The 180,171-nt window shown below is 41.2% G+C and carries 158 protein-coding genes, 2 tRNA genes and 2 riboswitches (1 of these 162 cut by a window edge); of the genes, 70 read left to right on the forward strand and 90 right to left on the reverse strand.

Going from position 1 to position 180,171, the window contains the following annotated elements; translation table 11 throughout:
- On the reverse strand, positions 1 to 2,134 hold the beginning of the coding sequence (locus tag ISP07_RS00185; protein WP_209326434.1) for a M4 family metallopeptidase. Its footprint begins 4,181 nt before the window's first position; only the first 2,134 of its 6,315 coding nucleotides appear in the window; it begins with the start codon at positions 2,132 to 2,134; the stop codon falls past the left edge of the window.
- Positions 2,135 to 2,337: 203 nt separating this feature from the next.
- Here ISP07_RS00185 and ISP07_RS00190 point away from each other — a divergent pair, with 203 nt between their 5' ends.
- The 4 genes from ISP07_RS00190 to ISP07_RS00205 all read left to right on the forward strand — a co-directional run bounded on the left by ISP07_RS00190 (position 2,338) and on the right by ISP07_RS00205 (position 5,838).
- Positions 2,338 to 3,627: a diguanylate cyclase domain-containing protein gene (locus tag ISP07_RS00190; protein ID WP_209326435.1), complete on the forward strand. Its 1,290-nt coding sequence runs from the start codon at positions 2,338 to 2,340 to the stop codon at positions 3,625 to 3,627.
- A 97-nt stretch (positions 3,628 to 3,724) separates the two neighbouring features.
- Entirely contained in the window at positions 3,725 to 4,618 is an 894-nt protein-coding gene (locus tag ISP07_RS00195; RefSeq protein ID WP_166340362.1) for a TIGR01777 family oxidoreductase, read from the forward strand.
- An 81-nt stretch (positions 4,619 to 4,699) separates the two neighbouring features.
- A complete protein-coding gene (locus tag ISP07_RS00200; RefSeq protein ID WP_209326436.1) occupies positions 4,700 to 4,993 on the forward strand; it encodes a hypothetical protein in 294 nt (97 codons plus the stop codon).
- An 11-nt stretch (positions 4,994 to 5,004) separates the two neighbouring features.
- Positions 5,005 to 5,838 (forward strand): GGDEF domain-containing protein, encoded by an 834-nt coding sequence (locus ISP07_RS00205; RefSeq protein ID WP_209326437.1) that lies wholly within the window; start codon positions 5,005 to 5,007, stop codon positions 5,836 to 5,838.
- 18 nt (positions 5,839 to 5,856) lie between these two features.
- Here the strand turns inward: ISP07_RS00205 and ISP07_RS00210 are convergent, their stop codons facing one another.
- Positions 5,857 to 6,807 (reverse strand): LysR family transcriptional regulator, encoded by a 951-nt coding sequence (locus ISP07_RS00210; RefSeq protein WP_209326438.1) that lies wholly within the window; start codon positions 6,805 to 6,807, stop codon positions 5,857 to 5,859.
- Positions 6,808 to 6,917: 110 nt separating this feature from the next.
- Here ISP07_RS00210 and ISP07_RS00215 point away from each other — a divergent pair, with 110 nt between their 5' ends.
- Together ISP07_RS00215 and ISP07_RS00220 are read left to right on the forward strand one after the other, a co-directional pair.
- A complete protein-coding gene (locus ISP07_RS00215) occupies positions 6,918 to 7,859 on the forward strand; it encodes a sodium-dependent bicarbonate transport family permease (protein WP_209326439.1) in 942 nt (313 codons plus the stop codon).
- 83 nt (positions 7,860 to 7,942) lie between these two features.
- Positions 7,943 to 8,362, forward strand: a complete 420-nt coding sequence (locus ISP07_RS00220; RefSeq protein WP_138600521.1) for a hypothetical protein — start codon at positions 7,943 to 7,945, stop codon at positions 8,360 to 8,362.
- Between the two features lie 12 nt (positions 8,363 to 8,374).
- Here ISP07_RS00220 and ISP07_RS00225 read toward each other — a convergent pair whose 3' ends face one another.
- The 3 genes from ISP07_RS00225 to ISP07_RS00235 form a co-directional block, all read right to left on the reverse strand.
- Positions 8,375 to 8,755 carry a hypothetical protein gene (locus ISP07_RS00225; RefSeq protein WP_209326440.1) on the reverse strand — a complete coding sequence of 127 codons (381 nt, stop codon included), beginning with the start codon at positions 8,753 to 8,755 and terminating at the stop codon, positions 8,375 to 8,377.
- A 112-nt stretch (positions 8,756 to 8,867) separates the two neighbouring features.
- Positions 8,868 to 9,452: a hypothetical protein gene (locus tag ISP07_RS00230; RefSeq protein ID WP_138600517.1), complete on the reverse strand. Its 585-nt coding sequence runs from the start codon at positions 9,450 to 9,452 to the stop codon at positions 8,868 to 8,870.
- 83 nt (positions 9,453 to 9,535) lie between these two features.
- Positions 9,536 to 9,718: a hypothetical protein gene (locus ISP07_RS00235; protein WP_062564539.1), complete on the reverse strand. Its 183-nt coding sequence runs from the start codon at positions 9,716 to 9,718 to the stop codon at positions 9,536 to 9,538.
- Between the two features lie 264 nt (positions 9,719 to 9,982).
- On the opposite strand from ISP07_RS00235, the gene sbcB reads away from it, so the two are divergent.
- Complete coding sequence (gene sbcB, locus ISP07_RS00240; RefSeq protein ID WP_119851959.1) at positions 9,983 to 11,428, forward strand: exodeoxyribonuclease I; 1,446 nt, start codon at positions 9,983 to 9,985, stop codon at positions 11,426 to 11,428.
- A 39-nt stretch (positions 11,429 to 11,467) separates the two neighbouring features.
- On the opposite strand, the gene ISP07_RS00245 is transcribed toward sbcB, so the two are convergent.
- Positions 11,468 to 12,349, reverse strand: a complete 882-nt coding sequence (locus tag ISP07_RS00245; protein ID WP_054551484.1) for an NAD(P)-dependent oxidoreductase — start codon at positions 12,347 to 12,349, stop codon at positions 11,468 to 11,470.
- Between the two features lie 114 nt (positions 12,350 to 12,463).
- Here ISP07_RS00245 and ISP07_RS00250 point away from each other — a divergent pair, with 114 nt between their 5' ends.
- Both ISP07_RS00250 and ISP07_RS00255 read left to right on the forward strand, forming a co-directional pair.
- Entirely contained in the window at positions 12,464 to 12,979 is a 516-nt protein-coding gene (locus tag ISP07_RS00250; RefSeq protein ID WP_063705772.1) for a glutathione peroxidase, read from the forward strand.
- Positions 12,945 to 13,928 (forward strand): 2-hydroxyacid dehydrogenase, encoded by a 984-nt coding sequence (locus ISP07_RS00255; protein WP_138616026.1) that lies wholly within the window; start codon positions 12,945 to 12,947, stop codon positions 13,926 to 13,928. Before ISP07_RS00250 ends, ISP07_RS00255 begins: the two co-directional genes overlap by 35 nt.
- A gap of 89 nt (positions 13,929 to 14,017) precedes the next feature.
- Here ISP07_RS00255 and ISP07_RS00260 read toward each other — a convergent pair whose 3' ends face one another.
- Positions 14,018 to 15,343, reverse strand: a complete 1,326-nt coding sequence (locus ISP07_RS00260; protein WP_209326441.1) for a sodium-dependent transporter — start codon at positions 15,341 to 15,343, stop codon at positions 14,018 to 14,020.
- A gap of 148 nt (positions 15,344 to 15,491) precedes the next feature.
- On the opposite strand from ISP07_RS00260, the gene ISP07_RS00265 reads away from it, so the two are divergent.
- Complete coding sequence (locus ISP07_RS00265) at positions 15,492 to 16,229, forward strand: 4'-phosphopantetheinyl transferase family protein (RefSeq protein ID WP_209326442.1); 738 nt, start codon at positions 15,492 to 15,494, stop codon at positions 16,227 to 16,229.
- Here the strand turns inward: ISP07_RS00265 and lysC are convergent.
- A complete protein-coding gene (gene lysC / locus ISP07_RS00270; RefSeq protein WP_209326443.1) occupies positions 16,206 to 17,585 on the reverse strand; it encodes a lysine-sensitive aspartokinase 3 in 1,380 nt (459 codons plus the stop codon). The genes ISP07_RS00265 and lysC overlap by 24 nt on opposite strands.
- An 81-nt stretch (positions 17,586 to 17,666) precedes the next feature.
- Positions 17,667 to 17,839, reverse strand: a riboswitch (Lysine riboswitch).
- A gap of 88 nt (positions 17,840 to 17,927) precedes the next feature.
- Positions 17,928 to 19,178 (reverse strand): sodium:proton antiporter NhaD, encoded by a 1,251-nt coding sequence (gene nhaD, locus ISP07_RS00275; RefSeq protein ID WP_209326444.1) that lies wholly within the window; start codon positions 19,176 to 19,178, stop codon positions 17,928 to 17,930.
- A 148-nt stretch (positions 19,179 to 19,326) separates the two neighbouring features.
- Between nhaD and ISP07_RS00280 the strand changes: the two genes are divergently transcribed.
- From ISP07_RS00280 to ISP07_RS00300, 5 genes are all read left to right on the forward strand, one after another.
- On the forward strand, positions 19,327 to 20,601 hold the full coding sequence (locus ISP07_RS00280; protein WP_209326445.1) for a hypothetical protein: 1,275 nt from the start codon (positions 19,327 to 19,329) through the stop codon (positions 20,599 to 20,601).
- Positions 20,602 to 20,603: 2 nt separating this feature from the next.
- The gene (locus tag ISP07_RS00285) at positions 20,604 to 21,149 is read left to right on the forward strand and encodes a condensin complex protein MksE (RefSeq protein WP_209326446.1); all 546 of its coding nucleotides are present in this window, start codon (positions 20,604 to 20,606) and stop codon (positions 21,147 to 21,149) included.
- Entirely contained in the window at positions 21,149 to 23,935 is a 2,787-nt protein-coding gene (locus ISP07_RS00290) for an ATPase (protein WP_209326447.1), read from the forward strand. Before ISP07_RS00285 ends, ISP07_RS00290 begins: the two co-directional genes overlap by 1 nt.
- Positions 23,936 to 24,057: 122 nt before the next feature.
- Positions 24,058 to 24,612, forward strand: coding sequence for a DUF4136 domain-containing protein (locus ISP07_RS00295; protein WP_209326448.1), 555 nt, complete (start codon positions 24,058 to 24,060; stop codon positions 24,610 to 24,612).
- Between the two features lie 163 nt (positions 24,613 to 24,775).
- The gene (locus ISP07_RS00300; protein ID WP_209326449.1) at positions 24,776 to 26,614 is read left to right on the forward strand and encodes a TonB-dependent receptor plug domain-containing protein; all 1,839 of its coding nucleotides are present in this window, start codon (positions 24,776 to 24,778) and stop codon (positions 26,612 to 26,614) included.
- Positions 26,615 to 26,780: 166 nt separating this feature from the next.
- On the opposite strand, the gene ISP07_RS00305 is transcribed toward ISP07_RS00300, so the two are convergent.
- On the reverse strand, positions 26,781 to 27,029 hold the full coding sequence (locus ISP07_RS00305; RefSeq protein WP_054562006.1) for a YkgJ family cysteine cluster protein: 249 nt from the start codon (positions 27,027 to 27,029) through the stop codon (positions 26,781 to 26,783).
- A gap of 158 nt (positions 27,030 to 27,187) precedes the next feature.
- On the opposite strand from ISP07_RS00305, the gene ISP07_RS00310 reads away from it, so the two are divergent.
- From ISP07_RS00310 to ISP07_RS00335, 6 genes are all read left to right on the forward strand, one after another.
- On the forward strand, positions 27,188 to 28,360 hold the full coding sequence (locus ISP07_RS00310) for an efflux RND transporter periplasmic adaptor subunit (RefSeq protein WP_055020814.1): 1,173 nt from the start codon (positions 27,188 to 27,190) through the stop codon (positions 28,358 to 28,360).
- Between the two features lie 3 nt (positions 28,361 to 28,363).
- Complete coding sequence (locus tag ISP07_RS00315) at positions 28,364 to 31,516, forward strand: efflux RND transporter permease subunit (RefSeq protein ID WP_055020813.1); 3,153 nt, start codon at positions 28,364 to 28,366, stop codon at positions 31,514 to 31,516.
- A gap of 158 nt (positions 31,517 to 31,674) precedes the next feature.
- Entirely contained in the window at positions 31,675 to 33,291 is a 1,617-nt protein-coding gene (locus ISP07_RS00320) for a L,D-transpeptidase family protein (RefSeq protein WP_209326450.1), read from the forward strand.
- Between the two features lie 8 nt (positions 33,292 to 33,299).
- Entirely contained in the window at positions 33,300 to 34,163 is an 864-nt protein-coding gene (locus ISP07_RS00325) for a D-Ala-D-Ala carboxypeptidase family metallohydrolase (protein ID WP_209326451.1), read from the forward strand.
- Between the two features lie 109 nt (positions 34,164 to 34,272).
- On the forward strand, positions 34,273 to 35,226 hold the full coding sequence (locus tag ISP07_RS00330; RefSeq protein ID WP_209326452.1) for an alpha/beta hydrolase: 954 nt from the start codon (positions 34,273 to 34,275) through the stop codon (positions 35,224 to 35,226).
- A 22-nt stretch (positions 35,227 to 35,248) separates the two neighbouring features.
- Positions 35,249 to 36,691: a serine hydrolase domain-containing protein gene (locus ISP07_RS00335; protein WP_209326453.1), complete on the forward strand. Its 1,443-nt coding sequence runs from the start codon at positions 35,249 to 35,251 to the stop codon at positions 36,689 to 36,691.
- 49 nt (positions 36,692 to 36,740) lie between these two features.
- Here ISP07_RS00335 and ribB read toward each other — a convergent pair whose 3' ends face one another.
- The gene (ribB, locus tag ISP07_RS00340; RefSeq protein WP_209326703.1) at positions 36,741 to 37,394 is read right to left on the reverse strand and encodes a 3,4-dihydroxy-2-butanone-4-phosphate synthase; all 654 of its coding nucleotides are present in this window, start codon (positions 37,392 to 37,394) and stop codon (positions 36,741 to 36,743) included.
- A 106-nt stretch (positions 37,395 to 37,500) separates the two neighbouring features.
- A riboswitch (FMN riboswitch) is annotated at positions 37,501 to 37,648 on the reverse strand.
- A 47-nt stretch (positions 37,649 to 37,695) separates the two neighbouring features.
- Positions 37,696 to 38,634: a LysR family transcriptional regulator gene (locus tag ISP07_RS00345; protein WP_058585213.1), complete on the reverse strand. Its 939-nt coding sequence runs from the start codon at positions 38,632 to 38,634 to the stop codon at positions 37,696 to 37,698.
- Positions 38,635 to 38,736: 102 nt separating this feature from the next.
- On the opposite strand from ISP07_RS00345, the gene ISP07_RS00350 reads away from it, so the two are divergent.
- Positions 38,737 to 39,393, forward strand: a complete 657-nt coding sequence (locus ISP07_RS00350; protein ID WP_209326454.1) for a nitroreductase family protein — start codon at positions 38,737 to 38,739, stop codon at positions 39,391 to 39,393.
- 36 nt (positions 39,394 to 39,429) lie between these two features.
- On the opposite strand, the gene ISP07_RS00355 is transcribed toward ISP07_RS00350, so the two are convergent.
- The 5 genes from ISP07_RS00355 to dapB all read right to left on the reverse strand — a co-directional run bounded on the left by ISP07_RS00355 (position 39,430) and on the right by dapB (position 46,495).
- On the reverse strand, positions 39,430 to 40,473 hold the full coding sequence (locus tag ISP07_RS00355) for a S66 family peptidase (RefSeq protein ID WP_199529748.1): 1,044 nt from the start codon (positions 40,471 to 40,473) through the stop codon (positions 39,430 to 39,432).
- Between the two features lie 117 nt (positions 40,474 to 40,590).
- Positions 40,591 to 41,067 (reverse strand): transcription elongation factor GreA, encoded by a 477-nt coding sequence (gene greA, locus ISP07_RS00360; protein WP_054551507.1) that lies wholly within the window; start codon positions 41,065 to 41,067, stop codon positions 40,591 to 40,593.
- A gap of 51 nt (positions 41,068 to 41,118) precedes the next feature.
- Positions 41,119 to 44,337, reverse strand: coding sequence for a carbamoyl-phosphate synthase large subunit (gene carB / locus ISP07_RS00365; protein WP_138600477.1), 3,219 nt, complete (start codon positions 44,335 to 44,337; stop codon positions 41,119 to 41,121).
- 16 nt (positions 44,338 to 44,353) lie between these two features.
- Positions 44,354 to 45,490, reverse strand: a complete 1,137-nt coding sequence (gene carA / locus ISP07_RS00370) for a glutamine-hydrolyzing carbamoyl-phosphate synthase small subunit (RefSeq protein ID WP_209326455.1) — start codon at positions 45,488 to 45,490, stop codon at positions 44,354 to 44,356.
- Positions 45,491 to 45,697: 207 nt separating this feature from the next.
- Positions 45,698 to 46,495, reverse strand: a complete 798-nt coding sequence (dapB, locus tag ISP07_RS00375; RefSeq protein WP_138615973.1) for a 4-hydroxy-tetrahydrodipicolinate reductase — start codon at positions 46,493 to 46,495, stop codon at positions 45,698 to 45,700.
- Between the two features lie 280 nt (positions 46,496 to 46,775).
- On the opposite strand from dapB, the gene ISP07_RS00380 reads away from it, so the two are divergent.
- Both ISP07_RS00380 and ISP07_RS00385 read left to right on the forward strand, forming a co-directional pair.
- The gene (locus ISP07_RS00380) at positions 46,776 to 48,089 is read left to right on the forward strand and encodes a Na+/H+ antiporter NhaC family protein (RefSeq protein ID WP_209326456.1); all 1,314 of its coding nucleotides are present in this window, start codon (positions 46,776 to 46,778) and stop codon (positions 48,087 to 48,089) included.
- Positions 48,090 to 48,181: 92 nt separating this feature from the next.
- Complete coding sequence (locus tag ISP07_RS00385) at positions 48,182 to 48,964, forward strand: outer membrane protein OmpK (RefSeq protein ID WP_054551512.1); 783 nt, start codon at positions 48,182 to 48,184, stop codon at positions 48,962 to 48,964.
- Between the two features lie 76 nt (positions 48,965 to 49,040).
- Here ISP07_RS00385 and ISP07_RS00390 read toward each other — a convergent pair whose 3' ends face one another.
- Positions 49,041 to 50,954 carry a hypothetical protein gene (locus tag ISP07_RS00390; RefSeq protein WP_209326457.1) on the reverse strand — a complete coding sequence of 638 codons (1,914 nt, stop codon included), beginning with the start codon at positions 50,952 to 50,954 and terminating at the stop codon, positions 49,041 to 49,043.
- Positions 50,955 to 51,035: 81 nt separating this feature from the next.
- Positions 51,036 to 51,833 (reverse strand): M48 family metallopeptidase, encoded by a 798-nt coding sequence (locus tag ISP07_RS00395; protein WP_209326458.1) that lies wholly within the window; start codon positions 51,831 to 51,833, stop codon positions 51,036 to 51,038.
- Between the two features lie 192 nt (positions 51,834 to 52,025).
- On the opposite strand from ISP07_RS00395, the gene ISP07_RS00400 reads away from it, so the two are divergent.
- Positions 52,026 to 53,225 (forward strand): Bcr/CflA family efflux MFS transporter, encoded by a 1,200-nt coding sequence (locus ISP07_RS00400; RefSeq protein ID WP_209326459.1) that lies wholly within the window; start codon positions 52,026 to 52,028, stop codon positions 53,223 to 53,225.
- A gap of 27 nt (positions 53,226 to 53,252) precedes the next feature.
- Here ISP07_RS00400 and grpE read toward each other — a convergent pair whose 3' ends face one another.
- Positions 53,253 to 53,861 carry a nucleotide exchange factor GrpE gene (gene grpE / locus ISP07_RS00405; RefSeq protein ID WP_054551515.1) on the reverse strand — a complete coding sequence of 203 codons (609 nt, stop codon included), beginning with the start codon at positions 53,859 to 53,861 and terminating at the stop codon, positions 53,253 to 53,255.
- A 58-nt stretch (positions 53,862 to 53,919) separates the two neighbouring features.
- Positions 53,920 to 54,864, reverse strand: coding sequence for an HrcA family transcriptional regulator (locus ISP07_RS00410; RefSeq protein ID WP_209326460.1), 945 nt, complete (start codon positions 54,862 to 54,864; stop codon positions 53,920 to 53,922).
- Between the two features lie 120 nt (positions 54,865 to 54,984).
- Between ISP07_RS00410 and nadK the strand changes: the two genes are divergently transcribed.
- From nadK to ISP07_RS00430, 4 genes are all read left to right on the forward strand, one after another.
- Complete coding sequence (gene nadK / locus ISP07_RS00415; protein ID WP_166340406.1) at positions 54,985 to 55,869, forward strand: NAD(+) kinase; 885 nt, start codon at positions 54,985 to 54,987, stop codon at positions 55,867 to 55,869.
- Positions 55,870 to 55,964: 95 nt separating this feature from the next.
- Positions 55,965 to 56,528 (forward strand): hypothetical protein, encoded by a 564-nt coding sequence (locus ISP07_RS00420; RefSeq protein WP_209326461.1) that lies wholly within the window; start codon positions 55,965 to 55,967, stop codon positions 56,526 to 56,528.
- Between the two features lie 68 nt (positions 56,529 to 56,596).
- On the forward strand, positions 56,597 to 58,270 hold the full coding sequence (gene recN, locus ISP07_RS00425; protein ID WP_209326462.1) for a DNA repair protein RecN: 1,674 nt from the start codon (positions 56,597 to 56,599) through the stop codon (positions 58,268 to 58,270).
- A 58-nt stretch (positions 58,271 to 58,328) separates the two neighbouring features.
- Positions 58,329 to 58,727 (forward strand): hypothetical protein, encoded by a 399-nt coding sequence (locus tag ISP07_RS00430; RefSeq protein WP_209326463.1) that lies wholly within the window; start codon positions 58,329 to 58,331, stop codon positions 58,725 to 58,727.
- A 74-nt stretch (positions 58,728 to 58,801) separates the two neighbouring features.
- Here ISP07_RS00430 and ISP07_RS00435 read toward each other — a convergent pair whose 3' ends face one another.
- Positions 58,802 to 60,397, reverse strand: coding sequence for a hypothetical protein (locus tag ISP07_RS00435; RefSeq protein WP_209326464.1), 1,596 nt, complete (start codon positions 60,395 to 60,397; stop codon positions 58,802 to 58,804).
- A gap of 150 nt (positions 60,398 to 60,547) precedes the next feature.
- Positions 60,548 to 62,143 (reverse strand): hypothetical protein, encoded by a 1,596-nt coding sequence (locus tag ISP07_RS00440; protein ID WP_209326465.1) that lies wholly within the window; start codon positions 62,141 to 62,143, stop codon positions 60,548 to 60,550.
- A gap of 334 nt (positions 62,144 to 62,477) precedes the next feature.
- On the opposite strand from ISP07_RS00440, the gene ISP07_RS00445 reads away from it, so the two are divergent.
- Together ISP07_RS00445 and ISP07_RS00450 are read left to right on the forward strand one after the other, a co-directional pair.
- Positions 62,478 to 64,520, forward strand: a complete 2,043-nt coding sequence (locus ISP07_RS00445; RefSeq protein WP_209326466.1) for an ATP-binding protein — start codon at positions 62,478 to 62,480, stop codon at positions 64,518 to 64,520.
- 66 nt (positions 64,521 to 64,586) lie between these two features.
- Positions 64,587 to 65,075 carry a hypothetical protein gene (locus tag ISP07_RS00450; protein WP_138600461.1) on the forward strand — a complete coding sequence of 163 codons (489 nt, stop codon included), beginning with the start codon at positions 64,587 to 64,589 and terminating at the stop codon, positions 65,073 to 65,075.
- Here ISP07_RS00450 and ISP07_RS00455 read toward each other — a convergent pair.
- The 4 genes from ISP07_RS00455 to gltB form a co-directional block, all read right to left on the reverse strand.
- The gene (locus tag ISP07_RS00455; protein ID WP_209326467.1) at positions 65,068 to 65,760 is read right to left on the reverse strand and encodes a response regulator; all 693 of its coding nucleotides are present in this window, start codon (positions 65,758 to 65,760) and stop codon (positions 65,068 to 65,070) included. The genes ISP07_RS00450 and ISP07_RS00455 overlap by 8 nt on opposite strands.
- A gap of 12 nt (positions 65,761 to 65,772) precedes the next feature.
- Positions 65,773 to 65,985, reverse strand: coding sequence for a hypothetical protein (locus tag ISP07_RS00460; protein WP_228290467.1), 213 nt, complete (start codon positions 65,983 to 65,985; stop codon positions 65,773 to 65,775).
- 262 nt (positions 65,986 to 66,247) lie between these two features.
- Positions 66,248 to 67,663 carry an FAD-dependent oxidoreductase gene (locus tag ISP07_RS00465; protein ID WP_209326468.1) on the reverse strand — a complete coding sequence of 472 codons (1,416 nt, stop codon included), beginning with the start codon at positions 67,661 to 67,663 and terminating at the stop codon, positions 66,248 to 66,250.
- 9 nt (positions 67,664 to 67,672) lie between these two features.
- A complete protein-coding gene (gene gltB / locus ISP07_RS00470) occupies positions 67,673 to 72,130 on the reverse strand; it encodes a glutamate synthase large subunit (protein ID WP_209326469.1) in 4,458 nt (1,485 codons plus the stop codon).
- A 695-nt stretch (positions 72,131 to 72,825) separates the two neighbouring features.
- On the opposite strand from gltB, the gene ISP07_RS00475 reads away from it, so the two are divergent.
- From ISP07_RS00475 to ISP07_RS00500, 6 genes are all read left to right on the forward strand, one after another.
- On the forward strand, positions 72,826 to 74,079 hold the full coding sequence (locus ISP07_RS00475) for an efflux RND transporter periplasmic adaptor subunit (protein ID WP_209326470.1): 1,254 nt from the start codon (positions 72,826 to 72,828) through the stop codon (positions 74,077 to 74,079).
- 21 nt (positions 74,080 to 74,100) lie between these two features.
- Complete coding sequence (locus ISP07_RS00480; RefSeq protein WP_054551528.1) at positions 74,101 to 74,808, forward strand: ABC transporter ATP-binding protein; 708 nt, start codon at positions 74,101 to 74,103, stop codon at positions 74,806 to 74,808.
- 2 nt (positions 74,809 to 74,810) lie between these two features.
- Positions 74,811 to 76,124 (forward strand): ABC transporter permease, encoded by a 1,314-nt coding sequence (locus ISP07_RS00485; protein ID WP_209326471.1) that lies wholly within the window; start codon positions 74,811 to 74,813, stop codon positions 76,122 to 76,124.
- 11 nt (positions 76,125 to 76,135) lie between these two features.
- Positions 76,136 to 77,341: an ABC transporter permease gene (locus ISP07_RS00490; RefSeq protein WP_209326472.1), complete on the forward strand. Its 1,206-nt coding sequence runs from the start codon at positions 76,136 to 76,138 to the stop codon at positions 77,339 to 77,341.
- A gap of 81 nt (positions 77,342 to 77,422) precedes the next feature.
- The gene (locus ISP07_RS00495) at positions 77,423 to 78,751 is read left to right on the forward strand and encodes a sigma-54-dependent transcriptional regulator (protein WP_209326473.1); all 1,329 of its coding nucleotides are present in this window, start codon (positions 77,423 to 77,425) and stop codon (positions 78,749 to 78,751) included.
- Positions 78,751 to 80,043: a sensor histidine kinase gene (locus ISP07_RS00500; RefSeq protein WP_209326474.1), complete on the forward strand. Its 1,293-nt coding sequence runs from the start codon at positions 78,751 to 78,753 to the stop codon at positions 80,041 to 80,043. Before ISP07_RS00495 ends, ISP07_RS00500 begins: the two co-directional genes overlap by 1 nt.
- 55 nt (positions 80,044 to 80,098) lie before the next feature.
- Here the strand turns inward: ISP07_RS00500 and ISP07_RS00505 are convergent, their stop codons facing one another.
- Positions 80,099 to 80,437: a Grx4 family monothiol glutaredoxin gene (locus ISP07_RS00505; RefSeq protein ID WP_054551536.1), complete on the reverse strand. Its 339-nt coding sequence runs from the start codon at positions 80,435 to 80,437 to the stop codon at positions 80,099 to 80,101.
- Positions 80,438 to 80,701: 264 nt separating this feature from the next.
- Between ISP07_RS00505 and ISP07_RS00510 the strand changes: the two genes are divergently transcribed.
- From ISP07_RS00510 to ISP07_RS00530, 5 genes are all read left to right on the forward strand, one after another.
- Entirely contained in the window at positions 80,702 to 81,283 is a 582-nt protein-coding gene (locus ISP07_RS00510) for a superoxide dismutase (RefSeq protein ID WP_054551537.1), read from the forward strand.
- Positions 81,284 to 81,522: 239 nt separating this feature from the next.
- Positions 81,523 to 83,445: a PrkA family serine protein kinase gene (locus ISP07_RS00515; RefSeq protein ID WP_054551538.1), complete on the forward strand. Its 1,923-nt coding sequence runs from the start codon at positions 81,523 to 81,525 to the stop codon at positions 83,443 to 83,445.
- A 26-nt stretch (positions 83,446 to 83,471) separates the two neighbouring features.
- Positions 83,472 to 84,758 carry a YeaH/YhbH family protein gene (locus ISP07_RS00520; protein ID WP_209326475.1) on the forward strand — a complete coding sequence of 429 codons (1,287 nt, stop codon included), beginning with the start codon at positions 83,472 to 83,474 and terminating at the stop codon, positions 84,756 to 84,758.
- Between the two features lie 20 nt (positions 84,759 to 84,778).
- Positions 84,779 to 86,293, forward strand: coding sequence for a SpoVR family protein (locus ISP07_RS00525; protein WP_138616001.1), 1,515 nt, complete (start codon positions 84,779 to 84,781; stop codon positions 86,291 to 86,293).
- 6 nt (positions 86,294 to 86,299) lie between these two features.
- Positions 86,300 to 87,181: a universal stress protein gene (locus ISP07_RS00530; RefSeq protein ID WP_054551541.1), complete on the forward strand. Its 882-nt coding sequence runs from the start codon at positions 86,300 to 86,302 to the stop codon at positions 87,179 to 87,181.
- 56 nt (positions 87,182 to 87,237) lie between these two features.
- Here the strand turns inward: ISP07_RS00530 and ISP07_RS00535 are convergent, their stop codons facing one another.
- Together ISP07_RS00535 and ISP07_RS00540 are read right to left on the reverse strand one after the other, a co-directional pair.
- Positions 87,238 to 88,200 (reverse strand): sensor domain-containing diguanylate cyclase, encoded by a 963-nt coding sequence (locus tag ISP07_RS00535; RefSeq protein WP_054551542.1) that lies wholly within the window; start codon positions 88,198 to 88,200, stop codon positions 87,238 to 87,240.
- A gap of 3 nt (positions 88,201 to 88,203) precedes the next feature.
- Positions 88,204 to 89,208 carry a response regulator gene (locus ISP07_RS00540; RefSeq protein ID WP_054551543.1) on the reverse strand — a complete coding sequence of 335 codons (1,005 nt, stop codon included), beginning with the start codon at positions 89,206 to 89,208 and terminating at the stop codon, positions 88,204 to 88,206.
- 205 nt (positions 89,209 to 89,413) lie between these two features.
- Between ISP07_RS00540 and tpx the strand changes: the two genes are divergently transcribed.
- Positions 89,414 to 89,995 carry a thiol peroxidase gene (gene tpx / locus ISP07_RS00545; protein ID WP_209326476.1) on the forward strand — a complete coding sequence of 194 codons (582 nt, stop codon included), beginning with the start codon at positions 89,414 to 89,416 and terminating at the stop codon, positions 89,993 to 89,995.
- A gap of 78 nt (positions 89,996 to 90,073) precedes the next feature.
- On the opposite strand, the gene adk is transcribed toward tpx, so the two are convergent.
- The 11 genes from adk to ISP07_RS00595 all read right to left on the reverse strand — a co-directional run bounded on the left by adk (position 90,074) and on the right by ISP07_RS00595 (position 100,482).
- A complete protein-coding gene (adk, locus tag ISP07_RS00550) occupies positions 90,074 to 90,718 on the reverse strand; it encodes an adenylate kinase (protein ID WP_036967590.1) in 645 nt (214 codons plus the stop codon).
- 179 nt (positions 90,719 to 90,897) lie between these two features.
- Positions 90,898 to 92,811 (reverse strand): molecular chaperone HtpG, encoded by a 1,914-nt coding sequence (gene htpG / locus ISP07_RS00555; RefSeq protein ID WP_209326477.1) that lies wholly within the window; start codon positions 92,809 to 92,811, stop codon positions 90,898 to 90,900.
- Between the two features lie 122 nt (positions 92,812 to 92,933).
- Positions 92,934 to 93,866, reverse strand: a complete 933-nt coding sequence (locus ISP07_RS00560) for a hypothetical protein (protein WP_209326478.1) — start codon at positions 93,864 to 93,866, stop codon at positions 92,934 to 92,936.
- 96 nt (positions 93,867 to 93,962) lie between these two features.
- A complete protein-coding gene (recR, locus tag ISP07_RS00565; RefSeq protein WP_209326479.1) occupies positions 93,963 to 94,571 on the reverse strand; it encodes a recombination mediator RecR in 609 nt (202 codons plus the stop codon).
- A gap of 10 nt (positions 94,572 to 94,581) precedes the next feature.
- Positions 94,582 to 94,908, reverse strand: a complete 327-nt coding sequence (locus tag ISP07_RS00570; protein ID WP_054551547.1) for a YbaB/EbfC family nucleoid-associated protein — start codon at positions 94,906 to 94,908, stop codon at positions 94,582 to 94,584.
- A 59-nt stretch (positions 94,909 to 94,967) separates the two neighbouring features.
- Complete coding sequence (dnaX, locus tag ISP07_RS00575) at positions 94,968 to 97,406, reverse strand: DNA polymerase III subunit gamma/tau (RefSeq protein WP_138600429.1); 2,439 nt, start codon at positions 97,404 to 97,406, stop codon at positions 94,968 to 94,970.
- Positions 97,407 to 97,409: 3 nt separating this feature from the next.
- Complete coding sequence (gene apt, locus ISP07_RS00580) at positions 97,410 to 97,955, reverse strand: adenine phosphoribosyltransferase (protein ID WP_054551549.1); 546 nt, start codon at positions 97,953 to 97,955, stop codon at positions 97,410 to 97,412.
- Between the two features lie 161 nt (positions 97,956 to 98,116).
- Positions 98,117 to 98,239 carry a hypothetical protein gene (locus tag ISP07_RS20650; RefSeq protein WP_267874623.1) on the reverse strand — a complete coding sequence of 41 codons (123 nt, stop codon included), beginning with the start codon at positions 98,237 to 98,239 and terminating at the stop codon, positions 98,117 to 98,119.
- An 85-nt stretch (positions 98,240 to 98,324) separates the two neighbouring features.
- Complete coding sequence (locus tag ISP07_RS00585) at positions 98,325 to 99,083, reverse strand: DNA-binding domain-containing protein (RefSeq protein ID WP_324616077.1); 759 nt, start codon at positions 99,081 to 99,083, stop codon at positions 98,325 to 98,327.
- Positions 99,076 to 99,939, reverse strand: a complete 864-nt coding sequence (locus tag ISP07_RS00590) for a DUF692 domain-containing protein (RefSeq protein ID WP_209326480.1) — start codon at positions 99,937 to 99,939, stop codon at positions 99,076 to 99,078. Before ISP07_RS00590 ends, ISP07_RS00585 begins: the two co-directional genes overlap by 8 nt.
- Before the next feature lie 54 nt (positions 99,940 to 99,993).
- Positions 99,994 to 100,482, reverse strand: a complete 489-nt coding sequence (locus tag ISP07_RS00595) for a hypothetical protein (protein WP_209326481.1) — start codon at positions 100,480 to 100,482, stop codon at positions 99,994 to 99,996.
- Between the two features lie 173 nt (positions 100,483 to 100,655).
- Between ISP07_RS00595 and ISP07_RS00600 the strand changes: the two genes are divergently transcribed.
- Both ISP07_RS00600 and ISP07_RS00605 read left to right on the forward strand, forming a co-directional pair.
- Positions 100,656 to 101,633, forward strand: a complete 978-nt coding sequence (locus ISP07_RS00600; RefSeq protein WP_209326482.1) for a tRNA-dihydrouridine synthase — start codon at positions 100,656 to 100,658, stop codon at positions 101,631 to 101,633.
- 51 nt (positions 101,634 to 101,684) lie between these two features.
- Positions 101,685 to 102,020 (forward strand): TraR/DksA family transcriptional regulator, encoded by a 336-nt coding sequence (locus ISP07_RS00605; protein WP_054551553.1) that lies wholly within the window; start codon positions 101,685 to 101,687, stop codon positions 102,018 to 102,020.
- A 14-nt stretch (positions 102,021 to 102,034) separates the two neighbouring features.
- Here the strand turns inward: ISP07_RS00605 and ISP07_RS00610 are convergent, their stop codons facing one another.
- From ISP07_RS00610 to pyrC, 10 genes are all read right to left on the reverse strand, one after another.
- Positions 102,035 to 103,039 (reverse strand): hypothetical protein, encoded by a 1,005-nt coding sequence (locus ISP07_RS00610; protein ID WP_054551554.1) that lies wholly within the window; start codon positions 103,037 to 103,039, stop codon positions 102,035 to 102,037.
- 56 nt (positions 103,040 to 103,095) lie between these two features.
- On the reverse strand, positions 103,096 to 104,355 hold the full coding sequence (locus ISP07_RS00615) for a tetratricopeptide repeat protein (protein ID WP_209326483.1): 1,260 nt from the start codon (positions 104,353 to 104,355) through the stop codon (positions 103,096 to 103,098).
- Positions 104,356 to 104,366: 11 nt separating this feature from the next.
- The gene (locus ISP07_RS00620; RefSeq protein WP_054551556.1) at positions 104,367 to 104,984 is read right to left on the reverse strand and encodes an energy transducer TonB; all 618 of its coding nucleotides are present in this window, start codon (positions 104,982 to 104,984) and stop codon (positions 104,367 to 104,369) included.
- The gene (locus ISP07_RS00625; protein ID WP_054551557.1) at positions 104,984 to 105,388 is read right to left on the reverse strand and encodes an ExbD/TolR family protein; all 405 of its coding nucleotides are present in this window, start codon (positions 105,386 to 105,388) and stop codon (positions 104,984 to 104,986) included. The genes ISP07_RS00620 and ISP07_RS00625 overlap by 1 nt, the downstream gene beginning before the upstream one ends.
- 14 nt (positions 105,389 to 105,402) lie before the next feature.
- Positions 105,403 to 105,927 carry a MotA/TolQ/ExbB proton channel family protein gene (locus ISP07_RS00630; RefSeq protein WP_054551558.1) on the reverse strand — a complete coding sequence of 175 codons (525 nt, stop codon included), beginning with the start codon at positions 105,925 to 105,927 and terminating at the stop codon, positions 105,403 to 105,405.
- Entirely contained in the window at positions 105,927 to 107,291 is a 1,365-nt protein-coding gene (locus ISP07_RS00635; RefSeq protein ID WP_054551559.1) for a MotA/TolQ/ExbB proton channel family protein, read from the reverse strand. Before ISP07_RS00635 ends, ISP07_RS00630 begins: the two co-directional genes overlap by 1 nt.
- Before the next feature lie 6 nt (positions 107,292 to 107,297).
- On the reverse strand, positions 107,298 to 108,068 hold the full coding sequence (locus ISP07_RS00640) for a DUF3450 domain-containing protein (RefSeq protein ID WP_054551560.1): 771 nt from the start codon (positions 108,066 to 108,068) through the stop codon (positions 107,298 to 107,300).
- Positions 108,069 to 108,534: 466 nt separating this feature from the next.
- Positions 108,535 to 109,149, reverse strand: coding sequence for a response regulator transcription factor (locus ISP07_RS00645; RefSeq protein ID WP_082389172.1), 615 nt, complete (start codon positions 109,147 to 109,149; stop codon positions 108,535 to 108,537).
- Between the two features lie 408 nt (positions 109,150 to 109,557).
- Entirely contained in the window at positions 109,558 to 109,767 is a 210-nt protein-coding gene (locus ISP07_RS00650) for a cold-shock protein (RefSeq protein WP_036967526.1), read from the reverse strand.
- Between the two features lie 340 nt (positions 109,768 to 110,107).
- Positions 110,108 to 111,154: a dihydroorotase gene (pyrC, locus tag ISP07_RS00655; protein WP_054551562.1), complete on the reverse strand. Its 1,047-nt coding sequence runs from the start codon at positions 111,152 to 111,154 to the stop codon at positions 110,108 to 110,110.
- Between the two features lie 191 nt (positions 111,155 to 111,345).
- Here pyrC and ISP07_RS00660 point away from each other — a divergent pair, with 191 nt between their 5' ends.
- Positions 111,346 to 113,718, forward strand: a complete 2,373-nt coding sequence (locus ISP07_RS00660) for an EAL domain-containing protein (RefSeq protein ID WP_166339406.1) — start codon at positions 111,346 to 111,348, stop codon at positions 113,716 to 113,718.
- A gap of 57 nt (positions 113,719 to 113,775) precedes the next feature.
- Here the strand turns inward: ISP07_RS00660 and ISP07_RS00665 are convergent, their stop codons facing one another.
- Positions 113,776 to 116,055: an acyl-CoA dehydrogenase gene (locus ISP07_RS00665; protein ID WP_209326484.1), complete on the reverse strand. Its 2,280-nt coding sequence runs from the start codon at positions 116,053 to 116,055 to the stop codon at positions 113,776 to 113,778.
- Positions 116,056 to 116,223: 168 nt separating this feature from the next.
- Here ISP07_RS00665 and ISP07_RS00670 point away from each other — a divergent pair, with 168 nt between their 5' ends.
- Positions 116,224 to 118,074, forward strand: coding sequence for a M2 family metallopeptidase (locus tag ISP07_RS00670; protein ID WP_209326485.1), 1,851 nt, complete (start codon positions 116,224 to 116,226; stop codon positions 118,072 to 118,074).
- Between the two features lie 57 nt (positions 118,075 to 118,131).
- Here ISP07_RS00670 and ISP07_RS00675 read toward each other — a convergent pair whose 3' ends face one another.
- The 11 genes from ISP07_RS00675 to ISP07_RS00725 form a co-directional block, all read right to left on the reverse strand.
- A complete protein-coding gene (locus tag ISP07_RS00675; RefSeq protein WP_054551566.1) occupies positions 118,132 to 118,920 on the reverse strand; it encodes a putative porin in 789 nt (262 codons plus the stop codon).
- Between the two features lie 220 nt (positions 118,921 to 119,140).
- On the reverse strand, positions 119,141 to 119,515 hold the full coding sequence (locus ISP07_RS00680; protein ID WP_054551567.1) for a PH domain-containing protein: 375 nt from the start codon (positions 119,513 to 119,515) through the stop codon (positions 119,141 to 119,143).
- A gap of 2 nt (positions 119,516 to 119,517) precedes the next feature.
- The gene (locus tag ISP07_RS00685; protein ID WP_209326486.1) at positions 119,518 to 120,426 is read right to left on the reverse strand and encodes an ABC transporter ATP-binding protein; all 909 of its coding nucleotides are present in this window, start codon (positions 120,424 to 120,426) and stop codon (positions 119,518 to 119,520) included.
- A complete protein-coding gene (locus ISP07_RS00690) occupies positions 120,423 to 121,241 on the reverse strand; it encodes an ABC transporter permease (protein ID WP_209326487.1) in 819 nt (272 codons plus the stop codon). Before ISP07_RS00690 ends, ISP07_RS00685 begins: the two co-directional genes overlap by 4 nt.
- Positions 121,242 to 121,356: 115 nt before the next feature.
- Positions 121,357 to 122,535 carry a cystathionine beta-lyase gene (locus ISP07_RS00695; RefSeq protein ID WP_209326488.1) on the reverse strand — a complete coding sequence of 393 codons (1,179 nt, stop codon included), beginning with the start codon at positions 122,533 to 122,535 and terminating at the stop codon, positions 121,357 to 121,359.
- A 19-nt stretch (positions 122,536 to 122,554) separates the two neighbouring features.
- Entirely contained in the window at positions 122,555 to 123,472 is a 918-nt protein-coding gene (gene nudC / locus ISP07_RS00700; protein ID WP_209326489.1) for an NAD(+) diphosphatase, read from the reverse strand.
- A gap of 114 nt (positions 123,473 to 123,586) precedes the next feature.
- Positions 123,587 to 124,381, reverse strand: coding sequence for a glucosamine-6-phosphate deaminase (nagB, locus tag ISP07_RS00705; RefSeq protein WP_063705946.1), 795 nt, complete (start codon positions 124,379 to 124,381; stop codon positions 123,587 to 123,589).
- Between the two features lie 210 nt (positions 124,382 to 124,591).
- A complete protein-coding gene (nagX, locus tag ISP07_RS00710) occupies positions 124,592 to 125,722 on the reverse strand; it encodes a transmembrane glucosamine N-acetyltransferase NagX (RefSeq protein WP_209326490.1) in 1,131 nt (376 codons plus the stop codon).
- A gap of 63 nt (positions 125,723 to 125,785) precedes the next feature.
- Positions 125,786 to 126,898, reverse strand: coding sequence for an N-acetylglucosamine-6-phosphate deacetylase (gene nagA, locus ISP07_RS00715; RefSeq protein ID WP_209326491.1), 1,113 nt, complete (start codon positions 126,896 to 126,898; stop codon positions 125,786 to 125,788).
- Positions 126,898 to 127,812: an N-acetylglucosamine kinase gene (nagK, locus tag ISP07_RS00720; protein ID WP_209326492.1), complete on the reverse strand. Its 915-nt coding sequence runs from the start codon at positions 127,810 to 127,812 to the stop codon at positions 126,898 to 126,900. The genes nagA and nagK overlap by 1 nt, the downstream gene beginning before the upstream one ends.
- Before the next feature lie 370 nt (positions 127,813 to 128,182).
- The gene (locus tag ISP07_RS00725; protein ID WP_209326493.1) at positions 128,183 to 128,677 is read right to left on the reverse strand and encodes an NYN domain-containing protein; all 495 of its coding nucleotides are present in this window, start codon (positions 128,675 to 128,677) and stop codon (positions 128,183 to 128,185) included.
- 155 nt (positions 128,678 to 128,832) lie between these two features.
- On the opposite strand from ISP07_RS00725, the gene ISP07_RS00730 reads away from it, so the two are divergent.
- Together ISP07_RS00730 and ISP07_RS00735 are read left to right on the forward strand one after the other, a co-directional pair.
- Positions 128,833 to 129,447 carry a hypothetical protein gene (locus ISP07_RS00730; protein WP_209326494.1) on the forward strand — a complete coding sequence of 205 codons (615 nt, stop codon included), beginning with the start codon at positions 128,833 to 128,835 and terminating at the stop codon, positions 129,445 to 129,447.
- Positions 129,444 to 130,196: a DUF3307 domain-containing protein gene (locus ISP07_RS00735; protein ID WP_209326495.1), complete on the forward strand. Its 753-nt coding sequence runs from the start codon at positions 129,444 to 129,446 to the stop codon at positions 130,194 to 130,196. The genes ISP07_RS00730 and ISP07_RS00735 overlap by 4 nt, the downstream gene beginning before the upstream one ends.
- Before the next feature lie 52 nt (positions 130,197 to 130,248).
- Here the strand turns inward: ISP07_RS00735 and ISP07_RS00740 are convergent, their stop codons facing one another.
- The 7 genes from ISP07_RS00740 to aspS all read right to left on the reverse strand — a co-directional run bounded on the left by ISP07_RS00740 (position 130,249) and on the right by aspS (position 136,891).
- Positions 130,249 to 131,697 (reverse strand): DEAD/DEAH box helicase, encoded by a 1,449-nt coding sequence (locus tag ISP07_RS00740; RefSeq protein WP_209326496.1) that lies wholly within the window; start codon positions 131,695 to 131,697, stop codon positions 130,249 to 130,251.
- 172 nt (positions 131,698 to 131,869) lie between these two features.
- Positions 131,870 to 132,712 carry an isopenicillin N synthase family dioxygenase gene (locus tag ISP07_RS00745; protein ID WP_054551580.1) on the reverse strand — a complete coding sequence of 281 codons (843 nt, stop codon included), beginning with the start codon at positions 132,710 to 132,712 and terminating at the stop codon, positions 131,870 to 131,872.
- Between the two features lie 168 nt (positions 132,713 to 132,880).
- Entirely contained in the window at positions 132,881 to 133,588 is a 708-nt protein-coding gene (locus ISP07_RS00750) for an alpha/beta hydrolase (protein WP_420706809.1), read from the reverse strand.
- Between the two features lie 34 nt (positions 133,589 to 133,622).
- Positions 133,623 to 134,204 (reverse strand): GNAT family N-acetyltransferase, encoded by a 582-nt coding sequence (locus tag ISP07_RS00755; protein WP_209326498.1) that lies wholly within the window; start codon positions 134,202 to 134,204, stop codon positions 133,623 to 133,625.
- Positions 134,205 to 134,235: 31 nt separating this feature from the next.
- Positions 134,236 to 134,823, reverse strand: a complete 588-nt coding sequence (locus ISP07_RS00760; RefSeq protein WP_209326705.1) for a pentapeptide repeat-containing protein — start codon at positions 134,821 to 134,823, stop codon at positions 134,236 to 134,238.
- A complete protein-coding gene (locus ISP07_RS00765) occupies positions 134,823 to 135,029 on the reverse strand; it encodes a hypothetical protein (protein ID WP_209326499.1) in 207 nt (68 codons plus the stop codon). The genes ISP07_RS00760 and ISP07_RS00765 overlap by 1 nt, the downstream gene beginning before the upstream one ends.
- A 92-nt stretch (positions 135,030 to 135,121) precedes the next feature.
- On the reverse strand, positions 135,122 to 136,891 hold the full coding sequence (aspS, locus tag ISP07_RS00770; protein ID WP_209326500.1) for an aspartate--tRNA ligase: 1,770 nt from the start codon (positions 136,889 to 136,891) through the stop codon (positions 135,122 to 135,124).
- A 227-nt stretch (positions 136,892 to 137,118) separates the two neighbouring features.
- Between aspS and ISP07_RS00775 the strand changes: the two genes are divergently transcribed.
- Both ISP07_RS00775 and ISP07_RS00780 read left to right on the forward strand, forming a co-directional pair.
- Positions 137,119 to 137,967 (forward strand): DUF72 domain-containing protein, encoded by an 849-nt coding sequence (locus ISP07_RS00775; RefSeq protein ID WP_209326501.1) that lies wholly within the window; start codon positions 137,119 to 137,121, stop codon positions 137,965 to 137,967.
- Between the two features lie 22 nt (positions 137,968 to 137,989).
- Entirely contained in the window at positions 137,990 to 138,484 is a 495-nt protein-coding gene (locus tag ISP07_RS00780; protein WP_054551586.1) for a M48 family metallopeptidase, read from the forward strand.
- Positions 138,485 to 138,597: 113 nt separating this feature from the next.
- Here ISP07_RS00780 and ISP07_RS00785 read toward each other — a convergent pair whose 3' ends face one another.
- Positions 138,598 to 139,614: a DUF5924 family protein gene (locus ISP07_RS00785; RefSeq protein WP_209326502.1), complete on the reverse strand. Its 1,017-nt coding sequence runs from the start codon at positions 139,612 to 139,614 to the stop codon at positions 138,598 to 138,600.
- Between the two features lie 151 nt (positions 139,615 to 139,765).
- Here ISP07_RS00785 and ISP07_RS00790 point away from each other — a divergent pair, with 151 nt between their 5' ends.
- Positions 139,766 to 140,260, forward strand: coding sequence for a hypothetical protein (locus tag ISP07_RS00790; protein ID WP_209326503.1), 495 nt, complete (start codon positions 139,766 to 139,768; stop codon positions 140,258 to 140,260).
- Positions 140,261 to 140,320: 60 nt separating this feature from the next.
- On the opposite strand, the gene ISP07_RS00795 is transcribed toward ISP07_RS00790, so the two are convergent.
- A complete protein-coding gene (locus tag ISP07_RS00795; RefSeq protein WP_054551591.1) occupies positions 140,321 to 141,001 on the reverse strand; it encodes a DUF3334 family protein in 681 nt (226 codons plus the stop codon).
- A 118-nt stretch (positions 141,002 to 141,119) separates the two neighbouring features.
- Between ISP07_RS00795 and cmoA the strand changes: the two genes are divergently transcribed.
- The 5 genes from cmoA to ISP07_RS00820 all read left to right on the forward strand — a co-directional run bounded on the left by cmoA (position 141,120) and on the right by ISP07_RS00820 (position 145,501).
- Entirely contained in the window at positions 141,120 to 141,845 is a 726-nt protein-coding gene (cmoA, locus tag ISP07_RS00800) for a carboxy-S-adenosyl-L-methionine synthase CmoA (RefSeq protein ID WP_063706202.1), read from the forward strand.
- A gap of 27 nt (positions 141,846 to 141,872) precedes the next feature.
- The gene (gene cmoB, locus ISP07_RS00805; protein WP_209326504.1) at positions 141,873 to 142,841 is read left to right on the forward strand and encodes a tRNA 5-methoxyuridine(34)/uridine 5-oxyacetic acid(34) synthase CmoB; all 969 of its coding nucleotides are present in this window, start codon (positions 141,873 to 141,875) and stop codon (positions 142,839 to 142,841) included.
- A 200-nt stretch (positions 142,842 to 143,041) separates the two neighbouring features.
- Positions 143,042 to 144,094 (forward strand): phosphoribosylformylglycinamidine cyclo-ligase, encoded by a 1,053-nt coding sequence (gene purM / locus ISP07_RS00810; protein ID WP_063705981.1) that lies wholly within the window; start codon positions 143,042 to 143,044, stop codon positions 144,092 to 144,094.
- Positions 144,094 to 144,741, forward strand: coding sequence for a phosphoribosylglycinamide formyltransferase (purN, locus tag ISP07_RS00815; protein WP_054551594.1), 648 nt, complete (start codon positions 144,094 to 144,096; stop codon positions 144,739 to 144,741). Before purM ends, purN begins: the two co-directional genes overlap by 1 nt.
- The gene (locus tag ISP07_RS00820) at positions 144,686 to 145,501 is read left to right on the forward strand and encodes a DUF3108 domain-containing protein (RefSeq protein WP_082389175.1); all 816 of its coding nucleotides are present in this window, start codon (positions 144,686 to 144,688) and stop codon (positions 145,499 to 145,501) included. Before purN ends, ISP07_RS00820 begins: the two co-directional genes overlap by 56 nt.
- Positions 145,502 to 145,516: 15 nt before the next feature.
- Here ISP07_RS00820 and ISP07_RS00825 read toward each other — a convergent pair whose 3' ends face one another.
- Positions 145,517 to 146,281, reverse strand: coding sequence for a class II glutamine amidotransferase (locus tag ISP07_RS00825; protein WP_209326505.1), 765 nt, complete (start codon positions 146,279 to 146,281; stop codon positions 145,517 to 145,519).
- Between the two features lie 336 nt (positions 146,282 to 146,617).
- On the opposite strand from ISP07_RS00825, the gene fadE reads away from it, so the two are divergent.
- Positions 146,618 to 149,074 (forward strand): acyl-CoA dehydrogenase FadE, encoded by a 2,457-nt coding sequence (gene fadE / locus ISP07_RS00830; RefSeq protein ID WP_209326506.1) that lies wholly within the window; start codon positions 146,618 to 146,620, stop codon positions 149,072 to 149,074.
- Here the strand turns inward: fadE and ISP07_RS20480 are convergent.
- Positions 149,071 to 150,165 carry a DUF6136 family protein gene (locus ISP07_RS20480; RefSeq protein WP_228290468.1) on the reverse strand — a complete coding sequence of 365 codons (1,095 nt, stop codon included), beginning with the start codon at positions 150,163 to 150,165 and terminating at the stop codon, positions 149,071 to 149,073. The genes fadE and ISP07_RS20480 overlap by 4 nt on opposite strands.
- Complete coding sequence (locus ISP07_RS00835; protein ID WP_209326507.1) at positions 150,162 to 150,752, reverse strand: ATP-binding cassette domain-containing protein; 591 nt, start codon at positions 150,750 to 150,752, stop codon at positions 150,162 to 150,164. The genes ISP07_RS20480 and ISP07_RS00835 overlap by 4 nt, the downstream gene beginning before the upstream one ends.
- A 149-nt stretch (positions 150,753 to 150,901) precedes the next feature.
- Here ISP07_RS00835 and ISP07_RS00840 point away from each other — a divergent pair, with 149 nt between their 5' ends.
- From ISP07_RS00840 to ISP07_RS00850, 3 genes are all read left to right on the forward strand, one after another.
- Positions 150,902 to 152,827 (forward strand): alpha/beta hydrolase family protein, encoded by a 1,926-nt coding sequence (locus tag ISP07_RS00840; RefSeq protein ID WP_194441617.1) that lies wholly within the window; start codon positions 150,902 to 150,904, stop codon positions 152,825 to 152,827.
- Positions 152,828 to 153,129: 302 nt separating this feature from the next.
- Positions 153,130 to 153,567, forward strand: a complete 438-nt coding sequence (locus ISP07_RS00845) for a SulA-like leucine-rich domain-containing protein (protein WP_054551944.1) — start codon at positions 153,130 to 153,132, stop codon at positions 153,565 to 153,567.
- A 40-nt stretch (positions 153,568 to 153,607) separates the two neighbouring features.
- Entirely contained in the window at positions 153,608 to 154,087 is a 480-nt protein-coding gene (locus ISP07_RS00850; protein WP_209326508.1) for a YchJ family protein, read from the forward strand.
- Here the strand turns inward: ISP07_RS00850 and ISP07_RS00855 are convergent.
- Both ISP07_RS00855 and ISP07_RS00860 read right to left on the reverse strand, forming a co-directional pair.
- A complete protein-coding gene (locus ISP07_RS00855) occupies positions 154,084 to 154,908 on the reverse strand; it encodes an alpha/beta hydrolase (protein WP_209326509.1) in 825 nt (274 codons plus the stop codon). The two genes, ISP07_RS00850 and ISP07_RS00855, sit on opposite strands and share 4 nt — an antisense overlap.
- A gap of 2 nt (positions 154,909 to 154,910) precedes the next feature.
- Complete coding sequence (locus ISP07_RS00860) at positions 154,911 to 155,555, reverse strand: alpha/beta hydrolase (RefSeq protein ID WP_324616080.1); 645 nt, start codon at positions 155,553 to 155,555, stop codon at positions 154,911 to 154,913.
- Positions 155,556 to 155,918: 363 nt separating this feature from the next.
- Here ISP07_RS00860 and ISP07_RS00865 point away from each other — a divergent pair, with 363 nt between their 5' ends.
- On the forward strand, positions 155,919 to 156,806 hold the full coding sequence (locus tag ISP07_RS00865; RefSeq protein WP_054551603.1) for a LysR substrate-binding domain-containing protein: 888 nt from the start codon (positions 155,919 to 155,921) through the stop codon (positions 156,804 to 156,806).
- Positions 156,807 to 157,123: 317 nt separating this feature from the next.
- Positions 157,124 to 157,888: a YdcF family protein gene (locus tag ISP07_RS00870; RefSeq protein ID WP_209326511.1), complete on the forward strand. Its 765-nt coding sequence runs from the start codon at positions 157,124 to 157,126 to the stop codon at positions 157,886 to 157,888.
- Positions 157,889 to 157,893: 5 nt separating this feature from the next.
- On the opposite strand, the gene ISP07_RS00875 is transcribed toward ISP07_RS00870, so the two are convergent.
- A complete protein-coding gene (locus ISP07_RS00875) occupies positions 157,894 to 158,646 on the reverse strand; it encodes a Nif3-like dinuclear metal center hexameric protein (protein ID WP_209326512.1) in 753 nt (250 codons plus the stop codon).
- A 150-nt stretch (positions 158,647 to 158,796) separates the two neighbouring features.
- Here ISP07_RS00875 and ISP07_RS00880 point away from each other — a divergent pair, with 150 nt between their 5' ends.
- Positions 158,797 to 159,174, forward strand: a complete 378-nt coding sequence (locus ISP07_RS00880) for a hypothetical protein (protein WP_054561783.1) — start codon at positions 158,797 to 158,799, stop codon at positions 159,172 to 159,174.
- A 30-nt stretch (positions 159,175 to 159,204) separates the two neighbouring features.
- Here ISP07_RS00880 and ISP07_RS00885 read toward each other — a convergent pair whose 3' ends face one another.
- Positions 159,205 to 159,681 (reverse strand): HPP family protein, encoded by a 477-nt coding sequence (locus ISP07_RS00885; RefSeq protein ID WP_209326513.1) that lies wholly within the window; start codon positions 159,679 to 159,681, stop codon positions 159,205 to 159,207.
- A gap of 100 nt (positions 159,682 to 159,781) precedes the next feature.
- Between ISP07_RS00885 and ISP07_RS00890 the strand changes: the two genes are divergently transcribed.
- On the forward strand, positions 159,782 to 160,324 hold the full coding sequence (locus tag ISP07_RS00890) for a TetR/AcrR family transcriptional regulator (protein WP_194441620.1): 543 nt from the start codon (positions 159,782 to 159,784) through the stop codon (positions 160,322 to 160,324).
- Between the two features lie 54 nt (positions 160,325 to 160,378).
- On the opposite strand, the gene ISP07_RS00895 is transcribed toward ISP07_RS00890, so the two are convergent.
- The 6 genes from ISP07_RS00895 to ISP07_RS00920 all read right to left on the reverse strand — a co-directional run bounded on the left by ISP07_RS00895 (position 160,379) and on the right by ISP07_RS00920 (position 171,381).
- Positions 160,379 to 163,564: an amidohydrolase family protein gene (locus ISP07_RS00895; RefSeq protein ID WP_209326514.1), complete on the reverse strand. Its 3,186-nt coding sequence runs from the start codon at positions 163,562 to 163,564 to the stop codon at positions 160,379 to 160,381.
- A gap of 106 nt (positions 163,565 to 163,670) precedes the next feature.
- Entirely contained in the window at positions 163,671 to 164,495 is an 825-nt protein-coding gene (locus ISP07_RS00900; protein WP_209326515.1) for a M90 family metallopeptidase, read from the reverse strand.
- 90 nt (positions 164,496 to 164,585) lie between these two features.
- Positions 164,586 to 167,492: a ligand-binding sensor domain-containing diguanylate cyclase gene (locus ISP07_RS00905; protein ID WP_209326516.1), complete on the reverse strand. Its 2,907-nt coding sequence runs from the start codon at positions 167,490 to 167,492 to the stop codon at positions 164,586 to 164,588.
- Between the two features lie 130 nt (positions 167,493 to 167,622).
- The gene (locus ISP07_RS00910; protein WP_228290469.1) at positions 167,623 to 168,279 is read right to left on the reverse strand and encodes a CatA-like O-acetyltransferase; all 657 of its coding nucleotides are present in this window, start codon (positions 168,277 to 168,279) and stop codon (positions 167,623 to 167,625) included.
- A 133-nt stretch (positions 168,280 to 168,412) separates the two neighbouring features.
- The gene (locus ISP07_RS00915) at positions 168,413 to 169,453 is read right to left on the reverse strand and encodes a Leu/Phe/Val dehydrogenase (RefSeq protein ID WP_054551613.1); all 1,041 of its coding nucleotides are present in this window, start codon (positions 169,451 to 169,453) and stop codon (positions 168,413 to 168,415) included.
- A gap of 401 nt (positions 169,454 to 169,854) precedes the next feature.
- Positions 169,855 to 171,381, reverse strand: coding sequence for a fumarate hydratase (locus ISP07_RS00920; protein WP_054551614.1), 1,527 nt, complete (start codon positions 171,379 to 171,381; stop codon positions 169,855 to 169,857).
- 181 nt (positions 171,382 to 171,562) lie between these two features.
- Here ISP07_RS00920 and pabB point away from each other — a divergent pair, with 181 nt between their 5' ends.
- The 3 genes from pabB to ISP07_RS00935 all read left to right on the forward strand — a co-directional run bounded on the left by pabB (position 171,563) and on the right by ISP07_RS00935 (position 174,980).
- Positions 171,563 to 172,906: an aminodeoxychorismate synthase component I gene (gene pabB / locus ISP07_RS00925; RefSeq protein WP_209326517.1), complete on the forward strand. Its 1,344-nt coding sequence runs from the start codon at positions 171,563 to 171,565 to the stop codon at positions 172,904 to 172,906.
- A gap of 17 nt (positions 172,907 to 172,923) precedes the next feature.
- Entirely contained in the window at positions 172,924 to 173,502 is a 579-nt protein-coding gene (locus tag ISP07_RS00930; protein WP_166339455.1) for an NUDIX hydrolase, read from the forward strand.
- Positions 173,503 to 173,603: 101 nt separating this feature from the next.
- On the forward strand, positions 173,604 to 174,980 hold the full coding sequence (locus tag ISP07_RS00935; RefSeq protein WP_054551617.1) for an L-serine ammonia-lyase: 1,377 nt from the start codon (positions 173,604 to 173,606) through the stop codon (positions 174,978 to 174,980).
- 43 nt (positions 174,981 to 175,023) lie between these two features.
- Here ISP07_RS00935 and cysB read toward each other — a convergent pair whose 3' ends face one another.
- Complete coding sequence (gene cysB, locus ISP07_RS00940; protein ID WP_054551618.1) at positions 175,024 to 176,001, reverse strand: HTH-type transcriptional regulator CysB; 978 nt, start codon at positions 175,999 to 176,001, stop codon at positions 175,024 to 175,026.
- 297 nt (positions 176,002 to 176,298) lie between these two features.
- Between cysB and ISP07_RS00945 the strand changes: the two genes are divergently transcribed.
- Positions 176,299 to 177,057, forward strand: a complete 759-nt coding sequence (locus ISP07_RS00945; RefSeq protein ID WP_054551619.1) for a hypothetical protein — start codon at positions 176,299 to 176,301, stop codon at positions 177,055 to 177,057.
- 26 nt (positions 177,058 to 177,083) lie between these two features.
- Here ISP07_RS00945 and ISP07_RS00950 read toward each other — a convergent pair whose 3' ends face one another.
- Entirely contained in the window at positions 177,084 to 178,376 is a 1,293-nt protein-coding gene (locus tag ISP07_RS00950) for an NCS2 family permease (RefSeq protein ID WP_054551620.1), read from the reverse strand.
- 121 nt (positions 178,377 to 178,497) lie between these two features.
- On the opposite strand from ISP07_RS00950, the gene ISP07_RS00955 reads away from it, so the two are divergent.
- Positions 178,498 to 178,962: a sel1 repeat family protein gene (locus tag ISP07_RS00955; protein WP_119852042.1), complete on the forward strand. Its 465-nt coding sequence runs from the start codon at positions 178,498 to 178,500 to the stop codon at positions 178,960 to 178,962.
- 23 nt (positions 178,963 to 178,985) lie between these two features.
- On the opposite strand, the gene ISP07_RS00960 is transcribed toward ISP07_RS00955, so the two are convergent.
- The 3 genes from ISP07_RS00960 to ISP07_RS00970 all read right to left on the reverse strand — a co-directional run bounded on the left by ISP07_RS00960 (position 178,986) and on the right by ISP07_RS00970 (position 180,170).
- Positions 178,986 to 179,708: a helix-turn-helix domain-containing protein gene (locus ISP07_RS00960; RefSeq protein ID WP_209326518.1), complete on the reverse strand. Its 723-nt coding sequence runs from the start codon at positions 179,706 to 179,708 to the stop codon at positions 178,986 to 178,988.
- Between the two features lie 258 nt (positions 179,709 to 179,966).
- A tRNA-Asp gene (locus ISP07_RS00965) sits at positions 179,967 to 180,043 on the reverse strand.
- Between the two features lie 50 nt (positions 180,044 to 180,093).
- Positions 180,094 to 180,170: transfer RNA gene (locus ISP07_RS00970), tRNA-Asp, on the reverse strand.
- Between the last annotated feature and the right edge of the window lies 1 nt (position 180,171).

The following is a 180,171-nucleotide window of genomic DNA, read 5'->3' on the forward strand; positions in this document are numbered from 1 at the left end:
ATACATACAAATGGTCAAAACCTGCTTCTGTAGAAAGTTTATAAATGAAACTTAAATACTTAGTCTGGTCTGTTACAAAGCTGTATTCAAAACTAGTCGCTTGACTATCGTCAATATCATTATTAGCCAAAGAGAAGCTATAGCTTTCATCTATTTGTGACGTTACCCATGGCGTAGAAGGATCTGTAAAATTAAAACTTTCAGGAACAAGGTTATCGTTAAAGTTAAAAGAGATTGTTGCAGGAATTGAAGGCGTAGAATCAGCATCCGTTGGGTCTGAACCTAATAAAAATTCAATTAGGTTAGTGAAGCTATCTTGATCTAAGTCACTTTGTGCATCTGCACTGTCTAGTGGATCTAACGTAAAATTGACTTCCCAACCATCTGTCATTTTGTCGTTATCAGAATCTGGATTAGTTAAGCTCGTTTGATATTCATGATGTTCTTGATAGTCCGTTAGGCCATCGTCATCTGTATCAGAATTATTTGGCAACGAATTTAATCTGTATTCTTCTAGGTTGCTCAATCCATCTTCATCAAGATCACCTGCTGCATCTGTAGGGTCTGATGAGTCAAGTGAATATAACAGCTCCCAGTTGTCATCCATTTCATCGTTATCATTATCAATGAATTGGATGTTATTACATACAACGCCTACCGTATTGAATGCATCAACAACATCATTTGCTGCATAACCTAAATCTATGGCGCTGTTTATTGCACCACATGCTCCATCGATAAAGTCAGTTGAATTAACCCAATAATTTTGGTTTGCGTAAAGCATAATTTGAAAAGCTTTTCGCGGATCCCACTCAGGCTTATTTGCAAGTAAATAAAATGCTCTGTTAAATACACCACTACTGTAATGGACATCAATGCCAGAATAAAACTCTGATGCATGGTCTATTGAAATACCATCATTTGACGGTGTTTCAAAATAACGCAATGCAGTTCTATTTTTTGTGATGTCGGCACCCGACAACCAATCTGTAGTGCCTCTGACAAAGTATTCAGCAGTTTCACCAGCCATGTCTGAAAAAGATTCATTTATCCCGCCTGATTGGTCAAAATAAAATAAATTAGAATTTTGTTCTGTTACACCATGACTTACCTCGTGAGATACAATATCCAAAGATACTAGTGGGTAAAAGCTATCAGCACCATCACCAAAACTCATTGCAGAGCCATTCCAGGTGGCGTTTTCCCATCCATCTCCTTGGTGAACACGCAGTAATAATTTAAAGGTCAGGGGCGCCGTGTTGTACCATTGCTCATACATATCAAACACTGATGTACCAAATGCATGCGCATCGTTTAAAGGCGAATAGGCACCATTGACCTCTTTGTGAGTATTTCGATCACACGGGAATGAAAACGCAGATGATGGCTCACTGCCTGACTCCATCGAAACAGTTTTCACTTTATCATTCTCTAAAAAGCATGTTTCTCCTACTTGAGAAACTGCAAAGGCAGGATAATCTTCGCCATATTCATAACGGCCAACTTTCTCATTCCCCCCAGGACCCATCGCCTGTGTGTGCTTAATATTATTCCACGCTTTATACACTTCATAAGTATTTTCATTGATGATAGCTGAAGGCTTTGACTCATGTTCGGCATTTAAAATTTCAAGTTCAATTAAATATGCGTAATGAGCTTTATCATCCTTAACATAAATATAACGTTCTGATTTTATAAGCTTATATGGCAAGTCTAATGACAATTTAGCAGCTTCAAGTACTGCGTTAACTGCAGTATCTAAATCAAATTGATTGTTCGCTCTTAATTGTAATTGCGCATCATTGATGCCGGTCGCAAAAAAGCCACTCATGTGCTGTGACTTCTCTTGAACACGAATTTGCTGACCCCAAATAGGAATACCAGAGTAATACTGCTGCAGAATTTTATTTGATGTGCTTTTTCTTAACACACTATTAGAGTGTTGGTGAGTAGAAGTAATCTCTTCAAAATAAGAGCCTTTTATTTGGCTTTTTTGAAGAGTCTGATTCATTAACAACAGGTTTTGAAGTTGAGGCTTGTTAGATGGACTTACCCTTTCGACTGTTGCAGCTTGAAGAGAGTATGCACTGAACATACTAAAAACTGCAGCACCTGCAATTAATCCCTTATGCATAATAGTTCCTTAAATACATTTTTTACTTATTATCGGGACCAAAATACCAAAAATAAACACAATCTGCACCAATTTGTTAAGCTCACATTAATGAATTAGCTAAAATTTCGAATCCATATATCAAAACTCAAACTGGTAAAATACTCAACCTCAGTCAATACTTTATCATTACAGGTTAGTAATTTTAGGCTGTCGCTATTTCAATGTCGCTGAGATTTAAATTCATCTTTTTGCTATCTACCATTTTTTTAGTTGTGGTAGCCAATACCTTCATTGTCTATGTATTAGATAAACAAGGTCAGGATAAGCTTGAGGCAGTGATCCATACTCATGATGTGCTCGATGAATCAGAAAAGCTCTACAATCAAATAACGAACGCAGAAACCGGGCAACGTGGTTATTTATTAACGCAAGATCTGAACTATTTAGAACCCTACTACGCAGCACTTGAACAAGTTAAACAACATTTTTTAGCCATCAATAGACTAACGCTAAGTAACCCCGAACAACAAAATACACTTGCAGTAATAGATGAGTTAGTCGACAAAAAGTTAGCGGAGTTAGCGTTAACTGTCACACTTGTAATGCAAGGCACACCTTATGCCCTTGAAGAAGCTAAAGAGATTGTGTTAACTGATGAGGGTAAACAGTATATGGACCAAATCCGCAAGCATATTTTACTGTTTCAAAATATTGAACGTGCCAAGCTAGAACAGCAAAATGCTGACTACCATAGAAACAGACTATTTATAACTCGGTTTGTTACTTTGCAAATACCACTAATAGTGACCTTGTTAGTTTTTTGTGCTTTTTATATTAATTCAAGGCTTTTTAAACCTCTTAAGTTGTTAATTCAAAACACTGAACAACTAGAAAAAGGCGAAAGACCTAAAATGTTGACGATTAATTACAACGATGAAATTGGTTTTGTGTTAAAACGTTTTGCACGCATGAGTGACATTGTTTATAAACGAACGAGCAAGTTAAATTTTCAAGCTAGTCATGATCATCTTACAGGTGTTTTGAATAGAACAGAACTAAAGCCTGCATTAAAGCAAGCCATTTCTACTTGCTCTAAAGACAGTAAGCTGGCCGTTATATTTATAGATATCAATAAATTCAAAAAACTGAATGATGAGTATGGTCATTTAATTGGTGACCAAATTCTCATTGAAACCGCAAAACGAATTACGTCATCTGTTAGAGCTGATGATGATGTATATCGTTATGGAGGAGATGAATTTGTCATAATTACACATAATATTGCCAAATACAGATACGTTAATGCGATGATCACTCATTTATTAGCACGTTTTGACAATCCTTTTGTACTCGAACAGCTGACATTAAATATTTCATTAAGTATTGGAGTAGCCCTCGCTCCTGATCACAGCCTAAATCATCAACATCTACTTAAACTCGCTGACCAAGCAATGTATCACGCTAAGCATGAGTCAAAGAATAGTTATCACATACACAACAATCGCGGCTAGAAGACTAATCTAAATTACTGCTTTATACGTATAAATTTGCAAAAAGCCCCATCACTATGTATAAAAAATACACACAAATTTTAATTAAGGTAGCACTATGCATATTTTATTAACAGGTGGAACAGGCCTCATTGGTAGACATTTGTGCCCTTTCTTACTTAATCACCACAAGGTTACTGTGCTAACACGCAATCCGATACAAGCTGCTGTGATACTGACTCATCAGGTACACACTGTTAAGTCGTTAGATGAAGTCAATTTTGAAGAGATTGATGCTGTCATTAATCTTGCAGGAGAGCCAATCGTCAATAAACGTTGGAGTGAATCGCAAAAGCGCACTTTACTTAATAGCCGGATTAATCTTACCCAACAAATCTCAAAAGCGATTAGCCGCTGTGAGTCCCCTCCTCACACATTCATTTCTGGCAGTGCGATTGGTTTTTATGGCCGTCAAGAAAACCAGCCAATCGATGAAAGCTTTAATGATATTTACCCTGAATTTAGCCATGTCCTTTGTCGTGATTGGGAGCATGCCGCAACGAAAGCACACGGTGATCAAACTCGCGTTTGCTTGCTGCGTACAGGCATCGTTTTAGCAAAACAAGGGGGAGCTTTAGGTAAAATGTTGCCAGCTTTCAAGTTTGGTTTTGGTGGCCCTTTAGGTCATGGTCGTCAAGGGATGTCGTGGATCCATATTGACGACATGATCCAACTCATTCTTTTTGTGCTTTCACATCAAGAGATTCACGGACCAATTAATGCCACCGCGCCAAACCCCGTTGATAATAACGAATTTAGTCAAACACTCGCAAATGTGATTTCGCGTCCTGCCATGTTGCGTATGCCTAGTTGGGTTCTCAAATTGATGATGGGAGAGATGTCAGATCTTCTACTTCATGGTCAATTTGTGCTTCCCAATAAATTACTTAATCACAATTTCCGCTTCCATTACCCAACATTGAAGCCCGCATTAGAAAGTCTGAAATTATAGTTACAATGTACTGGTTGATAAGATTCAACTAATACATAATAATTAACTTGATTTTAGTCGAGTGATTATCCAGGGAAAATCATGATGCATTTACCCACCATAATCAGCATTTCAATTTTATTGAATGTGATTATTGGGGCGTTTCTACTGTCTTTATATTTCTTGAGACAACAAGCAAGCTATTTATATTGGGGTAGTTCGTGTTTACTTTTCGTATTTGCGCAGATCACCGCATCTCTGCGTGTTTTTATCGACTTCCCCTTAATTACCCATTATTTGGCTGATTTACTCATTATTTCAGCGCCTTTAGCTGCAATTTTAGGGATCCATGCTTTCAGTCAGATAAAAAATACCATAAAGCCTGTGCATTTGTAGTGATTCTATCCATGCTGATATTGCTGCCAGTGCATGACTCCCCGTTAAACCAAATAATCACCACGGCCATTATCGCCATATGCTTTAGCTACGCTGCTTTTGCCCTCAGAAAACTACAGGTTGAGCGCATCATGCATCTTGCTTTACTAAAACTATGCTTTGTAATTCATGCTTTAATTATGCTTTTACAGTTTTCGCTTTTAGTTTCGGATTATCAAGACATTATTGATACTGATTTAACTCACATTCTCGCGGTCATTCTGATAAGCCATATTATAATTACCACTCTAACCGCCATGATCTGGCCATTAATGATGTTTTTAGAATCAGAGCAAGTACTAAACGATCTAGCAAATCGAGATCCACTTACTGGATTATTAAACCGTAGATCATTTATAACAATTAGTAACAGCTACTTAGAACAAGCTAATCATAACCTGACTGAACTCTGCGCTTTGATGATTGATATCGATTTCTTTAAAAAAGTAAATGACCAATATGGACACGAAACAGGAGATGAAGCACTCAAATGGGTTGCAAAAAAGATTAAAAGCCAACTACGTGAACACGATTTGGTGGCCAGAATCGGTGGTGAAGAATTTGCAGTCATACTACCTAGCACCACTCAAACTCAAGGCGAAAGCCTATCTGAACGAATTCGTTTAGCGATACACAACGATCGTTTTTTTTATCAAAACCAAGCTCTAAAGCTTACGATCAGTGTCGGTATTATTACACATAAATCGGGCACCAATAATGTCAATGAATTGCTCGCAGAAGCCGATAAAGGTTTGTACAAAGCCAAGTCAAATGGCCGAAATCAAGTTGTAACTATGGCATTTTAAATGCGGTAGTTAGAATCTTTAATTTAAGCTTTCATTGAGTAGGTTTAGCTCATTAGTGACCCACTGTTTATTTAAACATTGTTCTAAATTCAACTGAGCAAATTTTAAAAAGCTACGCGCCGCATGCGATAAATGGCGATCGGTGCGTACCACAAAATACCAATGACTAGCTAAATTGACATCTTTTACATCTAACATACAAAAACTTGTATCATGGGGTGGCAATACGTGGCGAGAAACAACACCTAGCCCCATTCCTGAACCAACCGCAACCCGAATAGCTTCGTTACTTGCCATTTGCACTGTGTTGCTTAAAACAAAGCCTCTGCTTTGCAGTTCACTTTCAAACAGCATTCGTGTGGCAGATCCAGGCTCTCGAAGCAAAAAACGTTCAGATACTAAGTCTTGTAATGTGACCTGAGTCTGACTCGCGAGCGCATGGTGGGTTGGTGCAATAAACACTAATGGGTTTTGTAAAAACCGTCCTGCTTTTGCATGTTCTAATGAAGGTGGATGACTAAAGACATAAATATCGTCTTCGCCTCTTTCAAAACGGGCTAGCACTTCAGCCCGGTTACCTATTTCAAGGGGTAACTCAACATGAGGGTGTAAATTACTATACGGACCAAGTAACTTAGGCAAGATATATTGCGCGGTGTTAACCATGGCTATTTTACAGCGCCCTCTCTCACCACCTCTAAGCTCAGCAAGATAATCTTGATAGTCATCAAAGTGACCAAACACCTGCTGACAAGTTTGAAATAAGGCAAAACCCGCTTCAGTAACATGAATTCGCTGCTGATTAACCATCACTAATGGCTCATTGACTGTTTCTTGCAGGCGCTTAATTTGCTGCGAAACCGTTGGTTGCGTTAAATGTAATTGCCTTGCTGTTTCACTAATTGAGCGTGTTTTTACAACGCACATGAATACCTCGAGTAAACGAAAAGAAATATGCCTTAAATCCATAAAATCAAACCCATAGATAAAAACCTATAGGATATTATCATTTATTTTATTATTTACTATGTGATTTTTTATCTAGAATAGCGGCGCTTTTTAATCAAGAGGAGAACAAAGTGCCTGATATTGTTGTAATGTTTTTTGTTTTAGGAGTCACTGCCGGATTACTTCGCTCTGACCTAAAAATTCCGCAAGCGACCTATGAAACTCTTAGCCTATTGTTAATGCTCACCATTGGCTTAAAAGGAGGTATGGTGCTGCATGGCAATTTGCATTGGCAACTTCTACCAGAAATGGGCGCTGTATTACTACTTGGTGGCTTAATACCATTGATGCTGTTTCCTATTTTAAACAAACTGCTAAACCTCTCTGTTGCTAATAGCGCAAGTATTGCTGCCCATTACGGCTCAGTAAGCGCAGGTACATTTGCAGTTGCTTTAGCCTATGCTGAATCGAATTCACTTAATGTAGGTGCTGAAGTCACTCTGTATTTAGTAATGCTTGAGTTACCTGCGATTATTGTTGGATTGTTACTGTATCGCCGCCTTGGTAATGGTTCTGGACAAAACCTTTCTCTAAAAGCACTTTGGCATGAAACACTTACTAACAAAAGTGTCATTCTGCTAGTTGGTGGTGTAATTATTGGCATGATGTACGGGACGCAACAAGGGAGCCAAGTAACGAGTCTCTTAACGAACAGCTTTAAAGTTGTACTGGCACTATTCCTACTTGAAATGGGTTTAATGGCTGCACAAACTCTGCGCCCTATTCCATGGCACCAATGGCGATTAGCATTATTTGCTCTTATAACACCAAATTTATTAGGTGCAATCGGGGTCTGCGTTGGTACTGCATTACAACTAGAATTAGGCTCTGTGGTAATACTAGCAAGCCTAGTTGCAAGTGCCTCTTACATAGCAGCCCCTGCCGCGATTAAAGCAGCCATACCCGATGCAGACATTGGTTTAGCCATGTTATGTTCTTTGGGCATTACCTTTCCTTTCAATGTATTAGTAGGAATTGGCTTATACCATCAAATAGCATTATTTATGGGCTAAAAAACGGTCACACCTTAACTTTATTAATGAGATCTTCTGAAAAGTCGTTTAATATAAACAAAAAAGCAGCGCAAGGACATGCTATGTTTAATCAAACGCTCAGCACCGAGCAACAGCATGTGAGTGATATTTTTAAGCGCATATGTACGCTTTGTAAGGTGCAAAACTATGCTGAATTAGAAAGGCACTTATCGTTAACATCAGGTTTTTGCGAGCAAAGTATTGAAATTGCTGCAGTGCCTTATGAACTAATTGATAACGTGGCTAAAGCTTCTGAAGTTAGCTTTGATTCACTACTTAATGGTAGCGAACAAACCACAGTGACACTTGATGGGGCGTTACTACAAGCAGTAAGTAACGGTATTATTAAGAGTATAAAAAAGCTTTCTATGGCAGGGCTAATTAAAGGTGATAATCACACTCATGAAGCCCTTAGTCAGCTTGCAGATATTCAGCTAAAACAAATAAAAAATGAGCTCAAAATACAAAGCCAGGTTAAATAACCTGGCTTTTTACTAATTCTTACCTTTGTACATTTTATCGTAGATATCGGATATATTATTTTGTTTATCGTAGTAGCGCTGCAGCTCCCCAAGCGATAACTCTTTTATTTCATTACTATCAAGCCCAACAGGCTCTGCTAACTTAAAGTCTGCAGCTTGCGGTGAATTACCCATTAAGGTGGCAATTTCACTCTTTAACTGTTCAGCTTTATTAAATAGTTTAATTGCTTTGCTGATATCTGTTTCATGCTCAGCTTGTAACGTGCACCAAACCACCTCAACAGACTTAGACCTGATTTGATCTTCAAAGATATTTTTGCGCGCAATCAACCATGTACTTGCAATCAGTAAGATGGCTAAAACGACAATGGCTATGTAAATTAGTTCAAGCATTACGATCCCTCGGTAAACTAAATGTTACTATACACCCAAACTTGGTCCGCAATACATCAGGAAAAAGCATTATAAATGAAGTTATAGGACTGAAAAACATCATAAATTCATGTTAACTTTTTGTTCCAAAAGGCCAGCTTGGACTAAGTAATAGTTTTAATTTGGTTTTCAAAAGACCCGGAAACAACATTACAACAGCAAGGACAATACTAATGTAGAGCACAATAAAACTATACATGTAGTGTATGTAGGCGTGTTCTTCTTGAATGTTTAAGACAACAAACTTAACCCAGACAATTAAATGTGCGATTGTCACTACGATCGTGAGCTTGAATACACTTAAAAACAGCTCTCCATACTTATAGCTGAATCGCTGATGTAATTTGTATAGGATATATAAACTTAAGAGGTTTATCCCAGCCACACTCAGATAAACATTTTGAGCAATTCCACTTTCACCGGTTTCTTGAACGTATATAAGTACTTTTTCCATAAGTAGAGATGTAAGCTGATATTTAAACACAACCACGGCTATTGATAAGAAATCACTGAAAAGCTCTCTATTTCGTAGGGCTCTATAAAATGATAGGACTAAAGCAACTGCATAACTTATTGCAATGATTACCTGCACTGAAAACACTTTATGAACAGCTGTTGCTACAAGCAACTCATTGTATAATTCGACTAAATATTGCATGAATCATCCTACTAAAGATGTTCATAATCATAATCTTATAGCATAAAAAAAACCAGCTCTTGGCTGGTTTTCTTTACTTTATATTAATTTTCTTTTTTCTTTGGGTTAAGAATGATTATCCCACCAGTTCCCTGTAATTCTTGATTTTTCTTTTTCGGGTTTAGAATAATGATTCCACCAGTACCTTGAAGTTTTGTTGTATCAAAGCTAGGAGCTGGTGCTGCGTCGAATGCTAAAGTAGATAGTAATAAAGCTGATAAAGTCATTTTTTTGTTCCTTCATTGTTAAAGATAGTTTTCGTTAGCAAATACCGAGCCACTACAATAAAAATTTAGGTAAAAACTAACGACTAGACCCTATATAAGCATAAAACCTAGCCGTTAGGCTATTTTTTATACCGCACATGTATATAAAACGACCACTAAACAGCATCAACACCTTTAACTCTATAAACTAACAAGTCTCTATGCCATAATTCTGTCAATTCAAAAATAAGTCAAAGCGGCCCTACGCTTAGCAAGGTTTAATGCATGGCATATCCAGAACAACAGCAACCAACAATTTATTGGCACGACTACGAAACATTTGGCGCTAGCCCGCAAAAGGACCGCCCGAGTCAATTTGCTGGTATTCGTACCGATCTCGATTTAAATATTATTGGTGAGCCGTTAATTGAGTATTGCAAGCCAGCTGCCGATTACTTGCCCCACCCTGAAGCGTGTTTAATAACGGGTATTACCCCACAAGTTGCGATGCAAAAAGGTTTAGTCGAAGCTGAGTTTATGGCAAAGATCCATGCTGAATTTAGCCAACCTAACACCTGTGTTGCGGGCTATAACAGTATCCGTTTTGATGATGAAGTCACACGTTACAGCTTATACCGTAACTTTTATGACCCATACGAGCGTGAATATAAAAACAATAATAGTCGCTGGGATATTATTGATTTAGTGCGTGCCTGTTATGCACTACGCCCAGAAGGCATTGAGTGGCCGCTCAAAGAAGACGGTACGCCAAGCTTTAAGCTCGAGCATTTAACCGTTGCCAATGGCATTGAGCACGCTGCTGCTCACGATGCATTAAGTGATGTAACAGCGACTATTGCACTGGCAAAGTTAATAAAAGAAAAACAACCTAAGTTGTATCAGTTCTTCTTTAGCTTACGCTCTAAAAAAGCACTGGCTGATTTAGTTGATGTATTTAACATGACACCATTGGTGCACACCTCATCACGAATTCCAGCAAGCCAAGGCTGCACCAGCTGGATTGCACCAATGAGCTTTCACCCAGTCAATAAAAACGCCATTATTTGCTTTAATTTGACTGAAGATCCGCAAGTGCTATTAGATTTATCAGTTGAAGAGCTACGCACGCGTCTTTACACAAAACACAGCGACCTTGGCGAAGACGAAGCACCGGTAGGCTTAAAACTCGTGCATTTAAATAAGTGCCCTATTCTCGCACCAGCAAAAACCTTGTTACCTGAGAACGCAGCCCGTTTGGGTATTGACCGCGAAAAATGCTTACAAAATCTCGCTATTTTAAAAGCCAACACTGAGCTTCGCGACAAAGTAACCGAAGTGTTTAACGAGCAGCGTGATTACGGCGAAACCACCAACCCTGACTATCAACTTTATGATGGTTTTACCAGCCATGCAGATAAAGCTAAATTTGCCATTATTCGAGATGCAAGCCCTGAGCAATTAGCCACAATGCAGCTAGATTTTGATGATAAAAAGTTTGCTACCTTGTTATTTAGATATCGCGCTCGAAACTGGCCACATACACTAAGCCAAGATGAATTAGCAAAATGGCGCCAGTATTGCCAAAACAAGCTAATGCACGGTGAAGATAGCCCGTCGATCAGTGGCCAAGATTTCATGATCACTCTTGAAAATCTGGCTCATGAAAATGATGATAACGAGAAAAATCTGCATATATTAAAAGCGTTGTACAATTACGCACAAAGCATGTAATAAAAAACGCGACAATCATTGTCGCGTTTTTTATGGATATTACTTTTTATGTAACGCTTCGATACGCGCTAATAAACTAGATGTGTCATAGCGGCCGCCGCCTAACGCTTGTACATCGGCATAATATTGATCAACTGTTGCCGTCATCGGCAAAGTTGCGCCGTTTGCCTTTGCCTCATCCAAAGCGATGCCTAAATCTTTACGCATCCAATCAACAGCAAAACCAAATTCGTATTCGCCAGCCCACATTGTTTTGTAGCGGTTTTCCATCTGCCATGAACCTGCAGCGCCTTTAGAGATGGTTTCAATTACTTTTTCACCATCAAGGCCAGCTTGTTTTGCAAAGTGTAACCCCTCAGCCAAGCCTTGTACCACACCCGCAATACAAATTTGATTTACCATTTTACACAGTTGACCAGAGCCTACTTCACCTAATAATTGGCTAAAACGGCTAAAAGCAGCCATAACAGGTTGAACAACATTAAAATCAGCTTCGTCGCCACCAACCATCACAGTTAATACACCATTTTCTGCCCCAGCTTGACCGCCAGAAACCGGCGCATCTAAAAATGCGATGCCTTGTAGTTTCGCTTGAGCAGCCACTTCACGTGCCACTTCAGCTGACGTTGTAGTGTGGTCAACTAAATAGCTGCCCTCATGCATGCTTGCCAGCACACCCTGTTCGCCATAAACAACTGAACGTAAATCATCATCATTACCTACGCACATGAAAACGATATCAGCCCCTTTTGCTGCTTCACTTGGTGTTTCAGCGTATTCACCTTGATACTCAGAAACCCACTTTTGGGCTTTAGCCGTTGTGCGGTTGTAAACTGTCACGTTGTGACCTGCGTTGGCAAGGTGACCCGCCATTGGATAACCCATTACACCTAATCCGATGAAGGCGACTTTCATTGACATAAAACTGACCTATTTGAGTGATAAATTAGTAACAATTTCATTATCTCAACCGAATAACTAAAAAGCGAATGAAAAAAAGTTCATTTAAACCGTTTAAAAACACACAGGTAAAACATGGATAGTATATATCGTTTCAATGCCCAGCTTGCATCTGGTGAAAACTTCAGCCTTGAATCGCTACAAGGTAAAACAGCGCTTATCGTCAATATTGCCAGCAAATGTAATTTTTCAGTGCAAATGGCAAGCCTTGAAAAACTCTATCAAGAATATAAACAGCAAGGATTTACCGTACTCGGTTTTGCCTGTAATCAATTTGGCCATAATGAGCCACTTGAAGGCAATGAACTTAAAGCCTTTTATCAGCAACACTTTGATGTCAGCTTTCCCATTTTTAACAAGGTGTTAGTCAACGGGCCTGACGCTCACCCTTTATTTAATTATTTAAAGTGCCATACTCGAGGAATTGCGCAAAACCGCGCAATTAAATGGAATTTCACCAAATTTCTTATAAACTCAGAAGGTCAACTCGTTGCGCGATATGCCCCGCGCACCAAACCCGAAACCCTCAAAATGGTGATAGAGAGTAATTTAAATGATGAAACTGGCCTTATTCAGTGCGCAAAAGTATGAGCAACCGTTTTTTGAAAGGAATCTAACTGAATACGCTGAGTCTGTTTCGCTCAGTTATTTTGAGCAATCCTTAAACAGAAATACCACGCCCCTCTGCCAAGGTTTCGATGCAGTGTGCGTGTTTGTTAACGATACGGTCGACAAACACGTCATTGCAGATATGGCGGCTGTTGGCATTAAAGCAATCTTGTTACGCTGTGCAGGCTTCAATAATGTAGACCTTGATGCTGCCAAAGAGCATAACATCAAGGTTTGCCGCGTCCCTGCATATAGCCCAGAAGCAGTAGCAGAGCATTGTATTGCACTCATGCTAACGCTCAACCGAAAAACCCACAAAGCCTTTAACCGCGTGCGTGAAGGTAACTTTGATTTAAACGGTTTACTTGGTTTTAATCTGTTTAAAAAAACGATTGGGATTATCGGATGTGGCAAAATAGGTTTAGCACTGGTTAATATTTTAAATGGCTTTGGAGCTAAGGTACTCGTTTGCGACCCTATGGCTGGTGAAGGCCCTTATACCCTGTGCGATTTAGACACATTGCTCACCCAAAGTGATGTCATCTCATTGCACTGCCCGCTCAACGAGCACACCCATCATTTAATTGATGCTAGCGCATTTGAGAAAATGAAAGACGGTGTCATGCTGATTAACACCTCTCGTGGTGCACTTCTTGATAGCCAAGCATGTATTCAAGCGCTTAAGTCTAAAAAGCTTGGACACCTAGGCCTAGATGTGTATGAGCAAGAGTCAGAGTTATTCTTTAAAGATCACCGTGAAGAAATCATGCAAGACGATATTTTTTCACGCCTTATTAGTTTTCCGAATGTGTTAGTGACAGGCCACCAAGGCTTCTTCACCCAAGAAGCACTTAGCGAAATAGCCTGTACCACATTACAAAGTGCCAATGAAATAAGCCAAGGCTTACCATTAACTAACGAAGTTATATAAGGCAAATGCACCTTTAATTAAAAAAGGCGTGAGTTTAAACCCACGCCTTTTACTTTTATCTAGTAACTAGAAACTCGCAACTGGACTTTCTACTTCAACAACGCCACGTTCACGAATACCGCCGTCATTAATAACGGGCAGATAAAGCGAATGTACTGGGCAAACCAATAATGAGGGCCGCTCGATACTTGATGCAATTTATTACCACGCTGCCATAACCAACCAACAGTAATGAAATAGAACAGCCCCATTAAAGGTAATTGGTACTGTGTAAGCACCATAATGACTAAACCAAATAACCAGTCAAAGTTTAAGATAATCAGTGATGAGGCAATAAACACGGTCAGCGTTACAAATAAGGTCGCTTTTTTGCGCTCAATACTGTGATTCTCAACTAAAAATGCCACTGGAATTTCGGTCGATGAAATAGTTGACGTCACTGAGGCAATCGACATTAATACAAAAAATAATAAGCCAACGAGTAAACCCACTTGGCCCATTGTGCTAAACAGTTCAGGTAAAATCGCAAAAATTAACTGCCCTTCACCGACCAATTTACCACCGCTAAATACCTCTACACCGTTATGTTGAGCAACAAAAATAGCCGGTATAATCAATAAACCCGCTAAAAAGGCTACACCAGTATCAAGCAATGCCACGGTTCCAGTTAGTTTCGGCAGGTTAGCATCTGGTTTTAAATATGAGCCGTAAACCATCATACAACCAACACCTAACGACAATGAAAAGAACGCTTGCCCCATTGCCGCAATAATTAAGTTTGCATCAAGAATTTGACTAAAATCTGGCACTAAATAGGCTGCAAAACCATCCATCGCACCATCTAGGGTCGCGATATAAGCAATTAACGCCACTAATAACACTAGCAATAATGGCATTAAGCGACGTGACCAAGTTTCGATACCTGATTTAACGCCTTTTAAAATAATACTCGCAGTAAGAATAAGCATCAGTGGCGTAAACACAAAATTGCGCGCCATGGAGTCACTGTGTAAAAAGTTACTTAGCTCAGTAAAACCAAAGAAGCTTGCGACTGGCTCCAGCGCATAAGCGAGCATCCACCCTGCAACTATCGAATAAAAGCTCAGCATTACAACCGCACCAAAGAGGCCAATATAGCCAGCTGCAGCGCCCACTTTAGGCGCTGTGTCTTGCCATGCATTAGATAATGCTTTTACTGGATTCGCTTGCGCTTGGTGGCCTAAATACAGCTCAGTATAAAGAGCCGGAAGCGCTAATAAGAAGATAACAATGAAGTAAACGAGTAAAAATGCACCGCCGCCATGGTTTGCCGCTTGTGTTGGAAAGCCCCAAATATTACCTAAACCTACCGCCGCACCAGAAGCTGCTAAAACGAAACCTAATCGACTTTGAAAGCCGTCACGAACTTGTGCCATACATCTACAAATCTGTTATTATTTTTCCTCATTAAACCATAATTACAGTCAACTGCGTAAACTATTTGCGTTTGTTCATGCCTATAAAAGTGCATCTGCTGTAAAAATAAACAAAACTAAATACGAGCTTTCGTGTAAGCGTTAAACCATGAGCAGTCACTACTTTTCGAATACTCTTATCATCGAGCAGCAAAGCCAAACAACAGCTAAAAAAATTATGCTGATGGATGCAAGACGTATTGATGTTGCAAGTTTACCCCTTGATAAATTACTCAGTGAGTTTGAATTAAGCGTACTTGAAAAACGCAAAGTGCCTAGCGCCAAGCAAGAGTACTTAGCGACTCGCCTAACGTTAAAGTATTTGTATCAACATGCTTACCCTCATGATGATTTAGCGCTCAATGAAATATCAAGCCAGTTTGATGACAAAGACAGCAAGCTTAAATTACATACAAAACGCAGAGAACCTGTGTGGGCCTGTTTATCACATTCAAATGGTTTAATTGGTGCAGCTCTTAACCTAAAACAACAGCTATTCGGTTTTGATATTGAACAAAGCAGTAAGCCTCGCCCTTTTATCAAACTCGCAAAGCATTTTTATCATCAAGATGAAGTTGACTTAATTAGCCGTTTTGAAGCTCCCGATGAACAGGCACAGTGCTTTTTTAGAATTTGGACATTAAAAGAAGCGCTTGCCAAAGCAAGTGATCAGCCGATTGCGAAACTACTTGCTCCTAATGTATTCGAAGAATTGAGCAAACATAATTTCAGCGCGAGTAGTAACTCTATTGAAGGGTTTGATATAAGTGTTGTGGCACAAAAAAGCACTGACTGGCAGTGCTCTTTTATTAACTTTAATGACTTACGCCGCGACTTGGCTTTCTAATAGTCGGCTGTGAATAGCCTGCACGACTTCATCTGACTCACTTTGCTCAACTAAGAAACACAGGTTATGTTTACTTGCACCGTGGCAAATTAAACGAATATTAAAATCACTCAATACCTGCATTAAGTTCATTTCTTGCTGACGTAATTGAATTTCAGAACCAATTAAAGCCACCAGCGTTAAGTTATTTTCAACCGATACATGACAAAACTCAGAAAGCTTATCTAAACAAGCTTGATCAAGCTCAGGGCGTGATGCATTTGGCGCGTTATCTAAAGTAATTGCAACACTGATCTCGGAGGTAGTAACCAAATCAACCGAAATATTAAACTCACTTAAAATAGTGAATACACGCGCTAAGAAACCACTCGCTAGGAGCATTTCTGGGCTTTTAACCGTTAACAGAATTTGGTTTTTACGCTGTGTTACGGCACGAATACCTGGTTGCTGAGACTTTTCTTTTTCAATCCATGTACCACCTAATTGCGGCTCACGGCTTGAACCAACAAACACACTAATATGGCTTCGGCTTGCAGGTAAAATGGTTGCAGGGTGCAGTACTTTTGCACCAAACGTTGCCATTTCTGCCGCTTCATCAAAGCTTAAGCGTGCAATTGGGCTTGCTTTAGCGCATAAACGCGGATCAGTACTAAAAATACCCACAACATCGGTCCAAATATGCACGCTTTTTGCGTTAATTGCTTCAGCGAGTAATGCAGCACTGTAATCTGAACCACCACGGCCTAAAGTGGTCGTTTGATTGTGCTCATTGCTACCAATAAAACCTTGGGTTACCACAACATGGTCATCAAGTAGCGGCACTAAATGCTCTTTAGCAGCCGCAGCGGTTGCTGCAACATTTGGGGTAGCTTTAGCAAATTGGCTATCTGTTTTTAGCACTTTACGTACATCAAAACGCACCGCATCAAGACCTTGACCGCGTAATACTTGAGTAAATAAATACGATGACAAACGCTCGCCAAAGCTCAGTAGTTCATCTTGATCTGCTACTGACTTAGCCCCGTCTGATGCTAGCTTTTGAAAAGCCTTAAGCGTTTCATTAAAGCCATGTGCTAAATCAGCATCCAGTGACAGCTCTGCCAAGATTGCTTCTTGAATGGCGACTACGCCTGTAATGTGCTCGTCACGTTCAGCCGCACTCAAATCAGCTTTACACAATGCAACTAAATGGTTTGTCACGCCTGCACTGGCACTCACAGCAACTATACTTACTTGATTATCAGCACAAATGATTTCAGCGCAGCGGCTCATAGCATCAAAGTTAGCTACACTGGTGCCACCAAATTTTGCAACAACGTAATCTGATTTTGTGTTGGCGGCTAATTGGGTATTCATGTCGTCTCCTTTTGTGGAAAACTATCCACAGTAATTCAAGAAGAACTCGGCAAGGGGGTGCTTTGAAAATAAAGAGTAGTCCATGCCAGAAGCTCTCCACCTAGTTTGGTGACAGTTTTGAGGATTCAGCCCCATAAACCGAAAAATAACCGTGACGTCCGGTTAATTTTCTCGGCGAGTACTTCCCTCATTAATGGTCATCGGCGTTCGTCACCTCACATTAATTACCTAAGTATCGCACCTCTTCTGAATGTTAAGTTAACACCTGGTTAAAATAACAAAGCCTGCTGTTAAAAGCAGGCTTCGAAAGTTAACGTTTAGACGTCTAGCTGTCAAGTTGTTTTATGAAATTAAACTGCCCGCTAAGTGCGAACCGTAATAACCAACGGTATAAGCAATTAATAAATAAACCGACATTTTAAGATAGCTCATAAAGGTCAGTGCTTTTACCTTACTCATGGCGATAATACCTGCCGCAGAGCCGATTATAAGCATTGAGCCACCGACCCCAGTTGCGTAAGTAAACGACAGCCATTGCTGAGGGCTCATCACTATATCAGCTTTTAAAAGTGCTGCAGTGAGAGGTACGTTATCTACCGCCGCTGATAATAGCCCCATCAAGTAGTTGGCATATTCCGGTGCCATCAATTCATATAAGTGAGTAAATTTAGCAAGCATGCCAACTTCTTTTAATGCGCCAACCAGCAATAACACACCAACGAAGAACAATAAGGTGTCGTATTCAATTTCACGAATATAATCGATGATTTTTTTGTTAACGTCTTTTTTGCGCATTAAGAATTGCGCAACCAAAAACATCAGAGATAAACCAAATAAAAAGGTTAATAGCGGTGGCACACTATAAAGCACACTCAAAGTTAAAGTGGCAATAATCGTCGAGAAAAAGATAACCGCAATAGTAATATCTGTTTTTTCAATACGACGCGCGGTTTGCTTTTCAAACACCACATTACCCGACATACCCACCGACAACATTGCCGCCAGCAGTGCAACACTTGTCAGTGCAGGGGCAATTAATAATAGTAGATTAGCAATAGTGACTTTTTCGTCTAAGAAAATCATCAAGGTTGTCACATCACCGGTGATCAACGACACCCCACCCGAGTTAACACTAAATACAATTAAGGTCGCATATTTTATTAATTTTTTAGGATCTAACTTAAGTGACATCACCACCGCAAGCGAGATTAAAGTTGCCGTTATGTTGTCTGAAATAGATGAAAATAAAAACGCAAAACCACCAATCAGAAACATCAGCTTTCGTTCACTGATTTGATTTGGCATAATTTTATGAACAATATTCTGGATAAAGCCTTTAGAGTTTAAATACGCTACAAAGGTCATCGCAGCCATTAAGAATAGCCACAAAGTCGCGATTTCTAATATGTTGTGATCTAGTTGATGTTGTATGGTTTCTGGGCTTTGCCCATGAATTGGAGAGATAAATAAGATAATCCAGCATAAAGTGCCAAAAAAAAGCGTCGTTTTGGCCTTGTTTACATGGATAATATCCTCTATAACGATAAGCAAAAATGCCACCGCTATCAGGGTTAGGATAAGTGGGGTTACCATGGTGTTTGAACAACCTTTATAATAATGTAAAAATTGTAAGTCGAGTGTTTCGGCGCGGATTCTAGCAGCATAGAAAGCATAAAACTATTCTCAATTACATAATTTACTACTAATCGCCAACACCAAAGTCTAAATTTACTGGAGCCTTATGATCCCAGCTAAAAAGTTATTAAATACCCTTACTGAACATTGGGGGGTGTTAGAGCTGCTTTTTAAACGTTTTAAGATGGCTGATTTCAGCTTGAAAGACGTACAAAATGCGATAAAACAAAAACAACCTTCATGGTCAAACGAACGCATTTATAAAGAAACAAATCGTTTATTGAATCAAGATATTATCATTCCACTGGCAAAATCATCGCAGTTAGAAATAAACCGCGCGATCGCCGATTTTGCTACTTTCTTGCTGCAAGAGGAACACCTAGGCCTTGCCCAAGAAATTAGCGTGCTCGTTGATGACTTAGCTCGCCTTGGTAATCGCCTTGCTAAAGCCGGTGAAATTGAAGATTACGACGAGCTCCGCCGCTTTAGCCGTATTATGGATGATCGGGTACGCAAAATAATGAAATTGTTTGCCCACAACGAAAACGCGATTTTAAATATTGTTGAGCAAGCAAAAGCAGACAACGCGGTGCAATCACTGCAAAAACGCTATCAGGCTGTAATTGAAGCGTTCGATGAATACATCGAGCCTATGCTGGAAATGGTTGATATTCGAGGTGACTTCCACGCTTGCTTTAATACCATCGAAGCGCAAATTAGCTCGCAAATAGAGCAAATTGACCGCCTTGGTAAATCATATCAAGACAAGCGCATGCTAGAGCAATTACGTACCCGTATTTTAGAAATGCATTTAGTTGGCCGTGAAAGCTTACGTAAAAGCGCCGATATGCTGATGCCACTGCGTGAAGAATTACGCCGTAACAACCTAATTACGCGTCAAGCGGCTAAAGTGCTTGGTTTAGTGCGTAAAAATGGCGTCGATAACATGTTAAGTGCAGTACAGCCTAACTTTGTCTCAGACGCGCAACGCTTTTCACTTGGTCAGCAACGTCATATTGTGGCCTATATGGCAGGCTTAGTTGACTTTGAGCACGATGAATATCAACTACCAGAGCATGATGATGTGCCCGCCTATCAAAGCCCGCATATCCCTGATTACAACGACGTTAAAACACAATTTAGAAAACGCTTTAAAAAAGCCAGCAAAAAAGCTCAGCCGCTGCTTAGTTTCTTAGATGAAAGTTACCCAGAATTAGAAGCTGACGAAATGCTGTTCTTGTATCAAAAATTGATTAGCGATGGCGACCTTGAAATCAGCCAAAGCCAAGAGAAAGTAAAAATAAAAATTGCCCAGCAACACTTCTCTCTTTATCCATTTAACTCATCGATTGCTGACGATAAAAAAGCAACAGAGCAATAACCATGACAGATATTAATTTAGATGATTTAACGCATCTGCAAGCTACTAATAAAAAGCTCACATCAGGCTACCACATTAGCGAACAAGACACGCTGATGTGGCAAGAGCTTGATCAACACATTGATGCTTATCGCGCGTTATTTAATGCCCTTGGCCATGACCTACAACATGATAGCCGTGGCTTTTACTATTTTGGCAGCGACGAAAGCACCTCAAATATGGGTAAAATTTCGCGTGCTATCGCACTGACTATCTACATCTTGATTGAGCACTATGCCAATACTGGTAAAGATCCAATGCGTGCCTTATTTGACGAAGTAAACGACCTTGAACTAATGCAAACCTTAGTGCAATTCAACAAGCACCTGTTTGATCAATTAGAAATCTTCTCAGGCTCAGATTTACGCAAAGACGTTTACCTTCGTATGGTGCGTTTAGGTCTTGCTCGCGAAGTAGAAAACGGCTTTATGCTGCAAGCACCTATTTATCGTTATATCGATGCATTAATGGAAGTAAACGAAGAAACCTACCTAGGAGATGACGAATAATGCAAAGCCAAAGCCTATACGGACTCAGCAAACTTGCGCTTTTAAATACCGCTGGCTATGCAAAATGCGTGATCCCGCTGGATAAAAGTAGTTCAATCTGTGCACCTAATAATACCGGTAAAAGCTCGGTAATTAATGCCCTGCAATTTCCATTGATCAATGATTTACGTCTAACAGAATGGGATGGCCACGATTTAGACGAAACCCGAAAATTCTACTTTTCGTCAGATCAATCCTATATTTTACTCGAAGCTGACCTACCTAATGGCCCTGTGGTGATTGGTGTTGCCGGCCTAGGTAAAATAGCCGGTTACGCGCATCAGTTTTTTTGCTACCCAGGTAAGTTGAACCTTGAACACTACACGCAAGGCAAAACCATTGTAAAATTCACCAAGCTTTTTAATCACTTAAAAGAGCAAGGTTTCAATCCTATTGAATTAAAAGCACAAGAGCTAAACGCCCTACTCACTGGCGGCGCAACCCCATTTGATGGCGATATCAACTTAAAGATGATCCCCCTCAATAACGTGCAAGACTCAGCGATTTACAAAGAAATTTTCCGCCGTATCCTTAACTTGCACAAATTAGGTGCCAGCGATGTGAAACGCTTTATGTTACGTGTATTTGAGCGCCATATGTCAAACTCACGGGTTGATTTTTATGAAGTATGGCGACGTTCATTTGATAAAGTGAATCGCGCTAAACGTGAATTAAAAGCCCTTGAGTCAATGCAAGAGCCAATCGCAGCTCTTGAATCTATGCTTGAAAACCAAACGGTTTTAAAAGGTAAGCTTGCTGCCTATGCGCCAAAAATTGACCAAGCACTGATTGACTTTGAAACCTATCAACAAGAGCAACTCACTGAGCTAAATATTGCCCTTGAGGATATCGAGCACGAAAAGCATGAGTTCGAACAAAAGCAGCAGCTTTATATTCAGCAATCGCGCGATATTGAGCGTAAACAAACTCAAATTGAACAGTGGTTTTTAGACTATCGAGCGCTTAAATCTGAGTTTGAATTGGTTAATAAAGCCACTTTAAAAGTCAGCCTTACTCAGCTTAAACAAGATTATGAATCGCTATCGCATTCATTAAGCAGTGCCCAAGGTCAAAGTTTGCACACCCTTGATTACCGTATTAGCGAAACACAAAAGCAAATCAAGAGCTTAAAACTGCAGTTAAAGAACCTCGAGTTCAATTTATTCACTCGTATGCGTGAAGATTTATCTTTGAAAGAAGTTGAAGAGATTTCGCGTATTCTGAACCCAGATATCTTATCGTTTGCCACCACCAGCAATGGTGATGTTGAGATCACAGACGAAGATGCTTTTGGTGAGTTTTTAGAGCAGTTATCGGCAAATGTGAAAGGCGGTGTACTGACACTCCCTGGTGCAAACATCAAACTTAAAAAGTTAAGCCCAGTGCAAATGCAAACGGGCGAAAATAAAGAGCAATTAACCGCGCAACTTGCTGCTCTTGAAAACTCACTGAAAGAGTTTAAACAACAGCGCGAGGTCGCTGCCAATGTTGCCGAAAAGCAAAAAGAAAAAGATGCTTTATATGATGAGCTAATGGCTTCAGAAGAAGCATTAAAACGCTTTGAACAATTTGAAGTGATGCAGCAATCTGTCGATGCACAAACACTGCTAAAAGAGCAGTTAAATGCAGAACGCGAGCAAGTTGACGACTATCTGCAAGACATTCAAAAAAATAGTGGCTCAATCAGCGATCGTCGCTCAATTATCAAGTCGAAAAAAGATCTGCTTGCCCGCCAAGCTGACCGTTTGCGTCAAGTTAAATCTGAACGTATCGATCACACCCTTGATTTTTACTCAGGCAAAGTGACGCCATACATGATTGAGATCAGTATTGATTTTGATAATTTAAGCGACCTCATTCATCACTTTAACAAAGACTGCCAAGAACTACGCAACTTTGATATCAACGTACGTAACACCTACCTGCATATTTATAATGCGGGTATTACTAAGTTTGATAACGAAAACGATGAGTTTACTAAATACGAAAAGCTTATTAGCGCGTTTCATAACATTGATAACGAGCGCGATACGGTTGAGCGTCAAGGCCGAGTTGCGTTAACCGAAGTAGCCGCCACCATTAAAGGCTTGCGTGAAGACTTAGACCGCCTACGCCGCGAAATGAACAGCTTTAATAAAGGCATTAGTCAGCACCGTATCTCTAACCTTCAAGCATTCAAAATTAATGTTATTCCGCGCAAGATGTTAGTCGATAGCATTGATACTATTATCAGTACCTCAAATCAGTTTGAGCAAGGCGATACTCTAGACCTATTAAGTCAAGAGCCTTATAGCGAGTCTGCGGTAAACGAAGCGAAAGATCATTTAATTAAACTAGCCTCAGAAAAAGCAGGTTTAACACTGACCGACTTATTTGATATTCGTTTTGAAGTAGTAAACCGTGCTGGTGAAACTGAGCACTTCGAAAAAATTGACTCAGCCGGCTCTAATGGTACACGTATCACCATTAAGCTACTTTGTGGCATGCTGTTTATTCGTTACTTATTAAGCGACCAAGAACAAAACTTGTATCGTATTCCGATTTATATCGATGAAGCAGCCGATATCGACCCACAAAACCAAAAAGCAATTATCGAAACTGCTCTTAGCTTTGGCTTTGTGCCGATTTTTGCCTCAGTTAAACCACAAGTTAGCTGTGATTACATCGTCCCTATTCGTACTGTTAAAGATGGTGCTCAAAACTGGGTCGATGAAAAAGACTGGATAGAAGTGGAACACAGTGCTTAATTACAAACTATTACAGTACTTTTTTGTAAATGTGCCATAGTTTTTAAATAATCATTCAGTTGAGTATTATTTGTGTTATGTTATCAATCAAGTAGTGGAAATTTTGCCAAGGAGCAAACAATATGAAGAACTTATTAATCGCGACGGCTGTATTATTTTTAGCGGCTTGTGCTAAAACGCCTGATTGGGATTACGACAAATCAGCAGATTTTAGTAATTATAAAACCTTCTCTTGGGTACCTAATGCCAGCTTGACTAAAAACGTAGCGAACTACCAAATTAGCCCTTTAATGGAAAAACGTGTTCGTGAAGCCGTTAATGCTGAACTTGAAAAAAGCGGTATGAAGCTAGTTGACTTAGCGCAAGCAGATGTACTAATTAACTATCACGCCTCTGTTGATACTAAAATTGATGTAGATACCTTCAACGTGGGTTACGGCGCACGCTGGAATTACTGGGGTATGGGTTACAACACGCAAACAACTGCTCGCGAATACGAAGTGGGTACGTTAATTTTAGACGTGGTAGACCGTGCTTCTAACCAATTAGTTTGGCGTGGTGCGAAAGAAGGTCGTTTGCAAAAAAATCAATCACCTGAAAAGCGCACTGAAGTTATCAAAGAAACTGTTGCTAACATTCTAAGTAACTTCCCACCGCAATCAATTAATCAAAACTAAACACTGTTTTAGTTAAAAGACCGCGCAATTAGCGCGGTTTTTTATTGCCTGCTTAAATCTGGTTGGAGTGGTATAACTCAGTGATTCAGATACAATACCCGAAATTTTCAGTGCGCCTAACTAGCCCACTACCCCAGATTAAACAAAATCAAGAGAGTTTTAGATGGTACGCGCAGTACAGCTTACACTTCCCGCATTATTCGTCACTTGCTCAGTACTAGCAGAAGACACCAACAATATTGAACAAATCACCGTTGAAGTTTCAGCAACCGCAAATAAAGAACCTGTAGGTACTTTTGATGCGCCGGTATCAAATTTAGAATATGACCCGCGTGTCGATTTGCAATCGCGTAATATGGCTGAAGCACAAGCTGATGTCACCATTCGCGGTGGTATCTTTGAAAATACTGGCTTTCGTGTCGGCAGCAGTACATTATTTGACCCACAATCTGGTCACTATTTTGCAGAAATTCCAATTGCACCACAAATGCTAACAGGACCTTCAGTACTTACAGGTGCTGATAATGCCGTTTATGGAATGAATAGCTCGGTTGGTACAGTTTCATTTGGCTGGCGCCCTATCACGAGTACCGGTAGTGTTTCACTTGGCACAGGTACGAATGGCTTTAATTTGCAAAGTATTCATGCTGCTCATAGCCAAAAGCTTGATAGCAAACCTGATTGGCGATTAGGTTTTGAGGGTGAATACTCGCACTCAAAAAGTGATGGCTCAATTGATAATGGCGACCACGACTTTGAACGTGCCTCAGCGCGTATTCAACTTGCAAGCTCTACCTCACAAACTGATTTAATGTTCGGACGCCAAGAGAAGTTTTTTGGTTGGCCAAACCTTTATACGCCATTTAACTTTAACGAAACAGAAGATCTTGAAACCAAGCTTTTCATGCTCAATCACAAGCAAATGTATGGTGAGAGCAATAGCCTTGAAGTGACTGGTTATTATCGTAAACATAACGACCATTACGTTTTGTCTCGTGAAAACCCAGCTATTTTTGAAGCGTTTCACGAAACCACGGTTAAGTCATTAGCACTCTCTGGACGTCACCGTTTAAATGACCGCTATGCAATTAATTATGCTGGGCAATTTATTGCTGATGAAATTGAATCAACGTCTCTTGAAAACAACTTTACATCACGTAATTACACTAAGCTAAGTATCTTGCCTGAGTACAAATCAGCCCTTACAGCGAACAAAGAGCTTACTTTACGTGTTGGTGCTGCGTTTGATGATACGAATCGTGATAGCTCAGATACCTCATTTATTGCCGATGCCAGCCTTAAAGTAGCTAATCAAAATGGCAGTGAACATACTTGGTACGCGTCATACGCCGAAGCAACACAAGTTCCCGGTTATACCGCCATCGGCGGCAGTGAAACGGGCGGATTATTCAGAAGTAACTACAGCCTTGAGCGCGAAACCACCGATAACCTTGAATTAGGTTTACTGATTGAACAGTCTTCATGGCGTTTAGATTCAGCTATTTTCTACCGTAAAGATAAAAACCTTACGGATTGGACATATCGCTTTGATGCAACCTCAGCACGTTTTGCAAACCCGGTTGATATAGACACCTTAGGCGTTGAGTTTTTAGCGAATAAATCGTTTGAAAGCACTGAGTTAATTGCCAGCTACACCTTTTTAGAAAAGTCAGAAGACTATGGCACGGCAGATATTGATGCGAGCTTTTATGCGCTTAACTACCCTGATCACCGTGTAACACTGGGTGCAGTATGGCAACCAATGGATGTGCTTGAGCTGCGTATCGATAACGAATGGCGTAAGCAACACAGTAACCGCTTACGTAACTCTGATGATGAAGCCTTCTTCACGCAGTTAACACTAAAATTCACCCCTGCTCAGCTTGATAATGTGTTTGTTACCTTTGCAGCTGACAACATTTGGGATGAATCTTTCGAAGAAGTACCGGGTACCCCAGGCCGCGGCGAACAATATACTCTTAGCGCTACTTATACGTGGTAAGCAAAAACAATAATGCCAGTCAATTGACTGGCATTATTGTGTCACGTTACCTTTTGAGGTATCTATCAAACCATAACCAAAATTATATTAAACGCCATAAAGCAAACTTTGCTTATAAAAATTACACCTCAGCAACCGTTAAAAAGTGTTAAAGGTTTAATCTTTTTTAAGTCATCTGTTCAAGTTCGGTAATTAAATACAGTGCTTGTTCGTTAGTGGTGCCACATACATCGATGGTAGCAGAAAAGTCACTACACACCTTAGGCCTTGATTCATCACCAAATAATTTACATAGGTTATTATCATCAAGTTGAATACAGCGCTCTCCCGCGGCTTTCCCGTTGGGCATTCCTGGGATCGGTGAGCTAATACTGGGTGCAATACAACAGGCGCCACAGCCTAATCTACATGCCATTTGATCTGTCATTGAGTACCTCTTATAGAACCTTTGTAGCGCCTTTGTAATATGTGTAATGGTTTGTTACATCTTCAAACGCCTTGTAAACACTTTATTGCGTATGCTTAGCCTATCAAATTTATTTTTAATTACCGTCAACCGTGAGGGACTATCCCGTGGCTAGTAAAAAACAAATCATTCTCCCTATCGCCGTATTAGTCGGCGGACTTGGAATGGCATTCGCATTTGCCTCTATGAAGCAACCGCCAGTCGAAAAACCAGAACAAGATCTGCGCCCGCTTGTATCAATCAAACCGTTAAGTTTTGACGCTATTACCCTTGATGTAAAATCATACGGTATTGTTAAACCTAAAAACCAAACTGAGCTTGTTGCGCAAGTGAGTGGTCAGGTTGTGTCGTTATCAGATCAATTTGTACAAGGTGGATTTGTTAAGCAAGGCGACATTCTAGCACGTATTGACCCAAATGATTACGAAGCGGCACTCATTGAAGCTGAAGCCGGTTTGGCACAAGCAAGCTCTGCACTCGAGATTGAACGTGCACAGGTGTCAGTTGCGCAAGCTGAGTGGGACCGTATCAAAGGTGACTCAAACCAAGTTATTCCATCTGAGCTTTATTTACGTAAACCACAACTTGCTGAAAAACTTGCAAGTTACCGTGCAGCGCAAGCGAGTGTAAAACGAGCTAAACGTAATCTTGAGCGCACATACATTAAAGCACCTTACGATGCGATTATTGACGAGCGTCTAATTAGTTTAGGTAGTGTAGTAAACCCAGGTAATAGCTTTGGTAGCCTGAGCTCAACGTCATTGGCTGAAATTCGTTTACCTGTTGCTGATAAAGATCTGCAATACCTAAATAACCAAGGAATTGGCGCCAGCGTATCAATTAACGCTGAATTTGCAGGTAAACAAACAACCTGGCAAGCAACTATCGTACGTAGCGAAGGAGTTGTGGACCAACGTAGTCGCATGAATTACTTGGTAGCGCAAGTAGCAACGCCTTATGAGCAAAAGCAGCCATTACGTTTTGGCTCATACATTAACGCCACTATCGAAGGCCGAGCGCTGGATAATGCGATTGTTGTTCCGCACCATTTAGTTAAAGACAAAAAAGTCGCTGTTTTACAAGATGGCGAAACGTTGACCTTTAAAACACTTAACATCGTTCGCGAACAAAATGGCATGGTGATCGCCGATAATGGCCTTGCTAATGGTGAGCAACTGATTACCTCGGCACTTGAATACCCAACTGAAGGCATGGCGGTCAAGCTAGATGACGCAAAACTGAGTGTGCCAACAACACAGTTAGCGTTAAAAGAGGAATAAGCCATGACCACGCACAGAGAAAAAGGGCTTATTGCCTGGTTTGCTCGCAACCCAGTTGCTGCAAACTTACTTATGATTTTCATTTTAGTGGGTGGCTTATTGACTGCAATGTCGGTGCGTAAGCAAATGTTCCCACAATTTGAAAGTAACTGGATCAGTATTCAAGCTGTCTACCCAGGGGCTGCGCCACAAGAGGTAGAAGAAGGCATCACCATTAAGGTCGAAGAGTCTTTAGAGGGTCTCGAAGGCATTAAGCGTTTAATTACCTATTCGAACCGTGGTTTTTCACAAGCTTGGATAGAAATCGAAGAAAAGTACGACCCGCAAGAAGTACTCGATGAAATTAAGATGCAGGTTGATTCAATCAATACCTTCCCTGCAGAGATGGAACGCCCAATTGTTCGCCGCGAAAAGTTTGAGCAAGAAGTGATGATACTCGCGCTGTATGGCGATATGAGTAACTACCAGCTCAAAGAACTTGGTAACGACATAAAAGATGAACTACAAGCTTTACCACAAATTAACTTAGTCAACTTTTACAGTGGCTTAAACTACGAAATTGGCATCGAAATTAGCCCAGATAAGCTACGTGAGTATGGTTTAACTTTCCGTGATATTGCCACAGCCGTTCGCAGTTTCTCTGCCAATATGTCAGCAGGTCAAATTCGCTCTGAAAATGGCTACATTTCGATGCGTGTTGAAAATCAAGCGTATCGTGGTAAAGAGTTCGAAAATCTGCCTTTATTACACTTACCAGATGGTGCACAAGTTTTCTTAGGTGATGTAGCAACAATTAACGACGGCTTTGAAGAAGGCTTACAATACTCTAAGTACAACGGTAAAAACTCACTGACTTTTGAAGTAAATGCTTCGAAAGATCAAGACATCACTAAAGTTGCTGCGGTATTAAAAAAATACCTAGCAGATAAAGCACCACAGTTACCAGCAGGTGTAAAACTATCACCGATTGTTGATTTAACTTACTACCTTGAAGGTCGTCTAAACATGATGATCGACAATATGATCTGGGGTGGTATTTTAGTAATGGTGGTACTGGCGCTATTTTTACCACTACGCTTAGCGTTTTGGGTAATGATGGGCTTACCTGTGTCATTCCTAGGTGCATTTTTAATGATGCCATTGGGCTTTATAGACATCACTGTTAACTTAGCTTCTTTATTCGCATTTATACTGGTGCTCGGGATAGTCGTTGATGATGCTATCGTCGTCGGTGAGTCAGCTAGTGCTGAAATTGAAAAGCACGGTCATAGCCTAGATAACGTAGTGCGCGGCGTAAAACGCGTTGCTATTCCTGCAACCTTTGGGGTGTTAACCACAATTGCCGCATTTTTACCACAAACACTGGCATCAGGCCCTGGCTCTGCGTTTTCTAAAGCCATTGGTGGTGTAATTATCCTATGTTTAATTTTCTCACTAATTGAGTCAAAACTAATTTTACCGGCTCACTTAGCAGCCATGAAAAATAAACCTGCGAACCCTAAAAATCCACTACATCGCTTACGTTTAGGTATGGATAAAGGCCTCAAGAACTTTGTTGATAATTACTACACACCATTTATTGGTCGCTGTATTCATTACCGTTACACCGTGATTGTTGGCTTTATCTGTGTGCTTATTGTTAGTGGCGGTATGTTCGCTGGTGGCTTAGTGAAATTTGTTGCGAATCCTAAAATTCCACATGATTTCCCGCGTATCTCAGTTGAAATGAACTTATCTTCTTCTGAGCAAGCAACCCTTGAGACAGCGCAAACCATTGAAAAGCTGATTTTAGATGTCGATAAACAACTTGAAGAGCAATATGGTCAAGCGATGATCCGCGATTTATCAGTTAGTTTACGCGGTCGTACAAGTGCACGCATTATGGCGATTTTGGTCGAACCAGACTTACGCCCTATTGATACCTTCCAATTAAGTGCAATGTGGCGTGAGCAAATGCCACCACTGCCAGGTGTGAAAACGCTGAATATTGAAGACAGTATCATGAACGGTGGTCGTGATGACGGTGATGTGAGCTTTCGCTTAGAAGGCAAAGATATCAATAAGCTCAAAGAAGTGGCTGCTAAGTTAAAAGAAAAGCTAAATAGCATGCAAGGCGTAGGCGATGTAAATGACTCACTACAATCTGCAACTGACGAGGTTCAACTTGAACTTAAACCACTCGCTTACAGCTTAGGGTTAACCCTTTCAGATGTGGCATCACAAGTTAGTTTTAGCTATTACGGCCTAGAAGCACAACGTATTTTACGTGACGGTGAAGAGATCAAAGTAATGATCCGCTACCCTCGTGAATCGCGAAACGCAGTAAGTGACATCACAGATGCGCGTATCATCACGCCAACGGGTGTTGAAGTACCGCTTGCTGAAGTTGCTAAAGTTAACATTGTAGATGGTGTAAACCGTATTCGCCGTGAGAACGCTAAACGTACTGTAAACGTTTGGGCTGCGGTTAATACTGACCAAGCTGAACCATTTGCCATTGCAAAAGAAATTCGTGACGAATACTTACCTAGCCTACTGAAAAGCTACCCAGGTGTAGAAAGTAATGTAGCCGGTCGTATTCAAGAAGAAATGGACAGTGTTGCAGAACAAGTACGTGACTTTGCTTTATCAATGATGATTATCTTTGCGTTACTTGCTATTCCACTACGCTCGTACTCACAGCCATTTATCATCATGTCGGTTATTCCATTCGGTGTCATTGGTGCAATGTTTGGCCACATGATCTTAGGTATGACAATGAGTAGCTTATCGGTATTCGGTATCATCGCTGTTGCAGGTGTTGTCGTAAACGACTCGCTAGTGATGGTCGACTTTGTCAATAAAGCCCGCGCCGAGGGTGTTGCAATCAAAGAAGCGGTAATGCAAGCCGGTGCCCGCCGTTTTAGAGCAATATTACTGACCTCGATTACAACCTTTATTGGTGTATTACCAATCATTATGGAAACAAGCTTACAAGCAAAAATAGTTATCCCAATGGCTGTATCTCTAGCATTCGGGGTGTTATTTGCAACGGTCATTACGCTTATTTTAATCCCTTGTCAGTACGTCGCGTTAGAAGACTTCAAACGCTTAATAGGCAAGCTAAGAGGTAAAAAAGCAGAGCCAGAAGCAAAGTTACAAACAACCAGTAATTAAACCCCTCTCAAAATCCCAACCGAGCGCTTGGCAAGCTTATTTGCCAAGCGTTTTTTATTTAAAAATATGTTCCTATAAATCCTGTTGTTTTGCTAAGCTTAAATGAGCAAAAAAGAAACAATTCAAAAAATAACTAAATACGTTATAAGGACATAGCTATGAAAATTCTGCGCTACACAGCTTTGCTCAGTTGTTTATCAATTTGTATGCCAGTACTTGCTGAGAACCAATACTTGCAACAACAGCTTGAACCTATTCTGATTGGTGAATCTCACAGTATAGAAGGACAGCATATCCACTCCCCTGAAATGACTGTTGCCACCTATAAAGCAAATAGTTTTGAGCGAGTATGGGATGACAGCAAATATGCCAAACAAGCGCTCAATTTAATTGCGCAAGCAGAACTTGAAGGGCTATCTCCTAACGACTATCACTTTGATACATTAATGGCGCTGGCCAACGAAATAGAGAAACGCGGAGCAGATGCCGTCGAAGCCCAGTTTGATGTACTGATGACAGATGCCGTGATGACCTATGCAAAACACTTAATACGCGGAAAGGTAAACCCAAAACAATTGGCAGCCACGTGGAACTATGAACAATTTGATGTCAGCCCTGATGCCGCGGCCGCCTCATTACTTAAACATGTAAAATCAAAAAGCCTTGATAAAGGACTTGAAAACCTCAAGCCTGTTTTACCTCATTATAAGCGTTTAAAAGACGCCCTCGTGTTTTACCGAGAGCTTGATGCCACAGGTAAATTACCAGCCATCGCATTGCAAAATAAGGTATTAAAACCGGGGCAATCAGACCCAGCAGTACCGCTTTTAAGACAAAAGTTAAAGCGATTAAACTATTTTGAAGGCAGTGAAAGTGACGCCACAGATTATGATGATGAGCTGGTGGCAGCAGTTAAACGCTTTCAAGATGCGCATCAAGTTGCTGATGATGGTGTGATTGGTAATGCGACGTTAAAACTACTCAACAAAGATTACAGCGAATACGTTAATGATATTTTAGTGAACCTAGAGCGCATTCGTTGGGTTGATAACACGCTCACAGAGCGCTTCTTAGTGGTAAATATCGCAGGCTACTTGCTGTATTTGTTTGAAGACAACAAATTGAAATGGCAAACCAACGTAGTTGTAGGCAGAAACTACACCAAAACCCCAATATTTAAAGGGCAAATGAGTTATATCGTGATGAATCCAACGTGGACAGTACCGCGGAGTATTTCAGGTGGCATCATCAAAAAAATGAAAGAAAACCCAAACTACTTAACCGAGAAAGACTTTGTTGTGGTTGATAGTCGCCGTAACCCAGTTGATAGCGAGAGTATAGATTGGCCGAATGCTAGCCGCAAAAACTTCCCGTATTGGTTTGTACAACAGCCTTCAGAGAATAATTCATTAGGGCAAATCAAGTTTATGTTCCCAAATAAATACTCAATCTATTTGCACGATACCCCTGCAAAAAGTTTATTCCAGCAAGACCAACGTGCATTTAGCCACGGCTGTGTAAGAGTTGATGACCCATTCACCTTAGCTGAGAAAATATTAGAAACCTCGGATAATTGGAGCCGTAGTGAAATTGATGACGCCATTGCTGCAAAAGAAACTAAAAAAGTCAGCTTATCAAAACCGCTGGATGTACTTTTAATGTATTGGACAGTCGCAGGTAATGACGAGGGCCTACAATTTTATACCGACGTTTATAATCGCGATGGCGCGTTATTAAAAGCACTCACCACGCCATTAGCAAACAATACAATTTAGAGGTCACTATGTATTTCAGCCGTATTATTTTTAGTGTGTGCTTAGCGCTAACTACATGCTCTGTTGCAGCCATTGAATTAACTGACTCGCTGCACAGCCTTGTACTTAATGCGAAACAAGTGCTAACACTTGATAACACGGCTGATTTTACAGCTGATGCAGTATCAGATGTTGAGACAGAGCGATTAGGGCCAAATAGCATTGCCGTTTATGCCCCAGAAAATGCAGGGTTTTATAACCTAGTACTGAGTAACAATATTATGCGCAAACACTTACTCGTAATAGTGAAAACACCATTCAATGCCAACAATAAGCAATTGAATAGTTATCAAATAGGCCTCTACCCTGCCCCTTATAAAGGCTATACACAATACAGTGCACCAAACGGGTTTATAGAAATTTTTGAGAAAGACCTAACACGCCAGCTGACTCCTCATGTGCAAGTTAAAAATGTAATTTGTAAGCAAATGAGTGGCTTTCCAAAGTATCTTTATGTCAACAACGATGGCTTGATGATGCTCGAAGATCTGCTCTCTTTTGTACAAAATGAAGGGATTAAAGTTAGCAAGTTTGCCTTTATCAGCGGCTATAGAACACCCCATTACAATCGCTCAATTGGTAATGGCAAACACAGCCGACACCAATACGGCGATGCCTTTGACCTATATATAGACGAAGATGGTGATGGCCGAATGGACGATTTAAACGGCGATGGTAAACTAACGATTGCTGATGTTGATGTGCTTTATAAAGTGTTTGAAAAGTTCCAAAAACAGAGCCGCTATAATGGCGGTATTGGCCGCTATAAACCCGCCTCCCACCACGGTGGTTTTGTTCACATAGATAACCGAGGATTTACTGCTAGGTGGTAATACAATCCTCTTACAACCCTTGTTCAAATATTATCCGATTGCATTATTGCCGCTTGATTGGTAAGTTGTTGTGATTAATGGAAATACTACAATAACAACAAAGGGAATTATGCGCTTTATCCTCTGCATTTTTTATATTTTAGTCCTTAGTGGTTGCCAAAGTTTTATTGCTTATCAAATCACACAGCCCGCTGCAGAAATACCATTTGACGGTATGGAATACATGGTCATGCCTTCAGGAGCTCCACAGAATACATGTATCGAAGATAAGCAATGCTTAGATTTTAGGTTGTTTTCTCAAGATGATTCCAAAGAGTATTTTAAAAATAATCAATCATTAGATATTTATTTTGAATTAAAGTCGAAAGGTGTCACTGAAACGTTTGAGACAACCTTAACCCCTATAAATGGCGCCAGAAAAATAAACGATTCAGCAATTGTCGTATTCCCAGGTTACGGTGTGAGTAGTGTGATCTATGGCTTGCAAGCTCGTTGGCTAAGCCATTTTACTGGCAAAGATGTCATCCTTATGCCTGCGAGCAATCAGTATAGTGAATTCAAATTTGGCCTAAACAGTCTTGATGAATTAAAGCATTATTTAAATACCAATCAATACCAACAAATTGATATTTTAAGTTATTCAATGGGCAGTATTGCTGCTATGCAACTTGCAAAGCAAATGCCTAATGTAAAGCAACAGATAATGGTTGCACCAATGGTGCATTTTGATACCGCATTAATGTCCGTAGCTAAAAGTTATCACCCAACCTTAAGCTACTTTGTCAAAGATAATGATTTTAAAAACGCAGCAAAAGATGTAATTCAAAACAGTGCTATTGATGAAACACAGCTTGATTTATTCGCCCTACTGAACGGCAAACAATCAGCTAATAGAACCACACTCTATGTCAGTAACGCTGACCCAATAAGCCCCGCTAGTTATTGGCAAGCACTTCAAAATAAGAGTGTATCCATAGTGCATTACAGTAATTTAGACCACATCAGAATGGTAAGCCTAATCAACCAAGCCATGCGCAATGAAGTTTTACATCGATTAATGTAACCAACAAATAACAAGGAAAGCAATGAACATATTCTTTAATAAACTAAGGTTGCTTATAGTTTTTTATTTAGTCGCAATTTCAAGCGTCGCACATAGCCAAAACATGCAAGCAGAGATGGCTGACTTTATTAATGGCTTTCATAACTTTAAGCAGTTTAATGGCAATGTGTTAGTTGCAAAGGATGGAAAAGTACTGTTTGAACAAAGCGTTGGCTATGCCAACTTTGAATGGGGTATAAAACATAGTAATAAAAGTAAATTTAGAATTGGTTCAATTACCAAACAGTTTACCGCCATGTTAATTCTGCAATTGGCACAAGATGGTAAACTCAAACTCGATGATCACCTTGCAACATACCTCCCTAATTACAGACAAGATATAGCCACTAAAATTACCATTCGGCAAATACTTAATCACACCTCTGGTCTTGGTAATTATACTCAAGCAAAATCGTTTCGTGATGAGTACAGCCGAAACCCTTACAGTGTTGATGAATTTATTCGCTTATTATGTAGTGATGATCTAGTGTTCGAGCCTGGCACTGAGTTTAGTTATAGCAATTCTGGCTATTTTATTTTGGGTGCGGTAATCGAAAAGGTAACAGGTCAAAAATATCAAGACGTATTGCAGAAGAATATTTTAGATCCACTCGATATGAAGAATACAGGCTATGATTCTCACAATAAAATCATTAAATTTCGCGTATCGGGTTACGACAATGGCCTAGCAGGTTATAGCAATACTGATTATTTAGATATGTCTATCCCGTATGCTGCTGGGTCAATGTATTCAACAGCACGAGATTTACTAAAATGGGATCACGCTCTCTACACAGATAAGTTATTGAACAACGAATATAAAAAACAGATGTATCAAGTTTCTGAGCAAAGAAATTATGCGCTTGGTTGGGAAGTTACAAACCTTGATAAAAGCACCTACGGAAAACCCCTAACACGTATCCAACATGGCGGTGGTATTAATGGTTTTAATGCATTTATAAGTAGAATAATCGAAGACAAATTACTGGTTATTATTTTAAATAACACCGGTGGTGCGCCACTCACACCCATGACTAATGGCTTACTTGCAATCTACTATGGCAAACCCTACGAAAAAGCGACAGAGCATGCAGATAGTAAACTTTATAACGCATTTAAACGTGAAGGTATTGCAGGACTAAAGAATACCTATCAGCAAATGGTGAGTGAGGGTAATACGCCGAGAGAAAGGTCGCTAAACTACTTTGGCTATGAATTAATGCAGATGGATGAGCTAAACGCCGCAATCACAGTGTTTGAACTCAACAATCAATCTTATCCAGATTCAGCAAATACGTTTGACAGTTTAGGTGAAGCATATTTAGCAGCTGGTGATAAACAAAAAGCATTAGCAAGTTACAAAAGTGCGCTAAAACTTAATCCTGACAGTGAAAGTGCTAAACAAGCTATTGAGAAGTTAGAATAAATAAAGGCCACAAGAGTGGCCTTATTTTTTTACTTACGGCTTAACGCTTTTAACAAGCCTGTTTTTGCGTTGCTTGGAGGTAGGCAACTAAATCTTCAATCGATACAACAGGCATGTTGTGCTCACTGGCAAACTTGCTTACTTCAGGCAAGCGAGCCATTGAACCATCTGGATTCGTTAATTCACAAATAACACCAAACGGTGTTAAACCCGCTAACTGCATTAAATCAACGGATGCCTCGGTATGGCCTCGGCGGACTAATACACCACCCGTTTGTGCTCGCAGCCCAAACACATGCCCTGGACGAGACAAATCTTCAGGCTTTGCATTGTCAGCTGTTGCCGCTTTAATGGTGGTTACACGATCAGCTGCTGAAACGCCGGTTGTCACGCCCGTTTTAGCTTCAATAGTCACTGTATACGCTGTTTTGTTCTGACTGGTGTTATGCTCAACCATTTGCGGTAAATCAAGCTGTTTAACACGCTCATCGCCCATGCAAAGACACACAATACCGCTACCTTCACGGATCATCATGGCCATTTGCTCTGTGGTCAGGTGCTGTGCTGAATACACAAAATCACCTTCGTTTTCACGGTTTTCGTCATCTACCACAAGTACGCCTTCACCTTGCTGCAAAGCAGCAATCGCACGTTCAACGCGTTCAAGTGGTTCGCCAAATTGGCTGAGTAAAGAAGACTGAATCATCATTTTTAATACCTATTAAATTAAATATGAAAAGATTCAGGACATTGAAAGGCACAGCAAAAAAGACCACCCGCAGGCAGCCAATTACTGTTTTATAGATAAACTATATTCTCTTTCATCCGGACTATCACCGTCGGCTCTGGCCTCTCACCAGATCTGCTGACCTTTAACCAAAGTTAAAGCGCTCGCGGGCTCACTTAAATTTAAAGTATACCGCCGGTGGGGAATTTCACCCCGCCCTGAGAATGTTGCTTAATCAATAAGATGAATAAGCCAAGCTATTCTATACCTAAAGTAATTAGTTATCGAGTACCCGCTTATCTAATATGCCTTTTTCAATCAGTTGATTGAGTATCGCCTTGGTTTTTTCTCGGCATATATCACGCACTAGACGAACCGCGGGTGTAATGGACTGTCGACTTGGGCATATTAGCCAAAGCTCTGCACATAAGTGGGGATAATTTTGCATTACTGGCACTACTCGACCACTTAGTAAATCATCACTGATATCAATACATGATTTAACCGCTAGGCCTTTACCAGCCACACACCAGCGCCTTACCAAATCACCATCATTAGATGCTCGGCGGCCTTGCATTTTCACCTTAAAACGCTCGGTTCCATCGGTAAATTCCCAGACATTATTGATGATATCTTGCAGTTGATAAAATAGGCCTTGATGCTGATTTAATTCATCGGGATGTGTCGGCGCGCCATGTTCAGCAATGTACTCTGGGGTTGCACATAACAGCCGCGGAACATTACAAATTTTAAAGCCATACAAATTTGAGTCGGATGGCGAGCCATACCTAAGCGCAAAATCAACGGAGTCTCGGTAAAAGTCTACATTACTATCGCTAATATGCGGGCGCATACTCAGCTTTGGATATTCATCAAGTAACTCATCTAACCATGGAATAATGATGTTGCGGCCTAAGTCTGAAGATAGTGCAACCCTGAGCTCTCCTTCGATTTCATCATGCTCACCTTTTAACGCAAGTGTGGCTTGCTCAAGCATGAGCACTGCTTGCTGACACTGAGGTAAAAAGCGCTCCCCAGCCGCAGATAACCGCAAATGACGAGTTGTACGAACAAATAACTCAGCACCCAGCGCCGCTTCAACACGCTTAATAGCAGCGCTGGCGGTAGCGGCTCGCATGTCTAATTTGGCTGCTGCGGTTGTAATACTACGAAACTCAGCAACCTTGAGGATTAATTTGAGATCTTCAACCAGCATATTAACTAAAAATTTTTGATAATGTTTATTCGATTATGCGCTTTATCGCAAAGTATGCAAGGCGTAAACTGCACCTAATTGTTATACATGCGGGAGCAAATCATGACACACCCAATCATTTCTGACTTACAACGCCGTTATACTAGTAAACGTTACGACGCTTCAAAACAAATTAGCCAAGCAGACTTAGCTGTAATTTTAGAAGCATTACGTTTATCACCATCGTCTATTAATTCTCAACCATGGAAATTTGTGGTCATTGAATCAGAGCAAGGTAAACAGCGTCTGCATGATAGTTTTGCAAATAAGTTTCAGTTTAACCAAGTTCATGCAAAAGCGGCATCACACACCATTTTATTTGCTTATAACCCAAGCTATAAACGTGCTGATTATGAAAAAGTAATTGATGCCGATATTGCTAATGGCCGTACAAAAGCTGAAAACAAAGAGCAAGCATTTGGCGCCTTCGCCTTTGTTGATTTAAATACTGATGAGCAAGGTGTTAACGCCGCTTGGACTAAAGCGCAAACCTACATTGCCTTAGGTAATACTATGCACACTGTGGCTCGTTTAGGTTTAGATTCAACACCGATGGAAGGTGTCGATAAAGACTTACTTGGTGAGCTTTTTGCCGACGAATTAGATGGCTATGTTTGTGAAGTAGCACTCGCTATTGGTTATCACGAGCCTGAGCAAGATTATAATGCTACATTACCAAAATCTCGTTTAGATAAAGATGCGGTAATTACCGTAGTTTAAAGCCTAAAGATTATGCAGGCTTGGCCTGCATAATTGTTATTTTAAGTCAGTCTTCACAACCACATTACTCGCCATACCTTCACACAAATCTGCAGTTATTGTGGCAACAGCACCATTAATTAATGCTAAATTAGGGGCTACGTGGCCAATGTCGGCATCAACAATAACTGGGAACAAATTGCCTTTAAATGCGAGCTCTATTGCTTGGTATTCATCAAAGTAGCAGTCGTTATTAATTGCAGGGCTGCGGCCGAATACCACCGCATTTACATCAGTAAAAACATCATTCAACTTTAACGATAACAAACAACGTGCAAGGGCCATTGGACTGAGCTCTGCATTTTCTAGGTATAAAATTAACCCCTCTGGTGCATACTGTTTTTTAAACTCATGCAATGCATAGTAATTAGAGGGTAACAACAGACCTAAGGTATCTAAACAGCCGCCAATTAAGCGACCAGACACTTCAATTTGGCGTTTATCTTTATAGTTAATACAGCGCCATTGGCTAGGAGCAGTATAGTCAAATTGAGCCTCAGGCTTAGCTTTATAATCAATTTGCTTTTGCTGATAAAAAGGCGAAGCAACTTGATGCAATTGCTGTTTTTCTTCAAGTGACATGGCACTGAATATATTTGCTAAATAAACATCGGGATCGTCAGGGTGAATTTGCATTAAATTCGCAGCGTGCAAGGTTGCCCAGCCACAACGAGTGGTTAATGCACATGCAAACGTGCTGATATCTGAAAAGCCAACCAACCATTTAGGTTTTGCTTTACTTATCGCATTAAAATCGAGAAGCGGTAAAATCTCCATGGTGAGATCGCCCCCCCATGGCGGCATGATGGCTGCGATTGAATCATCAGTTAAATACTGCATGAGCTCATCAGCACGTTGCTTTGCACTATTGTGTGACTGACGTAAGCAGGCACCTTCAATAACAATAAAACCTTTGGCTGTTAAGCCATTAAGTACTATGTCTAAGCGCTCATGAAAGGCTTTATCAACACCTGATGAAAAAGCACATATGGCTATTTTATCACCTTGAACAAGTGGTTTAGGATACTGAATTTTCGCCATTATTACTCCTTCATTGCAACAGTTTGTAGCCAACGTACCGAATAAATCCACGCCTGTAAACAGGCATAAAAAAACCGCAGTGTGAACTGCGGTTTTTCTCAATGCTTGGTTAAGCTACTAAATATACTCAACTTCAATGATTTCGTACTCTACTTCACCGTTTGGCGTTTTAATGATAACGGCATCATCTACCTCTTTACCAATTAAACCACGCGCGATTGGTGAGTTAACAGAGATCAGGTTGTTTTTGATATCTGCTTCGTCATCGCCTACGATTTGGTATTTTACTTCAGCATCGGTTTCAACATTAACGATAGTGACCGTTGTGCCAAAAATAACTTTACCTGTGTTAGGCATTTTAGTTACATCAATGATTTGCACATTTGAAAGCTTAGCTTCAATTTCTTGAATACGGCCTTCGCAGAAACCTTGTTGCTCACGAGCAGCGTGGTATTCAGCGTTTTCTTTCAAATCACCGTGCTCACGTGCTTCAGCGATATCAGCAACGATTTTTGGACGGGTAACTGTTTTTAATTCGTTAAGTTCTTCGCGCAGTAATGCTGCACCACGAACTGTCATCGGAATTGATTGCATATTATTCTCACTTAATCCCAAGGGCGATTGCCTCGCCCTTGGCACATTTCCTTAGTTCATTCGCTGGTGTAGTTCCTGAACTGACGTCACCTTGCTACGGTCATCTGCTTGGTTTGCAGTACAGTTAGCAAATGCCGCGTTCAGAGTCGTTGTGTAGTTAGTCTTATGCTGTAACGCACCACGACGTAACACCTTCGAATCTTCAATCGCTTGGCGGCCTTCAGTAGTGTTTACAATGTAGCTGTATTCACCATTTTTAATTCTATCAAGAATATGAGGACGACCTTCGTATACTTTGTTCACGCGACGAACTGCAATACCAGCTTCTTCAAGTGCTTTTGCAGTGCCACCTGTTGCATCTAGCTCAAAACCAAGATCAGTCATGGTTTTAGCTAGTTCAACGATACGTGGTTTGTCACTGTTGCGTACCGATAGTAACGCGCGACCACCGCGTGGTAAAGTGTTGCTTGCACCTAATTGTGCTTTTGCGAATGCTTCGGCGAAAGTTTCACCAACACCCATAACCTCACCCGTTGAGCGCATTTCTGGGCCACGAATTGGGTCAACACCTTGGAACTTAGCAAATGGCAGTACCACTTCTTTTACGCTGTAGTAAGGAGGGATTACTTCTTTTGTAATCCCTTGGCTTGCTAGCGACTGACCTGCCATACAACGTGCCGCTACTTTAGCAAGTGCAATACCTGTCGCTTTTGAAACGAACGGTACTGTACGCGCAGCACGTGGGTTTACTTCGATTAAGTAAACTTTACCGTCTTTCACAGCAAACTGTGTATTCATCAGACCTACTACGCCAAGCTCTAGTGCCATATCTGTCACTTGCTTACGCATTACGTCTTGTACTTCAGCAGTTAGTGAGTGAGCTGGTAATGAACATGCTGAGTCACCTGAGTGAACACCTGCTTGCTCAATGTGCTCCATGATACCACCGATGATTACTTGCTCACCGTCACAGATAGCGTCAACGTCAACTTCAATTGCATTATCTAAGAAGTGGTCAAGTAGTACTGGCGCTTCATTTGACGCTGATACAGCTTCAGTCATGTAACGACGTAAATCGTCTTCATCATACACTACTTCCATCGCGCGACCACCTAGTACGTATGAAGGACGTACAACAAGTGGGAAGCCGATTTCAGCAGACTTAACAATCGCTTCTTCTAAAGAAGTAACCGTTGCATTCTCTGGTTGAAGAAGGTTTAGACGCTCAACAAGCTGTTGGAAACGCTCACGGTCTTCTGCACGGTCGATTGCATCTGGTGAAGTACCAATAACTGGCACGCCATTCGCTTCAAGCTCACGAGCAAGTTTTAGTGGTGTTTGACCACCGTACTGAACGATAACACCTTTTGGCTTTTCAACACGTACGATTTCTAATACATCTTCTAGCGTGATTGGCTCGAAGAATAAACGATCAGATGTATCGTAATCAGTTGAAACAGTTTCAGGGTTACAGTTAACCATAATTGTTTCATAGCCGTCTTCACGTAAAGCTAATGCTGCGTGAACACAACAGTAATCGAATTCGATACCTTGACCGATACGGTTAGGACCACCACCGATTACCATGATTTTATCTTTGTCAGATGGATTAGCTTCACATTCTTCATCATAAGATGAGTACATGTAAGCTGTGTCTGAGCTGAACTCTGCAGCACAGGTATCAACGCGCTTATATACAGGCACGATATCTAACTGGTGACGCTTCTTACGAATTTCTGCTTCAGAAACACCGGCAATTTCAGCGATACGCGCATCAGCAAAACCTTTACGCTTAAGCTTGCGTAAAAACTCAGCATTTAAACCAGCCATGCCTACTTCGCTGATTGTTGCTTCGTCTTTTAAGATGTCTTCGATTTGAACTAAGTACCAAGGGTCAATCTTAGTTAGCTCGAATACGTCTTCTACGCTCATACCGTGACGCATTGCATCAGCAACGTACCAAATACGCTCAGCACCTGGCTCACGCAATTCACGGATGATTTTTTCTTTTGCTTTCGGATCATCAAGGGCAACAATTGGGTTAAAGCCCGTTGCGCCTACTTCAAGACCACGTAATGCTTTATGCAGAGACTCTTGTTGGTTACGACCAATCGCCATAACCTCACCCACAGACTTCATCTGTGTTGTAAGACGGTCGTTTGAACCTGCGAATTTTTCGAAGTTAAAACGTGGGATCTTAGTAACAACGTAGTCGATTGACGGCTCGAAAGACGCTGGTGTTTTACCGCCAGTGATGTCGTTTTGTAGCTCATCAAGGGTGTAACCTACTGCTAGTTTTGCAGCGATTTTCGCAATTGGGAAACCGGTTGCTTTTGATGCTAATGCAGAAGAACGCGATACACGAGGGTTCATCTCGATGATAACCATACGGCCATCAACTGGATTCACACCAAACTGTACGTTTGAACCACCTGTTTCAACACCGATTTCACGAAGTACCGCCATCGATGCATTACGCATGATTTGGTATTCTTTATCAGTCAGTGTTTGCGCTGGTGCAACCGTGATTGAGTCACCCGTGTGAACACCCATAGGGTCAAAGTTTTCGATAGAACATACGATAATACAGTTGTCGTTTTTGTCACGAACAACTTCCATTTCGTACTCTTTCCAACCGATTAATGATTCGTCGATTAGAAGTTCATTTGTTGGTGATAAATCTAAACCACGCTCACAAATTTCGTCAAATTCTTCTTGGTTGTATGCAACACCACCACCGGTACCACCCATAGTGAATGATGGACGAATGATACATGGGAAACCGATGCGGCTAAGTACATCGTGTGCTTCTTCCATTGAGTGAGCGATTTCTGCACGCGGACACTCAAGGCCAATGTTCTTCATTGCTACGTCAAAACGCTCACGGTTTTCAGCTTTATCGATTGCATCAGCAGTTGCACCGATTAGTTCAACACCATGTTTTGCCAGTACACCGTGCTTGTCTAAATCAAGCGCACAGTTTAATGCTGTTTGACCACCCATAGTAGGCAGTACTGCATCTGGCTTTTCTTTTTCAATGATTTTCTCTACCACTTCCCAGTGAATTGGTTCGATGTACGTCGCATCCGCCATTTCAGGGTCAGTCATGATAGTTGCAGGGTTCGAGTTTACAAGAATTACTCGAAAGCCTTCTTCTCGTAGTGCTTTACACGCTTGTGCACCAGAGTAGTCAAATTCACAAGCTTGACCGATTACTATCGGGCCTGCGCCTAAGATAAGAATGCTTTTTATGTCGGTACGTTTTGGCATTGTTACTCCGGTTAAATTAGTTAGAACGTGCTTGCATCAGGTCGATGAAGTGGTCAAATAATGGCGCCGCATCATGTGGACCTGGGCTTGCTTCAGGGTGACCTTGGAAGCTAAATGCAGGCTTATCTGTGCGGTGAATACCTTGTAGCGTGCCATCGAATAAAGAAACGTGAGTTGCACGTAAATTCGCTGGTAATGTTGCTTCGTCAGCTGCGAAACCGTGGTTTTGCGCTGTGATCATTACAACATTGCGGTCAAGGTCTTTAACTGGGTGGTTACCACCGTGGTGACCAAACTTCATTTTCACCGTTTGTGCACCTGAAGCAAGTGCAAGTAATTGGTGACCTAAACAGATACCAAAGATTGGCGTGTCTGTTTCTAGGAAAGTTTTAATTGCTTCAATCGCGTAAGTACATGGCTCAGGGTCGCCAGGGCCATTTGATAAGAAGATACCGTCTGGGTTTAATGCCAGTACGTCTTCTGCAGGTGTTTGCGCAGGAACAACGGTTAATTTACAACCGCGGTCAACTAACATACGTAAGATATTACGTTTAACACCGAAGTCATAAGCAACAACGTGGAATTTCTCGTCTGCTGCTTCTAGCGTTTTAAAGCCTGAACCTAACGTCCAGCTTGATTCGCGCCACTCAAAATTTTCCTTGGTTGAGACAACTTTTGCTAAATCCATGCCTTTTAAGCCTGGGAAGGCTTGCGCAGCTTCAAGCGCTTTATTCTCATCTAACTCGTCGCCTGCAATGATACAACCATTTTGTGCGCCTTTATCACGTAAGATACGTGTTAATTTACGAGTGTCGATGTCGGCAATACCTAAGATATTGCGTTCTTTTAAGTAATCACTTAACGATTGCTCGTTACGGAAATTACTTGCTAGCAGTGGCAAATCACGGATCACTAGGCCTTTAGCCCAGATTTGACCCGCTTCTTCGTCTTCGCTGTTAGTACCCGTATTACCGATATGTGGGTACGTCAAAGTTACGATTTGTTCCGCGTATGAAGGGTCAGTCAAAATTTCTTGATAACCAGTCATAGACGTATTGAATACTACTTCACCGACTGACATGCCGTCAGCGCCGATTGCAGTACCGCGAAACACTGTGCCGTCTTCTAGGACTAACAGAGCGGATTTAGTCAAGTTAACCTCCTAACAGTAAAAAACGGGAGTAAAGTCATTTGCTCTACTGCCCGTTTATAGCGATTGGAAACACGCATTTATGAATTTTTGGCAAATTGGCGCTATTCTACAGTAATTTAGCTTTCAGATCTAATCTTAATTAATAAAATAGTAAAAATAAGCGTTATTAACTAAAAATTCACTGAAACTGCCAAAAAAGAAACTAAACTACTTCAAGTCAAGCACATCTTGCATGTCATAAAGTCCAGCTGGTTTATTTTTCAACCAGCCCGCAGCTCTTACAGCACCTAATGCGAAGGTCATTCTTGAACTTGCTTTATGAGTTAATTCTAGCCTTTCGCCAGAAGTTGCGAAATATGCGGTGTGTTCACCTACTATATCTCCGCCTCTCATGACTGAATAACCGATTTCATTTTGCGATTTTGCGTGTTCGTCATTGCTTCTATCAAAACGCGCGACTTCATCATGCTGCCAGCCTTTTGCCTCAGCAATAGCTTCACCAATTGCCAATGCAGTTCCCGATGGCGCATCGATTTTATGACGATGATGAGCTTCAAAAATTTCGATATCCATATCATCGCCAAACTTCACAGCCGCAGTCTGCACTAAGTTAAGCAGTAAATTCACGCCTACGCTATAGTTGCGGGCAAAAACAATCGGAATGTGTTTCGCCGCTTCATTAAGGGCATCCAGATCATCTTGGTTAAGGCCCGTAGTACCAATTACCATGGCGATATTTTTTTCGACCGCTGTTTTCAGGTGGTTGCGCATTCCTTGAGGTAAGGTGAAATCTATCAATACATCTGCATCTTTTACGTCTGTTTCTTTACTAAATGATACATCTGCTGATGCAGCGCTGTTTAATTGATTAACCGCACTATCTAAAAGTGGTGAGTTTTCGCGTACGTACGCGCCCGTTAATGTTGCGTCATCTTTTTTTGAGACTGCTTCTAAAAGTGCAAGTCCCATGCGGCCGTTTGCGCCAAATACACCTATGCGGTTCATATAGTTACCTTATCTATTCTTCTAAGCTGGCTGGATTTTATCGAAAACTCATGTAATAGTCAGGTTAGCTTATAAAAAATACAGAACTAATTTTAGATTTATTAATAGAACAACAATAATAACAGATAGTCTTTGCATTTAGCCATCTATACATTTAAACTTCTTCCTTTGCGCCGATTTGGTCTTTGGCTTGCGGGCGCTGTTGTTGTCTTTTAGACACAACTAAATACAGCTAAAAGAAGTGTTTGGCTGTGTTATTGGTTATCTAACGAGGAATATGATGCAGCCATCATTTAATAAAACAAAAGCAAAACTTTCTTTGCTGCCGCTTTTGGTGTTTGTCGGCTTATTTTTAGGCGCTGGCTTATACTTACAGTCTCAAGGTGTCGATTACGCCTTCTATCAATTGCCTGCTCCTGTGGCAATTTTACCTGCCATCATGCTGGCGTTTATCTTAAATAAAAATACCATCAACCACAGTGTTGAAACCTTTATTAAAGGTGCTGGCCATAGCAACATCATCACTATGTGTTTGATTTATCTGCTTGCTGGTGCGTTTTCTGCGGTTGCTGGTGCAACCGGTGGTGTTGATGCCGTTGTTAATGCGGGCTTATCACTTATTCCACCTGCTCTGTTACTACCTGGATTATTTTTAATCGCTGCGGTTGTGTCGACTGCGATGGGCACTTCTATGGGTACTATCGGTGCGATTGGCCCGATTGCTTATGCCGTCGCCCAAAAAACAGGCATTGATCCATCTCTGATGGCAGGCACGATTGTATCAGGTGCCATGTTTGGTGATAACTTATCAATCATCTCTGACACAACTATTGCTGCAACCCGCACGCAAGGCTGTGAAATGAAAGATAAATTTCGTGAGAACTTAAAAATCGCCTTACCTGCTGCGGCATTAACTATCGGCTTGTTATTCTTCTTAACGCCTGCAGCAGAAGCTGTAGAGACACAAGACTTCGATACCTTACTAGTATTACCTTATGCCTTTATCTTAGTGCTCGCGGTAATGGGCTTTAACGTATTCGTGGTGCTGTTTAGCGGTATAATCTTCGCTGCACTTATGGGCTTTACTGGCAGCTATGAAGGTGCAAGCTTTGTAAAAGATGTTTATAAAGGCTTTACTGATATGCAGGAAATTTTCTTGCTATCGATGTTTATTGGCGGTCTTTCAGAGTTTATCCGTATTAATGGTGGTCTTGATTATATTGCTAACAAAATTCAGGCAATTACAAAAATCATTGCAAAATGGCACCGTAAAGTAGCAGATCAATTAGGTATTGCTGCACTGGTTATGACTAGTAACTTATGTATTGCCAATAATACCGTGTCTATTATTGTTGCAGGCCCAATTGCTAAAAAATTAGCAGATGATGGCGAAATTACAGGCAAGCGTTCAGCAAGCTTACTTGATATTTTTGCTTGTGTTACCCAAGGCTCATTGCCGTATGGCGCACAAGCACTTCTACTGGGCGCAACATTCAAAATTAGCCCATGGGAAGTCTCTACCTCTTCTTACTACTGCTTTATTCTTGCCTTTACTGCCGTTGCAGTAATTTGCTTACGCCGAAATAAAGCATAACTTAAATAATTTTTCTCAAGATACGCCCAAATATGGGCGTATCTGCTATAATCCAACCTTTGTATCCCCCTTTACACCATCAATATTGAGATATGAACTTGAAAAAGATCCTTTCTGTTGCTGCGCTTTGTGCAGTAAGTACTTCGAGCTATGCCGCTAATTGGAGCTCTACGCAATTACACGTTAATAACGGTGAGCACAAAAACCCGTTTTCATTGACTAAGTCAAACACCACAGTTGTATCACTACAGCATGCGTCTGGTTATGACTATGGTGACAACTTCTTTTTTATTGATTACAGCAATGACGACCGTCAAGATGGTTATCAAGATAAAGACTTTTACGGCGAATGGTATTCAACATTCAGTTTATCAAAAATCTCTGGCAGTGATTTCTCATACGGCGCAATTACTGATGTAGGTTTAACGGCAGGTTTTAATGCCGCAGGCGATTCGAAAGTTCTTAAGTATTTACCGGGTGTAAAACTAAGCTGGCAAGCACCGGGCTTTAGCTTTTTATCTACTTTATTTACCGCTTACATCGATGACAGTGAAGGTGTAGCACGCGGTGGTGCTCCAACTGAAACAAACAGCTGGATGATTGATGTTGCTTGGGGCTACCCATTCACTATTGGCTCACAAAAGTTCAACGTAACAGGCCATGTAGAATACATTGCAGAGCGTGAAAATGAATTTGGCGAAGATGTTAAAGCGTGGATTTTAGCGCAGCCAATCATCACCTGGGATTTAGGTCACGCAATGAGCATGAAAGAAAACACCCTACTGCTAGGCCTTGAGTGGCAATACTGGCACAATAAGCTAGGTACAGACACAACTGAATCAGTACCACAACTTCACGTTGAGTGGACGTTTTAAACAGTCTAAAAAACTGCGAGATAGCTAATTATTTCGCAGTTTAGTATTCGTAATAATATTTTTAGTAATACAAATTCTATAGGCACTCTAACGAAAAGTAGTCATCTAAATTTTCGACCTTTAGCTGCGGAAAATGGTTGGTCAGTGCATCATAAGCGTCTGGCTCAGATTTTTTCCGCTCAAATACCGCCCGCATGTGCTGAGGTTTAACTTCCACGCCTTGACCCTTAAAATAGTATATAAATGCTGTATTGTCTTTCTTTTCTTGGGCACTAATATCACCAAAGAATAATGACATATTTGAATAGTTTTTTATAAAAAAATAAAACGGGTCTAGCTCGGTATCAGGGTCAAATTCAATCTCTTTATAAACACTACTGAGTTTGGAAAATGGTTCAAATATTCCATTGCTGGCAAATTCATTTAGAATCCCTTTAACATGCTCTGGCTTTTCAAAAGATATACTATCAAGCCAAATGGTATACCCTTTTAATTTAGCTAAACCCGAAAACAATACCAAGTCACCACCTGACGGTTTAAACCCAGCATTACTAAGCTTCGTTATAATTTCCTGTTTACTCAATGAAGTAGCCTTTAAATAATCACGAGCTAGGATGACCCCCAACACTGAATTAGTTTCAGGTAGTAATTCAGGTAATTCTAAAGTTGTTAAATCAAGCTCTTCAAGTGAGATACCTTGATTAGCTATCGTTTGGTTGATCAACTGATTTGTGCGAGTAAACTGGCTTTTTATCGTTGGCAAATTTTCTGGCTGCCGGTTACGTTCACAAAAGCTAAATTCAGGTGATGATCTTACCAAGTCAGTAAATGAATCTCTTGTATAAGTATCTAGCTCATCTAAGCTGAATTGACGTTCTTCAAGCCACTGCTTTGTTGCATTGCATTTATCTAAACTAATCGCTTCAGCTTCTGTCAATTCATCTGCTTTAATATTTAATTGCAATATAGGTTCTGGCTTTGCCAAATCAGTTGCTGAGATTAAGTTAACATTAATACCTTTATCACTTAATTTTTTCACCGCTATTTTAATCTCTTTATTATTAAAAAGCGGATGACTAATCTCCTGATAGTAAATATCTTTTTCAGTGACCCCTGACAACTCCAAAAAATGTCGGTAAGTTTTCGGATCGTCAATTTCATAACTTTCATTACCAATAATACTTAGAAGCGAAGTTGCAGCTTCATTATCAAAAATAACCTCTGCAAATGCCAAACCCGGGTATTGTTGTAACAACATAATCGCTACTGTAATTCTTTTTTTTGTGACTAAATGGCTTAAAACAGACTTTAAAGGAGAGATATGTCTATTATTGAGTATGTCATAAGGAAAATCTGAAAAAATTCGTTCAATCTCATTTACAACCTCAACAGGTGAAGTATTCGTGGATGTTACTTTTAAAGCAAGCGCATTAGAAGGTAACCCCTGCCAAATTTCATCTAATGATTCGGAATAATCAACTACTTTTTTTATAGGTGAATTTTCTTTATTGACGAAAGTATATTGATTTAGAAATTGCTCGTTATTGGGAAGTAACTTTATGCTAGACATCAGCTCGGTTACTGCTTCATGTATTATTGCTTTTTTATACCAAACTTGTGCCGCAGACCAACTGGAATCAAACCATATCGCATTTGCTACCTGCTCTGCGGTGTAGCCATTTTTAAAGGCATTTAATGCGGCTAGCTCAATATCATCATGATAGTCATTTATGAGACGATTTTGTTTGAGCCTTAAATCTTTACACTGCTGTTGATCAGGAGTATCTGCTGGAAACGAGCGCTTAGTATAAGTTTTTTTTAATGTGGTGCGTTGAATTTTTTCGGAGTTTAGTGGTAAAGAGCGCTTAACTGTCGATGTATTAACAACTTTTTTTGATTTGTTAGCTACATCCCCTTCAGTTTTGAATACATAGTAGGTAGTAGCCATTGCTAACAAAGCAACGACGGCCAATAAAATTATTCGTTTCATCCTTGATAACCTCTTTGGTTTAATTTAAAAAGGCTAAAAATAGTTTTAGCCTTTTCTTAAAGCAAAATCAGTAGTGTGGGCTTACAGTTTACACTGCGGGGTTTTCCCTTTCGCTCTAGCCGCTTGTTGGGCTTTTAATGCATTCGGCATATGCTTTTGAAGCTCTTTGATTCGGTTACCCGGTGCGGGGTGAGTCGACATAAACTCTGGGGTACCACTACTGCCTGCTGCACTCATATTTTGCCAAAGCGATACTGATTGCTCTGGGTTAAATCCTGCTTTTGCCATTAAATCTAAGCCAACAATATCCGCTTCTGATTCATGTGAGCGGCTAAATGGTAATATCACACCATACTGAGCGCCTAAGCCTAAGGCTTGCATAATTTCGCCACGATATTGAACATTACCCATATCAAGTGCTGCACCACCAACTTGTAGTCCTGTTTGTAACAGTGCGTTTTGTGATACACGCTCATTAGAGTGCTCAGCAATAACATGTGCAACTTCGTGACCTAGTACTGTAGCCAATTGGTCTTGGTTTACAGCGACTTTTAATAAACCTGTGTGAACACCAATATACCCCCCCGGTAATGCAAATGCATTTGCTGAATCTTCTTCAAATACAACAACTTCCCAAGACTGCTTGGCATACTCGTTAGGTAAAACCGCAATAACATCATCGGCAATACACTTTACATAAGCATTGACACCTGGATCAGTATTAACAGGCTGTGTTTTTTTCATTTCAGCAAAGCTTGCTTGACCCATTTGGCTCATTTGTTGATCTGAATAAAGTGCGATTTGGGTACGCCCCGTAGGAGAGGTTTTACAGCCAGCTAAAACAGCGGTGGCTAACACTGCCATGATTAACTTTTTCATACTAGTCCTTCAAATACTTAGTGTAATTGTGGCTAATATAGCAAAGCATTGCTTAATTTTATATGAAAATGAACAGTCACCCACTCAGTTGTTATCATTTAGTTAATTCTTTTACTTAGCAGGCAAACTAAGTTCACCACAATGACTCACACTGCTACAATAGTGACCTAATGTTTGATGAATGAGTACACAATGCCTTCCCCTGAGACTTTAAATAAACGCATTTTATTACCTTTACTGGCAAGTATTGTCGCGATTACGCCTTTAGCAATTGATTTATATTTACCGGCGATGTTGGTGATTGCCAACGATTTGCAAACAACCATGCCAAATGTGCAAATATCGCTCAGCATTTATTTAGCGGGTTACGCCCTTGGTATGCTATTTTTTGGCCCGATTGCTGATGAGCTTGGCAGACGATTACTCGCGAAGGTGGGCTTAGCACTATTTGGTATCAGCTCATTAGCACTGGCATTTTGTACTAACATCGAATTATTTTGGTCTTTAAGAGCGGTCCAAGCATTCACTGGCGCTGCTGCAACCGTTGTAGTGCCGGGTATTATTCGCCACATTTACCGAGAGAACACAGCCAAAGGCATGTCTTATGTCTCGATGATCATGATGGTTGCCCCGTTAATTGCTCCTACTCTAGGCTCATTGATCATGGGCATTTCGACATGGCAGGTTATTTTTATTGCATTGGCGGCCTACAGTTTCGCTATTTTAGCCTTGGTGCAAATTCATTTAATCGATATTCCAATCTTTAAGAGTCAGCAACGTGGCTTGGCATTGTTCTTTAATAGCTATAAAACGGTATTTTCACGCCGCAGTGCCCTTGCCGATATTGCCAGTTCCATGTTTGCCTCATTCGCATTCTTTTGTTTTTTAACATCGGTACCTTATGTATATCTCGATTTCTTCAAAGTAGATGAGCAATTGTTCGGTGTGTTATTCGCCTTTAACGTGTTGGCTTTAATGTTCGGTAACTTTATGAATACACGTTTAGTGCCGCGCTTGGGTTCTCGTAAACTGTTATTTATTGGCCTTAGCATTGGCTTTGTGTCTGGTGGGGCATTGTTATTATTCAGTGTGATGCATTTATCACTGTATTTTATCGTAGCAAGCATCGCACCACTGATGATGAGCTTAGGTATTATAGCGAGTAATGCGGACTCATTGATACTGATGCAATTTGAGGAAAAATCAGGCACTGCAACAGCTGTTATTGGTACCCTGAGATTCGGCAGTGGCGCTCTCGTTGGGCCTATTCTTGCATTTGTTCACCCACAAAGTGCTATTCCATTTTCTGCGATGATGTTCAGCGCACTGATACTTATTTTACTCGTGCAGCTTTGGCATCGAAAATTGGACAAAAAAAATGCCTGTAATTAACAGGCATTTTTTTATTTTCTTTAAAGCTTATTCAGCTTCTTTTGATACCATAACCATTGCAGGGCGTAATAAACGGCCATTTAATGTATAACCTTTTTGCATTACTGCAAGAACAGTATTAGGTGCTACATCATTGCTTGGTTGAATTGACATTGCTTGATGGAATTCAGGGTTAAATTGCTCACCCTGTGGGTTAACAATTTCAACACCGAATTTTGATACCGCATCATTAAAGCTCTTAACAGTCATTTCGATACCTTCAAGCACAGGTTTAAGCTGCTCATTTTCTTTATCAGAAAACTCAATTGCGCGCTCTAGGTTATCGATAACTGGTAATAATTCGTTAGCAAACTTTTCAAGTGCAAACTTATGCGCTTTTTCTACATCTTGAGCGGCACGACGACGCATGTTCTCAACATCTGCAGCAGCACGAACAACACTGTCTTTTTGATCGTTAATCGTTTGTTTAGCCGCTTCTAATTCGCTGTGTAGTAAAGCGATTTCAGCTTCAGGGCTCATTTCTTCGCCGTCAACTTGTTCAGCTGCTTTTTCTGCAGCTTCTACTTCAGCTTGCATTTGTTCAAATTCTTCGTTTAGTTCAACTTCTTGCTCTGGTGATTTTGTCTGCTCAGACATAGCTTACATGCTCCAATTCTTTACAACTGCGGTAATTATGGGGATTGAATTAAAAGATTCAAGAGGCTGATGAGCCGATTAACTTAAATTCTTGGATGATTGCTTCTATTTGCGCTGATTTTGGACAAATTACGCAAAATCGGCTCTGGTATTCATGGTTATTAAAATAAGGAACGCTGATCACCATCAACTCATTACAATCTGTAAATGGCAATTGTTCTGTGTTTAATACCGATAAACCATTTTTAAATGCAAGTTTATCTTCAACAAAATTTAAAAACGATACACCTATATTTAAACTGGTTTGACAATCAACTTGGCGGTAAAGGTAATTTTCACCGACCACAATACTGTTGTCTGAACCAAGCTTTTGGCTTAATTGCCGAGTCCATTGTGTTAGTGAGTCATGGCAATTATTTGGTGCCGTGCCTGCCATTGCCTGCATACGATATAAGCCTTCCATTAAGGTTTGCTGACTAAACACGGTATTAAGCCAAGTAGCAAACTGGTAACGAACGGCATCAGATGAATCTTCAGGTTTGGTAATGCAAATGTTATGGCTTTGCCCTGCTCTATCTATTAGTAAAATTAACCAATTGCTACCATCAAAATCAAGCACCTCTACTCGAAAGACCAACTGCGAGCTGACTTGAGGTAAGCCTACACAACAACACACTTTATAGCGCTGACTCAAACCATGGGCTAGCTCGACTAATTGTGCTTGCTCAGGCTGCCAATATGGTGCGATTTCAGGTAGAGCAAAAAACTCAGTAAGCCAATAATCAAAACCGGCATTGGTTGGTACGCGGCCAGCAGAAGTATGCGGCGAATAGAGTAAGCCCACTTTTTCTAGCCGTGCCATAGCATTACGCACTGTAGCTGAACATACCGCCATGCCTTTTTGTTTGGCAATACGAGTTGAGGCTACAGGCTGACCTTCCCCGTTACAGTAAAGGCTCATCACAGCTGAAAAAATTTGTTGGTCGCGCGGATTTAATTTCATAATTCATACATCTTGCTTCTTGCCAGTGGATATTTGGGCGCAGCAAGTTTATTTCAAGTTATTTTCAAAGCATTAATTTTTAATGTAATCTATCGATATGAAAGTTTAAGTGCAAATAACATGGATTCACCGTTTAAAACCATAGGTTTAATTGGCAAACCTAATCACAGCGGGGCAGCTGCCACACTTGCTCGCCTGCACACATTTTTGCGAGCCTTGGGTTTCGAAGTGCTAGTGGAACAGCGCACTGGACGTCAACTTGAAGACCTTCCTCAAGAAAACCTAGTTAAATTGGTAGATTTAGGTGAACGAGCAGACTTAGCCATAGTCGTCGGTGGTGATGGCAATATGCTTGGCGCAGCTCGAGTATTAGCGCGTTTTGATGTCGCTGTGATTGGTGTAAACCGTGGTAATTTAGGCTTTTTAACCGATTTAAACCCAGAAGGTTTTGAAGCGAGCCTAGAACAAGTGTTAAGTGGCCAGTTCCTTGAGGAAAAACGCTTCTTGCTTGAAGTTGAAGTATATCGTCACGCCGAACTCAAAAGTGCAAACTTGGCAGTGAATGAAGCGGTACTTCATGCTGATAAAGTTGCGCATATGATCGAGTTTGAGGCCTTTATTAATAACGACTTTGTATTCTCTCAACGCTCTGATGGATTAATCGTTTCAACACCAACTGGCTCAACAGCTTATTCATTATCTGGCGGCGGGCCTATTTTAACCCCTGAGCTGAATGCGATTTCATTAGTTCCTATGTTCCCGCACACATTATCAAGCCGTCCTCTTGTGGTTGACGCTGACAATGAAGTACGTTTAAAGCTTAGCCTCGAAAATACCGACAGCCTACAAGTCAGCTGTGATAGTCACGTAGTTTTAGCTGTATTACCTGGTGACGAAGTAGTGATTAAAAAAGCAGACAAGCGTCTACGTTTGATTCATCCAAAGGAATACTCTTACTACAATGTATTAAGAAAAAAATTAAATTGGGGAAGCCGCTTATTTTAAGTGGCTTTTTTATCTCAAGCTAATTGCCAAGGCGTATTGATTAGCGCAAAATAATAAGACTAAAAGCTGTATTTTTTAAAGGATTCTAAGGCGAAATGAGTTATATCGTTTTTCTTGCTCTATTATTACTTATCACCTTACTAGGTTGTTACTGGGTGGTTGAGAGCAATCGTCGTAAAGCTATTGAAGCTGAAAAAAAACGTTTTAATCAACGAGTCAAAGAAATCAATAATGACTTTAAAAATAAATTAATTGATTTTAGCGAAGGCAAAATTATCCGCCCTAAGAATATTTCGCGCCTAAATATGATCACCAGCAATTACTTTGTAGTGCAAGCGCACAATGAAGAAAATCTCACTTACCTCGAATTCATTAGCGATTTGCTTATCAACACAATCATAATGGAAGCCAGTAAAGCGCAAAGCCCTGAGGAAATTGATCAGCTCGCTGACAGGTTACAGTATTTTATAGCTGAATTGCCTTACAACGGCATCGAGTACAATAAAGCGTTTTATCAAGAAGCCTTACCATCGCTGATTGAAGTAATTAAATATCAGCCCCCCACCGATTTACAGGACGATCAGCCGCTAGCCCAGAGCACGCAAGCTGCAAATGAATCAGTCCAAGAAAATCAACTGCCAGAATTAAGCAAAGCTTAAAAATTTAATTTGCAAAAACCGAAAACACTGTATAAATTAACAGTTAATTGACTGGATGGATAAACAGTATGTTAATCGGGTTAGAAATTAAAAACTTTGCCATTGTAAGTAATTTAAGTACTGAGTGGCACAATGGTATGACAGCTATTACAGGTGAAACGGGTGCGGGTAAATCAATTGCAATTGATGCCCTGTCATTATGTTTAGGCGAGCGTGCAGATGCAGGTGCTGTTCGCCCAGGTACGGAACGTGCAGAAATTTGTGCACAATTTGATATTAGCCAACTCCCTCTTGCCCAGCACTTTTTAGAGCAACATTTACTCTCAAACAGTGAAGGCGAATGTTTACTACGCCGTGTTATTTGCAAAAATGGCCGCAGCAAGAGCTATATTAATGGCAGCTCAGTTACCGCTGCACAATTAAAAGAGATAGGTCAGTATTTAATTTCTATTCACGGGCAACATGCCCATCAGCATTTATTAAAAGCTGAACATCAGTTGCACCTGCTTGATGCCTATGCCGGCCACAACCAGCTATTAGCTGATGTTAAAGAGCGCTTTAAAGCCTACCAAGCATTAATTAAAGAATTTAATCAACTTGAACAACAACAGCAGCAACAAGCAGCTCAAAAGCAATTACTAGAGTATCAAGTAGCTGAACTTGATGAATTTGCCCTGCAACCGGGTGAGTTTGAAGAGATTGAAGCTGAGCATCATAAACTAAGCCATAGCCAGACTATTTTAGAGTCATGCCAACGTGAGCTACAACACTTATACGAAAGTGATGAGCAAAGTGCGTGTTCATTGCTGCAACATAGCGCCCAACAATTTACAGAGCTGGCAAGCTACGATGAAAGCTTATCTAGCATAGCATCATTATTGAGTGAAGCTGCCGTTCAAGTTGAAGAAGCTAGCCGCGAGATACGCAGCTATGTTGATGTAACTGATTTAGACCCTGCCCGCTTAGACGAAGTTGAAACGCGTTTAACAGGTGCTATGGACCTTGCCCGTAAACATCATATAAAACCAGAAGAGCTGGTAGAATTTCATCAGTCAATCGCAGAAGAGTTAGCATCAATTAGTTATAACAGCGACCGCCTTGTTGCTCTCGAAAGCGAAATTAACAATGCCCTTGAGCAATATAAACAAGCAGCAAAACTGTTAAGTGAAAGCCGCCATAAATACGCAGATACGCTTAATCAATTAATTAGTGATAGCATGGCTAACTTATCAATGGAAAACGGCAGGTTTGCGATTGATATTCAACAAACTAGCGATAAAGCGCCAAGTGCAATGGGTTTTGATACGGTGTCGTTTTTAGTATCTACCAACCCAGGTCAACCGTTACAAGCACTGTCTAAAGTGGCTTCTGGTGGTGAGTTATCGCGAATTAGTTTAGCTATTCAGGTCATTATTGCTCAGCGTGTTACAACGCCGACTCTTATTTTCGATGAAGTAGATGTGGGTATTTCTGGACCAACCGCTTCTGCAGTTGGCAAGCTTTTACGCCAATTAGGTAAATCAACTCAAGTTATTTGTGTAACTCACTTGCCGCAGGTTGCAAGCTCTGGACATCAGCAATTTTTTGTAGCTAAAGAAATTGCAAACGGAGAAACCTACACTCAAATGAATAAGCTATCTAAAGAAGGCCGTATTGATGAAATTGCCCGACTACTTGCCGGTGACAATATCAGTAAAATGGCTAGAGCAAATGCCAAAGAGCTTATAAGCGCACATGCATAACCCATTTTTAGCTATGAAACTTAGATTGTTAATGAATTTGATGGTATAGAGTTTATAAATGAAAAATAAAAATATACTTACAGCTTTGGGTCTTGCCTTAATAACGCTTAACTCAGGGCATTCGTTTGGCGCAGTGATTGAGCCACCCTATAACGATACGCAGTTAGTCGTTGCTTTATTTAAATGTATTTTGTTTGTCTTACCCGCGACTACATTGTTGCTGGTTCTATGGAGTCGCTGGAAGCACTTAAGATTTAAGCAATTATTACAAACAGTATTAAATTATTCATTGGTCATCATGTTAGCTAGCCTGATAATGGTTAATCATCTAACAGCTGAGCTTTCATCATGGTTAGTTGTGTTTGCAGGTAGTCATTCATTGCTTGTTGGCATTAATTATTTATTGGTTAAACAACACACTAACCGGGTAAAAAATACACTTACTAGTTGCTGGTAATGAAAATACTTTGGCTGCAAAAAAATCGCGAAACAGCACGTTTCGCGATTTTAGTTCTTATTTGCTGATTAGCGTTATTCGATTTCGCTAGCTAAATATATCAAATTCATAAATAAACGGTCTGTCATACTACTAACTCCGGTACCATTGGTATAATTACCAACTTTATTTTGAGAGTTAATAATTGCATTATCTGCGAGTAATATATCACCCGATTTCAAGTCAAAAACCACTGTCGGTAAGCCATCTGGATTGACAGCTAACACTTGGCTTTCTTCTGGCATTACTGAGAAGTACCCCTTTGAACCACCGGCCTGATAAAAGCGTGTAACCTCTCCAAAAGGACCTGCAAATATAGCTTGTTGTATTTGAGAGTTTAAACCTTCTGGGTTTTGGGTATTTGGTCCATCTTTGTAGCCTTCTCTGGTTACTGTATAACCCCACTTTGAATACACCTTCTCGTCAGTCATATCGGAATCTGATGCTATGATGACAACATTTCCTTTCTTCTCTGACCAATTATATAGCTCTGTAATTTCTGTTTCAGTAAAATCACTGTTGTAAAAACTACCCATAAAGAAGATATCAGTGTTATAGCTTTCAATCGCTTCCTGAGTAATTGAGCCTGATGCCGCAAAATCATGATTAACCGATACTGATTTAGCTACAACCCCACTTTCACCAAAATTTTCTGGACTTGCAAGTTTAGCCATCGGTAAATCAAACAAGTAAGCGTTTAATGTGTAGTTTTGCCATCGTGCCTTTCTTTGCTTATCAATACTCGTAATTACAAGCGACTCTACTCCTGTACTACAAGTAGGCTGCGCATAACATGCAACAGGCTTTAGAGTATTTAGTGCTAAATCGTTTATTCGCACTGGGTATGTCCCCAATGTGCATGTTTTACCCGTTTCGATTGATGCTTTATATAATTTAGTAATATTAAAATTACCTTGATCATTAATGACTTCACGGGAAATTACCAATTCGTCATTTTGATTTAGAGCAGCACCTGTTACCGTCGTTAAACCATGTTCAGATTTTTTTGTTAACTCCAGTGTTTCCGGATCCAATAAAAAAATGCTTGTGGCAGAGATGAGGTAAACCTCACCATTTTTAACAACCATGTCGCCACGCAGAATATCTGAACTACTATCGTAGCCCTTCATATTGCCTAAGAACTGAGTTTCACCTGAATCAATAGCAACCTGGTAAAGCTTACTCCCTTTAGAGCCATAAATAACGTCTTTGTTAGGGTCATAAGCAAGACGGGTCATAGGGTTAGTACGTGCCACTACAGTGTGTTTGCCTGTAGACATATCAACATAGGCGAGTTGTGTAAATCGATACTTGTCGGCTTTTATAGGCAGATCATTTAACTCTTCATCTGATAAGTTGAGAACACTCGTATCCAGTTTATAAGTTAAAGGTCTTGGGGCTGAAACATAATAGAGTCTATTTCGATAGCTATCAAAAGCCATTGCTGCGGATGAGAACTTTGCAGCAGAATGAATGTTAGCCGTTTGCGCTTGCTCATCTAAAGAAAAAACGAAGCCCGAGCTCCCTCTCCCTGAGTTGATTCCATATAACTCACCCGTACATTCAGACGCGCTAAGGCCAGCAGGTATTAAGCCTAAAAGGCTAACTGTAGATAATAAAAACTTTTTCATTTTAAATTCCTTTCAATGTAAAAATAACTCACTTCCTGTTCAACTTTATTACTATCCTCCTTATAATTTTGAACGAAATTGATATAAAACTCACAAACAAAATCGCGAGGCCACAAGCCTCGCGATTTCAATTAGCGTCTAAAATTACAATTAATCGATTTCACTCGCATAATTAATTAAGTTCATAAATAAACGGTCTGACATGCTCGATACCTCGGTACCATCAGTAAAGTTGTCTTCTTTATTTTGTGTTGTCAGCATACCGCTATCAGCAAGTATTATGTCGCCTGTTGCAGCATCTAAAACAATTGTAGGCAAGCCATCCTGATTTACAGCTAAGACTTGAGTCCCTGAAGGCATTTCAGAGAAATAACCTTTTGCGCCACCAGACTGGAAAAAGCGAGATACTTCACCAAATGGTCCTGCAAAGATTGCCTCTTGAGCTGCACTACCCACTCCTTCTGGGTTTTGTGTATTTGGACCATCAACATAACCATTGCGAGTTACTGTATAGCCCCATTTAGCATATACTTTTTCATCTGGCATATCAGAATCTGCTGCGATGATTACAACATTTCCCTGCTTTTTAGACCAGTTGTAAGCTTCATTTAATTCGCTGTCTGTGAAGTCGCTTTTGTGGAAACTACCAATAAAGAAAACATCGGTGCCATAAGCATCTATCGCAGCTTCAGTAATCGAATTTGCCGCTGCAAAATCATGATTTACAGATACTGTTTTATAAACAGTTCCCTGTTCACCAAAGTTTTCTGTACTTAAAAGCTTCGCAAGTGGTTTATCCATCAAGTGACCATTTAGTGTATAATTTTGCCACGTTGCTTTTCTTTGCATATCAATACTTGTAACAACAAAAGAGTCTGGCTCTACACTACATGTAGCTTGAGCATAGCAAGCAACTGGTTTTGCTGTATTTAGCGCCAAATCGTTAATGCGCATCGGGTAGGTTCCCATTGCACATGTTTTGCCAGTCTCAATCGATGCTTTATATAACTTGGTTGTATTATAGTGACCTTGATCGTTTATAATTTCTCTAGAAATTAATAGCTCACCATTTTGATCAAGCGCAGCACCTGTAACAGCAATTAAGCCATGCTCTGATTTTTTCGTTAACTCCAATGTGTTCAAATTAACGGAAAAAATACTCGTAGCACTGATCAAAAATAGCTGGCCATCTTTAAAAACCATGTCGCCGCGCAAAATATCTGAGCTGTCGCCATAGCCAGTTAAGTTACCAAGTAATGTAGTTTTACCTGATACAGGATCAACAGTATATAACTTGCTTCCTTTAGAGCCATACATCATGTCAGTATTAGCGTCATAAGCCAGTCGAGTCATTGGATTAGATCGAGAAACTACTGTGTGTTCACCAGTTGCCATATCAACATAAGCAAGCTGAGTATATTTGTATTTAGCCCCCTTAATTGGCAGATCTTTTAACTCATCTTCAGATAAGTTCAAATCACTAGGATCAAGTTTGTAAGTTAGCGGTCGAGGAGCTGAAACATAATATAAGCGATCCCTTGCACTATCATAGGCCATAGCAGCAGAAGAAAACTTTGCTTTTGAGTGAATAGCGGCTGTTTGCTCTTGCTCATTTAAAGAAAAAACAATGCCTAGATGGCCGCGACCAGAATTAATTCCATACAACTCACCCGTACATTCATTAGCGACTACATTTGTAGATAAAGCACTTGTGATTGCAAGAACTGAAAGTAGCGATTTTTTCATATTATTACACCTAAAAATTAGGCCGACTAACTAAAATAATTAATAAAAATAATTAAATTACTGCTTTAGCATCAGGCCATTACGTTTAAATTTTGTACGCAATAATTTTATTTCGCTACAGTTCAAACACAATCAGAAATTACTGATTTGTCTCTATTTATTATAAAAACAGACATAACAATTAGCACCAATTATGTAAAACACACTTTAGTATTGGCAATGGCTAATAACTTCTGATTTTCTATATTCTCAATGTTTTAATATTCTTACAGCTCCATATTTTCCACACATTTTCTCAGTAGCATAACGGCAAACTTGGTCACCGAAATACTTAATGAAGCTAACTGTAACTTTAATCCTTGCTCTTCTTTCTCTTCCTTGTATGGCTAATACAGATCACATACCGCAGATAGAAGAAATATTTGCCTTAGAGCAGAAAGGAAACCTAAAAAAAGCACTATTGTTAATTGAACAACTACAAAGCAATAGCACGCCTGTCGCAAAATCAACGATTGATTTGATAAAAGCCCCCATATTAAGAAAACAAGGGCAATACGAGGCTGCAATAGAGTTACTCTTACCTTTACAGCATATTGCTGAGTTGTCCAAAGAAGAGCATTATCAAATCCAAAAAGAGCTTGGTATCAATTACAGACGTCAAGTTAAAACGACCCAAGCTCAGCAGCATTATATGGCAGCACTCAAACTAGCTTACGAGTTAAAGGATAAAAACAAACAGGCACAAAGCCATAGTAATCTGGGTACCCTATATGACACGTTGAATGATCTAGACCAGTCTATGTTTCAGCAATTAAAAGCACAAAAGCTTTTAATTGGCAGTAAAGATAATGAGTTAATCGCCACCAATTTTTATAATTTAGCAAACCTTTCTCATCGCCTAGATGATCTTGCTCAGTCTGAATACTTCTACAAAAAAGCACTTGAGTTTGATATTAAGACAAAAAATCAAATAAACATTGCAGATACCAGCTTACAGTTGGCAAAGTTAGTTTATAAACGTGGTGACTATGAGCAAGCTTTACCCTTATTAAAAAATGCCTACTCACGCTTAGCTGATTTAAATGCTTATGAAGGAATGGCAACAGCAAAGCATACGCTAATGCAACTATATTTAAAGCTCGAAAATAAACATATGGCTTTAAGTAGTGCAGATTCAGGCCTCAGAGCAGCACTTAAATCTGGCTCAGCATTGAGTCAAATATATTCATATTTCAATTTAATTGAACTCCACCTGCCACTTAAGAACTCACAATTGATTGACCTCTATTTAAGTCGTTCAAAAGAACTTATCGAAGGAATTGATAATCGGTTACTAAATAAAAAGCTGCATGGCTACACCGCAGTTTATGCCGAACTTATCGGTGACTACAAACTCGCAACTGAGCAATTGAAGCTTGAAAATAAACTAGCCGAGTCTTTGTTTGAAGAACATTTAAATCAAGCCGTTGAAAAAAACAAAAAGCAATTAACAGCAATCGAGCAACAGCAACGTATTGATGATGAAGTGCAAAAAAATAAGCTCACTACTGCACAAATGAATAACCAACGACTAGAAAAACAGATTTGGTTATTGTCTGCGGGTATTGTTTTGTTGTTCACGACTCTTGCGCTCGTGCTCTATTACTTCAAGCATCGAAAAGCGTTATTTAAAGCAAAACTTTATCAATATAACCTGCTTGAAAAAGACAAAATGCTTGCTGATATATCCCATGAATTACGCACCCCTTTAAGCGTATTAAAACTGCATATAGAAGCACTTGAGCTCGATATTCAAGAAAACCGCGATCTAGCCTATAGCAAAATTAATGGCAAAATAGCGCAACTTAACAACCTAATTTCAGATGTGTATCAGTTATCTCAAGCAGAAAACAAGACTCTCGCGCTAAATCTCCAACGCTTAAATGCTGCAAATGTCTTTGCTGAGTACGAGCAAGACATGCGTCATTATGTTCGCAGCCACCACCTGACATTTTTTTCAGACATTATTATTGCTAAAGATGTAGAGATCACGGTAGATAAACAAAAGCTCGATCAGATCCTTAATAATATTTTTACTAATGCCTGCCTATATACCGACAGCCCTGGTCATGTTCGGCTCAAAGTGAGAACTAACAAGCAAGAGCTGTTTATTCAAGTCGATGATACTTCTCCGGGTGTAGGTAAAGCCCATATAGGCAAACTCTTTGACCGTTTATATCGTGTTGAAGAATCTCGAAGCCGCGCATCAGGAGGCTCAGGTTTGGGGCTATCAATTTGCCAGAGTTTTGTCGAATTAATGTCTGGCAGTATCAGTGCATTACCGGGTAAGTCGGGTGGATTATGTATCCGAATTTTACTGCCTTTAAGCAATAAATAAGCTTCTCCATTTTTCCACCATATTTTATTGCTTAAATAGCATAATAAACTACTGTGGAATGGAACCATGTCAGAGTCATTAAAGCATGCTCAATGGGCAAAATCTGTTGAGCGTAAACACCGCCAAAGCAAAGTTAAAAAAACCAAAAAATCACCTCTTCCTATCTGCGCCGCGCTTGCTTGTGTGCTATTGAGTGCTGGGTTTTATTATGCGAGTTATGAAAAACCGAAAGAGTATCCACCGTTATCTGCAGCGGCGAAACAGCGTATCTCGCAATTTTTTGCCAAACAGTTTTTACTGGGGCAATGGCGCTTAAATAAAATTAACTACTCATCTGATGCAATTCAGGTGTATGTGCAAACGCCAAGCAAAATTGCTCTAGAAGGTGAAGCTTTGAGTCAATATTTACATTACGCTTTATGCCCTGTGGCTAGCAAACGCATTTGGCAAGATATCAAAACGAGGGAATTATCAGTGTATGTGTTTAGCCATTCGATTCGAAAAGGTGATCGAACAGTATGTAATTTAGAAAGCGATGAACGCCAAATCAATTGATTTGACGTTCATCATAGCGATAGCCAGCACCATAAACGGAAGCGACTATCTTAGGAGAGAAATCTAAACTCTTAAGCTTTTTGCGAATATTTTTAATATGGCTGTCGATTACCCGATCGGTAATATCAAAGTTGTTTGGTTGGATATGGTCAAGTATCTGCTGCCTAGAAAAAACACGCTTTGGGGCTTTGTACAAAAGTTTAAATACGTCAAATTCCACTTTTGTTAAACCTAAAGAGACACCTTTAATTTCAACTTCAAGCGCATCTTCTATTAAGCAAATTGCATCAGTCGCTTGCACTACTACATCGGTACTAGGTGCTGACGCACAACGCCTTAAAATAGCTTTAACACGCATCACCAGCTCTGCACCGCTAAAAGGTTTACAAACATAGTCATCGGCACCATGTTCCAACCCTTTTAACCTGTCAGCCTCTTCGACTTTCGCGGTTACCATAATAATCGGCACCATAGAAAAAGCGCGGATCTGCTTCATGCACTCCACGCCATCTAAATTGGGTAACATTACATCTAAAATTATCGCATCCGGATTATTTTCTTTAACCCACGAAACCACAGCACTGCCATCAGTGATGTGGTGAGTAGTAAAGCCAGATGCATTGAAGAACAACAGCACTTGTTCTGCAATATCTAAGTCGTCTTCAACGACTAATATCTGCGGCATTTCTATTTCCGTTTATATTTTTTTTATTGTTCTAAGTTGTTGCTTCACCATCGCTTTAAGCGTATCTGATAAGGTTTCATCTAATAAAACCATAGTCAGAATATCGTGCAGATCTTCACTATTCATAACCTCATTGAGTAAATCATTTTCAGATTTCGAATTTGGCTGAAAAAAGCTTAACTGCTCGTCATTTGTGTGTTCGCAAAACATTTTCTTTTTATCCATGTTGTTAGCATCAAATATTAAGATGGGCTTCTGCCTCTACTAAATATTAAAACGCAACAATATGGAGCAAATATGGAGTTAGTACGAAATAATGAATTTTTTCTGTTCAACAGTTAAATTCATTCCTAGATTTTAGGTAATAAGCGCTATTTTTTCATTATTTTTCTAAAACTAGGTTAAATATTCGTATCAATAAAATGATAGGCAATAAAAAAGCAAGCTCGGTAGCTTGCTTTTAAAAGTGTTGAATGGCGCCTTAGAATTAAACGTCTAAGTAATCCATAATCCCTTCTGCGGCATTTCGGCCTTCGAAAATAGCCGTTACCACTAAATCTGAGCCGCGGACAATATCGCCACCGGCAAAAATCTTAGGGTTGGTTGTTTGGTGAGTAAATTCACCTTTTTCTGGTGCATTGATACCACCCCAATGATTGATTTCAACACCGTACGGTTCTAACCAATCCATTTTATGAGGTTTAAAACCAAACGCCATGAGCACTTTAGTTGCTTCAATAACATGCTCAGAACCCGCAACTTCTTCAGCACGACGACGACCATTTTCGTCCGGTTCACCAAGTTGGGTTTTCACCATCTTAACACCAGCAACTTTCCCTTGCTCGTCAACCACAATGCCTTTTGGCTGAACGTTAAAGGTAAACTCAACGCCCTCTTCACGAGCATTTTTAACTTCGCGCTTTGAGCCTGGCATGTTTTCTTCGTCACGACGATACGCACAGGTAACCTGTGTAGCGCCTTGTCGGATAGAGGTTCTCACACAGTCCATTGCTGTATCACCACCGCCTAACACGACAACTTTTTCGTTTGCCATATCGATATAAGCTTGCTTGTCTTCTGCATAGCCCATAACACGGTTAGTGTTACCAATTAAAAACGGCAGTGCATCAAACACACCATCAGCATCTTCGTTTTCAAGGCCTGCACGCATACTTTGATAGGTACCCACCCCTAAGAATACGGCATCATATTCAGCCAAAATTTCATCAAGCGTAATGTCAACGCCAACTTCAGTGTTTAGCTGAAACTCAACTCCCATTTCCGTGAAAATTTCACGACGCTTTTGCATTACTTCTTTTTCAAGTTTGAATGAAGGAATACCAAACGTAAGAAGGCCACCGATTTCTGGGTGACGGTCAAACACCACAGGCTTAACACCGTTACGTACTAAAATATCCGCACAACCTAAGCCCGCTGGACCTGCACCAATGATAGCCACTTTTTTGTCAGACCATACCACATACGACATATCTGGTTTCCAGCCCATTTTAAATGCCGTATCAGTGATGTACTTTTCGATATTACCGATAGTGACAGCACCAAACTCTTCTTCAAGTGTGCAAGAGCCTTCACACAAGCGATCTTGTGGACAAACTCGTCCACACACCTCTGGTAAGCTGTTTGTACGATGAGACAGCTCTGCCGCTTCTAAAATACGGCCAGTACGAATGAGTTTTAACCATTGTGGAATATAGTTATGCACTGGGCATTTCCATTCACAGTATGGATTACCACAATCTAAACAGCGATCCGCCTGTGAGTTAACTTGTGTCTCAGAAAACGGCTCGTAGATTTCTACGAAAGATTGTTTACGTGCTGAAATTGGCTTTTTACGCGGATCAACACGTTGTACATCGATAAACTGGTATACATTTTCGCTCATACTACCCCCTTACTGAGCCTGAACACGAAGCTCTGCGCTGCTGCGCGCTCGGTGTCCGAGTAAACTTTTTACATCACTAGATTTTGGCTTAACTAATTTAAACATTGGCATGTATAAATCGAAGTTAGCTAAAATCTGCTCAGCACGGTTTGAGCCGGTAAGCTCTAAATGCTCAGCAATGAGGCCGCGTAAATGTTCTTGGTGTGACGCCAACCCTTCAAGGGTAACAATTTCAACAAGCTCAGGGTTAATGCGTTTTTCAAAGTCATTGCCTTCATCAAGAATATACGCAAATCCTCCTGTCATACCTGCACCAAAGTTAATACCTACTTTGCCAAGTACGCAAACCACACCACCTGTCATGTATTCACAGCCATTGTCACCAACACCTTCTACAACCGCTTGAACGCCTGAGTTACGCACTGCAAAACGCTCACCGGCACAGCCTGCAGCAAATAACTTACCGCCTGTTGCACCATATAAACAGGTATTACCGGCAATAGTCGCTTTGTGGCTTTCGAACGATGAACCCAGCGGTGGGCGAATTACTAGCTTACCGCCAGCCATGCCTTTACCAACATAGTCATTGGCATCACCAACCAGTGTCATTTCAAGGCCACCCGCATTCCATACACCAAATGATTGACCCGCTGTACCATGAAGCTCAACAGAGACAGGATCAGCAGCCATACCTTGGTTACCGTGTTTAGAAGCGATATAGCCAGATAACATAGCGCCCACTGAACGGTCTGTATTGCAAATACGGTTAACCAGTGAGATACCCGATTTTTCGTCAATTGCTTGCTTGGCTTTTTCAAGCAAGGTTTCATTTAGCTGACCTAAGTAGTGTGAGCTATTTGGCGCACTACAATACAGTGTTTCACCCGTTGGGTTGTTAGGCACAGCAATCACAGACGACAGATCGACTTTCTTTTGTTTCTCTGTGTTGCCTTCAATTGCTTCAAGTAAGTCCAAACGACCAATTAAATCTGTTAAACGAGTGACACCTAAGCTTGCCATAATTTGGCGTGCTTCTTCGGCTATAAACTTAAAGTAGTTCATCGCCATTTCTGGCAGGCCATGATAATGCTTTTGGCGCAGCGTATCGTCTTGCGTTGCAACACCGGTCGCACAGTTATTTAAGTGACAAATACGTAGGTATTTACAACCAAGTGCCACCATAGGGCCCGTACCAAAGCCAAAGCTTTCAGCACCAAGAATAGCCGCCTTAATGATATCTAGCCCCGTTTTAAGGCCACCATCTGTTTGTAGGCGAATACGGTGACGTAAACCATTTTCTACTAGCGCCTGTTGGGTTTCTGCAAGACCAAGCTCCCAAGGGCTACCTGCATACTTAACAGAAGTAAGCGGGCTTGCACCTGTGCCACCGTCATAACCAGCAATAGTAATTAAATCGGCATAAGCTTTAGCTACGCCAGTTGCGATAGTACCCACACCTGGCTCAGAAACGAGTTTCACCGAGATCAGTGCATCTGGGTTTACTTGTTTTAAATCGAAAATAAGCTGGGCTAAGTCTTCAATCGAGTAAATATCGTGATGCGGCGGAGGCGAAATCAAGGTCACACCAGGCACTGAGTAACGTAATTTTGCAATATACGGCGTTACTTTTTCACCCGGTAATTGACCACCCTCACCTGGTTTTGCACCCTGCGCCACTTTAATCTGAATGACATCAGCGCTACGTAAGTAATGTGGTGTAACACCAAAACGGCCCGAAGCAACTTGCTTAATACGTGAGTTTTTCTCTGTACCATAGCGAAGCTTGTCTTCACCACCTTCACCAGAGTTTGAACAACCCCCTAAGCGGTTCATTGCAATCGCGAGTGCTTCATGTGCTTCTGGCGATAATGCACCAATACTCATTGCTGCTGAGTCAAAACGTTTGTAAAGCTCAGTTGCTGGCTCTACGTCATCAACACTCACACCGCTATCAGGAATTTTCACCGCCAACATGTCACGTAAATTGGTGATCGGGCGGTTATTTACTAAATCAGCATAAGCCAAGTAGTCTTTATAATCCCCAGAGCGCACTGCCTTTTGCAGTGTTTGAATAACATCTGGGTTATAAGCATGGTACTCACCACCGTGAACATATTTTAGTAAGCCACCATGACTTAATAACTTACGTTTACTAAATGCCAGCTTATGAAGTTTACGTTGGTCATCATCAAAATCAGTAAAACACGCCCCTTTGATACGGCTAGCTACACCGTTAAAACAGGTTTCTACAACCGCATCTGATAAACCAACTGCCTCAAATAACATCGAGCAGCGGTACGAAGCGACAGTACTGATCCCCATTTTCGACATGATTTTATACAGACCCTTGTTGATCGCATTACGATAAGCAAGCGTTACTTCGCAATAGCTCTTGTTTAAAATCTTTTTGTCACTCATTGCAACTAATGATTCATATGCAAGGTACGGATAAATTGCCGTTGCACCAAAACCAAGTAATACCGCAAACTGATGCGCATCACGGACACTACCCGATTCGATGATGATATTAGATTCACAACGTAAGTTATTATCGACTAAACGCCTTTGAATTGAACCAACCGCCATCGCAGCCGGGATCGGCAAATGCGTTTCGCTAAAGTTACGGTCACTTAAAATAAGCATGACACAGCCTGACGCTGCTTTTTCTTGTGCTTCATCACAAATACGTGTGATTGCTTTTTCTAAGCCTTCCTCTTGTGTGTAAGTGATATCAATTTTACAGTAGCTGTAATGCTCATCGTCAGCATTGATCAGCTGTTGCATATCAGCGTACATCAAAATCGGCGTATCAAACTGTAAACGCTTAGCGTGGCCGGTTGTTTCGTTAAATACGTTTTGCTCACTACCAATACAGGTTGCCAGTGACATAACGTGATTTTCACGAAGTGGGTCAATTGGTGGATTGGTTACTTGCGCAAATTTTTGTCGGAAGTAATCAAACAGTGAGCGATGGCCTTCTGACAGTACCGCAAATGGCGTGTCATCACCCATTGAACCTGTTGCTTCTTGACCATTTTCACCCATTACACGAATCACGCTATCAAGTTCTTCGTTGGTGTAGCCAAACATTTTTTGATACTTAAGCAGTGTTTCGTCATCAAAAGAACGGTTACCCGCATCTTTTTCAGATAACTGTTCAAATGGCGTTAAACGCTTAACGTTTGCTTCAAGCCATGCTTTATATGGATGGCGTGACTTAAGATCTTGGTCAATCTCATCTGAATGCCAAATTTTACCTTGATGAGTATCAATAACTAATAACTCACCTGGGCCAACACGGCCTTTTTCAACCACTTCGTCTGGCGCGTAGTCCCAAATACCGACTTCTGAGGCAAGGGTAATAAAACCATCTTGGGTAATTACATAACGCGCTGGGCGTAAACCGTTACGGTCAAGGTTACAAGCAGCAAAACGACCGTCAGACATGACAATACCAGCTGGGCCATCCCATGGTTCCATATGCATTGAATTAAAGTCATAGAATGCACGTAAGTCATCATCCATAGCACGGTTTTTTTGCCATGCTGGCGGCACAAGCATACGCATTGCACGGAATAAATCCATGCCACCCGCTAAGAACAACTCAAGCATATTATCTAAGCTAGAAGAGTCTGAGCCGCTTTCGTTCACGAAAGGCGCTGCTGATTGCAAATCAGGAATAAGTGGTGAGGCAAACTTATACGCACGGGCGCGCGCCCATTGGCGGTTACCTTGAATCGTATTAATTTCACCATTATGCGCTAAATAGCGGAATGGTTGCGCCAGTGGCCAACGAGGTTGTGTATTAGTAGAGAAACGTTGGTGGAATACACAAATCGCACTGGTCATGCGAATGTCAGCTAGGTCTAAATAAAAGTTAGGTAAGTCTACAGGCATCATTAAGCCTTTATAGACAGTAACTAAACCAGATAAGCTGGCAATATAAAAATGTTCATCGTTTTCGAGGCGTTTTTCAGCACGACGACGCGCTACATACAAGCGACGTTCTAAATCTTTTGGACGCCAGCCTTCTGGTGCGCTTACAAAAATTTGTTCAAAGCCTGGTAGTTGTTTTTTTGCAATGGGCCCTAAACATGACGCATCGGTAGGTACTAAGCGCCAGCCTTGAATGCTCAAGGTTTCTTTTTCGAGTTCTTCACTCAACACATCTTTAGCTGTTTGCGCAAGTACAGGATCGGCATTTAAAAATACCATGCCAACGGCGTAGTTCTTTCCTAGGTGCCAATCATGTTCGCTGGCAATAGCACGAAAGAAGCTATCAGGTTTTTGCATTAATAAACCACAGCCATCACCTGTTTTACCATCAGCAGAAATACCCCCACGGTGCTCCATGCGATCTAAGCCAGTGATTGCTGTTCGAATCAAGCGGTGACTCGCCTGACCATTGACCTGGGCTATTAAGCCAAAGCCACAATTATCTTTTTCTAATTTTGAGTCGTATAACATAGACCCCTCCCCTTGCTACAACGACTAGCGGTTCAGTCTTTTGTGACAGTGCTAGCAGACGAACAAAACTATCGCCAAATACCTCATGAGTCAATAGAGTTTTGAATACATATTCATATTCATGAATATTTCTCACTTAAGACACTTTTTAAATTCTATGCTATTTTTTTACATTTAGTCGTATTTTACCCGTTATTTTTTTATGACACTGGTGTCAAATTTAACAACTTGTAAAAAAACAATCTAAAAACCCGCCACTTTACGTTAACGTAAACTGCGCTTTATTTTGAATAATTATTCAAATTATGAATATCAATGCAGTTTTTTACGGGGTCTGGACTAGCCTAACTGCATCATTATTTACTCTTGGCTTTAGCATAGTTACAAACTACGTATCTGAGCAGACTACCTTAGTCGCAATGACTGAGTTCTTTACCCTTGCGTCAACAATCAGCAATTTAAAAGTGTCCGCAGCGGACACTTTTTCTGTCCGCGGACAGACATTAACTCACTGTTAAAACATAAAATAATTAAAAATCAATAAATTAAAAACTGGCACGCTACTGGTATAGATAAGACATCAGCGAAATTGAGGATTTCAAAATGTTCACTATCAGTTTGTTTATGGCTTCTCCACTTACCATGCTTGCCGTTGGCTTCATGATTGTGTGTTTTGAGAATCGTAAGGAGTTATGATGATTAAGGATACCAGTGCCCAAGATATTACCGTGGCCAAGAAAAACACCATTAAAAAGCCACTTATACTAGCTGCAGGTGTAATACTTGTTGGTGCACTCGGCTTTCAAGCATTGTTTGCCAGTAACGATGGCAGCATTTCGGTTGATGCAGCAAGCCTACAAATTAGTGAAGTAAGCCAAAAGACACTCACCAGAGATGTAGCAGCGAGCGGTAAAATCGTTGCGGCTAATGCGCCAAAGGTTTACAGCCCAGAACGCGGCTTTGTCGATTTAAAAGTAAAAGCCGGTGACAGCGTTACAGTAAATGAAGTGATCGCAACCGTAACCAGCCCTGAGCTAACCAACGAGCTAAAGCAACAGCAATCGGTATTAGCACGTTTAGAAGGCGAATTACAGCGCAAGCAACTTGAAGCGCGCAGACAAAAACTGAGCCTGACTAAAGCGCTCGATTTAGCGCAAGTTGAACTCAATGCCGCAGATAGAGAAAACCGCCGAGCTAAAATCTCTATCGAGAAACATTTAATTAGCCAAATAGATCTAGAAAAAGCGGTTGATGACTTAGCCCGTGCCAAGCTTTCATATAAGCACGCCGAGCAAGAAGTCAGCTTAGCTAAAGATACCCTCGCATTTGAGCTAAAAGCTGCAGAGCGTGATCTGGCACGTCAGCAACTGATTGTTGATGACTTACTCAGACAAGTAAATGAACTCACTATTACCGCGAGTGTAAGCGGCATTGTGGGTAACTTATTAGTGCAACAAAAAGAAGCGGTCACACAAAGCCAACCATTAATGACATTGGTAGATTTAAGGAACTTTGAAGCAGAACTGCAAGTACCAGAAAGCTACGCCAATGAGCTAGGTCTTGGTATGCAAGTTGAGCTTACGTTAGGTGCTCGTCATGTCACAGGCACGCTATCGGCTATATCACCTGAAGTGAATAACCGCGAGGTGACAACCCGCGTACGTTTTGACAATGAGATTTCTGGCATCCGCCAAAACCAACGCTTAACCGCACGTATTTTATTAGAGAATCGCGACGATGTATTACAAGTAAAACGCGGCGCATTCTTACAACAAGGTGGCACCTATGCCTATAAGGTTGACGGTGACATGGCTTATTTAATCGATATAAAAACCGGTGCAAGCAGTATCAATGCTGTCGAGATTATCGAAGGCGTAGAGCCTGGCGATAAGTTAATTATCTCGAATTACGATCGCTTTAAAAAAGCACCCACACTGGTTTTACGCTAACAAATAAAAGGAATAATCAACATGCTTACAATGAACAACATCAGTAAAGTGTATCAAACAGATATGGTACAAACGCACGCCCTTCGCGACTTCAACCTACAAGTAGAAGAAGGTGAATTTATTGCCGTAACGGGCCCGAGTGGCTCAGGTAAAACCACCTTTTTAAATATCGCCGGTATGTTAGAACCATTCAGCGAAGGCCAATACATGTTAGATGGCATAGATGTCGGTAAATTAAATGACAACCAGCGCGCAGATCTTCGCAATCAAAAAATTGGTTTTATTTTCCAAGGCTTTAACCTTATTCCAGATTTGAACCTCTATGAAAATATTGAAGTGCCACTGCGTTATCGCGGTATCAAAGCCGCTGAGCGTAAACGCCGTATTGAGCAATGCCTAGAGCAAGTTGGTTTAGCATCACGCGCTAAGCACTTACCGCAACAACTTTCTGGTGGTCAACAGCAACGTGTGGCTATTGCCAGAGCCCTTGCAGGTGAACCACGCTTTTTACTCGCCGATGAGCCAACTGGTAATTTAGATAGCCTAATGGCGCGTCAGGTAATGGAGCTGCTTGAGCAAATCAACCGTGATGGCGCAACCATCATCATGGTAACCCATGATCCAGAGCTTGCCCGCAGAGCACCTCGTAATATCCAAGTTGTTGACGGCCAATTAGCTGACTTCACCTTGTACCAAGGCACTCAAAATCTTAAAGCGGCTGGAGTGTAACCATGTTCCTTCATTATTTAGATTTAAGCTGGCGCAGCTTTAAGCGCACGCCACTTGTGAGCTTTTTAATGGTACTGGCCATTGCCATTGGTATTGGCGTAACCATGACAAGCTTATCTGTGTATCACATGATGTCAGCAGACCCTATTCCTGAAAAAAGTAGTGACCTTTATACTGTACAGCTACAAACCATGGATGAAGGCCGTACGTGGTGGACAGTCGATAACATGCCACTGCAATTAACTTATCAGGATGCCGTTAACCTTAATCAAGCGAATGCGGGTGGCAAACGTGTCACTATGGTTAGAACGGGTTTTTCGGTTTATTTAGACTCAGATAAAGTTAAACCATTTATTGGACAAGCACGCCTAACCACGCCTCATTTTTTCGATATGTTTAACCTATCGTTTATTTACGGTGGGGTTTGGAGCGCGCAACAAGAAGCCGATGCCGCCCCTGTTGTGGTGATCAATAAAGAATTAAACGACAAGCTCTTTGCTGGTGAAAACCCTGTCGGCAAAATGGTGTACCTTGATGATGCCAGCTACGAAGTTATTGGCGTGATTGATGATTGGGATATCACCACCAAATACTATGATCTGAACAACGGTGCATTTAATAAGACCGAGCAACTGTTTTTACCATTTAGCCTAATGAAAGCCCGAGAGCTTGAAAACTGGGGTAATACCAATGGTTGGAAGCACGAAAAAACCAATACCTTTAACGACAAACTCAATTCTGAAATGGTGTGGTTACAATTTTGGGTTGAACTAAAAACACCTGCAGAAAAGCAAGCTTACCAAGACTTTTTAATGGCCTATATGCAAGAGCAACAAAAGCTGGGTCGTTTTAACCGCGAAAAATTAACCGCTACCTTACGCGATGTAAATGAGTGGATGCAGTACAACAATGTTGTTAGCGAAGACAACGAGATTCTGGTTGGCTTAAGCTTTATGTTTTTAGCGGTATGCCTTGCCAACATTTTAGGTTTATTACTAGCGAAGTTCTTGCGCCGCGCTCCTGAGGTCGGTGTACGCCGTGCATTAGGTGCCAGCAAACGCCAAATATTCTTTCAACATATTGTTGAGGTTGCCATGTTAGGTTTCTTAGGTGGCATCTTGGGTATTATTTTAGCGCAAGTGGGTTTATTAGGCGTACGTCAAAGCTATAGCTACTACCAAAGCTTAGCCACTATGGATTTAACCATGCTACTCAGCGCACCGGTGATTGCAATTAGCACCTGTGTGATAGCAGGTCTGTACCCTGCTTGGCTAGTATGTAAAACCAACCCTGCTATTTATCTTAAGAGCCAATAAGGAAGACACCCATGTTAGAAATTAAACCTATCTTTCACGCCTTATGCCGCTCAAAAGTTGGCGCTATTTTATTACTGATCCAAATTGCCATCACCACTGCAATTGTCAGTAACGCAGCGTTTATTATTCAAGACAGAATTAGCTATTTAAGCCAAGAGACTGGCTACCCTGAACAAGATATTTTCGTTTTTCATGTCATGATGTTTGGCAAAGATGTATCACCGTCTCAGCAATATGAACTTGATGAAGCCATGCTTCGTCAAATACCTGGGGTCGTTGATGCGGCTTATTCGAGTACTACACCACTTTCGGGCAGTGGCTCTTCGTCTGATTTTAGCTTAAAGCCAGCACCTGAAGAGAGTAAATCAGCCCGTAGCTCTTACATGTTTATCGATGAACATGGCATTAATACCTATGGCGTTAAACTCATTGCTGGGCGTAATTACACCGAAGACGAAGTGATCGTCACCGATAATTATGATGAGCTTTCAAAAGTAACCGTTGTCACTAAAACCCTACTCGATGAGCTGTTCCCTGATGGCAATGGTTTAGGCCAAACTGTCTATTTTGGTGACATTCCAATGAAAATAATTGGTGTAATTGATCTTATGAAGGGCCCATGGCTTAAAGACAGCCGCCCAGATAACGTAGCACTGCTGCCTTTTATTAAGCCTGGTACAAATGCACGCTTTGTGGTTAGAACAGAGCCTGGTCAACGTCAATCGGTCATGAACCGTGTTGAAGAAGCCATGCTGAAAAACTACAACAAACGTGTTATTTCTCGCATTCGTGGCTTAGATGACGATAAAGAGTCATACATGGCTGAAGATACATTAATGATGCGCATGCTGATTGTACTTATTACTATTTTAGTGTTGGTGACGGCTCTGGGTATTTTCGGCCTAACGCTGTTCAATATTAGCAAGCGTACTAAACAAATAGGTACTCGCCGCGCTTTAGGCGCCAGAAAATCTGCCATCATCAGTTACTTCTTAGTTGAAAACGCCATGATATGTATAGTTGGTTTAGTGATTGGTGTGATTGCTGCCGTGTATTTAGGGCAATTACTGATGCAGCACTTTTCAATTGCTCAGCTTGATATTAGTTACGTACTTGCTACTGCGCTGGCAGTGTTCGTTATGAGTTTATTAGCGGTACTTGCCCCTGCAAAACGGGCTGCGAATATCTCACCGAGCATTGCAACTCGAACAATTTAGTTCTCCCAACCTATGCTACACTGGATTAACAGTGTAGCATTCATCTTGCACCCTTATTAGGAAAATAACTAAAACAATAATATGGAAAAAATACTTATCGTCGACGATAACCCAGCCATTTTGGATGCATTGTCGTTATTACTCGAAATTCACGGTTTTGATGTTGTTACAGCAAGTAACCCGTTTGAGGCAATTCAAGCCGTACAATACCAACGCATAGCGCTTGTTATTCAAGACATGAACTTCACCGCCGACACCACTTCCGGCGAAGAAGGCAAAGAACTTTTTTATGCCTTACGAGACATTAATCCTCACTTACCGATTATTTTGATCACCGCATGGACAGAGCTTTCTACTGCCGTTGAACTTGTCAAAGCAGGGGCTGCTGATTATTTACCAAAACCATGGGACGATGCCAAGCTACTTACTTGTGTAAATAACCTAATCGAGCTGGGTAAAGCAAAACAACAAAACGAAACCTTTACCCGCCACCAGCAAGAACGTGACGCATCTGTACAACAAGCAAATTTAGTAGGCTTGGTTTATAAAAGTACCGCTATGGAGCACATTGTTAATCTTGCGATTCAAGTGGCTAAATCGGATATTTCGGTGTTGATCACAGGCCCTAACGGCAGTGGTAAAGAGCGCATTGCGCAAATAATACAGGCCAATTCATTATTAGCAGATAAACCCTTTATCACTGTTAATGCGGGTGCTTTACCAAGCGAGCTTATTGAGGCTGAGTTATTTGGTGCAGAAGCGGGCGCCTATACAGGTATTACTAAACAGCGTATTGGTCGTTTTGAAGCGGCCGATGGTGGCACCCTATTTTTAGACGAAATTGGTAACTTGCCACTTTCTGGACAAATGAAATTATTACGCATTTTACAAACTGGTGAATTTGAACGTTTAGGTTCAACACAAACACGTAAAGTGAATGTCCGAGTGATTTCAGCTACCAATGAAGATTTAAGCCATGCAATTAAAACAGGTCAATTTCGTGAAGACCTTTACTACCGCTTAAATGTAATTGAGTTAAATTTACCAAGCCTTGCCCATCGCCCAGATGATATTTTAGCTTTAGTCGCGCACTTTTTACCTGAGCGCACACTGTCGCTTAGTACAGAAAAAGCCCTGCTCGCCCATAGCTGGCCGGGTAATGTTCGTGAGCTTGAAAATGCCTGTAAACGTGCTGCAGTTTTAAAACCCACAGGGGTGATTGAGCTTGCTGATTTTGGCTTACAAGTTGAAACAAACAGCCCAACACAAACAAGAGCTGAGCCTAACAAACAAGAGATCGAACTTGCCATGCGCGAGTACAAAGGTGTGATTGCTAAAGTGGCTCGCCATTTTGGCTTAAGCCGCCAAGCGCTTTATCGCAGGCTTGATAAATTTAAGATTGAATACTAATGCGTTCTTCGTTTCGATATAAAATCATAACTTTGTGTATTGCTGCTTCTGCATTGCCGCTTATATTGGTGTGTTATTTTGCGGGTATAAGCTTGCTTTACAGCCTGTTAGCCCTGCTCGCTTGCACCTTGATAAGCGGTTTTTTTGCCGCACAATTATCAGCTCCGCTCATTGATGGTATGAACTCGCTCGAAACCGGGCTGCTTAATTTTAAAGATGGTGAGCTGGCCACATTATTAGCCTATGATGGCAGCGATGAGCTTGGCGATTTATGCCGGCTTTATAACCAAACTGCAAAACAGCTTCGCCAAGAAAAACAATGGATTTATCAGCGTGAGTTGATGCTCGACAAAGTACTGCAAAGCTCCCCACAAGCTGTGCTTTTGACTAACGACCAAGGCTTTATTGTTTATAGCAACCACAGTGCCCGCAGCTTACTTGATGCTAAATCAGCCCTTGAAGGCGCAAAGCTTGAAAACTTATTAGATTCAAGCTGCGAGCAATTAACCCGCGCGATTCACAAAGGCGTTGATGGTTTATTTACCCTCGACAAAGCAGATCAAGAATCACAAACTTGGCATATGGCAACAGGCCGATTATTACTTAATAATCAGTTTCATCAACTGTATGTTTTTAAACAGCTGACCCGCGAACTAAGCCGCCAAGAAGTAGAGGTTTGGAAAAAAGTTATTCGTATTATTAGCCATGAGCTTAACAACTCCCTTGGGCCAATGTCGTCGATGCTTCATAGCGCACAACTTTTAACAAAAGAAGTCGATGAACCACGCTTAAAACGGGTATTTACCACCATTAAAGACCGCATAAAACACCTTAATGAGTTTGTACAAGGCTATGGTAAATTTGCCAAGTTACCCACCCCTCAACTATCAACGATTAACTGGCCGACGCTGATTGAGCAGTTAAAAAGTCAGTGGCAGGTCGAGGTATCACTTGATCAGCGAGTGACAACTGACGCTGATCACACTCAGCTCGAACAGTTACTTATAAACTTATTAAAAAATGCCTATGAGTCAGGGTCAAACCCCGAAGATGTCAGCTTAACAGTGCAACAAGAAGCAAGTGGCACACACATCACGGTGAGTGATAAAGGCAAAGGTATGAGTGAAGCTGTAATGGCTAACGCACTTATTCCCTTTTATTCAACCAAAGCAACAGGCAGCGGCTTAGGGTTAGCACTTTGCAGGGAAATAGTTGAAGCGCACCACGGGCAAATTAGCTTGCATAACCGCGAGCAAGGTGGATTAAGCGTGCATGTTTTGCTGCCAGCTTGATAAATTTGATATAAAAAAAGCCGCAATCAGCGGCTTTTCTCTACACTAAATATAATTATTCAGCGTCTTTTTCTTTGTACTTTGCAGCTGTTTCAGTGATTAGTGGCTGTAATTCACCACGTTGAAACATTTCGATGATAATGTCACAACCACCGATAAGCTCGCCTTCTACCCATAGTTGTGGGAATGTTGGCCAGTTTGCGTATGCAGGTAACTCTGCACGGATATCTGGGTTAAGTAGAATGTCAACGTAAGCAAACTGCTCACCACACGCCATAAGTGCTTGTGATGCTTGTGAAGAAAAACCACAGTTAGGTAACTTTGGTGATCCTTTCATGTAAAGAAGGATAGGATTTTCAGAAATTTGCTGTTTAATTTTATCGATGGTTTCCATTTACAACCTCAAAAAAGACATTGGCTTACTACATTGGCCTTGAAAAAGTTTCACTGTGGCCTCAGATATATAACTTAAAATCGGCATTCGTAGCCACAATTTTAAATAGTCTTTAGCAATAGCATTGCTGTTTGCTAAAACTTGAGTAAAATACTCAACAATTATAGTAACACTATAATACCACTTGGTATAGGGAAGTACGCTGTTTACCTTGCTATTACCTATAACTGAGTGGACTATCAACCAAGAAGATGGAGATAAAAAATGGCATTTGAACTACCGTCACTACCATACGCAATCGATGCATTAGAGCCACATATTTCAAAAGAGACTCTAGAGTTTCACCACGGTAAACACCACAACACTTACGTTGTGAAATTAAACGGTCTGATCCCAGGCACAGAATTCGAAAACAAATCTCTAGAAGAAATCGTATGTTCTTCAGAAGGTGGCGTATTTAACAATGCTGCACAAATCTGGAACCACACGTTCTACTGGAACAGCCTATCTCCAAACGGTGGTGGCGAGCCTACAGGCGCAATCGCTGACGCGATCAACGCTAAATGGGGTTCTTTCGACGCATTCAAAGAAGCGTTAAACGACAAAGCAGTAAACAACTTCGGTTCAAGCTGGACTTGGTTAGTTAAACTAGCTGACGGCACACTTGATATCGTTAACACATCAAATGCTGCAACGCCATTAACTGATGAAGGTGTTACTCCAATCCTAACTGTGGATCTTTGGGAACACGCTTACTACATCGATTACCGTAACGTTCGTCCAGATTACCTAAAAGGTTTCTGGGCATTAGTTAACTGGGACTTCGCGAACGCTAACTTCGCTTAATCTTCTGTTACACACAGTAATCAAAAAAAGACGCTTCGGCGTCTTTTTTGTTGCCAGTGCACGCCCCTTCTAAGTCGCAGCCAAGCCCTCAGCCAAAAAGCGTAATCAAGATGAGCTTTTTTCAATTAAATTCTTAATTTTCTTGCGCAAAAATTCAAAATCGTGACTAAGCTTTAATTAGCCTTTGCTTTTCTCTTAATCTAATTACACGTCATTTTAGCGGGTTTTCGGAGGTCTCTATGAGTATTTTTGAGCATTACCAATCACGATACGAAGCAGCGCAAGAAGAAGAATACAGTATTGAGGAATTTCTCGAGATCTGTAAGAAGGATAAATCAGCTTATGCCAGCGCACCTGAACGGCTACTGATGGCCATTGGTGAGCCGGAGATTATCGACACATCAACCGATGCGCGCTTAAGCAGGCTCTTTTCTAATCGCGTAGTTGCACGCTACCCTGCATTTCACGATTTTTATGGTATGGAAGATGCCATTGAGCAAATCGTCTCTTATTTAAAACATGCTGCGCAAGGCTTAGAAGAATGTAAGCAAGTACTGTATTTACTTGGCCCAGTAGGTGGCGGTAAATCATCTATTGCTGAAAAGCTAAAATACTTAATGCAGCAGGTACCTATTTACTCAATCAAAGGCTCGCCTGTTAACGACCACCCTTTAGCGTTATTTGACCCAAATGAAGACGCTGAACTTTTAGAAAAAGAATACGGCATTAAACCGCGTTATTTAAAAACAGTGATGTCACCGTGGGCCGCAAAACGTTTAAGTGAATTTAATGGTGATATTAGCCAATTTAGAGTGGTTAAGCGCTTCCCATCTATTTTAAATCAAGTCGCGATTGCGAAAACCGAGCCCGGCGATGAAAACAATCAAGACATTTCAGCGTTAGTGGGTAAAGTCGATATTCGCCAGCTTGAGCACTTTGCACAGAACGACCCTGATGCCTATGCCTACTCAGGTGCACTTTGTTTAGCGAACCAAGGCTTAATGGAATTTGTGGAAATGTTTAAAGCGCCAATCAAGGTGCTACACCCACTGCTTACAGCAACGCAAGAAGGCAATTACAACGGCACAGAAGGCATTAGTGCCCTGCCGTTTAATGGCATGATTTTAGCTCACTCAAATGAATCTGAGTGGCAAACATTTAAGAACAACAAAAACAATGAAGCATTTTTAGACCGTGTTTACATCGTCAAAGTGCCTTATTGTTTACGTGTATCTGAAGAAGTTAAAATTTACAACAAACTACTCGAAAACAGTGAATTACATGATGCGCCTTGTGCACCGGGCACATTAAAAACACTGGCACAATTTACCACCCTTTCGCGAATTAAAGAGCCAGAAAACTCAAGTATCTATTCAAAAATGCGGGTCTATGACGGCGAAAGCTTAAAAGATACTGATCCGAAAGCTAAGTCGTATCAAGAATACCGCGATTACGCGGGTGTTGATGAGGGCATGACAGGGCTTTCTACCCGCTTTGCGTTCAAGATTCTATCACGGGTATTTAACTTCGATACCACTGAAGTGGCTGCCAACCCAGTGCACTTATTCTATGTTCTTGAACAGCAAATTGAGCGTGAGCAATTTACCGCCGACGTTGAAGAGCGTTACTTAAGCCACTTAAAAGGCTACCTCATTCCTCAGTATGTAGAGTTTATCGGTAAAGAGTTACAAACAGCCTATTTAGAATCATACTCTGAATATGGGCAAAACATCTTTGACCGCTATGTGACGTATGCTGATTTCTGGATCCAAGATCAAGAATACCGTGACCCAGATACCGGCCAGTTATTTGACCGTGCTGCGCTTAACGCAGAGCTTGAGAAGATTGAAAAACCTGCGGGTATTTCAAACCCTAAAGATTTCCGTAATGAAATAGTCAATTTCGTACTGCGTGCGCGTGCCCACAACCAAGGCAAGAATCCGCTTTGGACCAGCTACGAAAAACTTCGCACGGTTATTGAGAAGAAAATGTTCTCAAATACCGAAGATCTGCTGCCGGTTATTTCCTTCAATGCGAAAACCTCGGCTGAAGATCAGAAAAAACACGAAGACTTTGTCAATCGTATGGTTGAGAAAGGCTATACCCAAAAACAAGTACGTTTACTTTCTGAATGGTATTTACGCGTTAGAAAATCGCAGTAAAAAACGTTTGTTTTAAGGGGGTTGTTATGGCGCATTTTATTGACCGACGCCTGAATGGAAAAAACAAAAGTACCTTGAATCGTCAACGATTCATCAGGCGTTATAAAAAACAGATTAAAGAAGCGGTATCTGATGCCATTAATAAGCGCAGCGTAACCGATACCACCAGCGGCGAGAGTATCTCGATTCCGCAACGTGATATCAGTGAGCCTATTTTTCATCAAGGACGTGGTGGCGACCGTGAACAGATCCACCCAGGCAATGACCAGTTTTCGACGGGCGACAAAATCAAGCGCCCGCAAGGAGGCGGTCAAGGTGGTGGTAGCGGCGAAGGTGAAGCAAGTGACTCTGGTGAAGGACAAGACGACTTTGTATTTTCTATTTCAAAAGATGAATACTTAGACTTATTGTTCGAAGATCTTGAACTGCCCAACCTGCAACAAAACCAGCTCGATAAACTGGTGCAAATGAAAACCCATCGCGCTGGTTTTTGTAACGACGGCATGCCAAGCAATATTGATATTGTTCGCTCATTACAAGGCTCGCTTGCTCGAAGAGTGGCGATGACTGCAGGCAAAAAACGTCAGCTTGCTGAGCTTGAAGGTCAGCTCGCTCTGCTACAAGCTGAAGAGCAGCCAGACAAGGCAACCATTGCTTTACTTGAACGTCAGATTGAGGAGTTGCAAAACCGCATTAAAGCAGTGCCATTTATTGATAATTACGACTTACGTTTTCGTAATTATGAAAAGCAACCACACCCAACAAGCAAAGCTGTCATGTTTTGTTTAATGGATGTGTCTGGCTCGATGGATCAAGCAACAAAAGACATGGCAAAACGCTTTTATATTCTGCTTTATCAATTTTTAACTCGTAGCTACAAAAATATAGAGGTTGTCTATATTCGTCATCATACCCAAGCGAAAGAAGTCGATGAGCAAGAGTTTTTCTATTCTCAAGAAACGGGTGGCACCATAGTATCAAGTGCATTAAAACTGATGAACGAAATCATCGCTGAACGTTATAACCCTGAAGAGTGGAACATTTACGCAGCGCAAGCCTCTGATGGTGATAACTGGGCTGATGATTCGCCAAACTGTGGCGAAATTTTACGTAATAAACTGTTAAAGGCGGTGCGCTATTACGCCTATATCGAAATTACAGCCCGTGCTCATCAAAGTTTATGGCGAGAGTATCAATCAATAGTGCAAACCCACGACAATTTTGCCATGCAACACATTCGTGGCGTTGAGGACATTTACCCTATTTTCCGTGAATTATTTAAAAAGAATCGTCAGCAGCAAGGCGCCGCATAGCCTTGCCAGTGAGGTAAAGTATGGCCGATAAACGTATTAGCGACGGTCCTGATTGGACATTTGATCTACTAACAGAGTATCAAACTGAGATTGAACGGGTAGCGAAAATTTATAAACTCGATACCTACCCTAATCAAATTGAGGTGATCACTGCTGAACAAATGATGGATGCCTATTCGAGTGTGGGTATGCCGATTGGCTATAGCCACTGGTCGTATGGTAAAAAATTCATTCAAACAGAGCAGAATTATAAGCGAGGGCAGATGGGCCTCGCTTATGAAATTGTTATTAACTCAGATCCTTGCATTGCCTATTTAATGGAAGAAAACACCCTGCCAATGCAAGCCTTGGTAATGGCCCATGCCTGTTATGGTCACAACTCATTTTTTAAAGGCAATTACTTATTTAAAACCTGGACTGATGCCAGCTCAATTATCGATTACTTATTATTTGCCAAAAATTACATTGCCAAGTGCGAAGAGAAATACGGTATTACCGAGGTCGAAAACCTGATTGATTCATGTCATGCATTAATGAATTATGGTGTCGACCGCTACAAACGCCCGCAACGTATCTCTCTTTATGAAGAGCAAAAACGCCAACAAGAACGTGAAGACTACCTACAATCGCAAGTCAACGAGTTGTGGCGCACAATCCCTACTTCGCAGCAAGAGTCAAAAAAACGTGAGCGCCGTTTTCCAGAAGAGCCACAAGAAAACATTTTGTACTTCATCGAAAAAAATGCGCCGCTGCTAGAGTCATGGCAACGAGAAATAATTCGAATTGTGCGTAAAATTTCGCAATATTTTTACCCACAAAAACAAACTCAAGTGATGAATGAGGGCTGGGCTACGTTTTGGCATTACACCATTTTGAACCATCTGTACGACGAAGGTAAGCTCACCGATGCCTTTATGCTCGAGTTTTTACAAAGTCACACCAATGTGGTGTATCAACCACCCTACAACAGTAATTATTATTCAGGGATCAACCCCTATGCTCTTGGCTTTAACATGATGGTTGATATTCGCCGTATTTGCGAAAACCCAACAGAAGAAGACAAGAAGTGGTTTCCAGAGTATGCCGGCAGTGATTGGTTAGAAACCTTGCACTTTGCAATGCAAAACTTTAAAGACGAGAGCTTTATTAGCCAGTTTTTATCGCCAAAAATTATTCGTGATTTTAAGTTGTTTACCATTATTGATCATGAAAAAGAGCCAACCCTCAATGTCGGTGCCATTCATGATGAAATGGGCTATCACCAGGTGCGTGAAACCCTGTCGGCACAATACAACTTAAGTAATCACGAACCAAATATTCAAGTCTATAATGTTGATATTAGAGGAGATCGTTCACTTACTCTGCGTTATGTACCCCATAACAATATTCCTTTAAACAAGTCTAAAGATGAAGTACTAAAACACCTTTACAGGTTATGGGGCTTTAAGGTAAAACTGGAACAAGAAAGCGCAACAGGTGAAGTTTCATTATTGGGTGAATGCCCAAGCAGTGATGCCCGACACACAACAGAGTAACCAAAAATGAATAAAAAGATATTGGTGATCATCGACTCAACGGCCGATGCTAAAACATCTATATTACATGCAAGACAAAAAGCCAAAGGCATGAAGCATATTGATATTGTTGCTTTTAGCTACGAAGACACCAATAACATTTTATTCTCTATTCCACCTGATGAAGCGCTGGCTATTCAAGACAAAGAGCTTGCTAAAGTCCGTGCAGCACTTGGTCCACTTATCAGCGAGTATTTAGATGATGGTAGCTATACTTTGCAAACCCTGTGGCATGAAAGCCCAGTACAATGGCTAGCCAATGAGCTTGATACGTCAGATTATGAAATGGTGATTAAAACTCGCCACATCGACGAAGAAACGCAATTTACAGAGCTAGACTGGCAGCTTATTCGCTTTAGCCCGCTGCCACTTTATTTGGCCGCCGATAACAAATGGCGTAACAATACCAATGTGCTGGCAGCCCTTGATTTAGGCAGTGAGAAGGCGACTAAATACTGTTTAAACGAAGCAATTATCAAAGCAGGCTTAGCCTATGCAAAAGACTACGACAGCGAGTTTTATGCCTGTTATACCGTACATGTATCACCGTTTTTACGTGATTTAGGCATTGTATTTTCAGATGAGCAAGTGATTAACGCCTTTGAAAAGCTACCCGTAGCACAGCGAACCTTAATCGAAGCGCACGACTTAAAAGACAAGCTTAAAATCAAAGCCGGTGTGGTTGAGCAAGTGATCCCAAGTGTTGCAGCTAAATTAAATGCTGACTTAGTGATTATGGGTTCGGTGGGTAATACAGGTATTAAAGGTCATTTAATTGGTAATACCGCCGAAAAAGTCATGAAGCTACTTAAAACAGATATTCTTGTGTTACCGCCACTTGGGGTTTAATCTGCTTAACTGAATAGAGTTACTATGAAAAAGGGGCTTAATTGCCCCTTGTTTGTTTATAAATCTGTGTAAGCTGTGACCTTGTTACGGCCGTTTTCTTTTGAGTGATATAAGGCTTTATCGGCGGCTTCAACCCACTTTTCGTAGCGATCAAACTTCTCGTCGAAGCAGGCAAAGCCAATACTGACCGTCAGTTGAATTTGTTTGCCATCAAAGTAAATTGATGAGTTCTCAATGAGTGTTCTTAATCGCTCAGCAAATATATGTGCACCTTCATGATCAGTATCAAGCAAGGTTACCGCAAACTCTTCACCGCCATAGCGACCTGCTAAGTCTGTTTCACGCAGAGTTTTACGCAGTAAGTCTGCAATATGACGCAGCGCCTCATCACCGCCGCGATGGCCATGTTCATCATTAACCTTTTTAAAGTGATCAATATCAAACATTAACAAGGTGCTGCACCCGCCACTGCGCACTATGCGCATGTATTCTTTGCGTAGCTTTTCTTCCCAGTAACCACGGTTAGTAAGCTTAGTAAGTGCATCGGTACGGCTCATTTGTTCAAGCTTGCTATTCGCTTCTTCTAGCTCTTTTTTATTCACCGCTTCATCGGTTACATCATAGATAATGATACAGATATGCGATACTTCACCTGTGGTCGTCGTCAGTGGAATAAAAGTGGCATTTTGATACATATGATCCGCTTTACCGGTAATTGGGCGGTAATTCTTAAAACGGAAAATATATGGCTGCTGCTCCCAAATAGTAAATGAGCGATTATTTAAAATGAACACAGACTCAGATTTGCTGCGAAACCACTTTTCATCGATTGATGGAAACAAATCAAACAGGTCTTTATCTTTCACCGCGCTTGGCAATAGGCCAGAATGGTTTTCCATAAACCCATTCCAGATGCATACTTTGTAGTCTCTATCGAGCACCACTAGGCCTACATCAACGGTATTAAACATATCCATTAACCAATGGAGTTCATTCATATTAAAATCGGCTGCAGGCATAGTTTAGTCTTCTAATAAATAAGCTACTTTGTACTTAAGGGTTTTTAATGAGTCCTCGGTGAACAGCAACATCAAATCACAGTTAATATTGTGATTTTCGATGCCATAGCTGATCTCAATCGCCAGCGTTCGTTGCCAGCGAGATTTATTCGCCTTTACTAAATCAGATACATCACAGTGTTGTCCCAGCACCACAGGATGACCTTGGCTAAAACGCATATCTAATTGGTGCGACAGTCCTGTCAGAATAGCCCCTATTAATATGTTACTCACATCCATTAATAGCTCTAATTCAACTTTATCGTTGAGCTCACCCTCATAATTCATTAACGAGGCGATTTCTTTAAAACTTGAATCATTTAACAGCAATAGTGCTTCGCCAGAAACACCGCCGCCAATAAAACCCTGACATACACCTGAGGTTGCGGCATTGGCATCAATCGAGCGCAAAGCCATATCTAGTTCATTGACTTCTAAAACATTTACATTAGGAATAGGAAGCTTTACGAATACATTAAGAAGACGCGCTAATAAGTCTCCAGCTTGCCCCATTGCGACATTGGTGAGTTCTTGGTAGATATCACGCACATCGGGATCAACTTGCTCACCTAGCTTATTAGCAAGACGCTCACGCATGGCTTTATCTTTAATACCATGATGTTCAATAATACTCGCTAGTTTCTCGGCGGAACAAGGTTTTTGAATAAAGTCGATTGCGCCTAACTCAAGCACACGTCGATGAGCATTAGGTTGGATGTCTCCAGATACAACAACAGTGAGAACATGAAGGTCTTGTTCTTGAATGGCTTGCAGTACTTCGTAACCATCCATTTCAGGCATGTTTAAATCGAGAAATAAAATTTCCGGCTGAATTTTTTTGATTTGCTCAATACAGTGAACACCATTTTCAGCAAACTCAATTTTTATATCCCAATCATCGGGTAAAGAGCGTGCTAATTGTCGACGTGCTAACTTTGAATCATCACAAACTAATACCGATGTTGACATATATTCTCTCTAAATCCACACTTTCTAACTAGCAAAAACATTAACTAGTAACTTTATTCTTATTTTTATATGTAAAAAATAGGGTCACAGGCACATGTTAATCAAACTAATGGTTATTTACAATTTTAAATTGTACTAATCCTTGGAGCCACTTCATGAGTATAATACACTGAAGTTAAATGCGTTAATTTAAAGGAATTTTATTATGTTACGTCCGCTAATGTTTGCATTAGGCGCTGTGTGCACGTTTAGTTATGCAGGTGATTTATCAGAAAATAGTTTAGACGCAGGTAAGGTTTCAGCCCAGTCTAAACCGGTTACTTTACTAGGGCAAGGTGTTGAAGTTGGCCAACAAGCGCCTAATTTTAAAGTAGTAGATGGCAACTTTACCCCCGTCACACTAGACAACTATCGAGGCCAAGCCGTGCTTTTAAGCGTTGTGCCAAGTTTAGACACAGGTGTATGTAGTATTCAAACCAAACACTTCAATGAAAAAGTAGCTTCAGAATACCCAAGTGTGGCGATGCTGACCTTAAGCGCAGATTTACCGTTCGCACAGAAGCGTTTTTGTAAAGCCGAGAATATAGACAAAATAGTGACCTTATCTGACTCTGTATGGCGTGACTTTGGTAAGAACTACGGTTTGATTATCAAAGATATGGGCTTGTTAACCCGTGCCGTATTTGTGCTCGATAAAGAACATAACATCGTTTACAAGCAGCTTGTCGATAACCTTTCAAAAGAGCCTGATTACGACGGTGCTATTGCTGCATTAAAGAAACTGTAAAAGCGCAATTTTAACTTGCAGTGATACAAACACAAAAAAACCGCCCAAGGCGGTTTTTTCATATCAGCAATTAGGGTATTAACCTAAAAGCTCACCAAGTTGTTGGCTAACAGCTTCAACAGCTTGAGTACCGTCTAACTTGTGGTACTGAGTGTTACCCGCTTTTGCTTCTGCTTGGTAGTAATCAACTAATGGTTTAGTTTGGTCGTGGTAAATACCTAAACGCTTACGAACTGTTTCTTCAGTGTCGTCATCACGAATGATTAGGTCTTCACCTGTGATGTCATCTTTACCATCAACTTTAGGTGGATTATAAACAACGTGATAAACACGACCAGAGCCAGGGTGTACGCGACGGCCGCCCATACGCTCAACGATGATTTCGTCAGCAACGTCAAATTCGATAACGTGATCAACTACCACGCCATTCTCTTTCATTGCATCTGCTTGAGGAATAGTACGAGGGAAACCGTCTAGTAAGAAACCTTTTTCGCAATCTGGCTTAGCAATGCGCTCTTTAACTAGACCGATAATAATTTCGTCAGATACTAATTGACCTGCATCCATTACTTTTTTAGCTTCAAGACCAAGTGGTGTACCTTCTTTGATTGCTGCACGCAGCATATCGCCCGTAGAAATTTGTGGAATACCGTATTTGTCCATCAAAAACTGAGCTTGAGTACCTTTACCTGCACCCGGCGCGCCCAAAAGAATAATGCGCATATCATTGTCCTCTGTGTGATACTAATCTTAATAATGGTCGATCAGTGGAGTTTTGTTTTTAGAGCCTGAATTCTTCCACAACTAAGGCTATACCTCAAGTAACTTATACCAATTGCCTATATTAGCGGCAATAAAAAAGGGAGCCTTGCTCCCTTTTCAAACTCATTGCGCTAAAACGCTTATTTGCTTAAATCTAGCATTAGTTTGTTCAAACGAGTTACAAAGCCTGCAGGGTCTTTTAACGTACCGCGCTCAGCCAGTAATGCTTGATCTAGAAGCACTTGTGACCACTGGGCAAACTTGTCTTCATCTTGTTCAACATTTAAGTGTTTAACAAGCTGATGCTCTGGGTTAAGCTCAAAAATTGGCTTTTGCTCAGGCACTGTTTGACCAACTGATTCCATTAACTTTTGCATTTGCGAGCTCATATCGTGCTCATCAGCAACAACACATGCAGGAGAGTCAGTTAGACGGTGCGTAAAGCGTACGTCTTTAACGTTATCACCTAGTGCAGCTTTAATGCGCTCAACTAGGCCTGCAACTTCTTTTTCTGACTCTTCTTGCGCTTTTTTAGTTTCTTCGTCATCCATGTTGCCTAAATCTAAGTCACCACGAGTAATTGACTGGAATGATTTTTCGTTGAACTCTGTTAAGTAGCTCATCATCCACTCATCAACACGGTCGCTTAGAAGCAATACTTCGATGCCCTTCTTACGGAAGATCTCTAAGTGTGGTGAGTTCTTCGCTGCAGCAAATGAATCAGCAACTACATAATAGATTTTGTCTTGCTCTGGCTTCATACGCTCAATGTATTGCTCAAGCGATACATTTTGAGTGCTTTCATCAGTATGTGTAGAAGCAAAACGCAGTAGCTTAGCAATGGCTTCTTTGTTAGCCGCATCTTCAGCAGGGCCTTCTTTTAACACCTGACCAAACTCGTTCCAGAACGTTTGGTAATCTTCTTCGCGGTTTTTCGCCATACGCTCAAGCATTTTAAGTACGCGCGATGTACACCCTTTACGGATTGCTTGTGTTACTTTGTTGTCTTGTAAGATTTCACGCGACACGTTTAGTGGTAAGTCGTTTGAATCAAGTAAACCTTTCACAAAACGTAAGTAGCTTGGCATGAACTGCTCAGCGTCATCCATGATGAAAACGCGTTGTACATACAGTTTTAAACCAGATTGACGCTCACGGTTCCATAAATCGAAAGGTGCTTTTTTCGGGATGTATAACAAGCTAGTGTACTCAGTTTTACCTTCAACCTTGTTATGTGCCCAGCTTAGTGGCTCTTCCCAATCGTGACCGATATGCTTATAAAACTCTTTGTACTCTTCGTCTGTTACTTCTGACTTGTCACGGGTCCATAGTGCTGTCGCGCGGTTAATACCTTCCCACTCGCCTGGCTGTGCTGGAATTTTCTCGCCGTCAGGACCTTCAGATTCAGGTACCTCTGCTTTATACATCTCAACTGGAATAGAAATATGGTCTGAATATTTAGTGACGATGCTACGTAAACGGAACTCATCAGCAAATTCTGTTTCGTCTTCACGAAGGTGAAGAATGATTTCAGTACCGCGTGATGGTTTATCAATCTCTTGTAATGTGTACTCACCTTCACCTGCAGATTGCCATTCAATACCTTGGCTTTCACCTGCTTTACGCGTACGCACTGTTACTTTATCAGCAACGATAAACGCTGAGTAAAAACCAACACCAAATTGACCAATCAATTGTGAATCTTTGCTTTGGTCGCCTGTTAGGTTTTGGAAAAATTCTGCGGTGCCTGATTTTGCAATTGTACCTAGTGAATTGATCACATCTTCACGGCTCATACCAATACCGTTATCAGTAATGGTGACCGTGTTTGCTTCTTTATCGGCACTGATACGTACTTTTAGTTCCGCATCGTTTTCGTATAAATCGCCATTCGAAAGCGCAAGGAAACGTAATTTATCTGCCGCATCTGACGCGTTTGATACAAGCTCACGTAGGAAAATCTCTTTATTAGAGTAAAGAGAGTGAATCATCAGGTTTAATAGTTGTTTGACTTCTGTTTGAAAGCCTAATGTTTCTTTTTGTGCTGCAGTCATTGTGTAAATCTCCAATTAACAAAGTGTCTAATCTGCACTATGACTCTTTATATGGGGCAGGCTTTTTGAACTTCAAGGCAAAAAATTAAAAAAGTCTGCGTCAGGCTGACTTGATTAATAAATCAAGTTTCGTGGTGTTCAAGATAATATTCATAAAATCTTATCGTGGTATCCCCAATAAATTTACAGTCTTCTACAGTTGACAAACCAAGACTACTTATAAGGTTGGCCACTCTAGAAATATCAGCCAAGTAAATTCCTAAATTAAAACTTTCATTATCATTTCTATGAGTTTTAATAAATATTCCTAACTTTCCGACTAAATCTTTGCTTATCTCGTCGAAAAATCTTTCTTCATGCTCTAATTTACACTTATCATTTTGATCAACCATTTCATTCAAAGAAAAAAGGTTAATTGGAAAGCCTATTTCTTTTGAAAAGAGTATATGGTTGGATTTTAAGGTCAAATTACTTATTGAAGCAGGATTGTTCTCGGGAAAAACAATAGAATATAAGCGATTCTTATTTACTATTATAGTCTCTTCACTAACTCCCTGATAAGTTGCATGTATTGATTTAAAGCCATATAAAATTTCGTCTATATGTGCAGAAAAAGATTTATAGTGCTCGATATACATGGCAAATGACTCTTTCTTCTCAGCCAGTTGTAATTGACGTTCAGCTCTAATAGATTGCTCCTGTGATAGCTTAAGCTGTTCAAAAGAAAAGTTTTGTTGAAGCCTAAAAAGCCTCAGCTGCTCAGCTAGGTATAAACTTCTTGAATAGAGACCTAATAAAGTTGTAATAGCAACCATAAGAAGAAATAGCCTAATAGGAAAAGCGAAAACAGCTTCAAACTCCATCCAATTTGATAGGTTTGTTATATCAAAACTAATGTGACGCCCAACAAAAGAAAGCTCTAATGCTAATGCGCTTAAAGGTAGAAACCATGTAAGTGAAAGTGAAAATGAAAACCTATGGTCCCACTTTTGAGCTTCTTTCTCATGAAAACTCTTGTGTCCTTCATTTTGATTATTCTTCCTAAAAACCTTCATAGATATTTCTCTATATTTTCTTTGTATAAAATAAAACATAAACAAAAAAGTCTGCGATTTGCAGACTTTTTGTAATAACTTTTTTGATCGAGGTTGTTAGACCTGATTTACGGCGCGTCGCCCGCTAAATGCATGCATCAATGTCATACCATCGAGTAAATCGAGCTCACCACCAACAGGGACACCGTGAGCAATTCGAGATGCACCTACCTGATACTTATGACAAAGCTCAGCAATGTAGTGGGCTGTGGTTTCCCCTTCAACACTTGGATTGGTTGCGAGGATCACCTCATTAATGCCACCTTGTTGCAACTTGCTTTCAAGAATATCAAGGCCAATTTCTTTTGGTCCTATGCCATCAATTGGCGACAAGTGACCCATTAAAACAAAGTAAAGACCTTGGTATTGACCAGTTTGCTCAATCGCGAGTACATCGGTTGGTGATTCGACCACACACAATAAACCACTATCTTGGCGTTTAACACTTGAACAAATATCGCATACCGCTTGCTCTGTAAAAGTACGACAAGATTGACAATGCCCTACTTCATCCATTGCCTTGGTTAATGCATGGCCAAGCTGTTTACCACCCTGACGGTCACGCTCAAGCAAATGAAAAGCAATGCGCTGTGCCGACTTAGGGCCTATGCCCGGCTGGCATCGTAGCGCTTCAATTAGCTGTGTTAAACTAGGAGATAGTTGCATACAAAATCACTTAGAATGGCATTTTCATACCTGGTGGTAATTGCATACCGCCAGTTACTTTGCTCATGCGCTCTTGTGTTTCTTCAGCAACACGACGTACAGCATCGTTACACGCTGCCGCTAATAAATCTTCGATCATGTCTTTGTCGTCTTCCATTAGGCTGTCATCTAATTCAACACGACGAACATTGTGGTTACCAAGCATAGTTACTTTAACTAGGCCTGCACCTGCTTCACCTACAACTTCAAGGTTTGCGATTTCTTCTTGGGCTTTTTGCATGCGCTCTTGCATTTGCTGCGCTTGCTTCATCATGTTACCCATTCCACCTTTAAACATAACTGTCTCTCTTTCTAAACTACTTTAATTGGCATGAAGATAAGGGCTATTGTAACTAATTACAATGCCTGAATACTGTTTTCATCGATTATAGCGCTAAATAACTGCTGAAATTGCACTATATTTTCATCGCTATTTATTACATCAATCGCTTGTTGATGACGTCCCGCATCAATTTTTTGTTGAATCAAATACGGTGAATCAATTACGCCATCAGCAAACTCGATACTAAGCTCAACATTATGGCCATAAATTTCACTTAATGCGGCATTGAGCTTTTGTCTTAGCACAGCGCTATCTAAATGGCGCTGTGATGAATCAACTTCAATGTGCAGCTGATTATTCTGCTTGGTAAAGATTGAATGCAGCGCAAATTGGCGCATGCGACCACCCAGTCCCATGCGTTTAATTAAATACGCCCATTCGTCTTGTTCATGTGCAAATTTAATACTGCTGATCGGGCTTTCAAAATCATCAGGTATCGGAATACTGGCTTCTTCAACTACTGGCTCTGGCGCTTTTTGTGGATTGATCTGCTCAAGTAACTCTGGCGCTAAGTTTTCGGTGATTGTTTGATGCTTTTCTCGAAAGTCGACTTTTTTTACTTTACTACTGCTCTCCCCCGTTTGCTGGGGGATGGGCTTTTTTACTTCAGCAGCCATTGCTTGCTGCTGAGGCTGAATGTTGGTCGCGGCTGTGCTTTGTTGCACTGGCGGCTCTGCTTTGGGCTTAGCTTCAGGCTGTGGTTCTGCTTTAGCATGAGTTTGCGTTGCTGCACCACTTAAACGCCCAGCACCTGAAATATTGCGATCTTGTAAAATACGAGCAATGGCCGACTGCGCCTGACTTTGCTGCTGTTGTAATTGTGCTGGTGCTGTTTGCTGTTGCTGAGGCGCAGATGCTTCATTGGCAGTAAAGCCCTGATCATAGGCGCTATTCATCACATCATCGTATTGCGCTGCAAGTGATGAATCCATTTGCGCATCATGATCGTCCATGTAATCTTGCGAAGAATACTCTGGTGATGAGTACTCAGCTGCTGGCACTTGCTCTGAGTGGCTTGGCTCTTGCTGTTGTGGCGCAGGTTGAACTTCAGCAACCATTGCAGTTTCAACAGATTGCTGAGGCTGTTGACCAGCATCAGGCTGCTCTACTGCTGTTGCTTCAACTTGCTGGGCAGGCTCATGGCTATGTGCCGTTTCTGCCTTGGCTGCTTGAATAGGCTCAGCTTGTGTTGGCTGAGGCTCTGAAGGAACAGCAGTTGTCTGTGCAGAGCTATGTGCAACTGGTGCTTGCTCTGAAGCAGCTTGCTCACGTTGCGCCGTAGATTTTTTCAAAATATCACGCAGTGCACCGGCACCACTTGGCTTAACCTGTTGCTGGGTATTCGTTGGTGTTTGGCTTTGTGCAAATTGCGTAGGTTGGAATGCAAGCAGTCGCAACATGATCATTTCAAAGCCAAGTTTAGCATCGGGTGCCCATTGCAAATCTTTTTTACCATTGAGTAGCAATTGGTAGTAAACCTGCATCTGCTGTGCATCAGTGGTTTGTGCCACCTGCTCAATAAAATCTCGGTTAGTATCATCAAGTGCCGCTGCACTAGGCACAAGTTGCACAAGCTGAATAAGATGCGTCAGGGCAATTAAATCGTCGAGCAAGGCTACAAAGTTGGGGTTTCGGCTAACGACTGCTTTTACTTCTTGAAGTAATGCATCGCCATCTTGGCACAGTAACGCTGCTAACATGGTTTGGCTATATTGAGTATCCATCAAGCCAAGCATAGTTTGCACAGCCTGATGATTAATATTGCCATTGGTTTGCGCAATTGCTTGGTCTGTAAGACTCAATGCATCACGCATACTACCATCGGCTGCCTTAGCTAAAATAGACAATGATTTATCATCGAAACTTAGCTGTTCTTGATTAAGAACATGGGCAAGCTGATCATGAATTTCTGATTGCGACAAAGCATTTAAATTAAACTGTAAGCAACGCGATAAAATCGTCACGGGTAGTTTTTGCGGATCGGTTGTCGCTAATAAAAACTTCACATGCTCTGGCGGTTCTTCCAATGTTTTTAGTAATGCATTGAAACTGTGCTTTGACAGCATGTGAACTTCATCGATTAGGTATACCTTGTAACGACCACGTGTTGGTGCGTATTGAACGTTATCAAGGATTTCGCGGGTATCTTCTACTTTGGTACGTGATGCCGCATCGATTTCTAATAAATCAATATAACGGCCTGCTTCAATGTCAGTACAACTTGAACATTGGCCGCATGGCTCAGCAGAGATACCCTTATCGCAGTTGAGACTTTTTGCGAATATACGTGCAATGGTTGTTTTACCCACCCCACGGGTTCCAGTAAAGAGATAAGCGTGATGGAGTCTATTTTGTGTTAATGCATTAACTAATGCTTGTTTAACATGAGACTGCCCCACTAACTCGTGAAAGGTTTGTGGTCGCCATTTCCTTGCTAGAACCTGATAACTCATTAATTATTCGCCTTCGAATTCAACCAACTTTAAGATTTTGATGCCCATATCAGCAACTCGTTGCTCACCACCCAGCTCAGGTAAAGAAACAACAAATGCCGCATCAGTTGCGTTACCGCCAAGTTTAGCAACTAATTTTGCCGTTGCTTCGATTGTGCCACCTGTAGCCAGTAAGTCATCTACTAGTAACACTTTATCGCCAGGGACAATTGCGTCTGTATGAAGCTCAAGAATATCTTCACCATACTCTAATTGATAACTTTGTGAAATCACTTCGCGAGGAAGTTTGCCTGGTTTACGAACAGGAATGAATGGAATACCTAGTGCGTAAGAAAGTGGTGCACCGAAGATAAAACCACGAGATTCAGTACCGATGATTTTTGTAAAACCTTGGTCTTTATATGCTGCAATAAAGCTGTCGATGGTTGCTTTAAATGCGTCAGCATTAGCCATTAAAGTAGTTACGTCGCGGAACATAATGCCCGGCTTTGGGTAATCAGCGATCGTTGCAATGCTCTGTTTGATGAGCGTTGAAGTTGCTTGAGTCATAATTATACTGCTCAAAAAGTTTATCTAACAAAGCTCGAGAGTATAACATCACCTTAGTAGAAAGTCGGTAGCAAGTTTCGAAATTAATCACTTAACAAGAAATATCAGCTATAAAAAAGGCTGCATAATGCAGCCTATTGTCTTTAATTTGCTTGCGCAGATTAAGATAAAGAAGTGATCCAACCAAGAATAGCGTTTAGACAGCCAATGCCACCGAATACAGCTAAAAACGCAATGAAATAAGTTGTATTGAACGGATCTTTAAAGTCTTTATCATTCGACATAATTACTACCTTTATTTAAGCACGACAAAATAAGGCGCTCATAATAGTCGAACTAAATACATCAATAAAGACTTTTAGCTGATTTTTAAACCAAGGTATTAGAAACCACAATGCCGCGTTCTGCCATGGCACTTAAGGTATTGAGCGCTCCTTGATACAGCTGCTCTTGGCTAAATTGAGGCGCATGCTCTGCAACTGCTTGGCATACATCATTTAAATCGGCACCCGGCTGAGATTCTATGATATTAAGAAGTAATGCGGTCATCGCATTTGTTGATAAAAATTGTACTTCGTCATCGTTATCACGATAAACCACAAAGTAACTGGGTTGTGCTGCCGCTTCACTTGGTTGATTATCTGCACTGATGGTATGAACAGGAAAACTGTAACTCAAGTTACGCGCAAGTGAACTTAAGAATAATGCAGAGCTTGTCACTTGATGAGCCGATAAACTGACTTCTTCTGCCACCTCTTGAGCAACCGATACATCAAGCTCAACCCATTCATAGTGCGCTAGCTCTAACATAAACGCGGGATCATCGCTTTGCACTTCATAGTCATTAGCAAGAAAAGCCAAAAACTCCCCTGCAATATCTAAAAAATAAGGTGATTTACAATCATGCTGGCTAAAAAACTGCCTAACGAGTCTGTGCCAAGCTTGCTCTGAATATAAACTTTTTAATACTGGATACGCAGAGCTGACAAACCCATCCACATTATTAAAAAATAAGTCGCGGTAAATAGCCATCCGACGCTCTTCAATATCACTAGGCTTAGCGTGTTGTTGAGGGTCGCGGATATGCGCCATAAACGCTTGCTGTACTTGAGTAAAATGTTCAGGCACTGTGTTTAACCCTTGCTTGGTTTTGCTTATTGACTGTGTGCTGCAGTGTTTCAATGGTTTTTAGCTCTGCTAATAACTCACTCATCGGCGGAATATTAAAATCACGCTCTAATAAGGTGGGAAATACGCCATGAACTTCATAAGCTTTTTCAAGCAATTGCCAAACAGGATCGATAACTGGCGCACCATGGGTATCAACCAGTAGATCTTCAGCCTCAGTGTAATGGCCCGCAACATGCCCATAGGCAATCCGTTTTGTTGGTAATTCAGCTAGGAATTGCTCAGCGTTATAACCATGATTAATCGAATTAACGTAAATATTATTCACGTCGAGCAGCAGTTTACAATCAGCTTCTTCTAAAACAGCATTAGTAAATTCAAGTTCTGTCATTTGTTGCCCAGGGGCGCCATAGTAAGACACGTTTTCAATAGCAATTGGCTGTTCTAAAATATCTTGTACTTGCCTAATACGAGAAGCAACATGCTTAATAGCATCTTCAGTAAATGGTATAGGCATTAAATCGTACATATGTCCTTCGCCCGAGCAGTAACTTAAGTGCTCGCTGAATAAACGAATATTATGCTCTTTAAAAAAGGTTTTAAGCGATTGCACAAATTCAATATCAAGCGCTGCTGGTGAGCCAATCGATAACGATAAACCATGGCAAACAAAGGCATGTTGTTCGGTAAGCTGTTTAAATTGTTTACCAAAACGCCCCCCAAGCTTTAGCCAGTTTTCAGGTGCAACTTCTAAAAACTCAATAGGTTTAGGAACATCAATGAGCATTTCATCAAGCATTTCTCGGCGCAAACCTAAGCCAATCAGCCCAAAATCAGCTACTGATTCATTTAACATACTACCTCCTACTAAAAAGGGCCTTTACGGCCCTTTTAAAAGCTAAATGAGCGCTTAGTGATTAGAACCACATTTACCTTCGCCACACTTACCTTCTTTAGCTTTCTTTTTGTCTGCGCCACATTTACCTTCGCCGCACTTACCTTCTTTGGCTGCTTTTTTGTCTGCGCCGCATTTACCTTCGCCACACTTACCTTCTTTGGCTGCTTTTTTGTCTGCGCCGCATTTACCTTCGCCGCACTTGCCTTCTTTGGCTGCTTTTTTATCTGCGCCGCATTTACCTTCGCCGCACTTGCCTTCTTTGGCTGCTTTTTTGTCGCCGCCGCACTTACCTTCACCGCACTTGCCTTCTTTTTCAGCTTTTTTATCGCCGCCACATTTACCTTCACCGCATTTACCTTCTGCGGCATCTAGTTGATAGCCTGCTTGCATTTGCTGAAATTCAAATGGGTTTGCACTCGCATCAGTTGCTACAAAACTTGACGCACCTACTACAACCGCACCTAATGTTAATGCAATTGAATTTTTCTTAACTGTGTTCATTCGATGACTCTCTTTTTTATAAAGGGTTATTAAACAAGACCCGAGAACTAAAAATTACTTTCAAAATTTTTATAATTATTTTCTGAAAGTGCCAAGAATGCAAATTACGATTTATAAAACAATCCAGAAAAGCTAGAATACGCGTCCTAATTTTTGATGAGTTAACAGGTATCATGCGACTAGTTTTAGCACCGATGGAAGGCGTTGTGGATTTTAAAATGCGACAACTCTTAACTGATTTAGGTGGATTTGATTTATGCGTAACAGAGTTTGTTCGTGTCGTTGAAGACACACTGCCCGAACGCGTGTTTCATCGCTATTGTCCTGAGCTAAAAACAGGTGGCTATACCCGTGCAGGTACGCCAGTGCGTATTCAGTTGCTAGGTCAAGTTGCTCATGCTTTGGCAGCAAATGCCGTCAAAGCAATACGCCTAGGCTCGCATGGCATTGACTTAAATTTTGGTTGCCCAGCTAAAACAGTGAACAAAAGTAAAGGTGGTGCGGTACTGTTAAAAGACCCTGAGCACATGTATGAAATTATTAAAGCCGTACGTGATGCTGTTGATCCTTGCCATGAAGTAAGTGCCAAAATTAGGCTTGGTTTTGATGATGATAGTAATAGCCAAGAAATTGTTGATGCTGTTGTTAGCGCGGGTGCTTCAAGTCTTGCTGTTCATGCCAGAACTAAAAGAGATGGTTACAACCCACCGGCATACTGGGAAAAAATCCCCCCGTTGATCAAAGATAAAAATATTTCGGTCGTTGCTAATGGCGAAATTTGGCACGTTGAAGATGCTATGCTTTGCCAAAAACGCAGTCATTGCCAAGATTTAATGCTTGGTCGTGGTGCATTAGCGATGCCTGATTTAGCAAAACAAATAAAATCTCATGCAGAAAACGAGCATTACACTCCGATGTTATGGGAACATGTGATATACCACATCATCCATTCTTCGATGCATCAAGAAGAAAGTAAATGTGAGAAGTATTTTGCCTCTCGAACCAAGCAATGGCTTGGTTATTTAAAGCGCCAATACCCACAAGCCAACGCACTTTTTGATGAGATCAGACGTTTAAAAGCGAAAGATGAAGTCGCTGACGTACTAAGAAAGTACGCGAAAGCGCCGAGTATTGATACAAATCATAATTAGCAAATGGATTTTGTTTGATAATACCAGTATTGCCCACTTGGAAGAAAAGCGATGAACAATACTGAAATTCAAACAAAGTTATCTGCGGAACTTGCGCAGGTTCGACAACGTTTACTGGATATGCTGGCTAATTCTGATCAAGCCTATCATCAGCAACTGCTATCGCAACTCAAGGATCATCCCCCTTCAGACTGGTTAGAGCTGACAGCAAATAATCTCGGTTCTGAGTATCAAATATTGATTGCTCGAATAGAAAAGTTAGAAGCAGCACTATGCCAAATCGATATTGGGCAGTATGGCTATTGCTGTGATTGTGAAGAAAAAATTGATGACGAACGTTTACTTGCAGATCCTGCAAGCCAACGCTGTCGGCGATGCGCTCCATAGAGCGCAGCGCTGTACTAATTTATAAAAATAAAGCTCATCGCAGGATAAAGCACGATATCCTCAATTAACCAATCAGCTTGTTGCTGATTTACCCCTAGACGCTTCATCAAGCTAACACGTGCTTGCTGTTCACTCCATGTGTGATAATGAATTCCTAAGTCGGTTTCCATCATAACTTGCCAGAAGTATTGCTCATCTTTTGTTAATTTACGCTTACTTTTGAGCGGGTCGAGATAATCAAGCTGCCAATCAAGACCTGTGTGCTGATGACTTTCTACAAAATAGTTCATTACTAATGGTTTAGCGTGAGAGTCTGATACAGGTAATACAAAATCTGCATTCTGCGATTGCTTTAACGAAGCCTGGATTTCACTTAACCAAGTTAAAGGCGGCTTAGTCTCACCACTAAAGTAATTAAGTTTACTTTGATACCAATCTTTACCATTTGCCAAACCGACTAAACCAAGTTTTGTACGCGGTTTATATTGAGTTAAATATTGATTAAGTTTGTTTAGTGCTGCTTGTACACTGTCATCGCTATTATCAAGGTGCGATTTGACCATATTATGTAAAAGCGTTAATTCGATTTTATTTAATTTCAGATTGCTTTGCTCAGCTGCAATTAGCTGCGTTTCAACTAACTCTAGCCAGTTAGCTAATTCATTTACTGAATAGTCATCTACTAAACGAGCTTGGTTAATAACATCACGTTGTACAGGCCACACAAAGTAACGTTCGGGATAACGCTCAGCAATAATTAAATAGTTCAATTGCGCCTGTTGTGACACATCTAACGTCGTCGTTTTTAGTCCTTGATAAGCTTGATGACGTGCTTGCAAATAACTTTCTGAGAAAGGCCAGCTAGCAGCTTCACTTTGCTGTTCTTGAGTCGATAATAAATTATTAATAGTTTGCAGCGCTTGCTGCCCTTCACTAAATGTTTTGAAACCTGATGTTTGCTCAGAGCAAGCTATCAGCATCACACTTGCGACAACTAATAATACGATCTGTCTTAGCATTTTAAAATTCCATAAAAAAAGCCCCAGAGGGGCTTTTTAATTTAAAACAACATCAATTAGATTTTTACACCGTTACGAGCGGCTTTATCTTTGATGAAGGTCGACCAGCTCTTCGCAAACTTGCGAGTGCGCGGATCGTCCATTGCTTTAGTGATAGCGTTATAAGCTTGCTTATACTTCTCTTGGTAGTAATAAGCTTCAGCTAAATCAGAGTAAATAGTTCCTTTTTTGTCAGAACCTAACTCTATTGCCTTGTTCAAACGAACAACGGCTGCACTATAGTTTTGCGATTGTAAAAGTAATGAACCCGCTTTGCGGTAAAGCTCAGCATCATCATCAAATTTAGCCGCTTCTTCATAGTATTTAGCTGCTTTTTCAATATCTTTAGAACGGTGGTAGTTAGATGCCACTGCACTGATATTTTGCTTGTTACGCTTAACTTTTTCTTCGTTGATTGCCTTTTCAAGCACAACTGCTGCTTTGTAAGGGATATCATTTAACGAATAAAAGTTAGAAAGTACTTTGTATTCAACTTCGTTTTCAAAATAGCCATTTTTATAGGCAACTTCCATGGTCGCTAGACCTTTCTTGAAGTCTTCGGTTTGAAGGTAGTATTTACCTAAACCAACCCAGGCTTTTTTGTCTTCAGGCCAAACACGAACAATTTCTTCAGCAACACCTACCATATTTTTGTACTGTTTAAGTTCAAAATAGGCAGCTAGCTTTAATTGGTAAGCAGCCTTTGCAGGTTCTTTTGCCAATTCAATTGCTTTGTTTGCAGCAGGAAGTACGTCTTTGAAAAGTTTTAACTCGTAGTTTGCTTGCGCAATACGTGTATAAACCTTGTCGTCTTCCTCACCTGTGAAGTCCATCCAAGCTGCATAAGCTTCTTTCGCTTTTGCATATTGCTCAGTACCCGCGTACATATCACCTAGAAGTTTTAAGCCTTGCTCTTGGTCAGCAAAATTTAAAACGTCAGGCTTAACTGCCGCTGCGATATGCTTGATAGCCAATTGATACTGCTCTTTTTGAGCGTACATTTGACCTAAGTAACGATCGACTGTTGCCTTATCAAATTCATCCGAAGGATCGATTTCTTTAAGTAACGCAATCGCTTCATCAAGCTTCTCTTCATTGTACAAATCAAACGCTTTAATAACTTTTTTACCAACGCGCTCGCCCATTACTTTAGTTTTTGCTTTTTTACGCGCTTCAATCTTCGCGTAATCTGGCGCTGCTAAAGCAGGTGCAGTGAAAGCTACACCTGATAGAGACATAAGAAGCGCAAGTGCAGTTACTTTAGATAAATTTCTCATTACTCGCCTCCTTAGTTACCTTGGTTAAGTTTAAAGTCTAGTTGTACTTGAAGACCAAATTGCTTCTGTGGTTTGCCGTCAATGATTTTCGGACGGTACTTCCACTTACGTAGCGCACGTTTAGCTTCGCGGTCGAAGATACGTTTAGGATCGGCGTCGATCACTTCAACATCTTCTACACCACCCACTTCATTGATAGTGAATGAAAGTTGTACCCAACCTTCTTTACCATCACGCGCTGCTTGCGTAGGGTATTTTGGTTCAATACGAACGATAGGTGTCGCGTCACCATCACGTCCAAATGCACCTGGACCACTTAGGCCACCAGCTGTGCTACCCACATCGATGCTTGGCATATTAAATGACAAACCACCAGTGTTAGGGTTGCTGTTTTCCGGCTGAGGCGGCTGCGGTTTAGGCGGCTGCTTTGGCGGTGGCGGAGGCGGAGGCGGAACACGCTTCCTCTCCTGCACCTTAGATTCAGGCGGATTCGTCATAATTTCGACTACGATCTGTTCTTTTTGTTCAGTCGCACGGTCAGCTCCACCGGAGATGAGGTACGCCATGAAGTAGAACAAGCCGAAAGTAACTGCCCCACCTGCAATCAGTGAAAACAGAAAACGAATCATTACTGATCTCCAGCTATTGAAATTTTAAGGTTATCACCCGTCGCTTTGATCTGGTCCATAACTTTAACTACTACGCCGTGTTTTGCTTCTTTATCAGCTTGCAAAATTACAACTTCAGTAGGTTGTTCTGCTAATAAACTTTCAAGTTTAGCTGATACACGCTCAACGTCTACTTGTTGTTTATCAATCCAGATCGCACCGTCAGCGCGGATAGCAACAAAAATGTTTGCATTTTTTTGCTTCGTAGCTGCAGCTGCTTTAGGTTTATTGACTTCGATACCAGCCTCTTTAACGAACGATGTAGTTACGATAAAGAAAATAAGCATGATAAATACGATGTCAAGCATTGGCGTCATGTCAACCGCTGCTTCTTCTTCTTCACGAAAACGTTGTTTACGTGCCATATTTAATTCTCTCTCTAGTGATGAGGCATGCTATCTACAAGTTTAGCTTTCGCCATTCTCGCTCTCGCTTCAAGACGTGAGCTAAAGAATACTCCAGATAGTGCCGCAACCATTCCAGCCATTGTTGGGATTGTTGCCATTGAAATACCTGATGCCATTAAACGTGCGTTACCAGTACCTTGAGTAGCCATGGTTTCGAAAACCGCGATCATACCCGTTACAGTACCTAATAAGCCGATTAAAGGACAAACAGCTACTAATGTCTTAATCAACAACATACGCTGATCTAATTTTTCAGACGCTTCAGAAATCCATGCTTCACGGATTCTGTGTGCGTACCAAGACGTAGTGTCTTGGCGGGCATCCCACTGAGCTACAATGTTCTTCGTCATACGAGGAAACTCAGCTAGTAGGAACCAATAGCGCTCAATCATTAAAACCCACATAAGAAAGAGTGCTATCGCGACCACGTATAATACCTGGCCGCCTGTGCCAACAAAATCCCTGATAGATTCCCAGATCTCCATCAGGACTAGCATTAGGCTTTCTCCTTCTCCGCGTGAGCAGCGATGATACCAGCGCTTTGCTCATCAAGGACATGTAGAACCGACTTACTACGACCCGCAACAATTGAGTGAAGTAGGATAAGTGGTAGAGCTGCAATTAGACCTAACGCTGTAGTTACAAGTGCTAGAGAGATATTACCAGCCATGATCTTCGGATCACCTGTACCGAACAATGTGATTGTTTGGAACGTAAGGATCATACCGATTACCGTACCTAGTAGACCTAGTAATGGAGCGATTGCTGCCAAGATCTTGATGATGTTGATACCAGCTTCGATGCGAGGCGTTTCACGTAGGATTGCTTCGTCAAGTTTAAGCTCAAGGTTTTCAACGTCTTGATTCTTGTTGTCAGCGTAAACCTTAAGAATACGACCCAGTGGGTTGTTTGTATTCGGAGTAGAAAGGTTCTTAAGCTGGCTCTTAATCTTAGTGCTAGTAAGCGCAAGATCAATGAAACGAACGATGAAGATAAGTAGACCAACAACTAATAATAGTGTGATGATGTAACCTACTTCAGCACCTTGCTCGTAGTATTCCATTAGTGATTTCTTCTGCGTGTTGATACGTAAGATCGCGCCACGAGTCGGGTCGATGTATACACCAGCGTAGTTATCTGCAGAAGTACCTTCTAAATCGCTGATACCCGCTAGGATGTAGCTATCAGGTTGCTTACCTAGAGGTTGAATCGCTTTAGTTTCTGGAGAATAGATTAAATAACCGTCGTCAGTAACTAAGTTGAAGTTACCGATACGCGTTACTTTCTTCACAGAAGATGAACCGTCAAGACCTGCCACTTCAGTTTCAAAAGTTGAAACTTTAGCAGACTCAGTCATTTCAGTTTGAAGAGAAATCCAAAGCTCTTCTAGTTCACGAACAGTTGGAAGTTCTTTCGCAGCAGCTAGTGAGCGAAGTACTTCAGCACGTCCTGGTTTTTCAGCAGAAACAAGTGATGCTTCGATTGAACCGATTGCATCAGCAGCTGCACGACGTACAACACCGAACATCTCACCTAAAGTACCTTGAGCATTTAAAAGAGCTTGCTCTTTTTCTGCTAAAGTATTTTCGTTTTGAGCATATTCTTTAGCTAAACGGTCACCACGTGCTTTTTCAGCAGCTAGGTCGCTTTTAGCTTTGTTAAGTAACGCTTGCTTGTCAGCACGAGCTGAAAGGAACTCTTGTTCACGTTGCTTATTTAATTTGCCTTCAGAGATACGTTCTTGCTTAACTTGCTCAAGAATTTTGTCTAAAGCATCAGTGTTTGCGTGTGCATTAAGCGCGGTACCTGCAGAAACAGATAGTACTGCTGCAACAGCAAAACCTTTAAATAGTTTCTTCATTATTGATTACTCCGCGCCAAAAATTGGTAGTTTAACAAGTTCTAATGTCGCTTGTTTACGCGCCATACGGATAACTTCTTTAACAGGTTTTAGGTATTCTTCACCTAATTCTTTCCACTGTTTAGTGTTGTTATCCCACACCCACGCGTGCTTAAGGTCAAAAGACTGAGCTACGTAAGTGATACGACCTAAACGACCGAAGTCAACGTTGATGCTCTTACCATCGATCTCAAGAGTACCTTGAGAAGCAGTTACAGCTGAGCTGTATGCAGTTTCAACAGTGTAAGCTTCAAGAACTTGGCGGAATTTTTCAGATGTAGTAACTGAAGCTGACGCCATGATGTCACGAAGTCTTTCAACACGTGCTAGACGGTTTTCAAGATTGAACGGAACGTCCGCTTTGATGAATTGCTCAAGCGTATCGATCATGCGATACATCAAAGGCACAACGTTTTGTTTCGTGTTATCGATAGTTGCGATTTGACGGTCAAACGATTCGATTGAAGCGTTTTGGTCAGCGACCAAACGTGCTACGTGATCGTTGTAAACCTTCATTAGCTCAGTTTCGTCAACAACGCTACGGTACTCAGCGATTAGCTCTTGAGTTTGACCATATACATTGTCAATTTTAGTTTGAGACTTAACAGCAGCCTTTTGAATTTGTTGACCTGCATCTTGCACATCTTTCAAAGGATCTGCAATCACATTGCTGCTTGCAAATGCAAAAGCGCCAACCAACGCTGATGCTACAAGACTCTTTCTGATTTTAACAGACATAGTTCCCAACCAATTAAGTAATGTTACTTTTATAATTTAATTACCCTCCGAAGAGGACAACCCTGATATCTTTTAATAGATATCAACCCTCCAATAATGCTAAATGCATCTGAGTCTGTCAACTTGATGTTCGGCTTTCATCGGAAAAATTTGGTGACTCGTCGTTGATATGAAAATAACCAAAACAACGAATTAACAAAAATATAACAGCCACACATCTGTAAGGCTTCTATAGCCCTTTAGTAACAATCATCACATTCATATTCCGTTCAAACTTAAACATAAATGTAACATTTATTGAAATCAAAAAGCGGTAAAGAAAAATGAAAAAAAAATTCAGTTTTTTCATCTAAAAAATCTAATTAGAAGAATTTTTATGCATTTACAGGCAGGGAATGTTTAATAAGCAAGCAAACTGCCTACTAAACATTAAACGGGATTTAATCTTGACTTATAACTGCCGCCATTAGAACACGGCGCGGTCTTTTACTAGCTTAGCTAATGAGATAACTGAATCAACCTCAAGCTTTTCAAATATTTTTGTTTTGTAAGTACTGACGGTCTTGTTACTGATGAAAAGTTTTTCACCAATGTCTTTATTCGATAGCCCTTGCAATAGGTAATTCATTACGGCGAGTTCACGCTCAGTGAGTAACTCGTCAATGTCTTTTTCAGAAGCAATTAAATGCTCTTGAGGAAAAAAGGTGTAACCACGCAAGATCATTTCAACAGCAGAAGAAATATCTTCAAGGCTTTCAGCTTTGTTAACGAAGCCTTGCGCTCCCAACTTTGCTGCAGTGCGTATAATATGCTTATCTTGCTTAGCTGATAAGAATAACACTTTGCCAGTAAACCCTGCACTAACAGCCCGCTTGTATAAGCTAAAACCATCTGAGTCTTCTAACTCAATATCTAATATAGCTAACGCTACATTATTAGCTTTTAAAAATTGTAGTGCTTCTTTTTGACTTCCAACAGCTTGAACTTCGTTAACTAAGGTCGATTTGGATAAAACCATTTTAATTGCTGTTGCCACCATCGGGTGATCGTCTACCAAAAGTATATTATTTCCTATGCTCATCAATTAGCAAACCTTCATTATATCTATCAAACGAGTATTTTATTGCTCATTTAAATTACCGCTGTCTTATATATCACTAAGTTTAGCGGGAAATTCAGATGTTGGTAAAAAAATCTACAATCTCTGAAAATGAGTACTAAATTTTCTCGTTAGATCAAATTCTTCACTTACACAACGATCAATGTCATGTTTAATTAACTAAGTCTAAGAGCATATAGTACTTTAGATACCGAGAGTAGCTTTAAAGGAATAGTTGAGAAAGTTCTAGAAGAATTACCTATTAAAAAAGGCTAACACAATACTTTAGGTTTAAACAGGTTTAGGTACAACTGTATGATATTTGGGGAATAAATGAATTTTGGTGAAACAGAAACTGTTTCACCAAAATGCTTAGGTTCACATAATAAATTATGCTACTTCTACGTTCTCAGCTTCAGGGCCTTTTTGACCTTGTTTGATGCCGAAAGATACTTGCTGGCCTTCGCTTAGAGTGCGGAAGCCTGTACCTGTGATAGCGCTGAAGTGTACGAATACATCAGGGCCATTTTCTTGTTCAATGAAACCGAAACCTTTAGCTTCGTTGAAGAACTTAACTTTACCAGTAACCGTGTTTGACATACCAAATTTTCCTGTAAGTCAATTATTAAAATTCAGCCATAATGGCTCTATCCTCCCTGAGTGAATGCCCAATAAACTTGGGGTAAAGTACAGGAAGAACCAATAACCAAACCGGTAACCGTACAGCCGCACATTATCCGTAAATTCAATACGCAAAAACTCAAAGCAATTTAAGACTAACACATTAAATAGCTTTTAGCTCTATTAATCGAAAATAATTTTAAGGTCAACCGCTCAAACAAAAATATATGACAGTACTATTTATAAACAATTAATTATAAATGAAAAAAGCCCATCAAATAGATGGGCTTTTTATTCTCGATTTAGACCTTGCTAAAACTTACTTAACTTGCCAGTCCATTTGTGCTTCTGCTTTGATTGGCACCACTTCTGAATCGCCTAGTTTATAGCTGGCTGGTACTGTCCAGCTCTCTTTTACTAGTGTAATGGTATCTTGGTTTCGAGGCATACCGTAAAAGTCAGGACCGAAGTGGCTCGCGAAACCTTCAAGCTTGTCTAAAGCACCTGCTTCTTCAAACGCTTCAGCATAAAGCTCAATAGCTGCATGTGCAGTATATGCACCAGCACAACCACAGGCCGCTTCTTTTTTGTCTTTGTAATGTGGTGCAGAGTCAGTACCTAAGAAGAACTTTTTGCTGCCGCTTGTTGCAGCACCAATTAACGCTTGTTGGTGAATGTTACGCTTTAGAATAGGTAAGCAGTAATAATGCGGGCGAATACCACCTGCTAGCATATGATTACGGTTATAAAGAAGGTGATGAGCAGTAATGGTTGCAGCAACATTCTCTGGTGCATTATTAACAAACTCTACCGCATCTTTTGTCGTGATGTGCTCAAGCACAATTTTAAGACTCGGAAAGTCATTTACTACATCCGCTAAAATTGTATCTAAGAAGACCTTCTCACGGTCAAAAATATCAATAGATGAATCGGTTACTTCACCATGAACAAGCAGCAACATCCCTACTTCTTGCATTGCCTCAAGTACAGGATAAATATTCTTAACTGATGTCACACCAGAATCTGAGTTGGTCGTCGCGCCAGCTGGGTACAGTTTAGCAGCAACAATTTTACCTGTTGCCTTAGCTTTTTTAATTTCTTCTGGCGTAGTTTTATCTGTTAGGTAAAGCACCATTAATGGTTCGAAGTTACCTTGTGGGCCCGCAGCTTTAATTCGCTCATAGTAAGATAATGCAGTGTCTGTACAAGTTGCCGGTGGAACAAGGTTAGGCATGATGATTGCTCGCCCCATGTAACGGCTTGCATCACGAACGGTATCAACGAGTTGCTCACCATCACGTAAATGAATGTGCCAATCATCTGGGCGTGTAATTGTTAGAGTTTGCATCGAATTTAAATCTGACATTGCTTGTTTCCACGGCTAAAGTTAGGGGGATAGCATAAACATTGAGCAAATAACCTCGCTTATTTACCCAAGTTCATTTTCAGGTGCCTAGTTTACACCAGTATACGTTTTTTTTGAAAATAACTTTGTGGATAGTTTGATAGTAGGTTAACGTAATAAATTAATACAACATTTTGGTTACCTTTTATTCTATGCCTAAGAGTTTAGACACGGCTTTTGCACTTGAAGTCAAAACAGACCAATTACATATTATTAATCAGTTCTCATCATCTCTAATGCAGTTAGATACAGTTGAAGAGTTACTCGAATATGTTACATCAGAGGTAGTGAGCCGCCTGGGCTTTATAGAGTGTGTCATTTACCTAGCAGACGATAAAACACGTACCCTAAAAGAAATGGCGTCTATTGGCACGGCAAGTAGCCATGATACTTACCATATCGACCGAACAGAAATTAGCTTTGATCAAGGTATTACGGGTTATGTCGCAAGCACTGGCAAACCGTTAATGATTGGCGATGTCAGTCAAGACCCGCGTTATATTGCCGATTCTCGCCCTGCTCTTTCTGAGCTTTGCGTACCATTAGTTTACAAAGAAAAAGTACTGGGTGTCATTGACTGTGAGCACCCGCAAAAACATTACTACAATGATACGCATTTAGAGATTTTATCAACTGTAGCCCACTTACTCAGTGCCAAGATAAATCAAGTTCGCACCGTAGAAGACTTACAGCAAACTGTGATGCAGTTAAACGATGCACAAAAGCTAGAACGCTCGATGCTGCAAATCGCTAACTTAACCTATCAATCAAGCGAGCTAGATAGCTTCTTTGAATCTTTACACGGCATTATTACCTCTTTACTGAGGGCTGATAACTTCTTTATAGGCCTGTATGACAAGCAACTCGATGTGCTTGATTTAGTTTATATTATCGAAGAAGGCGTGCGTTCTAACGCCCATAAGAAAATATCGAAAGAACAACTAAAAGACACCGCATCTTATTACTTATTAAACATCGACCAATCTTTACTTTTTACGAAAGAAGAATTTCAACAACACATTGATGCGGGTCATTTTAAAATGGTTGGTCGTCAGGCCGAGTCTTGGCTAGGGGTGCCATTTAAAGTAAATGAGCGTATTAGTGGTGTTATCGCCGTACAAAGTTACAGTAAAAGCTATCACTATGACGAACATGACCGTGCCTTACTCACGTATGTGAGCCGCCAAATTAGCATGGCGATAGACCGCCAATTATCAAGACAAGAGCTTGAGCACCGCGCTCTTCACGACGAATTAACCGGCCTTGCTAACCGCTCGTTATTAATAGAGCGTATTAAACATGCGATCCTTCGTCTGGCAAGAGCAGATAAGCGCCACCAACATGCCCTGCTCTATCTAGACTTTGACCGTTTTAAAAGTATCAATGATTCATTAGGTCATGAGGTTGGTGACCACTTTTTGGTCAAAATCTGTGAGTTAATCTTAGGTACCATCCGCAATACCGATACCTTTGCCCGCTTAGGGGGCGATGAGTTTGCCATTTTTATGGAGAACATCACCGATAAACAACAAATTAAAGATGCCCTTGAACGAATTCAACAGGTTCTCGCTGAGCCTCTTGATATTGATGGCCACTTACTTCAGGCATCCACAAGTATTGGTGTTGCGTTTTGTGAAAGTAGTCGCGATCAAGCTTATAAGCTATTACAGCATGCTGATGCTGCAATGTACGAGGCGAAGTCATCAGGCCGTGGTAAAGTTAAGTTTTTTAACAATACCATGCGTAAAAAGCTTAAAAACCATGCGGATATAGAAAATGATTTACAGCATGGTATTGAACATGACGACTTTGAACTTTACTACCAGCCAATTTTTGCTATTCAAGATGCACAGGTTGTCGGCTTTGAGGCGCTTGTGCGTTGGCACCACCCAAGTAAAGGCTTTGTTTCGCCAAATGATTTTATACCCGTTGCAGAAGACACAGGCCAAATTATTAACTTAGATTTACACTTGCTTGAGCTCGCGGCAAAGCAAATCGCACTGTGGGCAAGTAAAGGTAAAGCATTTGGCCGAATTACAGTGAATGTATCCTCACGTCATTTTGCAAGTCTCGACTTCGTCGCGCAAATCCATGCTTTGTACTCTAAATACAAACTCCCTTTAGGCTCGCTGTGCTTAGAAATCACTGAATCTGGGCTAATTGGTAATTTAGAGCTGGCTACAAAAATTATTAAAGGCCTTGAGCCTCTTGAAGTAAAACTATGCTTAGATGATTTTGGTACTGGCTACTCAGCGCTTGGTTATTTACATCAGTTACCTATCCATATTTTAAAAATCGATAAAAGCTTTATCGATCATTTAAATAAAGCGCACAACCCCTTGGTGGATGCCATATTATCGTTAGCACAGTCGTTAAAACTCGATGTCGTCGCGGAAGGGATAGAAACAGAAAAACAATTGGCAATCTTAAAACAAACTCAATGTAAGTTTGGTCAAGGCTTCTTAAAAGCGAAACCCATGCCAGCTAGTGAAGCAGAGAAAGTCATCACTCACGGATTGGTATAAGCTAATAAATAAAGCCTTGCAAATGCAAGGCTTTATTTATTTCAACTTGGCAAGAAGTTACAGCTCGCCGGGGGCGAAATTATCAACGGCTATCGCTTGTTTACGTAACTCATTGGCTTGATTCATACGCTCTGCAACGGTTTCGTTTATCAAGTTTTTCTCTGCCGCTGCGGCAATTGCACCCTCAAGTTCAAGGTTTTTGGCAATAGTGCCTTCTTTTTGCCATTTACGAAGCTGTTTAAAGTCTTCATGGGTGTCAATCATGGCTAAAAAGGCATTTTCCATGACACCCGTGCCTGCATTTTCATCAACATAACAAAGATGGGTTAATCTGTCTCTAAAGACCCCTGGTTTGCTCATGTGCTCACACATTGTTTGTGCTAACTCATCGCTTGGACGGTGGTAATGATTACCCAGAGGGAACACAATACGTTTTAGTAAAAAATTAACCACTGGGTTAGAGAAGTTTTTAAAGAAGCCATCGAATGCTTGACCAATGCAGAATAACGAATGCTCAACGGCATATTGCACAAATGGTAGGTCAGCTTGCTGACGCCCTTCATCTTCATAACGTTTCAATACACATGAAGCAAGGTATAAATGGCTAAGCACGTCACCTAAACGTGCCGAAATCATCTCTTTGCGTTTTAACTCACCGCCTAATACTAGCATCGCAACGTCAGTACAAAATGCTAAACCACGACTCATGCGACTTAACTGTTTATAGTAACCAGTGGTTGCGCCACAGACAGGGGCTTTAGCGAAGTAACTTCGCGTTAAACCGTGCACAAATGCCATACCTGCATTACTGCCTGCAAATAAAATATGTTGCAGTAGTAATGAGTCAAACTCTTTTAAAGCAACATCTTGGTCTTCCATTGCTGCTGCTTCCATTTCTTTTAAAACAAACGGATGACAACGGGTAGCGCCTTGACCAAATATCATCAAGTTACGAGTCAGAATATTTGCACCTTCAACGGTAATCGATACCGGGATCCCCATATAGCCATGGGCTAAATAGTTATTCGGCCCGACTTGAATACCTTTACCAGAATGAATGTCCATAGCGTCGTTCATAACTGTACGGCCCATTTCAGTCATATGGTACTTAGCTATAGCGGTAACCACAGATGGACTTAGTTTTAAATCAATCGCCCCTGCGGTCATTAGCCTCGCTGATTCTAAGGTGTAAGTTAAACCACCAATGCGAGCGAGTGCTTCTTGAACACCTTCAAATTGGCCAATCGACACACCAAATTGTTGGCGAACGGTTGCATAGGCTGATGTCATTCTTGAAGCCAAGTGACCTGTTGCCGTACTAAGTGCCGGTAACGAAATACCGCGGCCCGCACTTAAACATTCAACTAACATGCGCCAACCTCTACCTGCGCCCTTTTCGCCACCGATGATCCAATCAAGCGGAATAAACACATCTTTACCGTACGTTGTGCCATTCATAAATGCCATGTTTAACGGGTAATGACGCTCACCTGTTTGCACACCTTCGTGATCTGTCGGAATAAGTGCACACGTGATACCAAGCTCTTTTTTATCACCCAATAAACCTTCAGGATCGTACATTTTAAATGCAAGACCCAGCACGGTGGCAATTGGCGCAAGGGTAATATAACGTTTTGACCAGTTAAGTTTTAAACCAATCACTTCTTCACCGTTATGCATGCCCTTACAAACCACCCCAGTATCAGGAATACTGCCTGCATCAGACCCAGCCTCAGGGCCCGTTAATGCAAAACAAGGCACATCATCGCCCTTAGCTAGGCTTGGCAACCAACGCTCTTGTTGCTCTTTGGTACCATAATGAAGAAGTAATTCGCCAGGGCCTAAGCTATTTGGCACCATTACAGTGACCGCTGCGGTTAAGCTCTTAGTGGCAATTTTCGATACGATGGTTGAATTTGCAATCGCTGAAAACTCGCGGCCACCAAATTCTTCAGGAATGATTAGTGCAAAAAATCCTTCTTTTTTTAGGTAGTCCCACACTTCTTTTGGTAGGTCTTTATCTTTTTGCACGATTTGATAATCATCAAGCATGGCTAGCAAAGTTTCGACTTGCTCACCCATAAATGCGCGCTCTTTTTCGCTGAGTTCAGGTTTAGGAAAACGATGCAGCTTTTGCCAATCTGGGTTACCACTGAATAATTCACCGTCCCACCAAACATCACCCGCTTCCATAGCTTCACGTTCTGTTTGCGATAACGGCGGCAAAACTTTTTTAAATAGTCTAAACGTAGGTCGTGTGACAAGATTGATGCGAATGTCTTTCACAGCAAAAATTACAATCACAGCAACTAGTAACAGAATGATTACGGTCGTCATTGTGCAATCCTTTTATTTTATTTAACTGGTTCAAGTATGACTGATCGTGCCATAAATACAACGTAAGCAGCGCTTACTTAGCTTGTTTTCAACTAGGCAGTTTGTTGTTTACTAAGACACTGCTATTATGCATGGGCAATAAATAACAATAAACTTCTAGGGAACGTTATGAAAAAGACTCCATTTAAGCTCAGCATCAGCGCGCTTATGGTCGCCAGTGCACTTGCACTTACAGGCTGTAATGATGACGCTGCGAGCACTGAAAAAACGACTGCTGCAGTCAAAACAAGCAAAGTAACAGCACAAGATGCCGCTAAATTTATCGCCGATACTGAAAAAGAATTAAGCGCGCTTTATTTAGAAGCAAGCCGTGCTGAGTGGATTTATGCCAACTTCATCACCCATGATACTGCGGAACTATCTGCTGAAGTAAATCGAAAAATGACAGAAGCTGTGGTTCGTCTTGCTAATGAAGCCGCAAAGTTCGATAGTTTAGAGCTTGATTACGATGCACGTCGTAAACTCGATAAACTTAAACTCGCACTTACCTTACCTGCCCCACAAGATGCTGAAAAAACGGCTAAGCTCTCACAATTAGTGGCTGAGCTAGGGGGTATTTATGGTAAAGGTAAATACTGTAAAGAAGATGGTAGCTGTTTAAGCCTTGGCGAGATGACAGCTAAAATGGCAACGAGCCGTGATTACAATGAATTGCTTGATTTATGGCAAGGCTGGCGACAAGTTTCAAAGCCTATGCGCCCACTTTATGAGCAACAAGTTGCACTCACCAATGAAGGTGCAAAAGAGCTAGGTTATGCAGATACAGGTGCTATGTGGCGTAGTAAATACGACATGCCAGCCGATGATTTTGCAAAAGAACTTGACCGCATTTGGGGCCAAGTTAAACCGCTATATGATTCATTACATTGTCATGTTCGTGCCAAGCTAGGTGAAAAATATGGCGAAGATAAAGTACCGCAAGATCAACCTATCCCAGCTCACCTTCTAGGTAATATGTGGGCCCAAACATGGGGGAACATTTACGACGTTGTTGCACCAGAAAATGCCGATCCTGGTTATGATGTAACAGAACTATTAGCTGAACACGATTACGACGAACTTAAAATGGTACGTGGTGCTGAGAAGTTCTTCACCTCAATGGGCTTTGCACCACTGCCTGATACCTTCTATGAGCGCTCGCTATTCACTAAACCGCAAGACCGTGACGTACAATGTCATGCATCTGCATGGAATATTGATAGCAAAGACGACCTACGTATTAAGATGTGTATTCAACGCACAGGTGAAGAATTCTCTGTTATTCACCATGAACTAGGGCATAACTTCTACCAACGCGCCTACAACACTCAGCCTATTTATTATCAAGAAAGTGCGAACGATGGTTTCCACGAAGCGATTGGTGACACCATTGCACTTTCTGTAACGCCAGGTTATTTAAAAGAAATTGGTTTATTAGACGACGTGCCTGATGAATCTAAAGATATCGGCCTGTTAATGAAAATGGCATTAGACAAAGTAGCATTTATCCCATTTGGTTTATTAGTAGACCAATGGCGCTGGAAAGTTTTCTCAGGTGAAGTAACGCCAGAGAACTACAACAAAGCGTGGTGGGAATTACGTGAAAAATACCAAGGTGTACAAGCGCCTATCGCACGTAGCGAAGCAGACTTCGATCCAGGTGCTAAGTATCACGTACCAGGCAACACGCCTTACACACGTTATTTCTTAGCGCACATTTTACAATTCGACTTCCACAGAAGTTTATGTGAAATTGCCGGTAACGAAGAAGCGATTCACCGTTGTTCTGTATACAACTCTGCTGAGGCTGGTGAAAAACTAAATGCTATGTTAGAAATGGGCTCAAGCCGCCCATGGCAAGAAGCACTTGCGACAATCACTGGTAAAGAAGAAATGGATGCAACAGCAATCTTAGATTACTTTGCACCGTTACAAAAATACCTTGATGAGCAAAATGAAGGCCGCCAGTGCGGTTGGTAATGATAAAAACGAAAAAGCCCGCATAATGCGGGCTTTTTTATATCATCAAATTAATGATTAAAACTGTAAGCTTAGGTTTGCAAAGTATGCATCGTAGTCTGAGTCATCCCAGTTGTTTGCATAACCAGCTTTTAAGCCAACGTTTTTATTAAAGAAGTGCTGAGCACCAAAGCTGTAGTCATCTTCTTTATTAAACGTTACAAATACTGATGTTGCTTTAGAGAAGTAGTAGTTAGAACCTAGTTCCCAAGAGCTACCACTATCATCAGTATCAGCAATTGTACCTTCAATCGTTAGGTAATTACCTTGTTGAAGATCCATAAAGTATTTAGCGCTAACCGCACGATAATCAAACTCGTCGTCTGCAGTGAACGTGAAACCTAAGTAATCAGTGCTGTTAATTTGATGATTGTACTTAAGGTCGAACATTACATAGTTATCACCATCTTCAACGTCAGTGAAAGTCGCTTTTAGAAGAAGGTTAGGGTTAAAGAAGTAACCCGCAGACACATTGAATAAATCAGTGTCTGAACCGTAATCGTAATTGCTGTAACCCGCACCGATTACAAAATCTTGTACGAAGTACTCACCGCCGATGTTAGTCACATCACCAAAGTCATCATCTGCGTACGAACCAAACACGTTAGTTGTTCTGTTGATGTATTCAAACTGGTCGTATGGACCCATCGTTTTCTTTGGTGCGAAGTAATAAGTTGAATCAACACTTACAGTGTCGTTGCCATCGGTGTCCTTGTATCCTAAATGGCTGATTGATTGGTAACTATCCGCAGCAGTCGCGGCAGTTGACAGAAGCATACTCGAAATAATAACTGCTAACTTTTTCATAAACAGATTTCCCTATTAACATTGTTTCATTGCTGTTGAAAACTAGCCTGATGGCTAAGTTGGGCACATGCTAACGTTAGAAAACTGAATGGAAACTTAACTAAGCGTTTGTTTTTACTTGATTAATTGTAATAAAGTGTCGGTAAATGTAAAGAAAAAGTTGGCCGAAACTTTCATCTTTTAGCCAACTTTTAATAAAAAAACAAGATTTGTCAGTACTTTATAAAGCAAATTGACTTATAATTCTATAAACCTCATTAATGTTATCTCCTGCTTTAAAGTCTTTACTGATTGGCGTTGGATCTGAACCAACCCAAATTTTCAGTTCAGCATCTAGGTCAAAATGCCCGGCACTTTCTTTACTAAACTTAGTAATTTTTGAGTAAGCAATACTCAGCATTTCAACTTTAGAACCGGTAACACCTTGTTTATCTATGATAATTAATCTTTTATTAGTAAAGATGAACATATCACGGATAACTTTATAGGCTTTTTGAACTGTTTCACCATCAATCAATGTATTAGCAAGCAGCTCTTCTAAGTCGTCGTTATCGACTTCACTTGCATTACCCATTAATCCACTTAATAGACCCATAACTAGCTCTCCTTATGAAAAATTTGATTTTCGAGTGTGTGACCATTTACCAGTTGACGATACTGCCAACCTTGCTGATAACAAAATTGTAGAAGATTGATGTCAAAAGGCTCAGCGGTTTTCTCAAACTCGATCACATATTCTTTTGCTTGGCTCATATAAACATGATGTACATGGGCAAGGCCAGCAAGCTTTGCTTCTACATCATCATAGTGTTGATTTAACTGCAGCGTAATAAAGTGTTTATTATCTTGCGTGCTAGAACGGGCTTGATGCTCACTTAACACCCCTTTATCGAGGTGTAAAACTTGTGAGCATAAACGCTCAAGCTCAGTTAAGTCATGGGAGCTTAAAATAAATGTTGCTTCGTTACTTAAAGAACTTACCAGCTCCCTTACCTCACGAGCATGAATTGGATCAAGGCCTGCAGTTGCTTCATCAAGCATCACTATTTCAGGTGAGCCAATTAATGCCTGTGCAATCGTCACTCGCTTACGCATACCATGAGAAAGATCATCTGGTCGTTGCTTAGCCACTTCTGATAAACCAACGAGCTCTAAGACGCGAGCCGTTTCTTTTTTACGAACCGCACCACTGAGCCCTTGTAATTGGCCATAAAAGTTAAGTTGATGCGCAATACTAAAACGAGGATCAAGCTGGGCATCTTGCGGTAACGCGGTTAGCTTACCAAATAACGCCGCACTGCCTGGGGTATACCCTATTACCGATAGCTTTCCTGAGCTAGGTAAAATATAGCCACATAACAAACTGAATAACGTTGTTTTACCTGCACCATTAGGACCAACTAGCGCTACCGGTGCCCCTTTGTTTATCTCAAAGCTAACGTTATCGAGCGCTCGCTTAGCCCCGTAGTTTTTTGACAAGCCTTGTGCTTGAATTAAAACGGTCATAATGAGCTCCTTGCAAAAATTCGTTCACCAGCAACCAGTAGCACTGCCGTTTGTAAAAGTGGTAAACCAAGAGCCAGTGTCACACCTGCACGCTGACCTGCCATTAAATCAAGTTGATAGCCCGGAAATATGTAATTTAAAACCTTAAATGCAGGCCATTGCCATGTTAGTAAGCCAATCACAATATTACCGCCAGCAAAAAACAAAATAGCCAATACAAATGCAAGACGCGATGAACGGGCAAACGTGTTCAAAAAGCTCATCAAGGCAATAAATGGCATAACCGCAACAAGCAAATAAAATAACAACATGAAGCTTCGCGATAAGCCAGAAAGCAGCAAACTTGGCTCTCGATAACCAAGCATAGCAACCGTTGCCATCAAGGTAACAAACAACAATGCCGCTAAGATGAGTAGCTGTCCTAAAAAGCGGCCAATAATAATTTCTGAACGAGTAGCTCTAAGTGATAAAAAGCGTAACGTACCTCGCTGTCTGTCGCCCACTGTTTGGTCACTACATAAAAACAAACAAAAGCTTGGGAAACTAAATAAGGCAACCAGCCAATAAACGGCAAGTTCAGATTCAGGCCAATCAAGTAATTTACTGATGCCAATGGCGCCAAATGCTTGCCTTGCAAAGTCGGCAAAATCAGGTGAGCTAATCAAGGTCACAGATTGGGCAATGGGATAGCGTAAAATAAGTAGCCAACAAATGGCAAAAGCGGCAACCGCCAACAAACCACGTTTGGTCAGAAATAGTCGTACCAGCTCAAATTGGGCAATTTGTGCAAGGCGTTTAGGATGTAACTGCGTCACTCATAATCCTTAATGAATTTTATTATTAGAATTACACTAAGTTGAAACAGCTTGAATTACCAGAAAAAAAAGACCCGACAAGCGGGTCTTATGTAACAAAGTATAAACTTTTAACCTAGAGGTGGCTTTCGTACACTGCAAGCGCTTGTTCAAGATCGGCTAGTAAATCAGCCACATCTTCAAGACCAATGTGTAGCCTTATTACCGGGCCTTGTGACCAACCTGTTTCAGAGCGAAGCCCTTTCATGCTCAGGTTTGCCGTGACCAAGCTCTCATAGCCGCCCCAAGAAAAGCCCATTTTAAAATGGTGCAGGCTATCTAAGAACGCATCAATTGCTTGTTGATTACCCTGCTTCATTACAAATGAAAATAAGCCGTTACTGCCATCAAAGTCTCGTTTAAAGAACTGATGACCCGGGCACGTTGCAAAAGCGGGATGGCGAATATGATCAACCAATGGGTGTGTTTCAAGCCATTTAGCCACTTCGATGGCGGCTTGTTCATGCTGTTTTAAACGCACAGCCATAGTACGCAGACCACGCAGCGCTAAATAAGCATCATCCGCAGAGGTGCATTGCCCTAGTAGGTATGAATTTTCTCGAAGGGTTGGCCAATACTTTTTTTTAGCGACCGCCACACCCATCATCACATCAGAGTGACCAACAATGTATTTTGTCGCTGCTTGAATACTAATATCTACGCCATGCTCAAGCGGTCTAAAATGCAGACCATTACCCCAGGTGTTATCTAGCATGGTCATTACACCGCGCTCATTAGCCTTAGCAACCATGGCTGGCACATCTTGTACTTCCATAGTGATTGAGCCTGGTGATTCTAAAAACAATACGCGGGTGTTATCTTTGATAAGCTCACTAATTCCTGCGCCAATTCCCGGTGGGTAATAGGTTGTTTCAATACCTAATCCAGCCAGTATTTTGTCGCAAAAATCACGGGTTGGCTCGTAAGCGGTATCCACCATTAAAATATGATCGCCCGTTTTTACAAACGATAGCAGCGCATTGCTTATTGCAGCCGCACCTGATGGATATAGCGCACAGCCTTCGCCGCCTTCAAGTTCAGCAATTGCTTCTTGCAAAGCAAAGTGTGTCGTCGTACCGCGACGGCCATAAAATAACGTTTTGTCGCCCCGTTTCTTCGCCGCTGCTTTTAAATCAGCCACTGAATCGAATACCACTGTTGATGCACGTTGCACCACAGGGTTCACAACCCCTTGTGTATATGCTTTTTTACGCCCTGCAGAGACGATTTGGGTATTTTTATTTGTCTTTGTCATAATTTGTCCAAGCTGTGCTTTACAGGTTGCGCCAGTGCTCAACCAAAAATCGAGAAATAGAATCTTGTCTGGTTAGTTTAAGATGGCTACCCTGCTCATGCCATTGGCCGAATTCATTAAGTTCAGCACGGCTAAACCATCTCGCATCGTCTAACTCGTCTTTATCTACCTGAATATCTTCTGAAACCGCTGTGGCCATAAAGCCAAACATGATTGATGATGGAAATGGCCAAGGCTGTGACGCGATATATTGAATATCTGTCACCGCAACACCGGCTTCTTCCATGACTTCGCGGGCAACGGCCTGCTCTAGTGTTTCACCTGGGTCAACAAAACCAGCAAGAGTTGAAAAAACACCGTCAGGCCAGCTTGCTTGACGGCCTAACAAGCAGCGTTCAACCCCATCTGAAAAGGTTTTAGTCACGATCATAATCACCGCTGGATCGGTTCGCGGAAAAGTTTGATGCTGGCAAGTTTGGTTCTCACATAAACGTGAATGCCCTGCTTCAACCATGTTATTTTCATGACCACAACGACCACAAAAACGGTGCGTTGCGTGCCAAAAACACAAGCCCCTTGCCAGTGTGGCAATCGAGCCTTGTTTTAGCTCAACTTGTGGGCCTAACTTGCGAATATCAACAAATTCAGCGCCATTAAGCATAGGCTCAATAAGTGAGTCTGGAACATGGCTGACATCTAAAGCAAAATGAGCCACATCATCGTCGTCTAAACCCAATAAAATGCCTTTTGATAAATCGAGATGATCCACTTGAGATAAGCGTAAATAACACACTTCAGGACTGTCTTTAACAAACAAACTTTGATTGTTATTGACCAATAACCAGCGACTCTGAGAATTCATTTGAGCCTTTAACCACTTTGGATCTTTACGGCGATTTGATGCACGATCCAATGGCATTTGAGAGTAATTCAGCATGGCGTTCCTTGAAAATAGTTTACTCGCTAAAACTACCATAAGCGGATGATAAACCCAATTTATTACAGGCATAAAAAAAGCCCAAACTGGGCTTTTTTATTCTCTCTCACAATTTTACAAGGTCGCTAGATGCGCTTGTAGTTTTTGGTTCTCAGCTTCAATATGCTGATAGAACTCTAAATCTTCTAATTTACTCGCGGCAGCTTTATCAATGATGATCACCGCATCTTTATGAAGTTGCAGTGCTGAAGCTGGGCATTTAGCCATTAACGGGCCTTCTACCATGGCATGAACGGCATCCGCTTTACTTGCACCGGTTGCTAAAAGCACTACTTTTTTGGCTTCTAAAATAGTGCCAATGCCCATAGTGATTGATAAATGCGGTTGATATTCGCCTTCTGCAAAAAATCGTGCATTGTCTTCAATCGTCGCTTTCGTCAGTGTTTTTACACGGGTGCGTGATGTCAAACCTGATGAAGGTTCGTTAAAACCGATGTGACCATTACGGCCAATACCAAGTAGTTGTACGTCAACACCACCAGCCGCTGTGATTTTTTGCTCATATTCAGTACAAGCAACAAGCGGATTTACTGCATCACCCGGCGGTACATGGGTGTTTTGTTTGTCGATATCAACATGGTTAAACAGCTGCTCATTCATAAAGTAACGGTAACTTTGAGGATGCTCGCCAGTTAAACCTAAGTATTCGTCTAAGTTAAATGTTGTCGCTTGGCTAAACGAAATATCGCCAGCTTTATTTTTTTCGATCAGTTGTTGGTACAAAGCAACAGGTGTTGAACCTGTGGCAAGACCGAGTACCGAGGCTGGTTTTTTTAGTAATTGTTTCGCAAAGATGTTGGCACCATACGCTGCAACTTGGGCTGCATCATCAAGAATCACTATTTGCATATCGATTAGCTCTAATTATAAGTTGGAAAAAAATGGGACCTAAAACCCAACCCCACGTGCAATCGAGCTGGGTTTTAGATCAAACCACTGCCAGGATACGATGCAGTAGCTATAACCATTATGACAACGCTGTCATTATCACTTCTAGTTTTATCTTTGTAAAGTAAAAGTGAATAAAAAATTACTCTTTTTGTTAGTGTTTAATAATTATCAAACACTAACAAAGATCTTACGGCGATACATCCAATGCAATACCAGCATTTGTACTGCTAATAACGCAATGACCGCCATCAGGGGTTGCCATGCCGCTGGCACAGCTCGAACCACCCCACCAAATACGCTTTGGCTTACATAACCCCAATTCACTAGACTTGACGCTAAATAAATAATAATCGAGTTTGCACCTATGATCACAAATGGATACGCGGCGCGTTGCCCTGGCAGAATATCCACCAGTGCATAAAAAACGGCGAGCAATATGGCACTCCAGCCAACGGTTACAAGCACAAATGAGCTAGTCCAAAGCTCTTTATTTACTGGGAACTGTAAATCCCATAACCAACCTAAACACACACTTACCACACCTGCTGCGAACAATAAGGCGGTCATTTTCCACTCGCCAATTTGCTGAGCACGAGCCACTAGTTGACCTGCAAACACACCCATTAATGCATTAACTATCGCAGGGATATTCGACAACACACCTTCTGGGTCTACCACACGGTTTTGATAACTAATCCCCGGCAGTAAGTGTGCATCAAACCAAGCATTCCAACTTCCTGCTGCTGAAAGGTCGCCAGCACTGCCACCCGGCACTGGAACAAAACAAAGTAGTAACCAATAACCCACTAAAATAGCCGCTGCGGTAATAATTTGTGTTCGTAAACTAGTATGCCAGACCAACATTGCACAGAAAAACCATGCAATAGCGATGCGGCCAAGCACACTGGCATAGCGAATTTCATCCAACGCCATCGGCATCCCTGTGCCCCAGCCGTGGTTATACAAAATACCTAATAAACACAATAGTAAAAGACGTTTACCCGCCTTTCGGTAATACACTTTGCGCTCATCAAACGGTAAATGGTCAATGCGTTTCGGGGCTAACCCCATCGCCACACCCGATAAGAATATAAATAATGGGAAAATCAGATCGTAAAATGTGAAGTCATGCCAAACACTATGCACGGTGTGCGCTTCAAAAACTTTCCAGCCAGTCCAGCCAGTTAAAACGAAGAGCGCTGCGAATAGTGACTGTCCGCCTAATATCCAAAACATATCCATGCCGCGCAGTGCATCCAGCGATGCCAAACGTTTTCTTGTTGGTTGTGTTGTTGTCATTGTATTACCTTAAATAGAAAAAGCCCCGCGATACAACGGCGGGGTTTTTACCAGGGAAGCTTGTTATAGCGCTTTTCCAGCAATAAAGGTGGCTTGTACATTTTGTTGTGCGTCTAACACCACAAAGTCAGCGTCAAACCCGCTCAGTAAGCGACCTTTTTTATGTAAACCTAAATATTGTGCAGGATAAAGTGATGCCATACGTAAGCTCTCAGCAAGGCTAACATCCAATGTGTTCACTGTGTTGCGCACCGCACTTGCCATATCAAGTACGCTGCCTGCTAATTCACCGGTTGTTGAATTTAATCGGTCTCCTGTACGAATAACTTTACGACCATCAAAGAAATCAAACTCCATGTCATCAGTTCCTACAGGGGGCATTGCATCTGTGACTAACATAATTTTTCCGCGCTGTTTGCTGCGAATTGCTAATTTTGCTGATGATGGGTGTACATGGTGACCATCAACAATTAAACCGCACCAGCTGTTATCATCCCAAAGTGCAGCACCTACAACACCCGGCTCTCGTGATGTAAATGCTGACATGGCATTAAATAAGTGGGTAAAACCATCAGCCCCTGCAGCAAGTGCAGCATTAGTGGTCGCAAAATCCGCATTGGTGTGGCCAATACACACTTTTACACCACACTCGACTAAGCGTGCGATATCATCAGCACTGACATTCTCAGGTGCTAAGGTAACCATTTTAATGCCTAAGTCTTGGCGGGCGTAAATTGCAAATTCTTGCTCTGTAATAGGGCGAATAAATTGCTCGCTGTGGGTGCCTTTTTTCGGCAATGAAAGGTGCGGGCCTTCGAAGTGCACACCCATTACGCCCGGAACACCTTCAGCAATTGCTTGTGCAGTGGCATCGGCCGCTTTTGCCATGACTTCGACTTGGTCAGTGATCAGCGTTGGCATAATCGCTGTTGAACCAAACTGACCATGTGCTTTGGCTATTCTATCTAAGCAATCTGGCGTTTGTTCAGCGTTAAAGAAAGCTCCGCCACCGCCATTCACTTGTACATCAATAAAACCGGGTGCCACTAAACCCGTTAATGCAACGGCATTAGTATCTGCTTCAACACGCTTAAATACACCATTGTCGACGCTAAAATACACATCAGATAAAAATTCGTCACCGGTAAACAATGAACTTGCATGATAAATCGTCATTACAAACTTACCTCTTGGTTTTGTTCAAGCACAGATTGCTGAGCAAAGTACACAGCGCCCATTTCCGGTGGTTGAATAGGAGATTCAACGCGTTTCGCAATATCTTCTGCAAGCCATTTATTTAATGGCTCAGCTAAACCGCCAATCATAGATAAACGTGGCGGGTTATTCTCTAATAAGCGCTGCGCTAATTTACTAACGTAATCAGCCCCTTCTTTCACAATCGAAACCGCAACTTTGTCGTTGTTATTAGCAGCTTCAAATACATAGCGGGCTAATTTGGCAAAACTACTCGAAGGCTGACCTGACATTTGCTCAACAATCGCCATTGCATTGTCAGCTGCAAAATGCTCGGTGATCACGTTAGTTAGGTTTGTTGATTCGCCTAGGCCATCAAGGTCTAGTAATGTCGCTTTTATTGCTTCAAGACCCATCCAGGCACCACTGCCTTTATCTCCCAGAGCAAAGCCATGACCACCAAAGTTAGTTGTGCGACCATTTACACATGAGAAACCACATGAGCCAGTACCTGTGATGATCACCGCACCATCACTCCCTTCATGGGCGCCGATACAGGCTGTATGTAAGTCGGTGGTGAGGAACATTTGTTTGAATGGATGCTCCCATTCCATAATCTTGTCGTACAAACTTGGTAGGTTTACGCCTGCTAAACCTAAGCCGGCATAAAGCTGATGAACGGTTTCAAGCGGTAAACCCGCATCACGAAGTGCTAATTGTGTTGAGACCATAATTGATTCGAGAGTACGTTCCAAACCATGTAATGGATTTGCAGGACCACCTAGGCCAGTTCCTAATACACCTTGTTTAACAGAGTAGATAGTTGCGCGACATTTCGTTCCGCCGCCATCAATACCAATAAACAATTGGTCCTCACTCACACTCTTCGCCATCATTTAACGACCCCTAGCCTTCGTTTAGTTTTTGTCTAAATCGCATTATTTTTCTTATCAGAATGCGAAATCATCTCAACCTTTGTTGATTTAATGTTACACAACAAATGACAGCGTTGTCATTATATTTTTTATAAAAATTCGTATAACTTTCATATTTATTTTTAATTTATTGAATTAAAACGCTTTATTTAACAGACAAGAAAATTAGAAACCACATCAACAATGTCCTATTACACCTTTACTTACGCTTTTTTGCATAATTTAGTGCGTTGTGCGTGACTATTCCTTTATTTATCATCAAGTGTAGCTAATGTTAGCTTAGCTGAAATAATACTTTAGTTAAACATTTTATTTTTATAGGAATATTTTTTTACCTTGATAGTAGCAGTGAATCATCAATACAATGAAATTCAGCGGCGGCTTGCTTTAAAATATCTGCTGTGAGGTACTCTGCCCCATAGACATCACACGGTAGCTGATAATTATTCGCTAAGTGACCAAGCAATAATGCAAAATCACCATCACCCGAAAGTAATACCATTTTATCGAGCTGCTTAGCATGCTCTAGCATGTCAATGGTAATGCCAACATCCCAATCCCCTTTCGCACTGCCATCTTTGCGCTGAATAAAAGGTTTCAGTTTTACCTCAAAGCCAATTGCGCGCAGAATATTTTGAAACTGCGATTGCTTTTCATCCCCACGATATATTGCATATGCAATGGCGCAATCAATTTGATAGCGTTCGCTCATTTGTGCCCAAAAGGCATTGTAGTCAAAGTTTTTCTTGTAGCTTTCTCTACAGGTGTAATAAATGTTTTGTACATCTACAAAAATACCGACTCTTGGCTTATCAACTGCTGACATAGTTTTCTGTTCTTTAGTGATTTGTGTTCACTGTAGCATATCTAGGTTGATATTTACGAAAAAGTAACCTAAATTGGTTACATAAAACAAAGTAACCAAATTTGGTTACTTATCGCAATGTAACTAAATTAAGTTACTTAATCTAAGGGATCATAATGATTGCGGTGATCAGTGGTGATTTAATTAAATCACAAAAAATTCCACAACAAGAATACGACGCCATGCTTTATCAGCTTGATCAAAGCTTACGCTTTGTTGCTAAGCGCTTTAACGCAAGCTTTACCATTTACCGTGGCGATGCATTGCAAGTACAGCTAACAGAGCCTGAGCTGGTATGTCATGCTGCCATCTTGTTGTATTTGCAAATGAAGGCAGCCAATTATGAGCTGCGACAAAGCTTGGCTATTGGCTCACTCGACAACCCTCGCGCCGATATAAAAACAGCCACAGGCAGTGCTTATACCTTATCTGGTCGTGGTTTAGATAACATGAGCCAACAACGCTTAGTGTTAAATATTGAAAATAACACTCTTGAAGAAGCCTTTGCGCTTAATATTGCGCTTGTCGAAGTCTTGCTTGAAAAAATGAGTCAAAAGCAGGCTAATGCCCTGTTTTATTATTTAACCGCCGAGAACAACAGCCATGCAGAGCTTGCCAAAGAGCTTAATACTAGCCGAGAGAATGTCACTAAGTTACTTAACTTAGCTCATTATCAGCTTATCGAGCGCTTTATAAATTACAGCCAAACCACACTCAAAGGATTGTTATGACCAGTTTTGCTCTATTACTCACCGCATTAGTATTGGGTCACTTACTTGCAGATTTTTATTGGCAGCCAATGAGCTGGGTACACGACAGAAACAACCGTCACTTTCGTGCCAGTAAGCTTTACTTACACGTATTAACACATGGCGTGATCTCTTTAGCGTTGCTCACACTATGGGAATACACCTACGGCTGGCAAGAGTTCTCTCGAGTATTGTTAGCAACGGTTGCGATTATGCTAAGCCACTATGTCATTGACTTGGCAAAGTCATATTCAAATAAAGGCGTAGTGCCGTTTTTACTCGACCAGTTGGCGCATCTTGTTGTGATTGTAATGCTGAGCGTTTGGCTTAGTGATAAGAATGAATTTTATAGCCTAGCGTGGCAAAAGCTGATTGCCCTCGATACCTTGTTTGTTATTGCAGCTTATTTATTGGTGCTTAACCCAAGCTCTGTGTTTATTCGCATGATGCTAGAAAAAATCAATATTCAGATAAACAATGAAGGTAGTATTCCTGCTGCAGGGCATTTTATAGGCTTGCTCGAGCGAGTGTTAATGTTGAGCTTTATCTTGCTAGGTGAATACGGCGGCGTGGGCTTTCTGTTGGCGGCCAAGTCTATCTTTCGATTCGGTGATTTAAAAGAAAGTAGCGAAAAACAACTCACTGAATATGTCATGCTGGGCACTTTATTAAGTGTCACCGTGACACTCTTTATTGGTGTCGCTACCTTATATTGCATTAAACTCGTTTAATCGCTTAGAAAAACAAAAACGCGCAATTGCGCGTTTTTTGTTTTTACTGCTATTAACTATCCGCAGCGGGTTTACGTCTTGGGCGAGATGGCCCCGATACACGCTGACGATTACCCGCAGGTTTATTACCTGCTGGTTTAGTGTTATTTGATTTATTTCCGTTGTTAGGGCCTTTTTGGTTTTGGCCTTGCTCTTTACCCTTACCCTGCCACTTACCTTGTGAAGGACGCTTTTGCGATTTAGGTTTTGGCTTTTGTGCAGGTTTTGCTGCACCTTGACCATCTTGAGCTGGTGCTTTTGGCTTTTTCGGTTTCTTTGGTTTTTTCGGCTTGATTGGACGCGTATCTAGTGGCTTTTCAGCAACTGGTTTGCTTGGCTCAAAACCTGCTTCGGTTGCACGCGGAATAAGCTCACCAATAAAGCGCTCAATACCATATAAATCGTCGGCATCATCTGCTGTTACAAACGATATAGCATGACCCGATGCACCCGCTCGGCCTGTACGGCCAATACGGTGAACGTAATCTTCATAAATATTCGGTAAATCGTAGTTAACAACGTGAGGTAGCTCAACAATATCTAGGCCACGAGCAACGATGTCGGTTGCAACTAATACGCGCACTTCACCGGATTTGAAGCCTTCGAGCGCTTTAACGCGAGCGCCTTGCGATTTGTTACCATGAATCGCAGCGCCGACAATATCATCGCGTTCAAGCTGCTTAACTAAACGGTTTGCACCATGCTTGGTACGGCAAAATACTAATACTTGTTGCCAATCATTGGTACGGATCAAATGGCTAAGTAATGCTGTTTTGCGTGATTTATCTAGCGCATAAACAGATTGAGCAACCGTTTTAGCTGTGGTGTTTTTTGCAGCGACTGAAATTTCAACGGGGTCGTTAATGAGCCCTTTTGCAAGTTCACGAATTTCATCAGAGAAAGTCGCTGAGAACATCAGGTTCTGACGTTTAGCAGGTAATTTAGCAATGATACGTTTGATGTCATGAATAAAGCCCATATCAAGCATACGGTCTGCTTCATCAAGGATCAGCACTTCTAAATCATCAAACTTAACAGCATTTTGATTGTGTAGATCTAATAAACGACCAGGTGTGGCAACTAAAATATCAACACCTTTACGAAGGCGCATCATTTGCGGATTAATTTTAACGCCGCCATAAACAACAAATGAGCTAACATTTGAATGCTTAGCATATTGCTCAACATTTTCGCTTACTTGTAGAGCCAGCTCGCGAGTTGGTGCCAATACTAATGCGCGTACTTTATTGCCTCCCGCTTTAGAGCCCTTTGACAAACGCTCAATTAACGGCAGCGTAAAACCTGCTGTTTTACCTGTACCAGTTTGCGCTGCGGCCATAACATCGCGGCCTTCAATGATCGCAGGGATAGCTTGTGATTGAATAGGCGTTGGTGCTTCATAGCCCTTTTCTAAAACTGCATTTACTAAAGCTGGTGATAAACCTAACCCATCAAAACTCATACTATCTCTCTTTAAAAAATTCAGCCGATACGGCGAAGTGCGCGCATTATACCTAGGATAGTCAATAATGCATGGAATTATTTGCAAACTAGTACTTAATAGTGAACTTAGCCGATTTATTTAAGGCATAAAAAAAGCGGCTCAAATGCCGCTTTGTTCTTATACTCAATCTTTACTTAACACCAAGTTCGCGTAAACGCTCTTGTAAGTAGCTGTCTGCTGTGTAACGCTCAGAAAGCACAACATCAGGACGCGGGTGTAAGAATAGTGGTAACGAAATACGTGATTTCGTAGACGCTTTACCCGTTGGGTTGATCACGCGGTGAATCGTTGATGGGAAGTAACCACCTGACGCTTCTTGTAACATGTCACCAATATTGATGATCAGGTTACCAAAATCACATGGTACGTCTAACCAACCACCATCTGTTTTTTGTACTTGTAAACCTGGCTCATTTGCCGCAGGTAATACAGTTAATAAGTTGATGTCGCCATGCGCTGCTGCACGGATTGCACCTGGCTCTTCATCACCTGTCATTGGTGGGTAGTGAAGAATACGCAGAAGGGTTTGCTCAGAGTTAGCAATCATATCTTTAAGGTCGATAGAGAACTTAGCGCGCACCTCTTCTGGTGCTTCAGCTTGAACCCAGCTTAATAATGTTGCTGCAAACTCATTCGCTAAACGGTAGTACTCACGGATTTCTTCTTCTAGCTGTGCTGGAACACGGCCTTTTGGATAAACGTGATAGTACTCTTTAATATCTTTAACGGTAAAGCCTTTTGCAACTTCTGACACTGATGGTGGGAAGTAACCATCTTGTGTTTCTTTTGAAAATAAAAACTCGTGCTTTTGCTCAGAATTAAAGAATTCTTGCCAATTTTTGTAAATAGACTCAACTAATGACTGAGGAATTGGGTGATTTTTTAATACACCGAAACCTGTGTTTCTTAGTGACTCAACAAATTGAGCGGCCGCATCGCTCGCTTTATAATCAACGGTAGGTAAATGTTGCATTTGTCTTTTCCAGTGAATAAGGTTCTAGAAGTCTGTGCTAAGCATAGCATTTCTTCATTATAGCGCTTCGCGAGGATAGAGAAACACAGGTAAAAACATAAGGACTTATGTCCGCCCCACCTTGCTTAGCTCCTTAACTTTGATACAGATCAAGCAACAAATCATTTGCTATTTATTAGCAAGTAAAAATGCGTTGAGCTCTTTACTCATTCGTTTTACAAGTGCTTTTGGGCCATCATCATACATATCGTTATGGCGCGAATCTTTAAGCTTAATTTGCGTCACTGGGTACGTAGCAAGTTCTTGCTGCGTTAGCAATACGTTGTCATCTGCTGGAAAATCGCTACCGCGTAGTGTCAGTACAGTAATATTTTTGTTTCGCGGGATCAGCATACGGCGATGATCAAGGGTGATCAGCTTAGCCACCTTAGCGGGATAAATAGCGGCATATAATGCTGCAATATCACCCCCATTTGAGTGCCCAAATAAAGTGAGCTGATTAAAGTCATACGCAGGATAACGCTTTGCAAGTTCTACGGCTAAAAACTCAAGGGTTTGTACACCGCGGTGCCAGTTTTCCATGCGTGTGGTCATGTAGGGTGGCTCAGGGTTTAAACTCGGATCGTCTTTTAACTCATGAGCCACTTCAACCGTTAAATAACCATGCTGATGAAAGGCCTGCTGGGCAAATTGATACTCTGTATGCGCCATACCATAGCCTGCCCCAATAAACGCCACGGGGCATTTCTTCTTTATCGTACATTTGCTATCGGCTGCTGTAATGGTCACCGGAATATGGCGTGCCCGCTCAGTATCAAACAGTGTCTCTGTTTGATTTGCAAAAGCTGTTTGCCCGCTAAGGGTTAACGCGAGCATTAGCGCCGCCTTTTTAATATTTAACATACTATAACTACGCTAATTTGAATTCTAAGCTACGTTTAACCATCGGCCACTCACCATCAATAATTGAAAACACCACGGTGTCGCGTACGCATCCATCGGCCATTATTTGGTGATTTCGAAGCACCCCATCTTGTTTCGCTCCTAAGCGAGCAATGGCATTGCGCGAAGCCTGGTTATGCCAATGAGTACGAAACTCAACGGCAATCACATTAAGTGTTTCAAATGCATAACTTAGCAGCAGTTTTTTACACTCAGTATTAACACCAGTTCGCTGAAAACGCTTGGCATACCAGGTATAGCCAATTTCTAAACGGCGGTTTTTACTGTCGATATTACAAAAGCGAGTTGAGCCTATCACCTCATCGGTGTGTTTATCGATGACAGCAAATGGTAATGCGCGACCAAGTGACTGTTGTTCAAACGCCATACTTAAATAATCGTCAACACGTTCTTCATTGGGCACCGAGGTAAACCAAAGCTCCCAAAGCATTCCATCTGAAGCGGCGTTAACTAAAGCATCACGGTGCTCAAGCGTTAAAGGTACTAATTTAACAAATTGACCTTCTAAGGTGATGGGACTTAAATCCATAACTTTCCTTAACCTTAATTAGCAAAAATATTTAATCCACCAGCTCTATATCGAGCCCTGCTAATAAATCCAAAGCGGCATAACGTTCAAATTTGGCTTTACTGACTTTGTTAGTAGTTATATCAATGGCAAAGTGGCTGGCACCAATAAAATTAGCTTTACTGAGATTGGTTTGTTGAAACAAGCTGTCACGAAAGTCCGTATCAGTAAAATCAGCTGAAGATAAATCTGCATGTCTAAAATCAACATCTTTGGCAAAACAGCTACGCATTTTTAAAGCTTTTAAACTAAGTTCAAAAAAGCTGCTGTGGCTAAGTTCACAGCCAACAAAACTCACTGGGGCACGGCTGGCGAGTAGCGGCCAATCAACATCAGTAAAGCGCACGCTGGTTAATTTACACTGTTTAAAGCTTACTTCTTCAAGCGAGGTGTACCTAAGCCCAAGGGCAGCTAAATTACAGTTTTTAAACTCGCACTCTATGAACCGACAGTTTTCAAACTGACTATTGCTAAAGTCACAGTCGATAAATTCACATTGCTCAAATTCGCAATGCGAAAATGTTTTCCCTGCAAGGTTTACTTCAAAGGTGTGTTCAAAATAAAGCGAATGGCTTGCGATCACGCTGTGGTCTCAATATCTTGTTTAAGCGCAAGTACAGCAATAAAAATAAGACCAAACAATGGAATTATCCCTAGTAAGCCACCAATAATTGCCACCACGATTGGTGTTGAGGTTTTACGCTTACCTAAGTAATAGCTGATAGCGGCAAACAGTGGGAACAGAACAAGTGCAAAATAACCTAAAAAAGTTGCACTGATATTCATACTCTTTCCTTGAAGAACATACTAAATATTCATTTAAGCACAAAAAAACCCTAAGGCATACACCTTAGGGTTTTCGTTGATCAGCTTATGAACTATTCAGCGTCTTTCGCTACAACATCAATTGCAAGCTCAGTTAATGCATCGGCATTTGCTTTGCTTGGTGCATCTGTTAATAAACATGATGCTTGCGTTGTTTTAGGGAAAGCAATAACGTCACGAATATTATCAGTACCGCATAACAGCATAACTAAGCGGTCAAGACCAAACGCAAGACCCGCATGCGGTGGCGTACCATATTTAAGTGCGTCAAGTAAGAAGCCAAACTTGTCTTGCTGCTCTTGCGCTTCGATACCTAAGATTCTGAATGCTGTTTCTTGCATTTCTGCATTGTGAATACGTACCGAACCACCACCAACTTCGTAGCCGTTTAATACCATGTCGTATGCATCTGATAGTGCACCAGCTGGGTTTGCTTCAAGCTCTTCAGGAGAAATACCTTTTGGTGCAGTGAATGGGTGGTGAACCGCATGCAATGTGCCTTCGTCGTCTTCTTCGAACATTGGGAAGTCAACTACCCATAATGGTTTCCAGCTATCAAGATTAGTAATGCCTAAATCAACACCAATCTTAAGACGTAACGCACCCATTGCTTCGTTTACAACGTTGCGCTTGTCAGCACCAAATAAAATGATGTCGCCAGATTGTGCGTTAGTACGCTCAAGTAATTGGTTGATTACTTCTTCGTTTAAGAACTTAGCGATTGGTGATTGTACACCTTCAACGCCCGCTGCACGGTCGTTCACTTTCATCCATGCTAGGCCTTTCGCGCCATAGATACCGATGAATTTAGTGTAATCGTCGATTTGTTTACGAGAAAGCTCAGCACCGCCTGGTACAGTTAATACAGCAACACGGCCTTTCTCGTCATTAGCAGGACCAGAGAATACTTTAAACTCAACGTCTTTTACTAAATCAGCAACGTCTACAAGTTGCATTGGGTTACGTAGGTCTGGTTTATCAGAACCATATAAACGCATTGCTTCGCTGTATGGCATTACTGGGAAGTCGCCTAAGTCAACCTCTAGTAATGATTGCCACATTTCGCGGATCATTTTCTCAGTCATTGCACGCACTTCATCAGAGCTCATGAATGACGTCTCTAAATCGATTTGTGTGAATTCTGGCTGACGGTCAGCACGTAAGTCTTCGTCACGGAAACATTTAACAATTTGATAGTAACGGTCAAAGCCCGACATCATTAATAATTGTTTAAATAACTGTGGTGACTGAGGTAAAGCGTAGAAGCTACCTTTGTGAACACGGCTAGGTACTAAGTAGTCACGGGCACCTTCTGGTGTTGCTTTTGTTAGTACTGGTGTTTCGATATCTAGGAAACCGTTGTCATCTAAGAAACGACGCACAAAGCTACTCGCTTTTGCACGAAGTTTGATACGGTCGCTCATTTCAAGACGACGTAAATCTAAGTAACGGTATTTTAAACGGCGCTCTTCAGAGTTTTGCTGATTAAAATCAAGTGGTAATGGCTCTGAACGGTTGATGATAGTTAAGCTTGTGCCTAAAATTTCAACTTCACCTGTTGCCATGTCTTTATTTACTTGGCTATCAGGGCGTGCGCGAACAACACCTTTTAACTGCACACAAAACTCTTGACGTAGTTTATTCGCAGTATCCATTAATCCTTCTACTTCAGGATCAAAAACAACTTGTACTAAACCTTCTCTGTCACGTAAATCGACGAAGATAAGACCACCAAGGTCACGGCGTTTGTTGATCCAACCACATAGTTCAACTTCTTGATCTACGTGAGATTTATTTAGCTGTCCGCAATATATAGAGCGCATAGTATTCCTGTCAGTTAAAGACTTATAGCCGCCTGCTCTTAAGAGTTCGCTATTTTGAGAGCAAAAGCCACTATACAAAGTAATCATTTAAGGCAGAGCATTATACCCAAACCATCGCAAAATGCGAGTGCCAGCAGTGCCTGTCGGGGGCTAAATATACACCCCGACTTCTGAGCAAACATTTCTTTTGATACACTAGCTAAAGTTTAAATTTATTGGTTGATTTAATGCTGTATTTAGGTTGTCCGCAGTGGTCTAGCACCGCATGGAAAGGAAATTTGCTCTCTAGTCACTGTAAAAGCGCCGACATGCTCAGTGAGTATGCGCAATGCTTTAACTCAGTCGAGGGCAACACCAGTTTTTATGCTGACCCAAGTCATGAGTTATTATTACGCTGGCATGATGCGGTACCCGAAGACTTTAAATTTACGTTTAAGTTTCATCGGCGTTTTAGTCACGAATTACAACTGACGAATATAACTAGTGAGCTTAATGCATGGCTAAACTTATTTGAGCCAATTTTTGCTAAAACGGGGCAAATCATGTTACAGCTACCCCGCGCCTTTGGACCAGATGCCCTACCCCTTCTTGCTAATTTTATTGCACAACTCCCCAAGCAACTTAGTTACGGTGTAGAAGTCCGTCACCCCGGCTTCTTTAATAAAGATGATGCAGAAATTCGCTTAAATCAGCTGTTAATTGAAAATAATATAGATCGCATCAGTATGGATACCCGCGCTTTATTTGCCGTACCCGCCGATACCGATGCACTCATTGATGCGCAAAAGAAAAAGCCTTATTTACCTGTGCATGCCATTGCAACAGGAAATCAGCCTATGCTGCGCTTTGTGATTGCCAGTCTTGAACATGAATACAAGTCGTATTACCAGCCATGGCTGAAAAAAGTAAAACAATGGCTTGATGAAGGAAAATCACCCTATTTGTTTTTTCATACCGCAGATAATCGCCAGTCACCACTTTTAGCAAGACAGTTTTGCCAAGATTTAGGTTACAATCACCCCGTGCTTGCGCCTTTTATAGGTGAACGCGAAGCAAGCCAAAGCAGTTTATTTTAGCGCCCGATTTATCAGAGAAAACATGAAAGATTACAGCCGTTATTTTCAAGGTTACCCGCCTCAAATCATTGAGCAAGTGTTACAGCTATTTAATGGCGACAGGGCCGCAAAATACCTTAAAGGCAAATACCCTGATGCGCATAGCATTACCAGCGATAAAGCTTTATACAATTACGCCACTGAACTAAAAAAGCGCTACCTTAAAAATGCCCTGCCTTTTGGTCGTGCCGCATTCAAAAAACAAGGCGATATGGTCACAAATGCCTTAGGCACCCATACTTTTCGTATGCAAGGTAAAACCCGAAAACACGATCTTGCCATTAATAGCGACCTGCTTCGCGCACCTGAACCACTTCTCAAAGCACTCGTCGTACATGAGCTGGCTCATTTTAAGGAAAAGGACCACAACAAAGCGTTTTACCAATTATGCTGCCACATGGAGCCGCAATACCATCAACTAGAACTGGATTTAAGGATATTCAGTGTGCTGGTAGGTGAGGGGAAAAATCCGTATTAAAGCTATCAAAAACATAAAACCTGAGGAATGAATGTTAAGCTCTTGTTGTTCAATAACTCTAATAACTATCCTCCATCTCGATCAGCTAAAAACTGACGGCTGAAAGCTGACAGCTAAACTTCTGAAACCTCAAACCTTCTTTGCCCTATCAGCTGCCCAGACTCGGTAACCACTTTGACGACCCATTTCCCTGCAGCATTAGCAGGGAAATTCGTTTTATGGCTCCACGCTCGATAGCCCTCTTTACGACCACCAGAAATATCCAAGGCTATGCGGTCAACTTCTTTTCGATTATGCACCCAAACATGGAAGATTTTTTCATTTAACCCTCGCGGTGCTTTTACCGCACTAAAACTATATAGACCGTTTTCATGCAAGCTCTTCTCAGTGAGTTCTGTTATTGGCGAAAGCGGTTTACGAGCCTGTGCATCTAACTGATATGACATACTCATATCGGTTAAACGCAGTGCCGCAGGTGGCACAAAGCTACGTAATTGCCAAAGCCCGGCACCTAATGCACAAAGCAATAACACCAACAACGGGAAACGCCACCATTTCGCATTGGGCATCAAATTGCCAAGACTGGGGACCGTTAAAATAACCGCTGTTATCAGTGCAATTTCAAAACTTTGGCTGGTCGTTAACTTTAATAAAATTGGCAAGGTAACCGACAGCACGACAAACAAAGAAAAGCTATGAAACACACTAAACCAGACACTGTGCCTTGCAAGCTTTTTATAATAGAGGGGGTCAACAACAGAAACGAACGCACAAAGTATAATTAAAGCGGTAAACGCGGCCTGACCATGGTCCCAGGTAGTCACCGCCAAGAAGAATGGTAAAGCAAAAAACAAACTTTCTTGCTGCACAACTTGCAGCGCAAAGCGCATCACGTTAGGCGACACCGCCACACCAAACCGCTCCTCTACTTTATCTCTTAGCCAGTTATCTATTAACAACCACAACCAAGTGACTAATAGCAAAATAGAGATAAGTTGCGAAAACGATTCTTTTCGCTCAACAAAGACATAGCTTGCTACACCACTGCAAAAAGCCAACACCGCCATCAACCCCGGCCGCTTCTGCATCATGAAAACAAATTTTGTTATAAAGTTTTTTAAGTAATTCATGCAATCATCAAATCCATTTAAGGCTTTATGAGTAAAGCATAAATTGGATGAATGTAGGCTTTAAAACGAGCTTTAAGTTCAAAGCTTTAAGCTGTAAGGTATTTAGATGAAGTGAACAAGCATAGAGTATTTTCTAAAAGGAAAAAATGGAATGTTATATAGAGTATTGATAATACTTTTATTAATTTCTAAGTGTACAAATGCGAATGCATTTGAAGATTATAGTTTTCTAAATGGTGAATGGTTTTGCAAAATGAAGTCTGTATTACCAGACGATGCAATACTAGAAGTTGATAGCCACGTAACGACTTCAATTAAAGATTTAAACTCATATTCAAAAAGCTTTTTTAAATTTTATTTTAAGCAAAACCCTGATTTGGTCTCTGTTATCTCTGTTGAATCCTCAGAAAAAATGGATTTCGAGGGTGATATCATGATCAGCTTTAATTCTAAAACCCATAAAACAAATTTAATAAAAGACGATCTAAATATCTTTTCACCAGAGTCTGTGAAAAGCTTCACTCGAGGGCCTTCAGTGACAGTTAAATCGAAAATCAAAAAAATAGACGATGAGACTATTAAGTTAATTGGGATCCCTGACAAAGATGTTATCAATTGCTCTAAAGCACAAAAAAGCGCGGTCTGACCCGCGCCTCTATTTTATCTGACGGCTGAAAGCTGATGGCTGACAGCTCAAGTCTTTGGGTTACAAACCAAGTTCTGCCATAAAATCATCATCTGCATCGTCTGCTTGTGATGATGCTTTTTGCTTTTCAGCTTTTTGTTTAGCTTCGTTTTCGATGATGTCATCCGGGTCAACCGCTTCTGAAATATCAAAGTCATGTAGTTTGATAAATTCAGTTTTATCCATGGCTAATTCTAGATAGAAGATATTTTGCTTTGCTGTGGTGAAGGTCACACGGCGTGCTTGTGGTCTATCCATAGTGGTATCAACAGAGATTTGCACCTGCTTATTAATTGCCATCATCTTAGGTTGGTTTTGCGTGATAGAAGTATGCAGCTGGTCGCGTACTTTTGACGTAAAGTCACCAACGATTTGGTTCATCAGTTCGCCAAGTACGTTTGCCACATCATCTGATAAATGGCTTTGTGCAATTTCTTCTTCTGGCATTCCCATGTTACGCATGTAGTCATGGTAAATTTCCATGGCAGCTTGCGCTGTGAAGTTTGTTACCACAAGACCGGTAAAGCCACCATCGAACAATACAAAACAGCCAATATCTGGGCGCATACAGGTGCGGGTGATTTTTTGAACCATGGCAGAATAACTAATACTGTTACCGCTTGCTGAAGACAGAACTCCAGTCACTGAATGACACAGAGTTGATAAGATATCTTCAGTACTGATCACTTTGCTTTTTGTCATTAAACTTCTCTTTTTTGTACTTGTTATTGATAATTCTAGCCAAGCTACTGAATTTATCACTGACTATCCAGTTAAAAATGCTAAAATAGCGGTATTATTTTTTAAAGAGACTGTTCACGTGACGCAAAAAGACAGTATTTATGCCACTGAGCAAGCGGTTAAAGACTTTAGCTTTGACCAACATGTAGTAGAAGTTTTCCCTGATATGATCCAGCGCTCGGTGCCGGGTTACGCAACCATTGTTAGCACCATAGGTAAACTGGCTGGCGAGTACGCGCAAAGTAATTCAAACCTATACGACTTAGGCTGTTCACTTGGCGCTGTAACGTTAAGTATGCGCCGCAATATTCGCACTGATAACTGTAATATCATTGCCGTCGATAACTCAGAAGCGATGGTTGAGCGCTGTAAATTACATTTACAAGGTTTTCGCTCTGACGTGCCGGTGACTGTTACACTAGGTGATATCAACGATTTAGCTATCGAGAATGCCTCTGTGGTCGCGATGAACTTTACACTACAGTTTATTCCACCTGAAAAGCGCCAAGCAGTGCTTGAAAAGATTTACGCAAATTTAAAACCAGGCGGTGTTTTGCTGCTGAGCGAAAAAATTAGAGGTGAAAATGAGCAATGCGATAATTTGCTAATTGATTTACACCATGATTTTAAACGTCACAACGGCTATTCGGAGCTTGAGATCAGCCAAAAGCGCACCGCTATCGAAAATGTCATGCGCCCAGATCATTTATCTACCCACTTAAACCGATTAAGTGAAATTGGTTTTAGCCAAACGCAAGTGTGGTATCAATGTTTTAACTTCTGCTCGATGATTGCAATCAAGTAATCATCACAACGATATAAAGAGTATTTCATGTCTCAATGGTTTAACCAATTTTACGCTGCGATTGCACAAAGCCCGCTTAGCCACTGGCTCGAAACTTTGCCTGGTCAATTAAAACACTGGGAACTCGAAGCCAGCCACGGCGATTTACCGAAATGGCAAAAAGTGCTGAAAAACTTACCTGAGGTAAGCACAAACCATGTAAATCTTCAGGATAAAGTACAAATTGGCACCGGTGATGAGCTATCTGAAGGTCAGCAAAAACAGTTAACGCATTTATTAAAGCGCATGATGCCATGGCGTAAAGGACCCTTTAGCTTACACGGTATCGAGATTGATACTGAATGGCGCAGTGATTGGAAATGGGATCGTTTACTGCCTCATATCGAAGCGTTAAAAGGCCGCACTGTGCTTGATATTGGCTGTGGCTCGGGTTATCACTTGTGGCGCATGCGCGGTGAAGGCGCAAATTTTGTGGTGGGTATCGATCCATCCGATTTATTTTTATGCCAATTCCAAGCGATAAAGCATTATCACCAAGATGAAAACGTGCATTTATTGCCGTTAGGTGTTGAAGCTCTGCCAGAGCTAAAAGCATTCGATACAGTTTTTTCGATGGGTGTTTTATATCATCGTCGTTCGCCTATCGACTTTTTAGCGCAATTAAAAGCACAGCTTCGCCCTGGTGGTGAGTTAGTCCTTGAAACACTGGTTGTTGAAGGTGATGAGCACACAGTTTTAGTGCCAACCGACCGCTATGCAAAAATGCGTAATGTATGGTTTATCCCAAGCACCGCGGCATTAAAACTATGGATGGAACGCGTTGGCTTTAAAGATGTACAAGTTAAAGACTGTGCAATCACAACGCTTGAAGAACAACGCAAAACCCAGTGGATGGAAAACGAATCATTAGTCGACTTTTTAGACCCTAATGACACCAGCAAAACCATTGAAGGTTACCCTGCCCCTCTTCGCGCTATTTTAACCGCGAAAGCTTAACAAATAGTGAGAAGTTTCGAGTTTCAAGGTTAAAAGTTCATTTGCCTGATACTTTTGCCTTGGAACTTGAAAACAAAAAACCGGACAACTGTCCTTGTCAAGTCGGTTAAAGTGATTTTTCAACTAGCCGCGCCAGTGCAATTGTTGTAAAATACGCGCGTTTCTAAGCAACCCACATGCAACTTTTTTGAGGAAAACCTGTGAGCGAACAAAAACAGTCTCTTAGCTATAAAGACGCGGGCGTAGATATCGATGCCGGTAATGCACTTGTTGAGCGTATTAAAGGCGTAGTTAAAAAAACCAGACGTCCTGAAGTAATGGGCGGTATCGGTGGTTTTGGCGCACTTTGCGAACTACCAACTGGCTATAAAGAGCCTGTACTGGTTGCTGGCACAGACGGTGTTGGTACAAAACTACGTTTAGCAATCGATCTTAAAAAGCACGACACAGTGGGTATCGACCTTGTTGCTATGTGTGTAAACGACCTTATTGTACAAGGTGCAGAGCCACTATTTTTCCTTGATTACTATGCAACGGGTAAATTAGACGTAGATACTGCGGCTGATGTTGTAACAGGTATTGGTAAAGGCTGTGAGCTTTCTGGCTGCGCTTTAATCGGTGGTGAAACTGCTGAAATGCCAGGTATGTACGACGGCGAAGACTACGACATGGCTGGTTTCTGTACTGGTGTTGTAGAAAAATCAAAAATTATTGACGGTACTAAAGTTGCTGCAGGCGACCAATTAATCGCACTTGCATCAAGTGGTCCTCACTCAAACGGCTTCTCATTAATTCGCAAAGTTCTTGAAGTATCTGGCGCAGACACGAGCGCTGAGCTTGAAGGCAAAACACTTGGCGATCACCTTTTAGAGCCAACACGTATCTACGTTAAACAACTACTTGAGCTATTCAAGCAGGTTGACGTACACGCGTTATCTCACATCACGGGTGGTGGTTTCTGGGAAAACATCCCGCGCGTACTTCCTGAATCTGCAAAAGCAGTAATCAAAGGTGATAGCTGGGAATGGCCTGTTGTTTTCAACTGGTTACAAGAAAACGGCAACATCACTACACACGAAATGTACCGTACATTCAACTGTGGTGTTGGTATGATTTTAGTTGTTCCAGCAGACAAACTTGAGCAAAGCTTAACAATTCTTAAAGATCTTGGCGAAAATGCATGGCATATCGGTGAGATCCAAGATGCGAAAGCAGGCGAAGAGCAAGTAGAAATTTTAGGTGGTCGTGACTAATGACCCCTTGTCGTCTTGTTGTATTAATTTCTGGTAGCGGTTCTAACCTTCAAGCCATCATCGACGCGTGTGCGCGTGGTGAAATAAAGGCCGAAATCGCCGCTGTAATTAGTAATAAAGCCGACGCCTATGGCCTTGAGCGAGCAAAAAATGCAGGTATACAAACACGTGTACTTAGCCATAAAGATTTTGACTCGCGCGAGGCCTATGATGCTGAGTTAATGGACATTATTGACAATTTTGAACCAAATCTAGTTGTATTAGCTGGTTTTATGCGTATTCTTACACCTAGCTTAGTGCAAAAATTTAAGGGAAAAATGTTGAACATTCACCCTTCTTTGTTGCCTAAGTACCAAGGGCTGAATACCCACCAACGAGCGATAGATGCAAAAGATGACGTTCATGGTGTTAGTGTTCACTTTGTCACAGAAGAGTTAGACGGCGGTCCCGTTGTTCTTCAAGCCAAAGTGCCGGTACTCGAAAACGATACCGCAGAGACACTCGCACAACGTGTTCATCAGCAAGAACATATAATCTATCCATTGGTGGTCAAGTGGTTCAGTGAACAACGACTCAAGATGGAAGCAGATTATGCAGTTTTTGACGAAAAGAAACTTCCTGCACACGGCGCGCACTACCCAGAATAAAAATCTAAGTGCCCTACTCGCTTGTGTGGGCACTTTATTACTTCCTACCAGTGTTTTAGCTGGCGACCTCACTCAATATGAAGCCAAATACGATGTACTTCGTAAAGGCGAAACCCATGGTAAAGCAGTACGCGAGCTGAAAAAAGCCGCAGACGGTAACTACGTGATCACTTATCACAGTGAAATCGAATGGATGATTTTTTCAGACTCACGAAAAGAAACATCCATGTTTACTTATCATGATCAGAAAATTTCTCCGCTAAGTTACACTATGGAGCGTTCGGGCACCGGGCCTGATAAAGAGTACAGCTTAAAATTTGATGCTACGCAAAAGCAAGTTCAAAGCAGCCAAAGTAAATACCCTCTTAAAATTGATTGGTCAGATGATTTTCAAGATTCTCTATCTTACCAAGTACAAGTACGCGAAGAGCTAAAGCAAGGTAAAACACAATTATCGTATCCATTGATTGATAAAAAAGGCAACCTTCGCAATTATGACTTTGAAGTTGTCGGCACAGAAATGATTTCGCTACCTATTGGTAATGTAGAAGCGATTAAAGTAAAACGATTATACGATAACGATAAGCGTCAAGCGCTTGCTTGGTTTGCCCCAGAAATGGACTACATGCTAGTTCGTATGTGGAAAGGTGAAAAAGGCGTCGAGCAATTTGAAGTGCAGCTCAATTCATTCACCGTGACCACACCTGTTAGTGTTCCAAATGAAGTGCAACAAGAAGTGAGTAATGAAGCGCCTGAGTAGCGCTTCATCTTTTATTTAAATCTTTTCGCCCATTTTAAACAGTGCAAACTCACCTGGCTCCATTTTCTGCCAGCGTTCATCATTGGTGAGCGGCCTTGTTGCAATCACAGTAACCACATCGTTCGGTGTGGTTTCTTTTTGAAAATCAATCACCATGTCTGCATCAATTAATGTCGCTTTGCCAAACGGCGCACGGCGTGTGATCCAATGTAGGTTATTGGTGCAATAAGCTAAAACATAAACACCATCGGTAAGTAGCATATTAAATACGCCTTTCTCACGCAGCGTATAAGCAAGCTTTGCAGCATAACGAAATACAGACGCCATATTTGATGGGCGTTTAGGGTATTTTTCGCGAATTTTATCGAGCAGCCAACAAAACGCCAGTTCACTGTCTGTATTCCCCACAGGTCGATAGTAATCTGGTTTTAAATCATGATAATTCGATAGTTGCCCGTTGTGAGCATACGTAATTTCACGGCCCCATAACTCGCGAGTAAATGGGTGGGTATTTTCAAGACACACTCGGCCACGATTACCTTGGCGAATATGGCTTATCACCGAAATACTTTTTATTGGGTAAGCTTTTACGAGTTTGGCAATTTCTGACTGGCAACTTGGCTCAGGATCTTTAAATGTACGACAGCCTTTGCCTTCGTAAAAAGTGATGCCCCAGCCATCTTTATGCGGGCCAGTATTACCACCGCGTTCTAATAATCCTGAAAAACTGAAACAAATATCCGTTGGTACATTGGCCGACATGCCAAGCAACTCACACATAGAACTCTTAACCTATAAAACTAATCGAAGGAAGGCATGATGGGCTGATCCCTGCCTGCGCTCATTGTTAAACATAGCGTTAAAGATGGCAACTGCTATGCTGAGATTTTCAGAACTATCTGAGCAATTCAAAACTAATCGTAAGTATAACGGCGCTGATTATAAGTAATTACTCAACAATTCCTCATCTGCTGTAAATGTTTTTGCACTGATAGCCATTTTTAAAATAATAAAACTCACCAAACAAGCCGTTTTAATCCTTGTTCCCCTCTTGATAATTCGCTTTTCTAGCGCTACTCTAAAAGAGGTGGTCTGACCTCTATTAAGGAATAATCAATGACTCTCATATTTTTACTTGGTTTACTCGTGCTGCTTAGTATTGCGAGTTACCACAGAGCAAGCTGGAATACCTGCTTAGGTATTGCCGTTGCGACTTTACTTGTTGGCACATTTGCTGGCGCGTTTGGCGCAATTAGTTGGCTACTATTCTTACTTATCGCTGTGCCACTTTCTGTGACTGGCGTTCGTCAACAATACATCATCAAACCTATCTTCGCTGCTTTCAAAAAAGTAACCCCGACTATGTCGGATACTGAAAAATCAGCAATCGATGCCGGTACTACGTGGTGGGAAGCGGATCTGTTTTGTGGTCGTCCTGACTGGAACAAATTACACCAATACCCAGCACCTAAACTGACTATCGAAGAGCAAGCGTTTATTGATGGTCCAGTTGAAGAAGTGTGTAGTATGCTAGATGACTGGCACGCAACTCACGAACTAACTGATTTACCGCAAGATGTTTGGCAATATCTAAAAGATAATAAATTCTTTGCCATGATCATCAAAAAAGAATTCGGCGGTTTAGAGTTTTCTGCTTATGCACAATCATGTGTACTGCAAAAGCTAACCAGTAAATCAACGTTACTTTCTTCTATCGTAGGTGTACCTAACTCATTAGGTCCAGGCGAATTACTTCAGCACTATGGTACAAAAGAGCAAAAAGATCATTACTTACCACGCTTAGCAAGTGGTCAAGAGATCCCATGTTTTGCTTTAACATCACCAGAAGCCGGTTCTGACGCAAGTGCAATTCCTGATTACGGTGTTGTTTGTAAAGGTCAATGGAACGGCGAAGAAGTTGTTGGTATTAGCCTGACATGGAACAAGCGTTACATTACTCTTGCTCCTGTTGCGACTGTACTTGGTCTTGCATTTAAACTACAAGATCCAGACGGTTTACTAGGTGATGACAAAGAACCTGGTATTACCTGTGCGCTGATCCCTACAGATACCCCAGGGGTCGAAATTGGCCGTCGTCACTTCCCGCTAAACGTTCCATTCCAAAATGGTCCTACTCGCGGTAAAGACATCTTCGTACCACTTGATTACATCATTGGTGGCCCGAAAATGGCTGGTCAAGGCTGGCGTATGCTTGTTGAATGTTTATCTGTTGGTCGTGCAATTACATTGCCGTCTAACTCAACAGGTGGCATTAAAACAATTGCGCTTGCAACAGGCTCTTACAGCCGTATTCGCCGTCAATTCCGTTTACCAATTGGTCAAATGGAAGGTGTTGAAGAATCAATGGCAAAACTTGCAGGTTACGCATATAGCTCTGATGCTGCAGTGAGCATGTCTACAGGGGCTGTTGACCTTGGTGAAAAACCATCGGTTGTATCTGCGATTATCAAATACCACTTAACTGAGCAAATGCGTGAAGCAACGATTCACGGCATGGATGTTCATGGTGGTAAAGGCATCATGCTTGGTCCAAACAACTACTTAGGTCGCGGTTACCAAGGTGCGCCAATTGCAATTACCGTTGAAGGTGCAAATATCTTAACACGTAACATGATCATTTATGGTCAAGGTGCAATTCGTTGTCATCCATTCGTGTTAACTGAGTTAGGTGCTTGTGCAATTGAAGACCGCGAAGAAGCGCTTGCTGTATTCGATAAAGCATTAATGGGTCACGTTGGCTTTACTATTTCGAACCTTGTTCGTACTAAGTGGTTAGCATTAACAAATGCTCGCTTCACAAGTACACCGTACAAAGACGAAACAGCTGAGTTTTATCGTGTTGCGTCACGTTTCAGTGCATCATTAGCATTAATGTCAGATATCAGCATGGCGGTATTTGGTGGTTCATTAAAACGTAAAGAGCGTATCTCTGCACGTTTAGGTGACTTACTAAGCTACTTATACCTTGTATCTGCAACACTTAAACGTTACAACGACGAAGGCCGTAAAAAAGAAGATTTTGCGCTTGTTCAATGGAGCTGCCAAGATCACCTTTACCACTGCCAACGTGCACTCGCTGACTTAATCAATAACATGCCATCTGCACCACTACGTGCGATGCTAAAAATCATGTTATTCCCATTCGGTCGTCCAGTACGTAAGCCTACTGATAAGCTTGAGCACAAACTTGCTCACTTATTACAAGTACCAAGCGAAACTCGTAACCGTTTAGCTAACTACATTTATCTTAAAAACGAGCCACTTAACCTTGTTGGTCGTCAAGAGCAAACGCTTAAAGACATCCTTGAAGTTGAGCCTCTGTTTGACAAGGTATGCCGTGAAAAAGGCGTAAAACTGCCTTTCTTCCAACTTGATAAAGTAGCGCAAATGGGCCTAGAAGCAGGTATTTTAAGCCAAGCTGAAGCCGACAAACTAGCTGCTGTTGAAAAAGCCCGTCTTGACGTCATTAACGTTGACGATTTTGACCCAGCAGACTTAGTTGCCGGCAGTGTTGCCCGCGGCGAGAGTGATAATAAAGCAGATGCCGCTTAAGCTAGTAAAACAATTCCAATTGTTATGAAAAACCAAACCAGCGCAAATTGCGCTGGTTTTTTTTGCGCTAAATATTGCTGCAATACACACCACACTGCCCCAATAGGGATGTAAATCAAGTTAGTGCCAAGCATGCTTATAACGACAATGAAAGCCACAGCAAAAAATATAAGGCTCGGTAAAAACTGGCTTATATAAAACGGCTTATCTTGGTTATTGCTTTGAAAGAACAACCGATATTTTTTAAAAACAGCCAAGCAATCGAACTGCAGCGAGCTCGTTAGCAACACGCATACTGAAAAAGCCAAAGCCAGTACTAAGTCGCTAAAGTCATTACGCACTGCAATTAGCTGTAATAAAGCGAGCAAGCATGCTAGCAAGACTGAACCACGCCATATTAAGCTCCAGCTATGCTGTATAAAGTAACTAAGCCAAAACAAAGCAAGCGAGTGTACTCTTAACTTATGACTTATTCTTACAGGTGGGAGTAAAATCGAACAGCCGAAAATTGCAATAAAACTTAGATAGTATTGCAGTGAAGTTAAACTAGCAGGCAGTAATACCAAGATAGAACTGAGTAATAAACTATAAAAAAGTGCACGTGGCCTATAAAGAACAAATACTCCACATAGCCACTGCAACAGCATAAACAGTATAAAATGAGGCACTTGTAGCCATTGCTTTAACGATAGGTCGACTGCTATTAGTAAACTGGCAATAAGCCAAGCATTACTTAACAGTAGTAACTTGCAGTCAACACATACTCGCCAAGAGGATTTATATAGACTTCGCTGAAATGCCCTATTTTGCTCATTTTTAATGGCTGGTGCCATGGCCCATAACATTACTGATTCAAGTAAAAGATAAATTACTGCTAATTTTGCACCGTAACCAGGTGCTGCATGGCTATCGACTATTTTACCAAGTCCTAGAAACAACAATAAAACCATACCAAGAAAAGCTGGACCCAGCACCAGTGCAAACAACAAGCTAAAACTCTTTAATTGAGACAGCATGCTCTTGAGGGTGGTCGTATATGCTAAGTATCGAAAAGAAAGGAATGAGAAGTAACTTGCAAGGGAGTTTATCATAGTGATGTGCACTCAAAACCGTGCTGTATAAACACTTCTGGTTCGTGGCTTGTAATGATAATTTGCCCATTAGGTTTATCATCAAGGTAGTCATCAAGTAAGGTCAGCAAAAATTTTATACTTGTTTGATCAAGTGCAGCACTCGGTTCATCTAATAGCAAAAATGGAGCTTGCTTTAAAAAGGCAGTGATAAGCTGACACTTCTTTTGATTGCCACTCGACAAAGCACTAAAGCGAGTATTGAGGTGCTCTTTAAAGTTAAATCCAGTAATGAGTTGCTCTGGCATGTCTTTCTTTAACGCCTTGCAACTAAGTTCAATAACTTGTCGCGCAGTTAAAAAATCTGGCAGAGCAATACGGTCGCTAGCAATTGAAACATTGTTTTGCGGCGATTTTAATGCTTGATTATTATATAAAACCTGCCCTGATTGAGGCTTTTCAAGCCCTGCTAGCATCATCAGTAATGTTGTTTTTCCTCTGCCATTGGCTGCCTGTAAACAAACCTTTTTATTATGAAATTGCTTACTGTAGTTTTCAAAAACGTGGGCTGAAGCAAAGCGCTTATTGAGGTTGTTAATTTCAATCATGTTCATTCCTTTAATAGTGAAAAAATAGTAACACACTCATGTCCCTATTTATTTACATGATTTGTAACAAATATCGAACGGGTAAAACTTGCGTTTAGATTATGAACAGGCAACACTTTAAAACGAAAAATTAACAAGGAATAATTACAATGAAACCGAGTTTTCAACTAGCAGCTGTTGCATGCGCACTTAGCCTTGCACTTGCAGGATGTTCACAATCAACCCCATCAACTAGCAGCACCGAAAGCGTGCAACAAAGCCAAACTGTTAAACAGTATGACGCTGAAACCTTTTTTGATACAACCTCAATCATGGGCAGCAGCTTTTCACCAAAAGGCGACAAAATACTCGTTAGCAGTGACGAAAGCGGTATTTATAGCCTATACGAAGTAGATATAAAAACCGCCAAAAAAACCCGCTTAACAGACTTTGAAGACAGTACGTATGCTGTGGCTTATTTCCCTAAAGATGAGCGCGTACTATTTACTAAAGACTCTGGCGGTAATGAGCGTTATCACATCTATGTTCGCGAAACAGACGGCACAGTTAAAGATCTTACGCCAGGTGAAGAAACCCGTGCAGGATTTGCAGGCTTCACAGAAGACGGTAAACACTTTTTTATAACCAGCAATCAGCGTGATGCTAAGTTTATGGACCTATATCGTGTTGATGCTAATAGCTATGAAGTAACGCCTGTTTATCAAAATACCATGGGACTAGATGTCGGTGCGATCAGCCCTGACGGCCGCTTTATTGCTTTATCGAAAAACAATTCGAACAAAGACAGCGATGTATTTATTCTCGATACGCGTAAAAAAACACTGAAACCAGAGCTTATCACCCGTCATGACGACGACGCTAAGTATGGTCCAGAAACCTTCTCAAGAGACAGTAAATCATTATATTACTCAACCGACGCCAAAGGTGAGTTTGCAGAAGTGTGGCGCTATGACTTAACGACCGGCGAGCACAGCCCTGCCCTCAAAGATGAGTGGGATGTGAGTTTTATCTACTTCTCTAAATCTGGTCGTTATCAAGTAAGCGGTGTTAATGCTGACGCAAGCACTAAAGTGTCGATAATTGATACCACCACAGGTAAAGGTATTGCCATGCCATCGCTGCCAGCTGGTAATTTACGTGGTGTGAACTTTTCAGCTGATGAAAAGACCATGGCGTTTTATTTAAATTCAGATACCTCACCAAGTAACCTATTTGTTTGGCAACTCGGAGAATCAAAAGCTAAACAGTTAACCAACACATTAAGTGATGCAATTAATCAAAATGACTTGGTTGAAAGCACAATTGTGCGCTTTAAAAGCTTTGATGGTTTAGAAATCCCCGGGGTTTTATATAAGCCTAAGCAAGCTAACAGCAACAACAAAGTACCAGCTTTAGTTTGGGTGCACGGCGGTCCTGGCGGCCAAAGTCGTACAGGCTATAGTGCAATGCAGCAGCATTTAGTCAATCATGGTTATGCCATTTTTGCAGTTAATAACCGTGGCAGCTCAGGCTATGGTAAAACCTTCTTCCATTTAGATGATAAAAAGCATGGCACTGACGATTTACAAGATATTGTTTACGGTAAAAAACACCTGCAAAGCCTAGATTGGGTTGATGCTGATAAAATTGGCATCATGGGGGGCAGCTATGGTGGCTTTATGACCGCCGCCGCACTTGCCTTTGAACCTGAAGAGTTCAAAGTAGGCATTAATATATTTGGTGTAACAAACTGGGTTAGAACCTTAAACTCGATTCCACCATGGTGGGAAAGCTTTAAAAAGGCACTGTATGATGAAATGGGCGACCCCGCGACAGACGGTGAACGTCACCGTGCCATTTCGCCACTATTTCATGCTAAAAACATCACCAAGCCATTAATGGTGATCCAAGGTGCTAACGACCCACGCGTTTTACAAGTTGAAAGCGATGAACTTGTTGCCGCTGTAAAGGCAAATGGTGTGCCTGTCGAATATGTATTATTTGATGATGAAGGCCATGGTTTTACTAAAAAAGAAAACCGCATAAAAGCCTCAAATGCATACCTTGAGTTTTTAAATACCTACTTAGATAAATAGCAAAATTGCAAAGCTAAAGAGCCGGTATTATGCCGGCTTTTTTATGCAAAACACCTGTATAGAATCAAAATTTAGCAGTTTACACAGTACTGTATAAAACACTGTATGGATTTAATGGTAAATTTTTCACCTTTCCCCACCTTCAAAATAAAACCATAAGCAACTGTTTAATAACAATTAAATAATTTTATCTAAAATAAAACTGAATCATTGGTTAAAAAATAGCAAAAAAGTACTTGCGCAAAAACACTGTATAAACTACTGTATACACATACTGTATAAACAACCAGTGAGTGAAAGTTATGTTACAGCCAATTACCTTAAGAACAGTTAAAAGCTACCAACAAGATAACGACAAAGCGTCTGTTAATTTAATTCAAATTGAAGACGAAATTTCAGCAACCTTTGAGCTATTAAAAGTATTGCATCATTACAATAGCCAAAATGCATGGACACTACTAATTGCTCCTGATCATGTTCCTAGTAAAGCATTATTAGATTCGTGTTCGATTGATACCAGTAAACTACTTGTGATCAGACAAAAACATTTAGTTAATCTTGAGTACGTTCTTAGTTCAGCATTACATAACGGTAATTTTGCTGCAGTGATCACATGGACAGATATCGTAAACAATCATCAACTTGATTCGATGAACTTAAACCTTGAGCAGGCATCTGCTAAGTTTTATTGTTTTACAAAAAGCGCTCAATTAAACAATTTAGTACCGCAGCCACAATAGGCTTGTTAAAATAACAATTTATAGTTTTAGGTAAGTTGTTATGACATCACTCACACACTCCCTTTGTCCTTGTGGCAGCGAATTGACTTACGAGCTTTGCTGCCAACCTTTTCATATAGGTGCAAGCCAAGCTGATACGCCAGAGCAACTTATGCGTTCTCGTTTTAGTGCATACGCGCTCAAAGATGCGAAATATGTATTTAGTACCTATGCACAAAGCCAACAAGCCGCTAACCCTGTTCGAGAAATTAAAGATTTTGCTAATAGCTGCCGATTTACCAAACTCAGTGTTTTAGATACTGAACATAACGAGCAAGAAGGTTTTGTAGAATTTAAAGCTAATTACTTTTACCAAAACTTGTATTGTGAGTTACACGAGAAGTCGCGTTTTATTAAAGAAGATGGCCTATGGCGTTACCTAGATGGTGATATAACGCCAGTTGCAGATATTAAAATTGGCCGTAACGACGAGTGCCCTTGTGGGAGCGGCAAAAAATATAAAAAGTGTCACGCTCTTTAGTTATCATTAACCTGGTAAATCCAGTCTAAAGCTTGGGTAATCGTTGTTGGGAATGCGGTTGCATGGCGTGCCTGAGGGATAACAAATAAATTTGTTGTAACCAGCGCGCCGCTTTGTTTATTAATTTTAGCTGCTAATTGCCTTGCGCCCGACACCATTTTTTCACCTTCACTTTCTTCAAGTTCTCCGATACCAATGTACACTTTAGTTGCTTTACCTGCAGGTACGACAGGCAAAGCTAACAGGCTGCGCTGCTTAAACCACACTGAAGGACTGCCGATAATATAATTTGAAAAAAGCGAAGGCTCAGTGAATAAGGTATAAGCCGCAAATAAGCCGCCAAGTGAGTTACCGACTAACGTACCTTTTTGGTTAGTTCTGTAGTGAGCCTTAATGTATGGTAATACAGAGTGTTTTAAATAGTTTAGATACTGACTTGCTCCGCCTGTTTTACGCTGCCAATTTTTATCTTCAAATGGCGTATAGTCATAAATACGGCTATTGAGCCCAGATACACCTTTTTGATATCCAAGTGCAACGATAATTACCTCCTCTATAGCCCCCGAATTCATCATAAAGCGACTAGCACCAGAGGCAATTGGCAAACTATAAATTGCATCTAGCAGATAAACAACTGGGTAGCGCTTCTGGTTTTGCTTTTGGTAGCTGCGTGGCAATTTAATCGTAATGGGGTATTCGTTTTCGGCATGTTTATCTTTAAGTAACACAGTATTAGTATGTGGCAAAGTAAACGGTTCAGCATAGCTTACAGAGCTCACACCCAAAACACTGATCACAAAAACGAGCAATATATAAGGCATAGTTAATCCTTTAACCACTTCTTAATTGGTAACAGCCACTCACCTTTTGGTTTATAAAATGCGCCATGGGAGAGCCCTGTATTAATGCTTATTTCTTCGAACTTGGTTACGTCACTTCTATCAATTAAAAATTGGCAAGAACCAACCTGATCTGAGCGCTCAAAGATAGAATACACCTTGCCATAAGCCTTAACTGATGTGTGATTTTTTATGAGGCCTGCACAACCTGCCAATATAATTAAGTTAATATGTGTACGTTTAAGTTCATTGGCCGCTAGGATCGACAATGCCCCGCCCCGTGAAAAACCAACCAAACTAATGTTCGACTCCGCAACACCGGCACTGATCAATGCTTCCACATCTGCAGCGAGCTTTTTCGCAAACGTAAATGGCTCAGTACCTTTTGGTCTGTGATAGGCAATTAAATGATAGCTCTCATCTGCCAGTGCTTCTTTTACTGCAATAAAGTCATAAACACCAAAGGTTTTGTGAACAGGCTTAGGGTTTGTCCCTTCGACGATAAAACCATGTGAATAAAAAACATAGTGACCATGCGGATCAATCTCTGTTGGAAACTGGCTGTAAATAGTGCCAGCGCAAACAGGCAAAACCCAGCATGCACAGAGTAAAAGTACGGTACGTATCACAAGCATTCCTTTAAAAAATCACATTACACCTAATAGATGATAATAACACCTTAAAAAGTAATATCTTAGCAAACAACTAAACCCTACTCTCAGTAATTTTAATTAAATATCAAATTACTAATCACAAGCTGTATCACGATTTAAACTGCAAGTTTCAACTTGAGGTAAATTCATGGAATTTCATAGTTAAACTACAAAAAACCTTATGACAACGCTGTTAATTATTTATAAAAAGGCATATTGTAAAAAAGCAGTTAAAATAACTGCAGACTTTAGACGTCTAGACGTTGAAAAAATAAATTCTAAGGCGTAGTATGTTCGTAATCTGAGTTAGACTCACATTTTCCATGAGATTTTTTAAAGATGATTGATATAAAGCACCTAAAAACCATAGCGACCCTTAAAGAAACAGGCTCTTTGGTCAATACCGCCCGTGAGTTGTTTTTAACTCAATCGGCTTTATCGCATCAAATTAAAGATCTCGAGAATAAGTTAGATTGCCAGCTGTTCGAACGTAAAACACAGCCTGTGCGTTTTACTCCGCAAGGTATGCTACTTCTGGAGCTTGCTAATGAAGTATTACCTCGTGTTGAGGCAACAAAATGTCGGTTAAAAGAAAGCCTTAACCAGCCAATCTCAAATTTACGTTTAAGCGTTGAGTGTCATGCCTGCTTTCATTGGTTGCTCCCAACCATCAAAGAATTTAATAATTTTTGGCCTGATATTAAAATTGATTACGAGCGCGGCTTTAGTTACGACGCCATTCCAGATTTAATTAATGATGAATTAGATCTAGTGCTGACTTCTGATATTCGTGAACCCGATCAGCTTGAGTATGCTCACCTATTTGATTTTAAATTAAAGCTGATAGTCGCACCGGATCATGAGTTGGCAAAAAAAGCCTATGTCACCGCCCTTGATTTAAAAAACGAAACAATTATTTCGTACCCTATCCCCCGTGAGCGCCAAGACATATTTAAACATTTTATTCAAAATGCACGCTTTGATGGCACGCTTAAAACGGTTGACCAAGGCTTATTGATATTTCAATTAGTGAGTGCAGGTATGGGGGTTGCAGCATTACCTGACTGGCTAGTCACTCCTTATGAAAGCCAAGGACTCATTAAGTCTATTCCGTTAGGTGCACTAGGCCTTACTCGCCCTATGTATTTAGCGATGAAAAAGAATATGAAAGATAACCCAGTTTATCGTCACTTTTTAAATACGTGTAAGCAAAATAACGGTCGCTAAAGCAAGGCAAAATAACTAACATAGCTGCATCAATTACTAATAATAATGTTAATACCCAAACCACCTCAAGGTGCGAGTTTCAGTTGGAATTAAAAGCGATTTAGGCAAGGCATTGATTGCAAACAATAGTGGTTCTATGGTTAAAATCAATAACGCAGTATAATTCGCTTTTAAACCAACCCTTTGGGCGCTTCACAGGTGCTTACTCTCATCGTTGTTACTTCTTAAAAGGGGCTGCCATTTTTGCAAAGTAACGCCTTGATATTAAGGCACCTGTGAAACGCTGAATTCTGTACCTTGAGGAGGCTTGGGTATACATGTTTGAAATTAAAAAGATCATTGGCTCTTTATTAATGCCCTTGCCGTTGCTCGGGCTGCTTACTTTAGTGATGGTATTTTTAACCATTGCCCATAAACGCAAAGCACTCTATTTTGGCTTTGTTAGCATTTTAACTTTAATGCTGATAAGCACGCCATTTATTGGCCAGTCACTGATAGCTGCAAGCAATAACCCGGCATGGCAATTTAAGCAAGCAAAACACCCTAAACTCGATAATATTGTGGTACTTGGCTGCTCTATAATGCCAAACTCGCGCCTTCAAGCAAACCACCAGTTAGGCGATTGTGCGCTTGCTCGATTACTTGAAGGTGTTAAGCTTGCCCACCACTACCCAAATGCCACCCTCTATGTATCAGGAGGCGGTTTTGCCAATACTACCAATAGCCAGCTCATGTTTGAAACGGCAAAAGCGTTAGGTATTTCTGCAACGAGAATTAAACAAAACCCTCTCGCCATGGACACCGCAGAAGAAGCGAAACGACTTGCCATTTATTTAGTCGATAAAAAAACTGCCTTAGTCACCTCAGCGAGCCACATGCCACGTGCGAAAGACTTATTTAATGCACAAGGCATTGATGTGATACCAGCGGCAACCGACTTTCAAGATTTTAGTCAGTATCCAACGTACAAACAGTTTATACCTAACATTGCAGTACTTGTTGCAGTTACCAGAGTAGCGCATGAGAAAATTGGCAGTGCATGGGTGAGTGTGCGCCGCTGGATTGATCCAGAGGCGCTGTAGAACAATCAGACTGGATTGTCGATATCGATAAACGTTACATCAAAACCGTGCTGCTCAGCTAAAAGCTCGCCTAAGGCTTTAATGCCATAACGCTCAGTAGCATGGTGACCAGCTGCAAAAAAGTCGATACCTTGCTCGCGTGAACTATGAATCGTTTGCTCAGAAGCCTCACCTGTAAGATAAGCATCAATCCCTTGGGCAGCTGCTAAATCAATATACCCTTGTCCGCCACCTGTGCACCAAGCGATGGTTTCAATTTTCTCTTTTCTTACCAAACTAGCTAATGGTGCACGGTTAAGTACTTGGGTTATTTTGGCGCTAAATTCTTCACCACTTAAAGGTGTTTTTAAACGCCCTTTTACCGGCACACTATTTGGACCAGATTCAAGCCCACCTGTGAACTCAATATCGAGTAACTTAGCCAGTTGCGCGTTATTACCAACTTCAGGGTGTATATCTAGCGGTAAGTGATAGCCATATAAGTTAATATCATTATTTAAAAGTGCTGCAATACGGCGCTTTTTCATGCCCGTGATTGGCTGCGATTCCCCTTTCCAGAAATAGCCGTGATGTACCAAAATAGTATCTGCATTTTCTGCAATAGCGGCATCAATCAATGCTTGGCTAGCTGTGACACCCGTCACTATCTTTTTTACTTCGCTCGCACCTTCAACTTGTAAGCCATTTGGGCAAAAGTCAGCGATAGAATCAGGTTTAAGAATGTCGTTTAATAATTGAGTAAATTGTTTGCGTTGCATATAAAAATCGTCCTTCAACCCTCTATTTTGTGCAAATTTTGGCGTTTATGAGTGAAAAATGGAAGGAAAATCGCAAAAAATTGAAAAGTAAGCTGAAAATAGGTATAAATATATATTCTTAATCTGTGTTTACAACGTATAGGGTCTCTGATGAGCAAACTAGACAAAACAGAAGTGTTAAATGCCTTCGAAGCAGCATACGAAGCAGCGAATGGTAAGAAACCTGAAATCACAACAAAACCTGGTTGGTATAGCATCGACGGTGGCAAAAATATGCGCCTTGCTGATGTTGCAGCGCTGACTGAAGAGCTCACTTCTGGTAAAACAGCTGAGCCTAAAGCAGAAGAAGCACCTAAAGCACCAGCGAAAAAAACCAAAACTAAAACCGCTGCACCGGCTAAAACAGCTAAGAAAGCATCGTTCACTGTTGTTACAGCAAACGATGACGGTTACAAAGCTGAAGAGCTTTGGATTGTTAACCTAGCTGAAAAAGACCACGATTGTCGTTTACCGCGTGGTGTTGTGTAATCAAATTACACTTAGCAATTTTAAAAACCGCTACTCGTTAGCGGTTTTTTTATTGCTGTTCATTTGGCTAGTTATAATCCATTGGCTAAAATAGCCAAACAACACAATAAATACGGTGCCAATTAATACAGGCATCACTAAGAAGTCCCAACTTTGCATAGATTGCATTATCAAAATTGGGTTTGCGCCTGCAGCAGGATGTACTGTGTCCGTCAACATCATTAGGCTAATTGCCAACCCTGTGGCTATAGCAATGCCAACAGGCCCTACTCCGACATAATTTACAAATACGACACCGATTAGTGCAGTTAAAAAGTGCCCACCGATAACATTCTTCGCTTTCGCAAGCGGACTATGTGGCACACCAAATACCAACACCGCAGTTGCTCCAAATGGGGCCATCAACCACACACCAAAACTTCCTAATTGCTGTAAATAGGCCAACACAAAAATTGCCATACAAGCAAATATACCCGCAATGGCCGCCTTGCTTACTTTATTCTCCATAAAACCTCCAATAGGTAGACCGACTTGTCTACCTAGCAAATAGTAGACAAGTCGGTCTACTTCTGTCAAGCTGTCATTAGTCACCCAATGAGGCCATGTTATGGATAAACGAACACATATTATTTTGACCGCCCTGTCACTTTTTTATCAAAAAGGCATTCATAGTGTGGGAATAAACGAAATTATTAGTGCGGCGGGTGTCGCCAAAAAAACCATGTACCACCATTTCACAAGTAAAGATGAATTGTTACTCGCGTGCCTTAGTGAGCGCCATACCCGATTTTTAAATTGGTTAACGCAAGCCACCAGCAAGCTAACCACTGTTGAAGAGTTTAAAGTCGCTTTGATCAGCTGCCATGAAGCTTGGTTTAACTCTGAAGTGACTGAGTTAGGTGATTTTAATGGCTGTTTATTTATTAACACTGCCGCTGAGTTTGCTGATCCTGCAAGCCCGATAAATCAAGCCTGCAAAGAGCATAAAATGGCAGTACAGCAGTTAATTAAACAGCGTCTATCAGCGTGTGAAAACATGGAAAGCTCGCAGCTCGACTCACACAGCCACTATTTAATGACGCTGGTAGAGGGCATGATCTGCCAAGCAAAACTAGTAGGAATTAAACAGTTTCCTTATTTAAAGCAATAAATAAACAATAAAAAAGCGGCACAATGGCCGCTTTCAGTTTAGATTTTTGCTATGTTAGATTTTTTCAAAATATAGCTTTTCGCGTTTTTTCTCACCCACTTCGTTCATGGTTGCAGCATCAAATAAACGACCATTGATCATGGTGTAATCGATTTTATCTGTATCACGAATGTTAGTTAGCGGGTTACCGTCAATAACAATTAAATCGGCAAGTTTACCCGGCTCAAGAGAACCGATGTTGGTATCAAGGCCAATGTATTTAGCAGGATCTAAGGTTGCTGCACGAATTGCTTCAAGTGGTGTCATACCACCTTGCGCAAACATCCAAATCTCCCAATGTGCCGCTAAACCTTCACGTTGACCGTGAGCACCTAGGTTTACTAAAACACCTAAGTCTTGCAGCTCTTTAGCAACACGGGCATTGTTAAAGTGGTTATAGTGATGATCGGGCGCCTTAACACGACGCATTGAACGAGGTAAAAGCTGATTCTTTGGTACAAACTTACTTAAGCGTGGGTGATTCCACACATCTGTCTTGTCGTACCAATAATTTTCACCCCAAATACCACCGTAAGCTACACCGAGTGTCGGCGTATAACCCACATCGCTTTGAGACCAAAGCTGGCGAATATCATCGTAAATATTGGCAACAGGAATTGAGTGTTCAATACCCGTATGACCATCAACTACCATAGTTAAGTTGTGCTGCAGTAATGAACCGCCTTCAGGCACGACCATCATTTCAAGTTCACGACCTGCTTCAATAACTTGTTGGCGCTGTTCACGACGAGGTTGGTTATATGATTTAACACTAAACGCACCTACTTTCTTTAAACGCTCAAGATGGAATTTAGCATCTTCTAACGAGTCAATATGCGATGTATAACCTGGCATATTTGCACCATATAAAATGGTACCCGTTGAGAAAATACGAGGGCCGACAATCATGCCTGCTTTTTGCATTTCACTTGCAGCAAAAATCTCTGTGGTGTCGTTTGATGGATCGTGAATCGTTGTCACGCCTAACGCTAAACCCGCTAAGTTCTTCCAGTTTTGCTGTGGAATGATCTCATCGCTGCCTTGCGAGCCGTGCGCATGTGCATCAACAATACCCGGCATAATTGTCTTCCCAGTTACATCAATTACTTCTGCACCTTTAGGAATAGCAACACTGTCTTTACTACCAACTGCTTTAATATGCTTACCATCAGTAACAATAACGCCGTTTTCAATAACCTGCTCACCGTTCATGGTGATAATACGCGCACCAGTTAACGCAAAGATTGATTTAGGCTCCGCCATGGTTTTTGTAAAACCGATGTTGTCGCCGCTTTTAACTTTAAAGTCAGTCTCTGCATTTTGGTTAATATCAAATAAACCGGCTAGGCTGGCATGATATAACTCTGGGCCTAAGCTCCAATAAAGTTTATCGCTTGTGCCACTCCAACTGATGTTTTCACCCGCGCGAACAGAAAGCTGCTCAATTGGGAATTGGCTATCTTTCGGGCCAATATTAATGGTTTTGCCACGCTCAACAAATGGCGTAACAAATACTTTAAAACGCTCTGCAAACGCTAAGTATTGGCCATCTGGTGATACTCTAAACTCTGTAGCATGTTCTGACTCGTAAAGTTTACGAACTTGCTTTGATTCAAGCTCAACAACACTTAATGTTGGTTTCGGCCAAGGGCTCATCACATAAATGCGGTCATTCGCTGCACCAAATTGCGGCTGATAGCCTGATTTAGTGATTAGCGTCGCTTTACCGCCTTTAGCACTTACTGAGTAAATGCCTGGCTCTAATGACCATGTTGGGTTAAGGATACTACCGCCAGACGCTTTACGGTAAACAACTGTTTTGCCATCAGGGCTGAAAGTTGGCTCTACATATTTACCCGGCTCTTTAGTAATGGTATCGCCACGGCCACTGCGCGCAGATACTACACGTACTGAGCCCTGTTCGTTATCATCCCATGTGGTATAAACAATCTTCTTACCATCACGAGAGAACTGCGGGAATAATTCAAAGTGGTCGTCTTGCTTAGTCAGGCGCTTCACTTTGCCAGACTCTAAATCACGTTTATAAATATGACCTAGCGCTTCAAATATAGCCGTTTCACCATCCGGTGAAATTTGTACATTGCGCAGCATTTTCACATCAAAATTATCGCTATCAATGTTTTGTGTAAAACGCACGGCTTTTTGAATTTGCTTATTGGTCTCAACTTTAAATGGAATAGTCGAGACAGACTTATCATCCACATCTAGCTTATGAATGGTACCACCCGCCCAAAAGACCAGTTGTTCGTTATCTGGTGTCCAAGCAATTGTTGGGTATACGCCATGAATTGCCCATGTCTCTTGCATATCACGCTCAAGCTCGCCATACAGCTTAGTATGCTCACCGGTGTGAAGATCATATAAGTACAAGCTTGTTTGGAAATCATCGCGCTTAATATACGCAAGCTTTTTACCATCTGGTGAAGGTGTTGGTCGAATAGCCCCACCCATGCCATCAATAATTGTTTCAATCTCGCCAGTTTCACGGTCATAGCGTTTAATTTTATAAATACCCGCTACAGAATCTTTAGAGTAATGGAATGTTTTACCCGGCGTTGCATCATGCGAGAAATAAACATAACGACCATCCGGTGAGAACATTGGTTCGCCTAAGTCTTTTTGGTCGTTCTCACGTGCAGTTAGTTGCACACCTTTACCACCCGCTTTGTGGTAAAGCCATACTTCACCAGCCCCTAGAGAGCGGCTTGCAGTAAAGTGCTTACGTGCAACTAAGTAGTCACCATCTGGGCTCCAAGCTGGGCTGTTTAACAAACGAAATGTTTCGTTCGTTACGGCTTTTTGGTTTTCACCATTTAAATCCATAACCCAAATGTTATCGCCACCTCCTTGGTCTGAAGTAAACGCAATGTGCTTACCATCAGGGCTAAAGCGTGGTTGCATTTGCCATGCAATATCACTGGTTAATTGAGTTGCAGTGCCACCTGACATTGGCATGGTATAAATATCGCCGAGTAGGTCAAACACCACTGTTTTACCATCAGGGCTAATATCTACGTTCATCCACGTGCCCTGCTCAACACTAATTTTAGCGTCTAGGAATTGGCCTTTTGGTGCGTCCACCTGCCATTTGTCGTCATTTGATTGCTCAGCTGCCGCCACTTGCCCAGTTAGAGCAAGTGAAATCGATACAGCGAGCGCTGTATGAAGCATTTTCTTCATTGAAATCTCACTTTTTATTGTTTTGCTTATATGCACACTTTTAAGATTGCACCAAATAGCATAGCAAGATTCCAGTGATTCGTGTTAAACAGACGTAAATAGTCGACTAATGCCACGCAATCGGATCAAACTGATAAAAGCCAACCAGTAAATGATAAATTTCTGGGTCAAACTGCCTGAGCTCAGCGGGTTTTTCTAAAAAGGTTTCGGTGATAACAGCAAAAAACTCTGCCTCATTAGTCGCGCCATAGCTATGAATAACATGAGGCATGCCATAAGCTAAATGGGTTTTAAGTTGATTAAAGGCGCGGCTAAATACTTTTGCCCACTTTTGGTAATCCTCGTTACTCGAAAGCAATGGCGTGCCTGTGGTTTGGCCGGTTTCTTGGTCGAGCTGATGAGCAAATTCATGAAATACTAAATTATGACCATCACTTGGTAAGCGATTCCCTTCAAGGACATCATGCCAACTCAATACCAGCGTTCCGCCTGGCCATGATTCACCTTGACGCACGGTATTGTGATAACTAACAAGTCCGGCATTATCGCGGGAAGTTTGCGGGGCATAATACGCGCTTGGATATAACAGGATCTCTTGTACATTACGATACAATGGCCACGGTTTATTAAGCACTAAAACACAGGCATCGGCTGCCACAATCAGCTTCATTGCATCATTAAGCTTAAGACCATCACAACCGATAAAGCGTTTTTCATTTAAAAACCAAACGATGTGACGCTCCAACTTTTCACGATCGGCATCCGTCATCTTTCGGTAGATAGGCATATATTTTAACAGCAGATTTTTTTGCTGAACATTGAGGGAGTTATTAAGGTATTTTTTCTGCCAAAAGTGATTACGGATATCGTCCCAGCGCCAGTAACACACAACAAAAATTATTAAAAAAAGTATCAAAACCAGGTTAAGCATTACTATCGCCTAAAAAACAATCTTGATACTTTAATGTGTGCAAACAAAAAAAGATCAATTGTTTACACACATTTTTATTTGAAAAGCTGATTAATCGAGCGTAATACAGCCTTGATTATAAATAAAAATTTGGTTCCGGCCGTTATTCTTTGCATTGTATAAAGCGTTGTCGGCGTGTGATAGCAAGCGGTCGTAGTCTGCAACTTGCGCGTTATCTGCCACACCAAAACTTACCGTTACAGAAAGGCTATCTGCTAATTCTGAGAAATCGTAACCCGCTATCTCTAAACGGATAATTTCACACAATCTTGCGGCCTCTTCAGCGTTTTTGTATGGAAACAACAAGGTAAATTCTTCACCGCCCCAACGCGCCGCATAACCTTCATCAGGGAAGTTCATGCGCAGTAAACGAGCTATTTCACAAATCACTTTATCACCAATTAAGTGCGAGAAATTATCATTAATGAGTTTGAAGTGATCAATATCCATAATGGCAATACTAAGCGTTTTATTATCACGTTGGAACTGACTAAAGTTTTCAGACAACCATATATCAAAGGCACGTCTATTCGGTAATTGCGTTAATTGGTCATGATTAGCTAAATGAGCAAAGGCATCGGCTTGCGTTTGCAAATCATGCATTTGCTGTTCAACTTTTTCAGTTAACTCAATTTCAATGCGCTTGTAATGATATAAGCGGTATTTATAAATGGCATAAGCAGCAAAAAGCACTGCAACTATGATAAATAATTTAAAGCTGGTTTTCTGCCAAAAATAAGGGGCTATTTTAAACCGCAATACTTGTTCATTATCTTGCCAATCACTATTTGGATACCCTGCGCGCACTTTAAAGGTATAGTTACCCGGTGGTAAATTAGTGTATTCGGTAATGGCCAAGCGCCCCCGGTCTACCCATTGTTGATTGTAACCACTTAATTGCGTTTGGTAGTTTAAACGCCCGGGCATAATAAAACTAAGCCCAGCGTAATTAAACGAAACACGAGAAACACCCGCAGGCAAGCTCAACACCTCATTTCCAACGGGTAAAGTCATGGGTTTGCCATCGACTTCGAAGCTTTCAATAACCGTCGATAGTCGGCGTTTACTGGCTTCTTTTAAACGCTCTGGTGTCGCGATAGCAACGCCTTTTGCTGTGGCAACCCATACTTGTCCATCTGAATGAAGTACAGCAGCAGGGTTTGAACCACCATTAGCTTGCGCGCTAAGCATGCCATCGCCTTCATCATAAAGCTGCATAGAAACACTCATTGGCTGAACTTTTTCAGGGTTGTCTAAAAGTGCAACTAACTGAGCTTTATTGACTTGAATAACACCGCGGTTACTAGTCAGCCACAATGAATCACCTTGTTCAATGACTTGGAACAGCTTATCAACCGGTAAACCTTGATCTCGACCAAATAAGCTCATTTTATCTGTACTGAGATTGTAACGAACGAGACCTCTATCGGTTGCAAGCCACATTTTATCGCCATCTAAGTAAAAGCCGAATGCATACTCAGTGCTGAACTGCGTTGGAAACTCAAGTGTTTTAAATTGCTTTGTCGCTGGGTCAAAAATGGACACACCGACGCCCGTGCCAACCCATAATCTACCATGGTCATCCTCGACAAGGGCCATTATGAAATCACCGGCTAGGCCATCCTCCGTGGTAAACGAATGAATTTGCCCTGCTGGGTCTATCTTGGTTAAGCCTGCAGCGGTACCAACCCATAGATTATCAAAAGCATCAAACAACACAGCGCGAACTTCGTTACTGATCAGGCCATTACTGCGGTTTTTTACTGGGTAAATTTGCCCATTAACCACTTTCATTAAACCGGCAGTATAAGTGCCTAGCCAGACTCCGCCCAGCTTATCTTCGGTTAAACTTAAAACGGATAGTGGGTCTTTTTCATAGGCTTGAGTAAGGGTTGTGAGCTTGCCATTTTCAATACGATTTAAGCCATTACTACTGCCCACCCATAAGCTGCCATCAGAATGCGATAACACGGTACGCACATAATCAGATGCAAGCCCACGACTTTGGCTCCAATTCGTAAATGGTGCTTCGCGCAGGCGGAATAACCCGGCATTCGTGCCAACCCAAATACTTTTTTCCCGATCGAGCAATAAGGATAAAATACGGTTGTTGGGTAAGCCATCATCTGCCGCTAAGTTTTCAAGGCCTAAACTGCTAAGTCTAAATACCCCTTTATTGATGGTGCCAAACCACAAATCGCCTTGTGCATCTTCGAGTAAACTAGCAATTGATTCGTTATTAAGGACGGGATTAATAGCAACAAACTTATTATTTTTCTTTTGCCATGCCCCTTTTTCAGTGCCGACAATTAAAGTGCCTGACTCCGTTAGTAACAAGGTAAACACAGAAGCATTTGGAAGCCCTGAGTCTTCATTGATCTTACTAACTTGCTTATTCTCAATTTGATAAAGACCATCACTGGTCGCAGCCCAAATCACGCCTGTTTTGTCTTGTAAAAGGCGGTAGGCACTTAACTTATCAAGCAGTTTTTGCTCAGTGGCAGTTTCAGAAGCGCGGTATACAATACCTTGCCCTTCAAGTGCCAACCAAAGCTCACCTTGTTCAGTAACAAGTGCATGATTAACCATGGCTGATGAGCTTGGTAATGCGCGCCACCCTCCTTGTGAGCGAAGCGCAATGCCACCACGGGCACCCACGATATATAAATCGCCATTTTCCATTGCAATAAGGCTACGTAGGCCAGAATCAGGTAAGCCAGGTATTTCTGTTCGAGTAAAGAGTTTAAACTCGCGACCATTAAAACGGGCAAGCCCTTCCCAAGTTGCTATCCATATGTAACCATCTTTGGTTTGCGCTACACCATTTATACTATTGTGAGGAAGGCCGGCGCGAGTACTCCAAGTCTCTGTAAAATAGTCACTTAAAGAGAGGCGTGCAGATTCTGCAACTGCGCTGAAACATAAAAAAAGGAAAATACAACTAACTACCCGCACCATTAAACTAAAACCCTGATATTTATTATCGTTCTATTCAGTGATGTAGTTATGCGAAGTAAAGTCATCCCTAACTTCAGATAATACTACATTAGTTGCAATTTTTACTTACTTCGATAACATTTAGCAAGAATCAATTACAGAAATTAGTAATTTTTTCTTGCAGTATTTTCACAAATCTTGCTACATGCAGGCCATCCATCAAAGCATGATGCACATCGATTGAAAGCGGCATCTTGCCAGTTTGTACGTCATATTGGCCAAACACAAACTTGGGTATACCTAGACCATGCCCTTCACTCACCGCATGCGAGAAGCCGGTAAAATTAAGCCATGGGAGCACTGAGATATGAATAAGATCAGGCTGCCCTTCTGTTGCAGCAAATGCATCAGAGAAAAATGGTTTTGCTTTACTTGTTATACCCACAGCAATCGCGTGCTTTGAAAAATCTTCCATCGACGCTTGTTTTTCAAAATAACTAAAACGAAAAGTTTCATCTTCTGCAAGCTCTACCACACTGCCTCTTACAGATGACAGTTGTACGGGCAACAAATCAATAATACGTTGACGCATTGGTGCATAGTCATGACATGCTTCAAGTGTTAGGTAAACATAGCTGTGAAAGAACGAATACGGTTCTGCTTTGCACTTGTTATATAGAGCCGCCATATCGAGTGAAACACATACATTAAAATATGGCAGAGAAAATTCTTTGAAAAAAGCGAAATGCTGCTTACGAGGCCAAGTATCAAGATTGATTGGGGTTATTTCACAAGGCTGAGTTTTCATTAGGCGTCCTCGAGATTTAAAAACCGAGTGTACCGAGATAGTTAGCCTTCGTCATTTTGTTGCGATAAATAACAGAGACAAAAAAGGTGCGACTTGCGCACCTTTTTACCTGTAAATTTATCGATTTACTAAATTATAAGCCGTTTTCGATGATTTCTAATGCGAGTTCATCGGCAATTAAATGCGTCGACTTTTGCTCTTTTTCAGAGCGAGCAAAGATTTCTGTTAGCGTATCAAAAATGCCTTCAACGTGCTTCGTTGATGCTTCTGCACTATAACCTGCTGGTGCAGTTTCGTAATAAACGTTGATGATACCACCTGCGTTAATGACGTAATCTGGTGCGTATAAAATACCTTTTTCGCGGATGATCTCACCGTGACGAGACTCTGCTAATTGGTTATTCGCACAACCTGCAATAATTGTTGCTTTTAAACGCGGGATAGTCGTGTCATTCACCGTTGCGCCAAGTGCACATGGTGCATACACATCAACATCTAAGTCGTAGATTTCATCAATACCCACAGCCGTTGCATTGAAGTCATTTACAACACGCTCAACAGCTTGTTCGTTGATATCTGTTACAAATAATGTTGCGCCCGCTTCATGTAGGTGTTTACAAAGGCCATATGCTACTGCACCTAAACCTTGCACCGCTACTTTGATACCAGCAAGATCTTGATGACCTCGTTGATGTTGTAACGCCGCTTTAATACCTAAGAATGTACCATATGCTGTGAACGGTGAAGGGTTACCACTTTTACCTTCAAGGCCTAATACATAGTTAGTTTCTTTATTCATGATAGCCACATCATCACAAGTGATGTTTACATCTTCAGCTGAATAGTAGCTACCACTTAAACGCTCTAACTGACGACCAAATGCACGGAAAAGTTGCTCTGATTTAATTTCTTTAGCATTACCGATGATCACTGACTTACCGCCACCAAATGGTAAACGTGCCACAGCATTTTTGTAGGTCATACCTTTTGATAAGCGAAGTGCATCAGTAACAGCATCTTCATCAGTTGTGTAGTCCCACATTCTGCAACCACCAACCGCTGGACCTAACTTGGTATTGTGAACCGCGATAATAGCTTTTAGGCCTGATTCTTTATCTGAACAAAACACCACTTGCTCGTGGTTATCAAAGTCGACTTTATTAAATACAGCCACAGTTAAATACTCCGAAATTTTCTTACCCTAAAGGGGTGTGAGCGCTGAAAGTGCCGAGACTTTATCACTTCGTATGCTCCCTTACCACTAAATGAGATGATAAAACTAAGCAAAGTTCTCAGGCCGAAATAACAACTCAAAAACTAACACTTTATGGAAAAAATATACCAGTCAACGTACGCATTAAGCATTGTTAATTCAAAACAAAATATTAACATCGCCAACTTTATTACGTGAACGTAAAGGTAAGTATAGCGTAAAGAAAAAATGACAAAAAAATTATGCCGATAAAGCCAAGTAAAATCAGCTTTTAAAGAGATGTTAGAGAAATAGCTGAGACTGGTCAGAGCTGAAAAAAAACGGCGCAGGTGCGCCGTTTTATGAAAAGAGTTTCAAGATAGTTACTTTAATTTGCCATCAAGTTCTTCGATTTTTGCTTTCCAAATAGCAGGGCCTTGCGTATGCGCATTGGCACCTTCACTATCAACAGCAACGGTTACTGGCATATCTTCTACTTCAAACTCGTAGATTGCTTCCATACCTAAATCTTCGAACGCAACAACACGTGCTTTCTTGATTGCTTTAGATACAAGGTAAGCTGCACCACCTACTGCCATTAAGTAGATAGATTTATTGTTTTTGATTGATTCTACTGTAGCAGGACCACGCTCTGCTTTACCAATCATACCGATGATGCCCGTTTTTTCTAACATCATATCAGTGAATTTATCCATACGAGTCGCAGTTGTAGGGCCAGCAGGACCTACCGCTTCATCACCCACTGCATCTACAGGGCCAACGTAGTAGATAAACTTGTTATCAAAATCAACGCCTTCAGGTAAACCTTCACCTGATTGGATCATATCTTGTAAACGTTTATGCGCGGCATCACGACCCGTTAAGATAGTACCAGACAGAAGAACCGTTTCACCCATCTTCCATTCTTGCGTGTCTTCTTTAGTCAGTGTGTTTAAATCAACACGACGTGTACCTTCGCCTACTTCAAATGTAACTTCTGGCCAATCTTCAAGTTTAGGCGCTTTAAGATCGGCTGGGCCTGAACCATCTAATGTGAAGTGAACGTGACGCGTTGCTGCACAGTTCGGGATCATTACCACTGGTTTTGATGCTGCGTGAGTTGGTGCCGTTTTAACTTTCACATCAACTACGGTTGTTAAACCACCAAGACCTTGAGCACCAATACCTAACTTATTAGCACGTTCGAAGATATCGATACGCATTTTTTCTTCAGTTGTTTCAGCGCCGCGCTCAATCAGCTCGTGAATATCAACCGGATCCATTAATGACTCTTTAGCAAGTACCGCAGCTTTTTCTGCAGTACCACCAATACCTATACCTAGCATGCCAGGTGGACACCAGCCCGCACCCATGGTTGGTAATGTTTTTTCAACCCATGCAGCCACATCATCAGATGGGTTAAGCATAACCATTTTCGTTTTATTTTCTGAGCCGCCGCCCTTCGCTGCCACCATTACTTCTACTTCAGCGCCTGGCACTAAGTCGATATGAACAACTGATGGCGTGTTGTCTTTGGTGTTTTTACGCGTACCAGCAGGGTCTGCAACAATTGATGCACGTAATGGGTTATCTGGGTTTAAGTATGCGCGACGTGTACCTTCATCAACCATTTGCTGAACAGTCATGTCTGTTTTATCCCACTTAACATCCATACCTACTTTTACGAAACAAGTAATGATACCTGTATCTTGGCACAGTGGACGTTTACCTTCAGCAGACATACGAGAGTTAATTAAAATTTGCGCAATGGCATCTTTTGCCGCTTTGCTTTGCTCTTTGTTGTAAGCTTTTTCTAAGGCCTGTACGAAATCGAGAGGGTGATAAAAAGAAATGTATTGCAATGCATCTTCAATGCTATCAATGAAGTCTTGCTGACGAATTGTACTCATTACGGGTTCCTTAAGTTTTTATCGCGTAGCGCTGTACGTGATCCTGAGTAAACCGGTGACGAAGATTTACTCTACGGGTTAGTCATGGCATCACTATAAAGGAAATCATAACGCTGCCAATCAAATTTAACTTATGATACCCTCCTCGCCCGTTTCGGGCTAGTTATTCAGGGCAATGTAGATGATAAACGATGAAAATTTGTGCATAAAATTAGATTTAAGTGGTGATTGCATCGCGCTATTTAGTCATTTTGCTCATTTGCCCCATGCCGTGTTGCTCGATTCAGCCAATAGCGAACATGTGAATAGCCGCTTCGATATCATCGCTATTGCCCCTTTAAAGCAATTAGAAGTGCGTGAAAATACCTGCTTTGTCGACGGCAAAGCACAATCAAGTGATTGTTTTAGCTTGATGAAAGAAGGCCTTCAGGAATTTAATCACACAGCAAACGCTAATAACCTGCCTTTTACAGGTGGTTGGCTTGGCTATTTTGGTTATGATTTAGGTCGCGTGATTGAAAGCATGCCAACTACTGCCGAAAACGACATTAACATGCCGCAAATGGCTATTGGCCTTTATCCAGATGCCCTTATTTATGATAAGCAACAGCAAAGCTGGTTTTACGTCTGTCAGCCAAATCATAATCGCTTAGCGCTATACCAGCAGCACCTAAACGAAACACCAGCAAGTGCAGAATTCGCGCTACAAAGCGACTGGCAATCAAACATGAGTAAAGCCAGCTACAGCGAAAAGTTCGAGAAAATTCAAGCTTATTTAAAAAGTGGTGACTGCTATCAGATCAACCTTGCACAGCGTTTTAAAGCTGAGTTTTCTGGTTCAACATGGCAAGCCTATAAACAACTTCGAGAAGCGAATAAAGCACCGTTTTCAAGCTATATAAATCACCCTGATGGCGCTATTTTATCTATCTCCCCTGAGCGTTTTATTGCTATTAATCAGGGCCAAATAGAAACCAAGCCAATTAAAGGAACCCTCCCTCGTTTGGCTGACTCTGAACAAGACCAAGCGCAAGCAACCCGTTTACAACAATCTGAAAAAGACCGCGCAGAAAATGTCATGATTGTTGATCTGCTACGCAACGATTTAGGCAAAGTGGCTCGCCCAGGTAGCGTCACCGTTCCCTCGTTATTTGCCATTGAAAGCTTTCCGGCTGTGCATCATTTAGTAAGTACTGTGCGCGCAGAATTAGCGGATGGAAAAGATGCCGTTGACCAAATTCATGCCGCTTTCCCGGGTGGTTCAATTACCGGAGCGCCGAAGATTCGCGCTATGGAAATTATAGAAGAGCTCGAGCCGCATCGTCGTAGTGTGTACTGCGGCTCAATTGGCTACTTGAGTGCCTGTGGCAAGATGGATACCAGTATCACAATCCGTACTTTAGTGTGTCACAAAGGTGCAATCTATTGCTGGGCTGGCGGTGGTATTGTGGCTGATTCAAAGGTCGACTTGGAGTACCAAGAAACTTACGATAAAGTAAATAAAATACTGCCTTTATTAAAGTAAAAGTTGAAGTAACCACCTTGAATAGCCAGCAAATAATTGCCCGTTTTAGTTTAAGTCAAACCACAGAGCGCCCAGCTAGCATTCGCTTTAATGCCGAAAAGCGTGCCAGTGCCGTAATGTTACCTCTGCTTGATGTCAACGACGAAGCGCATTTGTTATTGTGCAAGCGACCTAGTTATTTACTTCATCACCCGGGGGAGATTTGCTTACCGGGTGGAAAGTATGAAGAACAAGATGACACTCTGCTGCACACCGCCCTTCGAGAGCTCAATGAAGAGCTTAATATTGCGACACACCAAGTGACTGTCCACGGTAAATTACATCAATACGCGACTCTAACCGGTTTCACTATTGAACCTTTTGTGTGTGTCCTTAGTGAGGGCACAACATGGCAAGCAGATCCCAACGAAGTTGCTGCCAGTTTTTTACTACCCTTATCTTATTTAAGTAATCAACAAAATTGGCAACCCCTCCCCTTTGAGCGAAATGGTAAAACCATTACTTTGCAAGGCTTGATGACCCCCCATGGTCTGCTTTGGGGAGCAACAGCAAGCATTATTAATAACTTTATCAAGCAGCTCGCCCTACCAGTTTAATTATCCTGCTTTTAGGGTTACACAGACACGTTTAAACGTTATCATGTGGCACCGTTCAAAGGCAGGTAGTATGCCGTTAATAGAAAAATGAGTAGCAAATTATGATCAGTGCATTCGATATGTTTAGTATTGGTATTGGCCCATCGTCATCTCACACAGTTGGCCCGATGCGCGCTTCGCGTTTATTTGTAAACGAACTAGAAGAAAAAAACTTACTTGCAAACGTCACCGATATTAAAGTTGAGCTATTTGGCTCACTCGGTCAAACAGGTATTGGCCATGGCTCTGGTAAAGCTGTGATCTTAGGCCTTGCCGGTTATGATCCAGAAACCATTGATGCTGATTTAGTCGACGATATCCTCGCAAAAATCGAAAAAGAGCAGGTTATTTATTTAAACCAAAGCCATAAAGCCAATTTCCCTAAGCAAGGTGCGATTGTATTTCATCGTCGTAAAACTCTACCAAAACACTCAAATGCAATGGAAATCATTGCTAGCCAAAATGGCGAAAAGTTATTCAGCAAAGTGTATTACTCAATCGGTGGCGGCTTTATCGTCAGTGATGAAGAGTTCGAGAACGAAAAACAAAAAGCACTCGAAATTCGCGAAGAAAACCCAGCGCCTTATCCGTTTAACACAGCTAAAGAGTTATTAGAGCTATGCCGTGAATCAGGGTTTAGTGTATCAACACTTATGATGCATAACGAAAAAACCCTGCGCAGCGAAAAAGACATCAAGGATGAGCTGTTTAATATTTGGCAAGTAATGAAAGCCTGTATTGAGCGTGGTATGCGTACAGAAGGGATTTTACCAGGCGGATTAAAAGTAAAGCGCCGTGCCCCTAGTTTACACCTTAAATTAAATATTGAAGTAAACAACGACCCATTACGTGCGATGGACTGGGTTGATTTATTTGCCCTTGCTGTAAACGAAGAGAACGCTGCCGGCGGCCGTGTTGTTACCGCACCAACCAATGGTGCTGCAGGTATTTTGCCAGCAGTATTAATGTATTATCACACTTTCATTAAAGAAGTAGACCGTGATATTGCTACTCGTTACTTATTAACGGCGGCAGCAATTGGTATTTTATATAAAAAGAATGCGTCAATTTCGGGGGCTGAAGTTGGTTGTCAAGGTGAAGTGGGCGTTGCTTGCTCAATGGCAGCGGGTGCACTAACTGAAATCATGGGTGGTAATGTTGTACAGGTTGAAAACGCCGCTGAAATCGGCATGGAGCACAACCTAGGTCTAACTTGTGACCCTGTTGGCGGTCTTGTACAAGTACCGTGTATTGAACGTAATGCAATGGGCTCAATTAAAGCAATTAATGCGTCACGCCTTGCAATGCGTGGTTCTGGAGAGCAAAAAGTAACCCTTGATAAGGTCATTAAAACCATGCTCGATACAGGTAATGATATGAAAACGAAATACAAAGAAACCGCTCGCGGTGGCTTAGCAGTTAATATCATCGAGTGTTAATTTAAGCAAAATAAAAAGCCGCTTTAAAGCGGCTTTCTTATCTCTATTTTACTGGTAACTCAATGTTTTCGAATAGCTTATCAACATCTTCTTGGTTACGTAATAAACTTGCTCGTTCAACCAGCTCTTTCGTTAAGTGCGGGGCAAAACGCTCAATAAAGTCATACATGTAGCTACGTAAGAAGCTGCCTTTTCGAAAACCAATTTTAGTGGTGCTCGCTTCAAATAAGTGACTTGCATCAATGCAGACTAAATCAGTATCTGTTATTTGATCAATCGCCATAGACGCCACAACACCCACACCTAGCCCTAAACGAACATAAGTTTTAATGACATCAGCGTCCGTTGCAGTAAAGACAATATGCGGCTCAAGGCCATGAGCATTGAAGGCTTTATCTAATTCAGAACGACCAGTAAAACCAAACACATAAGTTATCAGTGGGTATTTAGCCACATCGGCAACCGTTAAGTTATCAGCCTTTTGCGCAAGCGGGTGTGTTTTTGCCACAACAATACTGCGATTCCAGTGATAGCACGGCAACATAACTAAATCAGAGTATAAATGTAGTGCCTCAGTCGCAATGGCAAAGTCAGCATCACCGCGTGCTGCCGCATCAGAAATTTGCTGTGGCGTTCCTTGATGCATATGCAGAGAAACTGCCGGGTACTTTTTCATAAAGCCTTGAATAACATTCGGTAATGCGTAACGAGCCTGAGTATGAGTAGTCGCAATGTTAAGTTTACCTTGATCAGGCAAAGTATGCTCATTAGCAACCGCTTTAATACCTTCAACTTTCGACAATATCTCTCGCGAAATATTAATTATTTCGTTACCGGCACTGGTTACATGGGTAAGGTGTTTGCCACTACGGCCAAAGATCTGTACGCCCAGTTCGTCTTCAAGCATACGAACTTGTTTCGAGATCCCCGGTTGCGAGGTAAATAAACTTTCGGCTGTCGCTGAGACATTCAGTTTATGATTTTGGACTTCGACTATATATCTGAGTTGTTGTAGTTTCATGGCTGCATTGTAAACGTTGTTATTGTTTATTTATAAAGGCTGCAAAGCGCAATGCCAAGCGATATTTCATCGCGCTATACATTTATATCGATTGTTTCTAAGGCTAACACATTAAATTAATGCTCGGTAGCCGTGTTTACTCGCAAAATATTCAATAAAGATGTTAGTTTAGCGCTATACTCATTATAAAGTAGTAAACTTAATAAGTTTATTCGAGATAACTACCGCAAAACTGTTCAGATCTAATCTTTTTAAGGTAATATAAAAAAATTAGATAGTTAAAACTGAGATTTAGTAATGATTGTTTCTATCATCATCATGCTCATTGTTGCATTAATTGTGATCGCATTATGGGTCAGTGCTGTGCAACAACACAAAGAAAAACAAGAAGCAGAGCGCCGCAAAGAGTTAACTAAGCAAAAGAAAATCATTGAAGAAGCAGAAGACGTGCTGCTTAACAGTGCCAATATTCCCATGTCTGAGAATATTCTACGTATTATTCAGCGCCGTATATATGATGCTCTTGCAAGTATGGTACAACTCTCTCCAAGTTCTAAGGAACTCAAAAGTCGCTTAAATGAAGCTAAACAGCGTTTAGGGGGTCCAATTGAGGCGAATAATAGCGACTCATTAGTGTTACCAGACAACGATAAGCAGCTTATTTCTTTAATTCAAGGAATAAAAAAACTAAGGGCAGTGCTACGCTCTGAACATAGTAAAGGTAAAATCGAGAGTCAAATATTTGTTGCCGAAGATAAACGCCTTGAAAAACTACAACTTCGAATCAACGTAGAAAGCCAAATTAAGCGTGGGCTTTCAGCTCGCTCAGCAAATATGGTGGGCTCTGCCAGACAGTATTTCGAAAAAGCACTGGCAACGCTTAACTCAGTTAGCTATAGCGATGAATATGTAAACTCGAAAAGACAAGAAGTTGAAGGTTATTTAGAAACGATTAGCTCTGAGTTGAAAGCATCAAATGCGACGTCACTAAAGAAGAAAGCAGAACAAGAGCAGGACGATTTAGACGTGTTATTCGCACCAAAGAAAAAGTGGTAAACCACTTTTTCTTTGCTTTGTGAAAATTAAGATAAAAACGCAAACTTAACAATAAACAGCGCTGTTAATACCCACACACTAATACTGATTTCATCTTTTTTACCACATACCAACTTCACGGCAGTATAAGAAATAAAACCAAGCGCAATACCGTGAGCAATCGAGAAAGTTAACGGCGTCATTAATAATACTACGCTCACTGGAATGGCATCTGTCATATCATCCCAATTTACCAGCTTTAAGTTTTGCATCATTAACACAGCTACATATAAAATTGCACCTGCCGTTGCATAAGCTGGGATCATGCCAGCAAGTGGCGCAAAGAACATCATTAACAAGAAACAAATGCCTACAACAACAGCAGTTAGACCTGTACGGCCGCCCACAGACACACCTGCTACTGATTCAATGTAAGACGTTGTTGTTGACGTACCAAGCATTGAGCCTGCAATGGTAGCTGTGCTGTCAGCGCTTAATGCACGACCTAAACGAGGCATTTTACCTTGTTCATCAGCAATACCTGCTTTTTGCGTTACAGCAACTAAAGTGCCTGAAGTATCAAACAAATCAACAAATAAGAACGCAAATACCACTGTTAGCATTGAGATTTCGAATGCTGCTGCAAAATCCAATTGCATAAAGGTTGGTGCAATTGAAGGCGGCATTGAAATAATTCCTTGATACTCCACAAGGTCTAAACCAAGCGCAATAGCCGTTACTAATAAAATACTGATAAGTACGCCGCTTTTCATATCGCGGTATAACAGTGCTGCAATAACAAAAAAGCTAAAAATCGCAAGTAGTGGACCTGGGGCTGTGATATCGCCTAACTGCACTAAGGTTGCAGGGCTTGCTACGATAATCCCGGCGTTTTTCAATGCAATAAGCGCTAAGAAAGCACCGATACCTGTGGCAATGGCTCGCTTTAATACCAGTGGAATAGCGTCTATGATCCACTCTCTCACCTTAAATAGGCTTAAGAATAAAAAGATACAACCAGACATAAAAACTGCACCTAATGCAGCTTGCCAAGTGTAGCCCATGCCCAAAACAACACCATAAGTGAAGAAGGCGTTCAAGCCCATACCCGGAGCCAGTGCTAATGGGTAGTTTGCCCATAAACCCATGATAAAACAGCCAATTGCAGCAGCAATACAGGTTGCTACGAATGCCGCACCTTGGTCCATTCCCGCTTCTGCTAGCATGGCAGGGTTAACAAATACAATGTAAACCATGGTAATGAATGTAGTGATGCCAGCAATAGTCTCGCGGCGCACAGAGGTGTTGTTTTCAGTGATTTTGAAAAGTCTTTCGAACATGTTGAACTTTAAGTTGAGATTAATTGGCTAATTTTATCATATTTTATCTCAATAAGAGGACATTTTACCTTGCAATGTTCTAAACTAATAAGGTCTTTTATTTCAAGAAAATAACTAAACTATGTCTGATAATTCGCCAGTAGGCTTAGATTTAGAGCAACAGCTTGATAATGTACTTGCCTTTATTACCCAACCCGATAAAGGGTCGGCGCCAGATAAAAGTACTCAATCTGTTGAAAACGTACTAAACAAAGCTTTGTATTATTTAAAAAATGAACAGCCTCCCCTTGCTGCCAAATGGATGCGCTTAGCAGCTATGGCGGGTAACCATAGAGCGCAATTTTATATGGGGCTGTTTTTCATCAAAGGACAAGGTGTTCCGCACAGTGTTTTTCATGGTGCGGTGTGGCTAAGTCTGGCAAGTAGTCAAGGTTATGAACCTGCAACGGCTGCACTTGATGATCTTAGAAAGCACATCAGTACGCGCAGATTACATGATGCGCAGAGCTATGCAGCGACCTTATACGAACAAATCCACCAGCAACAGTTTGCACATTTAATTCCTCGAGATCCTGACGCAAGCTAACACGCGTCAGGTTCTACAACTCATTAATGCTGTCTTGTCAGTTTACTCTCAAATGTTATGAGACCTGCACCAACTACAAGCAATAAGATACCTATAAACTCAAGCCACACATGGCCTTTATGGGGCTTGATAATAGGTGTTTTTGAAGTAAGGCTATATAAACGCCTGCCTTGCTCGCCAGATTCTACAAACGAAATACCTTTATAGTCCGCTGAGATAATAAACTTAAAATCATGCCTGCTGATCATTTCTCGACGTTTTGCATCTATTTTCTCGCGGCTTTGTTCTACGAGTAGCGTTCGCCAATCATGAAAAATGCCATCTGGTTCATTATCTTTTACTACACCATGTGATTTGTACTCATAGAACGTTGTATTGAATAGCTTTTCTTGATGCCCTAAATAAAACATGGCACAGCCTAGCGCACTTAACAGTATCGCAATATAGATTAATGAGCGCTGTTTAATGAATTGCTTATTACTTTGTTGCTTATACCAAGCTTCAATGTCAGGCACATTAATCAATCTCGCTTTATCTACAGAATGTTTTAATGGCTCCATAAAGTCGCAAATTGTTAGATTGAGCGCCGTTAATATTGAACGAAATGTGTCGTTTGAAGGCACTGATTTATCGTTCTCAAGTTTTGAAAGGTAGCTTTGCTCTATTCCAACTTGCTCAGCAAATTCTGGTTGGCTTAGTTTTAGCTCACTGCGATAGTGTTTTAGTTGTGTTCCGAATGTACTCATAACGCATTTCCTTTTTGTTGTGGAGCCGCCATTCTTTGCTATTCATGCAGATATAAAAAGCTGAATAAATAGGAATAATTAAGAATATTAGCAAGATAGGAAGAAATTTACGAGATACGAGATACGAGATACGAGATACGAGATACGAGATACGAGATACGAGATACGAGATACGAGATACGAGATACGTTTTCAGTATAAGGAAATACTAAGGCGTAGTGTAAAGACTTATATAATCATTTGCTTGAGGAAAACAAATGGCGGAGTGGACGGGACTCGAACCCGCGACCCCCGGCGTGACAGGCCGGTATTCTAACCAACTGAACTACCACTCCGCAGTGGTATGTGCATGGGGTAATGCACTTAATTTGTTTATGATATCAAATGGCGGAGTGGACGGGACTCGAACCCGCGACCCCCGGCGTGACAGGCCGGTATTCTAACCAACTGAACTACCACTCCC

The organism is Pseudoalteromonas sp. PA2MD11 (genome assembly GCF_017808125.1).
GTDB classification, from domain to species: Bacteria; Pseudomonadota; Gammaproteobacteria; order Enterobacterales; family Alteromonadaceae; genus Pseudoalteromonas; species Pseudoalteromonas simplex.

What these genes read in the sequence shown, in the direction of transcription:
- ISP07_RS00225 (WP_209326440.1), bottom strand. Translation starts at nt 8,755, where the DNA reads ATGCTTGAACTAATTTACATAGCCATTGTCGTTTTAGCCATCTTACTG.
- ISP07_RS00890 (WP_194441620.1), top strand. Translation starts at nt 159,782, where the DNA reads ATGGATAAACGAACACATATTATTTTGACCGCCCTGTCACTTTTTTAT.
- ISP07_RS00750 (WP_420706809.1), bottom strand. Translation starts at nt 133,588, where the DNA reads ATGCTCGCGTTAACCCTTAGCGGGCAAACAGCTTTTGCAAATCAAACA.
- ISP07_RS00885 (WP_209326513.1), bottom strand. Translation starts at nt 159,681, where the DNA reads ATGGAGAATAAAGTAAGCAAGGCGGCCATTGCGGGTATATTTGCTTGT.
- ISP07_RS00300 (WP_209326449.1), top strand. Translation starts at nt 24,776, where the DNA reads ATGGTACGCGCAGTACAGCTTACACTTCCCGCATTATTCGTCACTTGC.
- ISP07_RS00880 (WP_054561783.1), top strand. Translation starts at nt 158,797, where the DNA reads ATGAGCAAACTAGACAAAACAGAAGTGTTAAATGCCTTCGAAGCAGCA.
- ISP07_RS00510 (WP_054551537.1), top strand. Translation starts at nt 80,702, where the DNA reads ATGGCATTTGAACTACCGTCACTACCATACGCAATCGATGCATTAGAG.
- sbcB (WP_119851959.1), top strand. Translation starts at nt 9,983, where the DNA reads ATGGCATATCCAGAACAACAGCAACCAACAATTTATTGGCACGACTAC.
- pyrC (WP_054551562.1), bottom strand. Translation starts at nt 111,154, where the DNA reads ATGTCAGATTTAAATTCGATGCAAACTCTAACAATTACACGCCCAGAT.
- ISP07_RS00595 (WP_209326481.1), bottom strand. Translation starts at nt 100,482, where the DNA reads ATGAACACAGTTAAGAAAAATTCAATTGCATTAACATTAGGTGCGGTT.
- ISP07_RS00695 (WP_209326488.1), bottom strand. Translation starts at nt 122,535, where the DNA reads ATGACAAAGACAAATAAAAATACCCAAATCGTCTCTGCAGGGCGTAAA.
- pabB (WP_209326517.1), top strand. Translation starts at nt 171,563, where the DNA reads ATGATAAACGATGAAAATTTGTGCATAAAATTAGATTTAAGTGGTGAT.
- ISP07_RS00455 (WP_209326467.1), bottom strand. Translation starts at nt 65,760, where the DNA reads ATGCCGCAGATATTAGTCGTTGAAGACGACTTAGATATTGCAGAACAA.
- nagX (WP_209326490.1), bottom strand. Translation starts at nt 125,722, where the DNA reads ATGACAACAACACAACCAACAAGAAAACGTTTGGCATCGCTGGATGCA.
- ISP07_RS00600 (WP_209326482.1), top strand. Translation starts at nt 100,656, where the DNA reads ATGCGACTAGTTTTAGCACCGATGGAAGGCGTTGTGGATTTTAAAATG.
- ISP07_RS00320 (WP_209326450.1), top strand. Translation starts at nt 31,675, where the DNA reads ATGAAAATTCTGCGCTACACAGCTTTGCTCAGTTGTTTATCAATTTGT.
- gltB (WP_209326469.1), bottom strand. Translation starts at nt 72,130, where the DNA reads ATGTTATACGACTCAAAATTAGAAAAAGATAATTGTGGCTTTGGCTTA.
- ISP07_RS00845 (WP_054551944.1), top strand. Translation starts at nt 153,130, where the DNA reads ATGTTACAGCCAATTACCTTAAGAACAGTTAAAAGCTACCAACAAGAT.
- ISP07_RS00265 (WP_209326442.1), top strand. Translation starts at nt 15,492, where the DNA reads ATGAGCAGTCACTACTTTTCGAATACTCTTATCATCGAGCAGCAAAGC.
- ISP07_RS00290 (WP_209326447.1), top strand. Translation starts at nt 21,149, where the DNA reads ATGCAAAGCCAAAGCCTATACGGACTCAGCAAACTTGCGCTTTTAAAT.
- nagA (WP_209326491.1), bottom strand. Translation starts at nt 126,898, where the DNA reads ATGACGATTTATCATGCAAGTTCATTGTTTACCGGTGACGAATTTTTA.
- ISP07_RS00345 (WP_058585213.1), bottom strand. Translation starts at nt 38,634, where the DNA reads ATGCTGGTTGAAGATCTCAAATTAATCCTCAAGGTTGCTGAGTTTCGT.
- greA (WP_054551507.1), bottom strand. Translation starts at nt 41,067, where the DNA reads ATGCAATCAATTCCGATGACAGTTCGTGGTGCAGCATTACTGCGCGAA.
- ISP07_RS00410 (WP_209326460.1), bottom strand. Translation starts at nt 54,864, where the DNA reads ATGAAATTAAATCCGCGCGACCAACAAATTTTTTCAGCTGTGATGAGC.
- ISP07_RS20480 (WP_228290468.1), bottom strand. Translation starts at nt 150,165, where the DNA reads ATGATAAACTCCCTTGCAAGTTACTTCTCATTCCTTTCTTTTCGATAC.
- ISP07_RS00260 (WP_209326441.1), bottom strand. Translation starts at nt 15,343, where the DNA reads ATGGCACAAGTTCGTGACGGCTTTCAAAGTCGATTAGGTTTCGTTTTA.
- ISP07_RS00245 (WP_054551484.1), bottom strand. Translation starts at nt 12,349, where the DNA reads ATGTCAATGAAAGTCGCCTTCATCGGATTAGGTGTAATGGGTTATCCA.
- ISP07_RS00295 (WP_209326448.1), top strand. Translation starts at nt 24,058, where the DNA reads ATGAAGAACTTATTAATCGCGACGGCTGTATTATTTTTAGCGGCTTGT.
- ISP07_RS00325 (WP_209326451.1), top strand. Translation starts at nt 33,300, where the DNA reads ATGTATTTCAGCCGTATTATTTTTAGTGTGTGCTTAGCGCTAACTACA.
- ISP07_RS00220 (WP_138600521.1), top strand. Translation starts at nt 7,943, where the DNA reads ATGTTTAATCAAACGCTCAGCACCGAGCAACAGCATGTGAGTGATATT.
- ISP07_RS00335 (WP_209326453.1), top strand. Translation starts at nt 35,249, where the DNA reads ATGAACATATTCTTTAATAAACTAAGGTTGCTTATAGTTTTTTATTTA.
- ISP07_RS00635 (WP_054551559.1), bottom strand. Translation starts at nt 107,291, where the DNA reads ATGAAGAAACTATTTAAAGGTTTTGCTGTTGCAGCAGTACTATCTGTT.
- ISP07_RS00480 (WP_054551528.1), top strand. Translation starts at nt 74,101, where the DNA reads ATGCTTACAATGAACAACATCAGTAAAGTGTATCAAACAGATATGGTA.
- ISP07_RS00680 (WP_054551567.1), bottom strand. Translation starts at nt 119,515, where the DNA reads ATGGGTCTATTAAGTGGATTAATGGGTAATGCAAGTGAAGTCGATAAC.
- nadK (WP_166340406.1), top strand. Translation starts at nt 54,985, where the DNA reads ATGGATTCACCGTTTAAAACCATAGGTTTAATTGGCAAACCTAATCAC.
- ISP07_RS00670 (WP_209326485.1), top strand. Translation starts at nt 116,224, where the DNA reads ATGAAAAAGACTCCATTTAAGCTCAGCATCAGCGCGCTTATGGTCGCC.
- ISP07_RS00440 (WP_209326465.1), bottom strand. Translation starts at nt 62,143, where the DNA reads ATGAAAAAATCGCTACTTTCAGTTCTTGCAATCACAAGTGCTTTATCT.
- ISP07_RS00330 (WP_209326452.1), top strand. Translation starts at nt 34,273, where the DNA reads ATGCGCTTTATCCTCTGCATTTTTTATATTTTAGTCCTTAGTGGTTGC.
- cmoB (WP_209326504.1), top strand. Translation starts at nt 141,873, where the DNA reads ATGTCTCAATGGTTTAACCAATTTTACGCTGCGATTGCACAAAGCCCG.
- ISP07_RS00450 (WP_138600461.1), top strand. Translation starts at nt 64,587, where the DNA reads ATGTCAGAGTCATTAAAGCATGCTCAATGGGCAAAATCTGTTGAGCGT.
- ISP07_RS00900 (WP_209326515.1), bottom strand. Translation starts at nt 164,495, where the DNA reads ATGCTTAACCTGGTTTTGATACTTTTTTTAATAATTTTTGTTGTGTGT.
- ISP07_RS00905 (WP_209326516.1), bottom strand. Translation starts at nt 167,492, where the DNA reads ATGGTGCGGGTAGTTAGTTGTATTTTCCTTTTTTTATGTTTCAGCGCA.
- ISP07_RS00740 (WP_209326496.1), bottom strand. Translation starts at nt 131,697, where the DNA reads ATGAGTTTTGATGGGTTAGGTTTATCACCAGCTTTAGTAAATGCAGTT.
- ISP07_RS00250 (WP_063705772.1), top strand. Translation starts at nt 12,464, where the DNA reads ATGGATAGTATATATCGTTTCAATGCCCAGCTTGCATCTGGTGAAAAC.
- ISP07_RS00950 (WP_054551620.1), bottom strand. Translation starts at nt 178,376, where the DNA reads ATGTTCGAAAGACTTTTCAAAATCACTGAAAACAACACCTCTGTGCGC.
- ISP07_RS00465 (WP_209326468.1), bottom strand. Translation starts at nt 67,663, where the DNA reads ATGAGCGAAAATGTATACCAGTTTATCGATGTACAACGTGTTGATCCG.
- ISP07_RS00500 (WP_209326474.1), top strand. Translation starts at nt 78,751, where the DNA reads ATGCGTTCTTCGTTTCGATATAAAATCATAACTTTGTGTATTGCTGCT.
- ISP07_RS00520 (WP_209326475.1), top strand. Translation starts at nt 83,472, where the DNA reads ATGGCGCATTTTATTGACCGACGCCTGAATGGAAAAAACAAAAGTACC.
- ISP07_RS00590 (WP_209326480.1), bottom strand. Translation starts at nt 99,939, where the DNA reads ATGTTAAATGAATCAGTAGCTGATTTTGGGCTGATTGGCTTAGGTTTG.
- ISP07_RS00490 (WP_209326472.1), top strand. Translation starts at nt 76,136, where the DNA reads ATGTTAGAAATTAAACCTATCTTTCACGCCTTATGCCGCTCAAAAGTT.
- ISP07_RS00195 (WP_166340362.1), top strand. Translation starts at nt 3,725, where the DNA reads ATGCATATTTTATTAACAGGTGGAACAGGCCTCATTGGTAGACATTTG.
- recR (WP_209326479.1), bottom strand. Translation starts at nt 94,571, where the DNA reads ATGCAACTATCTCCTAGTTTAACACAGCTAATTGAAGCGCTACGATGC.
- ISP07_RS00515 (WP_054551538.1), top strand. Translation starts at nt 81,523, where the DNA reads ATGAGTATTTTTGAGCATTACCAATCACGATACGAAGCAGCGCAAGAA.
- ISP07_RS20650 (WP_267874623.1), bottom strand. Translation starts at nt 98,239, where the DNA reads ATGTCGAATGATAAAGACTTTAAAGATCCGTTCAATACAACTTATTTC.
- ISP07_RS00230 (WP_138600517.1), bottom strand. Translation starts at nt 9,452, where the DNA reads ATGCAATATTTAGTCGAATTATACAATGAGTTGCTTGTAGCAACAGCT.
- nagK (WP_209326492.1), bottom strand. Translation starts at nt 127,812, where the DNA reads ATGATGGCGAAGAGTGTGAGTGAGGACCAATTGTTTATTGGTATTGAT.
- ISP07_RS00955 (WP_119852042.1), top strand. Translation starts at nt 178,498, where the DNA reads ATGTCTGATAATTCGCCAGTAGGCTTAGATTTAGAGCAACAGCTTGAT.
- ISP07_RS00665 (WP_209326484.1), bottom strand. Translation starts at nt 116,055, where the DNA reads ATGACGACCGTAATCATTCTGTTACTAGTTGCTGTGATTGTAATTTTT.
- nudC (WP_209326489.1), bottom strand. Translation starts at nt 123,472, where the DNA reads ATGCTGAATTACTCTCAAATGCCATTGGATCGTGCATCAAATCGCCGT.
- ISP07_RS00475 (WP_209326470.1), top strand. Translation starts at nt 72,826, where the DNA reads ATGATTAAGGATACCAGTGCCCAAGATATTACCGTGGCCAAGAAAAAC.
- ISP07_RS00305 (WP_054562006.1), bottom strand. Translation starts at nt 27,029, where the DNA reads ATGGCATGTAGATTAGGCTGTGGCGCCTGTTGTATTGCACCCAGTATT.
- htpG (WP_209326477.1), bottom strand. Translation starts at nt 92,811, where the DNA reads ATGACTGCAGCACAAAAAGAAACATTAGGCTTTCAAACAGAAGTCAAA.
- ISP07_RS00840 (WP_194441617.1), top strand. Translation starts at nt 150,902, where the DNA reads ATGAAACCGAGTTTTCAACTAGCAGCTGTTGCATGCGCACTTAGCCTT.
- ISP07_RS00350 (WP_209326454.1), top strand. Translation starts at nt 38,737, where the DNA reads ATGACACACCCAATCATTTCTGACTTACAACGCCGTTATACTAGTAAA.
- ISP07_RS00645 (WP_082389172.1), bottom strand. Translation starts at nt 109,149, where the DNA reads ATGAGCATAGGAAATAATATACTTTTGGTAGACGATCACCCGATGGTG.
- fadE (WP_209326506.1), top strand. Translation starts at nt 146,618, where the DNA reads ATGACTCTCATATTTTTACTTGGTTTACTCGTGCTGCTTAGTATTGCG.
- ISP07_RS00615 (WP_209326483.1), bottom strand. Translation starts at nt 104,355, where the DNA reads ATGAGAAATTTATCTAAAGTAACTGCACTTGCGCTTCTTATGTCTCTA.
- purN (WP_054551594.1), top strand. Translation starts at nt 144,094, where the DNA reads ATGACCCCTTGTCGTCTTGTTGTATTAATTTCTGGTAGCGGTTCTAAC.
- nhaD (WP_209326444.1), bottom strand. Translation starts at nt 19,178, where the DNA reads ATGGTAACCCCACTTATCCTAACCCTGATAGCGGTGGCATTTTTGCTT.
- ISP07_RS00755 (WP_209326498.1), bottom strand. Translation starts at nt 134,204, where the DNA reads ATGGATTTAAGTCCCATCACCTTAGAAGGTCAATTTGTTAAATTAGTA.
- ISP07_RS00625 (WP_054551557.1), bottom strand. Translation starts at nt 105,388, where the DNA reads ATGGCACGTAAACAACGTTTTCGTGAAGAAGAAGAAGCAGCGGTTGAC.
- ISP07_RS00895 (WP_209326514.1), bottom strand. Translation starts at nt 163,564, where the DNA reads ATGAAGAAAATGCTTCATACAGCGCTCGCTGTATCGATTTCACTTGCT.
- ISP07_RS00210 (WP_209326438.1), bottom strand. Translation starts at nt 6,807, where the DNA reads ATGGATTTAAGGCATATTTCTTTTCGTTTACTCGAGGTATTCATGTGC.
- ISP07_RS00910 (WP_228290469.1), bottom strand. Translation starts at nt 168,279, where the DNA reads ATGAAAACTCAGCCTTGTGAAATAACCCCAATCAATCTTGATACTTGG.
- ISP07_RS00315 (WP_055020813.1), top strand. Translation starts at nt 28,364, where the DNA reads ATGACCACGCACAGAGAAAAAGGGCTTATTGCCTGGTTTGCTCGCAAC.
- ISP07_RS00205 (WP_209326437.1), top strand. Translation starts at nt 5,005, where the DNA reads ATGCTGATATTGCTGCCAGTGCATGACTCCCCGTTAAACCAAATAATC.
- ISP07_RS00570 (WP_054551547.1), bottom strand. Translation starts at nt 94,908, where the DNA reads ATGTTTAAAGGTGGAATGGGTAACATGATGAAGCAAGCGCAGCAAATG.
- carB (WP_138600477.1), bottom strand. Translation starts at nt 44,337, where the DNA reads ATGCCAAAACGTACCGACATAAAAAGCATTCTTATCTTAGGCGCAGGC.
- ISP07_RS00395 (WP_209326458.1), bottom strand. Translation starts at nt 51,833, where the DNA reads ATGAAAAAGTTAATCATGGCAGTGTTAGCCACCGCTGTTTTAGCTGGC.
- tpx (WP_209326476.1), top strand. Translation starts at nt 89,414, where the DNA reads ATGTTACGTCCGCTAATGTTTGCATTAGGCGCTGTGTGCACGTTTAGT.
- ISP07_RS00280 (WP_209326445.1), top strand. Translation starts at nt 19,327, where the DNA reads ATGATCCCAGCTAAAAAGTTATTAAATACCCTTACTGAACATTGGGGG.
- ISP07_RS00285 (WP_209326446.1), top strand. Translation starts at nt 20,604, where the DNA reads ATGACAGATATTAATTTAGATGATTTAACGCATCTGCAAGCTACTAAT.
- ISP07_RS00850 (WP_209326508.1), top strand. Translation starts at nt 153,608, where the DNA reads ATGACATCACTCACACACTCCCTTTGTCCTTGTGGCAGCGAATTGACT.
- ISP07_RS00610 (WP_054551554.1), bottom strand. Translation starts at nt 103,039, where the DNA reads ATGCTAAGACAGATCGTATTATTAGTTGTCGCAAGTGTGATGCTGATA.
- dapB (WP_138615973.1), bottom strand. Translation starts at nt 46,495, where the DNA reads ATGAACCGCATAGGTGTATTTGGCGCAAACGGCCGCATGGGACTTGCA.
- ISP07_RS00725 (WP_209326493.1), bottom strand. Translation starts at nt 128,677, where the DNA reads ATGTCAGCAGTTGATAAGCCAAGAGTCGGTATTTTTGTAGATGTACAA.
- ISP07_RS00780 (WP_054551586.1), top strand. Translation starts at nt 137,990, where the DNA reads ATGAAAGATTACAGCCGTTATTTTCAAGGTTACCCGCCTCAAATCATT.
- ISP07_RS00620 (WP_054551556.1), bottom strand. Translation starts at nt 104,984, where the DNA reads ATGATTCGTTTTCTGTTTTCACTGATTGCAGGTGGGGCAGTTACTTTC.
- ISP07_RS00390 (WP_209326457.1), bottom strand. Translation starts at nt 50,954, where the DNA reads ATGAAACGAATAATTTTATTGGCCGTCGTTGCTTTGTTAGCAATGGCT.
- ISP07_RS00795 (WP_054551591.1), bottom strand. Translation starts at nt 141,001, where the DNA reads ATGACAAAAAGCAAAGTGATCAGTACTGAAGATATCTTATCAACTCTG.
- ISP07_RS00380 (WP_209326456.1), top strand. Translation starts at nt 46,776, where the DNA reads ATGCAGCCATCATTTAATAAAACAAAAGCAAAACTTTCTTTGCTGCCG.
- ISP07_RS00735 (WP_209326495.1), top strand. Translation starts at nt 129,444, where the DNA reads ATGACCAGTTTTGCTCTATTACTCACCGCATTAGTATTGGGTCACTTA.
- ISP07_RS00730 (WP_209326494.1), top strand. Translation starts at nt 128,833, where the DNA reads ATGATTGCGGTGATCAGTGGTGATTTAATTAAATCACAAAAAATTCCA.
- ISP07_RS00650 (WP_036967526.1), bottom strand. Translation starts at nt 109,767, where the DNA reads ATGTCAAACACGGTTACTGGTAAAGTTAAGTTCTTCAACGAAGCTAAA.
- ISP07_RS00945 (WP_054551619.1), top strand. Translation starts at nt 176,299, where the DNA reads ATGATTGTTTCTATCATCATCATGCTCATTGTTGCATTAATTGTGATC.
- ISP07_RS00530 (WP_054551541.1), top strand. Translation starts at nt 86,300, where the DNA reads ATGAATAAAAAGATATTGGTGATCATCGACTCAACGGCCGATGCTAAA.
- ISP07_RS00495 (WP_209326473.1), top strand. Translation starts at nt 77,423, where the DNA reads ATGGAAAAAATACTTATCGTCGACGATAACCCAGCCATTTTGGATGCA.
- ISP07_RS00460 (WP_228290467.1), bottom strand. Translation starts at nt 65,985, where the DNA reads ATGGATAAAAAGAAAATGTTTTGCGAACACACAAATGACGAGCAGTTA.
- ISP07_RS00920 (WP_054551614.1), bottom strand. Translation starts at nt 171,381, where the DNA reads ATGAGTACAATTCGTCAGCAAGACTTCATTGATAGCATTGAAGATGCA.
- apt (WP_054551549.1), bottom strand. Translation starts at nt 97,955, where the DNA reads ATGACTCAAGCAACTTCAACGCTCATCAAACAGAGCATTGCAACGATC.
- ISP07_RS00190 (WP_209326435.1), top strand. Translation starts at nt 2,338, where the DNA reads ATGTCGCTGAGATTTAAATTCATCTTTTTGCTATCTACCATTTTTTTA.
- lysC (WP_209326443.1), bottom strand. Translation starts at nt 17,585, where the DNA reads ATGAATACCCAATTAGCCGCCAACACAAAATCAGATTACGTTGTTGCA.
- ISP07_RS00745 (WP_054551580.1), bottom strand. Translation starts at nt 132,712, where the DNA reads ATGCAACATTTACCTACCGTTGATTATAAAGCGAGCGATGCGGCCGCT.
- nagB (WP_063705946.1), bottom strand. Translation starts at nt 124,381, where the DNA reads ATGCAAATAGTGATTCTTGATGATGCAGCCCAAGTTGCAGCGTATGGT.
- ISP07_RS00865 (WP_054551603.1), top strand. Translation starts at nt 155,919, where the DNA reads ATGATTGATATAAAGCACCTAAAAACCATAGCGACCCTTAAAGAAACA.
- ISP07_RS00430 (WP_209326463.1), top strand. Translation starts at nt 58,329, where the DNA reads ATGAAAAATAAAAATATACTTACAGCTTTGGGTCTTGCCTTAATAACG.
- ISP07_RS00560 (WP_209326478.1), bottom strand. Translation starts at nt 93,866, where the DNA reads ATGAAGGTTTTTAGGAAGAATAATCAAAATGAAGGACACAAGAGTTTT.
- ISP07_RS00485 (WP_209326471.1), top strand. Translation starts at nt 74,811, where the DNA reads ATGTTCCTTCATTATTTAGATTTAAGCTGGCGCAGCTTTAAGCGCACG.
- ISP07_RS00640 (WP_054551560.1), bottom strand. Translation starts at nt 108,068, where the DNA reads ATGTCTGTTAAAATCAGAAAGAGTCTTGTAGCATCAGCGTTGGTTGGC.
- ISP07_RS00875 (WP_209326512.1), bottom strand. Translation starts at nt 158,646, where the DNA reads ATGCAACGCAAACAATTTACTCAATTATTAAACGACATTCTTAAACCT.
- ISP07_RS00855 (WP_209326509.1), bottom strand. Translation starts at nt 154,908, where the DNA reads ATGCCTTATATATTGCTCGTTTTTGTGATCAGTGTTTTGGGTGTGAGC.
- ISP07_RS00255 (WP_138616026.1), top strand. Translation starts at nt 12,945, where the DNA reads ATGAAACTGGCCTTATTCAGTGCGCAAAAGTATGAGCAACCGTTTTTT.
- ISP07_RS00400 (WP_209326459.1), top strand. Translation starts at nt 52,026, where the DNA reads ATGCCTTCCCCTGAGACTTTAAATAAACGCATTTTATTACCTTTACTG.
- ISP07_RS00435 (WP_209326464.1), bottom strand. Translation starts at nt 60,397, where the DNA reads ATGAAAAAGTTTTTATTATCTACAGTTAGCCTTTTAGGCTTAATACCT.
- ISP07_RS00605 (WP_054551553.1), top strand. Translation starts at nt 101,685, where the DNA reads ATGAACAATACTGAAATTCAAACAAAGTTATCTGCGGAACTTGCGCAG.
- ISP07_RS00935 (WP_054551617.1), top strand. Translation starts at nt 173,604, where the DNA reads ATGATCAGTGCATTCGATATGTTTAGTATTGGTATTGGCCCATCGTCA.
- ISP07_RS00775 (WP_209326501.1), top strand. Translation starts at nt 137,119, where the DNA reads ATGCTGTATTTAGGTTGTCCGCAGTGGTCTAGCACCGCATGGAAAGGA.
- ISP07_RS00765 (WP_209326499.1), bottom strand. Translation starts at nt 135,029, where the DNA reads ATGAATATCAGTGCAACTTTTTTAGGTTATTTTGCACTTGTTCTGTTC.
- ISP07_RS00790 (WP_209326503.1), top strand. Translation starts at nt 139,766, where the DNA reads ATGTTATATAGAGTATTGATAATACTTTTATTAATTTCTAAGTGTACA.
- ISP07_RS00685 (WP_209326486.1), bottom strand. Translation starts at nt 120,426, where the DNA reads ATGACCGTTTTAATTCAAGCACAAGGCTTGTCAAAAAACTACGGGGCT.
- aspS (WP_209326500.1), bottom strand. Translation starts at nt 136,891, where the DNA reads ATGCGCTCTATATATTGCGGACAGCTAAATAAATCTCACGTAGATCAA.
- ISP07_RS00535 (WP_054551542.1), bottom strand. Translation starts at nt 88,200, where the DNA reads ATGCCTGCAGCCGATTTTAATATGAATGAACTCCATTGGTTAATGGAT.
- cysB (WP_054551618.1), bottom strand. Translation starts at nt 176,001, where the DNA reads ATGAAACTACAACAACTCAGATATATAGTCGAAGTCCAAAATCATAAA.
- ISP07_RS00675 (WP_054551566.1), bottom strand. Translation starts at nt 118,920, where the DNA reads ATGAAAAAGTTAGCAGTTATTATTTCGAGTATGCTTCTGTCAACTGCC.
- ISP07_RS00835 (WP_209326507.1), bottom strand. Translation starts at nt 150,752, where the DNA reads ATGATTGAAATTAACAACCTCAATAAGCGCTTTGCTTCAGCCCACGTT.
- recN (WP_209326462.1), top strand. Translation starts at nt 56,597, where the DNA reads ATGTTAATCGGGTTAGAAATTAAAAACTTTGCCATTGTAAGTAATTTA.
- ISP07_RS00420 (WP_209326461.1), top strand. Translation starts at nt 55,965, where the DNA reads ATGAGTTATATCGTTTTTCTTGCTCTATTATTACTTATCACCTTACTA.
- ISP07_RS00870 (WP_209326511.1), top strand. Translation starts at nt 157,124, where the DNA reads ATGTTTGAAATTAAAAAGATCATTGGCTCTTTATTAATGCCCTTGCCG.
- ISP07_RS00960 (WP_209326518.1), bottom strand. Translation starts at nt 179,708, where the DNA reads ATGAGTACATTCGGAACACAACTAAAACACTATCGCAGTGAGCTAAAA.
- ISP07_RS00525 (WP_138616001.1), top strand. Translation starts at nt 84,779, where the DNA reads ATGGCCGATAAACGTATTAGCGACGGTCCTGATTGGACATTTGATCTA.
- ISP07_RS00445 (WP_209326466.1), top strand. Translation starts at nt 62,478, where the DNA reads ATGAAGCTAACTGTAACTTTAATCCTTGCTCTTCTTTCTCTTCCTTGT.
- ISP07_RS00235 (WP_062564539.1), bottom strand. Translation starts at nt 9,718, where the DNA reads ATGACTTTATCAGCTTTATTACTATCTACTTTAGCATTCGACGCAGCA.
- ISP07_RS00505 (WP_054551536.1), bottom strand. Translation starts at nt 80,437, where the DNA reads ATGGAAACCATCGATAAAATTAAACAGCAAATTTCTGAAAATCCTATC.
- ISP07_RS00825 (WP_209326505.1), bottom strand. Translation starts at nt 146,281, where the DNA reads ATGTGTGAGTTGCTTGGCATGTCGGCCAATGTACCAACGGATATTTGT.
- ISP07_RS00200 (WP_209326436.1), top strand. Translation starts at nt 4,700, where the DNA reads ATGATGCATTTACCCACCATAATCAGCATTTCAATTTTATTGAATGTG.
- ISP07_RS00660 (WP_166339406.1), top strand. Translation starts at nt 111,346, where the DNA reads ATGCCTAAGAGTTTAGACACGGCTTTTGCACTTGAAGTCAAAACAGAC.
- adk (WP_036967590.1), bottom strand. Translation starts at nt 90,718, where the DNA reads ATGCGCATTATTCTTTTGGGCGCGCCGGGTGCAGGTAAAGGTACTCAA.
- dnaX (WP_138600429.1), bottom strand. Translation starts at nt 97,406, where the DNA reads ATGAGTTATCAGGTTCTAGCAAGGAAATGGCGACCACAAACCTTTCAC.
- ISP07_RS00355 (WP_199529748.1), bottom strand. Translation starts at nt 40,473, where the DNA reads ATGGCGAAAATTCAGTATCCTAAACCACTTGTTCAAGGTGATAAAATA.
- ISP07_RS00820 (WP_082389175.1), top strand. Translation starts at nt 144,686, where the DNA reads ATGCAGTTTTTGACGAAAAGAAACTTCCTGCACACGGCGCGCACTACC.
- ISP07_RS00785 (WP_209326502.1), bottom strand. Translation starts at nt 139,614, where the DNA reads ATGAATTACTTAAAAAACTTTATAACAAAATTTGTTTTCATGATGCAG.
- ISP07_RS00540 (WP_054551543.1), bottom strand. Translation starts at nt 89,208, where the DNA reads ATGTCAACATCGGTATTAGTTTGTGATGATTCAAAGTTAGCACGTCGA.
- ISP07_RS00385 (WP_054551512.1), top strand. Translation starts at nt 48,182, where the DNA reads ATGAACTTGAAAAAGATCCTTTCTGTTGCTGCGCTTTGTGCAGTAAGT.
- ISP07_RS00630 (WP_054551558.1), bottom strand. Translation starts at nt 105,927, where the DNA reads ATGCTAGTCCTGATGGAGATCTGGGAATCTATCAGGGATTTTGTTGGC.
- grpE (WP_054551515.1), bottom strand. Translation starts at nt 53,861, where the DNA reads ATGTCTGAGCAGACAAAATCACCAGAGCAAGAAGTTGAACTAAACGAA.